The following is a 230,686-nucleotide window of genomic DNA, read 5'->3' as shown; positions in this document are numbered from 1 at the left end:
ATGGTTGGAATTGACACCACAACATGCAGGGATTTTTTTAGGTGCAACCATCCATGATGTCGCCCAAGTGGTGGGGGCAGGTTATAGTATGTCTACAGAAACTGGCGATACTGCAACAGTGGTGAAATTGATGCGAGTTGCCATGCTTTTACCTGTGATCATCTGTGCAGCCATGATTACCCGTATGCAAGGCGTACCCTCTACGGGCAAAAGACCGCCATTATTGCCTTGGTTTGCAGTAGGATTTTTAATTCTTGCCTGTATAAATAGTACTGGATGGGTACCTACAGTTGTTCAAACAGGAATGAATGAATTATCTCGTTGGTGTCTGATTATTTCGATTAGTGCGCTAGGAATGAAAACACAATTAAAAGAGTTAGCAACGGTGGGTATTAAACCGATCCTGCTGATGATTGGAGAAAGCGTTTTTCTGGTATTGTTGGTACTCAGCCTGATGCATTGGTTATTTTAGTCGAGCTTTGATTTAACAAAAGTTTTGCAAGGTACAAGGTTAAAGTTGATTTCCGCAAAACTTTTGTTTTAAGTGGTTTTTCTTATTATTGTTTTGATGTTAATACCAAGTTAGTCGTACCTTACTTGAATTTATAGCGCATTTTCATCAATGATCTCAGCCTTATTATGGGTACGCCAAGCATTGGGTGTTATACCAAATTGACCGATAAACCATCGCGTAAAAGAGCTCGGCATAGAGTAACCGAGAATATCTGAAACTTGTGCCAGTGAATAGTTGATATTTTTTAAATAGCGAAATACCAAATTTCTGCGGACATCATTCATTAATTCACTAAAATTTGTATGTGCAGCTTCTAGACGCCGTTGCAGCGTTCTGACATTGACTTCATGGGTCTGCGCGACTTGATCAATTGTGGCACGTCCCATCGGTAAAAGCAGATAGATACTTTTACGGATATCAAAAATAAGTGATGACTCATTGTCTTTTTGTAAGATGTCAATATCGAGATAGCGTTGTGCATGGTTTGCCATTGCTGTATTTGCTTGAGGATTGATTTTATCAAGTTCTGATGATGAGCAGACAATACCATTAAACTCGCTACCAAATTCAAATGAGCTTCCAAAGACACGTTGATGCACTGTTAAGTCTTTTGGTGAATCGTGGGTAAAATGAATACTTAATGGGTGCCATTTTTGAGCTAATAATGCAGCACAAAAACGATGGGTAATCCCCAAAGCCAATTCAATCGCTTGACGACTATACTTTGCTGAAGCAGAAATCACTTCTACCCGAATAATCACGGTTTTTCCAACTTCTTCTATATATATTTCCAGTGCGTTATTGATGATATTTCGGTATCTTACAATTGTTTTTAAGGCATCACGTAACGTCTGCTGATAGCTTAATAATAGGCTTAGCTCACCAAAATCAGCAATTTGACGTTGTTCGGCCATATGTAGACCAAACACTTCACAACCACTGATTTGAGCAGATTGCTCTAATAGTGTCATGACTTTATCGACGGAAATACGTTGTTTTGAATCATTTAATTGAGCAGAATAAATTCCAGCATCAGATAATAAATGGTATGGATTAAGGTCTAATTGTCGGCTTACATCCAGATAATTCTTGAGTACCGCTGTATGTGCAAGAGGAACCAATTTACACTCTCCTTGTCTTTTCATTAACCGTCCTGGTCAATACATCACTGTTTGAAGACTTTACCAATACGCATTTATAAAAAGTTTTTGCGTATGTGTAATCTCACAATTTTATCAAAATTTTTTAAAAAGTATCTCAATTCATTACACATTGAGACGATAGAAATAGATTAGCAAATTTGCTCAGCAAAGAGGAGTGTTTTAAAAGGACTGCACTTTATTAAGTAAAGAACAGCCTTTTAAAACGTATTAATGTGCGACACAACTTAGGGATATTGCTTACACATTAATTTTTTAGATGGGTCATTGCGACTCATATCGTATTGTAGATATTCAGTACACAATATCGTTAAAATTAAATTAATGGTTATAAGACCAATTTCAATCCATTTAATTAAAAACGATAGCCTACCCCAAGGTATGTGACCAAAGGATCTAAATCAATTTTTGTCGTGGACTTGATCAATTGGGTACCTGTCGATGTATCTGTGACAGTCACAGTTGCTACATTATTAAAGTTTGGCATATAACTTAAAGATCCAGTGGTAAACCAACGATCGGTTAAATCAAAGGTAAATCCTGCTGTGAGTACTGGTGCAAAGGCATCACTGGTTTTAACTTTAACTTTTGGTGTCGCTGTTGAACTGCCTTGACCACCGTGCAATGCTTCACCCGCTCGATCATTGAGGATATTATCAATCATATAACCTGCTTGAATAAGGTCTTGTTCTACACCGCCATTGAGCTTTAACTTATTAAAATGACCATATACAACACCCGCGCCAACAAAAGGTCGGAACTTATCTTGTCCTGAAGCGCCAAAATGATATTTAACTGTTGCTGCAGGCGTCCATGCAGTTACTTCTGCAACTTTGCCATGTGCATCAAGATCGGTAATTAAGGTATCTTTTAGCAGTTTTAAACCATTTAAATAGGTCGGTGGTGTGCCTTTTCCGGGAGTATTGGCAGTGGAAAGTGCCGAAGCTCTAATTTCTCCTACGCCATCAATATCAATTTTTGGTGGGATACCACCGACTAATTCAAGAGATACATGATCATTTACAAAGTAGCTTAGAGTTAAACCCAATATATCGGTATCCGCGACTTCCATTCCACCTTGAGCGGTATAATCAGAAATACCTGTGATATCCGATCTGGCTCCGGTGGTCAGACTTGCTGGAACTTTATAATTGGGGTCTGCTTTACCATTTTTGATAAAAGTATTTAATAAAAGCCCACCCATTCCCTTAATTTCAGATGCATTGGTTTCGTAGTTGGCAATATCACTTCCCCATAATGATGATCCAACGCCATAGCTGCCACCTTCTACAACACTGGTTGTTACATGTGTTGAATTGGCTTTGCCTTGAGGCATGACATGCATCCAGCCTGCACTGACAGCCCAGCGTTTAGAGGTTGTAGAATCCGCATAACATAAATGAGTTGTTAATAGACATGCCAATGGCACAGCTATTCTACAAATTTGATTCATTTTAATTTCCTTGTAGTTCACTTTTTTGGGGTTTCAGCGGATCCTTTCTGAAACACGACCCCATTATTAAAGTTGGCATTGGTTAAAGCAATCTCACTCATTTCATTAATAATATTCAGATTTTTAATGAATAAATAAGTGAATTTTAAAATAAAACAATTAAATCAATCTCTTATAATTTTATAACCCCATGCTCGAATGCTTTATTGGAGCAGTCATTTGTCATCAAATGAAAAGCAGTTGTCATCAAATGTACATCACCAAGATCAACTAAACCGTATTGTGAATAAGCAATTTATAGAATTCATCTTCATTCATTTGGCGAAAACTTAAGGTAGATCAATGGAAAAAATCCAGACAAAGGCAACCGTTTTAATTATCCCAGGTTTACGTGACCATGTTGCTGAACATTGGCAAACCTTATTAGAGCAAAGGCTGGTCAAGGTACGATCCGTCCCCCCGTTGGAAACAGACAAGCTCAACTGCATAAAAAGAGTTAAAGCGATCCAAGCACAACTTGAAGAAATTGATGGTGCTGTGATTTTAGTTGCACATAGTGCAGGGGTATTAATGACCGTTCACTGGGCAGCTCTGTATCAACACAATATTCAAGGGGCTTTGTTGGTGACACCACCCGATTTATCGGCCAAATGGCCTGAAAACTATCCAAGTTCTGCAATGCTAAAACAGCAAGGATGGGATCCTTTACCTAACAAGATTTTGCCTTTTCCGAGCATTGTTGTTGCAAGTACCAACGATCATTTAGCCAGTTACCAGGCCGTTAGGACTATGGCAAAAACATGGGGCAGTCAATTGGTGAGTTTAGGTGAAGTGGGGCATCTTAATCCTGCTGCTGGATATGGGTATTGGGCACAAGCTGAACAATTTATTCAACAATTAGACCAAGTGGATGATTCGATATGTATCGCTTAGTGCTTAGACTTTATATAGCGGAATTTATTGAGAAGTGACTTGGTTCAATTTACACGCCGTTTTAAGACAGCATTGCTCATTGGTTAGCAGTATAGGTAACAGATTAAACAATTAAAAAATCATGCATATTTCAAAATAGTCAATATGGCTATTTATGGAGTTAAATCGAATTAAATCATATCGATATGGAGATCGAATGATGCAAAATGTGATATGTGGCAATAACGCGAAACGCACGATTATTTTCACTCAAAAGCTGGGTGTCTGTTTAGTGCTGTGCTTAAGTATTTCAAAAGTGTCTGCAACAAGTGTTGAGATCAATGAGGATTGGAAATTTGAAACCAGTACGATGCTCAGTCTAGGTGCAAATTGGAGTACTCAAGATGCTTCAAATCAGTTGGTGTATAAACCTGATGCAAATCATATCGGAAAGGACGGTTTAAGCGTTGACGTGAATGGCGACGACGGGCATGTGAACTTCAGTCAAAACGATAATATTTCCCAAATTATAAAAGGTTTGACTGAGTTTCGTTTAAAAGGACAACAACAGGGTGCAGTAATCAGCACTAAATATTGGTATGACCATGCTTATGAAACAGGTCGTGGAGATTTAAAAGCCTTTGATGATTCTACTTGGCCTAGATTAGCCAAATTTAAGGGCATTAATCTTTGGGATGCCTATATCTGGAAAAATTTTGCTTTAGAAAATGATCAAAATGCCAATCTAAAATTAGGTAAACATACTTTAAATTGGGGGAAATCACAGTTTTTCCAAAATGGTATAAATTCAGTCAGTGCCTTGGATTATGCTGCAATTAATCGGCCGGGAGGAGAGGCAAAAGAGCGAATAATTCCTGTCGAAATGTTTTCATTTGAGGCTGGAATAACGCCAAATCTTAAACTGGACGGTTTTTATCAGTTTAAGTTTAGACCTTCTGTTGTGGATGGCTGTGGGACGTTTTTTGCAATTTCGGACTTTGTTCCAGAAAATTGTGGCCCCATTATTTTGACCGTTACACCAGGAGATAAATTATCTGAAAGTGCTTTAGATGCACAGACTTATATTCCACGTGCAGAAAGTCGATATGCCAAGAATAGTGGGCAATATGGTTTTGCTTTAAAGCAAACTTTACCTCGTTGGAATAATGCTGAACTTGGCGCATATTTTGCGAACTATCACAGTCGCAATGCTAATTTTGATGGTACAGCGGTAACTGCATCAGGGTCTGCATATTTTAATACTGCTCGATTTTTTTCAATTTATCCAGAAAATATTAAAATGTATGGATTAAGCCTAGCAGCAAAAGTGGGGACAACAGCTGTTTTTAGCGAATTAACGCATAAACCCAATCAACCCTTGCAATTAAATGGAACAGATATCGTCTATGCTCAAGTTTTAGACAAAGATACGCCCCTTACACCACCTGGAGTTGCGGCTGAATTTGGACAATATTTACAAGGGTATGTAAGAACGCCTGTAACCCAATTTTCACTGGGTGCAAGTGATCGTTTAAATAATATATTGGGTGCAAATGCATTGAATTGGGCGGCAGAGTTTGCAGTTAATCATATTGCAGATATTGGTAATCATCGTTTTGGACGGGTCGGTGCATTTGGACGGAGTGAGCTTTCATCTGGTGCTTATAATCCTGAAACAGGTGAATATAAATGTACGCCTTATGGCACCGCACATCTTGCAAATGATGTGATTGATCGTATGAATGAGCGCTTTTGTAATCGGGATGGTTTTTTTACGCAATGGTCATATGGCTATCGTTTACGAGGAACTTTAAATTATCAAGATATTTTACCTGCGACCGTCATCACACCAAGTGTAATCTTTCGCCATGATATAGCAGGATTTAGCCAAAATTTTCAAGAAGGTCAAATGAGTATTGCAGCCACTATTTCAGTGAATTATCAGCAAAAGTATACAGCTGAACTTGCGTATACCAATTTTTTTGGTTCGAATGATTTTAGTACACTCGATGACCGAGATTTTGCTTCGTTGGTATTAAAAGCTAATTTTTAACATTGAGAAATTGGATGCCATGTTTATTGGAAGGTTTGGCATCCAACATTAAGCGCATCTTTTTAATAATAAATATTTAATTCATTTATACAGAAAATGCTTATACAGCTTTGGCAAAAACTGAATTTTCTGATGTTTATGGTATTTAATTATTCAATCTGATCAATATTGATGTTATTGGAGCTGCTAAGGAGATTGACGGGCATAGGCTTTATTATCACTATAAATATGACCTGTTAAATTGATCAAAAATTGCATTTGTTATTTGGTGATGAATTACATGAAATATGCATTAAATTATAATAATAAGAACACTATTACAAGTTTGTTTCTAAAAGATAATATAAATTTAAATATTTGTTTTTAGGTAATATTTTTAATAAATTATGTATTTAATTGTAATTAAAATAAGTGTAAAAGTTTGCAAAACATGGTGAGTAATGATAAAAAATGTGCATTATCTGAATAGCTTAATGGGTTCCTACAGATATATTGAAGAATAGAAATATGAATGTTGGATATAAATAAATAATGAAAATTTATGAAATGGTGTTTCATAAAGGTATAGATGAAAGCACTCATTTTTTTTATAGTGAAAATACCTATGCTTCACGTCAGCATTTTATCGAATTAATACGTTTAGATATTGACGCTGAATTGAGTAATTTTAAGATGACATGTCTAAGTGATGATCAATATGATTTAAAAGCATTGTTTGAAGAAGTTCATAAAGAAAGCCATTTGCATGTAGATAAAATGGAAGCTGAATTTATTCGTGATGCAATCGCTACATTTGACCAATGCATTTGTTTAAGAGTTAAAGAGCGAGATGTTCTTAAACCGAGTGGAAACACCTTTCATATTTAGTCGTCATCCAAATTGTATACAGAGATTCACGATTTTCGGTCGGCATGTTAAAGTGTCATAACGTATCCCATTCTTCACCCCAGAACGAATGGGATTTTTTTATTTTTGATGAATGGATAAAATAACCGCTAAGTGTTAACTTTTATTGATTAAATCATATTTTGAATAAAGTCCTCGTCACTAATTTACAGCCTCATCATCGTGATTAATCTACCAATACAAAGCCATTGTGAGCAATGATTGTAAAAGACTAATTTGGGGTGCTTATTATGGTCATGGTTACTTTGTTATTACTAGTTTATTTAAAATTGGAGTTTTTGAATTAATCATCATATCTTAGATCAATTGAATGAAATGAGATGTAAAAAATTTGAAGGTAATAATTAAATATAAAAGGCGATTCTTAAATTTTTTAGGTAAAATTTAAAATATAGATAAGCCGATAAAGCATTTTTAAAAATAAGTTTATCTTTGCAATATTGAGTTTAGTCTAATATATAAAAATAAAATTTTATCAAGTAAAATTTTGAAATATAGGGTTTAATTTTGTTTTTATGAGGCTTGATCAAGATAAAATACGATATTGCCTAAGCGAAATTTTAAGTCCTTAGATTGGCATATTTAGCTTGGTGTTATTTAAAAGAAAATTAAGTTAATTTCACTTTTACTTTGTCAAATTATCAAGTGAAATGTATTTTTTGGTGTTTTAAATATAATAATAATTTAATTCCACAATTCCAATAAAATTTTAAATAAATACAGGTAGTTGAGCTTGTTTTGTGCTGCTTATTAGTTGATTTATTGAACACTTATTCATCACATGTGATTATGTAAATACTTTCACACTTCTTGTGTAAAAGTTTACGAATAATACAAATCATGGGAATTAATATGAATATTTTTACAAAACTAACACTAACTGCATTGTTGAGCACGGCTTATATCGCGACTGCACAAGCAGCTGTTACTGGTCAAGTTGATGTCAAGCTGAATGTTTCGACAGGTTGTACTGTTGAAGGTTCTACTGTTACTGGAAATATGAACCAATTTGGTACATTAGATTTCGGTAAAACTTCTGGTACTTGGACCAACGTTTTGACTGGACAAGTTGCTTCTACAGCGACAGGTGGTCATCTCGCTGTAGAATGTGATGGTGCAAACCCTGTTGACTTTACGGTTGCAATTGATGGCGGTCAACGCGCTGATCGTAGTCTTAAACATACAACTGCTGCCGACCTAGTAAACTATAACGTTTACCGTGATGCAGCACGTACCAATCCATATGTGATTAATACAGCTCAGCCTTTCACTGCTGCAGCAGGTGTAGCTCAAGAAGTTCCAATTTTTGGTGCAATTGCTGCGAACACTGGCACTGCAAAAGCACAGGGTGATTATACAGACACTTTATTGGTGACTGTTAATTTCTAATCAGTATACGTAACAGTAAACAGGTTTGTTGTTGAACAAGCCTGTTTTAGGGAGGAACGTATGCACCTGTTACTTAAACAATGCGTCGGATTGCTACTTTGTAGCATTGTTTCATCGCTCACCAGTGCTGGGCAATTGGCCGCTAAGTTAAATGTTCAACTTGAATTAGAGCCATCCTGCAAGATCAACAATGAGACCGTGAATAACGGAACCAATGGCTTGAATTTCGGGCAGCTAGACTTTGGAGAAACCACAGCTGCATTTAATCAGGTGATAGAGACCAGTTTAAGTCAGGGTTCTACATCAGGTTTGACCATTCAATGCCCTGGCAATGCTCCAATAAAAGTTACCTTTGGTGCGGGGCAACATGACAGTAAGGTACCAGCACCTTTTGGCGCAAATTATTTTCGTGCGATCAGTAATGGCACAGATTTCCTTGCCTACAACATCTTATATGGAACTGCTCGCGAAGCGTTAAGGCCTAATCAAATCATTACTTTGACCAATAATGGTCAGCCGCAAACGCTTAATCTCATGGGGCAAACTGTTAATAATGGTCGGTCAGTCTCACTTGGACAATATACCGACACTATTCCAATTACCATTGAATTTTAAAGAACAAAATCATGAAAAAAATAGGTTTAAGTGTTCTGCTGATTTCGATTGTTCAAAGTGGGTTTGCTGTTGATCCTGTAACTTCGGCAAGTTTTAAAGTTCAGGCGACCATTGAAAATGGGTGCAAACTCAGCAATGTCGAACAGTTACTTGATTTTGGTCGTCATCCTGTTGTGGCGCAGGGGCAGTTAAAAGGATCCGTCATCAATACTGCGCAAAGCTGGAATATCCAATGTACTGCACGGCTACCGGTAAAGGTGATGTTGAATGGTGGTGATCACTTTTCAAATAACTTTCGACGGATGAAACATGCCCAGCAGAATGAATTTGTACCTTATCAGCTTTATCAGGACAGTAGTTTGCAAGGTGAATATGCCAGTGGGAGTAGTTACTCACTGACACCAACCACTACTTTGAACACCGTACTGGGTTTTGCAGTTTATGCTGTTGCAGACTTGAATAATAACAATCAACCACGATCAGCTGGCCTGTATAAAGATACGGTCGCAATTACGATTACATGGTGATTCTATGAGCTTAAATAAAATGAAAATATGGTCGGGCAGGACTTTCTCTGCGGCCGCGATATTGATGATCACTTCACCGGTATTCGCACAGGCTACATTTTTAATCTGGCCAATTTATCCAAAAATTGAAGAAAATGAAAAAGCCTCTGCGGTATGGCTACAAAATACCGGTAACTCTGATGCCATGGTACAGATTCGGGTATTTAAATGGGATCAGAATCATCAGCAAGATGCTTATGCGGAGCAAACTGAGGTTATTCCAAGTCCGCCCGTAGCGAAGATCAAGGCGGGTGAAAAGCATATGTTGCGTTTGACTCGCTCAGCTGCTGTACCTGATGCAAAAGAACTTGCCTATCGAATTATTGTTGATGAACTGCCGATCAAGCTCAATCCAGAAGATGAAAAAGATGCATCGACAGTCAGCTTTCAGATGCGTTATTCCATTCCCTTGTTTAGCTATGGCAAAGGACTTGGTAGTGGTTTAACTGAAGTTTCACAAAAAACCAATGCGAAAAATCCTTTGGCTAAACCGATATTAAGTTGGTGGGTCAAGAATAATGAACAGGGCAAACCTGAACTTTATATTAAAAATACTGGTTCAAAATTTTCACGGCTTTCAGGAATTAAATTAACCCCGACTTCAGAGCAAATGGCTTTTGGCAAAACTGCCTTTGGTTATGTGTTGGCAAACAGCACCATGAAGTTTGATTTAGACAACAAACTACTCAACAGCCTGAGTGGTCAAACCAGTTTGTATGGCGTTGACAGTTCAGGGGTGAAGCAAGAATTGGTTGAGATTAAAAAAGAAGGAGGGGGGTAAATGGGTTATTTATCAGGGTTACACACCCCTTCTTTTTTATGCAAAAGCCTGACATTGATATTGGTTGCGAATATTCCATTGCTGAGCTGCAATGTCTATGCAAATGGTTTGCCACCGCCACCACGAGATGTTTCAGAAGTGAATAGCTTATTTAAGCTCTATCTGGACTTGGTGATCAATCAATATTCGACGCGACAAGTGATACCGGTCATTGTCAAAGGTGATCATTACTTTATCCAGCAATCGAAACTGGATGAGTTACAGATTAAGCTGCCTGCGGATGCACTGCAGCAACAGTCAGAAAAAAACCTGACCGATCTGGATGTATTTACTTTAGGCTTTTTGGGCAAGGCCTTGGATTGGGTCAGCCTCAATCAGATTCCCGAATTGAAGTATGAGTACAATTCAGCGCAACAGTATTTTAGTCTAGATCTTCCTGCCAGCTGGATGCCGGTGCAGATACGCGGTTTGGATTCTTGGTATCAACCTGAAACAGCGCAGTCGGGTATTGGTTTATTAAATAACTATGACTTTTATACCTACCGCCCAGAGAATGGTGGCTATAGCAGTACACTCTTTACAGAACAACGCTTTTTCTCCCCTTATGGGGTACTGAGAAATTCAGGGGTTTATAGCAAAACTGATTTTAAATCTGATGGGATTGGAAACGACTCAAATCAAGATAATGATGGCTACCGCCGCTATGACACCACTTGGCAATATGATGACCCAGTCCGGGTAGTTTCATTTTTAGCAGGCGATGTAATTACGGGAAGTAAAAACGCTTGGGGAAGTTCAGTGCGTTTAGGTGGATTGCAGTTACAGCGTAATTTTGGTACGCGTCCAGATTTGATTACCTATCCTTTACCCCAGTTTAAAGGACAAGCGGCCTTACCGAGCACCGTGGACTTATTGATTAATGGGCAGAAAGCCAATTCAACCGATGTACAATCTGGCCCTTTTATTCTAAATAATGTTCCATTTATCAATGGTAAAGGCGAGGCGGTGATTGTCACCACAGATAGTGTTGGCCGTCAGGTGGCAACCTCGGTGCCGTTTTATATTTCGAATACTTTGCTTAAACCGGGGTTATTGGATTATTCGGTGTCTATGGGACAAATCCGCGAAGATTATGGGATCAAGAACTTTGAATATGGCAAATTTGCCAGTTCAGCGGATGCGCGTTACGGGATTAACGACTGGCTCACGGCTGAAGGACGAGTTGAACTCTCCGATTCAATTCAGTTGGCTGGGCTAGGTTCAGTGCTTAAGTTGAATCGGTTTGGTGTTGTAAGTGGTTCGGCAACCCAAAGCTGGGCTGATGGAGAGCTTAATCAGTTAAATAATAACTTGAACGGAAATAAAAACTTCAAGGGAAATCAATACACGCTCGGTTATAGCTATAGCCAACAACGCTTTGGATTTAGTCTCAATCATACCCAGCGAGATCAGGATTATTATGATCTTTCACGCTTGCAATACACAGATTTGATTTCAGCCAACAGTCATAAAAGTTTGGTTGCCAATACTTATTTTGCGACAGAAAAGTCGGGTACTTTTGGGGTGGCATATATCCGAACCAAGAGCCGAGACATTGAAAATAAACTGATGAACCTGTCTTGGGCACCGGTATTACCGTCTTATATGCATGGTGCGACAGTATCGTTAAGTGCCAACCGGGATTTTGAGGAAAAAGAGTGGAGTGCTGCATTTCAGCTGTCGGTTCCATTTTCCAAAAGCAGATCCACAGCTAATCTAGGCTATAGCCAACAATCCAGTGGTGATTATTCTTATATCAACTATAACCGTAGTGCACCGTTGGACGGTGGTGTTGGTGTTGATTTAACTCGACGTTTTAATGAAAACAGTGATGACTTTAATCAGGCACGCGTCAGCTACCGTAACCAATATTTTAATACCGATGTCGGCATGTCGGGTGCCAATGACTACAACTATTGGTTTGGACTGTCAGGTTCGGTGGTGTTGATGTCAGGTAATGTCTTTGCTGCCAATCGATTGGGTGAGTCGTTTGCTTTGATTGATACCAATAAAGTTGCAGATGTTCCAGTGCATTATGAAAACAGCTTGGTGGGGCGGAGTAACGCGAAGGGCTATGTATTTGTACCGTCAGTGACCCCGTATTACGCGGCTAAATACAGTATTAACCCGATCGATTTACCTTCAAACTTTAATGCAACCCAAGTTGAAAATCGGATTGCGGCAAAACGAGGTTCAGGTGTGGTGATTGGCTTCCCAATCAAACAGTCTTATGCAGCCAATGTGTCTTTGGTACAAAGCAATGGGCAAGCGATTCCAGTAGGTGCGGTGGTACATCGTGTGGATCAAGAATCGAGTTATGTGGGGATGGACGGGATTGCTTATCTTGAAGATTTGAGTGCAGAAAATACCATTCGAGTGCAACTGCCAGATCAGAGCGTATGTGAAGCAAACTTTTCGTTGGATTTAAAACAAGCGCAACAACAGATTGCAGTGATTAAGTCGGTTGTTTGTCGTGAGGTGGCTAAACCATGATTACTTTAAAAAAAATAATACCAGCAGGTTTATTATTCTCTGGATTAATATTGATTACAACTCAGAGTCAGGCAGATTGTAGTGTTAACTCAAGTGGCAATGTGTCCATTGGTAAGGTTCCTTCCATTACTCTGGCAGAAAATGGAGTTCAATCTTCGCAATTCAGTGCAGGTTTATCCTGTAGTGGATTTAGTTTGGCTGCTTTAAATACCACTTATCTGAAATATCGGGTCGATCAGATGCCAATAAACTATATCAATAGTGTCACTGGTGAACGCCTTACGGTGAATTATTTGGATACCAATAGTAATCCAATTAATGTGGGGCAAGAAAGAGATATGAGTAGCTTTACAATTATCAATTTCTTTACGGGGCCTAATGGTGCGTTACCATTTTATGCAAAGATTAATTCTGGACAAGCTGTATCGCCTGGGATTTACCGAGCTGAAACACCATTTAAAGTCAAATGGTATTATTCTGTGCCTGCAATTGCTGTAGCTGGAATAGGATTTTATTTTTCAAGCCCTGGTTTTAATCGTGGATTTTTGGGACTCGGGTTTGATTGGGGAAGTGGTAGTGATTCTTCTCTAAATTTGAGTATTGAAGTTTTACCAGACTGCCGTATTGCGACCAATGATGTGAATTTTGGAACAGCAGCCTTTGCAGATGCCTTTACACCAGTGAAAACCTCTATGGGAATACGCTGCTCAGTCAAGACACCTTATAAAGTGAGCCTGAATGATGGTCTTTATCCACAAAATGGCAATCAACGTGCAATGAAGTCAGAAACGGGGAATAACTATATGAGTTATGAAATTTATAAAAACTCAACCACAGAACGCTGGGGAAGAAATAACGAGCAGTGGTTGAGTGATGTTGCGACTACAAATCCTGGTATTTATGATGGCAATACTCAGCAGGGTTATGCCTTCACAACAAAAATTCTGGATACAAATTCACTGAGTCTGCCTGCTGGTAAATATAGTGATACTATAACAGTACAGGTCGAATTTTAAGAGATACTCACAATAACATCATGATTTTTTATCATGATGTTAATTATAAAAAAGAATACATATAATTAAATTATTAATTTACACTATTAAAAATACCTAAGCTATATTCTTTTATTTATTTAAGTGGTTTTTTATATTAAATTCCAGTGAAGTAAATAATTATTTTTTTGAAAAATTTCTTACATTATATTATTTATTTTGTCGCTAATTTATTGTATTTGTTTGTTAAATAATTTTTTTTGCATTTCGTGTGCTTAAATTAATCATGCTATTTTTTTATAATGATTTTGATTTTATGTTTTTAAATCATTAATGGTGTTTAAAACACCAATATAATTTTCAACAGATGTTTTTTTTATTAGTATAAGATTATAATAATTGTTTTAATTATAAGAGGGTTATTTGTTGTGCGAGTCTATGCATATTTTAGAGTGGATGATTTGTCTATAAAAGACAGTAATTATGTCTCCTATATTTCAAACGCTGGTTATGAAATACCAAATAAGCGTGTGATTTTTGAAGAGGTCGAAGCAGGTATATCATTAAAATATAGAAATAAATTTATTAATTTAGTGAATTATGCGATGGAAAGTGGTGATTTATTGTTAATCAATGGAATTGATTCATTAGGTGGTAACTTTAACGAAGTAGCTTCAAGTGTAAACTTGATTTTTAAAAAAAAATTCGATTAATCTGTTTAGATTTTTCTAAAAATGAAATTGTCGGAGATCTTAAGAAATTATTTATGCATTTTTTAAAGTTATGTTCTGATTTTGAAGAGAAATCTAGTTTTTCTAAAAAGAGCATTATGAATAAAGCAAAAAAGCGTGTTGGTCGTCCTGAGATTTTAACTGATAAGCAAAAGAAAGAAGCTTTGGATAAGTTTAAAAAAGGCCATACGGTTTATTCAATTGCTAAGCATTACTCAGTTACTCGAACAGTCATTCAACGTTTAATTTTAAAATCTTCTGACGTCATTAATAGTGATGAAAAGTAAATGAGGAGTATAAAACTTTAAAAAAATCATATAAGTAGATTTGCAATTGCGCAAAAAAGATCTGATTTCAACAAAACAATTATTGTCCAATTGGTTTATGTGTTGCGACAAGTAAATCCCAAAAAAGCAAAAAATTTGATGAGTCATTATAGTATTGAAATAAAGTCGATAAATGGTTTGATCAGCTATAGGGTTCAAGGGATTAAACATGAGGGAAAAATGATTATCTTTTTATATGGTTCTGATTTATATTTTTTGGATCTAGATAAGTCATTATTTGAACATGAATATTGATTTATTTGTGGTGTGATAAAGTATATGGTTATAGTTGATTTGTTTGTTGCCTAAAAATAAAATTTAAGATTTTTTTTGATATCATATTGGTTTTTTATTATTAATGTGTTTTAAAGTTTATTTTAAATAAATCAATTTTTAATTAATTTTTTATAATGTGAGGGTTTGATTTTATAAATTTTTAAATATTATTATTGAGTTGTTGTATGTTTTTTTAATTAAAGGTTTCTTGATTTAATGATGCATAGAAGGAGTGTGGGCTGTTTGTATTTTGAATTTGGTGAATTGTATTTAAAGGATTAAAATATTTGTTAAATTTAAAATATTTTTATTAAAATAATATTTGTATGTGGTTTAGAAAGTTACAAGCTCAATTTAAAATTTAAATGTCAAAACATTTGGGAAGTATCCAAGATAGGGTTGAATACTTCCCAACATAGTCAGAGCCGCTTTATCAATAAGCAGTCTAAATTTGAACCATCTTAATTTGAATAGTCCTAATTTAAAGTCGGCATTGAAAATTGTTTGTTTTCTCGGATGTTGGCAGAAGGCCAGCGTTGAGTAATGGTTTTTCGACGTGTATAAAAACGTACACCATCTGGACCATACGCATACAAATCGCCAAAGAGTGAACGTTTCCAACCACCAAAACTATGATAAGCGACAGGTACAGGCAAAGGAACATTGATACCCACCATACCTACTTTAATATGATCAGAAAAATAACGTGCTGCTTCTCCATCACGGGTATAGATGCATGTTCCATTACCATACTCGTGGTTATCAATCAGATCCATGGCTTGTTGCATGGACTCTACCCGCATAATTTGTAAGACTGGGCCAAAAATTTCCTGCTGGTAGCTGTGCATATTCGGGGTAACTTGATCAATTAAAGTGGGCCCCACAAAAAAGCCATTTTGAAAATCGCCAACGCTTACTTGTCTGCCATCCACAACAATTTTTGCACCTTGTTGCTCCGCACTGTCAATAAAACCAATCACTTTAGCTTTATGTTCAGCCGTAATCACAGGTCCAAAATCATTATTTTTATCAGCATAATGCCCGAATTTTAATTTACTGATTTCATTTTGAAGTTTAGCAATGACGGTATCTGCAATTTCGTCACCGACTGCAACCGCAACAGAAAGCGCCATACACCGTTCACCTGAGGAACCAAAAGCAGCACCAAGGAGGGAATTCACCACATTATCAACATCTGCATCGGGCATGATAATGGCGTGATTTTTTGCCCCACCTAAAGCTTGACAGCGTTTGCCGGCAGCTGTGGCCGTTTTATAAATATATTCAGCAATTGGTGTTGAGCCTACAAAACTAACCGCTTGAATACGCTGATCATTTAAAAGTGTATCTACTGCAACTTTATCGCCATTGACCAGATTAAAGACACCATCAGGAAGTCCTGCTTCTTTTAATAATTGAGCAATATATAATGTTGAAGATGGATCACGCTCAGAAGGTTTTAAAATAAAGCAGTTGCCACAGACAATTGCCATTGGGAACATCCAAAGTGGCACCATCACAGGAAAGTTAAATGGGGTAATCCCTGCAACGACACCTAAAGGTTGAAATTCACTCCAAGAGTCAATATTCGGTCCAACATTTTTGGAGAATTCACCTTTTAAAAATTCGGGTGCACCGCAAGCATATTCAACATTTTCAATCCCGCGCTGTAATTCCCCAGCTGCATCATGGCAAATTTTACCGTGTTCTAAACCAATCAGCTCACAGATTTTATCGGCATTTTTTTCCAGCAACTCTTTAAACTTAAACATGACTCGCGCACGTTTGATCACTGGCGTATCACGCCATGCCGGAAAGGCATTTTCTGCTGCTGCTATTGCATCAAGTACCGTTTTTTGGCTGGCAATGGCCACTTGAGAATTTGATTCACCTGTTGCTGGATTAAATACTTTTTGGCTACGACTCGCTTTTGTTGAAAGTTGTCCATTAATAAAATGCCCGATTGTATTCATTGAGATCTCCTGATTTATTTTGGTTAAAAATTAAGACCATAATTGCTGATAAAGTTTTACGATTTCTTCTTTGGTTGGAAGACGAGAGTTATTACTTGGTGAGCCTGAAGCAAGTGCTTGTTCTGCCATAGTATTTACAACTTCGTCAAAATATTGCTTATCTGCTCCAAAAGCTTCTAAAGTTGGCACTTGAAGGGATGTATTAATGTCTTTTAATGCTTCAATTAACTTGGCATTGGCAGATTCAATAGAATCATTTTGCTGCGCTGCCCCCATGGCCTTGGCACAGTTCGCATATTTTTCAGGTTCAGCTGGAATTGAATATTCAATAATCATGGGCAATAACATGGCATTCGATAAACCATGCGGGACATGGAAAAACGCGCCAATAGGCCGACTCATGCCATGAACTAAGGCAACAGATGCATTATTAAAAGCCACACCAGCCAATGTTGCACCCAGCATCAATGCTTCTCGGGCAGCTTCATCATTTGGATCAAAATAGACTTTTTTAAGGTTTGGGCCAATTAAGCGCATGGCTTCCAATGCTTGAGTATCGCTATATAGATTGGCTTTTTTGCTGGTATAGGCTTCAATCGCATGGGTTAAAGCATCTATACCCGTATCTGCTGTGGTACGGGCAGGTAAACTCAACGTTAGTTCATAATCCACAATCGCAGCAATGGGCATAAAGCCAGCACCGACACAGAGCATTTTTTCATTACTTTCATCATCAGTAATGATCGTGAATTTGGTTGCTTCAGAACCTGTGCCTGCTGTTGTTGGAACGGCAATAATTGGTAAGCCCTGTTCATTGACTTGTCTAGGGAACTTATAATCTCGGATTTTTCCACCATAGCGACCTAAGATGCCAATGGCTTTTGCACTGTCAATTGGACTGCCACCACCCACAGCGATAATTGAATCATATCGATGTGCTTGAATAAACTGAACCCCAGCTTCAATAGAACTTGAGGTGGGTTCTGGAATGGTTTGGTCAAAAAAGTCTGCTTCAATATTTTCATGTTTAAGAATCTTTTGAATATCCGCGATATAGCCTAACTTCACCATCATTTGATCAGTGATGATCAGTGGTTTATTACAGCCTAAGCTTTTTAAAATATGCGGAATTTTCTCACGTGCATTTTTTCCGACTTCAAGAAATCTGGGCAACAAAATCGTATGTGACATAAGCGAACTCCATTTTAGTTTCATTCCATTTACATGCATTTTGTATTTAAAAAAAGACCAAGTTGCATGCTGTAAATTAGCTTTATAATATTTGTATATTGATATGTATCGTATCAATATAAAATTATATGTAAACAGGTTTTTTATTAATTTTATTTAAATAAAATTATTTATTGATAAATAACAATAATTTGATCTGTTTTTTAAAGTGAAAAAGAATTTTGTCTAGATTCATCATTAAAAATTAGCTATACATATATAACGATACATTATGTATCAATATAATTAAATAAATGGAGTTTAGAATGATAGGACTATTTGGAATAGTAGTGTCCTTGGTATTGCTCATGTATTTAGCTTACAAAGGTTTTAGTGTCATTATTTTGGCGCCTGTACTCTCACTGTTTGCGGTCATTTGGAGTGGGATGACGCATGAATTATTAGGGTTTTATTCGCAAGTATTTATGAGTGGTCTAGGTGGGTACATCATTAAATATTTTCCACTTTTTCTGTTAGGCGCTGTCTTTGGCAAACTCATGGATGACAGTGGATCAGCTCGCACAATCGCAATTTTTTTTGTTGAACGCTTAGGGCATCATCGCGCGATGTTATCTATTGTGATTTCCTGTGCAATCTTAACCTATGGCGGTGTCTCACTTTTTGTAGTGGGTTTTGCTGTATTTCCAATTGCTTCAGCATTATTTAAAGAATTGGCTATTCCTAAACGACTCATTCCTGCGGCAATTATGTTGGGTGCATTAACCTTTACAATGACCGCATTGCCTGGTACGCCTGCGATTCAAAACGCAATTCCAATGCCATATTTTAAAACAGATCTATATGCTGCACCTGTACTTGGCATCATTGCCTCTATTTTTATGTTAATCACGGGGATGTGGTGGCTGAATAGAAGAGTTGAACATTCGATAAAACAAGGCGAAGGTTATGGTAATCATATTGAACATCATAAAGAAATTTTAACCCATTCAGATCCTAGCCTACTGATTGCAATGATCCCGATTGTATTGGTGATTTTATCGAATTTAATATTATCTAAAGTGATTTTTCCAAGTATGGATACTTCATATTTGGCCACGGCTCAATTTGGTCACACCAGTCTAAATTCTGTGATTGGTTTATGGTCGATCATTACAGCATTGGTGATCGCATGTGTTGCCATTATTGCGCTCAATTGGAAACGGATTAATGATATTCGAGACAGTATTCAAAATGGTGTTTCTTCTTCATTTTTACCTATTTTTAATACCGCCTCAGAAGTTGGATATGGGTCAGTTATTGCATCATTAGCGGGTTTTGTCATTTTAAAAGATTTTTTAGTTGGTTTAGCGCCAAGTAATCCGCTGGTTTCCGAAGCAATTTTGGTCAATGTACTGGCTGGGATTACAGGTTCTGCGTCTGGAGGTTTGAGTATCGCATTAAATACGATGGGTGAAACCTATATGAATCTGGCGCATGAATTTGGCATTTCACCTGAATTGATGCACAGAGTTGCTTCTATGGCTTCTGGATCTTTAGATTCACTTCCTCATAACGGCGCTGTAATTACCATTATTGCACTTTGTGGTCTCACGCATAAACAGTCTTATTACGACATGTTTGTGGTCGCAGTTATTTTTCCACTACTTGCGTTGATTGGAGTGATTACACTTGGAACATATTTTGGATCATTTTAAGACTTGAGTTTTTAAAGCTAGAGACTTGGGTATTCTAAGTCGCTAGCTTTTATTATTTAATCGATTGAATTTTTTATATAGATGTTTAAATCATTGGCTGCATCTCTTAATGCATCTTGATAGCTGATTAAGTCATCTAAGGATTTTCGAATACTTGGCGCATGGGTATATAAGCAGGCAATGATTTCACCATTGGGGTGGAGTATAGGCACTGAACAGGCCACCATCCCTGCGATAAACTCTTCATTATCGGTGCCTAAATTTGTTACGCCAATACGCTGAATTTCAGATTCCAGCAAATTAAGATCTGTAATGGTGTTTTTGGTGTACTGGGTGATTGGAATATTTTTTAGAATATTTTTCCTTTTTTCTGCGGATAAATGGCTTAAAAAAAGTTTGCCACTTGATGTACACCAGACAGGCACTGTTGAACCGACGGGTAAATATACCTGTAATGGCCAGTTCGTCTGTATACGATCCACATACAGCATATGATTATCTTGTAGGATTGCTATACCACAGGTTTCGCCAATCTTATTTGACAGTTTTTCTAAAATAGAAAACCGTTCAATTCTAAATTTTTCATTTTCCCAAACATTAAATAATAGTTGTTTGACTCTTCCACCCACCAACAAGCCACCATGTAAATCTACTTTGACATAACCTTCTTTTTCTAATAGTTGGATGAGTCGATGAATACTGGGCTTTGGAATATCAAGGGCTAAAGAGAGATCAAGTGGGGAAGGGGGATGTTTTGCTTCACCAATGGCTTCTAAAATCTCAAGTACTCGTGTGATCGATGAACCTTTATTTCGTTTTGTATCTTGTGTCATAAAATTTTCCAAAAGACCCTGCTTCATTCATACCCACTTGAGCTTATGGATATTAACATTTGAATGTTATAGATATGAAATGTCAACAGATCCTAAATAAGCCTTTAAAATACTAACGTGATTTATTCCAACTCAAAATTTTAAATAATCCAAACATCACAATAATCCAGATTGGAATCAAAATGACCGATTCTTTAAAGTTTTGCACCCACATGATATATAGGATCATACTGATAAAAACTAAAACAATATAATTACTTACAGGTGAAAACAATGAGGGGAATTTTACCCTTGTCCCTTCCAGCTTTTTAGCACGTTTAAATTTTAAATGGGTAAAACTAATCAGTGCCCAGTTTAAAACCAGAGCAGCAACAGCCAAATACATCAGATGACTTAATGCTTCTTCAGGCACAAAATAATTTAGTAACACGCAACCAAAAATTAGGATAGAAGAGAAGATCACCGCAGTGATGGGTACACCTTGTTTGCTGACTTTTGCAAACATCTTCGGTGCATTGCCTTGTACTGCAAGCCCATACAGCATACGACTATTGGCATACATACCACTGTTATATACCGAAAGCGCGGCAGTTAGAATAATAAAATTGAGTAAATGTGCTGCCCAACCTAAGCCCAGTTGGCTGAAAATCATTACAAAGGGACTTTTATCTAAACCGCCAAGATCAAGTTGATTCCATGGAATTAAGGACATGATGATGGCAAGAGAAGCCACATAAAAAACCAAAATACGGAAAATCACGCGATTGACTGCTTGTGGTATGCTTTTTTCAGGGTTTTCTGCTTCGGCAGCCGTCATCCCAATCAATTCAATGCCGCCAAATGCAAACATTAAAAAGGCCAGCATATAAAACAACCCTGAAAAACCATGTGGGAAAAATCCACCATGTTGCCAGAGGTTTGCCACAGTTGCAGTTGAATCAGCACCTGCTGTGAGCAAAAGATATAAACCAAATACAATCATCGAAATTACAGCAGCAACTTTGATAATGGCTAACCAAAATTCTGATTCACCATAAAATTTAACATTGCCCAGATTAAAACCAGTCACGATGACAAAGAAAAATAAAGCGGAGACCCAAGCGGGAATAAGCGGCCACCAATAATGCACATATTTAGCCACCGCTGTAAGTTCAGTCATGGCGACTAAAATATACATTACCCAGTAATTCCAGCCAGATAAAAAGCCAGGAAATTTTCCCCAATATTTTTGTGAAAAATAACTGAATGAACCTGCAACAGGTTCTTCTACAATCATTTCACCCATTTGGCGCATGATTAAAAAGGCAATCAAACCGACGATGGCATAGCCTAAAATAATCGAAGGACCAGCAGATTGGATGACTTGTGCAGAACCTAAAAATAATCCTGTACCCACAGCGCCACCCATAGCGATCAATTGGATATGACGATTTTTAAGTCCACGTTTTAATTGGGAAGATGAGCGATTCAAAATATGCTGTGCTGAATAAAAGAAGCCATTGTAATAGATTGGCTATAGATAACCTAGTTTGAAAACGATGTTGTTGAGGCAATTTTAAAAGATATTGAACACTGGGATATTAGAACGCTTCCATCTATTAAAATATGATCATATTGAGTGAATCACATTACTATTGAAAGAGCCTTCTCGCTTTGGGAGAAGGCTAGGATGAGGGGTATCTATGCTTATAAAAAGACTTATAAAACAATCCTATTCAGATTGTTCTAATGTACGCAGTGGGTGCATACCCTCAACCATACCCATAAATGGTGGGTAAATTGAGTAACCAACCAAGGCTTGAAGTTCTGGTGAAATCGACCGTACCGTATCTTTGGAAAGTTCAAGTAAATAGTTTTCTTGTTGTCGTACATAGGCTTCACAGTACTGATGAGTAATCGCAAAGCGTGAGGATTTCGAATGATTTTGACCACCACCATGCCAAGTCGTACCGAGGAAAAAGATCACTGAACCTGCAGGCATCACTGCGGGTAACGCTTCTGATCTTTGTGCAAATCGATCATCTCCCCAGTGATGGCTGCCAGGAATAATTACTGTTGCACCATTGTCTTCGGTAAAATCATCAATTGCCCAGACGGTTGCAGCACCAAGTGGCTGACGAGGGCGGGGGAGGCGATAAAAAGCATCATCATAATGCAGACTTTGAGCGATTTCACCTGAAAGTATATTGATGATTTGACTCTGAGAGAGCAGGAAGTTGGGTTGAAACAGACGATCCATAAGACCAAGAATGTGAGGATGTACCGCAAGTTGATCAGTGATTCGCGTTTTTGAGAGAACGTTATAGACGCGCTGTGTTTGCTGCCCTTCAAACGGATTGCGTCCAGTTTGGTCGAGTAAGGCAATGCCTTCTTGCTTAATCTGCTTGCAGGATTCTTTGCTGATCAGGTTGTTGATGATGACATAACCATCACGCATTAAGGTTTGGAAATCTCGTTCGATTTCTGGCGTATTTCGCTCAGGCCCTGGTTGTAATTGTCGATGGGTCTTTGCGTGATCTTTTTTATTATATTGACGAATATCTAATTTAGACATTGAAAGCTCCTTGATTTAATGTGCTGGGCAGAACAGAACAGTTAGTTCATATTGTTTCCTGCCTTGGTTTTTTTATTGGTATCTCCTGATGAAAGAGGGCTGAGTTGTAGGGTATTGCTTGTCAGATTCCAGAGTTGTTCGAATAGTTCCACATTTGAGGGCCTTTCTTTGGCAAGGATGGCTTGATCAATCGCCAGACGCAGACCTCCCATCAGCATTGCCACCGTTGTATTTGGATTAAGATCTGGACTGATTATCCCCAACTTCTGCCCTTGAGCAATGTTACGTGCACCAGCTTCTAATAATGCCTCCATGTGAGCGCGTTCGATATCAAGCACCTCAGGTTCACGGGCAAGTCGCCCAGCAATCAAAGGTGCCAGAGGATGATTATAGAAATAGTCAATGATTGCTTTGGTACGGGTTTTTTCGCGTTCTCTCCATTCAATATTTGTTGGAATGCTGTCACCCAAAGCAAGTGCTCTCAATGGTTCATAGAATTGATCCACAACAGCGGCAATCAGACCTGTTTTTGAGCCAAAGTGATGATAGGTGAGCCCAGCTGATGTATTTGCTCTTTTGGCTATGGCACTGATCTCCATATGTCCATTGTTTGCAATCAATTCCTGTTCTGCTGCAGTGATCAAGCGTTGGTAAGTCGCCATCTTTTTTTCGGTCATGATTTTATTCTTAGAAAAACTGAATTGAATTCAATTTAGTTTTTATTGACGAAATTGTCAGCAGTATTGCGCCAAGATCAGTTAGAGAAATGGCGTTACAATAAGATCGAAAGCAAGCTTGAGTCTGAGCAAATGGCAGCATTGTCAGTGAGAAATAATTGGAAAAAGCAAATATAAGAAAGTAAAAATGTGGCAGAGATTTTTAATTGATCTTTTTAAAATGAATAGTTTATTTTTGATTTAATGCCTGCTGCTTTTATTGTACGGCTTGCTTACGAAATTGAATCGGCGTTACGCCACTCCATTTTCTAAATGCGCGAGCAAAATTTGCGGGTTGAATATATCCAAGATAATTGGCGATATCTTGGATTTCCATATTGCTGTTCAGTAAAAGTTTTTCAGCCTCTTTATATTTTACTTCGTCTAACAGAAGCAGGTAAGACGAATTTATTTCGTTGAGATGTCTTCTTAATGTACGACTCGACATATGTAAACGTTCGGCAACGTCATCTAAAGAGGGGTAGCCTTTCTGAGGAATAAGCACCAATTCTGTTTTTACACGTAAGCAAATATCTTGAATTTGTTCAGAAAAACGAATTTGTTCTGTTTCACATTGTGCCAATGCCTGTTGAAATGCCATCGGATCTGCCATTTGTGGGGAGAGCTTGAGCAGTGATAAGTTGTATCGGATTTGATTTTTATTTTGATTAAAAAGAATCAAGGGAAGTTGCTGTTGAAATTTCTGATGGTAGCGTGGTTCTGGCCAGTCGACTCTTAACTCAACTTGAGAAAAATCTTTTTCTATTAATGATCTACCTGTCTGAATAATTCCGATCATTAAACATTCATAAAAAAACCGTCTTAAAATTTCAGTTTGCTCTTTATCGTTACTGATCACAGGGTGCGTTTCTTGAATATCAATGACAGATAAATTTTCTTCCTCGTAAAAATCAATTCGATAATCTTTTAAGCGCATATTAAAAAATTGCACTGCAAGCTCAATCGCATGACGCAAAGAGGGGCTACTCATTAACGCATATCCCATTGGGCCGTGAGCGGTTAAACGCAGTTTTAAGCCATACTCATATCCAAGTCCAAAGTCCTGAGCCAAGGTTAAACTTATCCAGGCTAATTTCGACCATTGTAAAGGCGTAATACGTGCATCTAGTTGGTTAAGCAGTGTTAAAGGAATTTTACTCTTTTGCAAAATATCAGGAGCGGAAAAGCCCTTTTCGACCATGATTTCTAATAATAAATGAACATAAGAAATTGGAATACTGGCTTTTGATAACCCATACGGATCTTTCATTTTTGTTCTATGTGTTGGCCGAAAATGATTAGCATTATGTCTTAACTCCATCTCACGCTCAAGTTTTAGCTACGTGATACTAAGATTATTCTATTGATCTGAGTATTTGCGATGAGCTTACCTCGTCCCCTTAAAAATTCACCAGTGGTGATTACTGGCGCATCTTCAGGTATTGGTGAAGAACTTGCTAAACAGTTTGCTGAACGTGGTTATCCGCTTATTTTGGTTGCACGACGTGTAGATAAGCTTGAGCTTCTCGCTACCCATTTACGTCAGAAATATCAGGTAGACGTGAGTTTACGCCCATGCGACCTCGCGAACCGTGAGGCAAGAACCCAGTTCCGTCTGGAATTGGAAAAGATGGATGTGGCTATTTTATGCAATAACGCTGGTTTTGCCACTTTTGGCCGATTACATGAGTTGGATGCTGAACGAGAGCGGGAAGAGACGGAAGTTAATGCTGTTGCGGTACAGGATCTTACTTTAGCTGTATTGCCTAAAATGATGCAACGTAAAACGGGTGCAATTTTGATTGTGGGTTCGACATCAGGCCATCAACCAACACCAGCCAATGCAACCTATGCTGCAAGTAAAGCTTTCGCGAACTCCTTTGCTGAATCTCTACATAGTGAGCTGAGTGGTACTGGTGTGACATGTACCTTATTAGCACCTGGGCCGACGATCACTGGTTTTAATGAAGTGGCAGGGATTACAAAAATTGATGGTGTAGGTGGAAGTTTTGTTTGGGTAACCGCAGAACGGGTAGCCAAAGAGGCGATACAAGGAATGAATTGTAACCGCCGTATTGTGATCCCAGGTTTTATTGCACAGGCTCAAACACTGGGTGGACGCTATACCCCACGCGTTATTTTATTACCCATATTAAAACAAGTATTTTCGAGATTAAAAGCATGAGACAGCTGATCAATGATTTACGCATCCCCATTGGTTTAGCAAACCTTGGCAATAAGCTTTACCACAATGCTCAATATTTAACGGCTGTGGTAGAGGTCAATGAAAAAGCAATGGCACGCTGGTTACCTGCTGGAATGAAACTGGTAAAACCTGCCAGAGCCGATTTGTTCTGTGCTTATTTCCCTGAAAATGTCTATACAGGGGCATATCATGAGGCGGGTTTGTTTGTACATATACAGGTGGGCAATAAAACAGGTATTTTTTGTCCATGGATGATTCTGGATGATGATCGGGCCATGATCATTGGGCGTGAATTGCTGGGCTATCCTAAAAAAATGGGAGAAATCAGTTGGGATAATGATGGTACTGGTATTCTAAGCAAAGCATCACGTCGCGGCACTGTGTTAGTTGAAATGGACGCCAAACTTGGAGAGGTCATTCATGATGCACCGCCAATTCTAGGTTTACCACATCGTAATGTCACAGGCGGATTAGGTTTGGGCTTACCACGGGAAGTTCGATTTACCCCTAAAGAACATCCTGTCGAAGTTCGCCGTGTGGAGATGAACTTACGTTTTACAGGTACGGTAAATGATCCTTTACATGATATGGGACTCGGTAAAGTGGTTGATGCACGATTGCATCGCGTGGATTTATCCGGTGGTTTTATCCCTCCAATTCAGATTCCGCGTTTACGGACTCCTTTGTTCTTAATGCGTCAATTTAATCCACGTATTTTATAAATAGGGAGCATGGCGATGAATATGTTTACTAGCCCTTCCTCAAGCAAAGCCATTCAATATAGACACGTTTCTGCATCGATAGATATTCCAGTCAGAAGTATGGATTTTACTTTTCCAGATGAAATTCCTGAATTTTGGTTTAGCAATAATCCATTACTTACCCTGTTATTGACTGCATTATCTAGTGCTTTTCCTGATGGAGAGCGGCAGTTTATTCATAGTGTGCGTCATTATCAGAATAAGATTGAAGATCCGATTCTGCTTCAGCAAGTTCGCGCTTTTATTGGGCAGGAAGCACACCATGGTAAAGAGCATGATGTATTGAATGGGGTCATGCTGAAAAAGGGCTATCCAGTCGATCGAATTTATAAACGATTTAAAAAGATGAATCGTTTGATGCAGACGCAGTTTTCTCCAGCACATCAATTGGCATGCACAGTTTGTATGGAACACCTGACTGCGATTTTATCTGATTATTTCATCAGTACCGCCCCCGAAGATCTCGCATTATTCAATGTACATTTAAGAAAAATATGGGTATGGCATGCGATTGAAGAAACTGAACATAAGGCGGTGGCATTTGATGTTTATCAATCCTTAGTGAATCGGCCTTATTTTCTACGCCTAGTCATGCTTGAAACTACACTCTCTTTTGTTTTGGTCACAGGGCGTGGAACGATAGAGCTTTTGCGTCATTCAGGAATGCAACGAGATTTAAAAGGGTTATATCAGGGGCTAGGTTATTTGTTTGGTCGCAAAGGCTTAGTGAGGAATATCAGCAAAGCTTATCTCGACTTCTTCTCAACCGATTTTCATCCTTGGCAGCATGACAATAGAAACATGATGCGCCTATTAAAAAATCAATATTTCAATGAGTAGTAACTGAAATAAGCAAGAAATTGAAATTTACAGCGTACTCATTCATCCAATTATTTTAGGAATTCATCCAATGGCACAACGTATACTCGCAAAATCTCCGTTAAAGCAACCATTAACCTTGGCCTGCGGTATAACGATACCAAACCGTATTGCAAAATCGGCCATGAGTGAGCAATTGGCGGATCGACATGGTTCACCAACCATAGACTTACAACAACTCTATGCTGTATGGGCAAGAGGAGGAACTGGGTTATTAATCACAGGGAATGTCATGATTGATTCTCGTGCATTTGTTGAGCCACGCAATGTCGTTTTGCAAGATGAACAATTCTTACAGGCAAATAAGTTATGGGCCCAAGCTGCACAAGCAAATGGCAGCAAGATTATTATGCAAATTAACCATCCTGGTCGTGTTGCTGTACTTCCATTATTAAAAAAGCCAATCGCGCCATCAGCAGTTGGGCTAGATCTGCCTGCAATGAATATTATTCGTATTCCTCGTGCGATGACTGAGGCAGAAATTTTGGAGCAAATTAAACGTTTTGCGACCACGGCTGCATTGGCTGTGAAAGCTGGATTCGATGGTGTACAGGTTCATGCTGCACATGGTTATTTGTTATCACAATTTTTATCTCCATTGGCAAATACACGTACAGATCAATGGGGCGGGAATCCTGAAAATCGACAACGGATTTTGATTGAAACGGTGCGTGCAGTGCGTCAGGCCATCGGCAAAAATAAGATCCTAAGTGTCAAACTAAATTCTGCTGACTTCCAAAAGGGTGGATTAACTCAGCAAGAATCTCTTCAAATTGCCTTAGCTCTAGAAGCTGAGGGTATCGATTTATTAGAGGTTTCAGGGGGCAATTATGAATCTCCTGCACAGTTGGGATATGCACCTGATCGACAGACTCAGCGTGATGGCTATTTCCTTGATTATGCGACTGCAATTTGTGAACAGAGCAAACTGCCATTAATGCTGACCGGTGGTCTGCGTGATGTCGATTTGATGAACCAGATTGTTGCTGATGGTACTGTTGATTTAATTGGTTTGGCTCGTCCTTTTGCTTTGCAACCAGATTTAGCCAAACAACTTTTAGCTGGAAAATCACTACTTGATCCTGCAAAAATTCCTGCTGTTGGATACAAACCTGTCGACGCCTATCTACAACTGGCTTGGCATGCTGCCCAATTTCGTCGGATTAGCAGCGGTCAGCAACCCAAGGCAATTAAGGGATTATTCCGTACATTGATCGCCTTTGGCCCTCGTATGGGTTTTAACATTTTGACACAGGACTAATCGTTAAACGATTTGCGATACAAGGAGTTTTATCATGAGTGGTTTAATCAAAGAAACCCATACGATTGTTCCAAGACGTCCAGTATTTGATTTTGCTGAAACTCCCAGTCATTGGATTTATGATGATCCGATGGCGACGCAAATGCTGAATTTAATTAACCCAATTACACCAGCACCAGAACGTTGGTTTTGTCAGACTTTTAGAGACGCATTACCGTTTGTTCAAGATGAGCAATTAAAAGCTGTAGCCATGGCCTTTATTAAACAAGAGGGTGCTCACAGCTATGGACATACCTTAGGTACGCGACATATAGAAGCTTTAGGAATTGATTTAAGTCGTTATACCGAAATGATGAACTGGATATTTAATGACATGATTGGTCCTAAACCATTCGGTTATGAGTTAAAACATCCACGCTTAAAATCAACTTGGTTGACGACACGATTGGCTATGGTTGCAGCAGCAGAGCATCTCACAGGTGTATTGGGTCATTGGGTTTTAAATGCTGAGGGCTTACAAACTGCACCTGTAAATGTACAAATGTTACGTTTATTACAATGGCATGGCGCTGAAGAGGTTGAACATCGTGAAGTGGCAGATGCCATGTTTAGGCACTTGAGCAATAATATTTTGTTGCGAACAGGTGCGGCTGTTTTTACCTTTCCATTATTTATTGTATTGGCTTATATTGCTGTCGAAAACTTGGTCCAACAAGACCCGCAATTACCGCATCGTTTTCGTTTTAAGGATTATTTTCGAGCAGCTCGACAAGACCGAGTCCCTAGAGCTGGTTATATGATACGTGCCTGTATACGTTATTTTAATCCCAAGCATAGCCCACTCAATGAAGGCTCAACAGAGCAAGCGTTGGCATATTTAAACAATATGCCTGAGTTTAAATGATTCTTTGCAATTCAATATCAAGATACCCATTATGTAGCAGTAAAATATCCTCATAATGGGGAATGCTTATATAACTATGATTTTTTAATTTCTGATGCATTAAGCTTTTAAAATTATGGGTTTATTTTTTTCACTCGACCTGTAATCTGATTTTCTATCTATAAAACATTCAATTAATGACAATTTTGTAATAAAAATGCTTTATCGAACATTTACCAATATCTTGTTTCTTTTTTGTATAAATGTAATTGTAAATTTAAAAAACTACTATATAAAATTAATCATTAATTTTTAAAATGAGTAGGATTGTGAAAATTCACACAGATATGGAATCGCTTTAGTATTATTTTAAATGAATTTCTTGGAATCTATTTTATCTTTGTAAAGTAGTAACTTACTTGGTTGAGTTTTTAAATATCATGAATATTGTTTACAGAAAGTTGTAATGGGAAAGAAGCTGTTTTTTGTTTGGCTATTGATGTTTCAATTTACATTTCAGAATGTCTGGTATGTGGTTGAATCTTTATGCCTTAATGAAATTTCGATTCAAACGCATATAAAACAAAATATTGATGATAAAGAATCACTTATTGCCATGAGTGATGTTGAAAGAAATATTGAAAAAATAAGATATAACAATGAAATAAATCAGTTTTGTCAAAATATTTGTTTAAATGATAAATGTAATTTCATATCGAACTTTGCTGATTTAAAAATAGAACGTAATTTTGAAAATACATTTAATCTATTTTTTAATCTTCTGACTTTTCAGAGATACAGGTGGTTGAATTTATATCAATCCCCTGAATTAAATAATTTATCTCCTCCTCCTAAATTCAAGCAGCTATACGGTGGCTAGCTAAAGTAGCTCCCACCATTTTATTTTTTTGTATATGCTGAGGAGTATTTAAATGTTTAGTCAAAAAAAAGCGACATGTTATTTTGTAGAACAATTATCTTTAAATTCTATTTTTAAAATAAATATTTTACATTATTTAATTTTGATAAGTAACCACTTAGAACTTTATTTAAAAGAAGATGAGTATTTAATTTATTGTGGGAGGAAATAAGATGAGTATTATATTTTCTTCCAGAATAAGGACCATGGGTTCAAGAGTTATTGGTTTTGTATTGGCATTTATCATTGCTTTTAGTTTTGGTCTATGGCACGACACTTTTCCACTGATTGAGCATCTTTTATGGTTGCTCGGTTGGTTTTTAGTAGGAATTGGTGCGATGGGACGGATATGGTGCAGTATCTATATTTTAGGTCATAAAAACGCGAAGTTAGTTATGGATGGTCCATATTCCATATGCCGAAATCCACTCTATTTCTTTAGTTTTTTAGCTGCACTGGGGATTATGTTTTTAACTGAAACCTTGTTCTTTCCTTTGGCTTTTAGTTTGTTTTTTTTAGTTTATTATTACTTTGTCATACGTCAAGAAGAGCGTTTTTTGAGGAAAAAATTTGATCAATTGTATTTGAATTATACTCAAACTACACCACGCTTTTGGCCGAGTTTTAAAAACTATTCTGAACCGCAATATTGCCAAGTGTCATCCAAACATTTTAGGTTGTTCTTAACTCAGGTGATCTGGTTTTTCTGGGTCGCTGCGTTTGTACAACTGTTTGAAGAGCTTCGATTGTTAGGGGTTTTTCCTATTTATTTTAATATGTTTTAGTCCGCTTTTATTTTATTAACCTGAATTGAGAGAAATTTATACTTAGAGTATTCAGTAAATTTTTATTGGGTACTCTAGGGTGGATATATTGGATGGATGATTTTTAACCTGAATAAGCATGAATCTACATAGAATTCCCCTCATCCTAGCCTTCTCCCAACGGGAGAAGGGACTTTCAATACCCATATGATTTACTCCAGATGATCATTTTTTGTTTTATGAAAAAGATCGAATGTATTTTTATTTTTTTCAATTTTAAGAAATTCTCTCTCCATTTTTTCCCTATTTTATTTTTCTTTTAAAATAAGGAATTCAATACAGAGCCGAGATTTTTAAGCGATTTAGCAAGGATTTTCCTTCATCTGTTGTCTAAGCAATGGATGAAGAATTAAAACATCGTAGCTGTTAGGTTCTCCTCATTTTTAACCGCTTTAAACACCGACTTGAAATGTCATTGATCAATGCAAAAAAGCACTTTTTAAATAGATCAGAAAAAAACCGCTTGAAAATTAATCTAAGTGGATTATTATATTTAATCTAAATGGATTAAAAACCAGTCCATTGAAGTGATCAATTAAAATTAAAATGAAGTCACCATCGTTCTAGGATTAAAGAACATGGTACATAGGGACGTAAGTTATGGAAAAGATGAATAAATTAAAAGTAGGGATACTGCTGACAACGGTTATGGGTTCAATCACTTTAAGTGCTTGTAATGACAATGATGATTCAGAACGTGTAACTCAACCGCCTAAAGCAGAACTGACGGATTGTATGTGGCAAAATGCTGTTTCGAGTAAGGATGGCACAGGTGGTGCCAATCCAATGAATTATGCGCTTCCAGACTCCAATGTAAATTACTGGTCGAGTGAATTTACAGTACCAGAAGGTGCAAAAGTTTTTATCGATGGTGATTATCCTTATGCCCGTCATACCTCTCTGGTTAGCTATACAGCCAAAGGAGAGCGCGTTAATTCTTTGGTGGATGTTAATATCAAACCTAATCAAGGTGTAACCAATCCATTTATTGTGGGTAATAATCGCTTAAATAAAGAAAGAGGATTTAAAGCTGAGTTGGTGTTAGGTGATCTACCTGCATCGCCTAAAGAAAATACCTTATATGCGCCTAAAACAGACAGCAATGAAGTGGCGTTAATCTATCGTGTTTATGTGCCGAATAAAGGCTTTAATGAGAAAGGCGGAGTCAATTTTCCGCGTTATAAAGTACAGTTAGCCAACGGTGAAATCAAAACAGGCGCAGAAGTCTGTAAAGTCCTTAAAGTGAAAGAAAAAGCTTTGGATAATGTACAAACACCTTTGAGTGTGATTTTAAGTTTATACAATAAACAGCCTTATGTAGGTTTCCCTGCACAATTAAAACCAACATGGTATACCGCCTATAACGGACCTGCGAATATTAGTTGTATTTATAAATATAACTTAGATCAGTGTGAAGGATTTAAAACTGAACGTAAGCTAAATCAATGGGCTACACCAGATAATGAATACACCTTCTCTGTGATTAGCCGCAAACTTGGTAAGGTGGTCGTGATAAAGGGTAAACTGCCACAAATCGCTGCAACCTCTGGTAACGAAACCACTTTAGCCAAAGGCGATATTCGTTATTGGTCGATTTGTACCAATGAACTGATTTCGACAGCAACCAACTTCTGTATTTATGACGAGCAAATGAAGCATAAAGACAAAAATGGTTTTTATACCCTTGTTGTGTCATTACCCGAAGATCGTCCAAAGAATGCCACAGATGAATGTGGAATTTCTTATTTGCCTTTAAGCCCGCGTGGTGATGGTTATACTGGTCCAGATGCTGTGGAGAAAGGGCATAATGATGTCGGTTTCTTGATTATGAGAAATTTATTACCGTATTCAAACTTTAATCAAGCCATTCAAAATACCAAAGTTTGGGGAGATGAAAAGACGGTGATGGGTGATTATTTACCAGAGCTTAACTACACCTCTAAAGAGGAATTTGAAGTCAAAGGTTGTTCGTAATCCTTCCGTTAAAAATAAGCCAGTCTATTGAGTGACTGGTTTATTTTTTATCATTTTTGATATAAAAGAGACCTCTCTTTTTATTTTCTCTATGGAATGTGATGAGTAATCAAACCAAAGAAAAGCTTATCGAGGCAGCGATTGTTCTGTTTTCTCAGAATAATATAGAAACTTTGTCTGTACAGAAAATTAATGAAACTGCAAAAGTGGCAAACAAATCAGCTTTATATTACCACTTCAAATCTAAATGGGGATTGGTTGAAGCTGCGCTAGATCATGTTATGACACCTTATGTTACCGACAGTCTTGCGCTATTAAATGCAATTCAACCTGAACAGGTACAAGTATCTGAGGTGGTAGATGCCTTGATGAACCCGATGGTGAAGATTCTTTTACAGGAAAATGGCATACATTATTTAAAATTCTTTTCTAAAACGATTAGTGCAGGAGATGAAGGGCGGATCATTGTTGTAAAAACGCTAGTACCTGTTTCAGATAAAGCGGTCTACTTATTACAACTGGCTTTGCCCGATGCAGAGCCTGATGCGATTGCATTAAAAGTACTCTTTACCTTCAATACCATTCTCAATGTGGTCAGTGATATTGGTCTTGAACACTTTTGGCCGACCAATGTGAAAGACCACAAACTGCTGGGTAAATATCTAAAAGACTATATTGAAGGTGGAATCCGTTTTAAGGTAAATCAACATTACGATTAAGCCAAAATTATAGTCAATTAAAAGCGACGATGCATTAACTTGTGGAGGGTAAAGGATTTTATAGCGAGATAAAGTCGTCGTATGAGATGCCGAATGAAAAGAACAGTACGGATTAGAAAATCAAAAATTATGGATATTTTGAAAAAAGGAATGACAATGAAAATTAAATTTTTAACAGTCTCATTGATGTTTATTTTGCCATTTTCTGTTTTGGCAGCAAATGGGCAAGTCGAAGAAGCGGTCATTGAATCAAATAATGCTTATAAAAGTAAATATAATTTAGACGATATGACAGAGTTTAATCATGCGCAAAAAGGTTTTATTGCCAAACCAAAGGGTCAAATTAAAAGTGAGAAAGGCAATGTGATCTGGGATTTTGATGCATTTAATTTTTTAAATGATCCAGCACCAAATACTGTTAATCCTGCTCTATGGCGACAAGCAAAGCTCAATAACAATGTTGGTCTATTTAAAGTGACAGATCGAGTTTGGCAAATTCGTGGTTTTGATTTGGCAAATATGACCATTATTCAGGGTGATACTGGCTGGATTATTGTGGATACATTAACCTCTAAAGAAACGGCGGAAGCAGCACTTAAATTTGCTAGACAGCATTTAGGTGAGCAAAAAATTTCAGCCATTATCTTTACCCATAGCCATATCGATCATTTTGGTGGTGCATTAGGCGTTCTTTCAACAGAAGAAATTAACGCTAGAAAAACTCCAATTATTGCGCCACAAGGCTTTATGGAAGAAGCGACCAGTGAAAATGTGATGGCAGGTTCAGCCATGATACGTCGTGCGACTTATATGTATGGAACTTTTTTGCCTAAGAATGCCGAAGGATTGGTGGATACTGGTTTAGGTAAGGCTGTTGCTGTTGGGAAAATGGGAATCCTTGAGCCTACACAACTGATCACCCAAGCAGAACAGAAAATGAGCATTGATGGTTTGGATTTTGTGTTTTATAACGTGCCGGGTTCAGAAGCACCTGCTGAATTAACATTCTTTATTCCATCACTGAAACTTTATAATGGCGCAGAAATTCTTTCGCATACCATGCATAATCTTTATACCCTTCGAGGTGCTAAAGTACGTGATGCCTTAAAATGGGTGGGCTATTTAGACCAAGCAATGCAGCATGCTAAAGCATCAGATGTATTGATCGCACAGCATCATTGGCCGGTCTGGGGCAATGACAATATTCAAGATTTTATTAAAACCCAGCGAGATGTTTATAAGTTCACGCATGATCAGACGGTGAGATATATGAACTCTGGTTTTAATGGTGCTGAAATTGCCGAGAAAATTAAGCTTCCAGCTGCGCTTGATCAAAAGCTATATGCGCATGGCTATTATGGAACCCTTAAGCATAATGTAAAAGCGGTATACCAATATTATATGGGATGGTTCGATGCCCATCCTTCCAACTTAGATCCATTGCCACCAAAAGCTGTTGCAAAAAAATATATTGAGTTAGCAGGTGGAGAGAACAATGCATTGAAAAATGCGCGGGATGCCTATGCTCAAGCTGACTATAGATGGGCTGCCGAGATTTTAAAACATATTGTGTTGAATAACCCTCAAAACCAACAAGCGAAAGACTTATTGGCAAATACGTATCGTCAATTGGGCTATGCTGCTGAGGCTTCGACTTGGCGTAATTTCTTTTTGGTGGGCGCTCAAGAGTTACAGAATAATGTACCCCTACAAAATACATCTGATCCGAGTGATTTATTGATTCACACGCCAACTGAAAGATTTCTTGAAGCCATGGCAACCAATTTAGATGTGGAAAATTTAAAAAATGAAAACCAGTGTATCAATCTGGTTTTGTCGGATACCCAAGAGAATTTTTCATTATGGGTTGAAAACTCAGTCATGCAGTTTAAACGTCATGATGACAGTAATGGTTTGGCATCGGATTGCCCAACATTAACCGTAACCAAGCCCTTATATCTAAAAATGATTACAGGTCAAATAGAAGGGGTAAAAGTCCTGCTTTCTAAAGACAGTAAAGTTAAAGGTAATCCACTGAAAATTGGAAAATTCTTTGCAATGTTTAAACGTCCAGATTCAATTTTCCCAATTGTGACTCGACCAAATGGTTAGGGGGGAAATAACGAAATTTAAATGTGTAGGCTTAGATCAATAGCACAGAATAAAATGGGAGAACTTATAGATTTAGTTCTCCCAATCTTATTGTGGCTTGTAGTTTAAAGTTTAAGTGCTTAGGAAATTTGGTGACCAAAAATCCTGATGAATATGAATACCCTGTAGATGATTACTCTTACGATACGGTAGTATATCTGTCAAAGGATACTTTAGATTTCATTATTATTCATAGTGATAGCGACAAGCAATTACCGTTATCGCTATGTCTGTAACTTCATAGACTAGTCTATTTTTTTCATCTATTCGTCTGCTCCATAACCCTGATAAATCACCGAGCAATGGTTCAGGTTTTCCAATACCTTCAAATGGCGTTCTAAGACTTTCTTTAATTAAAGTATTAATACGTTTTAGTGTTTTCTTGTCTTGGCTCTGCCAATAGACATAATCATTCCAAGCTGAAGGTGTAAAACTAGTCTTCCGTTTCATCTAAAAGCTCTCTTTCAATGGCTTTAGATGCTCGCAACTCTGCAATTGATTTTGCTAAATGCGCTGCATTACTTGGAGAAGACATGAGATGTAATGTTTCCATCAAGCTATTGTAATAGTCTTGACCCATCACAACGGCATGTTGACCTTCTTTACGAGTAATTACTGCTACATCTGCATCGTCTATAACTTTATCTAAAACGGATTTTAGATTGTTACGTGCATCAGTATATGTAAATACATGCATGTTTGCTTTTCCTATTACTGTTCCTGGCTCTAATACTATTTTGGTCACTATGTCTTGATCTAGCTCTAAATTGATTGCCACACTGGCTCATTGATTGGCTATAGATACTCTATTTCGGACTCTTTACTTGATACTGGCTCTATTAAGTTTATGTTTACAACACATAAGCATGTACAGTTTTCTGTACAATTTTATTGTGCAAGATTATGTACAATAAGTAAAGCTGGAATAAAAAATTTTACTGATTTTTATATGTTTTAGGATAGAAACTTAATTCAACTAAAAGGTTCTTCCTTATGAAAACTTATCAGCAGCAGCATCATGAACAATTTTTAGTTTCACTTAATGAATGGCGTTCAATTACTAAGCAATCTCAATTTGATAGTATTTCTAGTTTATTGATTGAAGTTAATAATTACTGTAATCGATTAAATTATGAACCTATTCCTGACATTTTTGCTTTAAGTTCTAAAGAATGGTCCACGATTTCTAGTGATGCTTTAAATAGGAAACATGATGTATATTTTTACGGTCTTACCAGAATTATAGCTCTCTCAATAAATAATTAACCCTTACATGCTAAAGTAATGGCTTCTTATTAAAAAATTAGCTATCGTATATTACGTTAAGTTCCTCATAACAGCAGAAATGTTGTTGGTTGAACAAAAAATTGAGTAGAAGGCCCGCGAAAGTGGGCTTTTTACTGTTTGTAGAATGAAAAGTATGCATTTTATAAAGTAAAAATATATAGCTAAGCTTTGTTTATTTTTAGCATCATCTTTATTACGCTCATCCAGTATTTGCATTACTTGTGAATGATGACTTCTCGTAAATAATTTATATTATTATATTTTTCAAGTTGTTAGTGGAAAATTAAGCATATATGTTATAAAGCAAAGGCCTAGCTGGTTTGAATTGTGAAGTGGCTTTGAACTATGGTCGTGGTTAGCTAAATATTTAAGGTGATAAAGTTTCTATTGCTGACTGAGATAATTTATAAAAGTCAGCAGTCCAAGTAAAAGCGGAAATTGTGAATTAGCTAGGGCTCATCTATAATTAAATTCTTGCGTGTAGAAAATAGAGAAGTATGTCATCACAATCTCAAGTCGCTTCTACTCAGGTGACAAAAAGGCAAACCAAGCCAGCAGAAGTCCGAATTGATGAGCTGATGAATGCTGCACAAACGCTTTTTTTAGAAAAAGGCGTTGAAGCCACCACGATTAGCGAAATTATTGCCAGTGTGGGCGTTGCTAAAGGGACCTTTTATCATTACTTTGAATCGAAACAGCATATTGTTGAAGCCTTAAAAAAACGTTATATCGATTTTTTTATCGCGGCCTTAGACACCGCAGTTGCAACATGTGATGCTGAAGATTGGGTCAGTCAATTTAAGGTTTGGGTCTCTGCCAATATACAAACCTACCTCGAAAGCTATGCTATACATGATATTGTTTTTGGTGCACATCACCATGAACGAAAAAATAATGAAAAAAATATGATATTAGAACAATTGCTGCAAATCTTAAATGGAGGGCAGCAGGAGGGTATTTGGCATTTAGAACAGCCAAGATTAACCGCTTTGTTGATTTATTCAGGTGTACATGGGGTTGTAGATGAAGCAATTGCCAATCAACTACAAGATAGCACAGATTTTTCTCAACAAATTGCGCTGCAATATTTAAAAATGCTCCATCATGATGGCTGACTTTCACTATGACCTTGAATCATATAAATCGCTTCTCGTCTGATATTCTTTTATTATCAATTTTAATTAGAACCCTAAACGATGCATTTTAAAGTCAACCATTCTTCTTAAGTTGTGATCAGTGATGATCTTTAAAAGCGCTTTCAAGATTGTCTATAAAAAATGAAAAGTTTGGGGTTTAAGTAGACTTTTATACATTGACCGACCGTCGGTCAATGTATAGTATAATGATTCTCATTTAAATGATCTAGGTGATGTATGAATGCATCTCGCCAGCCGATTTACCTTATTTTTGCACTTTATATCAGTACCTTTCTGTGTTTGGTGGATCTCAGCAGTGTCAATCTTGCACTTGGAAGCATTCAAAATGAATTTGATAGTGATATGGCGGATCTGCAGTGGGTGATTGATAGCTATGCTTTAAGTCTATCGAGTTTAATGTTAGCGGTGGGGGCATTAAGCCAGCGTATAGGGCGTAAAAAGTTATGGTTACTGGGTGTGATCATTTTTATCGTGGGTTCATTGATTTGTGCGATGGCAAGCAATTTTAGTTTGTTGATTATTGGACGAATGATTCAGGGGGTGGCTGGTGCAGTTTTAATCCCTTTGGCATTGGCGATTATGGTGCATCATTTTCATCAACCGCAAGACAAAGCGCGTGAAATTGGTCGCTGGAGTTCTTTTAGTGCGTTTTCATTAATTGTTGGTCCGCTGATGGGTGGATTATTGGTACATCATTTTGGTTGGCAAAGTATTTTCTGGCTCAATCTTCCTGTTGGGATTCTAACGATTTACTTGGGCTATTATGGTATTGAGGCTGATCAGAAATCGGTGCCTGTACCTTTTGATTATTTAGGTTTGCTCTACAGTGCTGTAGCGATTGTCACATTAACGTATAGCATTATCGCATTACAACATGTGCATTTAGCACATTGGTTTATGCTGAGTATTTTCTTGTTTATCTTGGCAAGTATGGCGTTTGTATGGCAACAAAAACATGCCACTCATCCATTGATCCCCAATCATTTATTTAAAAATAAACGTTTTTTAGCCTATAACGCGATTTCTTTTATTTTAGGATTTGCAGGATATAGTTCGTTATTTATATTTGCTTTGTTTTATCAAAATCAGATTGAGTTAACTGCAGCACAGGCAGGCTGGTTGATTGCACCACAGTTTTTAACACAGGCGTTTGTTTCAATTGCCTTTTCCAAATTACACCAGCGTTTTACCGTAGCGAGCTTATTAACACTGGGCTTGGCAATTGCAGGCACTGCATTGTTGGCTATGATGAGTTTTCAAACCGATTCATCTTTTGCGCTATTTATCTTTTGTAGTGGACTTATGGGAATTGGTATGGGATTGATCGTTCCGGGTTCAAGTACATTGATCATGGGCAGTGTACAAGTACAAGATGCAAACTTTGCCGCAGCTATTTTAAATACATTACGTCAATTGGGAATGACAATTGGGATAGCCGTTTTAGGTACAGCAATGACCGTTGTGGGCACTTTGTCTCAACAGCAGGGCAACAGCTTACAATCTGCTGAACTGATGGCTTTCCATGTCACGGTCATGTTGATGGGCGGACTCTTTCTACTGTCTATTTTGTTTATGATATATAGCCATAAACAAGCCTCAATTTAGATTTTCTCACTGTTACTTTGCAGGGTGCAACCGCACTGACTCGAATAGAGCCAAATAAAACAAGAGCACTGATTGACTCAGTTCTCTTGTTTTATCAGTCCTTTTTAAGACTGTAAATCAATATAAAAGCCCCTCATCTTAGCCTTCTCCCAGTGGGAGAAGGGACTTTCAATACCAATACGATTTACGCCATATAATCATTTTTTGATTTATGAAAGATCTATTGTTTATGCAAAATGAATTAAAACTTTGCAACCTAGGCTGCGCAGTGTAAGTACCTTTTCTTCATTGAATCCAACAAGGTGTAGCTATTGTGGCGTATAGGAGTATCTCTTGCTCAACATTAGCAAAAACAAAGTACTGCTTTGTTTGTAGTGCAAAGATAAGATAGTGCAAGAGTGAGACATTCGGCTTCTTTCATTAGTCCTTTTTAAAACTATAAATCAACATAAAAGCCCCGCATCCTAGCCTTCTCCCAGTGGGAGAAGGGACTTTCAATCCAATATGATTCACTCCATATAATCATATTTTGATTCATGAAAGATCTATTGTTTACGCAAATTAAATTTAAACTTTTCACTGTAATAGGTGGCTTTGCAAGCTCCTACCATCAGATGAATTAACTTTTATAGAATAAATTTACTTAAGTTGCTCTAAATTGATTAAGGCATTGCCAAAATATTTAAATGCATCAAGCGCTCCTTGAATAACTTCATCTTTCTGGCTAGGGCTGAGTTCGGCTTGATCTAAAGCTTGAACAAATCGTTTCCAAACCTTCGCTCGACCTTCAGGATAAGCTGCCAAATTGCGCGCACCATTCTCAGCACTTAAACCTAAACGTTGCTGCGCTTGTTTAAATAAAAATGCTGCGCCTAAAGTTGATCCTTCTGAAACGTAAATCCAGCCTAAAGCAGCAGGGAAAGTCACATTTAAGCTTTCTAAAGTTTGGCCTTGGGGTTGAATGCCTAAATCTTGTAGATCTAACAGTGCTTGTGCAGAACGACCACGAATATCAAGGTCGGTAATATGTAAAGCCACTTGATCTTGTTGAAATAAATGTTCGATTTCCAATTGAAAATAATACTGTGACAAGGTGAATAAGGCATATTTTTCTAAACTAGAAAATACGTCTGCCTTTGCCATCAGTGTATGCATTCTTTCATGCTCATCTGCAGTCTGTAATTTGAGCTGCATAGCCAAACTGAGTTCTTGTTGCGTATTGGGTTCAGTGATCAGTGCTTGATTCATGTAATTCTCTTATGTAAAAAAGTCTATGAAAAAATGGGTTATATGAGAGATGACGAATGAACAGGATAAAAAGCGCAACAGAGCCTACAAAAAAGTTCTTTAGGATAGCATTTACAAATCATAAAATGTAAACGATAATTATTATTGTTTAGAATTTTTAATTTAATTTTATGATCCCAATTCTCCCCACACCATCGCGACAGCAAATACTGCAAGAGATGTATTTGGATCACCATGATTGGCTGAAACAATGGCTGAACTCGCGTGTCAGATATCCTTTTACTGCCGCAGATCTGGTTCAAGATACTTTTGTCAAATTGCTGCAAAGCAAACAGCTTTTTTCTATTCAGGAACCGCGTGCATATCTGGTCAATGTCGCAAAACATGTGCTGATTGATAAGCATCGTCGTTATATTTTAGAGCAGAATTATTTAGAAACACTCAAACAGCATGCAGATGATCAAGATCTTTTAATCACTTCAAATCAAATTGAAGAGGCTGTACTTATTTTAGATTTTCTTACCATTGCTTTACAGGATACAACAGCACTAACTCGAAAAGCATTTATCATGTATTACTTTGAAGGCTATAGTCAGAGTGAAATTGCCACTGAGATTGGTAAATCATTACGCACGACACAGCTCTATTTAGCCGAATGTTTACAGTTATGTTATGAGGCGAAAAACAACTTGCTTGAGCTAGGGCTAGATGAACGCTAAGCAGCTACAGAAAGAAATGGCTTTATGGATTGTTCGTTTAAATACTGATGATTTGCATGAACGTCAACAAGCGCAAATTGAGTTTGAAGCGTGGCGAAGCAAGTATCCTGAACATCATGATCAACTCGATCAAATGCTTAATTTTTCTGAAACGATGCAGCAGTTTTCGACAACGCATGGCATATCCAGTCAAAACGTTCGCAATTCAATGAAAGTCAGTCAGCAAAGTAAAAAACATATTTTACAATTATTTAGCAAAGTCTTGCTGTTTTGTGTGAGTATCGGTGGCGTTGTCTATTTCACTGCTCATTCAACAATGATGTCTTACTACACGGCTGATTATAAAACTGAGATTGGGCAAATGCATTCGATCACCTTGGAAGATGGTTCCAAAGTGACTTTAGCTGCAAAATCTGCCATTAAACTTGATTTTACTGCTGAAAAAAGACAAATCAATTTAGTTCAAGGGGATATTTATATTGATGTAGCCAAAGACCCACAACGACCTCTGATCATTCATACAGCTCAAGCGGATTTTAAAGCGCTCGGTACACGATTTATTGTTTATCAGTACGCCAATAGCAGTGTGTTAAATATGTTGCATTCAAAAGTTGAAACCCGTTCATTGGCTCAAAATTCTCAAGTAAAAGTGGTCAAACAAGGGGAAAAAATTAGCGCTGACTCACTTGGTTTAAGTCCGATTTCTGAGTTAGATATTGCATCGACCGAGTTTGCTTGGGATAAACATCAGATATTGGCAGATCAACTTCCTTTAGCTGATTTACTGACTAACTTAGGGCGTTATCATCATCAATATTTAATATTTAATCATTCGACCTTAAAAGATTATAAAGTCAGTGGTGTGATTAATGCGCAACAGGATTTAGATCAAACGCTACGATTGCTGGTAACTCAATACCCAATTAAAATAACTAAGCTTGGCGATCATGTAATTTATATTACTTCAAAATAACAATAATGTTATTTTGGTTGAGTTTAATATCTTATTAAATGTGGTTTATTTATGTTTAATCACATTTTTATATGTTGAAAATACTGTTTAAAACTAAAATAATGACTTAAAATTTACCAATTTATTTATTTATAATATTGAATTTTAATAATAAAATTCATACATGATTTTATGTAATGTACTTGTATGATAAAAAGTCAACCTAGAAACTATTGTGGTGTAGATGTATTTTTGTCAGCATAAGGTTTTATTTTAAATTAACTGAAATTTAAAATAAATAGTGAATAGCTAATTTTTAAATCAGCATAAGATTAAAATAAGCAGAAACATAGTTTAACCATATTTAATTGCATTTATTTATATTGGGATTTTCGTTCCTATAATGTGAATAAGATTATATTTATCGCATGTTTTTGCTTCAAAATTTATAAAGGGGTATTTCAATGAAGAAACTGACTTTAGCAACATTGAGTACTTTGGCTTTAACTTTGCCATGCACAAATGTATTTGCGCTAGATGGAACCCTCACCGTAAATGGTGTGGTGACAGATCAAACATGTACATTACAAGGTTATCGTGAGGCAAGCGGTACAAAAGATATAACAGTTAATATACCAGCTGTGTCTAAATCAAGTTTTATCTTCAATAGAGCACCAGGGTTTGTAGTCATTCAAGTGTTTTTAAAAAATGCTGAGGGTACAGCTAACTGTGATGCAGCAACAGTTAAAGCCTTTAAAGGAATACATCTCAGTGCGATTTCGCCAGATCACTTGGATACAGCCGATAAAACTTTATTAGTGAATCAAGCCAGTGGTGCTTCTACTAAAAACCCTGTTTTTATTGGCATTAGAGCTTATGTTGGTGATAGTTCGGAGTCAGTAGATTTTTCTGCACCTTGGGGGAGGCAGGTAATAAGTAAGGTTTCTAAAGGGGGTAATGACGCAGCTGTACTATATGTGGCATCAGTTATTTCGAAGACTGGGATTGTAGATGCTCAGAATGTCACGGCAACTATCAATTATACCTTGCACTATAATTAGTTTTTTGTCTGTTGGCTTAAAGGGTGAGGTATAGGTTTGCTGATAATTCAGCAACTTAAAAATAATTAAAACCTTATAAAGGGGTAATTCAATGCAGAAACTGACTTTAGCAACATTGAGTACTTTGGCTTTCACTTTGGCAAGCACAAATGTATTTGCCTTAGATGGAACCATTACGGTTAATGGTGTGGTAACGGATCAAACATGTACATTAAAAGCTGGCCGATCTTTTACTACTGGCTTGAAAGATCTAACGGTTAGTATGTTTTCAATACCTAAATCATGGTTTACTACAAATCCAACATCAACGGGGTACGCCATGCTTCTGTTCTTAACAAATGCTGATGGTACAGCTAACTGTGATGTAGCAACAACTCAAGCCTTTAAAGGAGTCCATCTCAGTGTAAGTTCACCAAATGATGATTTGGATGCAACCAATAAAACTTTATTGGTGAATAGAGCCATAGGTGCTCCAACTAAAAATCCTGTGTTCATTGCAATGTATGCAAACAACGGTAAAACTGTGAATTTTTCTGAACCTTGGGGAACTCAAGCGAAAAGTTTAATTTATAATTTTAATGGTGAGACATATCTAGTATACGGTGTAGCATATGTTTCCAAGACAGGAATTGTCGATGCTCAGAATTACACGGCAAAGATAAATTATACCATGCACTATAATTAAATTTTTTATGTTGGTTTTAGTGGTGAGACATAGATTTAATGATGATTGAGCAACTTAAAAATAATTAAAACTTTATAAAGGGGTATTTGATGAAGAAACTGACTTTAGCAACATTGAGTACTTTGGCTTTAACTTTAGCGTCTACCAACGTATTTGCAGTAGATGGAACCATTACGGTTAATGGTGTGGTGACGGATCAGACTTGCACCTTACGAGGTGATGATGGTATGGCAAATGGTTTAAAAAATCTAACCGTTAGCTTACCCACGCTGCCTAAATCGACATTTACGCCTTCAAATCGAGTCCCATTCTTCATGGGCTTTAATCTGCATTTAAGAGATGCGACGGGTACAGATTTTTGTGATGCAGCAACACGAAGAGCGTTTAGAGGTATACACCTCAGTGCGATTTCGCCAGATCACTTGGATGCAGAAGATAAAACTTTATTGGTCAACACCTCGGGCGCTTCTATTGCAAATCCTGTTTTTATGCGATTTTATACCTTGGATGCGCTACCTGTGGATTTTTCAGCATCGTGGGAAGATCAGGCAAAAAGTACAGTTCAGCATCTTGGTAGTCATACATTTGTATATTATCGTGCACAGTATGCCTCTAAAACGGGGATAGTCGATGCTCAAAATGTCACTGCAAAAATTAATTATACATTGCACTATAATTAATTTTTGTGTTTGTTTAAGCGGGGGAAGCTTAGGTTTGCTGATGCTTTAGAAAGTTAAAATTTAAAAAAACTGCAATTTATTGCAGTTTTTTTGTCACTCGGCTTGTTGTATAAGTCTTTTTAAAAGCATAGATCAATATAAAAATTCCTCTCATCTTCGCTTTCTCACAAAGAGAAGGCACTTTGAATAGCAATATGATTTACGCCACACGATTATTTTTGATTGATGAAAGAAATCGATTGAATATCATTTTATAAAAAATCATAAGTGTTTTAATGAATATTCAATCAATGATGTTGATGGGTAATACTTTGGATACGTATAGAAGATCTTAATAAGGAAGCTGGATGATGAGGTCATTTATATGATTGAAAAATGATAAAGCATATTATTTTAGTCGGGTTAAATTTGGACAGGAAAAAATGATTTTATTTATATTTAATCATATTTCGATACGCTGTAAATGGTGTTTAAAACTCAAATAAAATTTAAATTTTGATCATTTGTTTTATTTATTATATTGATTTTTAATAATAAAATTTACACATGATTTTATGTAATGTATTTGTATGATAAAAAGTAAACTTAAAAATATTGTGATATGCGGATATTTTTGTCAGCATGGAGTTTTATTTTAAATTAGAGGAAATTTAAAATAAAAATAAATATTAAAATAGACTCTAGCTTGAAATAAGCAGAGGTTTAGAGTTAACAGCAACAGCGTTTATATATTTAGATCTATCTATTTTCGTTGAAATTACCATGTCTCCTAATGTGAATCACAGCATCGTTAAATTATCGCATTTATTAAAGCTTTATAAGGCTGATTCAATGAATAAACTGACTTTACCCACATTCAGCACTTTGCTTTTAACTTTGGTATGTACCAGCGTTTTTGCTGTAGATGGCACCATTACAGTCAATGGTGTTATCACGGATCAAACTTGTACATTGCAAGGTCTAGAAGGGACAGTTGGTATGAAAGATATAACGGTTACTTTACCTACTGTATCTAAATCAAAGTTTAATACAGTGGGAGTGAACCTTGTAATGGAATTAAGAAATGCTGATGGTATAGGTTTCTGTGATGCAGCAACAAGTTATGCCTTTAGAGGTATACATCTGAGTGCTGTTTCACCAACTGACTTGGATGCAGATGATAAGACTTTATTGGTCAATAAATCTGCAGATGTATCCATTAAAAATCCTGTTTTTATCCGAATGTATACTAGGTTCAATAAACGTGTAGATTTTTCTGCGCCTTGGGAAACTCAGGAGAAAACTACTATTTTTCGGGATGGTGTTCGTACAATTTTTGCTTACGGTGTAGGGTACGTTGCTAAGAATTGGATTGTTGATGCTCAAAATGTGCAAGCAGTAGTCAATTATACAATGCACTATAATTAAATTAGCCTCTGTTGTTTTGGGTTGGGAAGCATGCGTTTACTGAAGATTGAGCAATTTAAAATGATTAAAGCATTATAAAGGGGGGATTCAATGAATAAACTGACTTTAGCCACATTCAGCGCTTTAGCTTTAACTTTGGCATGTAGCAGCGTGTTTGCTGTAGATGGCACAATCACAGTCAATGGTGTTATCACGGATCAAACTTGTACATTGCAAGGTGATGGTGGTTATGTAACTGGTTTGAAAGATATCGTATATCCATTAGGTATTGTACCTAAATCGTGGTTTACGCCTACACTTCCAGTGCCAATGCGTTATGGACTTACTCTACAGTTAACCAATGCAACAGGTACAGCTCACTGTGATGTGGCAACAAGTAAAGCATTAAAAGGAATACATCTGAGTACAATTTCACCAGATGATTTGGATGAGACAGATAAAACTTTACTCGTGAATAAAGCCACAGGTGCAGGTGGTGCTTCTAAGGCACATCCTATTTTTCTTCAAATGCAGACTGAAAACAGTAGACCTGTAGATTTTTCTGCGGCTTGGGGAACTCAGGAGAAAAGCTTAGTGCGTATCCGTGCTGATGGTGAAACATATGTATATTACATAGTCGCGGTTGCTTCCAAAACGGGGATTGTCGATGCTCAAAATTTCACGACAACGATCAATTATACATTGCACTATAATTAAATTTTGTGTATTGGCTTAAGCGAGGGGAAGTTTAGGTTTATTGAGGGTTGAGAAAATTAAAACTTATTCAAATCTTATGAGATTTATTCAATGCAGAAACTGACTTTAGCCACATTGAGTGCTTTGGCTTTAAGTTTGACATGTAGTCGCGTGTTTGCTGTAGATGGAACCATTACAGTCAATGGTGTGGTGACTGACGGAACATGTATATTACATAGTGCTGGCGGTGATGCAAGCGGTACTAAAGATCTAACACTTACCTTGCCCACTGTACCTAAATCAGGGTTTTATCCAAATGTACCGTTAAGTAAAAAACTCATTTATATGGAGTTACTAAATGCTACAGGTACGGGTGTTTGTGATGTAGCAACATCTAGAGCCTTTAAAGGGATTCATTTGAGTGTAAGTTCACCACCTACTGACTTGGATACAGAGGATAAAACTTTATTGGTCAACAAGGCCTTAGATGCTTCCACTACAAATCCTATTTTTTTTCAAATTACGACTAGAGATGGGGTAGCTGTAGATATTTCAGCACCTTGGGGAACTCAGGCGAAAAGTCCTGTTTTTGAGGGTGCTTATGCTGTGGCGTATTTAAGTTATTATGTAGCATATATTTCTAAGACAGCAATTGTCGATGCTCAAAATGTGCATGCGGTTGTTAACTATACAATGCACTATAATTAATTTTTGGTATGTGGACTTTAGCTGGTAAGTATAGGTTTGCTGGTGTTTTAGAAAATTAAAATTTAAAAAAACTGCAATTGATTGCGGTTTTTTCGTTTCTGCTTCGTCATATAACTTAGAACACATGAAAACACAGATTATTTTAACTGAATGAAGTTAATGATTATCATTTAACCTTGGGTGGGTAGAGAATGTCTCAATCTTTATATCAGAATGCAATAAAGCCAGTTGCAATGGCTGTTGCAATCGCACTGTCTATGAGTGCAATCAGTATACAAACGCATGCAAATAACGCTTCGCCTGTTGGCTTTTATCAAGTGCAAAGCGGTTCATTAACCCAAGCTTTAAATAGCTTGGCACAGCAAGCCAATGTATCCTTGTTATTAGATCCTGCAAAAACCAATCGTTATCGGGTAAAGACGATGAAGGGTAAATATACCCTAGATCAAGCTTTTGCATTATTGGTGCAAAATACCCCATTCCAGATTCAAAAAACTTCCGCAGGTTATCTACTCATTGAAAACTCTACTGCGGCACAAACGTCTGTAGTCAATACAGAAAACACTGCAACAGGAAAAACAGCAACGGGGAAAACAGCAACATCATCCACAAATGCTGAAAACCAAATTTATCAGATGACCCCGATTGTGGTCGAAGCAATAAAAAAAGACACCATACAATTTGGTCAGAGCGTGCTCAATCAAAAGGCGATTGATCGTTATCAGGCCAATAATGTTGCGCAATTGCTCGATCATATGCCCAGTGTAGGTTCAGCAGGATCTCCACGTCCAGGAGGGCAAACGATTAATATCTTGGGGATGGGTGGGGTAGCCGATGTACCAATCACCTTAGACGATTCTGTTAAAACGTTTGATAAATATCGACAAGGTTCAGTCTTTATTGAACCTGAGATTTTAAAGAAAATCACCGTGGATAAAGGGCCACATAACGTCGAAGTCGGTAATGGTGGTTTTGGTGGTAAAGTTACACTGGAAACTAAAGATGCCACTGATTTGCTTGATGAGGGTAAAAATATTGGCGCATTTTTAAAATATTCACGCTTTTCCAATAACAGCCAAAATACCTACACTGGCGCTGTATATGGTAAAGCCGACAATGGGCTGGTCGATGGGCTGTTTTACTATACCAACCGAGACAGTGGCAATGTAAAGCGACCAGATGGAACTGAGTTTTTGTATTCTGGGCAAGAGCAAGAAACCTATTTAGCCAAACTGAATTTTTATCCAGCCGATGGTCATAAAATTTCTTTAAATGCCATGCGCAGTGGGCATGAAGGCTGGGAGCCTTTTGCTGCCATGCGTGATCAAGATGCAGTGCCGACTGAGGCGGATATCGCCAAATATGGTTATGATGAGGCTTGGAAACGCCGTTTGGTTGACCGTGATCAGGAAGATACCAGTTATTCTGCAAGTTATGAATTCAATCCTGATGCTAACCCATATCTAAACTTAAAAGCTGTCGCATCCTACTCCAAAACCTATCAGCATGATCTACGCTTGCCAAGTGTAACGGGTTCAGCGGCACTGTTAGGCAATGAAAGCTGGGTAACCTATACCAATACAGCATTAAAAATGAGTAATATCAGTGATATTGAAACAAAACTGGGCACGCATAAATTAAAGGTTGGCGCGCAATACCAGAAAATGGAACAAAACTCGCTGATTTATGACAAGAACAATGTGAAAAAGCCAGATTATAATTTTGGTTATTATGAACCGAACTATATGCCTGCTGGTGATCAGCAAATGCTGAGTGCATTTATTGAAGATCAGTATCAGATTAATAATCTCATCATTACCCCATCGCTACGTTATGATCATATTGAAAATAACGGTAAGCCAAATCGTGCATCACGATTTAATGATCCGGCTGCTGGACATGATTATTCCAGTAAAACCTATACAGGCTGGTCTCCTCGTTTAGCGATATCTTGGAAACAGACCGACTACATGACATGGTTTGCTAACGTGAGTAAAACTTGGCGTGCGCCTCGTGTAGATGAACAATATTATGTGCAATCCGCAGCAACCACTGTTCCATCGACCAGTCGTTATTTAGTTCCTGAAAAAATGTTGGCGATTCGTGTCGGAAATGAGATGAATTTTGACGATGTGTTTAGCAATGAAGATCATCTGCAAGTGCGTTTAACTTATCATCATAATCGTGGGGGCGATGAGATATTCCGCAATCGCTCAACATTTTGTCAAGCACAAGCAGAAAACAATGCCAACAACGGATCAGGCAGCGTAGCAGACTGTAAAGGTAATTATGATCATGGTTTTTATCGTAATGTGACTGATTACACCATCAAAGCCTATGAAGCCGAAGCTTTCTATAATCAGCCGACTTGGTTTGCAGGTTTAACCTATTCCTATATTCGCGGGCAACGTGATAATTCCCCTGTAAATCCGTGGTTTGATCAAAAAACATGGATGACCAATATTCCACCGAAAAAAGCCACAGCGACTTTAGGGGTGAATGTGCCTGAGCATCACTTAACCATGGGGTGGAGAGGGATATTTGTTGCTGAGCAAGATCGAAGCCTTTCAGATAATGATAAGTCGATCGCGGCATCTTCATTTTCATTACCCAAAACTAAAGGCTATTCACTACATAGCGTTTATGCCGACTGGCAGCCAATTGGTGCAAAAGGGCCGACGCTGAATTTCTCGATTGATAATTTATTTAATCGTGATTACAAAATGTATTTGGGTGAGTATATGACAGGTACAGGTCGAGATTATAAGGTGAGTATTTCGCAGAAATTTTAATGCGTTTATGTTCAATATTCGACATAGCGAGAAGTCAATTTGATTTAAGGATTAAATTTTACTTCTCGCTTTTTCATAACCTATTTCCGCGCAATCAGTACATCAACCGGCGCAACCGGGAATTGCACATTCTCGATCGTTTCAATGTGCTGACAACCCAGTTGCTTTAAGCTGCGATAAATGTCGTCCTTTTGTGGAATGTAATTGCCTTGCATACGCATATTCAGATAATAGCTTTGAATACCTGCATCATATTGAGATGGGTCAATTTCGGCATGACAACAAATCAATACACCATGGGATGATAGAGCTGCAAGCAGTTTTTCTAAAATTAGAGCGTAATCATCGACAAAATGCAGTACAGATGAGCACCAAATAATATCGTATTGGGGTTGAGATTTTAAAGTTTGAAAGTCTAAGCTTTGCAAGTCAGCTGCTAAACAATGTAAGCGTTGATGTGCTGGATGGTTTGCTAAAGTGGGACGAATTGCCTCAATGACATGCGGAAGTTCTAAAAGGGTACATTCAAGTTGAGTAAACTTTTCAGCCAAATGCATAGCAATCCGTCCAGCGCCAGCACCGACATCAAGAAAATGCCTTGCTGTTTCAAATTCACTGACTAAATCAGAAAGCACATCTGCAATGTGAACTGTAACAGCGTTTTGTTCTTGGGCAATTTGTATTTGAGCCGCTTGTGCCCATGCAGATCCGATCGTTTCTGGTGTTCGAGATTGGGCTTGGAAATCACGAGAAAAAGACACAGAAAGTTGACCAGCAACAGACTGAATCACTTGTTGGCGATATAACAACGCATCAGCACAATATTGATCTGATATCGGATCAAAGTAGTCTTTAAGTGCTGGTTTAATACGATAAAGCATAGCTTGTCTGGTTGGTTCAAACTGGGTGTCTAACAGTTGTAAACTTGCCAAGAGCTGTAACAGATAATCGGTATTTTGAGGATGCAAAGCATGTTTCTTTGCTAGGACTGTGGCATCTTCAAATTGAAATAATGATGCAAAGAGTTTTTTTTCAATTGAAAAATCTAAGGCTTGTGCCTGTATTTGTGACAGGTAAATTTGCCAAATCAAATGTAAAGGATGAGGTTGAGTCAGTATTTGTACGGCTTGATTTAGAGAAAGATTCATTAAAAGCACCTTTTAAAATTACACAGGGAATGCCGATAACATTTGGTCTAGACATTCGATCCAAAGATACGATATGATGACTCAATAAATGAGAATGATTATTATTTCTTATATTAAAATTATAGAAAATAGTATGCGGAATGAAGTTTTCGGCTAGATGGAGTATTGAGTGATGACACAATTACATCATCGTGTACGGATTGATGTAGAGCGTTCGGTTCAAGAGATCTCTTCACAGCAACAACGTATTGGCTTGCCTGAAGATTTTGGTTATTGCTATGCAGACACTTTACAGATTGAAGCTGGCTTGCTGCTTAACCAATTACACTATTGTCCTCAATATGCATTAGAAGAAGAAACCCAAGCAACACACCCAAACCCCGTGATGGTATTGACCGTTGGATTACAAGGGTGCTCAAAATATCAGAGTAACAATACAGAACAGCTCAGTTTTAAAACTGACCATATCAGTATCAATACTTTTCCATCTATTGAAGGAATACGTCACTATCAAAAACAGCAGACGGTTTCTCAACTTCGCTTGATTATGACTTCGGAATTTTTGAGTAAATATTTAAGTTCACTACAGCTCAAGACATTATTTTTCCCAAACCATATCCATCCAATCGCTTTTCAGCCTGTTTCAATGACCACTAAAGTCCATGCTTGCGCATTGGCACATTCACTATTACAACGCAACAACCAACCAAAACATAGCTTACAACAACATATTCATGCACTGAGTTTGTTATCAGAACATTTGCCGTTAATTGTGCCTGATGAATCAACAGTCTCACCTGCAAACTTGAGTATGCAGGATGTGCAAAATTTGGAAAAAGCCAAAGCGTTAATGATCAATCAAGTAGATCAAGCATTGACGATGCAGTATATCGCCAGTGTGATCGGTATGAATGTATATAAATTTAAAGCCTGTTTTATCAAGCTGTATGGGGTCAATCCGACTGAATATTTATTGCAGTTGAGGATGCGAAAAGCCCATAGCTTACTTGAGTCAGGTTTACACGTGACTCAAGTGGCCTGGCAGGTGGGATATCTATATCCCAATAATTTTACAGTTGCGTTTACTCGTTTTTATGGAAAATCACCCAAAGCATTATTTGCAAAAAATAAATCTAAATGACATGAGGAATACGTAATGAAAAAAATATCGCTTAACTTACAGGATGACATTGCCGACACGCTATTGATTACCTTATATGCCAAATCCGTTGAAACGCAGAAAAAAAATCCTTTAATTAATGACCAAACAGCCTGTGAGTTGGTGGAAAAAATTGATTATGATTTTTCAAAATATAAAAACAAGAAGGCCACGTCTGTTGGTGTTGCATTGCGTTCAACACATTTTGATCAGAAGGTTAAAGACTTCATTCAACTTCATAATTATCTTCGTAATCAGCCAATTATTGTATTTGTCGGTTGTGGTTTAGATACCCGTATACAACGTATTGGTAAAAGTGCTGAATATGCTGAATTTTATCAGTTGGATATTGCAGAAGTCATTGAGCAACGTCAGCAACTAATACCAGCGCAAAAAAATGAACACTTCATCGCAACTTCAATGTTATCGACCACTTGGATGGATCAATTAAAAGAGACGCATCCCAATGGTCATTTTATGTTTGTGATCGAAGGGGTATTGATGTACTTCAATCAAGCACAAAATCAACAGGTGTTAACAGCTTTGGCAGAGCGGTTTTCTGGTGCTGAACTGCATTTTGATATGCTTAATGCTTGGATGAGTACCAAGTCTGCTTTACACGATACTGTGAGTAAAACCAAAGCCACATTTAAGTTTGGCTTAGATGATGAAAAAGAAATCGAAACATGGCATCCCAAACTTAAACATGTACAGACCTATTTGTTTAATCAATTTAAAGGTTGGCGTCGAATGGGGCTAGTGTTAACGACACTGATGTCAATTGTTCCAAAACTGAAAACTTCTTCACGTATTGTCATGTTTAAAATTAACTAGCCTATAAAAAAACATCGATCCAGTCATATATCAAATATAAAAAATATTAGCATTAAAATGATATATGGCTTGGTTTTCAGTTGGGTTTTTATCACAGATAAGCTCCAAGTCGTTAAGTTGCTAGTCTCCGTTATTGAAATAAAATACTAATTAAAACCAGTATGAGTAATAGAATATAACCACGCTCATGCATTTGATTAGACAATTTTCCAGTCCATTGTATTGCCAATTTCATGCCTAAAAAGCCGCCTATAATCAAAGCAATTAAAGCGGGAGAGTAAAAATAACCAACAAAATGTGCGCCTAGATGTTGTGGTTGGATAATTTGCCCAAGGATCAAGGTGATACAACCTGCAATAGCAACAGGCATACTTAAGGGATTGGCAAGGGCAACCGCTGAAGACATATCCAAACCACAGCGACGGAATAGGGGAACAGTCATCACACTGCCACCGACACCCAACGCTGATGCAATCCCGCCGATAAAGATGCCGCCTAGACCTTGTTCTGTTTTGGTGAGTAATCTTATTGCTTGTGGATTTGAATGCGGCTGTTTGAATTGACGAATCAGACAATCAAAAATTGTTATACACAAATAGAGCGCAAAAGACCATTTTAATACATGTGATGAAATATTCAGGTTGAGTAAAGTGCCTAAAATTGCGCCAGCAGCAATCCAATACGCGATTGGGAAGAGGTACTGCTTGTGTATTTTTCGTTGTTTATATTGCTGATAAGTTGCCAAACCAGAGTTGATCACCATCAATAATAATGAGCTTGCAACCGCACTTTTAAAAGCTAAATCATAGGCGGTAGAATGAATTGGATATTGCATACGAATTGTCGAATAAACCAATGGAACAACAACAAAGCCACCGGCAAAACCAAATAATATGGTGAGTATGCCACTGACAAATCCTGCAACCAATAAAATAAGATAGAGTTCCATACACAGAGATCTTTCAAAATAAATACCAGTTTAAGGATTTCTCGATCGGTAAAATTTGTTATATTCCGCATTTAATTACTCAAATCAGACACGGATATGAAACAAATCTCGATTCATAGTGTTGAGCATTTAAAACATAAAATGATTGCGATAGAAACGCAGTACGCTAAGTATTATGTGTTGAAGATGCACAGCCATAAACGAGCACAATTACTCTATGCTGCTCAGGGTGTGATGCATGTAGAAACACCACAAGGAAACTGGATCATTCCTCCTGAAAGGGCGGTTTGGATTCCACCGCAAGTTCCGCATCAATTGACTTTGTTTAATGTTAAAACCTGTAGTTTGTATATTCTTCCTGAATACGTCCCGAGGCAGATTGGATGTTGCGAAGTGCTGTCAATTTCGCCTTTGCTTCGACAATTACTTTTAAAAGCACCAGCGTTAAATGAACCACTTTCTAGACATGATGAGCTGATTCAAGAATTGATTTTAACTGAGCTGGGAATTTCCGAAAAAATTGAACTGCATTTACCTTTGCCAGAAAATAAAGCCATTTTAGAAATTTGCCGAAAGTTCTTAAAGCAGCCAAATATTCATTTATCACCTGAAGAAATTGCGACACAACTTTATATCAGTGAGCGGCATTTTAGTCGGCTGTTTAAAAGTGAAGTCGGGGTGTCTTTTTCAAAATGGCGACAACATGCTTGTGTACTGTTAAGTCTGGAAAAATTAATCCAAAATCAGCCAATACAGCACATTGCTTATGATTTTGGCTTTAAAAATCCGGCTGCATTCACCACCATGTTTCATCGAGTTCTAGGTTTAAGCCCAACTCAATATATGAGTCATCTGCAAAATAAAACATCTAAATAAACACTATTATTAATTTTTGACCGATCGTTATAAAAGAATAAGCCTAACTTATCAATGATGTGATTGAGACAGTCGAATCATTAGAAAAATCATGTTTTATTTAAAGCGTGTTTCTTTTCAAACTTATATCATTAAAAGGAAAGCGTAAAAAGTAGTGATAAATATAAATGAAAATGATTATAATTATGCTTCAAGTTTTTAGGTCATTGTTTAATGCAATTTAATAAATCCTCCCTCGCATTTTCAGTTTTTGCCATCATGCTATCCACCGCTCATGCTGAGTCAGAATCAGATATAACGCAAAACGCTGTAAGCAATAAATTGCCAACGATTACCGTACAAGCAGACAGTGATAAAAAAGCCTATGCAGCAAAAACAGCAAGTGCGGTATTGCGATCTAAAGCGCCTTTATTTGAAACAGCTCAGTCGATTAGTGCCATCACCAATCAGCAAATTGAACAAAAGCAAGCAAAAACAGTAGCCGAAGCTTTAGAAGGTGTGGCAGGTGTGACTTCTGGTCAATATGGGCGAAGAGGCTGGGATGATTTTATTATTCGTGGACAAATATCCAGTTCACAAACTTATATTGATGGGTTGCGTATTCAAGCATCAGATAATGTTTTAAGAGCGGAAGATATTTCTGGCTTAGAGTCTATTGAAGTGGTCAAAGGCCCAACCTCAGTTGGTTTTGGTTTGGCGCTGCCAGGCGGTTTAGTCAATTTAACCACCAAACGGCCACAAGCAGAAACCGCTTATAAAGGCACATTAAGTTATGGAAGCTATGGTTTAAAAGAAGGTACATTTGACCTGAACTACGCACCTGATAATCGTGCAAAAGGCGCTTTTCGTATTGTAGGACGGATCTCTGATCAAGATGACCCAACTGACCATGTCTATTTTAAAAACCAATATATTGCTCCATCATACAATTTTGATTTAGGCGATAAAGATGATTTATCTGTCATTGCCAGCTATCAACATCGTGAATACATCCGTCAACAGGGCATTCCTTATAGCAAAGGCAATTATAAAAAATATCCTTCAAGTCTATTCTTTGGCGAACCTGATCATGGTTATGACGTCGATGTTTATCGTCTTGGTGCAAATTATGCACACTACTTTGATAATGCTTGGGTTTTTAAACAGAATTTTGCGGTCACCAAAACTGATACCCAAGGCAATCCGATATTGGCATCGGGTACAAATACGCTGCCAACCATTAAACGTGCGGTGAATAATCAAGACAAACAAGATACTAACTACACCTTGGACAATAACTTACAACGTAATTTTGATTTTGGAAAGATCAACTATGATGTGATGGTCGGTGTTGATATGATGCGAGAGCGCAGTGATTATTATCGTAGAACTGATACCATCAATTCTTTTAATGCCGATCGTCCAGTCTATGGGATCACCAGTACCAAACTGGGGGCGCCAACGCAACAACTGACCTATAGCCAATATACTGGTTTATATCTACGCAATACACTTAAAGTAGATGATCACTGGATTATCAGGTTGTCTGGTCGACATGATTGGACTCAGGTTGAAATTGACGATGTATTAAAAAATAGCAGCAGCAAAAACTCAGACAATGCATTTACGGGCAGTGGATCGGTGATGTATCGTATCAACGATATGTTTGCACCATATATCAGTTATTCGACCTCGTTTATGCCTGTAACAGATGCCGGTGAAAATGGTCAATTGCTGAATCCTGAAGAGGGTAAACAGGCCGAAGTTGGGGTCAAGTTACAAGCACTGGATCAGCGTCTACAAGGCTATATTGCCTATTATGATCTGACCCGTAAAAATGTAACTGAAGCAGATATTTCTGGAAACTTTTCAATCCAAACAGGCGAACAAGTCACCAAAGGTTTTGAAGCAGAAATTGCTGCGGCATTAACCGATCAATGGAATGCCACAGCAACCTATAGCTATATCCCAACAGCAAAAGTCACTGAAAGTGTGATTGCCAGTGATATTGGCAAACGTACCAATCATGTACCTAAAAATGCCAGTTCGTTATCTACCCAGTACTATTTTAGCCCAGATAAATTAGGTTGGAATATTGGTGCGGGGATTCGTTATCAAGGTTCTCGAACAGCACAACGTAGTACAGATTTTGTCTACTTACCAAGTTATGCCTTATTTGATGTAAATGCGGGTTATGAAGCCAAGAATTGGGGTGCCGGTTTAACGATTAAAAACTTATTTGATAGAGAGTATCTGGCTGGGACCACGCCAAATGCGCAATTGGTTAATTGGGGAGATCCTATGATGGTTCGTCTGAATGTGAAATTTAAATATTAACAGCTGTTCGCTTTAGATATTGTTTTCGCTATTTGAATTTAATGCTAAGGCGGAAGTTTTATGGGTATTGGAAACAATACCCATTTTTTTCAGTATAAAAAAGTTAAAATTAAAAGATTTTTTTTATCAATATATTAGCCATAGTTGAACCACCTAATTATTCATATAAGTGATTTCTATCAAGTCATTGATCATAAATAAAGCTTATATTTTTGTATGAACTTTTAGAAACTATTGGTTATTAATTCGTTTTTTGTGCTTTTGAATCATAGATGGTGATCCTACCGTGGGGCGACATGGATGTCACCGTTGGGCGGGGGTACAGGACGTACCCCTCGCCAAACATGAGCAAAAACAAAGCACGGCTTTGTTTGCAGCGCAAGGTTTGGCATCTCCCTACGAAAAGTGAGGCGTCGCCTACGCAAAGGGATTTAAACCTTGAATGTAAGATCTGGCATTGCAAGCCTTTTTATAATCAATTAATTTATTACTCCATGAAATTGATTTAATTGAAGATATTAATTAAAAAAAATTACATTAATGTGTCTGAGTTTTTTGACAGGTTCACTATAGTAAAGTGAATAACCATACGTATTGTGGTACAAAAAACCCGCCATTTGTAGGCGGGTTTCTTTTTTTAGATTATAAGCTGGGGTTGTTTGCCTAAGGCTTTTAATGCATCAACAACAGTATCAATTTTTGTTGAGTGATGTAGATCTACAATACGAGTAATCTCTTGTTTAGGTTTATGGAGCAATCTTGCGAGTTCTACTTGAGTTACTTTTTTCTCAAGCATTAAGTTTAAAAGTAAAACTTTAGACGTAATACTTATTGGAACTTCAATAAATACTTCGTCCTCTTCAAGCGTTTTACTCGGTAAAGGAATAGACCTTTGATCTTCAAAATAAAAGTCCATAGCGGTTATAAGTGCATCTTGAGCCATCTCTTTGGCTTCATCTAAAGTATCACCTTGGGTAATAGCTTCGGGAATATCTCTAAACTCTACAACATAACCGCCATCTTCTAGATCTGGTTTAAGTTTAGCTGGATAAAACATGTATTAAATCTCCGAAATAATGTGAACAACAATTTCATCTTAAGAAAGGTTTGAGGGCGAACCCTCAAATTCCTAATTGCTTTCTTATTGCTTTTACCAGTCCTGTTTTTAACTCAGTATGGCGAGGTATAGTGCTTTGTTTCTCATTTAAATAAACCTTGGTGTGCTTACTACCTTCTACAAATGTTGCGCCCAAACCTTTTAACTCTTTGATGAAATCACTTCTCTTCACACTTAGCTCATTTTATTGAACATAAGTATATGGTAAACAAAAATGATGACTATGTAAACAAAAATGTTTACTGAGCGGAGCTAAGCATTTTTATCAAGATTATTTAGAAAGCATTTTATGATTACAGCAATTCGATTTAAAACATTCTATAATTCAGGCCTATTTATTTTGCTGTATTTATCTAAATTTTTTTATGTCTCAGCTTTCCCAATACTTTGCTCAAAACCAATTTTGTTGTTTGGTGGAATATTTGCCTTCAAAGCAAGAGGTGCTGCCTGTAGCAACACAACTGGCGGGCTTTCCTGTATGTATGACTTTGTCAGATCGAGTACGTTCAGATGAAGATATTGCACCATTAATCGCCGCACAATCTTATCCGCAGCAGATTGAAAAAGTATTGCACTATGCAGGTAAAGGCCGAGATATTCATGATTTCAATTTGTTTTTAAAGCAAGCCAAACAACACGGACAGCAAAATTTATTGTTACTGACTGGCGATAAGTTAAAACAACATCATGATGGACAAGGTAGTCACGCTCGAACACGCTATTTAGAATCGGTGAATGCGGTCATCGCTGCCCAACAACAGGGAGGCTTTCATATTGGCGTTGCTTTGAATCCGTTTAAATATAGTCAAGCAGAAAAACAAGCGCAGTATTTAAAATTACATAAAAAACTACAAGCCGGCGCTGATTATATTATTACCCAGTTGGGCTTTGACCTCGTGGCACTTAAACAAGCGCATGAGTTTTTAATTGAAGAAAACTATACGCAAAAAATTCTTGCTTGTGTGATGCCGCTGACTTTAGCACGAGCGAAATTTATGCTGAAACATAACGTTGCAGGTATTGTGATTACACCACATATGCTTGAAGTGTTGGCTCAAGAACATGATTCTGATCAAACTGAAAATACTTATTTACGTTGTGCTTTGCAAATTTTGATTTGTCAGCATATTGGTTATGCTGGTGTGCATCTTTCTGCGTGCCATAAAGCCGATGAGCAAGCGATTTTAACTAGTTATATTGAACAGTATCGACATCTTGATCTTAAACAATGTCAACAATTATGGACTCAATTATGGCAGCTTAAAACGGGCAATGAATTACGCCCAGCTGCTGTAGAAAAGTCTAAGCTGAGTAATTTGCATCAGAAAGTGAAATATCAATTTTTAGATACCATTCACAGTACCATGTTTAATTCCAGTTTGGTCAAAGGGCTGGGTGCTTATATTTTTAGTGCGAATTTTTGGAATAAAGCCCTTGCAGCAAAATTACTATTACAAGCGGAATATTTGAGTAAGCACTTTATTGTCGGGTGTGAGAGCTGTGGTCAGTGTCGGCTGGCTGAAACCTTATATATTTGCCCTGAAACTTGCCCTAAAGGTCTGGCAAATGGTCCATGCGGTGGCACACATTTAGACCGTTGTGAATTTGGGGATCGAGAGTGTATACACTCTATCAAAGCTCGATTGGCTGAAGAGGTCAATCAAATTCAGATATTAAAAAAACAGCTGATTCCAACTGTACCGATAGAAGTACGTGGAACCAGCTCTTGGAAAAACTGGTATGTGAAGCAGTGATAAAGGGACGAGTTTGAATAAATTAATTTTCCTCGTCCATCGCATTGGTATAAAACTTTTCACCTAATTTGATTCGGTCACGACCGTTTTTCATACGCCAGCGATTGGTATCTCGCAGTGAATAAACACAGCCACAGTATTCTTGTTGGTAAAATTCTTCACGTTTGCTGATCTCGATCATACGATGTGCACCGCCACTTTTACGCCAGTTATAATCCCAATATTCAATTTGTGGATAATGTGCGGCAGCTCGGATTCCACAGCCGTTAATTTGTTGCATATCTTTCCAACGCGATATGCCCAATGAGCTGCTGATTAAACTAAATCCATGTTCGTGTGCGTAGAGTGCGGTTCTCTCAAAACGCATATCGAAACACATGGTACAGCGGATGCCTTTTTCAGGCTCATTTTCCATACCTTTGGCACGTTCAAACCAATTGTCTGTATCGTAGTCACAGTCAATAAATGGAATATTATGCTTCTCAGCAAAGCGAATATTTTCTTCTTTGCGAATTAAATATTCTTTGACTGGATGAATATTTGGATTATAGAAAAAAATTGAAAAGTCGATGCCTGATTCAATTAAGGTTTCCATGACTTCACCTGAGCACGGCGCGCAACATGAATGCAGCAACAATTTGTCGTGGCCTTGGGGGAGTGTGAGCTTTTGGCGTTCCAGAGTCATGTTAAACAATATAAAAAATGAATAATCTTCTATTCTAGAAGTTTTAACGTCTTGTGGTGCTTGAATTCACTGAAATGTTTTCAGTCTATGCTGAAAGTTTTTAAGGATGATATTTTAAATCACCAGATTTAGTTCATTCAAAAATGGAGTGATTTAATTGTATGGATGAGTAAGAGCATCTTCAATATTTTGCGTATCATTTAAAAATGAATAAAAATAACAAAATTGAAATTTAAGTGAAAATAATTAAACATAAACATCATCAATCCGTTATGCTATAGCCAGATCACCTTTAACATATTAATTTGGTAATGACGGAATGTTAGAACTTCGACATCTAAAAACACTTACTGCTTTACGTGAACATGGTTCATTGGTTGCAGCAGCAGGAGATTTGTGTTTAACGCCTTCTGCTTTATCACACCAGCTTCGAGAGTTAGATCAATGGTTTGGTGTCGAAGTGGTGAATCGCCGCTCACGCCCTGTGAGTTTTTCTAATGTTGGTCAACGATTACTGAAACTTGCTGATGATATTTTGCCACAAGTGCAAATTGCCCAGTCTGATATTACCCGTATTGTGCATGGGCAAACGGGACGAATCGTTTTCTCTTCTGAATGCCACAGTTGTTTTGATTGGCTTATGCCATTGCTGAACCAGTATCGTCAGCAATACCCAGATGTAGATTTGGATTTTGCCTCAGGATTTGAAGCCAATCCGCATGAGTTATTACAAACCGGTGAATTTGATTTGTTAATTACAGCAGATCCAATTGCGCTAAAAGGGGTAGAGTATTTTCCAATTTTTGAATATGAATCGAGATTGGTACTCTCAATCACGCATCCTTTGGCGCGAATGAAAGAAATTACGGTGCAAGAGTTGGCGGAAGAAACCTTGGTGACCTATCCAGTGGATAAGCATCGACTGGATATCATGTCGAGATTATTTATTCCTGCCAATATTCAGCCAAAACATATTCGCACCACAGACTTAACTCAAATGTTGATTCAACTTGTGGCAAGTGGTCATGGTATCGCAGCACTGCCTGATTGGGTGGTCAATGAATATGAGCAAAAGGGCTGGGTGGTTTCTCGCCGTTTAGATTGTGTCGCGCCTGAAGGTTTACGTCGAACCTTATATGCAGGTTATCGTGTAGAAGAAAAAGAAAAAGATTATTTTGATGGCTTTCTCAAGCAATTGGATAAATTCTCGAAAAAAAGAGCAACGTATTACTAAAATGTATTATTAATGAGCCATCCTGTAGCACCTACTTGCTAAGTACGATGAATCATTTTAACACGCGCTGACTCAGGTTGGTTTTGGCCTGAATCAGTGCGTGTTTTTTATCGAGTGTTTCCGCTATATCCCTGAATTATCTTCTTAAGCAGAATATGAGCAAAAACAAAGCATGGCTTTGTTTGCAGCGTAAGGTTTGCCATGCCCTAAGTCAATCTATCGACGAGCCTAAATATTTTTGCGCCGTGTTGTTTCTATGACACGTTTTTTTAAAAAGGATTTTATTAGAGATGGCTTTTAATTAGAGATCGTTTTATTTAGAACGGATTTTTATTTAGCACATCGCCATTTTTTAGATCATTCATAACTCATTTTTGCTTTCTATGTCCTGAAATGCACTCTTATCGCACAAAATTAGTATTACTAAAGCCTAAAAACGTAATACTCAATTGGCACATCCTTTGCATTAAATAAAATTATAAAAAGTGATCTAGGGTTCCGATACTTGTCTAAAAGAGTATGTCTGGACCGAGAGTTCGCGGTTCGAAAGAACTACACGGAGGGATAAAAGCCCGGGAGGAAGTCAATAAACTATCCGAACAGGAGTGGCTATGCATACGACAAATTATCATGATCAACAGGTCATTTGGTCTGAAAAATTACCAGGTGGACATCACTGGTCAGGTCGCATTCCCAAAGGAAGCGTACTTCAATTTAAAGCTTTATCTGCCGATGCCAATGTCTCTTTATTTTGTGTGAATGCCCATGACAGACTTGAGCGTTTTAATATGCCAGATAGTTTAAAAGGGCAACATACTGCTTTTTTAACTCAAGGTCATGTGTTGTATTCCGATTTGGGACGGGTTATGGCCTCAATTATTCATGATGATCATGGCTGGAATGACGCTTTATGTGGTCCAAGTCGTCCAGAACAAATCCAAGCTACTTTTGGAATAAAGACATTCCAAGATGCCCGAAATCAAATGATTCAAAATGGTCTAGATGGTTTGCTGATTGAAATGAGCAAATATTCACTTGGGCAAATTGACCTCAGCGCAACAGTGAATTTATTTTCAAAAGTGACCCCAGATGATGCGGGTGCATTGTCTTATATTGGCTCAGACAATACTGGGCAAATCATTGAACTGCGTTTTGAAATGGATTGTTTTGTATTCTTATCGGCTGCACCGCATGGTTTAGATCATTCAGCGCAATATGCTCCCGCTGATATAGAAATGGGTCTTTTTACCGCATTGCCCTTAACGGAAAACGATATTTGTCGAGACTCATGTCCGCAAAATCAACGTGCATTTGACAATAACCAGCGTTATTACGCGCTGAGTTCATCTAGTAACACACGCATTTAAGGACAATCATCATGAGCATTTTAACTTCAATAGAAAAGCCTATTTTAGATCAAGCCTTGTTAAATGAAGTTTGTCCTGCGGGTGAAGCATGGATGGGCGAAGTAAAAAAAGGCCAATATTTCCGTATTGTTGATTTAGAAGGCAATCAAGCCGTCGATACCTTATTTATCTCAGCAGAAAACCCAGCAGAACGTTATAGCGCAACAGATACTTTGGCCATTAATCAGCATGTTTACCTTGAAAAAGGGACAACCTTATACAGTAATTTAGGCCGCCCAATTGCAGTGATTGTCGATGATAACTGTGGTCGTCATGACACCTTAGGCGGTGCTTGTTCATGTGAAAGTAATACGGTTCGCTATGCACATGACACCTATCCAATGCACAGTTGTCGTAATAATTTTATGTATGCATTAGCCAAGCATCCGATTGCACAAAAACATCAGTTAAACGTTCGGCACATCGGCCCCAATATTAATTTCTTTATGAATGTGCCTGTCAGCTCGGATGGTCATTTAACCTTTGCTGATGGTATTTCTGCTGCTGGCAAATATGTGGAAATTCAAGCTGAGATGGATTTAATCGTACTGATTTCAAATTGCCCGCAATTAAATAACCCATGTAATGGCTATAACCCAACGAAAATTCAATTGCTGGTACACAATGGTATGGGAGCATAAATATGTTTAAAAAAGTTCTTATTGCCAATCGTGGTGCAATCGCTTGTCGTGTGATTCGTACCCTTAAAAAACTTGGCATTGCTTCCGTTGCTGTTTATTCAGAAGCTGATCAGGATTCTTTACATGTGACTTTAGCCGACGAGGCATTTTGTATTGGTGCTGCACCAGCACAACAAAGTTATTTAAATATTGAAAAAATTCTTGAAATTGCCAAGCAAACTGGCGCTGAAGCAATCCATCCGGGTTATGGTTTTTTGTCAGAAAATGCGGAGTTTTGTGACCTATGTGAAAATCAGGGTATTGCCTTTATTGGGCCAACTTCAAGCCAAATGCTGGATTTTGGTCTAAAACATACGGCGCGCGAACTTGCGATTAAAAGCCAAGTACCACTGTTGCCGGGAAGTTCTTTGCTTTCAGGCGAACTAGAAGCAATCACCGAAGCTGCACGTATTGGCTATCCTGTGATGTTAAAAAGTACTGCGGGTGGTGGTGGTATCGGCATGCGTTTAGTTTGGGATGAAGCTGAACTCAAAGACGCTTATCAAACCGTTTCGTATTTGGCCCAAGCCAACTTTAAAGATGCAGGCTTGTACTTAGAAAAATTTGTGCAGCATGCTCGACATATTGAAGTACAAATTTTTGGTGATGGAAAAGGGCAAGTGCTGGCTTTAGGAGAACGCGACTGTTCTGTACAACGTCGTAATCAAAAAGTCATAGAAGAAACACCCGCACCGCATTTAACCGATGAGCAGCGTGACTATATTCAAACTGTCGCAATTCAACTTATGCAATCTGTGAATTATCGTTCAGCAGGTACGGTTGAGTTTGTGATGGATACTGAAACCGAGCAGTTCTATTTCTTAGAGGTGAATACCCGTCTGCAAGTTGAACATGGCGTGACGGAACAAGTCTATGCTGTAGATCTGGTTGAATGGATGGTGACTTTGGCCAGTGGCGATTGGTCAGCACCCACTGAAAAATTAGCGTCAAAAGGACATTCGATTCAAGTTCGTTTATATGCGGAAGACCCGATTAAACAATTTCAACCCAGCGCAGGCTTACTGACCTATGTGCAATTTGATCAAAATGCACGGGTCGAAACATGGGTCGAAACCGGTTCAAATGTATCTTCATTTTATGATCCTATGCTTGCCAAAATCATTGTGACGGCGTCTGATCGAGGTGCAGCGATTCAAGCCATGCTATCTAGTCTGGCAGATACACAGATTGCAGGAATCGAAACCAATCTGGAATACCTACAAAATATTATTGCGGGTGAGGTGTTTAATTCAGGGACACAAACCACACGCTTCTTAAATAGCTTTGTATGGAAAACCCAAAAAATTGAGGTTTTACAATCAGGCATTCAAACCGCAATTCAGGATATTACTGGTCGGTTAGGGTACTGGGATGTGGGTGTACCGCCATCCGGTGCAATTGATCCTTTAAGTTTAAATGTCGCCAACCAACTTTTAGGCAATCCATATAATACTTCTGGATTGGAATGTACCTTACAAGGGCCAAGTTTAAAGTTTCATTGTGATAGTCAAATTGTGATTACTGGTGGCGACATGCCATCTAAACTGGATGGCGTACTGGTTCCAATGTGGCAAACCGTAAATGTTAAAAAAGGTCAGGTGTTAAAGTGTGGAACAATGAGCACTGGATGCCGAAGCTATATTGGGATCAAAGGTGGTTTCCATGTTCCCGAATATTTAGGATCAAAAGCAACCTTTACTCTGGGACAGTTTGGTGGGCATGCAGGGCGTAATTTATTAATTGGCGATATGCTTGCGATTACTGAATATTCATCTGCTCTAAGCAAAAGTTTAGCCGCAGATCAAATCCCTAAATTTGCGCGTCATTGGGAAATTGCGGTGATGTATGGTCCGCATGGCGCACCAGATTTCTTTACCAAAAACGATATTAATAGATTCTTTAGCAACCAGTTTGAGATTCACTATAATTCGAGTCGTACCGGTATTCGCTTGATTGGCCCAAAACCTGAGTGGGCACGTGAAGATGGCGGTGAAGCAGGTCTACATCCGTCAAATATTCATGACAATGCTTATGCAATTGGTGCGATTGATTTTACAGGCGACATGCCGATCATCTTAGGGCCTGATGGTCCAAGCTTAGGTGGCTTCGTTTGTCCAGCAGTGGTGATTCATTCTGAACTTTGGAAAATTGGTCAACTTAAAGCAGGTGATAAAGTTAAATTTATTCCTGTCAGTTATGCGCAAGCAAAAGCCTTGGATCACACATATCATCAAAGCCTTATCGCTTCTGACACAGATGAAGTGAATTTTAATCCTGTATTCCACGCGGAAAATGACACATTAGAAAATGCTGTTTTAGCCACACGTGTAGGACAAGCACATTTACCGAGTGTGACTTACCGACCTGCGGGGAATAGCTATTTATTAGTTGAATATGGTGATTTGGTTTTAGACTTGAATCTACGGTTCCGTATTCATGCTTTGATGCAATGGGTAAAAGAGCAGAATATCCACGGAATTATTGATCTGACTCCGGGGATTCGTTCATTACAAATTCATTTTGATTCAATTCAAATCGATCAACTTGAGCTATTGGAAAAACTTCAACACGCGGAAGCGGAACTACCCGATATTCACAATATGCAAGTGCCTTCACGGACGGTGTATTTACCACTGGCATGGGAAGATTCACAAACCCAATTGGCGACTGAGCGCTATACACAAATCGTCCGTCCTGATGCGCCGTGGTGCCCTGATAATATTGAGTTTATTCGTCGTATCAATGGCCTAGCATCAAAGCAAGCGGTAAAAGATGTGGTCTATAGTGCCAATTATCTGGTCATGGGATTGGGTGATGTCTATTTAGGTGCGCCCGTTGCCACACCACTTGATCCGCGTCAGCGTTTGGTCACAACAAAATATAACCCTGCAAGAACTTGGACACCAGAAAATGCTGTTGGTATCGGTGGGGCATATATGTGTGTTTATGGTATGGAAGGTCCCGGGGGCTATCAATTTGTGGGACGTACCACACAAATGTGGAGCCGTTATCGTAAAAATGCCAATTTTGAAGCTGGCAAGCCGTGGTTATTACGCTTCTTTGATCAGGTTAAATTCTATGAGGTTTCAGAAGTAGAATTGCTACAAATGCGTGAAGATTTTAAAGCAGGGCGTTTGCAACTGCGTATTGAAGATGGTGTGCTTAATCTTAAAGAATACAATGATTTCCTTGCTGCAAATCAAGACAGTATTCATGCTTTTAAACAGACGCAACAAGCCAACTTTGAAGCAGAGCGCCGTCGTTGGCATGCTGCAGGTTTACAAGAATATGTATCAGAAGGTTTAGATACTGTAGATGATGGCGAAGCAGTCAGTATTCCTGAAGGTGGTTGTGCAGTTGAATCACATATGCCTGGTTCAATCTGGAAAATCGAATGTGCTTCTGGAGATATTGTTGAAGAAGGTGCAACCCTTGCGGTGATTGAAGCGATGAAAATTGAAATTCCGATTCTTGCACCTGAACGGATGAAGGTGGAAGCCATCACCATTGAAAAAGGTCAGACGGTTAAGACTGGACAGGTGTTGTTTACCTTAGCACCTGTAGCATGATAAAAATCAACACAGGAGCATCAGTGATGATGCTCCTTTTCTGTTTCAAACATAGATTTAATTTTTTCTATTTGCTTTACAGCCATAATCCTATCAAGTGTCATAAGTTAGAAAGACTTAGCCGATTAAAATTAAAATAAAAGAGGCTTTACTGTTAAACCTATATAACGCTTCGCGCTATGCTTGTGCATTTAATTTATTTTTGCCCAAAAATCATCCATAAATACATGCTAAAACCAGCAAAAACTTGGTTAAAAACTGGCACATTTTCTGCATTGTTATATCAGTAATACAAAAACCTAATTTGGTAATACTGAGATGGAGTTGTGCTATGAATCAGATCAAAACAGCAGTCAAAAAAACACATCCGCTTAAAGCATTTTTTATAGATTTATTCAGTGTACGTGCAGGCGTATATATCAAACAAAACACTTCTGTCAACAAGGTAAAAGGATAAGTTTGTGGCTAAACAAAAGTTGGCTCGAATCAGCATTACTGTACCTGAAGCAACGCTAAATGCACTCGATCAGAAAATTGTTGATCAGCACTACGAAAGTCGTTCTCAAGCGATTGTTGACATGATCAATAAACACCTGATTGCGGAACAGGCTCAAGCAAATGAAGTCATGGTCGGCACTTTGACCATCCTTTATGATGCAGGACTAATGCCACTTCGAAATCAACTGATTGATTTACAACAACAGTTTTTAACACAAGTGATCAGTTCACTACATATTCAACTTGATCAACAAAAAATTTTACAAGTCATGTTGATGCAAGGGGCAAGTTCTGAGCTTCGGCATATTAGCCAACAATTTACAGCACTCAAGGGTGTGATCAAAGGGCATCTGGAGCTGATGGATGCTGTGATGCCACCAATTCTGCAAAATGATTAAATCGGGAGTAGGGGGATGCCAAGATCAGGTCTGCAATGTGATGCAACAGGAACGTCTATTGAAGTTAAGGTTTGGGATATTCCATTGGCAAATTTTGCGGCAATCGTTGCAGAGCTTCCAGCGCCGTTGGAAATCGGTAATTTACAACTTAAAGATGGCAGGCGTGCATATATACAGTCGCTAAATCAAACCAATACACAATTTAAAGGCGAGAAAACCGGGGGAGTTTCTGTATGATCCATAAATCTTTATTATCAGTATCACTATTATCTGCGATATTGTTCGCTGGTTGTGACAACACAGCAAAAATTCCACAAGCGAAAGAAGCTACTCAAGCTTCAGCAAATGCAAAACCAATCACCATTGGCTATAGTGATTGGCCGGGTTTTGTGGCGTGGCAGGTTGCGATTGAAAAAGGCTGGCTAAAAGAAGCTGGTCTCAATGTTGAGTTTAAATGGTTTGATTATTCAGCATCACTCTCAGCCTTTTCAGCCAATCAATTAGATGCAGTATTTGTCACCAATGGCGATAACTTGGTGACGGCATCAGGTGGTACCCAAGGCATGATGATTATGGCAACGGACTACTCTGCGGGCAATGATGTGATTATTGCCAAAGATGGGATCAATAGTATTCATGATTTAAAAGGTAAATCTGTTGGCGTTGAAAAAGGTCTGGTCGATCACTTGCTTCTTGCAACAGCAATGTCAGATCAAAAAATTCCAATTAATGAAATCAAATTGGTTAATTCTGCCACCAATCAATTACCACAAGTTCTATCCAGCCCCGATGTTTCAGCGATTGCGGTATGGCAACCTGTAGCCAGTCAGGCATTAAAAGCGGTAGCTGGATCAAAAATCATTTATACCTCGAAGGATAAACCTGGCTTAATTTATGACACCCTGACCGTAAATATGAGTCATTTAACTGCACATAAAGATGAATGGAAAAAGATCCTTCAAGTGTGGGACAAGACGGTGAAATACATCAATGATCCTGCGACACATGCAGATGCTGTAAAAATTATGGCAATTCGTTCTGGGGTCGATCCAAAACAATACGAAACAATGGTGAATGGTACCCATTTACTTGATTTAGAAGCCAATCAAAAAGTCTTTAGCAAAGGCAATGGTTTTGATTCGATCTATGGCTCGTCTTATCACGTCAATAAATTCAACGTGGAAAATGGCATCTATAAAACCGAACAAAATGTCGATGGTCTGATTTATCCAACATTGTTACAAGAGTTGAAATAACGTTTTTTAAAAGAGTTAGATAGTTTGAAAAATAGCCTAAGCATGTCTCGGGCTATTTTATTTTAGGTGAAAAAATATTATATAGAGCTTAATCACATTAAAATATGATTATCCATTGATTATATTTCTGTGCTTTTTGAAAAAAGATGAATAATTAAAATTCCAATAATCATAAATACCAAACCGATGATTGCAGCTAAATCTAAGTGTTGTTTGTAGTAAAAGAATCCGACTAAAGACACTAAAATAATACCTGCACCCGACCAAAGCGCATAAGTAATACCAACAGGAATCGTTTTCATGGTCAGTGATAAAAAATAAATGGCAACCGCATATCCGATCACGGTGATGATCGATGCAGACAACTGACTAAAACCATCAGATGCTTTCATGGCAGAAGTCGCGATGACTTCTGCCACAATGGCAATGATTAAATATAAAAAAGACATTGCTTGGCAATATTCCTTATAAGGCTATTTTTGCATGATGGAAAAGGTGATTTTTTTCATGGTCAAACCAACTTTGACTAGCAGTTGAAGTGCCCGTAAGTGTTGTAAAACAAAAATCTGCTTGAAATACATCGAGTGTGAAATATAGACGACAATGTTCACCATCGATAATTCGCTGTTGAACCAGTGTGTTGTGATCAAGCTTTTGGAAATTTTCAAGATCAATCTTGCTTCCAACTTTGTTAGTGACGGTACTAAGTTCGATGATCTGTTGATCAAAACTGATCGAAACCTCATAGTCTTGGATTGCTTCTAGACTGATCTGTTGCTGAGAAATAGCATCTGTTAAAGTCTCAGCGGATTTAAAAGCCTGTTGTATATCGGGATGTCGAGACTTGGCAAAGGCAATAAAATGATCACAAAGGATCAAGCCACCATCCGCAGGATAACTGGTATTTAACTCAGTATTTTCAATTTTAAATAAACGTAAGCCAAGATAAATGCCACGTATCGCTTGTTGACGCCAATCCTCAACATAAGCATGGCTGGGTGAAAACTCAAGTATGGCATTGCCAATCGAATACAATTTTGCAGGTTCGGGCCATTGCACATGATTTTGATAATTACTGCTGAGATGCCATGAAAGTAATTGATTTTGAGCATCCCAAAGGGTATCGCCAACCCAACCTTGTCGTTCTAAAACGGGTGTTGATTGAGGGTCTTTTAAGCGTAAATCAATGGTAAATGTCTTGGATTGAAACCAATAGACCAGGGTGTTTTCATCGGTTAAACCATTGGCAAAGGTAATGCTCTTACGGCGAAAAGCACCCAATAAATATTGCGGCAATAAGCAGGCTGAATCATCCGTTGGTTTAAGTTGTGTACAGAGTTCTAATAAGTTCATTTCGACTCCTCATTTTGGCTTAAACCAAATGAATAAAGCGGGCGGGCATTTTCAAGTTGAATGTCGCCCCGTGCCACTTTTTCTTTGAGATACTGAAAGGTTTGTGCGGTTTGATTAAAAAGATGTTCACCTCCTTTTAAAGGCGCATATTGTGCAGGCTGATCTTTGAGTAAAGGCTGAATTACATAGTCATAATCACAAGAGAAGAAAAACGGGAATGAATAGCGTTCTTCAGACACTTTTTTAACACGATGTTTGGTTGCTAAATATCGACCATTGGATAAAATTTCCATCATATCGCCAATATTCATAACCAAAGTATTTTCAAGAAGGGGGATATCAATCCATTGCCCCGTTTTATCAAGCACTTGTAATCCGGGCGCTGTGGGTAAGAGCAAAGTGAAACATTCATAATCGGTATGCGCACCGATACCTTCTTTATCCTGAATTTCAGGATGGTAAGGATAATGAATCAGGCGAAGTTGGCTGGGGGCTTTGGAAATATGTGCATCAAAATAATGTTCATCTAGACCGAGCGCCAATGCAAAACTTTGGAAAATTTCATGCCCAACCGCTTTGATATGCTGATAATAGGCAGAGACTTGCTGCTTAAATATCGGGTCATCAGGCCATTGTGTTGGACCAATCAAAGGGCGACGATCTGCTTGGCTCTGGTGATCATAATTGACATCATAGGCCTCTTTGAGATCATAACTTGCTTCAACAAAGCGTTCTTCACCGATCGGCACATAACCACTATGATTTTCTGATAAGCCAATATAATGCTGCATCTTAATGGCAGTATCTTGGGCAAAGTATTGCTGGGCAGTGTGATAAAGCTTTTGAAATAACTCAGGTTTAAATTGTTCTCCTGTTAAATATAAGAAACCAACATCTTTACATGCCTGATCTAAAGCGTGTGCGACTGTGAGTCGATCTTGAAGCTCAGGGCTGGAGAGTAGAGAAATGTCCACAAGCGGTAAAACATATGTGTTTGACATGAATATCACCAAGGTTGGCCGTCCAACAAAGAATTCAGCGATTTGGGTCGTCCCAAATGCTCAAAAAATCCGTCTGCTTATTTACCCGTACTAACTTGGGTCATACGCGGTATTTTGGGTAAGTCTTGTAGTGATGGATCTAGCTCATCTTCCTGAGCATGGACCAACTGATCCACTCGCGCTCTTAAATGTTGAAAAGCGGGTGTTGCCATAAGATCTAATGAACGTGGGCGCGGTAAATCTACTTCAATAATTTCTTTAATTTCACCGGGATTGGCTTTTAATGCAACAATACGATCAGCCAATAAAATGGCTTCATCCATATCATGCGTGACAAAAATAATGGTGATATCAATGTTTTGCCATAAATCCATTAAGTGTTTTTGCATCTTTTGGCGGGTATGCGGGTCAAGCGCACCAAAAGGTTCATCCATCAATAAGATTTTTGGTTCATTGACCAAAGCTCGTGCTATGGCAACACGCTGTTTCATTCCACCAGAAAGTTGATGTGGATATTGGTTTTCGTATTTATCTAGGCCAATAATATTGATCCATTCCCGTGCATTGGCTTCCGCAGTCATTTGGCTGGCACCTTTCATTCGTGGGCCGAACATGACATTTTCTTTAACCGTTTTCCAAGGAAATAGGGTATATCCCTGAAATACCATGCCACGTTCAGGGCTTGGGCCTGTAATAGCTTCGCCATCGACCAAGATCTCACCACTATGGTATGGATCTAAACCTGCAATCACTCGGCTTAAGGTTGATTTTCCGCAGCCTGATGGACCGATCACACAAATAAATTCACGCTTATGGATTTTAAGATCCAGTTGATTTAAAACGGTTCGTTCAGTTTTACCATGTTTAAATACTTGGCTCAGTCGTTTGGCCTCTAAGATGACAGGGCGTGCATAAATTTTTTGAAAATATTCAGCTGAATTAAAAGTTGAGTCATTCATTATTTTGCCCCTGCTTTCCATGCGAACATTCGCTCGCCCAATTTCATTAATAACACATCACAAACCAGCCCAATCACGCCGATAATCAAGATCGCGGCATAGACATTGTCAAAGTTTTGATAGCGTGCTTGTTGAGTAATAAACCATGTAATACCTGAGGTCGTACCAATCAGTTCAGAGACAATCAAATAGGTCCACGCCCAGCCCAGCAAGACACGTAAATCACGGTAAATATCTGGAAAAGCCGCAGGAATTACTACATTGAATAGGCTTTTAAGCTTATTGGTTCCAAGGGTATAGCCGGCTTCAATTAAGCCTTTATCGACCATACGTGTCGTATTGGCGATAATTAGGATTTGTTGAAATAGCGTTCCAATTACAATAATCGCAATCTTAGGCGCATCATTGATTCCGAGAATGGCAACAGCAAGCGCGCCAAATGCAGGTGCAGGTAAATAACGGAAAAACTCAACAAAAGGTTCTGTAAGCAGCGATATTTTTTGTGAGAAACCACAGAGGATCCCCAGCGGAATACCAAAAATTGAAGAGATTAAAAAAGCAGAAAAAACGATTTTAATACTGTGCCATAAGCTTTGATGAAACCATGGTGTATCTGGTTGCTCTGGGGGTGTGGTAAATGCAGTGACCAAGGCTTTAGCCACTTCATGTGGTGCAGGTAAGTAAATGGGATTAACTAAAATACCTTGTGGTGGTGCAGAATGGTGATCGACCGCATTTTGTGCCTCACTATAGAACACACTTTTTTCAACTCGGCTGCCAACTTGAAAATACGAGACACTACCAGAATCTGTAATTTGCACTTGAGGGTGCCAAATAAAAGGTAAATAACTGACCGCACACCACAGCAATATAGGGATCAGAAAAGAACACAAGCTTAGTAATAGCTTGTTCTTTTGACCAATTTCCTTTGCGACATAACCCATATTTACCGCCCTCATTTTAGCTTGAGTATTACGATTATTGAAAAACGTAATATTTATTAAGCAAAATAAGTGCCATGAATAAACAGGCGATTGGATTGATGCGAGTATTTCAGCAACTCATGAATATGAGTGATCAATGATCTCTATAAGTGACTGGTAAAGCGCTCAGTAGAAGCTCAATGAAAGGACAAGATAATCAAGAAATGGATAAAGCGGGGACTGATTAAAGAAGAAATAATCAAACAAGAAATAATGGGTGGTGAGTATTTGATTAAAAAGCTTAATACTTATGACAAGGATCTAAACTCAATCAATAGCATGATCAATTGAAAATTAAATCGTCGTTGTATCGAGGGGAATACAACGACATTTTAATCACGAAATACATATCAAATCATAAACTACAGTTGAATATTTAAGCAGATCCAATTTTATCATGTTGGCATCAGCTTAAAGTGGAAGAGGTTCTAAACCTTTAACAATATCACTAAATTCAGAACCATTTAACCAAAATGATTTCTTTAAAAATAATGTGGTCATGATACTTTCAGCGATATCGCTATTGGTATTTTCACAAAATAAACCATACTGGCTGCCTAACACATTATTGTCTTCAATCAAACGAATATAGTAAGCATGTTGTTCGTCTGCATAACCAAGAATTGCATCACGTTGAGTCGCCATTTTTATGTCTCCACATAGAAAATCAATCAATTAAGTGCTTAAGTGGGATCAGAGAACTTATTCAAAAATATCAATAAATTAACAAGATGTCTGTATTCTAAATTATTGATTTATGATAAGTATATTGATTATCTTTGTCGTCCTTGTTCAAATAGATGTATCAAAACTGATCGATAGAGTTATTGTTATTCAAAAAAAACTTGCCGTCAACTTGAATTTGTAACTTTTTCAAGCTATATTGATTTTACAGGCTTTTATGAAGCATATAGGATAAATAATGTCTAAGAAAGTAGAATTTGAACACGGAGGTGCGAGAGCCAATGCTGGGCGTAAGGCACAGTTTAGTGAGCCGACCAAAGTTATCCGTGTCCCAGAGTCACAAGTAGATTTTATCAAAAACTGGTTACTGAAAAATTTCAAAAACGGCCAGCTCAGTGATTTAAGCTCTAGTATGAATATCCAGACCATTCAGCCTAAAAATGATAAGGTCTATCAGATTCCACTTGCGACAGAACGAGTCGCTGCTGGTGTGCCATTTTCTGTTCAAGATAGCATAGAACAATCATTGGATATGAATGAATATTTAATTCGAAATGAGAGTTCTACCTTTATTGTTAAAGCAAATTCGCTTTCAATGTTGGATGTCGGTATAGATATTGAAGACCCTTTGATTGTAGATCGTAGCATTTCTGCAAAATCTGGTGATATTGTGATTGCCCGTATTGATAATGATTTCACGGTGAAGCGCTTGATGATTGATAAACAGTTTGATCCACCGAAAGTTTGGTTAAAAGCTGAGAATCCAGAATTTAAAAATATTTATATTGAAGAAGGGCAAGAATTTGAAATCTGGGGTGTGGTAACCTATAACTTAAAACGGATGCGTTGATTGAAACTATATATCAGGATAATGCTGAAAGTCTTTTGTATTTTAAAGCAACATTCTTGTTGCTTTTTTTTAAGATACATTTAAGGGATTTAATCCAATATCCAAATTTTAATGGGTAGGTCTATGTTTATGATATCGAATTATTTTGAATAAAAGATTCATTTTATCAAGAGTCTTTTTAGTTTTATGTCAAAAATATGCTGATGTTATGTTTAGTATGTAAAGGATAGGATAAAAATCCTACCGTTTACATTGGTCATCAAAAGCCTTAAAAAAACCAACCTAAACATAACAAGTATTCGGCATATTTTTTGCTGTTATTAAATCAACTAATTAATAAAATGGTAAAACAATGAGCTATCGAATTTTTCCTTGTGTTACTCAGCAAGATGCTGAAATTGTCGTTTTATCTTCAGGTTTAGGCGGGCACGCCTCATTCTGGCAACCACAAATTGAAACATTAACCCAATATTTTCAAGTGCTTGTTTATGACCAAGAAGGTTGTCATGCAGATTCTGATGCATTGCCAACATCATACTCAATCAAAAATATGGCAAAACAAATTCTCGATATTCTGCAACAACAACAGATCAAACAATGCCATTTTATTGGACATGCTTTGGGCGCGGTCATCGGGGCAGAATTGGCGGTTTTGGTTCAGAACACAGATATATCATTAACCAGTCTTACTTTTATTAATGCTTGGGATGCACTTGATCCGCATACACAAAAGTGTTTTCAGGCACGTATTACTTTATTAGAAAATGTAGGTGTTGAAGCTTATATACGGGTACAAGCTTTATTCCTATATCCGCCTGCCTATATTTCAAAACATATTCAAAAAATTCAGGATATTGAAAATTCTGGATTCGATGATTTCCCACCCATCAACAATGTATTGGTACGTATGAATGCATTGATGAATTTTAAAATTTTACCTGAACATGTCGCAGCTTTGGCAAAAACGGATGTGTATTATATTGCCAACAAAGATGATTTTTTAGTGCCTTATCAAAAGAGTATCGATCTTAAAAAAGCATTGGGGCATGGCGTATTAACACTGTTGGAAACAGGAGCACATGCATCCTCTGTAACAGAAAGTAAGACAGTCAATCAGATTTTAATTCAAAATTTAGTAGAAGAGGTTTTATGACCAGAACCTAAATATGAATATAAATCAATTGTGCTTAGCAGCCATAACTATAATGGCTAGTTAGATAAAATAATCAGCACTGAGCAGATTTATGATGTAGTAAAAATGGGGCCTACTTCTGCCAATCGTTGTCCTGCACGATTTATATTTTTGACGACATCTGAGGCCAAAGTAGGATAAAAGCCAGCGCTTTCTTTAGGAAATGAAATATAGAAAAAAACATGACGGCTGCAAATATGATTATTAATATTGGTTATGGTGGTCATAAAAAATATATGCAAGATAGCTTCGATTAGCTGTTGAGGGTGCTTGTAAAATATTATAAATATTGATTTTGTTATGGTTTTAATTGCGGTTTTAATTTTGATTTTTAATAGGTTATTTATTTTATTAAAATACTGGTTGATTAAACGAAAATTGTTATGCTATCGAACCGCATTTTTATGCGGTTTTTTATTTTTTGTTAAATTCGATTTAGAAATTTCAATGATCTAAAATGATGCATTTATGCACTATTTTAGTTTAATTTTTTACTTAAGAAATTCATAAATTTTACCAAAAGGTAAAATAAAAAATAATAATTAAAATTTTAATAATAAAAACAATACATTAAATTTAGTGGCATGCACTATGCATTATTAATAATTATAAGTTGAGTGAAGTTTTAAATTTTTGATCAGATGTTTTTTAGAATATTTTTTGTCCAGTGAGGTTTAGCTATGAAAATTGGTGTGTTTTGTCCGATTGGAAATAATGGCTGGTTGCTTTCAGAAAATGCACCGCAATATAAGCCAACATTTGAGTTAAATAAACAGATTGTACAACGTGCAGAACATTATGGTTTTGATTTTGCATTGTCCATGATTAAAATGCGTGGTTTTGGTGGTAAAACTGAATTTTGGGATTATAACTTAGAAACGTTTACATTAATGGCAGGTTTGGCCGCAGTCACCAGTAAAATTAAAATTTTTGCGACAGCCGCGACTTTGGTGATGCCGCCAGCCATCGTGGCACGTATGGCGTCAACGATTGATTCAATTTCAAATGGACGTTTTGGGCTAAATGTTGTGACGGGATGGCAACCACCAGAATATACCCAAATGGGACTATGGCCAGGGAATGATTATTTCTCTAAACGTTATGATTATTTATCTGAATATGTCGAAATTTTACGTGAGCTTTGGGCAACTGGAGCATCTGATTTTAAAGGCGAGTTCTTCCAAATGGAGGATTGCCAAGTAAAGCCAATGCCACAAGCAGAGATGAAAATTATTTGTGCAGGCCAGTCTGATGCGGGATTAGCGTTCTCTGCAAAATATGCAGATTATAATTTTGTCTTTGGTAAAGGGTTAAATACACCAACCGCCTACGCTGAAATCAATGACCGTTTAAAAGTACATACCGACCAAACTGGAAGAGATGTACAAACTTATGTTTTGTTTATGGTGATTGCCGCAGAGACAGATCAACACGCCATGGCGAAATGGGAGAACTATAACCAAGGTGCAGATCTAGAGGCGATTAATTGGTTAATGAACCAAGGCGGTAAAGATCAAACATCGGGTACAGATACCAATATTCGTCAAATGGCTTCAAGTGTTTCACCCGTCAATATCAACATGGGAACAATTGTCGGTTCTTATGAAAATGTGGCCAAGATGCTGGACCAAATTTCTACAATTCAAGGTACTGAAGGGATTCTTTTAACTTTTGATGATTTTATACAAGGGGTTGAGGATTTTGGACAACGTATTCAGCCCTTGATGACTTGCCGTCAGGAGGTTGTTGTAAGCTATCAATCAGCTCAACCCATTTTGGAGAAAAGCGCATGAGTATGATGAATGACGCTAAAGCTGTAGAACATCTGGTCTGTACAGATTTTACCGCACATGCAGGAACGGGCAGAGTTTTAAAAGCAGAACCAGAATCAATTCAGCTTGCACCAGAACAAACGGCGCTTATTGTGATTGATATGCAAAATGCCTATACCTCAATTGGTGGTTATTTAGATTTGGCTGGTTTTGATGTTTCAGCCACTCAACCTGTGGTTGCCAATATTAAAAAAAGCATTGATGCAGCACATACCGCGGGCATCCAAGTGATCTATTTCCAAAACGGATGGGATCAGCAATATGTAGAAGCAGGTGGCCTAGGTTCTCCTAACTTTCATAAATCCAATGCCTTAAAAACCATGCGTAAAAATCCTGACTTACAAGGCAAATTATTGGCAAAAGGAGGTTGGGATTTTGCATTAATTGATGAGTTAAGGCCTCAAGCTCAAGACATTGTGATCGAGAAACCACGCTATAGCGGCTTTTTTAATACAGCGCTGGACAGCATTTTACGTGCCCGTGGTATTCGAAATTTAGTTTTCGTGGGTATTGCCACCAATGTTTGTGTGGAATCAACCCTCAGAGATGGTTTTTTCTTGGAATACTTTGGTGTGGCGCTTAAAGATGCATGTTATCAAGCGGGTCCTCAAACAGCGCAAGAGGCAGCCTTATATAACATTCAAACTTTTTTTGGATGGGTGTCTGACACGGCGTCATTTGTAAAGGCTTTTAATACTCAACAGGCACAGCCAAATTCTGTGACTTTCAGTCAATCGGCTTAGTGGTTTTAAACTGGTTATTTGTCTTTTGCCATATCTAGTATTGAAGTCTATGGCGAAGATGCTTTAAGGAAAAATAAAGGAATTTAAAATGTCGAAACAAGTTGTGATCCCAATAGGTACAGCTAAGCCCCTAGCACCTTATGTGCCAGCAACCAAGGCAGACAATATTGTTTATGTCTCAGGTACGTTGGCTTTTGATGAAAATAATGATGTGGTCTGTGTCGGTGATGCCGCAGGGCAAACCCGGCATATTTTAGAAACCATTAAAAGCGTCATCGAAACTGCAGGTGGGACAATGGATGATATTACCTTTAACTCAATATTCGTCAAAGATTGGGCAGATTATGCTGCAGTAAATGTGGTCTATGCTGAATATTTTCCCAATGATAAACCCGCTCGATATTGTGTACAGGTCGGACTAGTTAAACCTGAAGCTTTAGTAGAAATTGCATCTGTAGCACATGTGGGATAAAGCATGTCTAGATTTGTCTATGCGTTTTAATCATTTTTTTCAAAAATAATTTTAACCTCGATGAACATTTGCGCATTGGGGTGGGAGCGTCATGATGCAAATGATCAAACAGGAAAGTGCACTTACTGGTGAAATAATTGAGTTTAACACTCCGTGTGAAGCCAATGTCCATTTAGAAATCGATCAAGCTATTTTTAGACAAGGTATGTCTAATCTAGGTGCTGCGGTCAATGTGATCACCACCAAAGGTAATGCAGGGCAGGCAGGTTTTACTGCATCTGCAGTGTGTAGTGTAACGGATTCACCTCCAACCTTATTGGTATGTCTCAATCGGGCTGCATCGGTATATCACGTTTTTTCTGAAAATAAAGTTTTATGTGTCAATACATTGGGTTCAAATCAAGCCGAATTGTCGAATCTCTTTGGTGGCAAAACACCGATGCAACAGAGATTTGCACAAGCTGAATGGAGTGAACTGGTGACAGGTTCTCCCGTGTTAGATAACGCCCTAATTTCATTTGATTGTGAAGTGGTATCCAGTCAAGTGGTCGGCAGTCATGATGTATTGTTTTGTCAGGTCAAAGCAATTCGTCACAACCCAAGTTTAAATGCGCTTCTATATTTCAAACGCAGTTACTGTGAACCTCAAAATGTATGTTGATCTCTCAATATGGGGACTTAGAAAATGGCGATAAAAGAACCATGGTTTACATCATTTAAACCATACACAGGAAATTTAGATCAAACCCCTGTGCAAATTGATGAATATTTACCTGCTGGAAAAAGTATTGTTTTGGGCTTGCAACATGCTTTTGCAATGTTTGGTGCAACGGTTCTTGCCCCTTTGCTAATGGGCTTTGATCCCAATTTAACCATATTTATCACGGGTATTGGCACGATTCTATTCTTCTTGATGACAGGTGGAAGAATGCCAAGTTATCTTGGATCTAGTTTTGCATTTATTGGTGCTGTCGCTGCTGCAACAGGCTATGCTGGAGTGGGATCAAACCCGAATATTGCCTTGGCTTTGGGGGGGACCATCGCTTGTGGCTTAGTGTATGCCGCGATTGGTTTAATTGTCATGAAGACTGGAACAGGTTGGATTGAAAAGTTGATGCCACCGATTGTTACGGGTGCAATCGTGATGATCATTGGACTAAATTTGGCACCCGTCACCATTAAAAGTGTTTCAGCAAATTCATTTGATACTTGGATGGCAATTCTAACCATTCTGTGTATCAGTGCGATTGCTGTATTTACCCGAGGCATGATGCGTCGCTTATTATTGTTGTTGGGTTTGGTCTGTGCATATGTCTTATATTTTATCCTTGCCAATGTAATGGGCTTTGGCAAAGCTATCGATTTTGCAGTCATTAGCAATGCTGCATGGTTAGGCCTACCACATTTTGTTGCACCTACGTTTAATGCCAATGCCATGCTGTTAATTGCGCCCGTGGCAATAATTCTGGTCGCTGAAAATTTAGGTCACTATAAAGCAGTATCTGCAATGACAGGCCGTGATTTATCACCTTATATGGGACGTGCTTTTTTTGCCGATGGTGTATGTACCAGTTTATCAGCTTCTGTTGGTGGGACAGGCATGACCACCTATGCTGAAAATATTGGGGTTATGGCCGTCACTAAAATTTATTCAACTACTGTCTTTGTGATTGCTGGGATCTTTGCCATTTTGTTGGGCTTATCACCTAAATTTGGAGCTGTAATTAGTACTATTCCTGTTGCGCTTTTAGGTGGTGCTTCAATTGTGGTGTTTGGTTTAATCACAGTGGCTGGTGCAAAGATTTGGATTGATAACAAAATTGATTTCACTAAAAACAGTAGCTTAATTATTGCTGCGGTCAGCTTGATCATGGGAGCAGGTAATTTTAGTGTACATATTGGTTCATTTGATCTTGGTGGAATCGGTACAGCAACTTTGGCCGCAATTTTATTAAATCTATTTTTAAATCGTGGAGAAAAACAGCCTGATGAGATCAAGCTAGAATCAAGTGATGCTGAAAAGTCCTTATCGCAGTCTTCTTGAGGCAAAGGGATAAGATTGTGACTTCAAATGATTAAACAGCAGATTTTACCGTGAAAAGCGTGGCATTCATTGGTTGTGGGGAATGGGATTACGTATGACATCTCATTGAGCAAAAGTTTGTACACGAGTGAAATATGCAATCGTGATTTTGCAAAGGTCAATCACATGCACAAAAATTGGGACGCTTGCAGTGAGTTTGTAAGAAGTGCCACAAGCAGATGTGATTTTTCCTTGTTTGACTATAAGCACGAGAACAGAATATAGGGCGTGAATTCAAGCTTTCATATTGCAATTTTAAAGCGATTGTAGGGGAAATTCTTATCCATATTTATGGATGAAATTTATACAGATATTGTGGTTTTTTATAGTGATGCCCTATGCGACAAATTTTGTCGCATAGGGCATTTCTCTATCTAGTATTTAATTCTCCAATAAATATAATAGAACCTGTAAGCACGATGAGATTTAAAATATGAAAGACTGGATTAAGATACGCGAAATTCTAAAAAATATTCAAAATCGACAAAATAAAAATCAGGCTATTTACTTAGTCGGTATGGTTGATTTAAACGAATTGGATATTTCATGGTTGATTGATGAAGACTACATTGAAATTGATGATGCTATTTCTTACTTAGATAATAGGGATATTGTTTTTATTAAGGATTTAACTTTTAAGGGTAAAAAATTGCTCTATCAGCTCAGTATTTAAATCTATTCTTATAACAACGAATGAAGGCGTTTTATAACAATAATGAAGAATTAAAATAAATAATAATTTAATTTTTTATTTTAATAAGAACAAACAAAATATAAATCTTTATTATAATAATTTGATAAATATAAATAATAATAAAAAATATGATAATTAATAATTTTAATCCAAATCAATATTCAATTATTGGTTTGGATTTTTTATATTCTGCAACCCCGAAATTGATGCTTTAGTTGCCATTCACGAATTAAAACTTGTTAATTTGTTGAACACTCGCTAAAAGTAATGATGTTTATACATTGGCAATAAAAAGGATTTTAGGATGAAACATCCAAAGCATATTGATAAGGCTGAATGGGAAGCACGTTGTCAGTTGGCAGCCCTTTATCGCTTGATTGCTCACTATAGAATGACCGATTTGATTGATACCCATATCAGTTTACGTGTCCCGCATGAGCCTGATCATTTTCTGATTAACCGCTATGGGGTGACATTTGATCAGATGAAAGCATCAGATTTGGTGAAGATTGATCATGAAGGGAATATCGTGGCCGATTATGATCAAGGGAAGATGGTCAATGTCGCAGGCTTCGTCATTCATTCTGCCTTACACCATGCCAAAGATGATATTCACTGTGTTATTCATACCCATACGGCAGACGGGATTGCGGTGTCTGCACAAGAAAAAGGTTTATTGCCTTTATCGCAACATGCACTGAAGTTTTATAATAATATTGCTTATCATGAATATGAGGGCATCGCGTTTTCCACCGCAGAGCGAGAGCGTTTGGTTGAGGATTTGGGCAATTACCGTTGCATGATTTTACGTAATCATGGTTTGCTCGCCACTGGTAATAGTATCGCAAGAGCATTTCACGAAATTTACTTTTTAGAACGGGCTTGTCAAGTTCAGATCAAAGCCATGAGTAGCTCAAAACTGCATTATCCGAGTAAGCAAATATGTGAATATACGGTGAAGCAATTTGAAAGTGATGCTGCTGAACCAATTATTCAGGCCGCTTGGAATGCTGCTCTATCATTGATTAAAGATCAGAAAAAAGATTATTGTGCTTAAACACTGCTGCTAACTTATTCAACAAGCTCGACATAAAAAAAACCTCCATATATTGCATACGGAGGTTTTTTATTGCATACGGATTAGCTGTTTAAATCAAACCAAATAAATTGGCTATCTTCATGTGCAGTGAGTGTTGAATCTTCGTCAAATAAATAAGCATCACCTGCTTTAACGACTTGACCGGCAATATCAATCTCACCTTCGATCACATGTACATAGTTAAATTTTTGGGTTGCTTTCACTTCAAGTGTGTGACCTTTTTCCAAATATGCCGCTTTAATTTCAGCATCTTGACGAATATGCATCGGCGCATTGTCATTTGGCCCCACAATCAATTGCCATTCATTAGGTGATTTTTTAGGATCACGTTCAATTTGTTGATAATTCGGTTCAGCATCTTGAACATTTGGAATCACCCAAATTTGTAGCATATGAACGGCTTCATCACCTTGGTTGATTTCACTGTGTTGTACACCTGTACCCGCACTCATCAATTGCCATTCACCGGCATGGATATGACGTTCATTTCCCATGCTGTCTTTGTGTGAAATGGTACCTTTGAGCACACAGGTCAAAATTTCCATATTGTCATGTGGATGAGTACCGAAACCTTTATGTGCTGCAATGGTATCATCATTGATTACACGTAAAGAACCAACACCCATATATTTAGGATCGTACCAGCTACCAAAAGAGAAACTATGTTTGGTGTCTAACCAACCCATTTTTACGTGACCACGGTTTTCGCTGTGATGTAAAAAAGTATTCATCTCAAGTCTCCAATTCTTTATTTTTTAACATGAGTGAATATTAATATTTAAGTAATTGGGATGAAATAGCAAAATAGCAACATATTGTTTTGTTTTTAGAACGATCAGTTTTTTATCTTTTGCAATAAAAAAACCAGTGTATGCACACTGGTTTTCATTTCATCAAGTATAAGATTATTCTAGGAATTTAACCGTTACACCTGATTTAACTTTTTTACCTAAGTCATTGGCATCCCAGTTGGTCAAACGAATACAACCATGTGAAGCTGTTTTCGAAATTGCAGATGGGTTTGGCGTACCATGAATACCAAATGATTTCTTACTCAAGCCAATCCAGATATTCCCTACAGGGGCATTTGGACCAGGTGGTAATGATAATGGTTTTAAGTTTTTGCCTTGTACAAAGTTACTTGGCGAGTAACTATACCAAGGGTTGCGTGCAACACCAGTAACTTTATACGTTCCTGTTGGCGATGGCGTATCAGAACTACCAATCGTGGCAGGGAATGAGCCGACCATTTGGTTTTGCGCATTAAATAAATACAATTGTTTCGCGCCTTTATGCGCCACAATTAAATGGATATTTTCAGGCAATTCGTTACGGATATTGGTGACAACGATCTTTTCACCAACTTTGTTAAATGTTGCTTTAGGATTAAGTTTCTTTAAGAACTCTTCATCCATATGGAATTTTTCACCCAGCATTTCGGTGACACGGGTGTAATACAAACCTGGCATTTTTGCTTGTAAAGCATAATCACGTGGAATTGATTTTGCATAAGGACCTTTTAGATCTTCAGCAGTTATCGTGTATTCCACAAAAGCAGGCTTATTGCCTTGTTGAGAAATTAATGCATCCCAAGTTTCTTTGGTCAGCTCACCCGTTGGTTTAATGCCATTCATTTGTTGGAATGAAGCAATGGCTTTCAGCGTATTCATACCGCTTGAACCATCAATTGCACCAGGTGAAGCATGTGCATTATTTAACATGACATGGGCACGAGCATAGACAGGGAATTGACCCTTGCCAATATTTTCGTACCATTCTGCATTGTTGATTCCATCTAAAGTCCAAGATGCTTTAGGCGCGTTGGGATTGCTTGCCGTTTTTGCAGTCGTGGTCTGTGGAGCCGATGGGGCAATAGCAGTACCTGAGTTTTTATCCTCAGTTTTTTCTAAATTTTGTAGCGTGTTTGCAGCTTTGTCTAAGTCTTGTTGCTCTTGCTGGCTTATCTGTGTTTCTACACTTGAAGCAGAACTGTCAATAGCAAGTGGATCAATAGGATCTTCAACGGGAGCAGCAACTTTTTTAGGCGTTAGAGGTTGCTCAGCTGTAGATGCAGCAAAAGCTGTACCTGTTAATAAACAGCTTAAACTCAAAGCAAGAATTGAGCGAACGAACATGTAGATCAACCTTAAGAATTATTCATAATTTATGACTAAAAATCTGGGTAAGTATTGCAGAAATTATAAGGTGTTGCAGTATTTGTTTTGTGTTAATCATTTTTTTCTATAGACATTTTCCCTGTCAGCTGGTTTTGTTTTATTTTCGTATACCAAACGAAATTTAAATCAAAGTTATAAAATCGGGTCTGTTGACAATTCGTCTACGTTTGCGACTACGTGTGTTTTTTAGGCGATACTAGGCACGGAGTATGAAATTTAGTCATTCTAAATGATAAGAAACATCGTTTCGCAAGGTAACACGTAGCGGCAAAAAACACGCTAGTCCCCCGCTGCGCCTTGCGCTGCAAACAAAGCAGTGCTTTGTTCTTGCTCAGGGTTGTGGCTAAAATTATCTCAGCCTACGTTATGAAACTCGAAAATAGTCTCGCTATTCTCATTCATGCTTTACGACGTATACGTCTCATGCTCAATTTTAACCTACAACGCAAGCCATTTATGAAATGTCAACAGACCCTAAACTTTATTGAGAAAAATTTTCTAGAAATGGTTATGTTGCAGGCCTTTTTGCTATGATGGGGCGAATTTAATTTTTGATTGGGAAAGTAAATGACGACCTTAAAAAATGATCGTTTTCTACGTGCCTTATTGCGTGAACCTGTAGATACGACTCCAGTTTGGATGATGCGTCAGGCTGGACGTTATTTACCAGAATATCGTGAAACACGTGCGAAAGCAGGTGATTTTCTTTCTCTTTGTAAAAATACAGAATTTGCTTGTGAAGTGACTTTACAGCCTTTGCGCCGTTATGAGCTTGATGCCGCAATTCTATTTTCAGACATTTTGACTGTTCCCGATGCTTTAGGTTTAGGGCTTTATTTCGAAACAGGTGAAGGCCCTAAATTCCATAAAACAGTTCGTACTGAACAGGATGTGGCAAATTTACCCAAATTCGATGCCAAATCTGATCTGGCTTATGTGATGAATGCGGTTTCAACCATTCGTTCGGCTTTGAGTGGTCAAGTGCCTTTAATTGGTTTTTCGGGAAGTCCGTGGACCTTGGCAACCTACATGGTGGAAGGTGGTTCAAGCAAAGACTTCCGTTTTACCAAACAGATGATGTATGCACAACCTGAAGTTTTACATGCTTTATTAGATCGTTTAGCCGATGCTGTAATTGACTATTTAAATGCTCAAATTGAGGCTGGTGCTCAAGCTGTACAAATTTTTGATAGCTGGGGTGGCGCATTAGCGCATCGTGAATATCTAGAATTTTCACTCAAATATATGCAGAAAATTGTTGCAGGACTAAAACGAGAGCATGAAGGGCGTAAAGTACCTGTGATCTTATTTACCAAAGGCGGTGGTCAATGGTTAGAGCCAATGATTGCTACAGGTGCAGATGCATTTGGTTTAGATTGGACAACCCCATTAAACGTGGCTCGCCAAACAGTCAATGGACGAGCAGCGCTACAAGGAAATCTAGATCCTGCAACATTGTATGGTTCAGCTGATTCTATTGAGAAAGCAACCAAAGCTATGTTGGATGATGCTTATGCCAATGGTGAGAAAACAGGTTATATCGCCAATTTAGGTCATGGTATTACACAATGGGTTGACCCTGAAAAACCAAAAGCATTTATTGACACTGTACACCAATACAGTGCCAAATTTTTAGGTTAACTTATTGTTGTAAATGCATTTATGATCTATTTTAAAGCATTATATGAATTTCTATTTAAGGCAGCGTCGGCTGCCTTATTTGGTATTTTATTGTTGATTGCATTTGTCATTACGGCAAGTATGGGCAGTCATGAATTTTATGGTTTGTTTCGTTATGACTGTTTATTGTTTTATGCGTTGATCATTCAAGCCTGCTTATTGTATTTAAAACTAGAATCGTGGGCAGAAGCGAAAGTTATTGCTTTATTTCATATCATGGCCATGGGTATGGAAATATTTTTAACACACCCACAAATTGCCTCTTGGCAATATCCGCAACCTGCCGTTTTTAAACTTTTGACCGTGCCTTTATTTGCAGGATTTATGTATTCGGCAGTCGGTAGTTTTTTTGCACGCTCACTGCGTTTGTATCAGGTTTCTTTTTTAAATTTGCCTAGTTTTGCCAATATGTTGAGTCTGGCAGTATTGTCATATATCAATTTTATGAGCAAATTCTTTATTCCAGATTTTCGTAATGTATTGTTCATTTGGAGTGTGGTAATTTTTTGGAAAACAAAAATTCGCTTTAAATTACAACAGCATGAATTTCAGCTTCCGATGTTACCGGTATTAGTTGTTTTGGCATTTATAATTTGGGTTGCTGAAAATATTAGTACTTTTAATAAAATTTGGTTGTACCCGAGTCAGGTGGATGCATGGCATATGGTGGGGTGGGGTAAGCTTGGCTCGTGGTATTTACTGTTACTTTTGAGTCTGGTTTTAGTACTTGAAATTCTCGGAGATCGCAATAAAAAGGGTGAATGGTCACTAAAAAAGTACAATAAATAATTCCGTAATTGTCATATTTAGATTTGCTTATCTAAATTTATGTGATAAATCTAAATAGGTGTAATCAAACTTACACATTAAGGAAAATAACAATTTACATATGTTGAATTAAAACAATGCATATGAAAATTCTGGAGAATTATATGTTAAAAAAAATCGCTTTGGCTGCTGTATTGGCTGCGGGTTCAAGTGTTGCTATGGCTGATCCAGATGTGGGTTGTGGTTTAGGATCGCAAGTTTGGGCTGGTCAATCTGGAAAAATACCTAAGATTTTAGCGGCAACCACCAATGGTCTTTTAACTAACCAATTATTAGGTATTACGTTTGGTACTTTAGGTTGTAATGGCAATGGTAAAGTGACTGCGCAAGTTGTGACCTTTACCAATGAAAACTCAGAAGCACTTGCACGTGATATGGCTGTAGGACAAGGTGAAAGTCTTAACGTACTTGCTTCATTGTTAAACGTTAAAGATGCAGATAAAGCACGTTTTAATGCTGTAGCGAAGTCAAACTTTGCAAGTATTTATTCAGCAGAAAATCAAAATTCTCTACAAGTATTAGCTTCACTTCAACAAGTGATGGCAAAAGACGAAGTATTAAAAGCTTACGTTTAATTGCGTCAAAAACCCTGTCTTGTTGCAGGGTTTTTTTTATTTAAATTTTATCAAACACATATTATTGAAAAATGAATCAAGCATGAGTGAACATTGGGCGAACTTTTGTATTGAGCCGACATTTTTTAATTGCGCAGTTTTATAATATATCTATATAAATTGATGATTGAATGAAATATTTAGCACTTAGTTTAAGCTTACTCAGTTCATTGTTTACCGTTCATTTGCATGCGGAATCACTTTTAGAGAATCAGCAGGCATTAGAAAACGCATTAAAACTAGCACAACAAAAACAATTAGCCAGTCATATTACATGGAAACGTTTACTTTATGCAGAAGATACCTCTGCTAAAGACTTAAATCACAAAAATGCAGGTCACAAAAACACAAATCAAAGCGAAGTCAGTTATTCAGGTTATTTCTTTGCTCAAGATGGTCGACAGAACATCCAAAATGAAATGAATGCAGATATCACTGCACTATTTCAAGTCGCCGATGACAATCAATCCATTCGTTGTAAATTTCCTGCACGTAGTCAATGGCTGATGCAACAACTGAATATTTCACAACAACAATTACCCGTTGTGTCCTGTACTGAGTTTGATCAATGGTATGCACAAATCAAACCCTACCAAGTGACTTTAATTTATGCGACTGATTTTATGGGCAATCCAAGCTCAATGTTTGGACATACCTTGCTTCGTCTCGATCCTAAAGATCAAAAGCAGCTCAACTTAGTCTCTTATGCTGTGAATTATGCAGCCACAGTAAACAGCGATGACAATTGGTCTTATGCATGGAAAGGGTTAGTTGGGAAATATCCTGGTGAATATTCTTTAATGCCTTATTATCGCAAGGTGAAAGAATATGGTGATTTTGAAAGCCGTAATCTTTGGGAATATGAACTGAATTTAAATCCTGAAGAGACCGCTTTTTTGGTAAAACATATTTGGGAAATGCAAAAAGTCAGTTTTCCTTATTATTTTGTCAGCGATAATTGTGCCTATCGTTTATTGGGGTTGATTGATTTAGTCCGTCCAAGTTCGAATTTACGCAAGCAATTTACATATGCAGCGATCCCGATTGAAACCATTAAAGCCGTAGAGCAACAGGGATTAGTACGAGAAGCGGTATATCGTCCAGCATTAGAAACACAATTAAATTCGCAGGCCAAACAACATGGTCATGCTTTGGCAAAAAAAGCTCATGCAATTGCGCTATTAGAACCACAACAGATGCAAGCGGCTATCGCTGATTACGATGATCAAGATCGTGCAAAAATATTAGAAATGGCCTATGACGATTTATATTTACAATTCGTTGCTCGTCAGGTCGATGCAAGCTTTACTCAACCGCGTTTTAGACAACTGCTAGGCTTACGTAGTCAAATCCCTATAGAGAAACAGCGTTTAGCACCTGTGCGTCCGAAAGTTGATCCAGTCAATGGACATGATTCACGTAAGTGGTCCGTTGAAGCGGGTGAGGTTCAGGATGAAAAATTTGTACAAATTGGTCATCGTCAGGCCTATCACGAACTAAAAGATCCACAGGGCGGTTTCCGTACAGGCACACAATTGTTGTTTCTAGATGGTGCAGCACAATGGCGAGATGATCGTCTTAAACTCGAACATCTCGACTTATTAACAGTAAACTCTTATAACCCCATTACCCCGTTTAAAATGCCAATAACATGGGGTTTTACTTTGGGTTGGCAGCAAGAAGCCATTCAAAATGGACAATTTACTGACCAGCAACAACATGGCGTGGTCAGTGCAAAAGCCCAATCTGGTTATACCCTTGCAGATGATGATCGTAAGCATCTCTGTTATGCGGAATTGCAAACACAGCTTCAAGCAGGTACATCATTGGATAAAGGCTGGCGTGTTGGACTAGGACCAACATTGGGCTGTCAAAATGTATGGTCAGATCGCTTAAACAGTATTGTTCAAGTTGAATTACCCTATTGGCAAGATTCAAGTGAGTGGAATTTACGTATCCAGAGCACACTGCAATATTCGCTCAATCGTCAAAATTCATTAAACGTCAATTGGGAATACCAACAACAAAACCAACTTGATTGGCAGAAAATAGGTTTAGGCTTTGTACATTATTTTTAAAGATGGATCTGTCAAATTGGATTTTAGAATGTTATTTCGAGAGTAGAGCTTTGAGAATGACATGTTGAGATAGGTATTAATCGATCGCAAGCCAAGGATGTTCATACAAGTAGATTATTGATCCTCATACTTAGAATCTGCTGCCAATTGTTTAGAAAAGGGCTTTTGGTTTTTATAAAGAAATCACCTTGGTACAGTTGCTTGACTGTATCAAGATAACCGGCATCGACAGCATCTTCCAACTCTTTAAAATCCGCATGAATTTCTGCCTGTATTTGATAGGTTCTTGCACAGATTAATTCGCCAACCTTATTTTTTAAATAAGAAATCTCAGATTTAAGCGTATTTAAACTGATCTGTTCATCGCCATAGAGATAAATATGTAGCTGTTCTAGGGTTAAGCCCAAAGGATTTAGAATCAAAATACAGATGATTTCAAACTGCCGTGGCGTTAAAAGGATCGACTGATCATTGATCATTATTTTCTGTGGTACTGAAAACGCATGAATGGTTAAACGATTAAAGGGCTGTGTATATAATTTTTGTGCAATGATCTCGGCGCATTGTGTAACGGCCAATTGTCCAAAAATATTTGCTTGATTTAAGCTGTGAAATAAAACCACTTCACCACAGGCTTCCCCTGATGTTAAATCAAGAATAGGCGCACTATAAATATAGTGTTGTGGCTTTGTTTCTAAAATCTGATCTTGCTGGAATCCTGCGAATGGATCTGTATTCACTGAACACCACAGTAGATTTTTTTGCAGATCTCTGATTTGTATAATAACAGCAGCGAGCAGCGCCGTATTGAGTAAATCCTGCTGACATTGAATCAGTGCGGATTGTAATGCTTGCTGGGAACGGGAGTTTGCTTGGGTAGGGGTTAAATTTTCATTTTTGCTTGTTGGTTTTTTAGCAGGTGGTTTTGAGTCCATCGCATAATCCATTTATGCATATATACTAAATAATATCTTAAATTAAATAAACAAATAACAAAGTAAATAAAATATATAAATTTCATTATTTTTCTTTTAATTATTCAATTTTCAATAACTTTTTCCGATTCTCTATGATGTGGGCTATTCAACTTTTCTCCTACCTTTGTTTGATAGATTCATTTAAAAGCAGTTTTTAACAACTGACAAGACGTGATGTTCATGGGATTGAACAAAAAACATTGACGTCATCCAAGGAAAGGCACTTTTTTTGCTTATACAAAAGAAGGCAAATTAAAAAGGAACGATGATGGACGCTCGAAATGAACAATCAACTATCGTAAAAACAGAAGATTCCAAAGAATATTTTGCTCAACGAGAATTAAAAAAAGGTGCTGTTGGCTGGTTACTCTTGGTCGGTTTAGGAATTGCCTATGTGATTTCAGGTGACTTTGCTGGATGGAACTTTGGTATCGCACAAGGCGGTTGGGGCGGTATGTTTGTCGCAGTGATTTTTGCTGCGATTATGTATTTATGTATATGCCTGTCGATGTCAGAAATGTCGACCATGCTTCCTACAGCAGGTGGTGGATACAGTTTTGCTCGTATGGCTTTTGGACCATTTGGCGGTTACTTAACAGGAACAGCGATTCTGATCGAATACGCCATCGCTCCAGCAGCAATCGCGACCTTTATTGGTGCATATTGTGAATCCTTGTTTGGAGTGGGTGGATGGTTAATTTATTTAATCTGTTATTTGGTTTTTATGGGGATTCATTTAAAAGGCGCAGGTGAAGCACTTAAAATCATGTTTGTGATTACCGCAATCGCAGTGGTTGCAGTGGTGGTATTCCTTGTTGCGATGATTCCTCACTTTAACAGTGCCAATCTATTCGATATTGCAGTTGACTCATCTAAAGCTGGTGCGAGTAGCTTTTTACCCCAAGGTTATATAGGAATCTGGGCAGCAGTACCGTATGCAATCTGGTTTTTCCTTGCTGTAGAAGGTGTTCCTTTAGCTGCAGAAGAGGCCAAGGATCCGGCTCAATCATTACCACGCGGTTTGATTGGTGCAATGCTGATCTTGGCTGCTTTTGCTATCTTGATTTTAATATTGAGTGCAGGTGCAGCAGGTGCAAGTGTACTTAAAGATTCAGGTGCACCTTTGGTGGATGCGCTGGTTAAAGTATATGGGCACGGCATGTTGGCGAACTTTGTAAACTTTGTTGGCTTAGCAGGTTTAATCGCGAGTTTCTTCTCGATTATCTATGCCTATTCGCGGCAAATTTTTGCACTTTCTCGTGCGGGTTATTTACCCACGTCTTTATCATTAACCAACAAAAATAAATCACCATATTTAGCCGTGATTATTCCGGGGATTATTGGCTTCTTATTGTCATTGACCAAACAGGGTGATTTACTGATTTTGATTGCGGTATTTGGTGCGACGATTTCTTATGTTTTAATGATGATGGCGCATATCAAATTACGTATTTCACAACCTAATGTATATCGTCCATATCGAACACCTGGTGGTATTTTTACTTCCAGTATTGCGTTGATCTTATCAATTGTCGCCGTGGTTGCGGGTTTCCTGGTTGATCCTAAAGTCTGGTTTATCGCTTTGGGTATCTATGTGGTCTTCATTGTCTATTTTCTTGTTTATAGTCGTCATCATCTGATTTCAGGCACACCAGAAGAAGAATTTGCTAGCATTAAGGCAGCAGAACAGGAATTATAATTATGAGTTATCGTTATAGCGTTGCTCAGCAACAATATATTTTCCAAGATTTAAAAACCTTAATGGCTAAGGCTACTCCATTACGTTCTGGTGATGAGTTGGCAGGTGTTGCTGCCAGTAATGCAACGGAACGTGTGGCAGCACAGATGGCCTTGGCAGAAGTCCCGTTAAAAACTTTTTTAAATGAGACGGTTATCGACTATGACAAAGACGATATTACGCGTTTAATTATTGATGAGCATCGTGCTGATTTGTTTGCGCCAATTGCGCACTTTACTGTGGGTGATTTTCGCAATTGGTTGTTGAGTGAAGATGCAACTTCTGAAAAATTGGCCAATTTAGCCAAGGGTTTAACGCCAGAAATGGTTGCTGCTGTGAGTAAAATTATGCGTAATCAGGATTTAATTCTGGTTGCAAGTAAATGTGAAGTGGTGACGCAATTTCGCAATACGATTGGTTTAAAAGGTCATTTATCAACCCGCTTACAACCAAATCATCCAACCGATGATGTATTGGGTATTTCGGCCAGCTTATTGGATGGCTTGATGTATGGTAATGGTGATGCTGTGATTGGGATTAATCCAGCCACAGACAACTTACATAATTTGTCGGAATTGTTAAAGTTACTTGACCATATTATCCAAGAATATGAAATTCCCACGCAATCTTGTGTGTTAACCCATATCAGTTCTGGGATTCAACTTGCAGAACGTAATATTCCAATTGATTTAATGTTCCAATCCATTGCGGGTACGCAATTGGCCAATGAAGGCTTTGGTGTTACCTTGGATTTACTTCAGGAAGGTTATGAGGCGACTTTAGCACTCAATCGAGGGACAATAGGTCAAAATGTGATGTATTTTGAGACTGGACAGGGCAGTGCCTTATCCAGTAATGCGCATCATGGTGTGGACCAGCAAACCATTGAAGCGCGAGCCTATGCAGTGGCACGTAAATACAATCCATTATTGGTCAATACTGTGGTTGGGTTTATCGGTCCAGAATATTTGTATGACGGGAAACAGATTATTCGTGCAGGGTTAGAAGATCACTTCTGTGGCAAATTACTCGGTGTACCTATGGGTTGTGATATTTGTTATACCAATCATGCCGACGCAGATCAAAATGATATGGATGTGTTACTCACGCTATTTGGTGCTGCGGGAATTAACTTTATCATGGGAATTCCAGGTTCGGATGATGTGATGTTGAATTATCAAACCACATCATTCCATGATGCTTTATATTTACGTCAGTTAATGGGATTAAAACCTGCCCCTGAGTTCTCGGCTTGGTTAGATCAGCAAGGAATTTTGCACCAAGAACAACGGCAAATTCATTGGCCAAGCAGTATGCCAAAAAACTTTGCTAAATTATTATCATAAAAAGGAGAGTAAACCATGAAGCTCTCAAAACTTGAAACTTTTCCAAATGGCTTTCATGAAGATCCTTGGCATAAGTTAAAACAATATACTGATGCTCGTATTGCGATGGGAAGAGTAGGATGTAGCATTCCAACTCAAGAACTGCTTAAGTTTCAACTCTCACATGCACAGGCCAAAGATGCTGTTTTTCACCAATTAGATACTGAAAATATGCAAGCTCGGCTTAGAGATTTAAAATTTGAAAGTCTCATTGTGGAAAGTAAAGCAACCGACAAAGAAGTATATTTAAAGCGTCCTGATTTGGGCCGTGAGTTATCGGAACAGGCTCAAACTCAACTCACGACTTATGTGCAACAGCACCCACAACAATATGATGTATGTATTGTGGTTGGTGATGGCTTATCAGCACGAGCAATAGAAGAGAATGCCATTGCCTATATCAATTCCTTACGTGAACATATTGATGCTGAAGGCTGGAAACTGGCGCCGATTGTGCTTGCAACTGGGAGTCGTGTGGCATTGGGCGATGAAGTTGCACAAAGTTTTAATGCACCCTTATTGATTATGTTGATAGGCGAACGGCCTGGTCTAAGCTCACCTGACAGTATGGGGGTGTATTACACTTGGAAAGCGCGAAAAGGCAGTATGGATTCAAGCCGAAACTGTATTTCCAATGTACGACCTGCAGGGCTGAGTATTCAAATTGCCACACAACGTTTGATGGCATTGATGCGTAATTCATTTAAATTACAACTTTCAGGGGTTGATTTAAAAGATGACCACGTTGTTCCATTACAAAGCGATGAGCATCCTAAAAAATTATTATTCTAACGGCCAAATTTTTATATCTTGAACAAATCAGTGCCTTGATGTTTAAGGCATTGCTTTGAAAATACTAAAGTATTTGTTCAAGCTTAAGTGTTGTGTGAACCTTTTAAGTTTAAAAAATAAATCAAAAAACTAAGTGTATTTCTCTTAAATATCCAACATTTAATTCCAGCCATAACTCAGCGTTTTTATTGAATATGCTTGATGTGGCATTTCAGCAAAGTCTATTTTTGAACTGAAAAAGACATTTTGACGATCCACTTTTTGCACAATTTAGATCATGCTGTTGATGGTATCGCAAGCATATATCGACATGCTTCGAGAAACTTATTAGATCGAACTATCAGAAAAAGGGATGCAATGACATGTAAATGAGTCGAAATGACCTATGGAATTAAACCCAGTTAAGTAAAATTCTAATAAGCGCACCAGCTAAATTAAAAAAATGATAATCAGCCAGAGGCAGGATCAACCATGGGCATTTTAAAAAAATTTATTAAATCGAGTGTGTATCATGAGCCATTACCTATTCGCCGTGATGTCAGATTTAATTTACCCGCAGAGCGAATCGCAGATTGGCATACCGCCGCAGGTCCAATTTTTACCGCATTGCTAAATACGTTTTCTATTGTCTTGCCTATTGGCGAACGCTTCTTTATTGATGCGGTAAGGGCACATCGTGATTTAGTCCAAGACCCAGAATTACAAAAAGCGGTGACGGCTTTTATTGGTCAAGAAGCAATGCATGGACGTGAGCATGAAGAATATAACCAAGCCTTATTTGCACGCTCACCGATTGCACCAAAATTTGAAGCATTGGTTTTAGAGATTTTTGGTCTGCTTAAACAGCATTTACCTGCATATTTTTGGCTCAGTGGAACAATTGCATTAGAACATTTTACCGCTTTATTGGCAGATTCTGTATTACGGACACCTGAGTTATTTGAAGGTGCTGAAGAACATTATGCCAATATCTGGCGTTGGCATGCTTTTGAAGAAACAGAACATAAAGCTGTGGCTTTTGATGTATGGAATACCGCAATGGGGCATGGTCCTTATGCCTATGCTGTTCGTAGTTTTGGATTGGTGGTCGCAACGATTGTGTTCTGGGGCTTAGTGATTCCTGTATTCTTGACCATTGTTAAAGGAGAAGGGAAGTTAAGTGATTTATCTAGCTGGAAAAAGACCTATCATTATACCTTTGGTGGCATAGGCGTATTGAGAAAGCAATTGGGAAATTATATCGATTATTTCCGTCCAAACTTCCATCCGTGGGACCATGAGAATCGTCAATACATGCAACAAATGGAACAATTGATTTATCAATTGGCTGAAAAAAAATAATCAAATATCATATTTAAAGGATTGTCTGTGTGTTTGTGATATATCGCACAGCACATGATTTTGAACAGCTTATCGAGTAGATCATCATGGTGATTTACTCGACTAGCTTTAAATCTGTATGAATTAGAAAAACTTGAGAAAAATGATTCAACTCAATCATTGATACAAACTATTTAAATAATGTGCCTGCTTGAGAAAGGATCTTTTTACCTTTTTGAGTGACTTCTAATGTGACATCTGCTGTTTCATTTGACCCTAAAACATTACGATAAACTACATATTGATATGTACCACTGTTAAAAATGTAGTGGTGATTACCGCCTGAACCATCCATTTCAACACGACCTTGATTTAAAATCAGATCAGGTTTTGTCGCTTGGGACTGTTTTGTTCCCCAAGATGCATAACGGTATTTACCATTGGGCATAGCATCTATACGCACTTGAAATTTGGCTGTTTTAAACTGTAATTCAGGTGTTTTAAAATTTTTAACTGATGAATGTAATTGATTTTTCTGTTGTGAAATCAATTGCGCTTTATATTTTTGTTCAGCATCACTACTGTAGTTGATGGCTTTAATTTTATGACCATCTAACCATATTGTGCCGCCATTGAGCATCACACCACGCCAACCCATGCTTTCCCATTGTGATGGTTTTGAGTTGGCGATCTCTTGAATAAGTTGAGGATCAAACACTTGGTTAAAGCGTTGTTTCATCTGGGATGCATTGGCAATACCTGGGATGGGTTCTTCACGATGTAAGGGATAGACAATGTTGTTTGAAATCGCTGTGATATTTTTATTTTTAAATAATTTAATGACACTTTGCACATCTTTTAATTCGTTGGCATTTAGATTGTCAGCAAAGGCAGTGGAGGTAGTCAACGCTGAAATAAAGATCAGTAAATTTTTCATTTAAAATATGGTATAAGGCTGAGATAATTTAAATCATATAGTTTTAAGTGGACAATAAGCGAATGTTTTACAAATATAAGCTATAGGAAAGCAAAAAAATCACAAGTTTTACTGACTCAAACTTCAACCACAACAAAATATTTTTTAACTGCTTCAAGCACTTCAAATGTACCGATAAATGAAGGTGGGATAATTCCTGCTTCACCAGCTTTAATTTCTACAAATGATGAGGTGTTTTTATCATGCAAACGTACAGTACCTTCAATTAGCTGAAAAAATTCCTGTTTATTGTCTGCAAATTGAATATCCCATGCACCGACCTCGCATTGCCAAATACCACAATTCATATTGGGATGTTCATACAAACTTTGCGTGAGTCGTTTGGGATTTCCTTTAACCAATCGCTCTGCACGAGGATAATCGATAGTGGTTTCACTGTGCGTTAAACCATGACCTGCCAACCAAATTAAAGACATTGTAAAACCCTATCGTAAAATAAAGCCTCAATAAAATGAGGCTTTGATATTTATATTGCTTGCTGAATGATTAGTCTTAATGTGCTTCAGGCACGGCAGATAAAAACTCACGACGTGCTTCTTTATCTGTTTTAAAATCACCCACAAATGACACGGTACGTGTGGTCGATTCTTGTTTGCTGACACCACGCATCATCATACACATGTGCGCTGAATCAATGACCACCGCAACACCACGTGCTTGAGTAACTTCAGCCACTGCATCTGCAATTTGCTTGGTCAACTGTTCTTGAATCTGTAAACGGCGAGCAAACATTTCTGTGATACGGGCAAATTTAGACAGTCCTAAAACATTGCCAGAAGGGAGATAGGCAATATGTACACGACCATGAAAAGGCAATAAATGATGCTCACATAACGAATAAAATTCGATATTCTTTACCAAGACCATTTCATCATTATCAGAAGGGAAGACCGCATTATTGGTCACTTCTTCCAACGTTTTGCTATAGCCAGACGTCAAGTACGAAAAAGCTTTAGCCGCACGCATAGGCGTATCTTTCAGACCAGGACGGTCTAAGTCCTCGCCAACGGCAGTTAAAATATTTGCGTAGGATTGCTGCATAGACATAAAACGTGTTCACTTATACGGTTTGAACAAGGACGGCATTGTATCAGAAAAATGAATAATATTTTCTAATTACAAGATAAACCGACACTTAAGAGAGTTTTGATCATTTAAAACAAATGATCATGGATTTCCATTTGATTTTGGATTTCTTTCAGCACGTTTCAGTAAAACCAAAACTGCGCCTGTGCCACCTTGTTTTTCAGGAGCACTGACAAAAGCTAAAACATCACGATGTTGACGAAGCCAGCCATTCACATAAGTTTTGAGTATGGCTTCTGGGCCTTTGCCATGGACAATTTTAATGACATTTTGGTTTTCATCTTTTGCCATTTGAATGATTTGCAATACAGCAGAACGCGCTTCTTCAACAGTACAACCATGTAAATCAACAGCTTCAAACCAGCGTAGATTACCAGCTTTTAAGTCTTCAAAAACTTTATGTTGTAGTGTTGCGATGCGATAGCTTAAAGCCGCCTGACTTGCAACAGGATTTAAAATTGCTTGAGTATCTGACAATTCTGCATCATTAATTTCAAATGCACCTTCAGCCGCCGCGCGTTTGGCAAGGATTTTTGCATCTGGTTTTTTGCGCAAATCACTACGCTCGATTTTGGCAATATTGCCGTTATCGAGTTTGGTTACACCGCCGAGTGCGGTTTTAAACAAATCAGCATCATCTAACTCTTCAGGTGCTGTTACTTGTGTATTCTTACTTTCAGGTTGCACTGCAACTTTTGAAGAATGCGGAGGAGTGATTTGTTTTTTGAATTGTTTTAATAAATCAAGCTGTGATTTAGAGAATGTGGAATCAGATTTACTCATAATTGCAAAAAACAGTAAATGGACGGTATTAGGCGCTCAGTATAGTCTGAATCTTGTCAAATTTGAACTGAATTGAATTCACACCGTTATATCTGCGTTGATCGTGACTTGAATGTTGGGAATTTCAAAATTTAAAGGGGGGAGTGGGGAAAGATAAAAACAAGGTGAGCGAACTCACCCTTTGACTTTTAATTAAACTGTTTCAGGCAGACCAAACAACGCATTAAATGCATGATCAGGGCGTGGTTGCTTCATAAAGCTTTCACCCACAAGGAATGAATGAATATCGTGTTCTTGCATCATGCGCACATCATCTGGTGTTGCAATACCACTTTCAGTGATCAGTAAACGTGATGGTGGAAGTAACTTCTTCAAACGCAATGAGGTATTTAAATCGACATCAAAGGTTTTTAAATTACGGTTATTCACACCCAGTAAACAACGCTCTGAAAGTTGCAATGCACGTTCCAGTTCAGCTTCATCATGAACTTCAACCAAAACATCAAGGTTCTGCTCAAATGCGGTCTTTGACATTTCTTCAAGTTGTTGATCTGACAAACAAGCCACAATCAATAAAATACAGTCGGCATGTAAAGCACGTGCTTCGATAACGCCGTAAGGATTAATCAAAAAATCTTTACGTAGTGCAGGTAATTCACAGTGACTACGGGCGATCTGAATATTTTCATCAGCGCCTTGAAAGAAATCTAAATCTGTTAAAACAGATAAGCAGGCTGCACCGGCTTGCTGGTATTGTTGAGCAATTTCAGCAGGGTTAAAGTTTTCACGAATCACCCCTTTTGATGGCGAAGCTTTCTTAATTTCAGCAATTACACCTGGGCGTTTGCTGTATAAAGATTTTGCAAAACCACGCACAGGCGTTGCAGCTTGGGCAAGCGCTTCAACATCGTTTAAACTACGTTGTTTTAAACGTTGAGCAAATTCTTCGTATTTACGATCAACAATTTTACCCAACATTGTATTGGCAATATCCACCATGATAACGTCCTCTAATCCTTAAGCTTCATACTCTTTGAGTGTTTTGGTAAATTCAGACAAAATGCCCATTTTTTCTAAAGCTTGCCCACCATAGATAATATCATGTGCTAAAGCGACACCTTGTTTATAACTTTTGGTCAGACCTGAAACATAGATACCAGCACCTGCATTTAATGCCAGCATACTGGCTGCTTTTTCACCTTTTGCTGATTTCTTCTTACCGAGTGCATCTTTGATTAATGCTAGGCTCTCAGCAGCACTATCAACAGAAAGACCAGTTAAGGTTTGAGATTCAATATCTACATCTTCTGGTTGAATCATCCATTCCGTGATTTCACCATTTTTTAATTCAGCAACATAAGTTGAGGAAGCCAAACTGATTTCATCTAAGCCATCTTTAGAATGAACCACCATGACATGTTCAGCCCCCAGTTGTTTTAAAACTTCGGCCAATGGTCGACACAATTCTGTAGAAAATACACCAATCACATAGCGACGTACCCCAGCCGGATTCGTAAGCGGGCCAAGGAGATTGAAAATACTACGGAAGCCCAATTCTTTACGAGGACCAGCCGCATATTTCATTGCTTTGTGATGATTTGGGGCAAATAAGAAGCCAACCCCCATTTCACGGATGCATCGTTCTGTCTGGTGCATATTTAAATCAAGGTTAATCCCAGCCTGTTCTAAAAGATCAGACGAGCCTGATTTAGAAGAAACACCACGATTTCCATGTTTTGCAATAGTTGCACCTGCTGCCGCAATAACAAATGAAGAGGCAGTAGATACGTTAAATAGGTTTTGTCCATCACCACCCGTGCCAACAATATCAATTAAATGCGGGATATCACCCACATCAATTTTAATTGCAAACTCACGCATTACACGTGCGGCAGCGGTGATTTCGTCAATACTTTCACCTTTTAAACGAAGTCCCATCATAAATGCACCAATTTGGGCATCTGTGGCTTCACCACGCATGATGGTACGCATCACTTCCTCCATTTGAGGTTGAGTGAGTTCGATATTTTTAGTGATGTTATTTAAAGCTTGTTGAATATTCATTATCTTGTACTACGCATATTAAGCATAAATTTCTAAAAAGTTTTTAAAGATCTGATGACCATGTTGACTCAGAATGGATTCTGGATGGAACTGCACGCCTTCAATTGGCAATGTCTTATGTTTGACACCCATAATTTCTTCGATAGAACCATCTGCTTCATTGGTCCAGCAAGTAACTTCCAGACATTCAGGCACACTGGCTTGATCAATCACGAGTGAATGATAACGTGTTGCTGAAAATGGAGAAGGTAAGTTGCTGAAGATCCCTTGGTCACTATGATACATGTCGGATAAACGACCATGCATCACCGTTTTGGCACGCACAATTTCACCGCCAAAAGCCTGACCAATTGCTTGGTGACCTAGGCATACACCGAGTGTTGGAATTTTTCCTGCAAAATGCTGAATTGCAGGGATAGAGATTCCTGCTTCAGAGGGTGAGCAAGGACCAGGACCAATCACTAAGTACTTTGGTTGCCATCGTTCGATATCCTCTAAGGTCACGGCATCATTGCGAACAACTTTAACGTCTTGGTTTAACTCGCCAAAATATTGGACAATGTTATACGTAAAGCTATCGTAATTATCGATCATTAGAAGCATATCAAACTTAACCTTTTGAAATATATCGCTTAATGTGTAGACTGGATGTGAAGTTACTCACAATGTTACTCACTTTGCTAAGTGTCTATTTAAACAACAGCTTTTACAAAAAAGCCGCTATCTAAGCGGCTACTTTAGCAGATTTTTTACATTTTGTGGCTACAGCTTCATTCACATCACTATTTAACCAGAAACTACGCACATCCTCCTTTTGATGATGGAGGTGATTCTGTTATTTATTCGATCTCAAAGCGAAGGTTCCTTTTTGAATTAATTATTAGTATCTTGTTTTAAAATAAAACGTGAATTTATTATGAAAAAAACATTTTTATTCTTATTTTTACTTTCAAGCACAACTGTATATGCATATGAACAGGACGCTTGTCAGGTTATGAAAAATATGGCATCTATGTTAATGACCGAATATCAACAAGGTTTCGATATAGAAAATTATCTACAAGCTACAAGTGGGAAGTTATCGGAAAACCAATCTTTACTACTCATTGATATGATTTCTAATGCAAAACAATATCAAATATACGCTACTGATTTTGCTAAAGAGCAAGCTATTGAGAATTATGCAAATGAGTGGCGAGAAGATTGTGAAAGAAATATTGAACCTGAATGAGTTAATCTAAAGTTATTAAACCAACTGAGGGTGGTTTTTTACACCCCAAAAGTCAAATTTATAGACTTATAAAAACACTAGTTTAAGCGAACTTTATATGAAAATTTTAAATATAGTTTTAATTGCACTTACGTTTTATCTAGGATCAAACGTTCAAGCTCAAGAAGGGCAAAAAATTACAAATAATACAATGTTAGTCAGGTGGATGAGAGCACCAAAAGTCTCGTTTAAAAATGAATTATTAGAAGGCTATGACAGGAATGTCGTAATCTCATTTAAAACTGATGCGAGTGGCAAGGTTGAACACGCTGAGGTGTTTAAAAGTAGTGGACTGGAAGAATTAGATCATAAAGTATTAAGGGCTGTTCAAATATCTAAATTACGAGTTTGGAATGAAGGGGAAGAGAAAACCAATTACCCAGCTCGTGCAAAGCAGCCTTTTCAATTTAATGTTTCAAGAGAAGTGAGATATAAAAGTGAACCAATGATTTTTGTAAAAAAATCAGATTTAAAGGGTGAAGATAGATCAATAACGATCTATGCAGAAGCTGATGATAATGGGAAATTAACTAAAGCCGAGATTACTGAAAGTAGCGGATTAACTAAATTGGATAATTATGTATTAAACGAATTTCGAGAAAAAGCAAGTTTTCTCCCATTAAGTATTAATGGCAAACCATATCCACTTAGAAAGACAAAAAAATTTACTTTTTCTTTAGTTTCAGCTAATGAAGGATAGTTTATTTCTTTTCTATAAATTTTTAGTAAAACCAAACCTCTCTCGGGAGGTTTCTTTTTAACCCTATTATTAGTATCTTGGTCTAAATTTATAATTTAGGGTGGGGTATGAAAAAAGTTCTTATTTTATGTTTGTTCTCTATCTCGGTCAGCGCTTATGCTAATAAGAGTGCTAATGATTTAAACGTATATCCAGAAGTTAAAAAAGATCAAAATAGAAATGTAATTTTATTAGATCCTAAGGAAAATGAAGAAGACTATAGAGTCTTAATCACTGCTTCTATGGAGGGTATGCAAGATTGTAATACCAAAAGTCGATCTGCAAAGTATACTAAAAAATTAGTTGAGGGCATGCAATATCCTTATTATGAAGTTGGTAAACTAGGTAACATAATTACGACTTTAATGGGTTGTTCTGAGATGCCTAAAATGGGTGAGATTCCTATTAACTTAAACGGTAATACTATACTTAATTACAATAGTAAACTTCCGATAGTTGTCTATGCGTCTAATGGTATTAAAATTAGCTCCAAGATTTTTAAGTTGGAAGAGATAAAGAAATCTAAGATACTTAATGATTAGGTATTGATTGTGTTATTACCTCCCAAGGGAGGTTTTTTATTTCTTCAATGCAAATTTTTTACATCATATAAAAATGTTCATTTAGCCATTCTTTTGCAGCATCTTCTGAAGAGAAATTTTTAACTATTGTATCGTTTGAATCAATAAATATAATTTCTAGATGGCTAAAGTCTTCATTGTTATTGTAGATGGTATTTATATGTGAAATCTTTTCATAATCTGAATGACTATAGCAATTTGAGGTGAGTTCAATTGCATCAATGGTTGATAGTTTTGAGTTTTCATAAAAACCTCCAGTGTTTTTGAAATCGGGCATTAATGATAAAAATTTTTCTATCCAATCACAACAATCATACCAAGAGTCAAAGTTCTTTAAGTTTTCAAATTTTTCAGTTGAAATAGGTTCTCTTAAGGTTGTAAAAATGATTTGTGCAAACAGACGAGAATATTTTATATCAGTAAAATCCACAATGTTGTGAGCACATAAGTAATGTCCTTGATAATCTTCCACAAATATTTTTTTCATAAGTTTGGTGTACTGGATGGTTAATGATTTATTTTTTTAGCTTATGAGTTCAATATCCAATCCTCTAGATTGAAAAATACTGAAGCTGGGTATACAAAATGATTCCAATTAGCTGACATAGTGATAAAAATGTTTTGATTAATATTTAACAAATTAGTTAATACACAATTTGTCATATATTTATATTATCATGGATCAAAATTTTATAGACAAACCTGACTTATATTAGGGTGAAAATTGAATAATTTCAAACAAATATTTATTATTTTAGGACTCATTTTTTCCATGGAAACATTAGCTAATCCGACATTTTCAAATGAATTATTATCTAAAGCCAAAAGTGGCGATGCTGTTGCCCAATTGGAGTTAGCCGATGTATATATTCATGGTTATGGTATTGATGAGGATGAAACTCAAGCTGAATTATGGGCTACAAAGTCTGCTGAAAATGGTAATGCTAAAGCGATGTATTGGCTTGGTGATGGATATGCAACTTATGCTGGGTTGGTTGAAGATATGGATCCAGCTGATGCTGATGAACATTACAAAAAAGCATTTACTTGGTTTTCAAAAGGCTTAGATCAAAATCATTCTGAATCTATGGTTGGCTTAGCGAATTTATACAGTCGAGGTGATGGCATCAATAAAGATTCTCAAAAAGCATTAGAAATCCGCAAGAAAGCTGCTTCACTAGGAAATAAAGAAGCAATGAGAGATATTGCATTTATGTACGAACATGGCTTAGGGGTCGAAGAAAATAAAGAAACTGCAAAGTTGTGGCAAGACAAAGCAAGCGATAAATAAATTAATAAAACCAAGATAGAATGTTTAGTGAAAAGGAATCACCATCGAGAGGTTTCTTTTTTGTATAAAAATTAGTATCTTGGATTAAATCTATATCTTGGATAAGATATGAAAAAACTTATAATTTATCTCTTTACAGCATTTTTACTAATTTCTAGTATATCTAGCTTATTCTATGGTCTTGATTTATTTGAAACTTACCATTCAAAGGGTAAGGAAACGCCAGATAAAATATATTCTGTTTCATTAAATAATCATGGCTCGGTTCATTATGTATCTAAAGAACAGAATAATAGAATTAATTCCTTTTTTTATATTGCAGTGATCAGTTTTATATTTTCAGCTGGTGGGCTTGCTTGGATTCAAAAAAATAAAGTTGGAGGTAACTAACGTGAAAGACTTAAATCGCAAAATCGAATGTTAATCAAACCCACTCAACAGAGTGGGTTTTTTATTGGACCCAATTTATGAGCAATGAAAAATTTACTATTCATTCTTGCAATGGGGGCATGTATTGGATTTGCCAAACTACTTGTCTCTGGTGGAAAACTTACATGGCGTTTAGCTATTGGCCGAACAACTTTAGGAGCAGCAAGATCAACGATAGCGGGAGCAATTGTTTTACAGGTTCCTGATATAAACCCTCTTACTTTGATCGCAATAGTATCAACATTAGGTATTTTAGGAAGTACGTTTATTGAGTCTTGGCTTAAACGCCAAGCAAACACGTGGAGTATTAAATGAAATTAATCGATAATTGGAAACAGTCATACAAGCTTAAATCACTACAGATCGGCGCAATAAGCGCCATTTTTTTGTTTTGAGTTTATTCTCTGAGCACTTTTGACTCTATGGAATATTATTCCTCAAGAGTTCAAAAACTCAATTCCCGAATAATGGAAAGAATATGTTGGCGCTTTTGTTGATGTAGCTTTGATTATAGCTCGTTTGAAAAAGCAGCCAGAATTGCGTGAGCCTCAGTTAAATTTAACCACCGTCAATACACTGATCTCAACACTGGTATCAAATACAAATGATTTAGCTTGGATGGTCGAAGCCAAAAAACATTTAGGTTTAAAAGAAAATACAAGCAAAACAGCTCATAACCCAACAATCCTAAAATGGCTTCAATCCTTGGGTTCATGGTGGCAAGAAGATGAAACACCTTGGTGCGGTACATTTTTGGCGTGGTGTCTAAAATCTACTGGTGTGGCATATCCAAAACATTGGTACTGCGCACTTGATTATGTGAACTATGGATTTAAACTATCAAAACCAGCCTATGGCTGTGTAGCAATCAAAACTCGAAGCGGTGGTGGCCATGTTTGCTTTGTTGCAGGTCGGGATAGTAAGACAGGTAGTTGGTCTGTATTGGTGGAAATCAATCAAATATGGTTTGTTATGCGCTTTATAATGAATCTGACTTTCAGGAATTTCGATGGTATGGGAAAACAAGTAAACCTGCTGAGTTTCGTTATGATTTGCCTGTTTTAAAAGGTGTATCTGCAACTGGAGTAACGGAAGTATAAAGTGAAATGCCCTCAATTGAGGGCTTCAATTTAATAAGGATTAACCAAGAGAAGTAGCATTAAGTAAATTAATTTCATAAAGTAGGTTTAGGAAGAGGAGTCTTTGGAATTAATTTTGAAGGTGAAGCTGACCCGAGTCCACAAGCCTTATTACCAGAATGTCCCCATTTTGTTACTTTCCCCCTTTCAATTAAAAATTTTGCTTCACAATAACTATCTTTTCTAGAATTATATACATCATAAGATATAATTTTTGAACCATTTGAAAGGGTATAGTTACCATTTGGTACACCCCATTGACTAATAAGTTCTTGCTCAGAAAGTCCTACTTTTTTATTCATTCTATCACTTATTTCCTCCCATCGTTTACTACCAAGTTGTTCGCCATTCGGTAATACATAGTTACTACATCCTGATAAAACTACGATTAATGAAGTGATAAAACATATTTTTTTCATAATTAGCTCTCATTTTTGTATCTAAATTCTTTTGATTGTTAATAATACAACAGTAGTAATTAAAAGTTAAAATTAATTGCTGTACTTCTATTTACTATTACGAACAGCCTTAGAGAGGGCAAGGTATTCTGTGTAGTTAAGTGTAGGGGCTAAAAAACCAGTTTTAAATTCTACATGCCATGCTTTGTATTTGTAACCTATAGGCTTCCATGGTGATGAGGTATTAGACCAATATTCACCATCTCCCAAACTAACCAACCAAAAGTGGGTTAGTGTGATTAACAGGTATTCACAATCTAAGTATCAGATGTATATCTTATATTCATAGCTACACTAAAAGTGTAGTTACAAGGGGTTGCATGATCGTCAGATCCTTAGTAATTTCAGTTGTGGTGATTTCCACCATACCTGGTTCTCAGAATCTGAGTACCGCCTTCAATTTAATCAAATTGAATTGGCAGTCTTAATCTGGCAACAACTGCCTTGCCATTTACTTTCGGAATATCAAACTGCCAACGTTTAACCGCTGTAAGCGCCAACCAACTAAATTCATCATTATTCCCAGATACAATTTTAGGTAAAATCACCATACCATCCTGATCTAAATAAAATTCTAACATTACTTTTGATTTTTGTGATTTATCAGAACCTATAGGCATTTCAGGGTGTGGTGCATATAATGGTTTAGGTACCGAATCTAAATCTTTCAACTCATAGATTTTTGTTTTTCCACGCTCTAAATTAGCCAATATTTGAGTTGTTGAGTGGCTATTTGATGTATCTCTATTAAACTGATTAAAATTCTGTTCTTTTGTGATCACTGACCAACTATGTTTACCATCTTTTTTTGCAGGATAAAATTTCCATGACTGTAAAGAAGCCTTCGCAGCTAAGCCAAATGATGGCTCACTGGCTGAAAGCACATTGGCTTGACGCACATTTCCATCAGGATCTATAACTACATACACCTTAGCTTTACCAGTAGTTTTCGATTTAAGTAGCTCATAGGGATAAACTAAAGGGGCTGCTATACGAATCTGCGGTGCGACATCATACTGTAAATCTGCTGGAAGGTTTTTTGATGCAGCAGGGATTCTAAAAGGATCAACACCATTACTTAAACCAGCTGACACAGAAAATTCAATGGGTATTTTCACAAAGCCGCTTTGTGGCTTACCATTAATTTTTTCCGGTTCAAACAGTGCCCCCATGACAGCTTGAACAGCGGCACGTTCTAAATCGGGGTGTGGTGAATCCAGTACCTCAACTTCGCTAACTCTGCCTGTTTCAGTAATTAATACTTTAAGCAGCACTTTACCCCTATTACCGAAATCGCTAAGATTTTTAGGGTAGGTGATTTTTGGTCTTTTTATGTACTTTATAGGGGTATTATTAGTGGATAAGGTTTGCATTACCCCAACATCTGGCAATGACTCTGTACTAGTCGTATTTGGTATTACTTCAGCCCAACCTTCTATCGTCAAAAGCAATAGTCCCAATAAATAAATTCTTTTTATTACCATCTTGATATCATCCATTTTTGTTTGAAAGTTAAACTTAAAATTATTAATGCATTTAATCTCATTGGATCAATAAAATTCACAGGATTATTCCCCAAATAGAAGTTCTATACATTTTCAAATTAATTTCATTTTACTACATCCATGGTCAATTTGATAAAAACAACGGGTCAGTTGCATAAAAATATCTAAGTAGCAAGCTCAACACTTGCTACTAGATCATTTAAGTTTCTAAAGAGTGATTCAGGCAGTACAATGATCAACGATTATTGTTTAAATATGTTTACTTTTAAATTCCATCAAATAAAACATTTAATCAAATCTAAAATAAAATGCAAAAAAAACGCAGATTTTTGTTATAAGTATTTGATATTTATATGAAATAAAGATGATTAATGCGCCTTTTTTTGATATATTAGTCTTCATAAAATAAGCAATTTTATATATCGTTAAAATCCTAATACAGAAATATACGATACGCAAAAGCATATGGAATTATAAAGAAGCAGTTGATGTTTTAAGAATGATAATTAAGTAACTACTGTGTACAATAAGTGGAGTGCTTTGAATGATGTGAAGAATAAGGCTTTTAAATAGGGCTTTATTTCTAGGAATAATTTTTGAATAAAACACCACCAAAAAACAGACAGTATTAGTCAATACTTTAATGTAATAAAAAATAGTAGTTCACCACTGCTTTTGTTTTAAAATAAAGTCGCTATTGATGTTTTGCTATCTATTACATTGAATAACCCTAAATGGCTTTCTTTAAATGATTTTTTCTAAATCACTTTGTCTATATAATCAAAGCTAATTAAAGATGGGATAAAACAAATGAAAAAAATAATCTGTATTCTGATTCTCAGTTGTAGCGCACTTTCAAGCTTCAGTCATGCCTGTGATCCGACTTCATTAGACTGGGAGAAATTTTATAAAATCTATGATTCAAATAAAAATGGTACCTTTGAACTTAATGAATTTTTAAAGGTTAAAGATTTTGAACCATATCCTTGGCCAGATGATAGACGGTTTCAAGGCAAAGATAAATACATTAAATTATTTAAATATCTAGATGAAAATCAAGATGGAAAACTTGTAGAAGATGAATTTGTCAAAATTTACGGTTTATTACCTAACCCTTGTGCTAATTGGCCTGATAAAGCTTGGTGGAAATTTTGGTAAGTGATTCAAAATATATATCCTAAGGTTCGTCAGAATAAGACGTTTTGTTTTTTTTCATCACGCGGAAAAGTGACAAACTCATCATGCATTTCAAAGAAATATTCATGAGCGTTTTCTTTATCAAAATTCAACCAATCTTTGCGGTATTCTTCTGGTATGACTATGATTGAGCGCTTTTCATTGTCAGGCGCGTGAAATTGCTTCATAAAAGGGTGGTTGTCAGAATTGATCGTAAGCATTGAAAATGATCTGACTTTTGAATCTTTAATTACAGCATCATCGTAGATTGCAGTAACAGTAAACTGATCAACTTCGACATCAAGTTAGGCGAGAGCATCTCTGGTGGGAATTTCATAGTTTGAACACATTTGCGTTCATTCTTAATTTTCATTTTATCTTCTCTACATTTGTTATTATTTTAATCGAATCCATATAAGTATGAACGTATGCATATAGAAAGCAAACCTTGTCTCCATTTTTAATTATTTCGTTATTTTTAATTTTATTATGAAGATCAAATTGTGGAAATATATTAAAGGCATCAACTTTATTTTCATTATTTTTAAAAGCAAAGTAGTCTTCCTTAAATCGAGAATTTGTGGATTTTAAACCTAAAAAAGTACCACATTTATTTATTTTACTCTCTGAATTTATTGCAGAATTAATTCTAGATTTTGTAGAAAAACTGTCATATAACCAAAAAACAATTATTCCAACAACAAGCAAAACAATAAATTTCATTTTAAATTTACCAACCATCAACGATATCAGACCAGTCTTGAATCATTTTTCTTCTCTCATCTAAATTTTGAGCATGGTTATATGTACAGCGGACAATGTTTTTATCAATATGGGCGAGTTGCATTTCAATCCATTCTGAACTGTAATTTTTTTCATGCAAAATCGTGGATGCTGTGGCGCGGAAGTCATGAGCAGTGCAATTTAGGCCCATTGTTTTTAATGCCTGGTTAATTGTGCTTTTGTTCATTACTTTGGACTTATTAAAGACTGAACAAAACACATATTCATCGTTAGATTGGATTTTTTGGTTTTTAAGGATTTCAACCATTTGCTTACTCAATGGAACCAAGTGTTGACGGTTCATTTTAATATTTCGCTCACCGACAAGAAGTTGATCTCTAGATGCAGGTGGGATAACTATTAAATCTTTTTCAAAATCTACCCAATCCCATGCTAGGTCTAGTTAGATTGGCAACAAACTATCAATTTAGAAGTTGCATCATTGGGGCTTGAAAGTCAGGGTATATTGTGGCATATTTTTGTTATAGTGCGCGAAGTTATAGTAATTCACTAGATATTAAGCTCACTTTTTAGTGAGCTTTTTTGTTGGTCAAATCTTTTATGATTAACCAATATTTAGCCAATTTATTAGAGTGAATATTCACTAACTTTAAACTTAATTACTAACAATATTTATATTTTTTGATTTATTGAATCACATAAGAATAGATAGAGATGATTGCAGATATATTTAGTAAAACTCTTGGCGGGTTAAGAAAAGATTATTTCATTAGAAATCTTATAATTGGTATTGTTGCTGCTGTACTAGCTTGGTTGATGATAGATACATTAGAGGCTAGAGCAACCACACCAAAACCATTCTGGAATTTAGTTATTATAAAAGGATTTTTTATATTTAATGGGCTGTTATACCCCTATGCAAAATATTTATATGATTATGTATGGGAGGTTATTACTGGAGATGCAGTTTACGTTTATTCTATCAATATCATTACAATATGGTTCAAGCTAATTGCAAGATTAATGTGCTTCTTTTTTGCATGGGTATTAGCTCCAGTTGGACTACTTATTTTATATTTTAAGAATAGTTAATTTTTTAATTAAGCCACTTTTGAGAGTTTTTTAATACTTAAAGATTTTTAGTTTAGTTAATTAGCGAATACCCGAATCCTAGCAATCAGGCAGAATGCAACCCCTGAAATAAATCCGCAAAGTAGGGAGAAGATGATCCCGTAAAGGTCAGGTATTCGTTCGGGTCCACCATTCAACAGATAAATGTAGGCATAGAATGTAACTGGTGCAAGTAGAGTGCACCAAAGGCACAATCGTGCAGAAGATAAAGCGTTTATATTGCGAAGGAAGATAGCCATCGGTAAAACCAGTGTAAAGGTGATAGTGTATGTAAAGGGAAGCCCAAACATAAGACAGAGAAAAAACATCGCAAAGGCGCCACCAAGATCTCCTTGGAAAAGCATAACTGTACCGTATGCCATTCCAATGACTAAAGGAACAACCAAAGGGGAGATAGACACCCCCTGTTTCAGGCTTCCTTCATGCTGAAGTTTAGAATTTTTATAATGCATATTCATCAATCGAATGCTTGTAAGATTAGCTTGTCAATTGTGTCACTTTAGCATTGCAAAAGGTTTTACAGAAGACTTTCAATTAGATCAATAAATTATTGAGATTTAGTAGCCCCCTCACAGTTGAGGCTTTTTTAATACTTAGAGGAAAGCTATGACAGACACAGTACAGGCTAGAAAAGACTTAGAGCTTTGCAGTGTTAAGTGATTGATTAAAGCTAAGCAAGTCTTGATTTAATATCAAAGTTTGCTTTATAAACAGATTTACATATTTTGAGTTAGGGAGGCTATTGATTGTATGAAATATATATTTTTCTTAGCAATAATAGTGTCACTACTTATAATTATCTATAAACCTAGTATCCCCTCAGAGAGTAAAAAGAGTAAAGAATTTCATAGATTAGGGTCAGTACTAACGGAATGTCAGGGCATAGACCCACCCAAAGAGGTGGATAAGAAAAAGTATTACGATTATTGTAAATGCGTTAAGAATCCTGTTGATGCACGTAACAAGGAAGAAAAAGAGAAGAGTTGTATTGAAGATTTAAGAAGCCCAAATTAGTCGGGATTTTCTGTATTTTTTATAATACTCTGGTCATAAGAACCATGAGCGTAGAGTAAAAAGTATGCTCATTGCACGACTATAAAGCTAACGGATATGAGGGGGCGTTCGATCCGAATTTTTCGTCAGGATTAAATCAAATTATATTAATTTGGGCTTGAACAATAATTTTACTCATTTTATTTAATCTAAACTTCCTTTGGAAGGATTTTTAATTAATTGATTTAAATAAAGATTATGAAAAGTTTTAGCGAAAGTAGAATGTTAAATCTAGCCATACTTATTTGATTGCATAGTTTTAAGAATTAATCACCACCTTCGGGTGGTTTTTTATGTCTGTAAAAGAGTTGAGAATATCAAATGGCTTTAGGTTCTAATGATTTTCACTTAAAACTTTTAGACTAATACAACTGGCTTGTAATAGGGAATGAATGGTGCAATTTACCGACTATGGTAGCCTTAGGTGTTGGCTTAAGTATCTAAGGATTAGGTAAGCAGTACACTTATATACAAACCGTTCAGCGCAAATAAACATAGCCACAAAATTTTAACTAAGCAATGGCAGGCATCCACCAAGTTGCACTAGCAACCAATTCTAATTTAACTACAGCTGTTTATTTATGCACTTGCCTTAATGCAGTTGGCAAAGAAATGGGGGATAACGCAAGAACAGGCGTTAGATCTTACAAAAACAGTAGCTCAAGCGATTTAAATTGGTGACGGATCAGCCAAAACAGTAGATGGTGCGGTTACCCAATTTATTCAGGCAATGCAAGGTGATGTACTTCTTGGTGAAGAATTCAATAGCATCATGGCGGGGAGTTACAATCTAGCTGAAGCTTTAGCTAGAGGAATAAGTGTAACTTTGGAAATACTATAGAAACTTCGCCATATTGAGACGATTCAGTTTTAAAAATTACTAAGCATTATTTAATAAGTGATCATCTTGAAAACCATTTAAGCTTCTTTTATGTAGGAATAATTTGTCTGTTCATTCAAAGTAATATTCGTATTTTTTAAGTGTTTATATATGGTGGATTACTTTTAATTTAAAAGTTGAGTAGGGTTTGAATTAATATTTAGATTTCGAATAAATTGGTTAATTATTTTTTAATAGGGTTGTTGAATAATTGCTTGACACTATTTTTAAATTGAGTTTATATGTTTTATTCGAATGCTTAATGATTTTATTAAGTGTTTTATAAGAAAATTGATGTAATTTTATTATGAATAGTATTTTTAAATAAATACTTTCTTGAATATAAGTATAGGAATGTCATTATGAAGTTATTTAATAAACCTATTTTAGTCGCTTTTTTAGGAATCGGATTAGTTGCTTGTGGTGGGGGGAGTGATAATAACTCGAACTCAAACAATGATTCTAACACAAATTCGAACAATGGTTCTAATACCAACAATAATTCTACAGGGTCGATTGTTGAGAAGCTTGATACATCAAAAGCATATAGAATTATTTATTCTTTTCCTGAATCAAGTGGCTCATCCAATATTACTGCGGTTAAACAAAATGATATTGGCATTATTACTGAGTTTGGTGCATATAAATTATCTGGAACTATTGTTGGTAAAGAAATTTCAGGTAATAAAAATTATGCCATAGCTCGAATAGCTGGAGGTAATATAGATTATGCGGCGGATGGGGAAAATAAAACGACAGATGTTTCTAAATATGCGAATGGTTCATATTATTATTTTGTATCTTCACCACTAACGAAAAAACTTGAATCTTCCTCAATTAAAAGAGTGAATTGTACAGATATAAATGCGACCCAAGCAAAAATAACAAATGATAAAAGTAATAATTACTTTGTTTCTCCGACTATACATAATGGAAGCGTTACATTAAACCCAGATGGAGCAATAGGTATTTCATTTACAGCTAAAATAGGAAGTGATGAAACTTCATATAACTCATCAATGAATTGGGTTGAAAATTTTAACGCTTATAACTCCTTTAACTTATTAGGAATAGAAAATCAACAAGGTCAATCAAGTAATATAGGGACATTTAATATTTCTAATAACGGTAAAAATAGCGTTGTAGCAGGCTCTATTTATAAAATTAAACTTAAAGATGGTTCAATCTATGAAGGAGCTATGTCGATGATATGTAATTACTAACGAATAGTTCTTAGCTCATTTATGAAAAGGCAAAGAGAAATTACGCTTGCCTTCTTATTTAGGGTAAGGTTCTTATTTATAATATTGATTTTTATGTAATTTTAAAGATTTGGTGATAAATGGTGGTTGAGTTGATCTCTCTTGTGTTCTCATTGCAAATAATTTTTACAAAATCTCTATCTAGCACTATCTCAAATAAAGCTAAAAATTTTTTAACTTTCTGGTAAGCCTTCCAATTTTTAATTCTTGCATAACATCATTAAATAGGTTCCTCTGATTAAAGCACTATTAAGAATTATCCTTTTCTCTTATCTATCGTTGATAAAATAAATTTCTTCTGTTGAAAATGCTTACACTACCTCTTACTTGCGTGCTTTAGGCAAACCTACAGCAGGGTACAAGGTAATGGGAGATATCAAAACTCATCAATGTTTTTATTAAAACGAAAATGCCAAAACGATTGCCCACTTGGCTTGTCACCTTTAAAACAAAGCTCATCGCTATTTATCATCAATGTGGTAAAACGTTCATTCTCATTCAGTTCACTTAACACAACAATTTTGAACCCATGTTAACGAAATTGTTGCTGTTGAAGCTCTGGTTTATTCTTTAGACATTTTAGAGCACTGGATATTACTTATTTAATAAGCAGGGTAAGCCAATACATGCTAAAAACATCTATTGGATGCATGAGAATATAAGATTAATTGATCAAGTTAAAATAGATTTATTCATGTTATCGATATTAATATACAAATGTTATTAATATTTTTAAATAAAACATTTAGTTTTATTAAATTTGATTGGTATTATTTCTATGCTGAAATATCACTGATCTTACCTTGTTTTAAATTAATTTATTGAAATTTAAAGATATATATTACTTTTAATGTTTGGTTTTAGTTTTGTTTGATATTTTTTTTAATAACTATTCTTGTATTTTATACGCTTAATAGTATATTAAATTTGTACAATTTTTTTACAGCAAATATAGTGTTTTGTATTTTATTTTTCTATAAAAATGATAAACTGTTCACATTCTATGCGAGGCCATGGGGGCTAAATGAAAGAAGAAATAAAAATCGCTATATTCGGTTTGAGTTTAAATGTGCTCGATGCAATTAAGCAGAAAATACGATCTATGTATGATGACTCACTTCAAGTAAGTTGGGCGAATATTGCTGACCCTCATTTAGATATTCTTCTTGTAAATGATATGTTTTTTAGTTCACCTACAATTCAAAATTTGGTTGGTGTAAAAAAAGTCCCTTATTTGCGTCTGGTCAATAAGAATGAAAAATCAGGGCAAATAGAAGGAGATAAATTATATTTACCTTTTTCCCCCTCAGATGAAATTCGAAAATGGTTTAAAGATCGCTATTTACATGTACCTGTCAGTGATAAAGCAGTCAATATTGTCAATCAGATTTCAAAAAAAGCCGATTTAACCAAGGTGGTTGCTGAGCTTTTTAATGAAAGAAATGGCAACGTTCAAGTATTCGACTCAAAAGGCAACATCGCATTAGTTAATATTCGCACACAGCAAGTTTGGATAGACCCTTTACGAAAAGTGCAGGGAACGGATGTTTCTTTAAATTTTACTTATGCAACTATGCAAATGGCACAGTCTGTCAGTACTTTTCAAGGTATAGAACTTAGATCTTGGGTGTGGAATTTATTGTGGTATTCAGATGATGTCAATATTCCAATCAGTTCTAACGATTGTTATAAACTGCTAGATTGGCCGCAACCGAATCATCAAAATGAGCGGCAAATGGTTTTTAAAATTGCAGCGTGTTTTGAATTGGGAGCAAGTGTTTCCCAAGTGACTCAGAAAACAGGTTATAGCAAAGAGCAAGTCGCTAAATTTGTTTCGATTGGCATATTGACCAATGCGCTGAAAAAAATAGCGGTTGAAGATGCAAAATTACTCACTGAGGAAAAACAATCTTCAGGCATTTTACGTGGGTTTTTTGGTAAGTTAAGGAAAAAATTAGGGCTTTAAGTGTGTGAAAAACATGCGAATCAAATAAGGCTTGTAAAAATTAACCCTTAAATCAAGTTTGTTTAAACTGACACGATAAATAAATGCATAGTCAGTTTATATGATGCAGTGATAAGTTTAAAAATAGGTGATGATGTGATCTTACAAAAGTATAAAATTGTTTTTGGCGGTAAAATGGGCGCTGGTAAAACAGAAGCAATCAAATCATTATCTGAAATTTCAGTCTTATCTACAGAAGCACAAAATACAGATGAGCAAGCACACAGTAAAGCATTGACCACTGTCGGGATTGACTATGGTGAAATTAAATTAGATGAAGGCGTTATTGTTGGATTATATGGAACACCAGGGCAGGATCGCTTTGATTTTGTTTGGTCAGTGATATGTAAAGGTGCAATCGGCGCGGTGGTGTTGATTGATCATACGCAAAAAGATGCTCTGGAAGATTTAAAATTTTATTTTCAAAGTTTTAAGGAACATCTCAACAATATTGTGGTTGGTGTGACCCATATAGATGAAAATCCGCAGCATCTACTAAAACCTTATAAAGATTGGATGCAATTAAATCAATTGACCATGCCAATTTTTGCGGTGGATGCCAGAAAAAAAGATGATGTATTGATCATGGTTGAAGCGCTTATTGCAAGAGCCGAAGTCGAATTTGGCTAATTGTCGATATAGTAGATCGTAGATTGTAAAATCACATTGCTTTATTAAAGGCTGTATAGAACAATGTTAAAGGCGTATACAGACTGAATACGCCTTATTTTAATGCTTTTGAAATAAAAAATTGCCATCATCTTAAAAAATAGTCGATAAAAAGTGTTGTTCGCGTAATATAAGCACCAAGATAAAACATTTTATTCAGTTTGCACAAAAATAGTGCGTTAAAATTGTGCGTAATAATTTTAAAATGAGAAGTGTGTTTGAATATGGTGCAATTCTATTTGCACTCAGTATAATAGATGGAATTTAATCGTTGCTAAGCTTATTTTCTGATAAGAAATTCAATATTTTAGCAATTATTTTAAAAGTTGGTATGCTACTTGCTTTATAAATACCAACTACTAACACGCACTTCACAAGTGCAACAAAAATTCATTGGAGCAAAATGAGCATGGCGAACAAGGTCCTTCAACTCATACAAGAAAGTGGCGCAAAATGGGTCGATTTTCGCTTTACTGATACTAAGGGTAAAGAGCAGCACGTAAGCTACCCATCAGACACTATCGATGAAGATACTTTTGAAGATGGTAAAATGTTTGATGGTTCTTCAATTGCTGGTTGGAAAGGCATTGAAGCATCTGACATGATTTTACGTCCAGATCCTGAAACTGCTTTCCTTGACCCGTTCTTTGCTGAAGCAACCATCGTCGTTACTTGTGATGTTATTGAACCATCTACTGGTCAAGGTTATGACCGTGATCCACGTTCGATTGCTCGTCGTGCGGAAGAATACCTAAAATCAACAGGTATTGGTGATACTGCATTCTTTGGTCCAGAACCAGAATTCTTCGTTTTTGATGAAGTTAAATGGGACATCGATATGTCTGGCGCTCGCCATACATTAATCGCTGAAGAAGCTGCTTGGTCTACAGGTAAAGACTACGAAGCAGGTAACTCTGGCCACCGTCCTCGTGTTAAAGGTGGTTATTTCCCAGTTCCTCCAGTAGATTCTTCACAAGATATGCGTGCTGAAATGTGTGCACGTATCGAAGACATCATGGGCCCTGGTCGTGTAGAAGTGCACCATCATGAAGTTGCATCTTGCCAATTAGAAATTGGTGTAAGCTTCAATACGATGGTTCGTAAAGCTGACGAAGTTCAACAGTTCAAATATGCTGTATGGAACGTTGCGCATCAATATGCGAAAACAGCGACGTTTATGCCTAAGCCTATGGTTGGTGATAACGGTTCAGGTATGCATGTTCACATGTCTATCTCTAAAGATGGCAAGAACTTGTTTGCTGGTGATGAATACGCTGGTCTTTCAGAAATGGCGCTTTACTTCATCGGTGGTATCATCAAGCATGCGCGTGCATTGAATGCGATCACAAACCCTTCTACTAACTCATATAAGCGTTTGGTTCCTCATTTCGAAGCGCCAATTATGCTTGCTTATTCTGCACGTAACCGTTCTGCTTCGATTCGTATCCCATACGTTTCTAGCCCTAAAGGTAAACGTATTGAAGCGCGTTTCCCTGATCCAATGATGAACCCATACTTAGGTTTTGCAGCATTATTGATGGCTGGTCTTGATGGTATTCAAAACAAGATCCACCCAGGTGAAGCAGCTGATAAAAACTTATATGATCTTCCTCCTGAAGAAGAAGCTAAAATCCCAACAGTTGCGCATAGCCTAGATATGGCACTTGAAGCACTTGAAGCGGATCATGAGTTCCTTCTTAAAGGTGGTGTATTCACAAAAGAAATGTTGGATGCATACATCGAGCTTAAAACTGAAGATGTACGTCGTTTAAATACGACGACTCACCCAGTTGAATTTGATATGTACTATAGCTTGTAATTCGTTTTCGAATTTAAGTGATGAAAAACCTGCCTTGTGCAGGTTTTTTATGCATGAAAATTAGAAATTCAGCATTTTAATTTTAAAATTATGAGAGAGGAGAATTGTCAGTAATGGTGTGTTTGGATTTTGACGATGTTGAGTTTGAAGATAAAAAGCCAGTTAAATAACTGGCAATGAATAAAATTTAAAAATATGCTTAATGTGAACCCGTGATATTCTGTTGATATTTCACCATATATTGTTCACGAATTTCATTGCGCTCATCAGATGTTGATGCTTTTTGCATTTTTTTGCGCATTTCGTTGCGTTCAGCGGTGCTCATTTGCTGCCAGACTTCACGCATTTTTTGCTTTTCTTGTTCAGGAAGCTGAGTAAACCAATCCATGCGTTGTTGCAGTGCTGCACTTTGATCAGTCGGAATTTCTTTTAAATTTTGATAGCGTTTAATTAGTGCTTTTTGTTCGTCCTCAGAAAGGGCATCCCATGTTTCATTGACTTGACTGTTCGCATCTTTAGAAAAAATCCAAAAACGTTCAAATCCAGCAAAACTTGTTTGTAGAAAACCAATAGCACAAAATGCCAAAGCTAATTTTCTAGCTGCCATGAGAATTTTTATCCTCACCAAATACAGACAACATATCTAAATCTTCCATCATTTGAGGTGAAAGTTTAGGGCTAATCACCACTTGTTGCGGAGTTTGCGATTCTGGTGATACATCAAAAGCATTGGGAATCACAACAAAACCAGTAATTGCCGCTGCAAGCGCAAAGCCAGTCATTTTCCAGTGACCAAAACGTGAGGTTTGTTTATCTTGGATATGATCAAGCACATTGTTCATCACCACTGCTTTATTGCGGTGATTACGTGCAGCTTCATCCAGTTTTGCCGTCACTTGTTTGGTGAAATCATCATTATTCATGTGATGAACCTCCATACGGATTTAAATGTGAGAGCGAAGTTCTTAGTCCTTGAATAGCTCTGTGATAATGGGTTTTTACACTACCTTCTGTACAGTTCATAATAGATGCAGTGGTTTGAGTATCAAATCCTTCCCAAGCGCGTAACATAAATGCTTGTTGCTGGCGTACAGGGAGGCGGCTAATGGCTTCTTGAATTTCCTCAACGGTGACATCTTGATCTAGAAATTGAAGTGGATTAGGTGTGGATTCATCCACAATTTCCATGGCCTCTTCATCATCAGAATCTAAATCAATTTTTCGAAATAACGAAAATGGAGAAGCGCGTCGTGCTTCTTTGCGTCGCCAATCTTGTAATTTGTTATTTAAAATTGTATAGAACAGTGGATACCACTCTTCGGTAGATTTCTCAGCATAAGATTTATGTAAGGAAATAAATGCTTCCTGTACCAAATCCATCGCAATCCCATTGTGACCTTGGGTTGCATTTTCCATCATCACTAGGGCACGACCCGTCACGTCCTGCATGAAAAAACGCAGGCGCTGCTCACTCGTACTCGTTTGAGCACTTGCTGTTTCAGACTGTGACTTCTTTGGTGCTAAGTCCATAGAGATGGAAAATCCCGTCATGGGTACCCACCATTATTTTAAATTCATATCTCTATAACGTTAAAAAAATGGTTTGGGTTGACATGTAAATCAATTATTTTTTTCAGTTTAAATGATTTTTTCCAATAACGGGCAATATTTAAAATAAATTAACCTTATAGTCGTTGTCTAACCATTTCAAAGAAACAAATCGAGCCTGCAACTGCAACATTGAGGGATTCTTGACCACCAGGTTGCGGAATAGATACCGCTTCTGCGCGTTTAAGGGCAAAATCTGAAACGCCTTGACCTTCGTTACCTAGAATCCAAACACATTGTTTGCGCAGGTTTTTAGTGTAAAGGCTTTCTGCCTGATGCGAACTGGTGACATACACAGGAATTTTAAATTGCTTGAGTAGGTCTTCAAGGATCACGTTTTCATATGTGTGTAATGAAAAATGCGCCCCCATACCGGCACGTAATACTCGTGGTGACCATAATGATGCAGAACCTTTGGTACAGACAATTTGTTCAATACCCGCGGCGGCGGCTGATCTGAGTAATGTGCCAACATTGCCCGGATCTTGGACATTTTCAAGAATTAGCGTGTCTTCAGTAAAATTCAGTGCCTGAGTTGAACTTGGTAAATCCACAATGGCTAGACATGCAAGGCTGGTCCCAAGGGTACTTAAATCTTTGTATAAAGATTCACCCACCACAAACACGATACCTTGATATTGGTCAAGGATACTGCCTAAATCTTCATGATCTAAGGCATGTTCAGTGGTGAAAATTGAATTGATTTTTCGACCTTTTTCTAACCATGCAAGCGTAAGATGGGTTCCCTCAAGTACAGTTTGTCCCTGTTTTTTACGGTAAGTGTTTTGTTCAATTAAACCTCTGAGGTGTTTAATTTTGGGATTGTCTTTTGATTCAAGGAAAATTGTAGGCATGGGAGAGTACGTCCAAAAAATTAAGTAGGGTCTGTGATCATTCTATAAAGAAATTGCAACAGACCCTAGCTGGCGTTACTCCCTAAATAGAGAGTAAGAAAAGAGAGAAGAATTAGTTGTGGTAGCTGGTAACAAGCTCAACTTCATTCTTAGAACCAATGATAACAGGAACACGTTGATGTAACTCAGTCGGTTGAATCTCTAGAATACGTGTACGACCTGTAGTCGATGCGCCGCCAGCTTGTTCCATTAACATACTCATTGGGTTGGCTTCATACATTAAACGTAGACGACCTGCTTTTTTAGGATCTTTAGTATCGTATGGATATAAGAAAATACCGCTACGACATAAAATACGATGAATATCACCCACCATACACGCCACCCAACGCATATTGAAATCTTTTTCACGTATAGATGTTTTACCCGCTTGTAGTTCATCGATATAACGTTTTACAGGCGCTTCCCAATGACGTTGGTTTGATGAGTTAATCGCAAACTCTTTGGTATCCGCAGCAACTTGAATATTTTCAGAAGTGAGCAAGAATTGCTTTTCTTCAGGGTCGTAAGTGAAAAATACAACACCCGCGCCAACGGTCAAAGCCATCATTGTCGATGGGCCATAAAGCACATAACCTGCTGAAACTTGTTGAATACCTGCTTGCATGAAGTCTTCAGCTTGCGTTACGGCATTTTGAGCAGGAAGGATAGAAAAAATTGTTCCTACACACATATTAATGTCAATATTGCTTGAACCATCTAATGGATCAAATAAAACCAAATATTTGCCATTTTCTTGAGCTGGGGTAAATTCATCTAATTCTTCAGATGCGAGTCCACCTACATTTGGATTGGCTTTTAAAGCATCAATCAAATAGTCATTTGAAATCACATCAAGTTTTTTTTGCTCTTCACCTTGTACATTTTCATGTTGTGCACTCCCCAAGACACCAGCTAAAGCACCTTTCTGTAAAGCCTGATCAATGGTTTTGCAGGTATTTGCAATTGTTTCAATTACATTGGCAAGTTCAGATGTTAAGTTCCCTTGTTGTTGTTCTAAATATTGGGATAGGGTGCGATATGACATATCAGAGGTGCTCCAAAAGCGATAAATTTTTACAAACCAAATAATGGAGGCTATTTTAGATGAGTTCAGCACAAAATAGAAATTATCCTGTGTTATTTGTCGTGAAATTACCCTTGAAAGTATTTTAGAAAGTGTTATGTTGAATATACGTACAATAGCGTAAAGGAGCACTGACATGACAACGACAAAGTTTGAAGCGACTCCGACTCCAAATGAAAGCATTGATTTAAAAGATATTAGTGCTGAAAAAGTGAAAGAAGCATGGAAGAATTACGAAGCTAAGCCTGAATTCAAAGAATTCAATAAGCATGACATGATTGAATCTATGCAAAGCCCCAAGCCAGATGAGTCAAAGGCTTAATCAATAAAAAGCGTTCATTACTATATGAGCGCTTTTTTCTATTCATTTATTTTATATTAACTCCGAACAATAAATCTTCATGATAGAGATTGATCACAAAACAGACATTATCATTCCATTTAATAAAATTGGTGAACCAGAGTGGGATGTTAAAACTCGCCTAATTTTAGAATCTCTTGCTGATTTCAATGATGATGAGATTGTACCTGCAATTGATGATGAGCAAATTTTTAAACTTGAACAGCGTTTAAATTGTCACTTACCTGAATCTTTAAAGATCTTTTATCAGCACTTTGGGGTTGCTGATATTGGTGAACAATTGCAGCAATTTGATGATATTGGCTACTTAAAAGATATTTGGGCAAATGCACCGCAATATGCGCCTGAATTTAGTCAGACCGATTTAGCAGTTTTACCTCATCTGATTACATTTAGTGATTATCTTGGTAATGGCAATATGTTTTGCTTTCATGACAGCAGCAAAGAAATCTATTACTTTGATCATGACGACACGCCTTATTTAAGTAAAATATTGGACTGTGTGGATGACTATATTAAAGGTTGTCTGATTTTAGTGCAGTCTGAGTTTTTTGCTGAAGCACATCCAGATGAAGTGGATGAATGGGTAGTGAAACGGTTTATTGCGGTATTTAATGAGCAAATACTCAAGAAATGGCGTTATTAATATAAATTACCTTGAACATGGTAAGCAGTTTCTTATTTTAATATATAAAATCAATACTTTATCTTGAAATAGGGGCGCTGAATAAGAAGAAATTATAATAAAAATGCCCAATTGAATTGGGCATTTTTTATGGTCTATTTTAATAATGCAACTTTGGCATTATTTTAAAAGAGGAGGAACGGCTTCGTAGTTGATTTCAACACGGCGGTTTTCTTTCCAAGCTGCTTCATCATGACCAGCATTGATCGGCATTTCTTTACCGTAGCTTACCGCTTCTAATTGGGTTGCTTTAACACCATTGGTGATCAGGTAGCTTTCAACAGCTTTAGCACGACGCTCACCTAAAGCCATGTTGTACTCACGCGTACCACGTTCATCTGTATGACCTGTTAATGCCACTTTAGAGTTGGCATTGGCAATCAAGAACTGCGCATGTGCTTGTAGTGTTTGGTAGTCATCATTGGAAAGATCACTACTGTCATAATCAAAATGTACCACACGTTTTGCTAAAAATGCTTTATTGGCTTCAGTCACGCCTTTAGATGAAGCACCATTTAAGTTTTGTGCATTTAAAGCAGCATCTTCACTTAAACCACTGGTATTTACTGTCGTCGCACTATTTGGATTGGTTCCTGATTCTACAGTGGCAGCAGGTTTACGGCTTGCACAACCTGTCATCACCAAGCTTGCTGCTAATAAGGGTAAAGCTAGATATTGAATTGACTTCATGTTGATCTCCGGTATTTCAATTTTAAATAAGTGATTTACATCTTGATTAAATTATTTAGGGGCCCAAGCCGGTTCACGTACTTCACCTTGTTCACTTGGTAAGTTCATGCGGAAGCGACCATCTGTAGACATGATTGCCAATAAGCCACGATTACCCTCACGTGTTGCATAAACCACCATTTGCCCATTTGGAGAAAAGCTTGGTGATTCATCTAAACTTGTTGGTGTCAAAATATTGGTGATACCTGTAGAAATTTCCTGAATGGCAACTTTGTAGTTACTACCAGAAGGGCGGTGTACCAATGCCACATATTTACCATCGGCACTTAATGTACCGCGTGCATTAAATGCACCACGGAAAGTTAAACGTTTGGTCGAGCCGTCATCAAAACTATAACGGTAAATTTGTGCTGATCCACCACGGTCAGATGTGAAAATAAACGATTTTCCATCTGGAGCATAACGTGCTTCTGTGTCAATTGCGCTATCGTTGGTCATGCGCTTCACTTGACGTGAATCTAAATCCATTTGATAAACTTCAGGATTTCCATGCATTGACGCAGTAAACAGCATTGATTTCCCATCAGGAGAGAAACTTGGTGCACCGTTTAAACCGCGAAATGCAGCGAGTTTTTCACGTGCACCTGTGGCTAAATCTTGGATATAAATAGCAGGGCGCTTGGTTTCAAATGAAACATATGCAATTTTTTTCGCATCTGGCGTCCAAGCAGGTGAGAGAATAGGATCTCTTGAACTTAATACCGTTTTAGGTTGCTCACCATCGGTATCTGCAATTTGTAAGGTATAACGAGTCTCTGGTGTTGCAGGGTTACGTAACACATAAGCAATACGTCCTGTGAAGTCACCTTGAATCCCTGTAAGCGCTTGATAAATTGCGTCACTGATCATATGTGCCGCAGAACGTACACGTGATGCTGGGATTGAGAGCAATTCATTTAATAGGAATTTCTGCTTTTCAACATCATAGAGTTGGTAATGTACTGCCAATGAGCCATCTGCATTGGTTTTAGAGTCACCTAAAACCACATAAGGAACCCCAGCCGCTTTCCATGCTTCCGCATTTATATTGTTTATGTTTGCAGTTGCAGGAAGATTTTTTGATGAACTGGTAAAGCGCCCAGAGCGATTTAAATCTTGTTCAACAATAGGGTAGATAGATTGATCATTACTAAATGGAATGATGGCAATTTTAGGTGCAGATTCAGGTGCTTTGGCAATTTCTAATTGCAATTGTGCATATGATGTGGTGATCAATGCTGGACTAAATGCAACAATAATTGCGAATCCTAATAGATGTTTAGGCATGATTTTCATTGGACTTCATGTACTCAAATATCAATTTTTAACTATGCTTAGCTTTGTAGCACAAAGACATGATTTTAATCTATATAAAGCATGTAATTGTGAACAAAAGATTATCATTGAACAGATTTACTAAAAAAATTAAATTAAAATTTATAACACCAATGAATTTCGGCTTGATCTTTGGGTATTTTAAATGGTGCAGCTTTAAAAATTACTTTTTTATAGATTTGACAACAATGTCATTGTTGCTGCCATTAAAATATATTGTCTCGTGTTGAATAGAGAATTATTCAGCACGGAATTTGATGCGAATCACTTTTAATAATTGATTGAGCGATGACTGTTTAGACATTTCAAAAGGTGCTGTTTGCTGAATCGCCGTTTTGATTGCGTTTGAAAACGTTTCGCTGTCCTGTTCTGTGATTAAAATATCTTTTACATTCCCACTGTCATCTAAGTAAATAATAACATCAGCATTTTCTTGGATGATTGTTAAATTTCTCAACTTTTTAACAATACGATTGACTCTAGCGGTATTTATCCGCTGAGCCATTTGACTTTGTAGAAGTAATGCTTCCGTTGTTGCTACAGACGGGTTTTTTTCGTATGACGCAGAAGGTGGGTGTTGTTGCGTATTTACTTCAAGTATTTTTTCTTGCTCGATATTTTTTGCAAATAATAATGCAGTTGGAAAAAATAATGAAATTGCTACAAATATAGGTTTAACTCGCATTTGATTTTTCCGAGTGATTGTTCTTGCATTAAATTACACCCTGCCAAGACAGGGTGTAATTTTAAGATTATTTCACTGTAAAATTTGCACTAAAACTTCGTGCTTCGCGTCTGGCATCTGGATCAGATGGCATCGGGAAAGGTGCAGCATTGCGAACTGCTTGTTCCACACTTGCTTTTACATCTGGGTCTGATGCATTGACAATGATCGAGGCCACAGAACCGCTATCCGTTAGTGTGACACGAGCTGTTGCCTTTTGACCTGTTGAGCCAGCAGGCATACGCCAAGCATTCCGAACTTTACTTTCAAAGTCCTTTTTCGCAGAAGATGCAACTTTTCTCGCTTCTGCCTTTTTATTTGCAGCAGCTTCTTTGGCTTTTTCAGCAGCAGAGGCTTTTTCTTCATCTAATTCGCGTGCTAGATCAGCTTTACGTTTTGCGTCCGCATCCGCTTTGGCTTTTGCCGCGGCATCTGCCTTGGCTTTTGCATTAGCATCCGCTTTAGCTTTTGCAGCAGCATCCGCTTTGGCTTTTGCAGCAGCATCTGCTTTAGCTTTTGCATTAGCATCCGCTTTGGCTTTTTCAGCAGCGTCCGCTTTGGCTTTTGCATTAGCATCCGCTTTAGCCTTTGCAGCAGCATCTGCTTTAGCTTTTGCAGCAGCATCCGTTTTGGCTTTTGCGTTAGCATCTGCCTTGGCTTTTGCAGCAGCATCGGCTTTGGCTTGTTGGGCCTTATCTGCGGCTTCTTTTCTGACTTTTTCTGCAGCTTCTGCTTTGCTTTTTGCTTCGGCATTGAGTCTTGCGAGTCTGGCTTTTTCCGCAGCATCCGCTTTGGCTTTTTGAAGCGCCTCTTGCTTGGCCTTAGCTGCTGCATCTGCTTTAGATCTTGCTTCAGCTTCTGCCTTAGCTTTCTCAGCAGCATTTTTAGCCTGCTTTACTTTTTCAGCTGCCTCTTGTTTGGCTTTTTCCGCAGCATCTGCTTTAGCTTGAGAAAGTTTTAAGGCTTTTTCTTGTGCTGCTTTAGCCGCTGCCATAGCCAATTGCTGTTCTAATGCGGCTGCCTTGGCCTGTTCGGCAGCTTTTTGTGCATCTATCGCCTTGGTATCTGGTGTGTTATTTGCTTCAGTTGGAATTTCTGGTGCAGTTTGATCGGGTTCCGCTGTTTGCTGAGTATTTTCTGCAACCTTGCTATCTGCCGTTTCAGTGGCATCAGTTTCTACTAAAGGCTTGGGTTCAGGCGGTGGTAAATCTTCAGGCTTAATTAAAACGGTTTTAATTTGCTTGGGTGGCTCAGGTGGTTGACTTAAACCGAGAAAAAGTAAGCCAGTAATCGCCACCACATGAATACCTAAGGTAAATCCAAGTGCAATCGCTTTTTCTTTAGATTGTGGCTTTTGAATATTTTTCATAACTTACTTTACAGACTCTGTCAGTAAACCCACTTGGCTTAAACCAGCATCTTGCAGTGTAGACATGAGTTTCATGACTTCACCATAAGGGCGTGATTCACTACCATTGATCAAGACACTCAATTGCTTGTTATTTGCTTGAGCCTGTTGCTGATTTTCTGTAAGTACTGTTTTTAACTCATCTAAAGTTAAAACCTCATTTTTATGGTTTTTGTCTTCAAGTTTAATCGTACCATCTGCTTCTAAAGTCACGATGGCTGGTCGATCTTCAGATTGAATCGGATTATTGTTTGCTTGAGGTAAATCAACTTTAACACCCGTGGTAATCATGGGTGCTGTCACCATAAAAATAACCAATAAAACCAACATGACGTCTATATATGGAACGACATTCATATCACTTTTTAAAGGTTTTTTGACGCGTTCAAAACGTCCAGAACGTTGGATTGTCATTATTCATCTTCCTGTGTAGTTCCCACAGACTGACGTTGTAATAGCGCCACCATTTCTTCTGCAAATAATGCACGATCTGAATAAATTTCTTCGCCTTTTGCAGTGTAATGGTTAAATGCTAGTACCGCTGGTATTGCAGCAAATAAACCAATCGCAGTTGCAATCAATGCTTCAGCAATACCTGGTGCAACAGTGGCTAAGGTAACTTGTTCAACCTGAGCTAAGCCAATGAATGCACTCATAATGCCCCAAACAGTACCAAATAAACCAATATAAGGTGCGACAGAACCGATACTGGCGAGAGAGCTTAAGCCTTGCTCTAAACGACCTTGGTCACGACTGAGTCCTACACGCAAGATACGTTCAGTACCTTCAATCATTGATGCAGTTTCAGCATGACGTTTTTTAAGTTTTAAAAACTCACTTAAACCTTGATAGAAAATATCTTCTAAACCGCTTCGCTTAGAATTAAGCTGAGCATTGTTATATAAGGTATTGAGTTCAGCACCAGACCAGAAGATTTTTTGGAAGTGCTCATCGCCTTGATGTGCTTTCTTATAGCCCATATGCAACTTGGCAATCAAATACCAACTAAAAACGGATGCGAGTACTAAGATTAGCATCACCAATTGAACCACAGGGCTCGCTTGTAAAATTAAATCAGAGATGTGTAAAGAAGATTCTAGTTGTGTTGCCATAGTTACATGTGCCAAAAGTATTTTTTATTCGTGAGCTAATTCTCGAAGAATTAAATCACGGATTTCGTCAGGAATTCTACGAGGTTTCATATCTGTACTTAAACATGCCAATTCCACCTCGCCAGAAGCAAGCATGATTTCACCACGATATATATTCTGTTGCAACACAAATGACGAAGCTTTACATGAAACTACACTTGCTGTAACAGTAATAAGATCGTCCATGAGTATAGGGCGAGAATATTTCAATGCAATTTTATGCACGACAAAATTGTAATCTTTTTGATGCCAATAGTGGTCAATACCGGATGCACGTAGCCATTCTGTCCGTGCACGTTCCATAAAGCGGATATGATTGGCATGGTATACGATACCGCCAGCATCTGTATCTTCGATATATACACGGATTTGGAATTCGAATTTATTACTCATGTTGCTATGCATTCCTGTGTTGTTTATTGCATATCTATCAAATATTTAGCGATTTTAAATTGTTCATGAAAAACTTAAATTAATAAGAAAACTCATAAAGTAGACGCATAGTAGACTAGAATGTATACTGCTTACTAGCGATCGTTATTGCTTAATAGGGTTAAACAATGTCTAGGTCAGAACGCATAAAATTCACTAAAACTGCAATTGATTCTTTAAGCGAACCAGGCATATACAGGGACAGTGAACTTATTGGATTTGCTGTACGAGTTAATACAACTTGTAAAACCTATATTGTTGAAAAAAAGGTCAAAGGCAAAGCGGTACGGTCTACTATTGGTCTACATGGCAATTTAACACTATCACAGGCGCGAATTTTAGCACAAGGTCTGCTTTCTCAAATGGCACAAGGTTACAATCCAAATGAGGAGAAGAAGGCTAAACGTGATCAAGATGAACATATTTTAAACGTATCAAGGCAGCATCCTACTGTTGAGGTTGCTTATAATGAATATCTTAAGAATAGAACATTAAAACCTAGAACACTTAAAGATTACGACAAGGTTGTAAATGAATATTTAGCTGATTGGAAAAAACTTAAGATAGGGGATATATCGCGAATTCAAGTCCAAGCAAAATACACAGAATTAACTGAAAGAAGTCCCGCTCAAGCAAATCTAGCAATGGCTGTCTTCAGGGCGATCTTTAATTTTTCTATTGAACATTTTCTTGATGCCAAAGACGAGTCAATTATTACTGCTGTGAATCCAGTAGCAACTCTAAAAGCAAAAAGAACATGGAATAAAATCAAACGCCGGAAAGGCTATGTCAAACAAGAACAGTTAACCGATTGGATTAACGCTGTAATGAATTTCACCGCTTTGAGACAGGAACGAAATACAGTCAGGGATTTTCTTTTAACTTTAATACTCACCGGGTTTCGCCGTGATGAATGCCAAACACTAAAATGGGATGCTGTTGATTTAAAGTATGGCTGGATAACTTCTAATGATCCTAAGAATGGTGAAGTTCATACATTACCTATGGGTGAGCGTCTTTGGGAGATCATGAAGAAAAGAGATGAGCAAAAGTTCAATGAATATGTTTTTGCTTCCCCTAAAGCTAAGAAAAAAGGCTATACAACAAATTTATTTGAAGCTAAACAAAAAATAATTGATGCAACTGGTATTGAGTTCACTTTCCACGACCTTAGACGTACCTTTGGCACCATTGCCGAGAATCTTGATTACGGTCAGTACACGATTAAAAGGCTTTTAAACCATACTATATCTGGTGATGTGACTGAGGGTTATATCCAGATTAGTGATAAAAAATTAAGGTTAGCAATGCAAGAGGTTGAGGATATCGTTTTTGAGGGATATAAAAAAGGAGGGTAGCCTCCTTTTTAAATCAGATTGTATTTGTAAGTTTTTGGCCTTCAAAATACTTAACGGCATCACCTTTTGTGTACGAGATTTTTCTAGCGCCTTTAATGAATGGTATGCCTCCACCTTCACAGCGTTTAAGCTGTAACCAGGGAAGGGATACATTAAATACAATTGCTACTGTGGTAGGTGGGAATGTTGCATCTAAAGGGGATTCCCAAAAAATCTTTGCTGCCAAGAGCTTTTCTTCTTCTGTCATTTTAGAAAGTTTTGATTGTCTACTCATACCTTTACCTATTTATTAAATTCATTTCATCAAGTGATAAGAGAAATAGCTCCAAATTAAGTCATTACGTTTGAACCTGAATTTTCAAGTTCAAATCGACGTTTACGAACCAGTCCCATTAATTTCGGTTGAATGTCTGGATGACGGGTTGCAACATCAATTTCTAAAATATCCAAGGCTGTTAAATCAGGTGCATTTTGGATCTGAACCACTAATGATGGTGGTTGTTCAGGAGGTGGAGCGGTCGCACCCAATTCACTCAATCTTTTATTAATTGCATCCATCAATGGCTTACGCTGTTCTTCAGTCCAATTGACCGTATATTTATACAAGGCATTAGCTTCAGCAGGTAATTTTGATTTTTTAGCACGTTCTAATAGTTCTTTTAACAGATTGTCATATTGATTATCCTGAATATTCTTTAATGCAGTCGCTTGAAACTCAGCAAGTTTAGAACATTTTGCAAGATTAATTTCTGAGAGCTGTTCTTCGCTAAAACCTTGATCATTCACATCGTGTAGTGTGGTTTTAATTTCTTCCTCTGAAACACATGCATTAATGCCATCTATATAAATTTGATGATCAATGTAACTTGGTTTTGGTGCATATTGCTCAGGATCAATCTCTATCAACTTATTCTCAGTCAATTTGCATAGATGTTGAGTATGTTCACGCTCAAGATGACCATTAGCAAAAAACACTGGGCGTAATAAAAGAACAGCTTCTGTTGTCGAACAGTTTGCAATTTTCGCTGCAAATTTATCAATTATTAAGGCAGGATCTGTTTCAATTTCTGGGGTATCTTCAGATTTAAAAGCTTCTTTGGTTTTACGAGGAGCTTTAGATTTTTTAGGCTTTTCACTGAAACCGTCTTTAATTTCAATCTCAGTAATCATATTGCCAAACGTTTTACCAAACGCCTGAAGCTGCAGTTGTGCATTTTCAGCATCTAATTGAGCAAATCCATTTGCCACACTCAAACATATATCACCATGTTCTGGGTCGTATTTAGTACGCAAGATACATGTTGGCATCACAATAAAGATTTCTTGGCCATTCTCCAGATCGTGTGGTTCTACTGGCTTAGTAAATTGAATATCTGCCAAAGTTAACGATTCACGTTTGATACAGAACTCATAACCAGGTAAAGCGAAGATCGTAGCAGGGAATTGATTTAAGTCATCAAAGTCCATCAATTCGCCAACAGCGCGGCACATAATATTTTTACCAGCCATGAGTGCTGAAAATGCTTCATTACTATTTAAAATATTCATGCGCTCCAACCCTCCATATCTGACTTTGCTTGGCATGCATTTAGAATTTGAGTTTCGTATTTAGAGCCACGGAAATACTTAGCAGGCTTATCTAAATTATTAGTAGATTTGGCATGCTCAATATCTTTGAGTGCAATTTGATAATCATTTTCTAAACGTGCATCATTTTCAGCTTGAAGCTGTTGTTCATTGGCTTGATGGGCTTGTTTATTTCTCTGAATAATTGATTGAATACCACTGCAGGTTTCGTCAAACTTTTGCTGCAAAACATCATGCAAGCTATTTAGTCCACGTTTAGCACAATATTTCTCTATGTCGATTCCAGCTTGTTGCATAAGAGCTTCAAGTTCAAAGAATTGATTACCATTTATGCAAGCATCAGCAGAACCCGAAATCAACCATTGCTTTAATGCAACGCCATCACTTTCAGTCAACTGACGTGGATCAAGAAATAAGCGAGTACGATCTTTTGTGGCAATAGCGAGATTGTCATGCGTTAGATCCAACACTGTAGTAAATTCATACTCAATGCCATCACGCTGTTCAGCTTTCATTCCAACTTTTTCTACTTTTTTCTTGCCGTTATTTTCTACCTGAATTGTTTCCATTTTAGAGCGCAAAGTGACAATTATATTAATGCTTGATTGGAGCATTGCATCTATAAACTTACGGTGACGTGGGGTAACTTGGCTCCAAGCACCCCAACTATTTCCCTTGAATGTAGTGCCGGCTAATTTATCAACTATTTCTAGACACCCACCCACACCAGACCATTCATGAGTAATACTGTCGATAATTAAAGTATCGAATCCAGCATTTTCAGCAGCCTTAATAACCTCAATAAATTTTTCTGGTGAATAGGGTGGTTGAATATTTGCATGTTCAAATAAAACTATATCGTCATATAGCTCAGCACTACTATTCTCTGTATCTGCAACAGCAATACGGCCACCAATACCTTTAGCTAAAAGTAGTGCGCCAAAAGTTTTACCTGCTCCAGTAGGTCCGGCAATTGCTAAGCGTAATTTTGCATTTTTGCGTTGAGCTTTCTTAAAAAATACAGTCATGATTATGCTCCAGTCCATCCCATACGTTTTTTATACGCACGACGTTCGTAAGAGGGGATATTTGAATTTTGAAGCCCAATAGCCAATGCTTTGCGCTTCTGAAACTTGCGCTCACGTTCAAAATTAAGGCTAATCCAAGGCTTCTCTAAATGTTCTGCGAAATCGATAAGGTACAAATAGCCTGATTTACTAACCCGGTAAATTTCGCCATTTTTCTGTAAATATTCAGATGAATAAATACGCATGCGAAATTCGCCGTTTTCATCGCTTATAAATTCTGATTTCTTGGGTGTAGATTTATTCATTAGACAGCCTCCACCAAACGGTTACGCTCGATATAACCGATAATTATCTGATTGATATTTCGGTGATCGTTGTAATCTGTGAAGTCGTTATATTCCTTGCCGTTAATGTCATGAATCTCATCAATTGCTAAGTTGGTGATATCAACTGCAGTGAATTCAGAACCTGGTACGCCGTAGTTATCTGCATGAGATTCAAAATCAAAGCTAACTTTAAGAAAGAAGCTATCAAGTTTTACTACAGCCATGCCAGATGAATCAGAAGTGACCTTTAAAGCTTGGATGCTATATGAAGAAGTGGATGTGTTAGGAACTAAAACTGCGGGTTTGTATTCAGTAGCTTTTTGGTCGTATGCAAGACCTATAATTCCAACAGTGAATAAACCACTGATTGCAGCTGCTTTAATAAAGCTGGATGGCTGTACACGATGTGTAACAGCAGGGTTGATAGAATTTGGATTTGTGTTCATAATTCACCTGTTGTATGGAAAAGCGCATTAGATTTCGAGGTCGGTGCGCTTTTTTTGTTATCTGGTGAATTTAGTTTAGTAAACTAAACAAATATGGTCAATAGTTTTGTTTAGATAAATGAACAATTTTGCTGTTAAGTTTAGATTTCTATTTTATACAACCCAATAAATCGCATAAAGCAGGGGATAGATAGGTTATACGAGTTATATTTCATCAATTTTATTCATAATTTTTTTTTAGTACTGATACATAAGTTATTGCAGCTGATACAATTACAGAAGAAATAAACACATAATAATTTTTAACTTATGAAAACGAATGTTATTTTTGCCTGGCCAGTTCTTACTACGATCTTTACAGCTTTTTTGTATTGGAGTGGTTTTTGGTATTACTTGGGATATACTGAATTCTATAACTACAAAATAGAAGTTTTTGATTTACCTGTTGCTAGTATGTTGATTGCTGGTCTAACAAAAAATGTTAATCATGTCCTCATATTATTGACAATTTTGATATTTATTTCATTTGCTTACAGTGTAAATAAAGAACAATGGAAGTACGTAAGCCTGTCTGCATTTTCAATTTTAATTAGTTTATTTGCTTTTATTTATTATTTGATAAAACCCTTACTTAAACTTTTACCTAGTGTGAATGTTGCAACTTTTGTAAATAGGTACACTCCTAATTGGTTGATTGAATTCAAACGTAGCTTGAGAAAACCTGCAAGATCATTAATTTTATCTGGTCATAGAACAAAAAGATTCTTGAAAAGGAACGAATTAACAGAACCAGATATTAGACGTAAATCTTTTGTAACTTCGACTCCAGCTTATAGTTTTTCTTTTTCTGTTTATTTCCATTATTTTGGAATGTTATTTCTTGTTGTATGCTTATTCTTTTTATTCAAATCTGCTTCTAATTCGGGTGAGTCTGCAATGAAAGAAGCAGAAAAGGATTTTAGTAACTTTAATAAAATGGCTAAAGTTCAAATAAAAGGCTTACCTGTTGATGAACTAAGAAATACAGGTATATGTTTTAAAGGCTTATGCTTAATTACTGATAAATATAAAAATGCTCAACTTTATGAAATGAAAGAAGTGAAAATAATCAATAAGATTGATTAAGGGGCCTTTTATAAAATCAAACTCTTTAAGGATATATGAATATTTTTAAAATTCATATTTTTAAGGTTTAACTAAAGCTAACTCCAATCGGCCAATAAAGTTAATTTCGTTAAGTTGTTCGTTTGTGATGAATTCATCTGGATACCTATTTTTGTCAGGATTATCACTAGTAAATTTTACTGTTTTTGAACCTGCGTAGCTTATAAAAACTCGCTTCATACGCAATTCATGATTATGAGTGAAGACATATACACTTCCATTTTTCAGGGTATCAGGATTCTTATCAGAAACGTCAACAAATAGTGGGCTATCAGGTGCAATAGTAGGGTACATACTATATTCAGCGGAATATATAATTCTTAAGTTACCTGGATTAGTCTGAATACCCATTAGTTTAAGTATTTGTGGATCTATATCTAAGTACTCACTTGGATCTTCTAAAAAGTTTTGAATACCCGAGCCACAAGATGCTTTTACATCTTTATGTATTGGTATGCGCACGTTTGATAGGTGTTCTTTAGCTTCAGCACTTCTGAATTCAACAGGAGCGAAACGTATATCACTGGAATTTTTATTTTCTATAGACGTACCATTGAGCAACCATTCAGAAGTTGTGTTCAAAGCTTGTGCTAATTGAATCAATCTCTTACCAGTTGGATTATTTACCCCACTGATCCAGTTTGTAACAGTCCCTTTACTTGCCCCAGTAGCTGCAACTAGGTCTTTATGTTGTAAACCTAATTCTCTCATGCGTAAAGAAATTCGATCAGATGTGGTTAGCATAATTGATAAACCTTATATTTGTTTAAAATACTAAACAAAAAAATTGACATGTTCCTAAACTTATAGTTCAATTAACTAAACTATTTGTTTTGGAAACTAAACATGACTGTTGATGATCTTAAAAATCATTTTCAAGCTAAAAATGACGCTGATCTTGCACGAATCCTAAAAAAAGACAGATCGGTAATAAGTTATTGGCGAAAAAAAATCCCTTTAAAAACTCAAGCTGTTTTTGAAATTCAAACTAATGGGAAATTAACCGCCGATCGTCAATCTTTGTACGACACTAGCTCTTTATAAGAAGAGTTTCCCAATTAAATACTCAAAAAAAAACGTGAAAAAATCAAAGGATTCACATATGGAAATTAATTTAAGCCGAGAAGCCCAAAACGCAATTTGGCAAATGATAAGTAATACACCAGGATTTACGCCTAAAGATATTGCGCAGGTACTTGGAGATTCACATAACACAATTTGTAATTACGCAAATATCAATATGCCGAACCATTTACCAAGTATTAAAAAGTTAGAAGCAATTCTCTATTACACCCAAAATCCAGCCTTATTAAAAATTTGGGCTCATGAACTTGGTTTTGCATTAGTTCCAGTGACTTGTGACCGCAGCAAACATCATGAGTTGTCGATCTTTGAAGCAATGATGCAGCACAACATTAAGTCAGGAAAGACTAACAAAGCTGTTTATGAAGCGTATGAAGATGGTGTGGTAACACCCCAAGAATATGAAGAGATTCATCAATTGACATTGCATCTGATTGAATTGGCGACTGCTGTAGATCAAGCAGCTTTAAAACAAATGAAGAAGTACACATCAGGTACTGAAATAGAAAAAGCCTGAGGATGGGACTCAGGCTTCAAATATTCACACATATCAGGAATGAATATGAAATCGAGTTTAGCACAAATTTTATTCATTTTAAAGAAGAAGCCTGACGTATCAGATCAGGCTTCCCGTAATTCACCGCGTACCCAATACACCCTAAACGACTTTTCGGAGTATCGAATGGACATCAATCTAGCACAAGAAAAAGAGCCAGGCAAATACATAAATGGCGATGTGGTTGTGTATATGAATCACATCAAAATAAAAGACTTACAAACGGTAGAAGCGTATCAACCGAACAATCATTACTGGTTAGAAAGCGGTAAGTTGGTAAAGGAAGCTGATATACGTACAGCCACTTTGCCAGAGCTATTTCATAAACGCCGTTTAGATGAAATCGAGCAATCTATTGCGGAGGTTTCATGAATAGCCATTTTCAAATTAAACCTGAGCATAAGCAGACTCAGGAAATCCAATCATTTTATGAACCAACTTTGCTTTTGTTGGACCATATTCATGACATCAAAAAAGGCAATCTAAGAATGCGTGGTTACAACGAAGAGAATGCAGCTGTAACCAAAGAAGAATTGGCCCAAAAGATGGCTTATCGATTCAAGATCACAATTTGGTTATCACATCAGGTTATTACGAGCTTGATCAAAGCTGAACAGGTCATTTCATTTGGTGGGTACATAAAGCCTAAGGTCGGTGAATTATGAGCTTAGATGCAACTGTATGGGCATGGAAAGCTACAGTCTCAGGTGCAAGTGAACGACTTGTACTTTTAGCTCTTGCTGATCGAGCCGGGGATGACCATAAGTGCTTCCCAAGTTTAAAACGATTAGAGAAAGACACCACTTTAAATCGAAAAACGATTATCAAAGTTTTAGATGAACTTGAGCTTAAAAAGTTGATTAAATTTACAGGTGAAATTAAAGGAAATGGCGTAAAAGTCTATCAATTAATTGGAGTGTTTGGACGTGAAGATTGTTCTGATACTAGTACCACAAAGGGTACTAGTACCAAAAATGACACTGGTGTTGATTTAGGCACTGGTTCCAAAAACGGTACTAGTACCAATAATGGAACTGGAACCAGTACCGATATTGGTACCGAGACCAGTACCAATTTTGGGACACAGAACCTCCCAAGGAATCTCTCATTAGAATCTAAAAATAAAAAAGACTGGCTTTGCTTTAAAAAACTTCGTTCTGAATTAGATCAAGCTGATCCCACGGTAGTACCAAAATCGATTATCGAAGCAAGTTGGTTTGAGCGTGAGAAAAAAGCATTCGAGCTTTTCAATGCTGGAAATAATCTTTGTGATGATCTCTTGATTTACCACTTTGCTGACACTCTTTTGAAAAACCGTCACAAATACGACAAAGCGCAAAATGGCAAATCAAGCGGTGAATCTGATTTAGTATTTTTCTCATCACCTCAACAGATTTACGTGTTTGCCAACAAACTCGCTCAACTGTCAGACGTCATCGATGAATTCAGTATGCCTGGTGAATCCTTTGAAAAACTAGCAAGCCGCATTGCCGCAAAACTTTCAGATCCAAATGAACTCCAAAACTGGAAATCACATCTGCAGGCAGTTGGATTTAAACCTAAAAGTAGAGGTGCTGCGTAAGTGGAAAGCATCTCAATTGCTGAATATCAAAAACTTTATGGTACGAGAACCAGGAAGAAATCAAAGCTAAAAAGCAGTACTCGAGTTAAAACTCATCAAAGTGAAAGTATCGGTGAATCAACGTTGGCCAACCAGTTACGAGTTTTAAAAATTAGCTTTGAACAGGAATATAAATTTCATCCTAAACGTAAGTGGCGTGCTGATTTTCACATTGTGGGCAAGATGATATTGGTTGAGGTTGAAGGCGGTGTTTGGAGCGGTGGACGTCATACAAGGGGTAAGGGTTATATCGGTGATATGGAGAAATACAACGCTGCAGTGGTAATGGGATACCAGATAATACGGTTTACTACAGAGCAAGTGAAGTCAGGTTTAGCGGTTCAACAGATTGAGATGATGGTAGGGGATTAATAAAGATGGGTACTGTAGTTGCAACACAACATATTTTACAAGCAATTGATTGGTCCCGTTTTGACTTAGAAGGCTGGTTATATCAGTTTGGTGCTTGGTTATATACTAATACAGGTCCTACAGGCAAAAGTGTAAATCCGATCGCTGTGGCAATGGATAATGCTGTTAAGGCAAAGAAGTATAAGAAGTTAAATGCAGAGCAAAAATTAAAAATTATTGCTGGTTATATGTTAGGTGATTTTGAACAGCCAAAACCTAGAAAAACACGTCTTACTTGCGAAATCAATGATAATGAAGCAAGAGCCGTGCAACGTTTAATTTTAGATCTACAAGGTCAGTCAGAAATATTGGATGATTGGATGGATGCAATTATTTGTCGATATTTTTACGGAAACTCATGGCCAGAGATGGTAACAGCAGAACGTACTCAAAATGATGCGCGTTCTGATGTTAAATGTGGATTGGCTGCATTACATAGTCGATATAGTTTCATTAAATTTTAAATGTTTGAGAAAAAATAGTATGAATTCAGGGTTGACATTTTTAAAATTTAAATATAAATCATATGTATATTTTAATAAAGCATGATAATGGAAACTTTACTAAAAATTGGTGGGGTATTAGCAGTTCTAGTAGTGCCGATCATATTATCTTTTCTTAATAACAGATTAGCACATTTAAAACATACTCAAGAAAGCAAAGCTGGAGCATTAAAGCTAGCAGATGAGTTTGAAGCATCCGAATTAGAAAAACGTTCAGCTTTGTACAAAGATAGATTGGCAAAATCACTTTTCAATAATGATGATCTCACTTTTAGCGAAGCTAAGTTTTTTTCTAAATATGAAAATGCGGATTTATGGGTAAGAGAATACGTAAAGATTAGAAGTATGTTGGAACGCGAAAGGGATGATGCTGGAGTTGTCATAGGACTTAAGCGTAGGTCCCATTGGATTTATGCCTTATTAATTTTTATTGGATATTGTATTTGTTTTTCAATTGGGCTGATCCCATTTATAATGATGAATAAATATGTCGAATTTATGGTGTATTTTTATGAAAAAGGGATGCCATTAGTTGTTGTTTTAATGTTTACTATTCCAATCATGTTTCTTGTCGTAGGATACTTATGTTTAAGATATACTGAAAAATATGCGAGTTGTAACGTTTTTCTGCATGATTTTAATACAATTGCTTACAAGATCATTTTTGATGAAAATAATGATGATGTACGGACAGCAGGTTAGATTGCATGTGAAAAGTAAAGGTTTTCTTGAAGATTTAATTGAAATGGAAATTCCAAGAAAACCACGCATTTTAATTATTGTTGAAAAAATGTGCCTCAGAATGCTTTTTTATAATACTTTTACTTCAGGTGGTATTCCTATATCAAAACATCGAATAGCAGATCTAACCATAGCAGCATATTTTTTACTATAGTTTGTTTCAGTAGTAATTAAATCTTGATAAATAGCTTTTCTCATATCAAGTGGGATTCTTTCATCTGTTAATTTATTTATGATAGATTCTATGTCTAATAATCTATCATTTCTTTCTGAAATTAAATCTGAACGATTGAGTTCTAAGTATTTAATAGTACAAAAACCTTTGATATTTACATTTTTGGCAAAAGAGCCAAAGAATATAATACTTTTTTCAGGCTCATCTAAATATGGGTTCAAAATATTTCTCAAATTTGGATCTTTATCAGACTTGTTCTGATTGCAAATTTCACATGCTAAAGTCAAGTTATTCCATTCATACCTTTGAGACTGATCTAAAGACTTAGGAAAAATATGCTCAATATCCCCATGATGTATATGTAATAATTTACTTTCACAATACGCACACTTTCCTGCAGTTTCTTCAATAATTTTGTGTTTGATTTCAGGATCACTGTATCGGGAAAGAAGGTAATTAGTTGAAGCTATTCCAGCGTCTAAATTTTTTAATAGTTGAGCTTTCCATTTATTTGAGTGTTTAATTAGGACAGCAGGTTTATCCAATTTAATAAGTTTAATCATGGAAATTACTCTCCACAATATTATTTAATGCTTGCGAATAAAACTCACCTAATCCAGCTTGATGCAATTCTGAGCGAAGTTGCGCTAAACCGGCTTTAGTTACATCATGTTGTGTAAAGTTCGAACATATACGTTGTAAGTCTTGCTCAGCCCATTGAGGTAGTGTTACTGGAACTCCTAAAACTTCTTTTAATATTTCATGTGCTGTTGCTGCTTTTTGATTTAAATCTAATTTATGCGCAACAACCTTTTTTACTATTTTTTCTGGTTTTTCTAAATCATTAAAATCTTCATATTTTAAAGCATACACATGAGAATCTTTGATTGATGAAACTACGAATGGACTATGAGTGACAACAATAAATTGTCCATTGGGAAAGGCTTCAACAAAGTCATTTAATAATGATCGTTGCATAGATGGATGTAAATGGTTTTCAGGCTCATCTATAGTTATCACAAATTCTTTTTTATCATGAGCATAAAGGAAAATTTGCCATGCCAAATCAATAATTGACATTATACCGCCTGAACAGGCATCTAATACAAACTCACCTGTTTCTGTTACTAAAACAATATCAGGCACTCGTATACTTAAATCTTTAAAGCCCAATTCTTTTGGTAATACACGACGAAGAATATCTTTAAAGCCAGAGAAAATATTTTCAATTTTTTCATTAGGTTGAACAAATCGATTCCCTGGACCAAAAGCGGCCATTGAGATGATTGCTTCTTTCATTCGATACGTTGGTGAAAATGAAACATAGTTATTGGAAAGTAGTTCTTTAGTTACTGAAGAATACCTTTCATATGCATTGTGAGCATCCATTGGATTGGTCGGAATGTTCTGAACTTGTTCATATTTAGGCATAGGTCGATGTGAATTAATATGTAAACCATCAACGATTTGCATCATTGAAAAATTAATTTCATATTGAGGATGATCAACGTTTTGATTTTGAATGTTAATAGTTGAAGATTTATTATTTGAATAGTATATAAATCCAAGTGTCTGATTTAAAGTATGGTCAGCTTGAATGGAACCAAATGTATAAGTAATAAGCGGTCTGAAAATACTTTTATATTTAAATACTCCTTGGTCCTTAACTAAATATGGAGTACCAAGAAATGGTAAATACCAACCGAAGTGTTTAGATAATAGTTTTAATATTGTTGATTTACCTGAGCCATTTGCTCCTGTAATTATTGTTACTTTGGGGTGAAAGGTAATTTGAATTTTTTTAAATTGTTGCCATTCACTTAATTGAATACTCTTAAATTTCATAAATTTTCACTGTCTTATTTAACTTTAAAAAGCAATTGACTTGCTCAAAACATTTAGTGAATTCACTGATTAATTTTCAGTAAGTACACCTTCTAGGTTACTAATCTCTTGTCTGAAACGTTCCTCTAGACGAAATACAGTTTCAGTCTTAACAGACCACCATTTTCTTTAGCAGAATTCTCAACTTATTGTTATAAGTTCAATTTGTACTAGAAGATTTGTTGTGTATCTTTTCAAGTAATCACAATGAAGTCCAAATAAGTCTTATTAAGAATCAGCTGGAAGGGTACGCGAGTTCAATGTTAGCACGGTATTGGAATTAAAACATTGATATTTTTGAAGAGATTTATAAAACCTCAAGTAAATTTTTTATTGAAGAGTGCCTAAAACATTAGTCTAAAATAAATAGAAACAATGAAGACTTCTATCTTGCTTGGCGGAAATGGGGTTTTGGCTAAATCATTAGAAGGTAAGAAAAAGCAGTCTCTTACTAACATTTAATTAAGTGAATTTGAAACAATTATAAGTTAATAAAGATCAAGTTCGGAAAGGTAGAGTTCAAATGGGGTTAGTCATAAGATATTCAAATCTCGAAATAGTAATCACAAAATTATTAAATCTTAATATTGAAGAGTTTTCATTTATTTTGACTCGTTTAGTAGCAATATCAAGGAATGGTGGCAAATAGTAAAATAAAGCATTATTTCTAATTGGCTGCAATATCATTACATTTTTATTCGTACATCAATAGACAACAAATTTCACAAATTGGAGCTAGATGGAATTGAAAAAGAAATTTTATAACTTCAAATTTACTCTCCAGTAAAAATCAATGCAGAGCAACAATTCATATCCAAATAAGTCTTATACCAACTACTTTAGGGGAGTATGTTGAAATTAGTTACATCATCGTAATAAACGTTTATTTTGCTGAAGTAAAAAAATTGAAAGAAAGATTATAAAGAATTGACCCTGTACAGGGAATATGGCATATTTCTGTTATGGTGGACGAAGTTATGGTAATCCACTAGATAAACCTCGCATTGCGAGGTTTAATTATATTAGGGGTTGTGAATTCATGGATACAATAAGAGCAACGATAGATGCAGCTTACATTCAAGGTGTACTTGGTATTATTGGAGCTTTGATCGGTGCCTTAGTATTGATATGTTCAATAAAAATTACAGCACGAAATACTTTGAAGGGATTTAAAGCGGATAAGTTAGCAGAAGCAAAGAGAGACATATATGTAGAGCTTGTAGCATCATGGCAAGACTTCTTATTGAATATAAACTCTTATGTGAATTTAGATGCTGAATCTTTCTTTAAAAATCATCAAAAGGCACTAAATGTTTTAATTGAATCGCTTCATAAATCGAGCTTTATTTCAGATCCTGAAACAAGAGAAATTGTATTGGATTTTACAATGGAATTAATTGAGTCACTTTTTCTCATTAATAAATCTATTGTAGAGTGGTATGGTCCTCACAATAATCAAGAAAGAAAAATACAAATTCAATTCTATATTTTGGATCAAATTAACGAACGAGCTCTTAAAGCTTTAAATCTATTGGAAATACTTCGTAAAGAAATGGGTCTAAAAAATAATGAAGAAATTAGTCAAAGAATTTTGGAAAAACAAAAGCGATTTGCTGAACGGATTAAAGCAAGGCTTAAAGAAATGTATAATTAATCTATAAATTATAAAGGTCGCTTAGGCGTCTTTTTTTTGTACTATTTAAATTTTTGTTATATTTAATTCCCTAATTTTGTTATCTTTACATTTTTATAATGAATATTAAAGATATGAAAAAATCTAATATTGGGTGGGTTTTTGCAGGGGTTGTTGGATTAGGGGCTTTGGTCGCAGGTAATGATAAAGATAATAATAGTGCTACTGAGCAAGCAACTGAACAAGAAAGTAAAGAAACAGTAATTGAGGAACGATATGTAAACACCGCAACACTAAATGTTCGGGATAAGCCCAATGGTAAAATATTAGGTAAAAAAGAACGTGGTGACTCAGTTTCCATCTATGAAATTAAAAATGGGTGGTCAAGGATTATTGATAACGGCTCAGATCCACAGTGGGTTTCAATTAAATCACTATGCAAAGGTGCTGGCTGTTACGAAGTAAAAACTGAAACCAAGCCTCAATATTTTGCTCAACAAGAAACTCGAAATACAAAACAAGCTGTCTCTAAGAGTCATAGCTCAAGCAATAAATCATACAATAGTGATTGCTCTTGTGCGGTTGTAGATTATTGTGTTGGCCCACGTGGTGGACACTATTGCATTAACAGCAAGGGTAATAAGACTTATAAGAAAAGATAGTCGGTCTATCGTTTTGAGACATAATAGCCAAGGAGAACAACATGCTCCGAATCAAACAAATCTTCTGCCGACACGTATGGGAATATTCAGATTTCTTTACGGTGAGAGAGTGTAGGAAGTGTGGGAAAGTGGTGGATAATGTGAATTAAGATATTTCATTAATTTAAAATATAATTATAATTAATAGAGAGTTAATTTGAGTTTTTTTCATGAAAATACCACTGTGTAAGCTTTGTGATAAACCTAGTGAACTTAAAAATTCACATGTTATAGGCAAGTCAGTATTTCGTAATATGATTAAAAATAGTGGCAAGCATTATGGATTAGTTACAGATCATGAAAGTGAAAAAATTCTCAGATCTACAGATCAGTGGGCTACATTAATGCTATGTGGTGAATGTGAATCACTATTGAATTCTCAATATGAAAACTATTCGCTGTGGGTGTTGAAAAACAAACAACGTGGTGTTAAACATCAAGAAAAAAAGCATTATTGGACAATTAGAAATGTTAATCAGCATAGATTAATGATGTATGTTTTATCAATTTTTTGGAGAGCATCAGTCTCAGATCATAAGGTGTTTAAGGATGTAAATTTACCACCTGAAATAAGTGAATATCTTAAAAAATGCTTATTGGGTAAAATGAATATTGACACAAAAATATATTCTGTACGCATATCAAAATTAATTGACAATAGAAATTATTATTCAAAGCAACTTTTGGAAGACTTAATTACCAATATTGGTAGACGTGAAACGAAAAAAGGACTTTGTTTCATAATGGTGTTTGCTGGTTATTATTTTGAAATACTCCTAGACTGTTTGCAGCCTTTTGAAAGATTTGGAATTGGGGTGCTTAGAAAAAATAAATCAGTCTTAAATTTGCCTTATCATGATATTTTAAGCATTCCTGAATTATTTAATTCGTTGAAAAGAACTCGAGAAATAGCAATTAAAAATATAGATAAACTAACATACTTAGATTTAAATATTAAAAATTTTTCCGAAGCGACATAGTAATTTTAAACACATTAACCCCTTCCGAGGTGTTTTTAACGCTCAAGCGCTTTTTAGTTTACAATGTAGAAAAATTCAACAGTGAGCAACATGAAATCAATTTTAATAATTTTCACTTTATTTATTTGTGGCCATTCCTTTGCATATAAAAACAAAGATTTTGAGGAGCAGTATTGGCTAAATACTCTAGCTCTGTCGGTCGCGACTAATAAACTTATGGATTTCTCAATAAAGCAAAAGCCAAGAGTGGCATCTATTGATGGAAACGTTGAGCCTGATTTAAAATCAGATGCAGAAGAAAGTTTTCTGTACTGCAATCTAAATAAAGTGGCAATTCAATTTTACGGTTACATTGTTAATAATTATGATGATTATAAAACAATGCTTACTTCCGACAATGTTAATCCACCAACTAAACAAGAAATGGAAACAGAATTGTCCAGCAGGATTTTATCAATGGAAAAACGCATTAATGTATCTAGGGGTGCTGAATACAATTGCAGATAGAAAAATTGAGTATAGATATCAACCAAGCCCCTCCCGAGGGGTTTTTTAATGCCTAGAGGAAACTATGACAGACACAGTACAGGCTAGAAAAGACTTAGAGCTTTGCAGTGCTGAGCTGTCTAAGTATCAAAACCTTAGCCGTTCAGGATTAAGACACAGTGAATTAATCGCAATAGACAATGTGATGATTCGATTAAAAGAACAAATTAAGAATTTAAGAGTTGTGTTGAGTGATTGATCTTACTTGAATAAATTGATAATTTATTGTTTCTAAATTAATTATAGAGATAATAATGAAAGTTGTAGATTATGTTTTGACCAGTATTAAAGATAATGGATTCGGATTTTCAATCATTAATAAAAGTGAAAAACTTGATCATTACCTCACAAATAGTGAATATGATAAAACCTCATACGAATTCAGTAATGATAGAATGGTCCTAATCTATGAATCAAATCTAAACAAGGAAACTAAAGATTTAATTAATCGATCATTTCAAAAGCATTTATCTGGTGATTAACCAAACCTCCTTCGGGAGGTTTTTTAGTGGCTATTTATGGAAATTAACCAATACATCAGCCTTATCAAAAAGGCGCCCATTAGAACAAGACCACTACCTAATGCAAAAGAAGCATACTTAGGGGCTTTTAAAGACTTTGAGCAATCTTTGAATGTATTTCAAATTAAGTATGAGAAATTATTCCAATTTGAATCTACAAAACATTGGCGTTTTGATTTTCATCTTATTGAACTCAGAATTTTAGTTGAAATTTCTGGTGGACCTTGGTCGGGTGGTCGCAAAGGTAAGCTGAAAGATAAAGCTTGGAGTATGGATCGTTATGATGTTGCCGCCGATATGGGTTACACCGTTGTAAGAATAGAATCAGCGAATAGATATAAAATTGATGAATTTGGTCCAATGCAAATTGAATCTAACCAAGCTTCCCAGTGGCTTAAGAATTTGAAGAGGCATATTTTCAATGGAACAGATCCGACCATTTCCACCGACAGAACTGATTGATCAATCTGAGGAAGAAGAAGCGATTCGCTTGGCACCTGCAGCAGATCTAAAAGAATGGGTGGTAACCAACTTTCTCACGCTTGGCGGTGTACTTCATAATCCCGACCATGACCACATAGCAGAGCTATTACACGACGATGAAACATTCTTAGCATTTGCTTGGGCGTCATCTGCCGCCGTTGCTAAAAAGAGAATGGTATTAGGTCAATGTGAAAAAGTAATGTTTAACCAGGGTGGATGGCGTAAAGCAAGACAAGAACAACAAATGCGCAACTGGTTTGGATTTGTACCTATATATCTAATTACAGTCGATGCAAGTTTCTGTGAACGTTCGAACGATCGTGAATTTTGTGCTTTGATTGAGCATGAGCTATATCACATTGGTGTAGAGCGTGATGAAGATGGGGAAATACTCTATAGCGATCATACAGGCTTACCAAAACATTATTTAGCTGGCCATGATGTAGAAGAGTTTATAGGCGTTGTCAAACGCTGGGGAGCAAGCGAAAACGTCAAGCGAATGGTAGAAGTCGCTAATAACCCGCCGTTTGTATCAGATTTAAATATTTCCAAGTGCTGTGGAACATGTTTGATTAAATGAAATATTCAAATTAATTTCTAATTTTTGAACTTCTGGACTTAAAATCATTTGAGTTTGATTTATATAGAAAAAATGAGATTGTATTTGTAAAGCATTTATTAAATAATCGCCTTTAAAAGATCTTTGGATTTATTAATGAAATATGATGTTGAAAGTTGTGAATATCTTTCTTTAGCTGGAACGATTAAAGCTCAAGTATTTGATAACTGGATAAATTATACAGGGAAAATAACCTCACATTCTCACTTTCTGAAAACCTCACGTTTAGATCAACTTAGTGATCAACAGTTGGTTGAATTGAAAGAATTCTTACATCAATTGTGCGGTACTGAATTTGCTAATCACCAACTTTTTGCTGTGACTCCAGATGCAGTTGAAACAATGCAAAGGGGCTCTGACTCTTATTACGCAATCGATAAGATTTATGAAAAGCTTGGTTTTCTTCCTAATGATGATTTATTAATGAAAACTTTAGCTGAAGAATTAATGAAGTTTACTGATACCAATGTAAAATTTAATATGGTTGATCCAAGTAAAACTTTTTACCAGTATTTTAAAGGTGCAAGAATTGAAAATGAAAACACCTTGATTATTACAATCGTCATAGAAGAGTTGATTAAACCTAAAAAGCGTTTTTTTGGATTGTTCTAATGTTTAAATAGGTATTGTTAGAGATGAAAAAAAATAAATTAACAATCAATTATCAGAAAGTACAAGCTTCGATAATACCTGACCAAACCTCTTTTAATGGAGGTAGATTGGTTCAAACTGACAGGGGGATAGTACCAATCAAGGATAGTAACGTTGGAGACAATAATAAATCACATACCTGTTTTGCTGCGGGCACTATGGTACATACTGAGCAAGGGCTTATCGCTATTGAACAACTTAAGGTTGGTGATAAAGTTTTATCTAAAGCTGCAGATGGTAGTGGTGAACTGGTTTATAAACGAATTCGTAAAACCACGACTACAGATAATGTTCCAATATTCCTTATGGAGTTTGATCACTACGTTGATCCAAAGCTACCGATTAAAGAGCGTTTTAAATTAAGAAGAACTCTAGATCAACAAGCAAAACCATCTTCATTATTTGTTACAGCTTGTCACCCATTTTGGACAATTAATCAAGGCTGGTTACCAGCAGAAAATTTAACTCCTCAAGATCCTATGGTGATTAAAGATGGTAACAAATTTATTAGCTATGGTGGAGGCGGTTATGATGGTAAATATAAAGGCATAACTCCATTACTAAAAACGTATAAAGCCGGTTTTGGTTATATTGTTGACTATAGTGATGAGACTGGGCAATCAGGAGGACGCTTTATTGATTTAATCACAGGTGAGAGAGACTACAGTGACCCAGCCTATAGACCAATAATGGATAAACTCTGGATAAATGATCATGAATGGAAACAACGTTTAATTGATCAGACTCCTGAAGAGCATCGAGAAGGTGCTGAATTTTATGGATTTAGACAGGGTCATTGGCGCGACCCAGATACAGTAGAATGGAGTGAAGGTGAAGGCCATCTCACCATGACGGTTTATAATATTGAAGTTGAGGACACTCATACTTACTTTGTCGGTGATGCGGGAATTTGGGTGCACAACTGAGGAGGATAGGAAACATTTTTCGAAAAGTCTAACTGTTGAAAACTTTCAGAAATTGTTTCCTGCCGTAATGAAATATTGGATAAATGATAGCTTTAGAATTGATGAAACTTAATAAAATCAACATTGACACCTGATCATTTTTTGACTTTTGTAAGAGGTCTATTATTTATCAAGCATCCCCTTAATAGGGGATTTTTTTTATCTATTTTGCTATACGTAGCTATACGAAGGTGAGTTTATGGCAGCACTAAAAGAGCCTGTGAAAATCTTTATAGTTCAGTCTCTTGCTTGCTTTGAAACCCCTTTACAAGTAGTCGAAGCTGTAAAGCAAGATTTTAATATTGAGATAACCAGGCAACAGGTTGCAGTTTACGACCCGACAAAAGTGGCTGGGCGTAATCTAAGCAAAAAATTAAAAGAGTTGTTTGAGCGTACACGCAAGGACTTCCGAGAAAATATTGAAGATATTGCAATTGCAAACAAAGCATTTCGCCTTAACGAACTTCAAAAAATGTACAACGAGTCAGGTAAAAACAAGCGATTAAAACAAAATCTGCTTAAGCAAGCATTTCAAGAAACTGATGGCCGTGTAACTCGACAAGAGGTTACAGGGGCAAATGGTGGAGCAATTAAAACTGAGATTGAACAGAAAACTCAACCAATCTTATTAAGCCCTGAAGAACTTGCAGAAATGACCCCGCAAGAACTTTCACGTTTAGCAATTACAGGTAAGTTATGACTTATGCACTGGATGAAATTGCACCCTTAATCAAGACATGGACAATCAATACACGTTTGCCTGATGTGATAGGGGAAATGAGCCGCCGTTATTATTATAAAGCGGTGACAGAGCAAAACGAATTAAGCAAACAGGCTGAACTTTATAAATGCCGAACTGATCCAGTGCATTGGTTTAACAATTGGATCTGGACTTATGATCCCCGTGGTATGTCATACGGATTACCCGCAAATCTTCCTTTTGTGTTACGTCCAAAACAGGTTGAGCTTGTTGATTGGTTGCTTGAACGTGAAAACACTCAAACACATGGCTTGATTGAAAAATCACGTGATGAGGGAATGTCTTATGTTGTATTAGGATTTTTCTTGCATCGTTGGCTATTTGTTGAGGGTTTTGCTGGCGGTGTAGGAAGCCGTAAGGAAGAGTTGGTTGATAAAAAGGGTGACCCTAAAACGCTGTTTCATAAAATCCGAGATATGTTCAGTAAAATGCCTGAGTGGATGAAGCCAAAGGGCTTTATTGAAAAAGTGCATGATAATTACATGCGTATCATCAATCCTGATAATGGTGCAACAATTACGGGTGAGGCGGGTGACAACATTGGCCGTGGTGGACGAACTACAATGTACTTTCTTGATGAATGGGCATTTGTCGAGCGTCAAGAAGCGGTAGATGCAGCAATATCACAAAATACAAACGTTCATATCAAAGGATCAACACCCAACGGTATTGGTGATCGTTTTTATCGAGATCGATTTAGCGGACGATATCCAATATTTACTATGCCATGGCGCGCGAATCCAGATAAAAATTGGCAAGTTGAATTGCGTGGTAAGTTGATTTTTCCATGGTATGAAAAGCAATTAGCCACACTTGATGATGTTGTCCTTGCTCAAGAGGTAGATATTAACTATGCCGCTTCTGTTGAAGGTGTTTTGATACCAAGTGCATGGGTACAAGCATCTATTGATGCTCATATTAATCTTGATATTAGACCTTCAGGCGATCGTATAGGCGGCCTTGATGTAGCTGATGAGGGTAAAGATAAGAACTCGTTTGCGGATAGACATGGTGTAGTGCTGCAATATCTAGATACATGGTCTGGTGTTGGGGATGATATTTTTGGAACTACACAAAAGACAATAGATATTAGCATTGAGCGAAATTTAAACCAGTTTCTTTATGATGCTGATGGGCTTGGTGCAGGTGTGCGTGGTGATGCGAGAGTTATTAATGAGCAAAACGAAGCGAAAGGAATCAAATTAATACAAGCGGATCCGTTTAGAGGTTCAGGTGCTGTGTTTGAGCCAGATGAAGAGATGGTTGAGGCTCGAAAGAATGTAGATTTCTTTGCAAATTTAAAAGCACAAGCTTGGTGGTCATTACGATTGCGATTCCAAAATACGTATAGAGCGCTCAATGGAATGAAATATGATCCTGATTCGATAATTTCTTTATCTAGTGAGGATTTACCAAAGGCGGAGTTAGAGGCATTAGTTACTGAGTTATCACAACCCACATACACCAAAAATGGTGCTGGAAAAATTCTAGTAAATAAGCAACCTGATGGTGCTTCATCACCTAACCGAGCAGATAGTGTAATGATCTGCTTTAGTGGAGTTCAGGGACGAAAAGGTAAAAAACCTGCAGGTGCTGGAAGTCGAATTTTTTAATAAATAGGTAGCAAATATGACAAAGTCAAAAAAGGACAAAGCGTCAAAAAAGGCTTTGTCTTATGGGAATTTGTATTCTCAGGAAGCGGTAACTAAGTTTTTAGTAAACTTTGGAAGACAACCCGATACAGATGAAGTGTTAAGAAAAGCAGGTATTCAACGTCATAAGCTTAAAATTATGCTCGATGATGATGAGATCGCTCAAACAATTGAAACTCGTTTAGATGCTTTGCTTGCAGCCCCTTTTCGTGTTGAACCAAATGATACTCCTGAATCTGAGCTTCTTAATCTCACAGTGAAAGAGTGGTATTACGAAATCGTATCTTGTGGTTTAAATGCATTATTCTTTGGTTATTCAGTACAAGAGGCTGTATATGAGTTAAAGCCTGAAGGTTACATAGGTATTCAGTGGATCGGTGAAAAGCCAATGCAATGGTTTGAACCTAAAAATGATGGACGTTTAATCTACCGTCAGGATGGAACATATGCTGAAAAAGAAGTTGATCAAACTTTTAAATTCTTTTTAACAAGACGTAAGGCTTCTTATGAGAATCCTTATGGTAAATCCTTATTAGCTACTCTGTATTGGTTGTTTTTCTTTAAACAGAATGGCTTTAAATTTTGGGCGAAGTTTTTAGAGCGTTTTGGAACACCCATTTTACTTGGGAAAGTGAATAGTAAAGATACAACGACCACTGATATGAATAATGCTTTGTTAAATGCACATGCTCAAAGTGTACTGTCAATTGATGGGAAAGATGATGTTCAAATGCTTTCCACACCTGGTAGTGGTACAGCAGGATCATCGTTTGAATCATTTAATAATCAGTTAATCCGTCAGATCCAAAAGGTTGTATTAGGGCAAACACTTACGAGTGGTACAGATGGGACTGGGAGCAGAGCACTAGGTTTGGTTCATGAAAACGTTCGTCTTGATAAATTAAAATCTGATATGCGATTAATTACTCCTACTTTGCAGGCAATTGTAAATGCTCTTTGTACATTAAATAACTGGGGGGATTATGAAGTTATTTTAGGCGAAAAACCTAAACCACTAAATAAAGATCAAGCTGAACGAGATGCTCATTTAAAGAATGCAGGGGCTAATCTTACTCCGCAGTACTTCCAACGTGAATATGGATTGCAAGATGGCGATGTGGCTGTTGCGAGTGAAGCTAACACATTACCTACTCCACAATTTCATGCACTCTCTAAAACTTCATTCAATTTTAAAGCTCATAGTCAAAACTTAAAGCCTGAACAGATTGAACTTGAAGAGATTGCTAAAAATCAGCCTAAGGTTCTGTTATCTGAATCAGAACTTGAAGTAATCGTATCTGAATCAACGGACACAAGCGAATTGATATCTAAGTTGTATTCAGCAACTAAAGGTTCATCAGTGGATGATTTTGAACTCACAATGTCGAGAGCGTTGTTTATGTCTGATGTGATGGGATATGTACATGCCAGGCAAGGAAAATAGACATGACTGATTATGTAGAAGCCTTGAAATATGCGCGCAGTCGCAATGTCGTTTTACCTGAAGAGTTTTACTTGCTTGATCTTAAAACAAGGCATTACTCCGCTACAGTAAGTCGATTGGCCTCTATCGATCGAATTAAGACTGTTTTGGAGCTGGTAAATAAATCAACTGAAGATGGTTCAACTTTTGATGAGTTTAAGAAACATATAGCTGATGAGGGCATTGAACTCTCAGATCATCACCTAGCAAATATCTACCGTACTAACATGCAGATGGCTTATGCACATGGTAGATGGACACAGCAACAGGCTAACAAGGAATCACGACCATATTTAATGTATGTTGCGATTAATGATAGCCGGGTAAGACCAACTCACCTTAAGTTAAACAACATCATTAGGCATATTGATGATCCATTTTGGACGTTGTATTACCCGCCGTGGGATTTTATGTGTCGTTGCCATGTGATTGCTTTAACTAAGAAGCAAGCTGAGAAATACGGCATTACTTCAGATGAGGATCTACCAGAGGTTGCACGTAATTTAGGTTGGAGTTTTAACCCTGCGACTTGGGGCTCGAATTTAAATGAAGTACTTGATCAAAAAATAGCAGACAAACTTTTGGATCTTTCATACTCATCAGAAATTCTTGATATTAAGAATACTGCTTTGCTTGAGCAAGATGTTGAAAGGGCAATCGTTGATGCTTTTAAACCACTTGAGCAATCAAACCGAAAAATCTTAGATGATTTTTTAGATACAGTGATTGATAGTGGCAAAGATATAGCACCGTCAGCACCGCGCTTTGTTGTAGAGCTTGTAACTGAAGATGAGAATCTGACCGAACTTTTGAAAGATGCTGTAACCAAGAAAGGTATTGATAGAAAATCAAAGTCTATTTGGGATTGGATGAATGATTCATTTCAATCGATGCTTGGATTTGCAAAGAATCTCAAAAACAAACTTACTGGAAACAATATCAAAGGTTTTGATTCATTCAACTTGCAAAAAGGTAATGTAATCGGTATTCAAACACCTACTCTGTTTAAAACAGCTGAGAATGCGGGCAAAACAATCACAATTTTAGATATGAAAGGCCATGCAATTGATCTATCAAAAATACAAGGTCTGGATGGGGCTCTATTGGCACCAGATTTGAATCTTAAAGTTATTGAGGTAAATAGTGAGTCGGTAATTTTACAGCGTACAAATGAGGATGCTACGAGGTTGTTTGTAAGAAATAATATGTTATTTAGTTTGGCTTAAAAATATTAATTTACATGGGCGCGAAAATTGGATTAACTTTACGAGATTTAGTTTTAAGGAGGCACAATATGCTAAGCCCTAGTCAAAGTAAGGTGTTTAAAACATTAACCCAATCAGAAGATCTAGTTAATTTATATTATAAAGTGTTAGATGTTGGTTTTTTGGGTGATCCAGATCCTGAATATGGATTCGCGAAGTATCCCAAGCTTATCGAACATTTTAAGATTGATAATACTCAGGAGTGGTTCAACAGCAAGGATACAAAAATATTTATTGATTTTATGAAATCATTAGCAAGAAATCATAAGGAAAAGATAAGCAAAAATGGCTGGCGATTAAGTTTTTCTGCTTTTTTAAATTTCTGGTTAATGTTCGAGAATAAGGAGATATTGAGCGTATCCTTTTTAACTGACGAATTAAATTGGGATGAGTCCCTTGCTGGACTTTTTCTAAATACAGCGACTCAATACAAGTAACTAAATATGTAATTCCAAAACCACCCAAATGGGTGGTTTTTTTATTGGAGCATGAAAAATGCCAGATGAATTGAAAGAACATCTGAAGCATCAATTTACAGCCGTAAACGTACCAATTTCGATTAATGAAGATGATACGAAGAAGCGCCGTACATTTGATGCAGAAGTATATAGCGGTGGACGAATTGATAACCACTATTACTGGGGCCGAAGTGGAGTAGTTATTGATCTTCAAAATATTCAATTAAAGCCAAAGATTGGTCTAGTTGAAGAACATTTTGGTGGACTTCGTGTAGGGGTGGCAACTGAATTTGAAACAACCAATAAATTCAAAGCTAAGGGTCACTTCCTATCTAATCCACGTGCTCAAGAAATTGTTACTGACGCAGATGAAGAATATCCGTTTCAAATGTCTTGGTGGGCAGATCCTGACAGTATTGAGGAAATATCTGCAGGTAAGACGATCACAGTAAATGGTCAGGAATTCACAGGGCCACTGCATGTTTTTAGAAATGTACGAGTCCACGAAATCACAATCTGTGGTGTAGGAGCCGACACTCAGACATCAATTCAAGCCTTTTCAGGTAAAACAAACTCAACTCCACAAGAGGACACCAACATGAGCGAACTCGAACAAGAGAAAGCTGCTCGTCTTAAAGCAGAGCAAGAACGTGATCAAGCACAAACTGAACTTAAAAAGTTTAAAGCTGAAAAACGTACTGAAGACATTGCAGCACTTCAAATTGAATTAAACACTCAATTCAGTGCTGATGACACTAAGGCCTATACAGATATGGATGATGTTGCTTTTAGTTTTATGGCTAAACAACTTCGTCAGTTCTCATCAAAACAACCAGCAGCAGGACAACAACAGCAACCTATTCCTGCAATAAATCCAGCACTGCAACACTTATTCAATCACCAAGCGACTGGTGGTCAAGGTGGTACACCTAATCAAGATCAACCTCACAAGTTTACTTCTGGTGCTCAAGCCTTCGCTGGCCAGAACAAAGGGGCTTAATAAATGAGCAATAAAACCTACTTAGGAAACGTGAGCCGAGAATCACGCCCATTCAATCTAGATGTTGAAAAACTTCGTCGTGCAAATGCCAAGGTGACTACTGCAACGGCTTACAAAGCTGGGGATCTGTTGATTTTATCTGATTCCAATGTGGTCACTCATGCAACAGATGAAAAAACTTGGAATGTTGTATGTGGCCAAGATGTAACTACTCAACAAGCAACCCAAATGGCAGCTGATGGAATTGAAATTCCAATTTATTTTGGTGGTGTATTCAGTATCGAAGCTGTGCGAATTGCTGGGGAATATTTAGAGTCATCTAAATATGATGCGGCACGTGCAAAAGCAACTCTAAACAAAATCGAATTTTCAAAAGTATAAGGATTTTAAACAATGCCTCAGTCTTTTACTGTCAATGGCGCACCACTTGAATTACTTGATGTTGGTGAGCTTGCAATTATTCACACAAACTATAAGCCAATGGATACTTGGCTGTTAGATAAGCTGTTCCCAAATCGTCCATCATTTGACCGTGATGAGGTCCCACTTGCAGAAATCAATACAGTGCATGATCTTGCACCCTTAGTATCCCCACATCAACCTGGTAAGCCTTTTGATACTAAACGTGCAGCAAAGGTCGAATTTGTTCAACCAGCGTATTACAAACCAAAAAACATGGTGACGCCTGCAACCTCATTTGATGAAGCCTTAATGGAGCGTTTACGTACTGCAGGGATCATCTCTACAGGAAGTCAGCAATTATCTGATCAGGAAAAAATGGTCATTGCTCAAATTGCAGTTATGAAGCGAAATCATGATGCGATTGATAACTCTGTTTTATTGATGGCAACGGAGTTATTGCTCAAAGGAAAGTATTTACTTCAATCTGATGACTATGAATATAACATGGTTGATTATGAACGTGATGCGTCCCTGAACTTTACACCATTAATTCCATGGAATCAGGCTGGTGCTAAACCTGTAACCGATATCGAAGCTATTGAAAAGCTTCTGCTTGATGCAAATGGTGGTGCTTCTAAACTCTACCTTATGTCAGGAAAGGTTTGGGCGGCTTTATCAAATAATGAAGAATTCAAAGAACGTTTTGTGAAACCTTATGCTGGTATTGCCGTACCTTATAAGCCAAGTTTGAATGTTCAAGAAGGTGCCTCATTTAAAGGCTATTTGGATGAAAAAGAATTGTGGGTTTATGATGCAACTTACCGTTTAAAAAATGGTTTAAAACGCTTCATCCCTGATGATTATTTTGGTGCTATCTCAGATACCCAAGGCTCAATTGCACAATGTAAAATTAAAAACATGTTAGCAAATGGGGCAGTGGCTAAATATTTTGATCGTCAGTGGTATAACGAAGATCCAAGCGGAATTTTCTTGATGACTGAATCAGCGCCACTTGCAGTGCCATCTAACAAAAATGGCGTGTGTGGCGGTACTGGCTTTATTTCTCAAGGAGGCTCAAATGCCTAAATACATTGCAAAACAATCCATTGGTCACTTTCGACCAGGTGATGAAATCAAAGGGCTTGAAGCTAAACAACTTCAGGCCCTTTTAGCATCTGGGGCTATTGAAGAAGAGCAAGCCATTGAACAGCCTAAAGAGAGTAACTTTGCATCCCAAATGGCTGCGCTTGCTGCAGAAAATGCAGAGTTGAAAGCAAATGAACTTTCGCTTACAGAAGCTAAAAATAAAGCAGAAGCTGAAGTAGCTGAGTTAAAAGCTAAAGTAGCCGAGTTTGAAAAATCTCAATCTGCAGATAACAAACCTGCTGCGAAGCCAAAGGAATCAGCTAAATAGGTGATATATGTCTGAGTATGCAAGTCGTGAAGATCTGGTCTTGCGCTTTGGTGAGTTAGAGATCAATCGATTAGAAAAAGCTTTAACAACTAATGAGTCTGTTAAATCAGCAATTCAAGATGCTTCAAATATTGCCGACGGATATATCGGTTTGAAGTACCCAATCCCATTACCTGAAGTTCCTGAAAATCTCAAAATTTATATATGTGATATTGCCCGATACTTGCTTTGGAAGACGAAGGCAAGTGAAGAAGTGCGTCAACGATATGAAGATGCAATTTCGTTTCTAGAGCGAGTATCAGTAGGTAGAGGAATTCTGACAATCAAAATCATCAATGAATCTGGTGAAGAAGAGACGGCTATTGCAAATACATCACCGAAAACTATGCCAATTGGTACAACGTATAAAGGGGGAGTTTTCTCAGACAGTATTTTAGATAACATGCCGAGTATTTGATATGACTGACTCTATACAGATGCATGGTCAAAATAAGTTGCAGGAGTTTATGCGACGAGTTGTTGATCGTGTAGAGGATCCATCGGGACTTTGGCAGGATATCTCAGATATTCTCGAATTTAATGTGCAACAAAGAATTCGCACAGGAATTGGCACTGATAATAAGCCTTGGAAAAAGTCATGGCGAGCTAAAGTCCAAGGTGGGCAAACTCTACGTGATACTGGTCGATTGCATAATTCAATTATCGCAAAGGTTCAGGGTAATACGATTAGTGTTGGAACAAATGTTAAATATGCACCTATTTTGCATTTTGGGGGCACGATTAAACCAAAATCAGGTAAGTATTTAACTTTTAAAACACCAACAGGTGGTTGGGTAAAGGTTAAGGCCGTGTATATCCCACCTCGTCCATTTATGGGAATTTCTGTTGATGATTCACAAGAAATACTCTTTGAAATTGAAGAATATTTATACAAGGTTTTAACTGATGCAAAACATTGATAACTATTTTGCGCTTGAAGAGGATATTTTGAAGCGTATTAAAACTGAACTACCTGATATTGATGAAGTTGTTACGCCGTTCAATGTGGATGATCTTTTTGAATGTCTTATTGGTGATGTGGGTATAGGCATTATCTATGTTGGTGACCGCATCTCTGATACATCAGGAGATGGCAAAGCCAATGCAATTTATCAACAGTGGTTGATCGCGCTTGGTGTTTCTGATGCATCAGCTCAACTTAGTGAAACTATGTCGATTCGCCAATTAGCTGACCCATATATCAGAAAAATTCTTACGGCAATGCAAGGTTACCAACCGCAGATTGTCGGATACAAACGATTTCTGCGTGTGGATGCTGGAGTGCCTATAGGTAAGACAACTGCAGGACGGGCATTTTTCCCATTCTTATTTGAAGCACAGATGATTAAATCATGGTGACTATGAAAACATATAAAGCTTTACAGCCTGTAGGCCGCTTTGTAAAAGGTGACACTATTGGTGGTCTTTCAGATGAACAAATTAAACGATTAGAAGCAGATAAGATCATTGAAGAAGTGAAACCATCTGCACAAACAAAACCAGCCAAAGAGGTCAAAACAGATGGCTAAAAAATATATTTCGCTTCAGGGTAAATTTTATCTATCTGAGATTACGAATGGTGTTGCTGGGGGTATGCGTCATCTTGGTAACGTTCCTGAATTCGAACTTGAAATCACAACAGACCAAGTTGAACACCAAGAAAGCACATCAGGACAACGGACCACAGATTTTGTATTAACCAAAACAACAGGTGTTAATTTCAAAGGGCAGCTTGAAGAAGTGGATGAAGCCAATCTGCAATACATCTTGTCAGGTATGAAATCAGAGGTTGCCAGTGTTACAGTTACAGACCAAGGACTTGGAACAATTAAAGTAGGCCAAGAAATTAAACTTGATGGCTACAACTTAACTCAAGTATCTTTTAAAACGGGATCTACGACGATCGCAGCTGATAAATATACGCTTGATGCAGTGTTTGGTACGATTACATTTAATGAGTTAATTGCGGACCCAGTAACAGCCAGCTTCACTACTGGTAAAGTAAGTCACACAACGATCGCGAGTGAATTCAATAAAGAATACGAGTTGTTCTTTAAAGGAGTTAATACTGCAACAGGTGAAAATATTGCTGTACGTTTGTGGCGTACTAAAAAATCACCTGAAACCACTTTCCCATTGATCCATGAAGAGTTAGGTCAATACGAAATCTCAGGTCAATCACTTTCAGACACTGAAAAAGGCTTAGATCCTACACTTGGTTTATATGGCCATGTTGTGACAATTCCAGTAGCGTAATTAAGACAACAGGCACAGGGGCGCATAAGCGTCTTTTTTTGTGCCTGTTTTCGAGTATTTAAAATGAATGAATTCTTTTTAGCGTCTAATCGATCTGTATTTAATGAAGATATTGAAATCAAGCAAATCACTGTAAGAGACTTGGATCAATGGTCGCAGTTTGCCGAAATGATTCGAAAAGACTTAAAACAAGATTATTCAAATGAAAATCTTGAATCAATTGTAAAACAACACATTGTAGCAGCCATTATGGTTTGCTCACTTACAACAATTCATGATGCCAATTTTTATTCAAATATCATGAATACCGATGCAGATACATTTCTGTCAATTTTTTCAGATGTATTAACGATTAATAAAGCCTACTTTGATCAGCAAGATGGGAAAAAATCTACTGAAAAAACAGAAAACACATGGTTTGATTCTTTCCAGTTTTTGATTAGTAAGGGCCATCGTCACACAGATATTTTAAATTACAGTTTTGGTGCCTTCCTTGAATACTTAAAAGCTGCGCAACGTAATGAACGAAATTCATTATTAAGCCTTGGAAGTACAATGCGTGTTTCATATCATGCAGACAATAATGGCTATAAGAAATTTTCAAACGAGATGAAAGGTTCATAAATTTCACATTGCACAATAAACATTCAAAAGATATCCTGTTCACATAATAAGGGGATATTTATGAAAAAAATATTATTAGCTTTTATGCTTTTTGCTTCAAGTTTTGTTTTTGCAGGAACAGAGGTTAAATCCATCAAAACATCTACTGGTTCAATAGAAATTGGTAGTTCGATTGATGATGTAAAAAGTGTATTAGGAAATCCCGAATCAGAGAAACGTTTCACTTTAAGAATTTATCATCGAATTCCACGTTCAGCCTTTAATTTGAGCTATGTAGTTGATAATGATAAATATACTATAACGATAGTAAGAGATGTGGTCTATAAAATTGTTTTGGAGCAATGATTTTGAAATATGCTTTTGGAGCTCTGCTTATTATTGTTTTATTGGTTGGATATTTCATCAATAAAAGCAATAAAGAAGATATGGCAAGATTAATACAGGCAGAAAAGGCACAAATACAAAAAATTGAAAATGAAAAGCATGAAGAAGAAGTTCGTTCTAAAATTAAAGAATTGCAATCTAAGATACAAATAGATCCTGCAGAAGCTAGAGGTATTATTGAATCTGGAAAAATTCCAAATGATGGTAAAAATTTCTATTCCCAACTTTCTGGCAAATGGTCTGATTCAATTAAAATTGCTTCATCAACTCCTAGGATCGCATTAAGCCAACCTATAACCGAACTTCAGAGGCTTAAGAGAGAATTAGAAAAGAGAAAGCCTGCAAATTTTTGTGATAATGCAATGAAATTAAGCTTAAATACTTCATATGATTATGCAATTGATGGGTTTCTAGCATTTGCACAGGATAATAATTTTAAAATGAACACCAGTAGTGAATTAAGTAATAAGTATATGGATAAAGCTCTGGTATTAATGGATTATTGTTACAAGTAGAGTTTAAATTTATTGAGCTTTATTTCTAATCGATAATACTGAAATACAAATAATCTAAATTATGCCTCCATTTGGAGGTTTTTTAATACTCCCAAAACCATAACTGCCTGCTGGCAGTTTTTTATTGCTTGTAGAAAAGTTGAGGAATGTATGGCTTCAGGATCTATGGATTTTCGCTTAAACCTGTTAGCCAATACAGCTGGCTTACAACAAGGTGTGAATGGCGCTAAATTTGCAGTAAATGCTTTAGTTGCTGCGATGGCGGCTGTTGGTGTTGGTTTGAGTGTTCAAGGATTGGCACAAGCAGCAGACTCATACACAAACCTTTCAGCACGAATTAATATAGCTACCAAAGATGGTGGAGACTTTAATCAAGCAATGGCAGGTGTTCACCAAGTTGCACTTGCTACAAACTCTAATCTCACCACAACTGCCGATTTATTTACTCGCCTCAATGCGGTTGGTAAAGATATGGGGATGACGCAACAACAAGCGCTAGACCTAACAAAAACAGTAACTCAAGCAATTAAAATTGGTGGCGGTTCAGCGGAAGCAGCTGATGGTGCGGTTACTCAATTTATTCAAGCCATGCAAGGTGGTGTACTTCGCGGTGAAGAATTTAACAGCATTATGGAGGGTGGTTACGGTTTAGCTGAGGCTTTGGCAAGAGGTTTAGGTGTAACCACTGGTGAACTGCGTAAAATGGCGGAAGCAGGTGAGCTTTCTTCAGAGCGTGTAGCAAAAGCCCTTCAAAGCCAATCAGCATCAGTTCAGGCAACTTACGATAAATTTCCATTAACAATAGGTAATGCATTACAGCGCATATCAACCAGTTGGGAGATATTAATTGGCAAGATGGATCAGGCAAATGGTGCATCTGCTTCTGTTGCGCAATGGCTCAAGTTGCTTGCTGACAACATTCAAGAATTAGATATCATTCTTAATGATATTAGTGAAGGTTTTGTTTGGTTAGGAGATCAGCTTAAGAAAATTGATCCTGCAACAATTGAAGCCTTAAAAATTGCATTGATTAGCGCTTATGATGCATTGAAAGAATTAGCATCAACTGCAGGTAATGCATTTGAAGCGGCATTTGATGCGATAAATACAGTATTAGGGCAAATTTTTAGTTTCAACAGTGGTGTTGATACTGCGAATGATAAGACAAATGGGTTTACTAAAACACTTCAAGCTATCAATGTGGTAATTGGTGCTTTAAGTGATGGATTTTCTGCAATAGGTATTGGCATCAATCTATTCGTGGGTGCGCTTTATTCTGTTGGTTCAGCATGGTCAAATTTAGTTTCAAAATTTACATGGGGTGATGTTAAGCAGGAAGCTATTGCAAACATGCAGGCCATGCAGGCCAAATCAGAGGAGTATTATCAAAAAGCTTCTGATGGTGTAATGCAATTTAAATCCAAAGCTATTGCAGCATATGAAGAGATTGGCAAAACCCAAGAACAAAGGAATGCAGATACCTTAGCTAAAAATCAGCTTACTTTAGATCAGTTAGCCGCCCAAGAAGCAAAACATGTAGTAGATTACAAGGCTATTAGCGATCAAAGGGTTTTGCTTGAACAGCAATTATTTGAAGCGCGGAAAACTGGTAATCAAGCCGCTATAGATCTTGCTACCAAAGGTCTAGCTGATCTTGATGCTAAAGAAAAGGCTTATCAAGCAGAGAGCACCAAACTTAATCAAGCAAAAATTGAAGCGGCACAGGCAGTTGCAGAGGCCACAATTAAATCAGGAGATGCCGCAGGTCAAGTAGCCTTGAAAGTATTAAATGCCAAATTAGCACTTCAAGGTCTTAAAGCTGAATTCGATGAGACTGGCAAAGTAATTGTTTCAGCTATGAGCGCTGGAACAAAGGCTGTCGAAGTTCAAGATGACACTATAACCAAGGCAAGAAAAGGAGCTGCGGCTCTAGGCCTAGACTTGGATGTTGCTCTAAACAGAGTTTCTGAAAAGTTTGCTGCCAATAAAGTCCATTTGGATAATTATGCAAATGGCCTAACTACAATGGGCGCTAAGGGCACCCAAGCAACTGATGCACTTTATCAAGGTTGGGAAAAGTGGGCTGAAAAAGCAAAAAACCAAGCGGAAATCGAGGCTGCTAAACAACAGCTAATTTCATTTGAAAAACAAGGTGTGCTATCTGCAAAACAAGTCCAAATAGGCATGGAATATCTTGATCAGATAAATGGGAAAATCCCTGAAAATATTTCTGAAATTGAAAAAGCCTACAAATTGCTTGGAGTAACATCTAAAGAAGAGACGTCTAAGATTGCAGACTCTCAAATGAGAGCTTTTAATGTTATGAAGCAATCTGGTACTGCTTCGGCTGAGCAGGTCAGACAAGCTTTAATCAATATGGCTGACAAAATATATGCTTCAGGGAATGCAGCCAAAATCGCTTGGTATGAAGGGCAACTGGCTGCAAATGGATTGGCATCTAGCGTAAATGAAGTGGGCAAGGTGACTGTAGATGCAGGATCTCAAATGGAAATCTCTATGCAAAAAGTCAGCAATGCGACTTATGATGCACAGCAAAGCTTCAGGGATTTAGGTGATGTAGCTCGTGAAGAAGCTCACTCTTCATCTGAAGCTTGGGCAAAGGCGCTCGATGCTCAAACAGGTGGAATACATGCTACACCTCGTGGTGAAAAAACACGCTTAGCATTTGATCAAAGTGGTGTTGAAGCAGAGTTAAAAGCAATGGGTTATGACGATAAAAATGCCGCTGAAATTGCGCGGACTATTCTTGATGGATCTAAGTTAGGAGGTGGATATAGAAATGCATCTACTTCATGGCTTGCTAAAAATGGCTTGGATGTTGTGGGTGCGTTTTCAGGAGGTGGTGGCGGTACTTCAAATGCAAACTATGTCCGTGAGCAATTGGAGCGCTATAGTCAATATTCCAGCAAAACAGCAGCAACACTAGATACAGAAAGTTCTAAAACCGTGAAATATGAACTCAGTACTGGAAAAAATAAGGCGACTGTCTATGGTTCATCATCAACAGAATCAAATCTTAATTCGATTCTAAGTGAGCTGGAAACCATTAATAAAGGTAGCTAATAAATGAAATTAGTACGAAAAGCGACAAATCAAACCGTTCTTTTAGAGAACGGTTTTTTATGGTCTGACGAATTTGATTGGAATCCTATTGAGCAAAAACAAGATAGAGCTATTGATGGCGCTTTGATTGTTCAAGAGGGTAAGAAAAAGGCGGGGCGTCTAATCACTTTAATCCCTTCAGAGGCAAGTATGGGGTGGGTGAAACGCCGTGAACTCAGCAAAATTATGGACTGGTCAGCACTTCAAGAGCATTTTTATCTTGAGTTTGATTACCCACATGACAAGCGAAAATTTAAAGTTATGTTTAATCATGAAGCAGGGGCAATTGAAGCCAAGCCAGTTAAGGGCCTTCCAACAGTATCTGAAGATGATTATTACAACGTCACAATGCGATTCTTGGAGTTAAACGATGATTGAAACCAAAGACATTGTAATTTATAAGTCGGAACGTTTAACCGATACAGATAACGGGGGCGGAAAATATTCTGGCCAGGTCATTATTGATGGCCAAAGTAATAACCTCTTCAATGATGTCTCAGAATTGGACCGTACCCTGGGTGACGTATCGATGCGCAAAGTTTTTCCTGCTGTATCGACAAATGATACGGATCTATTAATGGGCTCTACAGTTTTTATTTCTGAAACACCCAAGGATCCTGCAGTATCTGCTTTGCTATTCAGCACAGGAAGTTATACGGATGAGCGAAAATCAGCGCAAAACAGAGTTGAGTCATATCTTGCTAAAGGTGGGCAAATCGCAGGTACACCACTTGATACGCTTTGGCAGGGCATGAAACAGATTCAAGTTTGTATGTTTACCACTGAAACTGAAAGTAATGTTGGTGATGCGATTGTATTGGTTTCAAATGAAGGTAAGGTAAATAGTCACGAGCAATATGTTCGTATCTTAAAAGTTGAAACTCGTATTTCAAAGATTGTCATCGAGTTAAAAGAAATCGAATATAAGATTGCGACTTATAGTATTAGCGATCCGCTTGAAACAGACTTTGTTGGCTTGTCTGCAAAAAGTTGGTATGGCGGTGAAAAATCCACAACGATCATCCGTGAGACATTGGTAGCAGATACTGGTAAATACTATTCTTCGACCAAAGCCACTGAAAAAATTCAAGTGGGTGAGTTTACAGTCAATGTCCAGGATGTATTTACTCAGATTATCCCAAGTGCTCAAAGCGAAACTTCAATCATTGATGTAAATGCTGCAGGTGAAAAAGTAGCATTGGTGCCAGGTAATGATGGGGTTGTTACAGCGAGTTATCCAACCTATGTTGCCGAAGCTCAAAATCTCTATTTGGGCTCAAGCATCATGCCATCAAGTGTGAGCTTCACTTTATTTAATCTACAGGTAAATGATATAGGTGGCTTACTCAAAACAACCTCAGGTACACAAGTCGGAACAATTGATTATCAAAAAGGCTTAATTCAATGGACCAGTGCAGCAGGTACAGGATCATTGAATTTAAATGTATCTTTTAAACCTGCTTCTGCACCAACTCAAAATACACAGAGCCAATCTATTAAAGTCACTCAAGCAAATCAGGGTTCAAACTGGACAGGTGTTTTAATTCCGCCTCCTGCACCTGGTAGCGTTTCTGTATCTTTCATGGTGAAAGGTAAGTTTTATGAACTTAAAGACGATGGATCTGGACAACTTAAAGCTGGGGCAACGTCTATTGGATCTGGCTCAATCAATTATGAAACAGGATCATGGTTGCTGACTACAGGTGAACTTGCGGACGTGGGGAGTAATATCCTGGTGTTGTGGTGTACACCGATTTCAACTTTTGTACGCTCAAACTTAACCATTGATAGCCCAAGCTTTGAGCTTCAACTCGGTGAGGCGGTAGCGGCAAATAGTGTAATGGTGAAGTGGAAACTTGAGGATGTTGAAAAAGTTGCGACGAGTAATGCACAAGGCAAGTTTACAGGTGATGCAACAGGTCAGATTAATTATGCGACGGGCGTGGGCAGATTCATTCCAAATCAATTACCGCAAAAAGGTACGGTGTTTACCATCAATTACAACAGTGGTTTCCCTCTAAATCAAAGCTTAATTACATCGCCATCAACAGATCAGGAGTTAAGTTTTAATGTAGGAACGGGCAATGCGCTTCAAGCAGGCAGTATTGAGTTAAAAATGGAGTTACAAGACCAACTTAACCAGCATTGGGGAGAATTGGTATTAACTGATTCAAAAGTTGATGATACAACGGGAAATTTGAATGACAAGTTAGGCAACACCCACGGGACCATCAACTATATAACTGGTACTGTACTGATTAAGCCATTTTTAGAAGTATTGATATATCAAAAAACCTATCAAGTATTTGAGTCATGGAGCAAATAATGGGCTACTATTCTCCACAAACAGAATCCATTCAATCTGAAAAAAAGCTCTTAAAATCATATTATCCGACCAATATCAACATTAAATATCGAGATACACCTGAGTTAAATCCTAACGAAAAACAAATTATTGCTGATAAGCTGAAAGTGGATTTAACCCCACAGTTTAGCGAACAGGTCTTGACCAATTCAGTGCGTTTTAAATTGGGAAATGATGTTTATGTTGATCGAAATGGCGTGATATTTAGAAACATAAATAGCGCTTCAAATACAGGAATTAGCTCAGGATCCATCAACTATGGAACAGGCGATGTTGAACTAGATTCTTGGACGCCATCTAGCGGTAACGCTATTTCATTACAGTCATTGACCACGACTACTGATGCAATCGAATTAAACCATATCAGTTTTAGAATTCCTGTCATACCCATTCGCCCATCGTCAGTAACAGTGGTATTAAGTACGGTTGAATTTGGTGCTTTGACCATCCAGTTTGATGAACTGGGAAAAGTGGATACAGCAAAAGCGCATGGTTCAGTAAATTATGAAACTGGTTTTATAGATATTGATTTCTATACCAAGACAGAAATTACTGAAGCGAATAGACCAAAAATTGAAGCTAAAGACTGGTATGACGTACTTTTAGAATATGAAGAACTGAATAAGAAGTACATTAATGTGCCTGTTTGGGTTGTTCCGGACTCGGTGAAATACAATGCCGTGGCTTATACCTATATTCCGCTTGATGCTTCGATTTTGGGCCTATCTGCTACACGTTTGCCCCCGAATGGTCGTGTACCTATATTCCGAGTTGGTGATATTGGCATCGTCAGTGCCGCCAAATCTATGGTAATGCCTGATCATATTGCGGGCAAAACCTATCTTTTAGACGATAAGCGTATTTCTTGGTGTGAGCTTCAAGACAGTAAGGGCGTGAAAGTTCCTTTCGATATGTACGTTGTAGACTACGATTATGGTGAGGTCACATTAAATGGAGATTTCGCCGTAAATGCACTAACTCCACCTTTAAGCATTGAATATCGTTATCAGGATATGGGTTTAATTCGTGATGTACAAATCAGTGGGCAGATTACTTTTACCAAACCTTTGACACATAACTATGAGGCTAAAAATACTATTGTTGGATCTGCAATGGTTGTAGGCGATATGTATGCTCGATATTCAAATATGTTCTCACAAGGCACTTGGAGCAATATGTGGGTTGATGAGCCGACAGGTGCACCCATTTCAGCACGTTATAACGATGCGCTATATCCTTTAGTGATGACGAATAAGGGCGCAATTCAAGAACGCTGGGCACTCGTTTTTACTGATAATACAAACTTTAGAATCATTGGTCAGTATTCAGGTCAAATCGGAACTGGCAACATCAACAGCGAGAATGCACCTATTAACCCGGTTACAAGTGTACCTTACTTCAAAATTAAAAAAGAGGGATGGGGAACAGGTTGGGCGAATGGCAATGTAATCTTTTTTGATACGCATGCAGCCATGCATCCAGTTTGGGTAATTCGCACAGTTAAACAATCTGAACCCACTGAGCTTACAGATCAATTTCAAATCATGCTACGCGGTGATATAGACCGAATTCTATAAATCCTATTAATTATTGATAACCGCCTAAGGCGGTTTTTTTATGAGTAAAAGAAATGTCAAATACAGATATTAAATGGTTTAGTTTTGGAAATACAAATGCGCCTCAGCTCTCAAACTCATGGGGTTGTATGATCGATGTGCTCGATGCTTGTCTGGTCACAGGCATGGGCTCTCAATTGGTTTCAACACTGTTGGTAAAAGATGGAGTAGCAACGGCAACTTTTGGAACAAGTCATAACCTTCAGCAATTTCAAGTTGTTGAAATATCTAATGCAGAACAACAGATTTTTAACGGTGAACATAAAGTTTTAGGTTTGACATCAAACACGATTGAATTTGTAGTCAATTCACCAGATTTAATTGCTACTGGGACTATCTCTTGTAAATTGGCATCCTTAGGATGGACCAAACCATTTTCAGGCACACAAAAAGCGGTCTATAGTGCAAAAGACAGAACAGCGAACCCTTATTTTTTAAGGGTAGATAATAGTTTAGATCCTGTTTATAACACCAATTATGCAAAATTTGCCAAGGTCGGGATTTTAGATTCTTGCATTGGCATTGATGATCTGACTGGCAATCAAGCACCATTTGACCCGACAAAGCAAAATAGAAATTGGACAGGAGAAGGCGGTTATAATGGTTGGTTCAAATGGCGTTATGCAGTAGTTAATGATGCAGCTTACACCACATATACATCAGAAAATCAGCCACCACCAAATGGTAATCGACCTTGGGTGCTTATTGGTACAAAAGATAGTTTTTATTTAATTAACAGTTTAACTCTAGGTCAAATTTTTGAATCTCCTTATTGTTTTGGTGTGACTCAGCATAAGGGATTGGCTAAACCATTTCTCTGCGCTTCGAATCATGCTGCAACGTTTAATGATTACATGTCTATTGGAACACCGCTCTCAGATACCAGCAGAGTAGAAGTTGCTGCAATGACAGGGTATTCTGGGGCTTTAGTAAACACACGTTACAGCCGTTTGATTAGCGGTTTTGGTAATGTCATTTCCGGTTCTGCAGCCAATTCAATTAAATCAGATCCAACTGAAGGATATATACTTTCACCCATTTATTTTGCCGATCCTGATGGTTTCATCATGGATGCATTACCTTTGGTACAAGCATGTGTGAATGATGCGACCTCAACTGCGAATTATGCAATTTTCTCTGAACCGAATAAAGCATATATCGGTTGCCGGATGCGCTCAAATACTGGGGGCGTTTTGGGAATGCTATTTTTCACCATTTATGATGGAGGTTAAAGCATGAAAATTTTGTTTGGAGAAAGTGAGTTTAGCCAAGTCGGCACAAGACCGTCTTTTAAAATCTTGAATGGTGAGTTTTCACCCAAAGCATTGGCGCATAAGGCGAACATTTTAATTAAGGGGATAACCACGAAATTAAACGTTCCTATTGCTTGTCCAGTACGGGCTTATAATCGAATTACGGGTGAGTTGTTGAGTCGAGCACATTCTAAAAGTGACGGCTCATATTTACTCTTTGGGCAAAGTGATTCTAAAAGTTATGTTTTGGCTGTAGATCCAGCAGGCGAATACAATATTGCAGTACAGGATAAGGTGAGCTGATGATTATCCCATCCATTGCAGCGAGTCTTGCACAATTGCAAGCATTAGCAACTTACATCGATCAAGGTAGCGCAAATGCTACCTTTGTTTTTTATAGCAGTTCTAAACCCGAATCTTTAGATATTGCTGCAGATAATACAACTCGCTTGGTTATTCTAACTTTGCCTAAGCCTTGCTTTAAAAAAATGAATGCTGACAGCATTGAGCTTCATCAAACTGATGCTTCTGTAGTCGTTAAAAATGGCACAGCGATATGGGCACGTTTATTCAATGGTGCAGGGAAAGCTGTTGCTGATTTTGAAGTGGGAACAGATATTAGCTTAAATAATCCGGGACTAATACAGGGTAGCACTTTAATGTTGAACTCGATTGTGTTTAAGCCGAATGTTTAAGAGGTGAGCATGTGTCTAACTATACACCTCCAAAGATTCACCATGTCGACCTGAAATTTAAAGATCTTGCGACAGGATCTACAGCATTAAATTTCGGAGCAGAGAATGCAGAAACAGCGTCATTAGAAGCCGTTATAAACACAGCTTTCATTGCCAAAATGCAAGCTCAGACTTACGACTATAATGCGCTTTCTTCAGTTATATCGACACGCTTAGAAAGCTATATAACGGGTGCGGTGGGTGACGCTTCAACAATTGATAGTAATGTAAAAACTGCATTCAATGCTGCTATAGATGCGGTCATCATTGATCGCTTTTGTAGTCTGCAAAGCACCATCCAAACAAGTTTTAAATCCGAATCAAATGCACGTTTTGATATAAATTTTAATCGTGGGGTGTTTGGTGAAAGTCTTTATCCATTTCAGTGTCGGGCAAGAATTTTAAGTAATTCAATTGGTTTAGTTTGGTCAGATCCTTATATTCGCTCGCATCAAAATGGGCTTCAGTTTGAATCTGGTATAACTCAAAGTATTCAGCCGTTCAATCGTTTTGACAAAGGCTTGAATCTGCATAGGGCTGTACGTGCTGTATATGAACAGGCTGTGACTTTGAGAGGTGTTTCAGGCTTTGTTTGGCAAGAAAATAAACTAGCTTTCATTACTCAAAATTTAGTTTTTGAAGAATCCAAAAAACTCAAGATTCGTGCAATTTTTGATTGGGTTGAATTGGTTCGAAAGAACAAGATGATTCGATACTCACATGAAGTCGCTCATGTGTTTGAAAAACGTTATCAATTCATTGCTGATCAAGGCTTAGAGTTCATAACAACAGACGCAATTCCATGGGAAAAAGCGAAATCAATTCATTATCGAAAACATGCAATTCAGCCTTGGCCAAAGCCTGAAGAAATTACACCACAGGGCTGGGATAAGAAAAGTATTAGGCTCAATTTCTGTTGCACCACTGATGAAGTTGATCGCCTAAAAGCTCATTTAAATTTTGAACCTGATAAATGTTTATCTGATCCTCAGAAACCGCAATTTCCTGAAATCAGCAATAAGAATTGGTGGTACATCGTGAATGAATTATCTGTAACGCGGTTAGATAATGGTGAAAATATCAACGTACTAGATGGCAATTATAGTAGCGATCGCAGTCGGTGGTGTTGGTCATATAGTTTGACCGTTCCAAATAGTGAAATCAGTAAACTTGAGCCAATTAATGCTCAACCTGTGATTTTAAAAATTATGGTGAATGGTCATGAACATCACATGTTACTTGAAAACCGCAGCAGATCTCAAAAGTTCGGTTATATCACATATACCTTATCCGGGCGCAGTCAATCCGCTTTACTCGATGCGCCATACGCCCCCACAAGAACCTATTTACAGGAGAATGAAAGAACCTCAGTACAGTTAGCTCAAGCTGAGTTAGATCGTGTGAATAATCAAGCAGAATTGAATTGGAAACTGGTTGATGCACTGGGTTGGATTGTTCCAATCAACAGTTTAAGTTATTCCAATCAAACACCGATTGCCGTCATTAAAATGTTAGCAGAAAGTGCAGGAGGTTTTGTATACAGTGAGAAAGCCGGTAATAAGCTCACGATCAAACCGAAGTACAAAAAAACCTTTTGGGATAACGTGATTTTGAATGATTACGATCGCTTAATTCCCGAAAGTATAGTCACTGATTTATCGACTGACTATGAGCTCTATCCAGACTATAACGGTATTACACTGAGTAATGATCGAAATGGCAATACTGGCCAAGTTAAACGCTCTGGTACCTCAGCAGATATTTTGCTTGAAACAGTGAATAACCCATTATTTACAGTGGATAGCATGGGTGTGTTTGGGAAAGCTGAGTTAGCAAAAGCGGGAATGGTTGAAACACACAGTATCGCGATGCCGAATAGTGCTGAAATCGGTGAATGTTCGCCAGGTGAATTGATCGGTTTTAATGGGAGTTGGTGGGGCATAGTTGATGCTGTTTCTGTCTCATTCACTCATGCAATTACCAATCAAGCAATTAAGGTTGAACGGGTGAATCGAGATGAGTAATGCTTTAAAACGTTTACTTAATTTACTACCTAAATCACCTGAATTTATTGGGACCATTACCCATGTGGATCATCCCAAATATAAAGTTTTAGTGATCGATGGGAGTGGTCTAGTGCTATGTACAAGCAATACACGCTTCACAATCGGTACAAAGGTTTTTATCTCAAATAATGAAATCAAAAGATCTGCACCAGAGGGCACTGTGGTTCAGATAGAAGTATGAAATTAACCAAATACAGGCACCCAACCGGGTGCTTTTTTATTGCCAAAAATTAGGGGAAATACATTGAACGATCCGATTTCAATTAAAGGCTTACCATGGCTTTTTAAAATTATGGCTGCGGTAATAGGGGCAATTTTTGCTCTTACATTATCGGGGGATATCGACACACAAGGACGTATCAAAATCACTATGGGCGTCATTATGAAATTCACTTTCAGTGTGGCCATTAGCTTATATGGTGGATCTGCATTTATTGAGTATTACGACTTAACCCATTACACACACATGGCACAGGGATTTGTCATGTTAATTTTTGCCATTTTTGGAATGCTTTGTATTGGTATTGTTTACCAGTCCGTACAGCTTCTAAAAGGCAAATCTTTTAATGAAATTATCTCGGAAGTTAAAGAGGCATTTGGAGCAATATTTAAATGAATAAAAAACTTACTGAGCTTCAAATTAAGAATCAAGCAACTGCTTTGGGTATTGAAATTGCTTCATTACTAGCTGTAATTGAAGTCGAGTGCAAAGGCTCAGGATTTAATTCGGATGGTACGCCTGTAATTTTATTTGAACGTCATGTGATGCGACAAAGATTAATTGCAAATAATGTTGGTAATACCTTAATAGCAGATCAAATGATGATTAAGCGCCCAGATCTATGCAATAAGACAGCAGGCGGCTATGGGTTATATTCGGCACAGCATGGCCGTTTAAACGCTGCTGCTTTATTTGATCGCACCTCTGCTTTAGAGTCAGCTTCATGGGGCTTGGGGCAGGTTATGGGCTATCACTGGAAAGCCCTTGAATATCCAACATTACAATCATTTATTAATACCATGTATAAAGATGAAGCCGCACAGCTTGATGCGATGTGTCGATATATAAAGGTAAATAACCTTGTGAATGCCCTTAAAAACAAAGATTGGAAAGTTTTTGCTAAAGGTTATAACGGCAAAAATTATGCAATTAATAACTATGATGTGAAGTTGGCTAATGCATATAAAAAATGGAGTATCGACAAATGATATGGATTTTTAAAGCACTATCAAAATGGCGAGAAATCTTAATCGGACTTCTCGCTTTTTTGTAGATTGTTTGTCTTGCCTTACTGAACCACAAAGTAGGGCAGATCCAGAAATACAAACAGACTGAAATTATTATTCAAACTGAGAATGCGAAAGCCAGAGCTGTCTTGCTGTTTTTGAGACATTTCCTTTGTTTTCTTCAATGACTTTTTCTTTTAAGCTTTAAATTCTGCTGTGTTTTCATCAGCACTCATCAAACTCAAAATATTCATTCCCAATATTTCTGTCCCTCATTAATTGCAAAATTCACTATAAAATTACGAAAATTTCTTTCTACTTTTTTCCACTCTTCTCTGCTATCCATTCGGTTTGCTACTATTATAGAGCCATAATCCTCTTTAGTTTCATCTAACCTTAATAGCAATAAATCATTATCTCCCAAAAACTCACCAATAATATAATCCCCAAAGATGAAATCATCTCTATAATCATGCATAAATTCTTGTGTTTTTACTTCTATGAAATATAAATCTAATAATATTAACCCCCACTGTCCATATATAACATCTTCAAACAAATATGCACCATTAGAAATTCTATAGAATTCTATAAAATCTTCAGAAAAGGGTATATCATTAAATTCATTTATTCCATGTAAGAACCTACATCTAAATAACATATCTATGGAAATATTATTTATTGCTTTAGGTTTCGTCCAACTATTTTTTAATAAACCTACATTGACTTCAAAACTATAATTCATACTAGTAACTATTCCAAAACTGAGAATATTCCCTTTAATGCATTTTCTTTGTAAAGGCACTAAATTATTAAAATTATTAGTACCTCCAAATATTAGAGGCTTAATATGATGAATATCATTTTCACTCCAACCACCTACTGGTGTATTTTAACCACCGTCAAACCACTATTTAATATATCCACCACCTTTTAGATTCACTAAAAATAACATAATAGAGCTTATGTAAAAACTTTGATAAGTTCTCATGTAAAATGCTACCGTGTCCTAAACTACTAAAGCTTGAGTAAGGGCAAGGGTAAAGAAACCATCATTGAGTACACCACTGCCAACAGTGACATACTCGAAAACTGCATTATTGAATATCGATCAATGGCAAAAAAAGCTGATTGACACGCAACTGATGCAGAAAGATTAAGGGAAGAATGGCCCTCTGAGTGAGAGCGAATTCGCATAATCCCCATTACATATTAAATAGCAAAAAGTACTCTTAAATTAATGGTTTATAATTACTTTTGATAGTCATAAATAAAAATCTTTTTCGATAAGATAGAATCAAGTTGCACATATTTTATCTTATGGCACTTAGATGGCTGTTTATCTAAAGATTCATAAAAGTCACGCCATGTTAAACCAGAAGGAAAAGCTTTTTGACGAATTCTTTGGGTATCATAAATATAGTTATCAACATTAAGGTAATAACCTGAACCATTTTTAGATTTACTTTCCCCTCTAAAATATGCACAAGTTTCAATAATATTTGTAGGATTATTTAATTTATATTTTAGTATAGCGTTATAGCCCCATACATTCATAAAGAAGTTAATGGAGATGAGCGCAATACAACCATAGACTATCACTTGATACAGTCTAGACTGAGCCTTTATGTGGTGATAATAGTTTCTCAACAGATTTCTCTTATCATTAGTTCCAAATAGAATTACTTATGAGTTAAATTTTTCTAAAGTTATCTTAATACAGCTTATTGGAAAATTTAAATATTTTTTCATATCATGATGCCACCTTGCCCTAAACTCCTCAAACTTCAATCAGGGCAAGGTGAAGAAATCACACTATGGATTATTGATAAAGTTGCAAAACATAATGAATGTAGCGCTTTGAACGATGCGAAGAATAGGTCTCTCAATTGAGACCTATTCAAGTTCATTGATTTTTAACTATTTACGTAACAAATCAGGAATACGGCTTTCAAAATTCAAAGATTTTAATTGTATTTTTACAGCCTGATCATTATTTATTTTTTTGAAAAACTCTAAATTATTATGCCGCTTTTGAATGCTATTGGATAAATAGATTATTTGATAATTATAACTCATTAACCCATATAAATAATCTTTATTATATTATATATACTGTTTTATTTCGTTTTCTTCTCCGTCTGTTTTAAAAACATCATAAAATTCATTTTTTATTTTTTTATTAAGCTCGTTTAAATACTCTATTAGTCTTGCGAGCGCTTTTAAACAATGTCGTTCTTCGTAAGTAAAGCTTGCATAGTGGTTATCAATAATTTTATTTAGTGAATATAAAATTGTTTCTGGTGGGAGAATTATTTTGAATCCAGCTTTATCTTTATAAATAAGATAGTTGTTTGTATCATCAATAAATTTAAATATATCCTTAGCTATTGGAGGAATAAATTCAATTTCATCATTCAGTTCAGATACAAAAATTTTTTTAATTTTTTTCTCTTCAAATTTAACTTTCTGTCTCTCTATAAAAGGGATTGCTAATATTCCTAAGAAAAAAGTTAATATTGGAGTTATGTTAATTGTAAGGAATTTAAAGAGATCTATGTTATTCATTAAATATTCATCTAAATAATAGGATTATTACTAATTTAATCACCAACAGTCAACAACCTATCCCAACTAAAACTCACTTAACCTTAATCATCCCATTTTTTGTAAAATAATTCTTAGACAACATATCTCGACTCATGGACCACTTACGATCTTTGAAATAGCAAGGTCCTACAGAAATCTTAGCTTTGCCAAATTTACTTTGAATGTCTTAATAAGCTTGCATTAAACTTTCATTCTGCATTCTCGTTTCATGATCTGGAAGAAGGTCAGGAATATGGTTCGATTTCTCAATCAGTTAAGAACAGAACACTTCACACTTTTTAACTCAATTATGTTTTTGAATAATTGACCTATAAAAACATGAGTATATAATTATTATAAACTTAATAAATTAAGGTCTAATTTGACATGAAAAAAATTATGATGGCGTGTTCAATGGCTGTAGCTATGTCTATGGGTATTTTAGAAGCACGTGCAACTCCTGTAAAATCGATTCAATTTGCAAAAGGTTCAGTTGGTACAACTATCTCTGGTTCGTTTAAAGGATCAGATGAGGTGCAGTATAGTTTACGCGCACAAGCAGGGCAGACTTTAAATTACAAGCTAACTAGTAATAAAAATTTAGCTCAAATTAATATCTATGCTCCGGGTGATAAACCTGGTACAGCTGAGGCATTGGTTATTGGGTCTATCTCAGGTACAACAGGTCAATTTTCACTTCCTCAATCTGGTAATTATTTAATACAAATTTACCAAATGCGCAATACAGCTCGCCAAAATAAAAATGTGAACTACAAACTTAATGTGAGTGTAGAAAATTAAATATTACCCATTACTTAAAATACTGAATGCTAGCGATGTTCTGGGTGCAGTTGCTCAGTTTAATGTTTGGAATAAAGTTAAAGGCAAGGTTTAGTGAATTGTCGTGCGAAAGAACGAAATTTGTTTGAGAAAGCCCTTTAGGGGGCTTAATCACCCACAATCAATAACCCATCCCAACTAAAATAATTTTGCGTCAATTTCCCTCGACTCATGCTCCATTTTCTGTCTTTCAATAAGCATGGTCCAATCGCCAATTTCTTACGAAATTTAGCATCTATCTGTTCTAAATTAGATTGTATTCTTTCATTCTTTTATGTTGCTTCATGATTAGTTAGCAGATAGGGTGCATGTCTTGATTTAAAAATATACAAATTATTTATAAAAAAATTCAATAGCTTGTATAGATTCAAAAATTATATATTTTTATGAGTGATTTTTTTGGTTGAAAATTATATTTAAACATTCATCTGAATTTTATTGATTGTTTGGTAAATTAACTTTAGATTAATTACGTTTAGTTTGATTTTTATACTGAAAATGGAATTTTAAAGACTCTGAGTCTAATGTGAAAAAGGAAATATAAATGAAAAAAGTACTTAACAAACTTTGCATCGCAACATCTCTAATTATTTGTAGTTTAAGTCATGCTGAAGATTTTAAACGTTTTTCTGTATCTGCTGGTTGGTTGCATGTGATGCCTCAAGGTAAAGCTAACTCTTTTAACATTAATACAATGGCTAATCCATCAACTTCTTATGATGTTGGATCTATATCTTCTACTGCATTTTTAAATTCAATTGATCCTAATGCAACAATCAACGGTTTTGAAATAAAACCAACGTTAGAAAGTTTTTTTGTTGTAGATCCTGATACTGGAAAAAGTCTTGCACAAAGTATCGGTTTAGCAGATGAAAACAATAATGTATTAGGAAGTGTATCTGGAAAAACAAATATTTATGGAATAGATCAATGGACACAGCAAGGAGCTGGTCTTGAAGCAGAAGATGTAGATACTTTGGGTTTAACTTTTAATTATTACTTAAATGATAATGTTTCCTTGCAGTTTATAGGAGGCCTACCACCAAAAGTTGATATCAAAGGCAGGGGAGAGATTATTGCACCAATGACAGGTTTAGCTTTTCCTCAAGGTGGTTTAGAACAAATATTTACAGATGGTATTTCTTTAAAACAAGATATTCCGATTACAAATTTGAGCAGTCAATCTAAAGCAGCCTCTGTACGTGCTTGGACGCCTGCAATTGAAGCGCAGTACCAATTTGGGAAATTAGGGATCAACAAATTCCGTCCTTATATTGGCGCGGGAGTAATGTATTCACATTTTTCGAATATTAAACTTAACGGTCAAATTAACTCAGATTTGATCGCAGCAGGACATATGATTCAAAATATTTTAGATAATAAAGCTGGTGCTGCACTTGAAGGTAAGATATCAAGTGCAGACCCATCTGTAAAAGTGAAAACAACAGATTCACTTTCACCAATTGTTACTCTTGGTGCAACCTATGACATCAATACAAACTGGTATGGTGTTGCATCTGTGTCTTACGCAAAAATGAATAATCAAGCAAAGATTGATGTAGTTGACAGAAACAGTGGAAATTATTTAATTAGATCATCAACTAAAGTAGACATTGACCCGCTTATCACTTACCTTGGAGTTGGGTATCGGTTCTGATATAGGAAATAGAGAAATAAAAATTAAGGTCTGCATGTGGGCCTTAATTATCAGAAATAATATTTATTAAAAAATAAAAGAAATATAAAAATTATATAATTTTTTAAAAATCTCATTGAAATTAAATCATATTTCTCGCTTATTATTTTTGGTTTGTTTAGCAGTGTAGGTATGATTTTTGATGGTTGTACTGCGTTCGATAATGTTTATGATACTTACATCCCACAAACTTAATGTTGATAAGCAGGTTTATAGTATTAATACTACAAAAAACACTTAGGGTGGGCAATACTGGACTTCATTTCTAGTTATGGACCAATCTCTCAATTGGTCAAAACAAGTATATTTTTTTTATTTTGAATAAAAACGCAGCAAAATGGTTGGGTTATATTGTGAACATAATTTACAAATCATAATCAATCTTGGTTGTGGTGATTTCCATCATGGTTGAATTCGGGATTTCAAATCTGAAATTAATAAGAATTAAGCGATAGCGGAATTCCGCTAATCGGTGGAGGAGTTCCTTTCTTGCTTCCCATACTAGTTGAGTAAAAGGGAGTATCTAATAGCACTTCAAGCACTGACCTACTGAAAGTGGGTTTGTTTTAAAAAATTGTTTGTGATCTGGATTGTGATTTTCACAATCTTGGTACCATTTCAACCATTAGGGAAATCACCATAGTTGGATTTTTATCCAATCATGGTTGAAATGGTCTACAAATCTGAGTTTGTAAAAGTAGACCCATAGTAGACTAGAAATAGACTGCTAGATATTCCTAAATATTGTTTATTAAAGTAGAATTAATGTAACTTATTGAATATATGGATTTAATGCTTTGTTGATTAATTCTTATTATTGCTTGATATTGTTAGATTTTATATAAATATTAGAATTTGGAATTCGAATTTATTACTCATGTTGCTATGCATTCCTGTGTTGTTTATTGCATATCTATCAATTGCTTGCCAGTATTTACTTGCGTTGATTCAATTTCAAATCAGTCAGTTAAAAAAACAAGAGCTTTTTATATTGCTGATCTGATTGCTTGATTGAATTTTACGATATTTATAAGTGAACCTATCAACTATACCAAAAGCATCTATGAGATGTTTTGAGAGAAACGGAAATCTACATGAACAGCGGACTGGTTGCTTGAACAGTACGTGTATATAAGCTTTAGAGGCTATATTGTAGAAAGCAAATTGATTTGCCCCACTTATAAATTTGCACAAGAGTTTAATACTGACTTTGGCGCGAATTTTAGCACAAGGCATGCTTTCTCAAATGGCACAAGATTACAATCCGAATGAGGAGAGTAGGGCTGAAGGAGATTAGCTTGTGGATTCTGTTAAGGAAGAGGCATCACTGAGTACTGTATTACTCTCACGACCATACTCAAAAGTTAAATTACAAAATATCGCGCAATGATAAAGTAGCTGATGTATAAAGATTGAGTGAAGCATGGACTTAATTCATTGTTTACAGAGAATAGATCAATATTCTTCTGAGGAAATATTGTTTGTGGAAGAACCTTGGGCAATTGAAGCGAATATCCAAATTATTCCAGATGACCAGAGTCAAACAGTGCTAGATATTAATGGGAAAAAATATACTTATTTTTTAGAAATTTTTATTATTAATGAGTTGTTAGAAGAGTTTGCTGTAAAAAACATGACTTTGGAAGAAAAGTGCCGACGTATTATTGAATATGCCATAAATGATGCTTAAAGATATAAGTGTATATACGGTTTAGAAACTATATTGTAGAAAAAGCAGATTGATTTGTCCCACTTAATAGGTTTGCACAAAAATTTAATACTGACTTTGGCGCAAATTTTAGCAAAAGGTATGCTTTCTCAAATGGCGCAAGATTACAATCCGAATAAGGAAAGAACAGCTAACGACGATTAGATGGGGGATTAGGTAAATGAAGAGGCATTACTGAGTACTGCATTATCCCTCACTGCCATACTCAAAAGTTAAATTACTGAATATCACGCAATGATAAAGTAGCTGATGCATAAAGATTGAGTGAAGCAAGGGGCTCTGAGTGAGGACGGTCACTTAAAAGTCCCTGTTTTTATGCGATGTAAACATTTTTGCTATTGCTAACATTCCAAAAACAGCAACGACTGCTTCAACACCAGTTGTTTGATGTGTCTCATTTACTAAAATCGCATATGTAGCTAAAAATAATGTAATTGCATATATTAAAAAATCTATTATATTTGCCATTTTAGACATCACTTATTAATATAAGTTAACAATATCATACAAATTCTAAGAGCAAAAATATGAAATTTAAAATTCTATTACTTTTATTGTTAAGTTCTTCTGTTTTCGCGAATGAAGCTGATGAATGCAAAATTGTTGAAAATACAGCAGACATGCTCATTCAATTGCGCCAAGGCGAGATTGATTTAAGAAAAGTATTTGATGATTCAAAATATAGGTTAAGCGAACATCAAGCTCAGCTATTAGAGGCCATGATTGCTGATGCGTTATCTAAGCCCGTGTATGTAACAATTCCAGAACAGCAGAAGGTCATAGATGAGTTTGTCACAGACTGGAAAGAATCGTGCTTAAAATCAGATAACAGTAAATAACTCATCCCAACTAAAATAATTCTGAGTAAATTTACCTAAGTTCATTTCATCATTGTCATGTTGTTTTTGAGCATGATTATGTTAATTTTTTGAATACAATTATTAATATTCCTTATAACCTTACAAAGAGAGAAATATACATGTTTAGAAGAATAGTAATTTTCCAATCGTCAGCCCCTTTTTTACATTAAAGATTTCTACATAGATCAGCAATTAAGCCGATTTTTTTGCAAAGTCTACTTATTAAGGATCTCATACAAGTCGACCCATAGTAGACCAAAAATAGACTGCTAAATATTCCTTATTAAAGTTAAATTTACATAACTTATTGAATATATGTATTTAATGTTTTGTCTTTTAATTCTTATTATTGCTTGATATTGTTAGATTTTATGTAAGTATTGGAATTCGAATTTATTACTCATGTTGCTATGCATTCCTGTGTTGTTTATTGCATATCTATCAATAAGGAAAATAGCGATATTCCAATGATTAATTAAAGCTTGTTTGTAAGATGATTAATTTTTTGTAGCATAAATTTTAGCTGCCGGCTTATTCATCAGAAGATTATGTTGAATAAGCCGTTTAAATAACTTTGTACAACAAAGCATCTTAAATTCTAAAAAGTAGGTGGCATATACGTTAAAGTACGACCAAGAATCCACAATAAGAATAAAACCAAGGGTAAATGGAAGACAAGCTGAGTAACTGTAAATCCAATAACATCTTTGGCTTTTAACTTTAAAATTCCCAACATGGGTAACATAAAGAAAGGATTAATTAAATTGGGTAAAGCTTCTGCTGCATTATAAATCTGAACAGACCAGCCTAAATGTACTTTTAAATCGTGTGCAGCCTGCATGACATAAGGTGCTTCAATAATCCACTTACCACCCCCAGATGGAATGAAAAAGCCTAAAATAGCCGAATATAACCCCATAACAATTGCGAAAGTTTCTTTGGATGCAATCGATACAAAAAATTCAGCAATATAATGAGATAGAGATAAATCCTGTGCGTTCATTGCACTTGTCATGATAAAAGCAATACTTCCATAGAGTGGAAATTGAATCAGTACGCCAGAAACCGCAGGGACTGCTTTAGAAACGGCATTTAAAAAATTTCGAGGTGTTCCGTGTAAAGCAATACCCAGCATTAGGAAGATAAAGTTGTAAGTGTTTAAACTGGAAATGGCAATAATCGGATTACTTTTTGTAAATTCATTAAACATCCAGATTAGGCCTAAAACCACAATTAAAATGCTCAGAATAGGGGAGTTTTCCAGCCAATCACCTGGGCGTTTTTTACTTTGAACTTCGGTCTTTTCATCTTCAAAATGAATATCAAATTCATCAATGGTTTTTATACTATTGCCTTTAGGTGCAGACCAGAATGCAATGGCAATTGACACAATAATCAATACGGCAGTCATAATCATAGACTGTGGTAAAAAGATCGTTTCAGTAAAAGGAATAATACCAGTTAAATTATAAAGTGGTTCTGGTAAGCTCGCTTTGTTTGCCTGTAACTGGGCAGCGGAAGAACTAATACCCAGTGCCCAAGTTGCTCCCATACCAATAATAGCGGCTGCGGCAGCTGCACGATAATCCATATTCAGCTCTTTACGCTTGGATAGTGCAATCACCAAAAGGGCAGTTAAAACCGTACTCATGGCCCAGTTAATCAGTGAAATCAACAAACTGACGGTCGCTACAAAAACGATAGCATTTCTTCCAGATGTGGGAATCTGAGCCATTTTTTGAATCAGCATTTCGACGGGTTTGGATACTGAAACCACATAACCAACGACAATCAACATACACATTTGCATCGTAAATGGAATCAAACTCCAGAAACCATTGCCAAATGAAATTGCGACCTCCTGAACAGGTGCTCCTATTCCAATCGCAGCTATGGTGACAATGATGACGCCTAACAGGGCAAAGATATAGGAATCAGGAAACCATTTTTCTGACCAATCACTGACTTTTATTGCAAATTTTTGTAATATATTCTGAGTGTTATCCATATTTAAATATCCTATTTATTCGATTATGAAACCAGTACATCCATGTTGAAAATATTGATTTTCGGGCGATAACGATCAACATCAGCAAGTTTGAATATTTGTATAAAAGACTCTCGAATGAGCTTTAGGTATATGCGCTGTTGAATTTTTTTTCTAAACTCACATTCCATGCAAGTTCACTCAATTTGATTCCTTTTTGGTTTGCTCAGTCAAAATTATCAACTGTCCTTTTATTAAGTTATTAACATTGAATTGGCTTTTTTATAAGTTTAAAGTTTTAAACGTACAATAAGAAAAACTCATTAATCAAAAGAGTATTTCAATCTGCATTTGCAGCGTGAAATAAAAGATGGCAATTGAATATCCGCTCTATATTTCATAACTTCAACACTCGACGAAACCCGTTCATTCCAAAATTATTTTTTTGTAATTGTTTAAATAAGCAGCATAGCTATATGATGCTTTGGTGTTTTTATCTTTGAACTACCTTACTAACAGCCAATTGAGTGTAGGAATTTTTATTAAGTGCTGAGTAAAAAGGATGTATCGAAGAAGATTTTATAAAATAATAAAATTAAATATTCACAAATGCTTATTTGTTTTGAATAGCAAATTTTTAATAAGATCAATGCAATTAAATAAGCCTTTTAAAACCAACAAAAGTTTTTATTAAGTTTTAATTAAAATAATATGTAATATCTCTTTACTATGACTACCATCTTTTGTATTCTTTTTATTGCAAATGATAATTCTTATCATTCATATTTGGGTGTTTTATTTATTTTCAACTGTTTATGTCGTCCATCTACTGGAATTCTATCTATGAGTAAATTTAACCTTCGTCCTATTTCAATTGCACTTTTAGGAATTACAACAACTTCAGCGTTTGCAAATAGCAAGACAGAATCTGCTACACAACAACTTTCAACAATTGTTGTTTCTGCAGCGGGTTATGAGCAAAAACTAAAAGATGCACCGGCAAGTATTACTGTGATCACAGCACAAGATCTAAAAGATAAACGTATAAACTCAATTGCAGATGCTTTAGTTGATGTTGAGGGGGTTGATATTAGCCCAGGCGCTGGGAAAACTGGCGGGTTAAATATACGTATCCGTGGGATGGATTCTGAGTATTCCCTTGTTTTGATAGATGGTCGTCGTCAGAACAGTACTGGGGATATCGCACCAAATGGTTTTGGGGAGTCAAATAATAGTTTTATTCCTCCAGTTTCAGCAATTGAACGAATTGAAGTGATTCGAGGACCTGCTTCTACATTGTACGGTTCTGATGCTATTGGTGGTGTTGTCAATATTATTACAAAGAAAGTTTCAAATGAATGGACAGGCTCCATCACATTAGAAGGGACTTTACTTCCAAACAGTTCAGATTTTGGTAATCAACGTGCTACAGATGGGTTTATTACTGGCCCAATTATTCAGGATTTATTGGGAGTGCAGCTTCGCGCACGAAAGGCTCAACGGAGTCAATCTAATGTGGGATATCTTGATGTAAATGATAATTCAGTAGAGCTAAACAGGGGTGATAATCCAACCAAATCAGATTTAGAAACAATTGGTGCTCGTTTAACATTTACCCCAACAAAGCAACATGACCTCTCGTTAGAATATGAAAAAACTGAACAATGGTACGATAATACTAAGAGTCAACTTGGTACCCTTGGTGCAAATGGTGGTTATGATAAAACAAAAGAGTTTAATCGAGATCGGCTAGTGCTTGCACATACATGGCGCAATAAAATAGGGACCTTGGAATCAAGTATAAGTAATACTCAAACTGAAACCATTGGTCGACTTATTCCATCGCGTGCTCAAGCAGGTTCAAGTGTGATTACCCCACGTCTTTTAGAAAGTGAGGATACGATTTTTGATACTAAATTGGCGACTCAATATTTTAAAGGGCACAATATTACCCTTGGTGGGCAATGGTGGGATGCAAGTATTAAAGATGGATTAAGGGTAAATAAAGAGGTTTCATTTCAGCAACTGGGGCTTTTTGCTGAAGACACATGGGCACTTACTCCTGATCTAGCTTTAACCATGGGTTTACGTTTTGACAATCATGATACATTTGGTAGTTTTTGGACACCTAGAGCATATTTAGTTTGGAATGCAAATGACAATTGGACGTTTAAAGGTGGTTATAGTGAGGGCTATAAAGCGCCACGCTTAGAGCGCCTGACCAATGGAATTTATAATGTTGGTGGACAGGGGCGGACTCCTCTTTTTGGTAGTCCAAATTTAAAACCTGAAACAAGTAATAACTTTGAACTGGGTACTTATTTTAATAACGGTTCTAATTTTGATGCTAACATCACAGCATTTTTTAGTCAGATTCAAGATAAAATAGTCAATGGACCAGTGGAGAGAACCTGTGATGCCAAGGACGCTAAGGTAAAAGCAGATTGTGAAAAATTCATGGCTAGTCTTGGTACACCATGGTTAATGCAATCTGGAGATACTGACAAACGCGCTTGGAATGTTACTCGTCCTATCAATGCTCGAGAAGCAGAAATCTATGGTGTTGAAACCGGCTTAAATTGGGAGTTTGTACCGACTTGGAAATTTGGTTTGAATTATACATGGACAGTGGCAGAAATTAAGGACAAAAAGAATGGTAATCCGCCTTTAAACGATACACCTAAACATATTGTTAATGCATCATTAAAATGGCAAGCGGATGATAAAATTCAATTATGGGCGCGAGGCGAATACCGGAGTGAACGTGCGCGTTTCACACCAGACTACTATAATAGTCTACCTGTAGTTAACCAAGAAGTTTATGATGCATTAGGTGATTTTAAAGCATATGGTTTGATGCATATGGGATCAAATTTTAATGTCAATAATCAGTGGGATATTGCTGTTGGTTTATATAATATTTTTGATAAAAACTTTGTTGATTATCAGAAAGTAGGCGCAGACTATTATAATCGGTATAAAAATACTCAAGAGGGACGCCGTGTTCAATTGAGCACAACGTTTAAATTCTAATAAAACCCTTCTTCGATTAGCACTATAAAAGCCCTATTTGTATAGGGCTTTTATATATAAAATCATAAGAGACTCAAGGGAATATTCAATATTCCCTTGAGTTGATTATTTTGGTTCAGGTGGTGTCATCCCAAACTGTAAATAGGCTTGGTTGGTTGCAATACGTCCACGAGCGGTACGCATAGCATAACCTTGCTGAATCAAATAGGGTTCAATCACATCTTCTAGCGTGCCTGAATCTTCAGCCATTGCTGCAGCTAGAGCTTCAACACCAGCAGGGCCGCCATCAAAACGTTCTAATAACATCGATAAATAACGACGGTCTAACGTATCTAAACCATCTTTATCAACATTTAACATATCTAATGCACGTTGCGCCATGTGTTGAGTGACTTCACCCGTGCCTTTAACTTGTGCATAGTCACGGACACGACGTAACAAACGGTTAGCAATACGGGGAGTACCACGTGCACGACGAGCAATTTCTTTTGCACCATCTGCTGTTGTGGGAACATTCATTAATGATGCTGAACGTGCAACAATATGAGTCAAATCTTCGACTGAATAAAACTCTAAACGTTGCACAATTCCAAAGCGATCACGCAAAGGTGAGGTGAGTAGACCTGCACGCGTTGTTGCAGCAACCAAAGTAAATGGTGGTAAATCTAATTTTATCGAACGTGCACCAGGGCCCTCACCAATCATGATATCGAGTTGGTAATCTTCCATCGCGGGATAAAGAATTTCTTCAATCACTGGAGAGAGGCGATGAATTTCATCGATAAATAGCACATCACCTTCTTCCAGATTGGTCAGCATTGCAGCCAAATCACCTGCACGTTCCAGTACTGGACCAGAGGTAGATTTAAGGTTCCCCCCCATTTCACGGGCAATAATATTGGCCAATGTGGTTTTACCTAAACCGGGTGGGCCAAAGATCAAGGTATGATCAAGTGCTTCACCACGACCACGAGCAGCACCAATGAAGATTTCCATTTGCTCTCGTACGACAGGTTGGCCTATATAATCATCCAAAGAGGTTGGACGAATGGCACGATCAAAATGATCTTCGGGTTTTTCAGCCCCACTGATTAAACGGTCTTGCATGAGTGTCTTAATCTGTCTTATTTATTCATGGATTTAAGTGCAGCACGGATAATGTCGCTTGCTTCAGTATAGTCTGCTTTCACGGCATTAATCAGTTTTTGTGCTTCCAAAGGTTTATAACCTAAAGATTGCAATGCCGCTTCAGCTTCTGCAACAGCAGAATTACCCGTAAATTGTATTTGAGTTGAAGTCGAATTACTCGGTGTGGTACCTGTAGCGAAGGCTTTAAAGCGATCACGAAGTTCAATCATTAAACGTTCGGCTGTTTTCGCACCAACGCCAGGGACTTTAACTAAGGTTTTAACATCACCATTCTCAACAGTATGTACCAACATTTCTACACTCAGTGTAGACAAAATACCTAAAGCCATTTTAGGACCGACACCATTCACTTTTAGCAGGGTGCGAAAGATAGTTTTTTCTTGGGCGTTAGAGAAGCCATACAGCAATTGAGCATCTTCACGGACGGCTAAATGTGTCCATAAGGTAACTTTTTGACCTTTTTGTAATTGGCAAAATGTTGAGAGTGGCGTGTCGATCTCATAACCCACGCCATTTACATTTAAAAGTACGGTAGGTGCTTCTAAAGCTAAGACTTCACCAATAAGACATCCGATCATTGAGTTTGTTCACTTATTTGTTAATGGTTGAATAGTAGATGCCATTTGCTCTAAACGCAAAATTGCTTTAAGAATTTCTTTGCGATTTCGGGCAGATTTTATCCAAGCAGGTAAACGATTAAAATAGGTTTTATTGGTATTTAAATAAGTTCTTTGTCTAAGGTTTGCAGAAATATAATCTTTTAAACAGTTAATATGTTCTTGATTATAGGCGAAAACAAGTCCATTTCTTGTTGCTACACATAGTGTTAGGCAATAACCAAAATAAGGATCTGTATTGAAGCCGCGATTAAATTGTTTGCGTATATCAAATTGGTTAGGATAGATCCGTTTGGAAATTGGGCAAAAGTTGCAATTCAATTCAATAAATTGAGGAACAAAACTCTTTTTTGCATAGTATTGATGAAACTGAAATTTTCCACGTTTACAACGACAAGTTTCTTCAATATCTAAATAAACTCCAGAGAAATAGCCTAAGTTATTTTCCTGTTTGGCTTTTTGGTCAAATGATTTACAACAATTTTGGCAACTAAAAAAGGGTTGCTCGAAATCAATATCATCAATTTTTTTCGTATAGACGGTGGCATTTTTTAAACAAAATGGACATTCTACTAAAATAGGTTGCCGAGAAAATCTATTCAATGTGATTCCATCATCTACAAACCGTTTCATCAAAAGAATCCTACTTTATTACCTTGGAGTTCTTGCGCTAAGTTATAGGCTTGATGGTCTGAAAATTTACTCACAATATCTAAGACTTGCATAATATTGTCATAGTGATGATCACTAAAGCGTGCACCAAAGCGTTCTAAAATAGACAGTAAACGACCATCTTTAAAACTTAATGTTTTATTCGGTGTCGTAAGGGGAATAAAGGCATCTAAAATATGCTGTAAACTCTGATGGGCAATAATTTCCAAACCTGATTTTTGCGGGTGTTCAAATATTTTTTCACGGGCAAGGTTTTTTGCTCGATCAATCCCAATCTCAATATCCTCAGCACAGTATTGCAGTAACGAACCTTTTAGCTGTCCTGACAAAATTTGATAATGTTGTTTTGCGAAAGCAGTGGTTACTTCATCTACCAGCCGTTTCATGACACGACCGCGTAAGGCTGCAATTTTTTGTTGCCAAGTCATATACGGCATACTAAGTTCAGCGGGAACGCCATAATCTCCTAACAAATCAAGAAAAATAGGTTCAACTTCTTCATAGCTGAGCATATTGAGAATAATACCGTCTTCTAAATCAATTAAGGCATAACAAATGTCATCAGCAGCTTCTAGTAAATACGTCAGCGGATGACGACACCAATGATACTCACCCAATTGAATTAAACCGAGTTGATCTGCAATCTGTTTAAGAATTTCTTTTTCAGCTTGATAACAGCCAAATTTAGCCCGTTTGCTTGCAGGAGTATTCCCTTGAGATTCGATGGTCTTAGAGAGCCAAGGATACTTTAAGTAAGCTCCCAACGTTGCGTAAGTAAGACGCATCCCTCCATCATGAGGATGATAGTCAATTTTAGTAAGCAGTCTTAAACCTTGGGCATTACCTTCGAACTGTCGTACATCTGCTTGTTGTTCAGGGCTCAGATCTTGTAAAAAATTTGTATGTGCAGCGTCATCAAACCATTCACGAATCGCATATTCACCAGCATGTCCAAAGGGTGGGTTACCGATATCATGTGCTAAACATGCAGCTTGAATAATTGCCCCTACATCCGCTGGGGAGATCCAAACGGGGAGTTCATTTTTGATTTTTTCAGCAGCGAGCATTCCCAAAGAACGGCCAATACATGACACCTCTAAAGAGTGCGTGAGCCGTGTATGAATACCATCATGTTGGGTCAGTGGATGAACTTGAGTTTTACGATTGAGTTGTCTAAAACTTTGCGAAAATATAATGCGGTCATAATCTTTATGAAATGGACTTCGTGCCTGTTCTGTACTTTGCTTTTTACTACCTAAACGAACTGTTGAAAGGAGTTCTAACCAACGCATTTGAGTCATTTATCATTATTCATTCTTTCGTTAATCGTATGATGCCAAATTTATTGAAAATGTACTAGGGGCGGGCGACATAAGTTGTCTTGGTAATGATTTATTCTTATATGAACACTAACAGGGAAATCAAATCAATTTAGCTATGATTTGACTATGGTTTAGAATTTTCAAAAATAAATGTTAGAGTCTCGCTTTATAAATGATAAGGAATAGGCTTTATATAAGATGAGTTTAAAAGATCAATTCGTTAGTTTTGTGCTTATTTTATGCTTACCAATAATTTATACTCATGGTGAAAACTATCCTATTATTGATCCTTCAAAAGAAATTTCTATTACAGAAAATGCATTAGGGCTACGCTCATTTGAAGAACGTACAATAATTGATTATACGTTTTATCCTCACAAGCAAACTGGGCAAAATCAGGTATTTAATGCAGATGAGATGAAACAGATAGAGTTAGAAAATTTCGAGCTCCAGAATATAGTTAAAACCTTGTATCCTTTCGATATTGTACAAATGAATGACTCACAATTTTCACATTCGAATACAAAATTATTTACCGCTGTTGAATATAAATACTATGAAAAATGTAATTGTATTGATGGTAAAAAACTCATTGAGAAAAATATCGTCGTTTTCCCCCGTAAAGCTATTCAATTCAAAAATATAAATAAGGAAAAGCGTTTTTTACTTCCAGTCGAAATATTCGAAATGCATGGGGCTGGACGAGAAATACGTATTACAGATCCTAAATTGGAACTTTATTTATTTAAGCAATTGGAAACTGGCAAATATCAATTGGTTACTCGCACACCAATAAATTATGAAGGTATCGATTCTTATGAAGGCTTTGAAACCTCCCTAAGTAAGTTGAGTGTTCCTGAAATTGCTTCAAATATTAGGCTAATTGGCGCAGATAGAAAGGGAAGTTTTTTCAGGTTATATGGTATAGCAAATGGAGCAAAGTATTCTGATTGGTATGTCTTAAGTTTGAAAGAGGATGAGTTTCTACGAAGCTATTTAGTCTCAAATGCGAGTGAGGATACAACAGAAATGTTTTATACACCTAAAGCACACAAGTTTGATTCAAAACTTTCTTTTATACCCGTAAAAGGACAGTCATATTATCCAATACAGATTCAATATAAAGGTAATAAATTTTATTTTTCTAATTATAAATTGGAAGATAAAAACCAAATCAATAGGGTGGAATTTGATCCAAGCTTGGGGGTTTATAGCTATGATTCACCGACTATGCAACGTATGTTGTCAAAGTAACGCAAAATAATGAAGGGTATTCAGTGAACAATAAATTTATATTGCTATTCATAATTTTTTTGTCAGGATGTAACCAAGTTGATAAAAATCTATCCAATCAAAACAAAGAAATTGAAACACAGAAAAAGATTGAAGTGAGTAAAGCTGAAATCGAAGAAAGCATTCCTGCCAAGCCTGAACCAGTAGATCAAGCTTTAGCGACTTTTGCCTTTCAAGAAACGCCAGATAGTCATCTGACAAATAATTGTATTTGGACAGATGATCCAAATGCGCAAAATAAACAGTATTGGAGCATCTTACCAAGCAGTATGTTGAATGGAAAATCTAAATTTACAATAGAGGATCTTACGCCTAGCAAGGTGAAAATTGGGCAACCAATTAAAAACTGCAATGAAGCTTATAAAAATGACACGGCAAACTATGCTTATGCGATCAATAAAAGTGGTGATTTGGTCAATGCGGTTGCTCTCAAACTCGATCGAATGACTCAAAATGCAGATCATACCTATACAATTGATCTGAATAAAAACTCGCATCCTGAAAAAATCTATGTGTGCTATAACATGGAAAGTTTAGATGTATTTTTCATTGACTCTGTATCTCAAAACCCATATTTGGAACATATCAATGTCCGATTATCCTATGATATTGATGGTGAAATCGATCCTGAGATTTCTTGTGGAAAAGTCTTTTATCAAAAAAGCGGAATCATTGCGAAAGAAGATCCTAAAACGGGTGAGTTTCATTATACAGCTCAATAATTCAATTGTTACGAATCATGTTTAAAGACGAAAGTCAAAGTAAATCGGATATTTAAAACCAAGATTTCAGCGTTTTTTAAGTGGGATATGACTAGCTGAAATCTTGCTTTCACAGTAGAATATGCGCTCTCTTCAAGTCACATTGAGGTAGGTTGCCAAAACCTGCCCGTGGAGCCAAAAACAGCATGTTTATCGTTGCCGGTGCACCTGCACACTCTTCTTTTAAGCAAACACAACTATTAACACGCCTTGCGTCGATCAGTTCTGTTCAATCAATAGAAAGCCAATGGGTTTACCTTTTCGACCAAACGCTCAACGAGCAACAACAGCAATCTGCTTTACAGCTTTTAAACGATGGCGCATCGTTTGAAGTTCGTCAGGCTGCAAGTGACGAAGTCCAGATTTTAGTCACGCCACGTGTCGGTACAATTTCACCGTGGTCATCTAAGGCAACCGATATTTTTGCCAACTGTAATACACCTGTACACCGCTTAGAACGCGGTGTTTTGTTTACTTTAAAGGGGATTTCTGAAATCTCTGATGAAGTAAAACAAATTTTACATGACCGTATGACAGAAAGCGTTTTCAATAAAATTGATGACGCAACAGCTTTATTCTCTGAAACTGAGCCTAAGCCTTTAAACTCAATTGATATTTTGGGACAAGGCAAAGATGCACTGGTTAAAGCAAACTCTGAATTTGGCTTTGCCTTGTCAGATGAAGAAATTGACTATTTAACCGCTGCATTTAATAAGATGGGGCGTAACCCACACGACATCGAGTTGATGATGTTTGCTCAAGCAAACTCAGAACATTGTCGTCATAAAATCTTTGGTTCAGAGTGGACAATTGATGGTGAAAAACAACCATTATCATTGTTCCAAATGATTAAAAATACCTATAAAGAATCACCTACAGATGTTTTGTCAGCATATAAAGATAATGCTTCTGTAATTGTTGGTTTTGACACACAGCGTTTCTATCCGAAAAAAGATGAAGCCACGGGTCACCATATTTATAAATATAAGAGCCAAGCTGCCCACATTCTTATGAAAGTGGAAACCCATAACCATCCAACCGCAATTGCTCCATTTGCAGGTGCTGCGACAGGTTCTGGTGGTGAAATTCGGGATGAAGGTGCAACAGGCCGTGGTGGTAAACCAAAAGCGGGTTTAACGGGCTTTACGGTTTCTAACCTTAATATTCCCGGTTTTGAACAGCCTTGGGAAGAAAACTACGGTAAACCATTTCGTATGGCATCACCACTTCAGATCATGATTGATGGTCCTTTAGGTGGTGCAGCATTTAACAACGAGTTTGGTCGCCCTGCGTTAAATGGTTACTTCCGTACTTTTGAGCAAAATGTTAATGGCGAAGTAAAAGGTTTCCATAAACCGATTATGATTGCAGGTGGTTACGGGAATATCCGTCCTGACCATGTTGAAAAAGATGCAATTCAGCCAGGCGATTTACTGATTGTACTGGGTGGTCCTGCGATGCTCATTGGTTTGGGCGGTGGTGCAGCTTCTTCTGTAGATAGCGGTAAATTGGGTGAAAAACTAGATTTTGCTTCTGTACAACGTGAAAACCCAGAAATGGAGCGTCGTTGTCAGGAAGTGATTGATGCATGTTGGAGAATGGAAGACTTTAACCCGATCGTATCTGTACATGATGTGGGGGCGGGTGGTGTTTCCAATGCAATGCCTGAACTTGTGAATGATCACGAATTGGGTGCAACTCTTGATCTTCGTAAAATCCCATCGCTTGAACCTGGCATGTCGCCAATGGAAATCTGGTCAAATGAAGCGCAAGAACGTTATGTACTTGCCATCAAACCAGAATCATTAGAGTTATTTGAATCGATTTGTGCACGTGAACGTTGCCCATTTGCGGTATTGGGTGAAGCGACTGAAGCACGTCAATTAACTGTAAACGATCCATTGTTTGAAAACAAAGCAGTGGATATGCCAATGCAAGTCATGCTTGGTGGTACGCCACGTATGAGTCGTACATACGAAACGATTCAACGTAAAGGTGATGAGTTTGATGCATCTAAAGTTGATTTAAAAGATGCGATCTTCCGTGTATTGAAAAACCCGACAGTGGCTTCAAAATCATTCCTAATCACCATTGGTGACCGTTCAATCACGGGTATGGTATCGCGTGATCAGATGGTGGGCCGCTGGCAAGTGCCAGTTGCGGATGCTGCGGTAACCACAACAAGCTTACAAGGCTATACCGGTGAAGCAATGGCAATGGGTGAGCGTCCTCCTGTTGCATTGTTAAATCCTGCTGCTTCGGCACGTTTGGCCGTGGCTGAGTCTATCACCAATATCATGTGTGCCAATATTGAACAGATCAGTGATATTAAACTGTCTGCTAACTGGATGGCGGCCGCAGGTCAAAAAGGTGAAGATCAAGCATTATTCGAAGGTGTAAAAGCCATCGGTATGGAAATGTGTCCAGCATTGGGTATTGCAATTCCAGTGGGTAAAGACTCATTGTCAATGCGTACAACTTGGAATGACGAAGGCGAAGATAAATCTGTGACTTCACCAATGTCTGGTGTCATCACTGCATTTGCACCTGTGTTGGATGTTCGTAAAACATTGACACCTGAATTGAAAAATGAAGATTCAGTTCTGGTACGTATTGATTTATCTAAAGGTCAGTTCCGTTTAGGCGGTTCGATCCTTGCACAAGTGTATAAGGCAATTGGTTCTGTTACACCTGATGTTGATAACTTTGATGAGTTCAAAGCGTTCTTTGCATTGGTTCAAGATTGGAATAATCGCGGTTTGATCATGGCGTATCATGACATCGGTGATGGTGGCTTATTGGCAACTGTTGCTGAAATGATGTTTGCTTCACGCTTAGGTGTAGCACTTGAAGATCAATCTACTGAAAGCTTATTTGCCGAAGAAATTGGTGCAGTATTGCAAATTTCTAAAGCAGACTGGGCAAGTTTGACAGATGAAGTTGCAACTTCAAGTTTAAAAGAAGCGATTCGCGTTGTTGGTACTGTCAATGATTCTGATAAATTGTCAGTGAACGGTTTGGTACTTGATCGTGCTGAATTGCAACAAGCTTGGACTGAAGTGTCTCATCAAATTCAACGTTTACGTGATAACGTAGAAACCGCTGATTCAGAATTTGCATTAATTGGTGATAAAAACCATAAAGGTATAATTGCATTACCAACTTTTGATTTAAATGAGCCTGTTGAAGCACCATATATCAATGAACGCCGTCCAAACATGATGATTTTACGTGAACAAGGCGTGAATGGTCATGTTGAAATGGCTGCGGCATTCGATAAAGTTGGTTTTAATACTGTTGATGTTCACATGAGTGATTTACTTTCAGGTCGTGTAGATTTAGACGACTTTGAAGGGCTGGTTGCTTGTGGTGGTTTCTCTTATGGCGATGTTTTAGGTGCTGGTGGTGGTTGGGCCAAGTCTGTACTGTTTAATCCTAAACTTCGTGATCAATTTGAGAAATTCTTTAACCGTGACAATACTTTCTCTGTGGGTATTTGTAATGGTTGTCAAATGTTGGCTCAGCTTGCACCACTTATTCCAGGTGCAGACAACTGGCCACGTTTCCGCCGTAATACTTCAGAAGTATTTGAAGCACGTGTTGTGAATGTGAAAGTTGAGAAATCTCCATCGATTCTTCTAGAAGGTATGGAAGGCTCTATTTTACCAATCGCTGTTGCACATGGTGAAGGTCGTGCAGAAACTTCTGCTGAAAACTTTGCTGCGTTAAATGCGGGTAATCAAGTAATTTTACGTTATGTAGACAGCTTGGGTAATGCAACTCAACAATACCCATTGAACCCGAATGGCTCTCCTGAGGCGATTTCTGGGGTGACCTCAAAAGATGGTCGTGCAACGATTATGATGCCGCATCCTGAACGTAATTTCCGTGCAATTCAACATTCTTGGAAACCTGAAGAGTGGACAGAAGATGGTGCATGGTTACGTATGTTCCGTAATGCACGTAAGTTTATTGGTTAATTAGATCTAGACCAATGAATTGTAAAAGCCCCGTAAGGGGCTTTTTTGTTTTAAACTGATCAATATTTCTATCGCCTCCACTCAAAGGTAAGATTTATGCTGCCACGGGATAGTGGCACTATGTAGGATTAAATAATGCAACATTAAAATGAATTGATTTATATCAAGTTAATTATATTGATGGGTATAAGATAATTTTAGTTACAGTTTTAACTTTGGTTTATTTCTTGCATGTTATACATTGTCTATTAAAAGACCAATGTTTTGCCCCAAAAATGTTCCATGATGTAGCAAGAATGAGGTGATAAAATGATAAGAACAGTCAATTATTCAACAGCAGATAAGGTCATCCTTCGCCAAAAAGGCTGGAAATGGTTTAGTGTTATTTTAGTTGTACAAATGCTGATTATTCTCAGTGCATATTTAATTGCATAGCTAAAGATGCGAGTACATTCTCTGATTGATAATTTTAGATGCTAATAACAAAAGCCACTTTATTGTGGTTTTTGTGTATTAAAGATATTTCATGAATCAAAAAATGATCATGTGAAGTGAATTATATTGGAATTGAAAGCTCCTTCTCCCTATGGGAGAAGGTTAGGATGAGGGTGCTTTTATGTTGATTTATGGTTTTAAAAAGGACTTATGAAAGAAGTCTATTATGAATTTTTATAATTTTTTTTCATAAAAATAAATGACCTAATCGTGACTTTAGAGTCCTTATAAAACTTATTGCTTTCGCAAACGACTGCTGGAAAATAACCTATGAAACAGTTTCAGAATATAAATAAAATAAGTTTACTAATAGTCGGTTTGATTTTTACGCAATTGGTAAATGCTCAGAATATTCAGATAGACACGCTTATCGATACTAAAGCGATCAATTGTTATGCACTTTTTAAACATCCTGAAAGTAAAATAGCTGTACTTTTACAAGATTTTAGCCGTGATGGGCAGAAAAATGTAAAGCTGAATAAATCTAAACAGACGATGATTGTTGGTAATAATACATATTATGGTGTGCAAGGTTATCGCTATTATAAAACTGCACATACTGAACAGGATGACTTAGCAGTAGATAGTAATGTTTTTGGATCACAACTGATCAAAATTGCATTACAAAAATATAAATCGGGTAAAACTCAATCCAATGGTTACTATTTTGTATTTAAGGGTACACCGACAACGGTGCTCTATCATTTACGTAAGGTTGTGGGTGATGATTGGAATATTGAGAACGCTTTAGATGAAACACCACAAGGAAACTCAAAATTGAGCTGTGGCTATACAAGGTAAATGAATGAATAGATTTATATTTCTAATACCAATACTGTTTTCACTTAGCGCATGTTATCCATATATAGAAAAAACTATACCTGAAATTGAAGTAACTGTAAAAGATTCTGAAGGGAAAATGGTGGATCTTGCTTATGTCGTTTTAACGACGACAGTTAAAGAGGGTAAAACGATCAAAAACTACAAGACTCAATATACTAAAAATGGCAAAGCGTATTTTGATATCAATAGATCTTTTGCACTGAATATGGGGTTGGATAGAAAGTATACATGGTCGCTCTGTGTATCTAAACAAGGCTATAAAAAGCAATATTACAGTATTTCAGATAAAAGTATTTTTGATATACATTTAGAAAGATTGGAAGATCCAAAAGTGAATCAAAAATGCCAGAACAATACACTTAGAATAAGGTGACTATAATTTCCCACATGTCAAAATTAATTTAGAAAAATCAAAAAATTTTTAAATAGATGAGTTTATGAAAAGAAGCATATTTCTAGTACCAATCCTGATTTCTTTAAGTAGTTGTTATCCGATATATAAAACACAGAAGCCTCAAGTGACTGTGACTGTTGTAAATGAGCAGGGAGTAGCAATTTCTGATGTAAAAGTCGTGTTAGTAACGGCAGTACATCCAGCAAAAATAGATGATCAATATGATGAAAAGTTCACAAACAAATTGGGGATAGTGAATTTTGAAAAACAGGCCCAATGGAAAGTTGAAAGCTTAATGATTCATGGGGTGCAAGTGTACGATTGGAATTTATGCCTTGCAAAAGATGGCTATATCACACAAGAATTTGTCGATGTAGATAAAAAAGCGCAGATTAAAATCATTTTAAAGAAAGGTAAAACGCCATTAAAACAGTACCCTTATCAATGCTAGAAGGTTAATTATTCTGCATATCATATATTCAATCTTTTGAGCGATTGGTGGAATTGAATGCAGTCTAAAAGGGAGGTGATCTCAGTCAAGCATCTACAAAAAAACCACCCGAAGGTGGTTTTTTTGATCTTAAAAATTAATGTGTGGCATCAAAATTATAAGATTTTTGTTTTTCAGTATCGAACTTACCTTCCCATTTACTAATCACGAGAACAGCAAGTGCATTACCAATCACATTCAATACAGTACGAGCCATATCTAAAATACGGTCAATACCCGCAATAAATGCTAAGCCTTCTAGTGGGATACCCACGCTGCCTAAAGTTGCCAATAGAACCACGAAAGACACGCCAGGAACGCCTGCGATACCCTTAGACGTAATCATCAGGGTCAAGACCAAAACAAGCTGTTGAGTGATGGTTAAATCAATACCGTAAAGTTGCGCAATAAAGATGGCAGCAATACTTTGATAGAGTGTTGAACCATCTAAGTTAAATGAATAACCGATAGGAACAACAAAACTGGTAATTGATTTAGGTGCACCATAAGCTTCCATTTTTTCCATCATACGTGGTAAAACGGTTTCAGAGCTTGCAGTGGAGTAGGCCAGAATAAGTTCATCTTTTAAGATTTTGATAATTGTCCAGATACTGAAACCACAGAATCTAGCCACAAAACCAAGCACAATAAAGATAAAGAACAGAATTGCCCCATAAACTAAAACGGCTAGTTTAATTAACGGTAATAATGAACTAAAACCAAAGTTTGCAACAGTCGCTGCGATCAAGCCGAATACACCAAACGGTGCAAACATCATGATCATGTGCGTTACTTTGAACATTGTTTCAGAAACAGCTTTTAACACGTCAATTAACGGTTGCTTGGTTTCTTTAGACAATGAACCTAGACCAATACCGAAAATGACTGCAAAGAAAATAATCGGCAACATGTGCCCATCACCCATTGCAGCAAAAATATTCGGTGGGATAAGTGAAAGAACTGTATTCACTAAGCCATGAGCTTCATGGCTGACTTCCTGTGTCGTTTCTTTATATTGCGAAATATCAGAGGTTGTCAGTGTAGACATATCAATGCCTGCACCAGGTTGGAATACATTGGCAGCAACTAAGCCTACAATAATTGCAACTGTCGTAATAATCTCAAAATAAACAATGGTTTTAAAACCAAGTTTACCGACACTTTTACTGTCACCCGCATTGGCAATTCCTAAAATCAGCATGGAAAGCACAAGTGGAATTACAATCATTTTGATCAGATTGATGAAAATCTTACCCAATGGTTGTAAAAAGTTTGCAATGATGTCACCGCGAATTTCAGGTGCGTTGTGCAAAAAAGCACCAACAAGAATACCTAAGAAGAGCGCAATAACAATTTGCCAAGCGAGGCTAATTTTCATTTTCTTCATACTGAGCCCTTAAAATTCAGATTTTGGCGAAAAGGAAAACTCTATCAAAAAAACACAAAAGAAATCCCGCTAAAGCATGTGGGTGCCTTAGGGTGGGAGATTCTGAGTATTCAGAGTATTTCGAAAATGGCCTATTCTGACGCTATTTGCGTCAGCAGTACTAACTTTTTTATCAAAAATGCGTTCAAATGATTAAAAATAGTTCAGTTTGATTAAAATATTCGATTTTATTGTTAATTTTAATTCATTATATAAATTAAATTTCACACAATTATTCTTATTTTTTATGTGTTTTGGTCAGGCGTATATATGCCCATATCATCAAAACTCCTGTTAAGCACACGAGATAAATTAACTTAGGAATAACCACCTGAATCGGTACACCCATTTGATTTAACTGAATAAATAAGTTAATTCCTTGAGTAGACGGGAAGAGGTGAGCAAAATACTGCATCCAAGTCGGCATTGCTTGCAGGGGCCAAGCTGCACCTGAGAGTAAAAATAATGGAATTGAGGTGAAAACGATCAGATGTCCAGCACGTTCTGAAATATCTAGATAGCTGGCTAAAAGCATTGCCATTGTAATCACGCAACTAATAAAAATCGGAACAGAAAACAGCATGCCCCAGAAATTGCCACCTCTTGGGTAGTCATTGATCCAGTAAGTGAAACCAAATAGATAATAGCAGCCGAGGCAGCCAATCGTGAGTGCTGCTAGATAGATTCCAAAAAATTCAGCGGTTGTGGCTCGCCATCGTTGCTCACGATACCCAGCAATCAACATGCACAAGCCCAGAACAATAGTCTGATGGATAATCAGCGGTGCAATTGCAGGAAAGATATAACTGCCATATCCTGAAAGTGTGTTAAACAACGGAATTTGATGGATCGGAAGCGCGACTTGGAAATGTGAAATTTTGCCAAACCTTTCGGCTTGTTCTGCAACCGCATTTTCAATTGCAGTGGCTAAGCCTAAACCAATCTGTTTGGTTTTAAGAAAATAAGCACTGCTTAAATATAAACCAATACCACCAGCCTCACCTCGAACCACACTATTGGATAGGTTCTCAGGTAATAATAAAATACCATCGGCTTTCTGCTCTTGAACCATACGTTTTGCTTGTTCAAAATTTCCAGTAATTTCAGTAATTTTTACATTGGGACTTTTGGCAACTTCAGTAATGATGGTATTACTCAGATAGCTTTGTTCTTCATCTACAATAATAATAGGCAAGCTTTCAGCCGTTTGCGCTTTATAGGCTGTGGGATAAAAAATGCTATAAAAAAATACTGAAAGCACCATGGTGGTCAAAATAGACGAGTTTTTCCCAATATTTTTAAAAGTGTCTACATAGTATCGAGCGAGTTTTTTAAAGAATTTAATCATGTTTTGCTCCCTTCAAATTTTTATTGAGGAGTAAACTTGATAATGCAAAATAGAAAATACAATATGCGGCAAGGATAGCTAAAGGAACCATCGAAATAAAACTAGGACTGCCAACAACCCATTGTTCAGTTTGTAATTTCGCATAAGGTGTATAAGGAATAATGTTGGCCCAAAATTTGGTAAAAATTGGTGCATTATTCAAGGGAAGCGTTACGCCTGCAAAACTTAGTGAAGAGCCACCATAAACTGCAATAAATCCAAAAGTTTTAGATAAATTTCTAGTTGCGAGAACGACTGTACTACTGATCAGTGCATAGGCTGAATAAAGTAAGAACTGTCCAAGTAAAATTATCCATAGACTGCCAGCAATGAACCAACCTCGGATCACCACTAGCCAAAACAACCATACCCAAGTCCAAAAACAGAAAATTAACACATAGACCATATTTTTTGCTAAAAGTGCATTCAATACAGATTTGTCTTGGATCCATTGATTTAAAGTGCCGTATTTCAATTCTTGACCCACAGCAAAGGCTACACAACAACACAGCAATAAGTGCAAAATTGCTGGAATCATAAAGGGTTCTAAATAGAACTCATAACTGAGATTCGGATTGAACAGGGGAGAAATTTTAATATTTGCGGTGGAAAGTTCAGCATAAGGGATTTTATTTTCAAAATATGAATTCTTTGCAAAATCAGCAATCGCTTCAACCGTAGAGAGAAGCATCGCTGAAGAGATCCCATTGCCAATACTAAAATAGGACTGATTAAAAGCAATACTGATCTGTGCATCTTGTGCTTGAACCATACGTTGTTCAGCACCTGCTGGAATATGCACATATCCCCAAATCTTGGTCTGATTGAGCAGATGTTCAACTTCATTGGGATTGTCTGATACAGTGTAGATTGAAAGCGTGTGATTATGACTAAGATACTTTTCTATATTGCGACTGAGTTCACTTTGATCTTGATCAATAATTGCAATCGGTAAATGTTCAGCTTTTCCTGCATAAAACATACTACTGAATAAAATAATCACAAAGAGCGGGGCAAGTGTGACTAAGCATAAATCCCATTTATGCTTGAGCAAATATTGAAGCTCTCTTAACATGCCCGTCCACATGCTTATTGGCTCTCTTTTAATTTAAAGATCACACTCATGCCTACTTTTAATTCAGGCACGGCTTCAGCGGGTGTAAGCTTGACTTTAAAACTACGAATATCATATCCACCTGTCTGACGTGTGGTTTTAATAGTTGCAAACTCACCCTCAGCATCTATATTTTTGATGTTAAATGACACTGTTTTATTGAGTGCGGGTATAAAACCATCTAAGTTTTTTGCTTGATAAACTTGGGTGTATTGATCTTCACGGACATTTAAGCTGACCCAATTTTCTTCATCTTGAATAATACTTACAACAGGGACACCAATAGCCACCAGTTCTGAGGGTTTACCATAAGTTTTAGATACTGTGCCGTTTACAGGAGAATATAGTTTGGTTTCTGCCTCTAAAGCATTGGCTTCCGCAACAGCGGCTTTTGCAATCTCGACTTGTGCATCAGCCCCAGATTTTTGTTCAGCGGTACTGCCACGTTTTGCTCGTGCATATTGCTGATAAGCGGCTTCACTCATTTGAGTGGCTGATTGTGCAGCGGCATGCATTTCATCACGGCGTTGACGTGAAATTACCCCTTGTGCAAAGAGGTTAGCACCACGTTGATAGGTCATTTTTGCAAGATTTTCTTGCGCTTTTACACTTTGCCAATTGGCATATAAGGTATCAATGTTTTCTTGTTGAGAACCTCTGTCTGCCGTCGATTGTAAGGCTAAGGCGGATTGTAAACTTGCCAGCGCTTGTTGTTTTTTGGCAGCAATTTCTGGACTACTTAGAGTAACTAACAGTTGTCCTTTTTCAATTTTTTGACCATCGCTGACAAAGATGCCTTCTATCCGACTTGGAACTTTAGTGCTGACATGTAATGTTTCAGCTTCAACACGTCCTTGAACATCTACTGTTTTAGGCTGATAACTTTTCCATAGACCAAACGCAATCAATCCCAATAATAGAATTAAAATTATTGCGCCAATGACCAGAATTGTTTTCTTTTTAGATGTTTTTTGATCGTTGTTGATGTTTGTCGCAGCACTTTGTTCCTGTGCCGAATCTTTGATTGGTGTGTCTTTTTCAGCTTCAATTTGATCGGCTGTAGGTTGTTGCGCTACAGCTGCATCAGATAAAGCAGTCGGATCTGAATTGTTTTGTGTATTCATTTCTGGATGGACTAAATTTTCATTTGATGAAATATCTGAGTTTGCATCAGTTTTTGAAGTTGAAGATGAATCATTTTTTCCATTGTGATGGTCATGTTGTTTTGTCATTTTATGCTCCATCTTAACGAATATAATCTGTATTAGTTTGATTGACATAGTCTTTGAATTGTTCAATAGAACCATGGCTTTGTAGCAAAGTTGCTAGAGAGAGCACGTATTTATATGCATTGAGTGCTTTTTCGGTTTTGAGTAGGCTGAGTTGATTCTGTGCATCGATGACTTGAGTGGCGGTGCCCATATCTTCTTTAAATGATAATTGTTGGATTCTTAAATTCTCTAACACTGCTTGTTCATTTTGTTGCAGTAATTGATTGGACTGCTGTGCTGTGGCGAGTTCACTATAGGATTTGTAGATAATATTCTCAATCTCTTGTTGGGTGCGCGCTGTCATAAGCTCTGTTGCATATCTTTGTAATTCAGCGGCTTGGACATTTTTGTTTTTATCAATCCCTGAAAATAGGTTGTAGCGAGCAGCAACACCCACAATCCAGTTTTGGTTTTGATCTAAACTATATTCCCCAAACGCAAAAAGGGTTGGTTTTTTTGCGGCGCTCTGTATTTTGACATTCTGATTGGCAAGCTGAGTATCCATTTGCATTTTTCGAACCAGGCTTGAAGTTTCAGGATAAGAAGCAAGGAGTTGGTTGAGTGATTGGTTTTGCTGACGATTGACAAATAAGGGTGTCGTCAGTTGATCAATTTTGGATTTATGCAATAAATTTTGAAGTTGGAACTGACTGGCTTGTAAATTTGCTGACGCATTTTGTTCTGAACGCTGGGCATTATTGCGCGCAACTTCAAATTGCATGCGCTGTCCTTTGCTAATAAATCCCTGTTTTTCAAGTTTGAGTGAATTGTCATAGTGTTGTTGCATTGCACTTAGATTGAATTGACTGGCATTGAACAGCTGTTGTTGTAATTGCACATTAAAATACGCCTGAATCACTTCAAAACGTTGTGTATCTTGCTGTTGTTTAGTATCGAGTTGACTACGTTCAACTTTTAAATTGGCAATTTGTTTTGTTGTCGAGGTAATCCCGCCAGTATAAATTGGCATCATCACAGAAACTGTAGGGCGAACTACTTCATCTTCAAGGACAACATTGGCTGTATCTGGAATTAAGCCAATACCACTATGAATTCCTTGGTTTAGTCCTTGTTTTAAAGGATCTGTGATATTTGATGGAATGTTCTGTTCAGATTGCCATTGATCAACCCGATCATTCACCCCTTGTGAAAGCGTCTGTTCCAGATTATTTTTGACCCCATTTAGCGGAATATCTGTTTCAGTATGAAACTTATAGGCACGTACATTTAAATCGATGCGAGGTAGACCAATATTTTTGACAGCCTCTGCTTGAAGTTTAGACGCTTGATTGAGTGCTTGATTGGCTTGGGTGGTATAAGAATTTTCAAGTAAATATTGTTCTGCTTGCACATAGCTTAGATTTTCAGCAAAGGTGACAGATACAAAGGCCGTATTGAAGGCTGCAAAACTGCTTACTTGTATCAATTTTGATAATGCTTTAAGTGAATAGCAAGTTTTAAATTTCATCTGAAAAATCATCAGCATTTGTTTAAATTTGAGACTATTCTAACCTTGAATGACTAGAATAAATAATCTAAATGTATACTTTAATATGTGTGGTTTTTGTAGTTTCGATAATCAGTATAAATCCGATTAAATTATAATCAAAATCATGATAATTCAATCAATAAATTGAATCTCAAAATAGATCTATGGAGAATAAAAATGGCAAGAATTACCGTTGAGTCCGTGGTCACAGCACCAATCGAATTGGTTTGGGACATTTATAATAATCCAGAGGATATACAGCAATGGAATACCGCTTCAGCGGATTGGCACACGGTCAATTCTAAAAATGATTTACGTGTAGGTGGACAATTCTCAAATCGTATGGAAGCCAAAGATGGCAGTATGGGCTTTGATTTTTCGGGTACATATACTGAAATTAATCCCCATAAAAAAATTGCCTATTCTTTTGGCGAGCGAAATGCTGAAGTTCACTTTGAACAAAAAAATGATGCTGTTGTGGTGAGGATTAGTTTTGATCCTGAAACGATCTATCCGATTGAGCAACAGCAAGCAGGTTGGCAAGCAATTTTAGATAATTTTGCACGCTATGTAGAAAATAAAGTTTAGTTCTGCACAAACGTACAATACAAAACATTTCCACAGACTTACTTTGATCTTCTGAAATTCGTTTAGATCAAAGTTGAGTGTTGTTGTGGAAATCTTTCTTTATACCTTGAGTGTGATGTATAGCCCCGGTCCTGTAAATTTCATTGGATTGAATTCAGGACTGCTTGGGCAGCTTAAACAGTCCATCGGTTTTTTCATTGGGGTGGGTTGTGCAATGTTATTTCTATTTCTGACTTTGGGCTATGTTGGTGAGGCTGTTATTCCTCACAACTGGCTACACTATATTTCTTTGGTCGGGGCGGTGTATACCTTTTATATGGCTGTTAAAATGTTGATAGCCTATTTAGAAAGTACTGAAAAAGCCGAACATCAACTGACCTTCTTAAATGGTTTCTTAATTCAATTGTTTAATCCTAAAGGGATTCTGGTGATTTTACCCGTCACGACAATTATGTATCCTGCGGCTAAAATTACAGGCGTAATGATTTTTATTGTATCTTTGATTATTTCAATGGGTGCTGCTGGAGCGCCATTTGTATATGCTTTGGCGGGCAAGTTTTTAGGGGATAAAATTTCTGATCCTAAATGGTTTAATTATTTAAATAAAATTATGGCAATCATGCTGATTGTTACAGGACTTGGAATGCTACGCGATTTTATTGTAGGAATGAATTTGCTGTGATTAATCACTAGCTTGAACTGAATCTGTGTGTATTTACGCCTAAGACAAATGATTGATCTTTTTCCAATGGGCAGGGCTGAGCCCAAACGCTTGTTTAAAATGTCGGGTCATATGGCTTTGATCATAAAACCCTGCATCTGTTGCAGCCGCAACCAAAGAAGCCCCTTTGATTAAATTGATTTTAACTTTTTCCAGCCTACGCATGGTTAAATAACGATGTGGGCTGGTTCCAAACAATAAGCGGAAGTCGCGCGATAAACTCCAACGGTCGCGTCCAATATTTTTTTCTAAATCATCTAAGCTGATATTTCGTTCAGATACAGCATGAATAAATTCTCGAGCTTGTTCTGCTGCACGATAATCAAAACTCAGTCGTTGTGATAATGGTTGAACAGAAATTTCATTTAAAGCCATGGCCAGATCATACAGCGCATCTTCTTCTTCCAAGACTTCCATATGATTTTCAATGCTTTGTAGAAAAGTATTGGTGGCTTTAAATAATCGAGGATCTGTGCTGATCCCGTGTTCGATAAAAGGTAGTGGTTTACCCTTTAAAATAGATTGAATTTTTGCAGGTTCTATATACACCATACGATAGCGGAAACCGTCTTGTGTACCTGATTCACCATCATGTTTTTCATCAGGATGCAGCACCATCGTCATACCTTGCTGGCTATGTTGCATGACACCTTGATAATGAAAACTTTGAACGCCTGAAAGTGTGCGACCAATGGCATAGGTATCATGCCGATGTGGTTCATAGGCATGATCATTAAAAAAAGCTTCGATACGTTCAAATCGATCTGTTTCCGATGCTGTGCGAATCCAATCCTGATGATTTGATGCTGGCATTTAACATCTACCAATGAATAAAGTTTAAGCTGGATAAATTATAACTGAGTTAAGTTTATAAATTGAGTTTTATCCGTATATGAATATGAGCAACGGATGCTCTAGCCTTGTGCAGTCAGCTAGAAAAGCATGTTGGCAATAAGTCATTATTTCAGGATGATGATTAAAATATCCGTGAGCAGTCTAGCTATAATATTTTGCTTCTCTCAATATCGATAGTTAATTGAATTATCAACTCTAAATCTCTAAACATATTGAAATATTGACTGACAAAGCTACTGCATGAAAGGTCGATTTGTGGTTAAATGCGCCTATTTCATTCGTTTCACTTTTAAAAAGGGAAAAATCATGCGCGCGTACAATTTCTGTGCTGGTCCTGCTGCATTACCTACTGCCGTTTTAGAAAAAGCTCAGGCTGAGTTATTGGATTGGCACGGTAAAGGCTTATCCATCATGGAAATGAGCCATCGTAGCAAAGACTATGTGGCTGTCGCTGAAAAAGCAGAAGCAGATTTACGTAAATTGATGAACATTCCAGAGAACTATAAAGTATTGTTCTTACAAGGTGGTGCATCACTTCAGTTTTCTGCAATTCCACTCAATTTATTGGGTAAAAATTCTAAAGCTGATTATATCCATACTGGGATTTGGTCAGAAAAAGCCACTAAAGAAGCGCAACGTTATGGCGATATCAATATCGTTGAAGCGGCAACAAGCATAAATGGAAAGCTTGCAATTTCTGAGCAAAGTACATGGAACTTGTCAGACGATGCGGCTTATGTCCATTATGCTGAAAATGAAACAATTGGTGGTATTCAATTTGCCAATATTCCAGAAACAGATAAACCTTTAGTTTCTGATTTTTCATCAAGTATTTTATCTGCACCATTAGACGTATCTAAGTTTGGTTTGATCTATGCTGGAGCACAAAAGAATATTGGCCCAGCAGGTTTAACCCTTGTGATCGTGCGTGATGATTTATTGGATCAAGCAAAACCTGAAATTCCAAGCTTGTTAAAATATGGTTCACAAGCGAAGAATGATTCTATGGTGAATACGCCAGCAACTTATGCTTGGTATTTATCTGGTTTGGTTTTTGAATGGTTACTTGAGCAGGGCGGTGTAGACGCAATGTATAAAACCAACCTTGAAAAATCTAAATTGCTATATGGTTATATTGATTCTAGTGATTTTTATAATAACCCGATCGCACTTCCAAACCGTTCAATCATGAATGTACCGTTTACTTTGGCAGATGAAGCATTGGATAAATTATTCTTGAAAGAAGCTGAAGAAAATCATTTGCTCAATCTTGCGGGTCATCGTTCAGTGGGTGGTATGCGAGCAAGTATTTATAACGCTGTACCTTTGGACGGCGTACAAGCACTTGTCAACTTTATGGATGACTTTGCTCAACGTAACGGCTAATCTCACTTCAAAACATTTAAATGATTTGTTGTGGTCGATCAGGACCTAATTTTCTCCTTTGATTGAATAAACAGGTAAAGCCCTAGACATAAAAAAATCCCTCCAGAGTGAGGGATTTTTTTATGTGAGATAAATGTCGTAAAACATTAAGTCGTTGGGAATATGCCTAATATATGGATCATCATTGCAGCTAAAAACATACCCAGAACAAAAAAGCAGCAGGCTCCTTTATCCAAGCGTAAGTGAAAACCACTAACTTGATTGATTAGACTAGTCGATTGTTCAGGTATAATTTTCATTACTGAGCCTAGATTTTTAAATTATTGTTTAAATCCTATTGGTTCGTCGTATTTTTAACATAATTGACTGGTTAAATAAAGTGCTAAATTACATTATTAATATGTTGTGGCTTTTATTATCTCCCGATCAATAAAAATATTATGAATTTATAATCATGATTTTGTGGATACATTGTGGATAACTTGGTTGATTTTCAGTCTTTATATGGAAAATAATCCGATTTAAGTATAAAAATGAAGTCTATTTTTTAACAAGATCATGATATTTATTGGTTTAATTTTTATACTTAAGCTGCTGTTTTTAAATTTATTTTTGAATTCGTTTTCTTGGGATTTTTCAAATAGGGGAATGTATTTATTATTTAAATAAACAGGCGATATTCTTCAACTTAAATAGTTTTAAAAAGGCCTGATTATTTAAGTTTGAATTTAAACTGTGGATAACTGGTAAATTTGAATTCAAAAAGATAAAAAATGCGAGGTTCTATTTAGATATAATAGAAATGTTACAAAACATGTAATAAAAAAGCATGACGGGTTTTCCATCATGCTGATTATGTGTTTTTTGAATCAAGCAGCAGAATAAATGTTTGCTTGAATCCAGATATTACCGCGAATATATTGTCCAATTTCAAAATTTTTGAAAGCAGGATCCTTGGTTGCGATACGGACTAAGATTGCGGGTTGGTTCTCTTCAAGAATTAAAGTCACATCATAAAGGGTATAGTCTTGTTGCATAAACTGCATTTGAGTTTTACCGACCACTTTACCTTGAAACCAAGCCTCATCCTCTTGCCCTAGGGTTTCTCCATAGAGGTATGCCACCATTTTAGAAAAATCAACAGTAACAGGCGCTTTATCATCTTCTGACTTCGCTTCCCATGCATCAATTTGCTCTTGAAGGTTTTCAGGTGCAATACCATTATTTTGTGAAAGAATATCGTTTAACGCACGATGGTGTTTGATTGAAGCAGGATCATCAACAATGATTTGTTCATGGTCAGAAACTTTTTCAAGTTCATAGGCCCATGCATTCAGTTGAACTTTATATTGTTGATCTTGCAAATATTGATGGCCGTTTACACTGTACAAACTGTCAAATGCATAAACTACACTATTTGTTCCTACTTTTAAGCTAAGTACTGCTTGAGTATTGGTTTTACAGGTAATAATACGGTCAATAGAAGCATTTAATTGATAGGGACTTTCAAAACTTGGGAAAGCCGTTTTTACAGCTTTAGGTTTGTTATTCTCAACATCAATCACTTGACAGAGCTGTACAGAAGAACCGCTTGGACCTTGGATTAACCAAGTTGATACATCCATATCGCATTCTTTTGAACAAAGCCCCATGGGCATCACTGGTGCATCCAAAGCCAAACCTAACCATTTGGGCACTTCGGACGTTGGATTTTCAGTCAATAGACTCCAATGTTCGACATGGCTACCAAAATTCTGATCTTCTATGATAATTGTTTCAGGTCTGTTTTGATTGTTCATTTTCACGATTTTAAATGCCTCTCTTATGCTATTAAATCGAGGATGATTGCTAGATTTCAAGTCCTGAAATGTAAAATCATAAGAAAAACCAGAATATTAAACTCAATTGCCATAAACCACGCCCTAAATTGTACTTTTAATCACCAAAAGCGAGATGCAAAGTTTGATTGGATCTCGAAGTTGTTAAAGATTTTCGCGATAAATAAAAGAATATGCATAGGACAGCGAAGCGGCATTTTGTTAAAATATTGAAAAATCTTTATCAGAGATGTTGTGTGCTGCCATTTAAACTTTGGGTCGATGCAGATGCTTTACCTAAAATTCTTCGTGAAGTGATCTTACGTGCATCAGACCGTTATCAATTGGAAGTTACTTTTGTTGCAAACCAGCCTGTAGGTATTACGCCGTCTGTACGGATCAACTCAATTCAAGCAATGTCGGGTGCAGATCAAGCTGACCAAGAAATTGTTGATCGTATGGGGGAGCATGATATTGTGATTACTCAGGATATCCCTTTAGCGGCACAGGTTATTGAAAAGGGTGGTGTGGCAATTCATCCACGTGGAGAAGTGTATACTTCAGCCAACGTCAAAGCTCGCTTACATTTACGTGATTTTATGGATACTTTGCGCGGTGCAGGTGTACAAACAGGTGGACCACCACCAATTTCTGAGCGTGATAAACGTGAGTTTTCGAGTAGCTTAGACCAAACCATTCTCAAGCAGAAACGTAAGACTTCGATATAAGTTTAACTCATGCTTTGAATAATCATCTGCGACTGATTTTTTCGACCTTTTGAATGACTCGACCTTGCTTTTCAATAGATCTTCACATTGCTTGATTAAGATTTAAGTGAATTTGCAAAGATTAATGTAGAAATTCTTTTTTAACCCCAGCACATTTTAATTCACATCCAGCAGTCATTTAGGAATCTATATGCCCTCCAAATCCAACCTGATGACGACCTATATTTTATTGGTCTTCATTTGGGCAAGTACGCCTTTGGCAATTGTATGGAGTGTGGCAGATTTACATATGATGTGGGCTTTGGTTTTGCGGTTTTTTATCGCTTTGCCGATTGCTTTAATTCTATTGCTGATTTTAAAGGTTAAATTACCGCGCAATAAAATTGCTTTACGTAGTTATTTAGCAGGCTCATTTAGTCTAATTGGTTCGCAAATTTTTACCTATGCTGCAACCAGTTATTTAAGTTCAGGTATTATTGCTTTGATGTTTGGGTTAGCTCCAATTATGGCAGGGCTCATTGGTCGTTTTGTTTTTGGTCAAAGATTATTGGGGATTCAATGGCTTGGGATGCTGGTTGCTGTTGTTGGCCTCGCCATTATTTGTACCAGTAGCGGGGCAAGTCAACATGTGCATCCTGTTGGAATCTTGTTGATGTTGATGAGTGTATTTACCTATGCTTTTTCGATCTTTTGGGTAAAAAAAGTAAATGCAGATGTTGTTCCGATGGCGCAAGCAACAGGTTCAATCTTGGTTTCTACGCTGGCTGCAATGTGTATTATTCCTTTTATTTGGCAGTATGCACCTACGCATATTCCCGAAACCAAATCATTATTGGCGTTGATTTATACCGTATTGATGGCTTCATTACTGGCGATGTTTTGTTATTTTAAATTGGTGCAAAATATTAAAGCCACAACCTTGTCATTGACGACTGTGATGACCCCAATGATTGCCATGTTTTTAGGCGCGATGCTCAATAATGAAAAACCGACAATGAGTGTGTTTATTGGTGCGGCGGTTTTGATCTTTGGACTAATTTTATACTTTTATAAAGATTTTAAAGCACGTCAATTGCTGGCTAAAAAGATTGAAAATTAGCATCGATTTTTTCTTTTTCCTTTAGGTTTTATGCAGAGTGATTAACCTCAAACTAAGTTTGGATTCATGCTTTTTAAATAAGATGTGTTTTTAATTTTTATACAAAGTTAATCATGATACTTACAGAATGATGAAGGCCAATATGAGTCATTTTAAATAAAGCACTTTTTATAAAATAGTATATTAACTTCACCATTTTAGATAAAACCAATCATGATAATAATTGAAGATATTGAGATAAAAGAATAAAGATAAATAGCATAGGATAAAAATAATAACCAAAATGAGTTGAAGAGAAATGACGAAGCAGATCCGCTTTAACGCCTTTGAAATGAATTGTATTGCCCATCAATCTCCTGGTTTATGGCGTCATCCTTCAGATCGTTCGACAGAATATAAAGATATTGAGTATTGGACTGACCTTGCTAAAATCTTGGAAAAGGGCGTGTTTGATGGCATTTTTATTGCGGATGTACTCGGGATATATGATGTTTACCACCACAGTGCAGAACATGCATTAACAGGTGCAGTACAAGTCCCGGTCAATGATCCTTTGCAAATTGTTCCAGCGATGGCTGCGGTAACACGGCATTTAGGTTTCGGTGTAACTACATCAATATCTTTTGAACATCCTTATCCTTTTGCACGAAGAATCAGTACATTAGATCATCTTACCAAAGGTCGGGTGGGATGGAATATTGTCACCTCCTATTTGGAAAGTGGTTCTAAAAACTTAGGACTAAATACGCAATTAAATCATGATGATCGCTATGACATTGCCGATGAGTATTTAGAAGTGCTATATAAGTTGTGGGAAGGGTCTTGGGAAAGCGATGCTGTTTTAAGAGATAAGCAGGCTGGGATCTTTGTAGATCATACAAAAGTTCATCCTATTTCACATGAGGGGAAATACTTTAAAGTTCCTGGTATTCATATTTGTGAACCTTCGCCACAACGCACGCCTGTACTGTACCAAGCAGGTGCTTCAGCTCGTGGACAAAAATTTGCAAGCCAAAATGCCGAATGTATTTTTATTGCACCACCGTCAAAAATAGCAGCCAAGAAAATTGTTCAAAGTATTCGTGAAAAATTAAAGCAGGAAGGACGAGATCCTTATGCTGTTAAAATTTATACCTTATTGTCAATTGTAACCGATGAAACGGATCAAAAGGCACAGGCGAAATTTAAAGAATATCAGTCTTATGGAAGCTATGATGGTGCATTGACATTGGTGTCTGGTTGGTCTGGTGTGGATTTTTCACAGTATCAACCGCATGATAAAGTTGAGTATATTGAAACCAATGCGATTCAATCGATGTTAGATGCTTATGTCAATGCAGATCCTAAGCGTATTTGGACAATTGAAGAAATTGCCCATTGGAATAGTGTGGGAGGGAATGGTCCTGTATTGGTCGGTTCAGCACAAACGGTTGCAGATGAGTTACAACAATGGGTAGAAGATACCGATGTTGATGGTTTTAATTTAGCCTATATTCTTGCTCATCAAACTTTTATTGATATTGTAGATTTTATTGTACCTGAGTTACAACGTCGTGGTGTTTATCAAACAGAATATCGTCAGAGGACTCTACGAGAAAAACTATTTCAACAAGGTGCTTATTTGCCAGAGAATCATCGAGGCGCACAATATCGTAAAGAGAATACGGATAGATTGGCACAAGCAAGTTAGTCTAAATCCAATTTTAAATATGCATTTTAAATAATTATTTATTGTATATTGATTGAGCTCATTAGTTAGAGCCCAGCCCACATAATGTGGGCTTTTTTATGATTTTAATAGTTATGAATTTTAATGATAAATTTATGATTTTGTTTTGAATAATAAATGCATTTATTCGTATAAATAGTATAAAAAAATAGTGCTAGTTTAAATCTATGCTTATTTAAAAGAGTAACAACAATGACGGATTTAAACCAAAAAAACTTTTCTTCTCAGACAGCGGTTCCTTTGCAATTTTTTGAATTGAATCATGATGCACACGTTATTCAATCGGATGCGGAAGCCATTCAAGTGGCGAAAAATTTGGCCAAAGAGTTTGCCAAAGAAGCATCACAACGTGATTATGAACGTCGTTTGCCGCTTGAGGAGATACAGCTCTATTCACAAAGTGGTTTATGGGGGATTAATATTCCTCAGGCCTTTGGTGGGGCTGAAGTGAAATATCGTACTTTAGCGGAAGTGGTGAAGACCATTTCTAGTGTAGACCCTTCACTTGGACAAATTGCTCAAAATCATTGGGCTTTTATTGAGCATCTCCGTTTAGATGCCAGTCCTGAGCAGCAACAATTTTTCTTTGCTGAAATTTTAAAAGGTCGGCGTCTGGGCAATGCGTTTTCAGAAAAAGGTAGCAAGACCGTTGCTGACTTAGAAACCAAAATACATAAAACAGCCCAAGGTTATGAAATTAATGGTCAAAAATTCTTTGCTACTGGGGCTTTATTGGCACATTGGGTACCTGTCGTAGCAGTTAATGAAGAGGGGCTGCCTGTGGTTGCCTTAACGCCACGAACCAGTACAGGTCTGGAAATTGTTAATGATTGGTCTGGATTTGGACAAAGAACCACAGCGAGTGGAACTGTGTTATTGAAACAAGTTCAAGTCGATGAAAAATATATTGTGCCGATTCACAAAGCCTTTGAAAGACCTACAGCAGCAGGTGCTATTTCTCAATTTATTCAAGCCGCAGTAGATGCGGGTATTGCTCGTGGTGCAATTGATGAAACGATTCAATATGTACGCTTACATTCACGCCCTTGGATTGACTCAGGTTTAGAAAAAGCCAGCGATGATCCGTATACCATTGCAAGTATAGGGGAGTTAAAAATCAAATTACGTGCAGCCGAAGCTGTTTTAGACTTGGCTGGTGATGCAATTGATCAAGCAATCGCCGATCCATCTGAAGAGAATGTTAATCAGGCGGCATTACTGGTCGCAGAAGCCAAGGTATTAACAACTGAAATTGCCATTCTGGCTTCTAATAAATTATTTGAATTATCAGGTACTCGTTCAACATTGTCTGAATTAAATTTAGATCGCCATTGGCGTAATGCACGTACTCATACTTTGCATGATCCTGTACGTTGGAAATTTAATTTAGTCGGTAATTATTATCTCAATAACATTCACTTACCACGCCATGCGTGGAGTTAAGAATAAAAATAACTAACAGATGGAGAGAAAAAATGGGTAACTTAGATATTCAAAATCGTTTTATTGAAGATTTATCAATCTCAGCAGACTATGAGAAGGTTGCATCAAAATATCGTGCAATTTTTGAAAAGATTTCACAAGGTGTCGTTGAGCGAGAGCAACAGCGTATATTGCCGTATGAGCAAATAGACTGGTTAAAACATGCGGGTTTTGGTGCATTACGTGTGCCAGTCAAGTTTGGTGGAGATGGGGTGTCTTTACCTCAGTTATTTCAATTGCTCACTGAACTAGCTCAGGCCGATTCAAATATTGTACAAGCATTGCGGGGGCATTTCGCTTTTGTTGAAGATCGATTAAATGCACATAAGTTTAAGAATCAAGAATTATGGTTTAAACGTTTTGTGCAAGGGGATTTGGTGGGGAATGCATGGACTGAAATTGGTCATGTAAAAATTGGTGATGTGATTACCCGTGTGACTCAAAATAATAATCAATTGTTGGTCAATGGGAAGAAGTACTATTCAACAGGTACAATCTTTGCGGATTGGGTTGATTTATTTGCCTATGATGAACGTATGGATCAGCATGTTATTGCTGCGATTTCTCGACATGCTTCTGGAGTTGAAGTACAGGATGATTGGGATGGTTTCGGTCAAAAAACTACGGGAAGTGGCACCTTAACGTTAAGCAATGTTGCAATCGAAGCAGACCATATTTTGCCTTTTGAGCAACGTTTTAAATATCAGACTGCGTTCTACCAAGTGATTCATTTGGCAACCTTATCAGGGATTGCACAGTCAGCAGTTGCTACATTTATTCATGAAGTACAAAAGCGTGATCGTATTTTTAGTCATGGCAATGCAGATTTAGTACGTAATGATCCACAGATTTTACAAGTGATTGGTAAAGCTTCCGCACAAGCCTATGCAAGTGAAAGTATTACCACTCAAACAGCAGAAGCTTTGCAGCGTGCATATATCAGTCATTTTAGTGAATCCGAAGTAAAAAATATTCAAGCAAATAATGATGCTGAATTAGAAGCGGCACAAGGGCAGGTGGTTATTTCTGATTTAGTCTTGGAGTTAACCAGTAAGTTATTTAATGCGCTTGGCGCATCTGCAAGTACCACCACAAAACAACTTGATCGCTTCTGGCGCAATGCGCGGGTCGTATCTTCACATAATCCAGTCGTATATAAGGAAAAAGTGATTGGTGATTGGGAAGTCAATCGTGAACCATTGCCTTTTGTTTGGCAAATTGGAACAAGTCCAAAAGTTGGCGCTGCATAAAATTTAAATTTTAACCACCTTTAGTTCAAGGCTTGCTTATGCAAGCTTTTGATTTTTATAAAGACTATAAAGAAAAATAATTATTGTACTTATGAGTATACAAAATGGCAGATTTGGTACTATGAGGAGAAAACAAAGTTAAGTAGATTAGTACAGCAAAAAACAAATACAACGAGGAAATCATGTCGCTTAAAGGAAAAACACTTTTTATTACTGGTGCAAGCCGAGGAATAGGGCGAGAGATTGCACTAAAAGCTGCACAAGATGGTGCGAACATTGTGATTGCTGCAAAATCTACACAAGAGCATCCTAAATTAGGAGGCTCGATTTATACTGTTGCTCAAGAAGTTGAGGCGGCAGGTGGTCAAGCTTTAGCACTTCAACTGGATGTGCGTGATCAAGATGCGGTTGCGCTTGCCATGAAACAAGCAGCAGCGCATTTCGGTGGAATTGATATTTTAATTAACAATGCTGGTGCGATTAAACTGTCTGGGGTAGAGACGCTTGATCCAAACCGTTTCGATTTAATGTATCAGATTAATACACGTGCTGTGATGGTATGTAGTCAAGCTGCCTTACCGTACTTAAAAAACAGTGACAATCCACATATTTTAAATCTTTCACCGCCGTTAAACTTGGATGAAAAATGGTTTGCCAGCTATGCACCTTATACCATTACTAAATATGGCATGAGTATGCTGACTTTAGGGATGAATCAAGAGTTTGCCAGTTATGGCGTAAGTGTAAACTCACTATGGCCGAGAACGATTATTGCCACAGCTGCAATTGAGTTTTCTTTAGGCGGTAAGCAATTATTTAGCAGAGCTCGTAAACCGAACATTATGGCAGACGCAGCTTATCGTATTTTAAACAGTGAGAAACGTGCTTTAACAGGACGTTTGTTGATTGATGAAGAAATCCTACGAGAGTCGGGTATTACAGATTTTACTGAATATCGCTATGCTGATTCAGAGGATGAGTTGATGGTTGATTTGTTTGTTAAAGAATAATTGCTGAACGGATCGCGCCAATAATTCGTACCGATTTTAAAATCCTGGTTTGATTGTTTAAAATCGGTACATTAAAACATTGGAAATTTTTATAAAAAAGCAGAATATATAATATTGAATCTAAAAATGAGTGAGATGTAATTTCGTGTATGAGTTAGATTGTAAGTTGCTCAGTATTTTTTACTATATCTACAAGTTTAAAAGTGTTTCTGTTGCCGCAGATCATTTAGCGATGAGCCAACCTACAGTAAGCAATATTCTGAACAAAATTCGTGTTCATTATAACGATCCGTTGTTTTTACGGATTGGTAATGAAATGGTGCCTACAGAATTATCTAAACAACTTTATCCTTTGATCAGTGAAGCACTGAGTAAAGTTGAAATTATTAATAATTTTAGTGTGGATTTTGATGAAACAGCATCACAGCAACAATTTACAGTTGCGATGACGGATGTTTCTCACTTAGTTTTATTGCCTAAAATCTCTCAATATCTCAAAGCACATGCACCACATGTCAAATTAAATGTTCGTGCCATCACCTCTGAAACCAGTTATCAGATGGCAAATGGTGAAATTGATTTGGCGATTGGTTTTTTACCGCAATTAGAAAATGGTTTCTATCAACAAAAATTATTCGAACAATTTTATGTGGTGATTGCATCTAAAGATCATCCACGATTAACTCAACAAAGCATGACCGTTGAGCAGTATTTGAGTGAATCACACATCGATATTGATGCGGGTGTGGGGCATTATCACATCGCCAATGAGCTGTTAAATCTGGATTTAAAACGTAATGTATTGATGCGTATTCCGAGTTATCTGGGTGTTGGCTTAGTGGTGCAAGATACAGATTCGATTGCAACAGTTCCTTATTATTTGAGCGAAGTATTGTTGTCACGAGGAAACTTACAAATTTTTCCAGCACCAATTTCGTTTCCGACTTATTCGATTAAGCAGTATTGGCATATGTCATGTCACCATAAAACTAGCCATCAGTGGTTAAGACATATGTGTTATGAGATTTTTAGTCAGGTGAACTCCATGCCTTTACCCAGTCAGTTATTGGGTCATGCTGATCAGCCTGAAGTTTAGAGGACTTTTAAAACTGAATAGCTTAAGAACAGTTATTCTTTTAACATTAATTCGCTTGATGCTCTGAATCGGTTAGCTTATCAGGTGTCATCAATGCTTGATTGACATAGAGTTTGATTAAGCGTTCACGAGAGCCAATAGACTTTTGATAGTGCGTAGAATTTAACAATAATGATGCGCCATAAGTCACTGTCCAGATATAAGACAAGTAATCACGGATTGACATGCTACTGTTTAAGGCTTTGAGATGTGCTCCAAAAAGATCTTTAATTTCTAAAATACGTCGCTCACGTATGCTATAAAGTTCTTCGAATAAGTCTTTGAGTTTACGTTCATTATTGGTTAAACGCTCTTCAATCACATGCAGTAAAATTGTTCGATTCGAATTTAACATGTTATATAACATGTATTCGGATACATAGATTTTAATATCGTGATGATAGGCTTTAGAAATATCTAACAGTCGTTTTTCATTCAAAATTATCAGTTCAAGATACAGTTGGTTTTTACTTTTAAAATGTTTATAGATCGTTCCTTTTGCGATATCAAGTTCAGCAGCAAGCTCACTTAACGTAATATCCTGATTATTATCAAGCAATAAGGTTTCTGCCATTGCTAAAATTTTCTCTTTGCGAAGAAGAAAATTCTGTTGGCGCACTGAACTCATTCTATTGATCCAAAACCGCTGATGAAGAACTGGACTCAGAGTATATCAGCTATTTTGCTGATTCAATAAAACTATAGTCCATCATATTCAAAAAAATATTTATTTTTTTAATGTATTTAATAGTTTAGCTTTTATATAAGTAAATTAGGAGAGATAAAATTTCAACGAACAATTTATAAAACTAAACTTAAGTATGGTCATACGATGAATATAAAGAAACTGTAAGAGATGTACCGTTTAAAAACATATTTAGACAGCAACGACTTTACAAAAAAACCTGATCATTTGATCAGGTTTTCCTTTTTAATAAAGCTCTTAGAAAATTAATCCGCGCGGCGCCAAATCGTACCTTGACGTGTATCTTCCAGTACTACACCTTGAGCAAGCAAAGACTGACGGATTTCATCTGCACGGGCAAAGTCTTTATTTTTCTTGGCATCAACACGTTGTTGAATGAAATCTTCAATATCAGCCTCGGATAAGCCAAGTGCTTCTTGACCAATGTCTGATTTTAAAAAGTCATCTACATTGTATTGAACCAAGCCAAGGATATTGGTCAAGTGGCGTAAAGTAGAATAATAAAGCGTAGATTGCGCTGCATTCTCTTCTTTAACCGCACGATTTAATTCTTTAATAATTTCGAATAAAACTGCAATTGCTTCAGATGTATTGAAGTCATCACGCATTGCTGAATTAAAGCGCTCGACAAGCGTTTCATCTAACAGGTCTGTGGTTTTATCGCCATAGACTTGTTGATACGCTTTAAATGCATGATAAAAACGAGAAAGTGTAGTTTTTGCTTCTTTTAGTGCAAAGTCCGAGAAGTTTACAGGGCTACGATAGTGTGATGACACAATAAAATAACGAATCACTTCAGGATGAAATTTCTCCATCACATCACGAATGGTAAAGAAGTTGCCTAAAGATTTAGACATTTTTTCACCATCAACATTGATAAAGCCAACATGCATCCAGTAGTTTACATATTGTTCATCTGTTGCTGCTTCTGATTGCGCAATTTCATTTTCATGATGTGGGAATAAAAGATCTGAACCGCCACCATGAATATCGAAATGATTGCCTAAGCAGCAAGTTGACATTGCTGAGCATTCAATATGCCAACCTGGACGGCCATTACCCCAAGGTGAAGCCCATGATGGCTCATTTTCTTTAGCATGTTTCCATAGCACAAAGTCAAATGGATGTTTCTTCTCAACTTCAACATCAACACGTTCAGAAGCGCCAGCTTGCATATCGTCAAGTTTACGTCCTGAAAGTCGGCCATAGTTCTTAAATTTTTCAACTTCAAAATAGACATCGCCATTTGCAGAAGGGTAAGCCGTGCCTTTATTGACAAGGTTACCAATCATATTCTGCATTTGATCGATGTAATCTGTTGCGCGTGGTGCCTCATCAGGTGCTAAGCATCCTAGGTTTTCGGCATCGTCATTCATCGCCTTGATAAAACGATCGGTCAAAGCTGTAATGCTTTCGCTATTTTCATTGGCACGCGCAATAATTTTGTCATCGATATCTGTGATGTTACGAACGTATTTAACATTCCAACCTTGGCTACGTAAAAAACGAATAATGTAGTCAAAAGCAACCATCACCCGAGCATGGCCTATATGACAGTAATCATAAACTGTCATACCGCACACATACATGTCGATATGTCCTTCTTTACGGGGAACAAATTCAACTTTTTTTCGTTGCTCAGAGTTGTAAAGAACAAATGGTTGCATAGGTTTTCTAAAGGCTTCAATAAAATGATGATTAATCTTAACCTAAGCTCCATATTTCATAAAGTTTTATACGTTATTTTTCTAAGAAAATGAAATTTATACATTTAGGAAAGCAGCCTATTGTATTGCTATGCTAAAATAGCAAAAATATTCCATTCGATATTCAAAACTCTTTATTAGAGTTAAGGTTAGCCCATTTTGAATCCTGAAAATAAATCAAATCAAGTTGATTTTCAAAAAGTTGCACTTGAAACTTTACGCATTGAAGAACATGCCATAGAGATTTTAGCGACTCAAATTGATGAACGCTTTACGCGCGCATGTGAAATTATTTTACAATGCCAAGGTCGTTTAGTGATTACGGGTATGGGGAAATCTGGGCATATTGGGCGGAAAATGGCAGCAACTTTCGCATCAACAGGGACACCATCATTCTTTCTGCATCCTGGTGAAGCAGGGCATGGCGATTTGGGTATGTTGGTCAAAGGTGACGTGTTGATTGCAATTTCAAACTCTGGAAAGAGTGATGAGATTATGATGTTGATGCCACTGATTAAGTATTTGGAAGTGCCTTTGATCACCATCAGCGGTGATGACAAAGGACCTATGCCACAAAATGCAGATGTTGCGTTGACACTTGGAAATATCAAAGAAGCATGTCCATTAGGTTTGGCACCAACCTCAAGTACTACTGCAACATTGGTATTGGGCGATGCACTGGCTGTGGCATTATTAGATGCACGTGGTTTTACTGCAGATGATTTTGCAATGTCACATCCTGCGGGTGCATTGGGTAAACGTTTGTTGTTACATGTAAAACATTTGATGCGTACAGGCACTGATTTACCAAAAGTATTTCCTGATACACCAATGAATAAAGTTTTGTACGAAATATCCAATAAGCGTTTAGGTTTAACCACTGTTGTCGATGAAAATGACACCTTATTGGGCATATTTACCGATGGTGATTTACGCCGTTTAATTGATAGACAACAAGGTTTTGATGTGAACTTGCCTGTTTCCGCGGTCATGGTTCAAAACCCTTCAACCATTTCTAAAGAAGCACGTGCAGTTGAAGCTTTAGAAAAAATGAATGAAAAGAAAATTAGTCAATTTATTGTCGTCGATGATGCCAATAAAGTGATTGGTGTAATTAGTATGCATGACCTGATTCAAGCTGGAGTAAATTAATCAATGGCTTCTTATGTTTTACTGGAACAAGCGCGTCATATTGAAGCATTGGTTTTAGATGTAGATGGTATTTTGAGTGATGGTTTTGTGACGTTGACCAATACAGGGGATGAAATTAAATCCTTTGATATTCGTGACGGATTGGGCATGAAACTGGTGCAAAAATCTGGGATTAAAGTCATCATTATCACAGGACGTAAAAGCAATATTGTTGAAAAACGTATGGCTGATCTGGGGGTGGATTTGGTCTTTCAAGGTCGTGAAGACAAAGGGACTGCACTTAAAGAAGCTTGTGCTCAATTCAATTTAGATCCTGAAGACTGTTTATATATGGGCGATGATTGGCCAGATCTTTCTGCCTTTGCAATTGCAGGAATGAAAGTCACTGTACCCAATGGGCATGTTGAAGTGCGTCGTCGAGCAGATTTAGTCACTCAGGCGATGGGTGGGCGTGGAGCTGTGCGTGAAGTCTGTGATATGTTGCTGATGGCAAAAGGCACTTACCAAGAATTACTTGAAAAATATACAGCTATACCGCATTAATAGCGTAAATTCAGATTGATCAAATGTTGAATGTAATTTATGGATACTAAGGTTTTATATGTGACTGCAGTTGTCATCGCGGCAATCAGTGGTGGCTATTACTATTACAGTGGAAAAGGCAAAAAGTTGGATGCGAATTCAGCAAAAAGCATGACGTATACTGCTGAGGGTATCCAGTTGGTTCAAACAGATGAAAAGGGTAATCTTTATGTTCGTGCTCAAGTGGATCGTTTAGAGCAGGATTTACAAAGAAAAACTTCAACATTGAGTAATCTCAATGCTTCGATGTTTCATCAAAATAAAGTAGATTCAACTTTTTTTGCAAAAGAAGCACGAGGATTTAATGACAATGAAAAAGTCGTTTTATCTGGACAAGTTAAAGCGACCAAGATTGGTGAACGAGGGACCATGGAATTTCAAACAGACGAGTTAACGGGTTACCCTAAAATACGTCAGTTTGAAACGACTCACCAAGTGACTGTTAATGCACCTGATGCAGAATTTATTAGTCAGGGTTTAAAAGCTGATTTAAACCAAGGTCAATATGAATTTGCACATATTCGAGGAAAGTATGTACCTAACTAAGCCTTTTTCAATGAAACAATCTTTCCTAATAAAAGCGATCTGCACTGCCGGTTTAATGGGCTTGTCTGCAGTAGCATTTGCATTACCGTCAGATCGTAATCAGCCAATTTCATTGGTTGCAGATAAAGCAACCTATAATGAAGCTGCGGGTGTAACGACATATACCGGTAATGTCATCATTGAGCAAGGTACTATGAAGCTTCAAGCTGCTTCAATTGTGGCTCAATTGAATAAAAATAAGCAAATTAGTACCATTACTGCCACTGGGGGCCCAGCAAAGTTTCAACAACAAGTTGATACGGCTAAGGGTGTTGCTCGTGGAGAAGCGCAAAAAATTATTTATAATGCTGAAACAGGTATTATTAATCTGATTGGTAATGCTTATTTATATCAAGATGGAGCAAGTATTCGCAGTAGTTCATTAAAATATAGTATGAACAAAGGTGATATTGAGGCTTCGGGTAGTTCAAATAGCACAGGTTCAGCGAAAGGACGTGTACAAATTATTATTCCGCCAAATAGCACCAAGTCTTTCCCTGGAGCGCGTGATTAATGACAGCATCGAATCAGCCTCAAGTACTTTGTATCAAACATTTAGCAAAAGTTTATAGTAAACGCTGGGTGGTCAAAGACGTTTCATTTAGTATGCAAAGTGGACAGATTGTGGGTTTGCTTGGGCCGAATGGTGCGGGTAAAACCACCAGCTTCTATATGGTCGTTGGTTTGGTGCGAATGGATAAAGGTGAAATTCATCTTGATAATGAAGATATTTCTGATTTAGCTATGCATCAGCGTGCACGTAAAGGAATTGGTTATCTTCCACAGGAAGCTTCAATTTTCAGGAAGCTAACCATTGCTGAAAATATCATGGCTATCCTTGAAACACGTAAAGATTTAAATAAACAGCAGCGCCAACAACGCCTCAAAGAATTATTGGAAGATTTTAAAATCACCCATATTAAAGATTCTCTTGGAATGAGTGTGTCAGGTGGTGAGCGCCGTCGTGCAGAGATCGCACGCGCACTAGCAGCTGATCCAAAATTTATGCTTTTGGATGAGCCTTTTGCAGGTGTCGATCCAATCTCGGTAGGTGATATTAAAGATATTATTCGCCAGTTAAAAGATCGTGGGATCGGGGTTTTGATTACCGACCATAATGTTCGTGAAACTTTAGCGATTTGTGAGCATGCTTATATTGTGAGTGAAGGTGCTGTGATCGCGGAAGGTACGCCAGAAGAAGTGTTGGCAGATGAAACCGTGCGCCAAGTGTATTTGGGTGATGATTTTACCGTCTAACCACTCAGATTTTTTTTAAAGATGAAGGATCACCTTCATCTTTTTTTTATTTTTTGAGACCCAAATTTTAAAAATTCCAAGTTTGATTCAATATTTTATTAATTATTATTTCATTTAAATTTAATAACATAGTTTTAATGTGATGATCATCACAGATGAAGAAATGTGTTACATGTTTTGTTTAAAATTTAATCTAAACTAAATTCTTAAGTTTCTATAATACCCATAAAATTTAAATGGGAATTTCTTATTTTTAAATGCTATGAGTGGTATGGAGGTAATAGGCTATTTTTTTTTAAATAGGAAAAACTATTAATAAAATTTAAATAAATTTATAAAAGTGATCGTTGAGAATGCTAATAATGAATATAAAGTGATAATTAAATTTAATATCAATAAATTAGCAAAATAAACAAGTAAGATTTTAATTAAATGATAATTGCATCACAATGTAATGGTTTTAAAAAAGTTCAATCATTTAGCTATTGTAGACAAGTACAGTTTTTTATATGTATATGTGATTTTAATATTAAAAATATACACTTATGAAATTTATCTCACTTATTTATCTTTTTTGTATAACAGTAAATTATAAGACGGAAAAATATTATGAAAAACATCACTATTTATGAAAAAGGAACGGGTAAAATTCTTACTCAGGATTTAGTTAATAAACACTACTCAGTGTATAAAGTAAATCTTGATAGCGCAGAAATAGCCAAGATTGTAAAAGTTAATAATAATTTGGAGGTTTATTTACAAAATGGAGAAAAAGTAGTTATCGAAGATTACTTTGTTGGTGAAAAACCGAAAGATTTTACAATAGAAACTTCAGATGGAAAGCATTATTTACTTAACTTTGTTGAGTTTGATGCGAGTGGTGCTGTAACTAAAATTGATTATTTAGGGATTACAGATTTTCAAGAATTTTTAGTTGGTCATCATAGTGCTGTACCTGCATGGGCATGGGTTGCTGGGGCTGCAGGGTTGATTGGTATTGCAGCTGCTGCAGGCGGTGGCGGTGGTTCAAGTCATTCAGGAGGTGGGGATAAAGCAGGACCAAAACTAAACTATGATATTTTAGATAATCAGAAAATTAAAATCACTGCAGATGAAGCAAGTAAAATTACAATAGTCGATGCGAGTGGTAAAACAATTGGGTCAGGACAACTAAATCAAGCTGGTGCGCTTGAAATTAATTTAACAAGACCTTTGGTTGATAATGAAAAAATTACAATTACAGCAACAGATAATGCGGGAAATAAAACAACTGAAACAATAAACGTTGGCGATGTTACAAAACCTGAAGTCGAAATAAAAATAGTAGATAATGACACTATTCAGGTCACTTCAAATGAACCTGGTAGTAAAGTTATAATTAAAAATGCTGCCGGACAAATAATTGCTGAGGGGGTAATTGGTCCTGATGGAAAATTAATAGTTGATTTAACTACCCCTTTAAATGATGGCATTAAAATTATTGTTGATGTTATTGATGCAACAGGGAATCAAACAGAAAAAGTCATTACAGTAGGTGATGTAACCCCGCCTGTTATTACAACAACTATTCAAGATGCGACCCATATTCAAGTTACTTCAAATGAAGCAGGTCAAGTTAAAATCACGGATGGTCATGGTAATGTAATTGGTACGGGTACAATCACTGGTAATAACACAGTTGATAATATTCAGTTAGCACGACCACTTACAGATGGCGAAAAAGTTACAGTCACTGTGACAGATGGTGCTAGTAATTCAAAAGCGATAGAAGTTACAGCCGGTGATGTAACTGCACCGGTGATCACTACAACCATTCAAGACGCAACTCATGTTGAAGTTACTTCAAATGAAACGGGTCAAGTTAAAATCACGGATGGTCATGGTAATGTAATTGGTACAGGTACAATCACTGGTAATAACACGGTTGATAATGTTCAATTAACACGACCACTTACAGACGGTGAAACTATTACGGTCACTGTGACAGATGGTGCAGGTAATCCAAAAACAGTTGAAATTACAGCAGGTGATGTCACAAATCCACAATTTCAATCTGCGCATGTGGATAGTTCAGGAACACAATTAACCCTTACCTATAGTGAAGCACTGGATAGTACTAACTTACCACCATTGAACAGTTTCGTTGTGACCGCAGATGGTCAGGTGGTGGCTGTAACGGGTGTTACGGTGAATGGCTCTACAGTGGTGTTGAG

The 230,686-nt window shown here is 36.9% G+C and carries 229 protein-coding genes, 6 pseudogenes and 1 riboswitch (1 of these 236 cut by a window edge); of the genes and pseudogenes, 156 read left to right on the top strand and 79 right to left on the bottom strand.

Features of this window, described 5'->3' with window-relative positions:
* Nucleotides 1–472, top strand: the 3' portion of a protein-coding gene (locus F981_RS19610; protein WP_004724782.1) for a YeiH family protein. 539 nt of this gene lie to the left of the window's left edge; only the last 472 of its 1,011 coding nucleotides appear in the window; its start codon lies beyond the left edge, outside the window; its stop codon occupies nt 470–472.
* 131 nt (nt 473–603) lie between these two features.
* Here the strand turns inward: F981_RS19610 and F981_RS19605 are convergent, their stop codons facing one another.
* Complete coding sequence (locus F981_RS19605) at nt 604–1,635, bottom strand: AraC family transcriptional regulator (RefSeq protein ID WP_016539696.1); 1,032 nt, start codon at nt 1,633–1,635, stop codon at nt 604–606.
* Nucleotides 1,636–2,029: 394 nt separating this feature from the next.
* Nucleotides 2,030–3,127 (bottom strand): OmpW/AlkL family protein, encoded by a 1,098-nt coding sequence (locus F981_RS19600; protein WP_004724778.1) that lies wholly within the window; start codon nt 3,125–3,127, stop codon nt 2,030–2,032.
* A 342-nt stretch (nt 3,128–3,469) separates the two neighbouring features.
* Here F981_RS19600 and F981_RS19595 point away from each other — a divergent pair, with 342 nt between their 5' ends.
* The 10 genes and pseudogenes from F981_RS19595 to F981_RS19550 all read left to right on the top strand — a co-directional run bounded on the left by F981_RS19595 (nt 3,470) and on the right by F981_RS19550 (nt 14,894).
* Entirely contained in the window at nt 3,470–4,060 is a 591-nt protein-coding gene (locus tag F981_RS19595) for an RBBP9/YdeN family alpha/beta hydrolase (protein ID WP_004724777.1), read from the top strand.
* Nucleotides 4,061–4,256: 196 nt separating this feature from the next.
* The gene (locus F981_RS19590; protein WP_004724774.1) at nt 4,257–6,092 is read left to right on the top strand and encodes a DUF1302 domain-containing protein; all 1,836 of its coding nucleotides are present in this window, start codon (nt 4,257–4,259) and stop codon (nt 6,090–6,092) included.
* Nucleotides 6,093–6,623: 531 nt separating this feature from the next.
* Nucleotides 6,624–6,959, top strand: coding sequence for a hypothetical protein (locus F981_RS19585; RefSeq protein WP_004724773.1), 336 nt, complete (start codon nt 6,624–6,626; stop codon nt 6,957–6,959).
* Nucleotides 6,960–7,850: 891 nt separating this feature from the next.
* Nucleotides 7,851–8,387: a Csu type fimbrial protein gene (locus F981_RS19580; RefSeq protein WP_004724771.1), complete on the top strand. Its 537-nt coding sequence runs from the start codon at nt 7,851–7,853 to the stop codon at nt 8,385–8,387.
* A gap of 60 nt (nt 8,388–8,447) precedes the next feature.
* Nucleotides 8,448–9,002: a spore coat protein U domain-containing protein gene (locus F981_RS19575; protein ID WP_004722258.1), complete on the top strand. Its 555-nt coding sequence runs from the start codon at nt 8,448–8,450 to the stop codon at nt 9,000–9,002.
* An 11-nt stretch (nt 9,003–9,013) separates the two neighbouring features.
* Complete coding sequence (locus tag F981_RS19570) at nt 9,014–9,529, top strand: Csu type fimbrial protein (protein WP_004722255.1); 516 nt, start codon at nt 9,014–9,016, stop codon at nt 9,527–9,529.
* 19 nt (nt 9,530–9,548) lie between these two features.
* Nucleotides 9,549–10,349 carry a fimbrial biogenesis chaperone gene (locus tag F981_RS19565; RefSeq protein ID WP_004722254.1) on the top strand — a complete coding sequence of 267 codons (801 nt, stop codon included), beginning with the start codon at nt 9,549–9,551 and terminating at the stop codon, nt 10,347–10,349.
* Nucleotides 10,350–12,881 (top strand): fimbria/pilus outer membrane usher protein, encoded by a 2,532-nt coding sequence (locus F981_RS19560; protein ID WP_004724769.1) that lies wholly within the window; start codon nt 10,350–10,352, stop codon nt 12,879–12,881.
* A complete protein-coding gene (locus F981_RS19555; protein WP_004724768.1) occupies nt 12,878–13,897 on the top strand; it encodes a Csu type fimbrial protein in 1,020 nt (339 codons plus the stop codon). Before F981_RS19560 ends, F981_RS19555 begins: the two co-directional genes overlap by 4 nt.
* Before the next feature lie 407 nt (nt 13,898–14,304).
* A pseudogene (locus tag F981_RS19550) lies at nt 14,305–14,894 on the top strand (recombinase family protein).
* A gap of 791 nt (nt 14,895–15,685) precedes the next feature.
* On the opposite strand, the gene F981_RS19540 reads toward F981_RS19550, so the two are convergent.
* Both F981_RS19540 and F981_RS19535 read right to left on the bottom strand, forming a co-directional pair.
* Nucleotides 15,686–17,182, bottom strand: coding sequence for a CoA-acylating methylmalonate-semialdehyde dehydrogenase (locus tag F981_RS19540; protein ID WP_004724761.1), 1,497 nt, complete (start codon nt 17,180–17,182; stop codon nt 15,686–15,688).
* Between the two features lie 30 nt (nt 17,183–17,212).
* Nucleotides 17,213–18,373 carry an iron-containing alcohol dehydrogenase gene (locus F981_RS19535; protein ID WP_004724759.1) on the bottom strand — a complete coding sequence of 387 codons (1,161 nt, stop codon included), beginning with the start codon at nt 18,371–18,373 and terminating at the stop codon, nt 17,213–17,215.
* Between the two features lie 305 nt (nt 18,374–18,678).
* Between F981_RS19535 and F981_RS19530 the strand changes: the two genes are divergently transcribed.
* A complete protein-coding gene (locus F981_RS19530; protein ID WP_004724757.1) occupies nt 18,679–20,067 on the top strand; it encodes a GntP family permease in 1,389 nt (462 codons plus the stop codon).
* Between the two features lie 56 nt (nt 20,068–20,123).
* On the opposite strand, the gene F981_RS19525 is transcribed toward F981_RS19530, so the two are convergent.
* From F981_RS19525 to F981_RS19505, 5 genes are all read right to left on the bottom strand, one after another.
* A complete protein-coding gene (locus F981_RS19525) occupies nt 20,124–20,900 on the bottom strand; it encodes an IclR family transcriptional regulator (protein ID WP_004724755.1) in 777 nt (258 codons plus the stop codon).
* A gap of 112 nt (nt 20,901–21,012) precedes the next feature.
* Nucleotides 21,013–22,371: an amino acid permease gene (locus F981_RS19520; RefSeq protein WP_081401081.1), complete on the bottom strand. Its 1,359-nt coding sequence runs from the start codon at nt 22,369–22,371 to the stop codon at nt 21,013–21,015.
* Between the two features lie 240 nt (nt 22,372–22,611).
* Nucleotides 22,612–23,454 (bottom strand): phytanoyl-CoA dioxygenase family protein, encoded by an 843-nt coding sequence (locus tag F981_RS19515; RefSeq protein WP_004724751.1) that lies wholly within the window; start codon nt 23,452–23,454, stop codon nt 22,612–22,614.
* A gap of 41 nt (nt 23,455–23,495) precedes the next feature.
* Entirely contained in the window at nt 23,496–24,131 is a 636-nt protein-coding gene (locus tag F981_RS19510; RefSeq protein WP_004724749.1) for a TetR/AcrR family transcriptional regulator, read from the bottom strand.
* Nucleotides 24,132–24,387: 256 nt separating this feature from the next.
* Entirely contained in the window at nt 24,388–25,440 is a 1,053-nt protein-coding gene (locus F981_RS19505; RefSeq protein WP_016539626.1) for an AraC family transcriptional regulator, read from the bottom strand.
* A 111-nt stretch (nt 25,441–25,551) separates the two neighbouring features.
* Between F981_RS19505 and F981_RS19500 the strand changes: the two genes are divergently transcribed.
* From F981_RS19500 to F981_RS19455, 10 genes are all read left to right on the top strand, one after another.
* Entirely contained in the window at nt 25,552–26,355 is an 804-nt protein-coding gene (locus tag F981_RS19500) for an SDR family NAD(P)-dependent oxidoreductase (protein WP_004724745.1), read from the top strand.
* The gene (locus F981_RS19495; RefSeq protein WP_004724743.1) at nt 26,352–27,098 is read left to right on the top strand and encodes an acetoacetate decarboxylase family protein; all 747 of its coding nucleotides are present in this window, start codon (nt 26,352–26,354) and stop codon (nt 27,096–27,098) included. Before F981_RS19500 ends, F981_RS19495 begins: the two co-directional genes overlap by 4 nt.
* Before the next feature lie 15 nt (nt 27,099–27,113).
* Nucleotides 27,114–27,977: a metal-dependent hydrolase gene (locus tag F981_RS19490; protein WP_004724742.1), complete on the top strand. Its 864-nt coding sequence runs from the start codon at nt 27,114–27,116 to the stop codon at nt 27,975–27,977.
* A 70-nt stretch (nt 27,978–28,047) separates the two neighbouring features.
* Entirely contained in the window at nt 28,048–29,277 is a 1,230-nt protein-coding gene (locus F981_RS19485) for an NADH:flavin oxidoreductase/NADH oxidase family protein (RefSeq protein WP_004724740.1), read from the top strand.
* Between the two features lie 34 nt (nt 29,278–29,311).
* Nucleotides 29,312–30,181, top strand: coding sequence for a metal-dependent hydrolase (locus F981_RS19480; RefSeq protein WP_004724738.1), 870 nt, complete (start codon nt 29,312–29,314; stop codon nt 30,179–30,181).
* Nucleotides 30,182–30,626: 445 nt separating this feature from the next.
* Nucleotides 30,627–31,040 carry a hypothetical protein gene (locus tag F981_RS19475; RefSeq protein WP_004724736.1) on the top strand — a complete coding sequence of 138 codons (414 nt, stop codon included), beginning with the start codon at nt 30,627–30,629 and terminating at the stop codon, nt 31,038–31,040.
* A 212-nt stretch (nt 31,041–31,252) separates the two neighbouring features.
* On the top strand, nt 31,253–31,864 hold the full coding sequence (locus F981_RS19470) for a methyltransferase family protein (RefSeq protein WP_004724733.1): 612 nt from the start codon (nt 31,253–31,255) through the stop codon (nt 31,862–31,864).
* Between the two features lie 639 nt (nt 31,865–32,503).
* Nucleotides 32,504–33,877: a hypothetical protein gene (locus F981_RS19465; protein WP_004724731.1), complete on the top strand. Its 1,374-nt coding sequence runs from the start codon at nt 32,504–32,506 to the stop codon at nt 33,875–33,877.
* Between the two features lie 101 nt (nt 33,878–33,978).
* Nucleotides 33,979–34,596, top strand: coding sequence for a TetR/AcrR family transcriptional regulator (locus tag F981_RS19460; protein ID WP_004724729.1), 618 nt, complete (start codon nt 33,979–33,981; stop codon nt 34,594–34,596).
* A gap of 156 nt (nt 34,597–34,752) precedes the next feature.
* A complete protein-coding gene (locus F981_RS19455; protein ID WP_004724726.1) occupies nt 34,753–36,708 on the top strand; it encodes an alkyl/aryl-sulfatase in 1,956 nt (651 codons plus the stop codon).
* A 225-nt stretch (nt 36,709–36,933) separates the two neighbouring features.
* Here F981_RS19455 and F981_RS19450 read toward each other — a convergent pair whose 3' ends face one another.
* Nucleotides 36,934–37,197, bottom strand: a complete 264-nt coding sequence (locus tag F981_RS19450) for a Txe/YoeB family addiction module toxin (protein WP_004724725.1) — start codon at nt 37,195–37,197, stop codon at nt 36,934–36,936.
* Nucleotides 37,181–37,444, bottom strand: coding sequence for a type II toxin-antitoxin system Phd/YefM family antitoxin (locus tag F981_RS19445; RefSeq protein WP_004724722.1), 264 nt, complete (start codon nt 37,442–37,444; stop codon nt 37,181–37,183). The genes F981_RS19450 and F981_RS19445 overlap by 17 nt, the downstream gene beginning before the upstream one ends.
* A gap of 296 nt (nt 37,445–37,740) precedes the next feature.
* Between F981_RS19445 and F981_RS19440 the strand changes: the two genes are divergently transcribed.
* From F981_RS19440 to F981_RS19430, 3 genes are all read left to right on the top strand, one after another.
* The gene (locus tag F981_RS19440) at nt 37,741–38,013 is read left to right on the top strand and encodes a hypothetical protein (RefSeq protein ID WP_004724719.1); all 273 of its coding nucleotides are present in this window, start codon (nt 37,741–37,743) and stop codon (nt 38,011–38,013) included.
* 518 nt (nt 38,014–38,531) lie between these two features.
* Nucleotides 38,532–39,149, top strand: coding sequence for a TetR/AcrR family transcriptional regulator (locus F981_RS19435; protein ID WP_004724717.1), 618 nt, complete (start codon nt 38,532–38,534; stop codon nt 39,147–39,149).
* A 258-nt stretch (nt 39,150–39,407) separates the two neighbouring features.
* The gene (locus F981_RS19430; RefSeq protein ID WP_004724716.1) at nt 39,408–40,796 is read left to right on the top strand and encodes an MFS transporter; all 1,389 of its coding nucleotides are present in this window, start codon (nt 39,408–39,410) and stop codon (nt 40,794–40,796) included.
* A gap of 639 nt (nt 40,797–41,435) precedes the next feature.
* Here F981_RS19430 and F981_RS19425 read toward each other — a convergent pair.
* On the bottom strand, nt 41,436–42,044 hold the full coding sequence (locus F981_RS19425; protein WP_004724714.1) for a biliverdin-producing heme oxygenase: 609 nt from the start codon (nt 42,042–42,044) through the stop codon (nt 41,436–41,438).
* Nucleotides 42,045–42,214: 170 nt separating this feature from the next.
* Between F981_RS19425 and F981_RS19420 the strand changes: the two genes are divergently transcribed.
* The 9 genes from F981_RS19420 (at nt 42,215) to F981_RS19380 (ending at nt 51,723) form a co-directional block, all read left to right on the top strand.
* Nucleotides 42,215–42,763 carry a sigma-70 family RNA polymerase sigma factor gene (locus F981_RS19420; RefSeq protein WP_004724712.1) on the top strand — a complete coding sequence of 183 codons (549 nt, stop codon included), beginning with the start codon at nt 42,215–42,217 and terminating at the stop codon, nt 42,761–42,763.
* The gene (locus tag F981_RS19415) at nt 42,753–43,736 is read left to right on the top strand and encodes a FecR family protein (protein WP_004724711.1); all 984 of its coding nucleotides are present in this window, start codon (nt 42,753–42,755) and stop codon (nt 43,734–43,736) included. Before F981_RS19420 ends, F981_RS19415 begins: the two co-directional genes overlap by 11 nt.
* A 443-nt stretch (nt 43,737–44,179) precedes the next feature.
* Nucleotides 44,180–44,776, top strand: coding sequence for a fimbrial protein (locus F981_RS19410; RefSeq protein WP_004724709.1), 597 nt, complete (start codon nt 44,180–44,182; stop codon nt 44,774–44,776).
* A 91-nt stretch (nt 44,777–44,867) separates the two neighbouring features.
* On the top strand, nt 44,868–45,461 hold the full coding sequence (locus F981_RS19405; protein WP_004724707.1) for a fimbrial protein: 594 nt from the start codon (nt 44,868–44,870) through the stop codon (nt 45,459–45,461).
* An 89-nt stretch (nt 45,462–45,550) separates the two neighbouring features.
* Entirely contained in the window at nt 45,551–46,141 is a 591-nt protein-coding gene (locus tag F981_RS19400; protein ID WP_004724705.1) for a fimbrial protein, read from the top strand.
* A gap of 831 nt (nt 46,142–46,972) precedes the next feature.
* Nucleotides 46,973–47,548 (top strand): fimbrial protein, encoded by a 576-nt coding sequence (locus F981_RS19395; RefSeq protein ID WP_004724704.1) that lies wholly within the window; start codon nt 46,973–46,975, stop codon nt 47,546–47,548.
* Between the two features lie 90 nt (nt 47,549–47,638).
* A complete protein-coding gene (locus F981_RS19390; RefSeq protein WP_004724702.1) occupies nt 47,639–48,244 on the top strand; it encodes a fimbrial protein in 606 nt (201 codons plus the stop codon).
* 90 nt (nt 48,245–48,334) lie between these two features.
* Complete coding sequence (locus F981_RS19385) at nt 48,335–48,931, top strand: fimbrial protein (RefSeq protein ID WP_004724700.1); 597 nt, start codon at nt 48,335–48,337, stop codon at nt 48,929–48,931.
* A gap of 191 nt (nt 48,932–49,122) precedes the next feature.
* Nucleotides 49,123–51,723 carry a TonB-dependent hemoglobin/transferrin/lactoferrin family receptor gene (locus F981_RS19380; protein ID WP_004724698.1) on the top strand — a complete coding sequence of 867 codons (2,601 nt, stop codon included), beginning with the start codon at nt 49,123–49,125 and terminating at the stop codon, nt 51,721–51,723.
* Between the two features lie 80 nt (nt 51,724–51,803).
* On the opposite strand, the gene F981_RS19375 is transcribed toward F981_RS19380, so the two are convergent.
* On the bottom strand, nt 51,804–52,871 hold the full coding sequence (locus F981_RS19375; protein WP_004724696.1) for a class I SAM-dependent methyltransferase: 1,068 nt from the start codon (nt 52,869–52,871) through the stop codon (nt 51,804–51,806).
* Nucleotides 52,872–53,043: 172 nt separating this feature from the next.
* On the opposite strand from F981_RS19375, the gene F981_RS19370 reads away from it, so the two are divergent.
* Together F981_RS19370 and F981_RS19365 are read left to right on the top strand one after the other, a co-directional pair.
* Entirely contained in the window at nt 53,044–54,012 is a 969-nt protein-coding gene (locus F981_RS19370; RefSeq protein WP_004724694.1) for a helix-turn-helix domain-containing protein, read from the top strand.
* Between the two features lie 15 nt (nt 54,013–54,027).
* Nucleotides 54,028–54,864: a class I SAM-dependent methyltransferase gene (locus F981_RS19365; protein WP_004724692.1), complete on the top strand. Its 837-nt coding sequence runs from the start codon at nt 54,028–54,030 to the stop codon at nt 54,862–54,864.
* Between the two features lie 130 nt (nt 54,865–54,994).
* On the opposite strand, the gene F981_RS19360 is transcribed toward F981_RS19365, so the two are convergent.
* Complete coding sequence (locus F981_RS19360; protein ID WP_004724691.1) at nt 54,995–55,813, bottom strand: sulfite exporter TauE/SafE family protein; 819 nt, start codon at nt 55,811–55,813, stop codon at nt 54,995–54,997.
* A 96-nt stretch (nt 55,814–55,909) separates the two neighbouring features.
* Between F981_RS19360 and F981_RS19355 the strand changes: the two genes are divergently transcribed.
* Entirely contained in the window at nt 55,910–56,689 is a 780-nt protein-coding gene (locus F981_RS19355) for an AraC family transcriptional regulator (RefSeq protein ID WP_004724689.1), read from the top strand.
* A gap of 213 nt (nt 56,690–56,902) precedes the next feature.
* Nucleotides 56,903–59,005 carry a TonB-dependent siderophore receptor gene (locus tag F981_RS19350; RefSeq protein ID WP_004724687.1) on the top strand — a complete coding sequence of 701 codons (2,103 nt, stop codon included), beginning with the start codon at nt 56,903–56,905 and terminating at the stop codon, nt 59,003–59,005.
* A gap of 637 nt (nt 59,006–59,642) precedes the next feature.
* Here the strand turns inward: F981_RS19350 and F981_RS19345 are convergent.
* Both F981_RS19345 and F981_RS23465 read right to left on the bottom strand, forming a co-directional pair.
* Nucleotides 59,643–60,062, bottom strand: coding sequence for a type II toxin-antitoxin system HicB family antitoxin (locus tag F981_RS19345; protein WP_004724685.1), 420 nt, complete (start codon nt 60,060–60,062; stop codon nt 59,643–59,645).
* A 64-nt stretch (nt 60,063–60,126) separates the two neighbouring features.
* Nucleotides 60,127–60,294: a type II toxin-antitoxin system HicA family toxin gene (locus F981_RS23465; RefSeq protein ID WP_016539635.1), complete on the bottom strand. Its 168-nt coding sequence runs from the start codon at nt 60,292–60,294 to the stop codon at nt 60,127–60,129.
* Nucleotides 60,295–60,487: 193 nt separating this feature from the next.
* Here F981_RS23465 and F981_RS19340 point away from each other — a divergent pair, with 193 nt between their 5' ends.
* Complete coding sequence (locus F981_RS19340) at nt 60,488–61,876, top strand: methylenetetrahydrofolate reductase C-terminal domain-containing protein (RefSeq protein ID WP_004724684.1); 1,389 nt, start codon at nt 60,488–60,490, stop codon at nt 61,874–61,876.
* A 22-nt stretch (nt 61,877–61,898) separates the two neighbouring features.
* Here F981_RS19340 and F981_RS19335 read toward each other — a convergent pair whose 3' ends face one another.
* On the bottom strand, nt 61,899–62,561 hold the full coding sequence (locus tag F981_RS19335; RefSeq protein ID WP_081401080.1) for an epoxyqueuosine reductase QueH: 663 nt from the start codon (nt 62,559–62,561) through the stop codon (nt 61,899–61,901).
* Nucleotides 62,562–62,880: 319 nt separating this feature from the next.
* Here F981_RS19335 and F981_RS19330 point away from each other — a divergent pair, with 319 nt between their 5' ends.
* The 8 genes and pseudogenes from F981_RS19330 (at nt 62,881) to F981_RS19300 (ending at nt 71,602) form a co-directional block, all read left to right on the top strand.
* The gene (locus tag F981_RS19330) at nt 62,881–63,795 is read left to right on the top strand and encodes a LysR family transcriptional regulator (RefSeq protein ID WP_004724679.1); all 915 of its coding nucleotides are present in this window, start codon (nt 62,881–62,883) and stop codon (nt 63,793–63,795) included.
* A 479-nt stretch (nt 63,796–64,274) separates the two neighbouring features.
* A riboswitch (guanidine-I (ykkC/yxkD leader) is annotated at nt 64,275–64,376 on the top strand.
* 30 nt (nt 64,377–64,406) lie between these two features.
* Complete coding sequence (locus F981_RS19325; protein ID WP_004724677.1) at nt 64,407–65,162, top strand: urea amidolyase associated protein UAAP1; 756 nt, start codon at nt 64,407–64,409, stop codon at nt 65,160–65,162.
* 11 nt (nt 65,163–65,173) lie between these two features.
* The gene (locus F981_RS19320) at nt 65,174–65,842 is read left to right on the top strand and encodes an urea amidolyase associated protein UAAP2 (protein ID WP_004724676.1); all 669 of its coding nucleotides are present in this window, start codon (nt 65,174–65,176) and stop codon (nt 65,840–65,842) included.
* Nucleotides 65,843–65,844: 2 nt separating this feature from the next.
* Nucleotides 65,845–69,450 (top strand): urea carboxylase, encoded by a 3,606-nt coding sequence (gene uca, locus F981_RS19315; protein WP_004724673.1) that lies wholly within the window; start codon nt 65,845–65,847, stop codon nt 69,448–69,450.
* Between the two features lie 331 nt (nt 69,451–69,781).
* Nucleotides 69,782–69,907, top strand: a complete 126-nt coding sequence (locus tag F981_RS24350) for a hypothetical protein (RefSeq protein ID WP_004724670.1) — start codon at nt 69,782–69,784, stop codon at nt 69,905–69,907.
* A gap of 4 nt (nt 69,908–69,911) precedes the next feature.
* Nucleotides 69,912–70,346 (top strand): CopG family ribbon-helix-helix protein, encoded by a 435-nt coding sequence (locus F981_RS19310; RefSeq protein ID WP_004724668.1) that lies wholly within the window; start codon nt 69,912–69,914, stop codon nt 70,344–70,346.
* A gap of 18 nt (nt 70,347–70,364) precedes the next feature.
* Nucleotides 70,365–70,583: pseudogene (locus F981_RS19305) on the top strand (allophanate hydrolase-related protein); the annotation flags it as partial.
* Nucleotides 70,580–71,602, top strand: coding sequence for an ABC transporter substrate-binding protein (locus F981_RS19300; protein ID WP_004724665.1), 1,023 nt, complete (start codon nt 70,580–70,582; stop codon nt 71,600–71,602). The pseudogene F981_RS19305 and the gene F981_RS19300, both read left to right, overlap by 4 nt.
* A 119-nt stretch (nt 71,603–71,721) precedes the next feature.
* Here the strand turns inward: F981_RS19300 and F981_RS19295 are convergent, their stop codons facing one another.
* The 6 genes from F981_RS19295 to F981_RS19270 all read right to left on the bottom strand — a co-directional run bounded on the left by F981_RS19295 (nt 71,722) and on the right by F981_RS19270 (nt 76,543).
* Nucleotides 71,722–72,051, bottom strand: a complete 330-nt coding sequence (locus F981_RS19295; protein WP_004724663.1) for a DMT family transporter — start codon at nt 72,049–72,051, stop codon at nt 71,722–71,724.
* A 16-nt stretch (nt 72,052–72,067) separates the two neighbouring features.
* Nucleotides 72,068–72,955 (bottom strand): hypothetical protein, encoded by an 888-nt coding sequence (locus F981_RS19290; protein ID WP_004724660.1) that lies wholly within the window; start codon nt 72,953–72,955, stop codon nt 72,068–72,070.
* Nucleotides 72,952–73,956, bottom strand: a complete 1,005-nt coding sequence (locus F981_RS19285; protein ID WP_004724658.1) for an isopenicillin N synthase family dioxygenase — start codon at nt 73,954–73,956, stop codon at nt 72,952–72,954. Before F981_RS19285 ends, F981_RS19290 begins: the two co-directional genes overlap by 4 nt.
* A gap of 77 nt (nt 73,957–74,033) precedes the next feature.
* Nucleotides 74,034–74,915 (bottom strand): ABC transporter ATP-binding protein, encoded by an 882-nt coding sequence (locus F981_RS19280; protein WP_004724656.1) that lies wholly within the window; start codon nt 74,913–74,915, stop codon nt 74,034–74,036.
* Nucleotides 74,915–75,859 (bottom strand): ABC transporter permease, encoded by a 945-nt coding sequence (locus tag F981_RS19275; protein ID WP_004724654.1) that lies wholly within the window; start codon nt 75,857–75,859, stop codon nt 74,915–74,917. The genes F981_RS19280 and F981_RS19275 overlap by 1 nt, the downstream gene beginning before the upstream one ends.
* 450 nt (nt 75,860–76,309) lie before the next feature.
* A complete protein-coding gene (locus tag F981_RS19270; RefSeq protein WP_004724652.1) occupies nt 76,310–76,543 on the bottom strand; it encodes a hypothetical protein in 234 nt (77 codons plus the stop codon).
* Between the two features lie 277 nt (nt 76,544–76,820).
* Between F981_RS19270 and F981_RS19265 the strand changes: the two genes are divergently transcribed.
* The 10 genes and pseudogenes from F981_RS19265 (at nt 76,821) to F981_RS19225 (ending at nt 85,505) form a co-directional block, all read left to right on the top strand.
* Nucleotides 76,821–77,432 (top strand): LexA family protein, encoded by a 612-nt coding sequence (locus F981_RS19265; RefSeq protein WP_004724650.1) that lies wholly within the window; start codon nt 76,821–76,823, stop codon nt 77,430–77,432.
* A 352-nt stretch (nt 77,433–77,784) separates the two neighbouring features.
* A complete protein-coding gene (gene rutD / locus F981_RS19260; protein ID WP_004724648.1) occupies nt 77,785–78,585 on the top strand; it encodes a pyrimidine utilization protein D in 801 nt (266 codons plus the stop codon).
* A gap of 60 nt (nt 78,586–78,645) precedes the next feature.
* Nucleotides 78,646–78,762, top strand: a pseudogene (locus F981_RS24270) (malonic semialdehyde reductase); the annotation flags it as partial.
* A gap of 542 nt (nt 78,763–79,304) precedes the next feature.
* Entirely contained in the window at nt 79,305–80,417 is a 1,113-nt protein-coding gene (gene rutA, locus F981_RS19255) for a pyrimidine utilization protein A (protein WP_004724646.1), read from the top strand.
* A gap of 5 nt (nt 80,418–80,422) precedes the next feature.
* Complete coding sequence (gene rutB, locus F981_RS19250) at nt 80,423–81,199, top strand: pyrimidine utilization protein B (protein ID WP_085944136.1); 777 nt, start codon at nt 80,423–80,425, stop codon at nt 81,197–81,199.
* Between the two features lie 88 nt (nt 81,200–81,287).
* Entirely contained in the window at nt 81,288–81,671 is a 384-nt protein-coding gene (gene rutC / locus F981_RS19245) for a pyrimidine utilization protein C (RefSeq protein ID WP_004724642.1), read from the top strand.
* 91 nt (nt 81,672–81,762) lie between these two features.
* Nucleotides 81,763–82,332, top strand: a complete 570-nt coding sequence (rutF, locus tag F981_RS19240) for an NADH-dependent FMN reductase RutF (RefSeq protein WP_016539637.1) — start codon at nt 81,763–81,765, stop codon at nt 82,330–82,332.
* Between the two features lie 24 nt (nt 82,333–82,356).
* On the top strand, nt 82,357–83,715 hold the full coding sequence (rutG, locus tag F981_RS19235) for a pyrimidine utilization transport protein G (protein WP_004724638.1): 1,359 nt from the start codon (nt 82,357–82,359) through the stop codon (nt 83,713–83,715).
* 472 nt (nt 83,716–84,187) lie between these two features.
* Nucleotides 84,188–84,427, top strand: coding sequence for a hypothetical protein (locus tag F981_RS19230; RefSeq protein WP_004724636.1), 240 nt, complete (start codon nt 84,188–84,190; stop codon nt 84,425–84,427).
* Between the two features lie 325 nt (nt 84,428–84,752).
* Nucleotides 84,753–85,505 (top strand): class II aldolase/adducin family protein, encoded by a 753-nt coding sequence (locus F981_RS19225; protein WP_004724635.1) that lies wholly within the window; start codon nt 84,753–84,755, stop codon nt 85,503–85,505.
* Nucleotides 85,506–85,588: 83 nt separating this feature from the next.
* Here F981_RS19225 and F981_RS19220 read toward each other — a convergent pair whose 3' ends face one another.
* Nucleotides 85,589–86,278 (bottom strand): pirin family protein, encoded by a 690-nt coding sequence (locus F981_RS19220; RefSeq protein ID WP_004724634.1) that lies wholly within the window; start codon nt 86,276–86,278, stop codon nt 85,589–85,591.
* 174 nt (nt 86,279–86,452) lie between these two features.
* On the bottom strand, nt 86,453–87,682 hold the full coding sequence (locus F981_RS19215; RefSeq protein ID WP_004724632.1) for a L,D-transpeptidase family protein: 1,230 nt from the start codon (nt 87,680–87,682) through the stop codon (nt 86,453–86,455).
* A gap of 609 nt (nt 87,683–88,291) precedes the next feature.
* Between F981_RS19215 and hemE the strand changes: the two genes are divergently transcribed.
* From hemE to F981_RS19195, 4 genes are all read left to right on the top strand, one after another.
* Nucleotides 88,292–89,365, top strand: coding sequence for a uroporphyrinogen decarboxylase (hemE, locus tag F981_RS19210; RefSeq protein WP_004724630.1), 1,074 nt, complete (start codon nt 88,292–88,294; stop codon nt 89,363–89,365).
* Nucleotides 89,366–89,386: 21 nt separating this feature from the next.
* Entirely contained in the window at nt 89,387–90,193 is an 807-nt protein-coding gene (locus tag F981_RS19205; protein ID WP_004724628.1) for a DUF817 family protein, read from the top strand.
* Nucleotides 90,194–90,336: 143 nt separating this feature from the next.
* Nucleotides 90,337–90,807 (top strand): DUF3015 family protein, encoded by a 471-nt coding sequence (locus F981_RS19200; protein ID WP_004724626.1) that lies wholly within the window; start codon nt 90,337–90,339, stop codon nt 90,805–90,807.
* Nucleotides 90,808–90,977: 170 nt separating this feature from the next.
* Nucleotides 90,978–92,924: an Lnb N-terminal periplasmic domain-containing protein gene (locus tag F981_RS19195; RefSeq protein ID WP_004724624.1), complete on the top strand. Its 1,947-nt coding sequence runs from the start codon at nt 90,978–90,980 to the stop codon at nt 92,922–92,924.
* Between the two features lie 101 nt (nt 92,925–93,025).
* On the opposite strand, the gene F981_RS19190 is transcribed toward F981_RS19195, so the two are convergent.
* Entirely contained in the window at nt 93,026–93,859 is an 834-nt protein-coding gene (locus tag F981_RS19190; protein ID WP_004724622.1) for a helix-turn-helix domain-containing protein, read from the bottom strand.
* Between the two features lie 310 nt (nt 93,860–94,169).
* On the opposite strand from F981_RS19190, the gene eat reads away from it, so the two are divergent.
* The 4 genes from eat (at nt 94,170) to F981_RS19170 (ending at nt 99,157) form a co-directional block, all read left to right on the top strand.
* Nucleotides 94,170–95,600 (top strand): ethanolamine permease, encoded by a 1,431-nt coding sequence (gene eat / locus F981_RS19185; protein ID WP_004724619.1) that lies wholly within the window; start codon nt 94,170–94,172, stop codon nt 95,598–95,600.
* Nucleotides 95,601–95,602: 2 nt separating this feature from the next.
* Entirely contained in the window at nt 95,603–96,985 is a 1,383-nt protein-coding gene (locus tag F981_RS19180; protein ID WP_004724618.1) for an ethanolamine ammonia-lyase subunit EutB, read from the top strand.
* Nucleotides 96,986–97,000: 15 nt separating this feature from the next.
* Nucleotides 97,001–97,816, top strand: coding sequence for an ethanolamine ammonia-lyase subunit EutC (gene eutC / locus F981_RS19175; RefSeq protein WP_004724616.1), 816 nt, complete (start codon nt 97,001–97,003; stop codon nt 97,814–97,816).
* Between the two features lie 471 nt (nt 97,817–98,287).
* A complete protein-coding gene (locus tag F981_RS19170; RefSeq protein WP_004724615.1) occupies nt 98,288–99,157 on the top strand; it encodes a metal-dependent hydrolase in 870 nt (289 codons plus the stop codon).
* 169 nt (nt 99,158–99,326) lie between these two features.
* On the opposite strand, the gene F981_RS19165 is transcribed toward F981_RS19170, so the two are convergent.
* The 7 genes from F981_RS19165 to F981_RS19135 form a co-directional block, all read right to left on the bottom strand.
* On the bottom strand, nt 99,327–100,073 hold the full coding sequence (locus tag F981_RS19165; RefSeq protein ID WP_004724613.1) for a hypothetical protein: 747 nt from the start codon (nt 100,071–100,073) through the stop codon (nt 99,327–99,329).
* A gap of 116 nt (nt 100,074–100,189) precedes the next feature.
* On the bottom strand, nt 100,190–100,549 hold the full coding sequence (locus tag F981_RS19160; RefSeq protein ID WP_004724611.1) for a cupin domain-containing protein: 360 nt from the start codon (nt 100,547–100,549) through the stop codon (nt 100,190–100,192).
* 76 nt (nt 100,550–100,625) lie between these two features.
* Nucleotides 100,626–101,174: a GTP cyclohydrolase I FolE gene (folE, locus tag F981_RS19155; protein WP_171064926.1), complete on the bottom strand. Its 549-nt coding sequence runs from the start codon at nt 101,172–101,174 to the stop codon at nt 100,626–100,628.
* 126 nt (nt 101,175–101,300) lie between these two features.
* Nucleotides 101,301–102,002, bottom strand: a complete 702-nt coding sequence (locus F981_RS19150) for a Smr/MutS family protein (protein ID WP_004724606.1) — start codon at nt 102,000–102,002, stop codon at nt 101,301–101,303.
* A gap of 192 nt (nt 102,003–102,194) precedes the next feature.
* The gene (gene trpC / locus F981_RS19145) at nt 102,195–103,001 is read right to left on the bottom strand and encodes an indole-3-glycerol phosphate synthase TrpC (RefSeq protein ID WP_004724604.1); all 807 of its coding nucleotides are present in this window, start codon (nt 102,999–103,001) and stop codon (nt 102,195–102,197) included.
* A gap of 18 nt (nt 103,002–103,019) precedes the next feature.
* On the bottom strand, nt 103,020–104,066 hold the full coding sequence (gene trpD / locus F981_RS19140) for an anthranilate phosphoribosyltransferase (RefSeq protein ID WP_004724601.1): 1,047 nt from the start codon (nt 104,064–104,066) through the stop codon (nt 103,020–103,022).
* 18 nt (nt 104,067–104,084) lie between these two features.
* Nucleotides 104,085–104,669 carry an anthranilate synthase component II gene (locus F981_RS19135; RefSeq protein WP_004724599.1) on the bottom strand — a complete coding sequence of 195 codons (585 nt, stop codon included), beginning with the start codon at nt 104,667–104,669 and terminating at the stop codon, nt 104,085–104,087.
* A 313-nt stretch (nt 104,670–104,982) separates the two neighbouring features.
* Here F981_RS19135 and F981_RS19130 point away from each other — a divergent pair, with 313 nt between their 5' ends.
* The 3 genes from F981_RS19130 (at nt 104,983) to F981_RS19120 (ending at nt 106,617) form a co-directional block, all read left to right on the top strand.
* A complete protein-coding gene (locus F981_RS19130) occupies nt 104,983–105,297 on the top strand; it encodes a hypothetical protein (protein ID WP_004724597.1) in 315 nt (104 codons plus the stop codon).
* A 97-nt stretch (nt 105,298–105,394) separates the two neighbouring features.
* Nucleotides 105,395–106,036, top strand: a complete 642-nt coding sequence (locus F981_RS19125) for a TonB family protein (protein ID WP_004724596.1) — start codon at nt 105,395–105,397, stop codon at nt 106,034–106,036.
* A 107-nt stretch (nt 106,037–106,143) separates the two neighbouring features.
* On the top strand, nt 106,144–106,617 hold the full coding sequence (locus F981_RS19120) for an ecotin family protein (RefSeq protein ID WP_004724594.1): 474 nt from the start codon (nt 106,144–106,146) through the stop codon (nt 106,615–106,617).
* A 58-nt stretch (nt 106,618–106,675) separates the two neighbouring features.
* Here the strand turns inward: F981_RS19120 and F981_RS19115 are convergent, their stop codons facing one another.
* On the bottom strand, nt 106,676–107,143 hold the full coding sequence (locus F981_RS19115) for a hypothetical protein (RefSeq protein WP_004724592.1): 468 nt from the start codon (nt 107,141–107,143) through the stop codon (nt 106,676–106,678).
* Between the two features lie 285 nt (nt 107,144–107,428).
* Here F981_RS19115 and F981_RS19110 point away from each other — a divergent pair, with 285 nt between their 5' ends.
* The 4 genes and pseudogenes from F981_RS19110 to F981_RS19095 all read left to right on the top strand — a co-directional run bounded on the left by F981_RS19110 (nt 107,429) and on the right by F981_RS19095 (nt 109,476).
* Entirely contained in the window at nt 107,429–107,947 is a 519-nt protein-coding gene (locus F981_RS19110) for a tetratricopeptide repeat protein (protein ID WP_004724590.1), read from the top strand.
* A gap of 108 nt (nt 107,948–108,055) precedes the next feature.
* The gene (locus tag F981_RS19105; protein WP_004724588.1) at nt 108,056–108,337 is read left to right on the top strand and encodes a hypothetical protein; all 282 of its coding nucleotides are present in this window, start codon (nt 108,056–108,058) and stop codon (nt 108,335–108,337) included.
* An 84-nt stretch (nt 108,338–108,421) separates the two neighbouring features.
* Entirely contained in the window at nt 108,422–108,691 is a 270-nt protein-coding gene (locus F981_RS19100) for a phage holin family protein (RefSeq protein ID WP_004724587.1), read from the top strand.
* Nucleotides 108,688–109,476: pseudogene (locus F981_RS19095) on the top strand (NlpC/P60 family protein). Before F981_RS19100 ends, F981_RS19095 begins: the two are co-directional and overlap by 4 nt.
* 74 nt (nt 109,477–109,550) lie before the next feature.
* Here F981_RS19095 and F981_RS19090 read toward each other — a convergent pair.
* Both F981_RS19090 and F981_RS19085 read right to left on the bottom strand, forming a co-directional pair.
* A complete protein-coding gene (locus F981_RS19090; RefSeq protein WP_004724583.1) occupies nt 109,551–109,934 on the bottom strand; it encodes a lipoprotein in 384 nt (127 codons plus the stop codon).
* A gap of 440 nt (nt 109,935–110,374) precedes the next feature.
* A complete protein-coding gene (locus tag F981_RS19085) occupies nt 110,375–111,472 on the bottom strand; it encodes a TonB family protein (RefSeq protein ID WP_151027099.1) in 1,098 nt (365 codons plus the stop codon).
* Between the two features lie 816 nt (nt 111,473–112,288).
* On the opposite strand from F981_RS19085, the gene F981_RS19080 reads away from it, so the two are divergent.
* Complete coding sequence (locus F981_RS19080; protein WP_004724579.1) at nt 112,289–112,636, top strand: EF-hand domain-containing protein; 348 nt, start codon at nt 112,289–112,291, stop codon at nt 112,634–112,636.
* A gap of 29 nt (nt 112,637–112,665) precedes the next feature.
* On the opposite strand, the pseudogene F981_RS23460 reads toward F981_RS19080, so the two are convergent.
* The 3 genes and pseudogenes from F981_RS23460 to F981_RS19065 form a co-directional block, all read right to left on the bottom strand.
* Nucleotides 112,666–112,938, bottom strand: a pseudogene (locus tag F981_RS23460) (SOS response-associated peptidase); the annotation flags it as partial.
* An 85-nt stretch (nt 112,939–113,023) separates the two neighbouring features.
* Entirely contained in the window at nt 113,024–113,377 is a 354-nt protein-coding gene (locus F981_RS19070; protein WP_151027098.1) for a hypothetical protein, read from the bottom strand.
* 7 nt (nt 113,378–113,384) lie between these two features.
* Nucleotides 113,385–113,834, bottom strand: a pseudogene (locus F981_RS19065) (tyrosine-type recombinase/integrase); the annotation flags it as partial.
* A 278-nt stretch (nt 113,835–114,112) separates the two neighbouring features.
* On the opposite strand from F981_RS19065, the gene F981_RS19060 reads away from it, so the two are divergent.
* Nucleotides 114,113–114,490 carry a hypothetical protein gene (locus F981_RS19060; RefSeq protein ID WP_004724568.1) on the top strand — a complete coding sequence of 126 codons (378 nt, stop codon included), beginning with the start codon at nt 114,113–114,115 and terminating at the stop codon, nt 114,488–114,490.
* Nucleotides 114,491–114,546: 56 nt separating this feature from the next.
* Here F981_RS19060 and F981_RS19055 read toward each other — a convergent pair whose 3' ends face one another.
* A complete protein-coding gene (locus F981_RS19055; RefSeq protein ID WP_004724567.1) occupies nt 114,547–114,987 on the bottom strand; it encodes a hypothetical protein in 441 nt (146 codons plus the stop codon).
* A 1,325-nt stretch (nt 114,988–116,312) separates the two neighbouring features.
* On the opposite strand from F981_RS19055, the gene F981_RS24265 reads away from it, so the two are divergent.
* From F981_RS24265 to glnA, 5 genes are all read left to right on the top strand, one after another.
* Nucleotides 116,313–116,423, top strand: a complete 111-nt coding sequence (locus F981_RS24265) for a hypothetical protein (protein ID WP_228722029.1) — start codon at nt 116,313–116,315, stop codon at nt 116,421–116,423.
* Between the two features lie 401 nt (nt 116,424–116,824).
* Nucleotides 116,825–117,685: a hypothetical protein gene (locus tag F981_RS19045; RefSeq protein WP_004724563.1), complete on the top strand. Its 861-nt coding sequence runs from the start codon at nt 116,825–116,827 to the stop codon at nt 117,683–117,685.
* 1,063 nt (nt 117,686–118,748) lie between these two features.
* Complete coding sequence (locus tag F981_RS19040; protein WP_004724560.1) at nt 118,749–119,690, top strand: hypothetical protein; 942 nt, start codon at nt 118,749–118,751, stop codon at nt 119,688–119,690.
* A gap of 135 nt (nt 119,691–119,825) precedes the next feature.
* A complete protein-coding gene (locus F981_RS19035) occupies nt 119,826–120,359 on the top strand; it encodes a GTP-binding protein (protein WP_004724559.1) in 534 nt (177 codons plus the stop codon).
* A gap of 442 nt (nt 120,360–120,801) precedes the next feature.
* A complete protein-coding gene (glnA, locus tag F981_RS19030) occupies nt 120,802–122,217 on the top strand; it encodes a type I glutamate--ammonia ligase (protein WP_016539490.1) in 1,416 nt (471 codons plus the stop codon).
* 199 nt (nt 122,218–122,416) lie between these two features.
* On the opposite strand, the gene F981_RS19025 is transcribed toward glnA, so the two are convergent.
* From F981_RS19025 to F981_RS19005, 5 genes are all read right to left on the bottom strand, one after another.
* A complete protein-coding gene (locus F981_RS19025; RefSeq protein WP_004724554.1) occupies nt 122,417–122,824 on the bottom strand; it encodes a DUF3106 domain-containing protein in 408 nt (135 codons plus the stop codon).
* Complete coding sequence (locus tag F981_RS19020) at nt 122,814–123,140, bottom strand: hypothetical protein (RefSeq protein ID WP_004724551.1); 327 nt, start codon at nt 123,138–123,140, stop codon at nt 122,814–122,816. Before F981_RS19020 ends, F981_RS19025 begins: the two co-directional genes overlap by 11 nt.
* Nucleotides 123,133–123,747, bottom strand: a complete 615-nt coding sequence (locus F981_RS19015; protein WP_016539489.1) for an RNA polymerase sigma factor — start codon at nt 123,745–123,747, stop codon at nt 123,133–123,135. Before F981_RS19015 ends, F981_RS19020 begins: the two co-directional genes overlap by 8 nt.
* Before the next feature lie 155 nt (nt 123,748–123,902).
* On the bottom strand, nt 123,903–124,679 hold the full coding sequence (locus F981_RS19010) for a TrmH family RNA methyltransferase (protein ID WP_004724547.1): 777 nt from the start codon (nt 124,677–124,679) through the stop codon (nt 123,903–123,905).
* A gap of 112 nt (nt 124,680–124,791) precedes the next feature.
* A complete protein-coding gene (locus tag F981_RS19005; protein WP_004724544.1) occupies nt 124,792–125,766 on the bottom strand; it encodes a class 1 fructose-bisphosphatase in 975 nt (324 codons plus the stop codon).
* Nucleotides 125,767–125,941: 175 nt separating this feature from the next.
* Here F981_RS19005 and F981_RS19000 point away from each other — a divergent pair, with 175 nt between their 5' ends.
* Nucleotides 125,942–126,127 (top strand): NF038105 family protein, encoded by a 186-nt coding sequence (locus tag F981_RS19000; RefSeq protein WP_004724542.1) that lies wholly within the window; start codon nt 125,942–125,944, stop codon nt 126,125–126,127.
* A gap of 79 nt (nt 126,128–126,206) precedes the next feature.
* Nucleotides 126,207–126,812 carry an SMI1/KNR4 family protein gene (locus F981_RS18995; RefSeq protein WP_004724541.1) on the top strand — a complete coding sequence of 202 codons (606 nt, stop codon included), beginning with the start codon at nt 126,207–126,209 and terminating at the stop codon, nt 126,810–126,812.
* 159 nt (nt 126,813–126,971) lie between these two features.
* Here F981_RS18995 and pal read toward each other — a convergent pair whose 3' ends face one another.
* The 7 genes from pal to ybgC all read right to left on the bottom strand — a co-directional run bounded on the left by pal (nt 126,972) and on the right by ybgC (nt 132,591).
* Nucleotides 126,972–127,541: a peptidoglycan-associated lipoprotein Pal gene (gene pal, locus F981_RS18990; RefSeq protein ID WP_004724538.1), complete on the bottom strand. Its 570-nt coding sequence runs from the start codon at nt 127,539–127,541 to the stop codon at nt 126,972–126,974.
* 51 nt (nt 127,542–127,592) lie between these two features.
* A complete protein-coding gene (gene tolB, locus F981_RS18985; protein ID WP_004724537.1) occupies nt 127,593–128,876 on the bottom strand; it encodes a Tol-Pal system beta propeller repeat protein TolB in 1,284 nt (427 codons plus the stop codon).
* Between the two features lie 277 nt (nt 128,877–129,153).
* Nucleotides 129,154–129,600: a hypothetical protein gene (locus tag F981_RS18980; protein ID WP_004724534.1), complete on the bottom strand. Its 447-nt coding sequence runs from the start codon at nt 129,598–129,600 to the stop codon at nt 129,154–129,156.
* A 67-nt stretch (nt 129,601–129,667) separates the two neighbouring features.
* Entirely contained in the window at nt 129,668–131,008 is a 1,341-nt protein-coding gene (tolA, locus tag F981_RS18975; protein ID WP_004724532.1) for a cell envelope integrity protein TolA, read from the bottom strand.
* 3 nt (nt 131,009–131,011) lie between these two features.
* The gene (gene tolR / locus F981_RS18970) at nt 131,012–131,461 is read right to left on the bottom strand and encodes a protein TolR (RefSeq protein WP_004724530.1); all 450 of its coding nucleotides are present in this window, start codon (nt 131,459–131,461) and stop codon (nt 131,012–131,014) included.
* The gene (gene tolQ / locus F981_RS18965) at nt 131,461–132,159 is read right to left on the bottom strand and encodes a protein TolQ (protein WP_004724528.1); all 699 of its coding nucleotides are present in this window, start codon (nt 132,157–132,159) and stop codon (nt 131,461–131,463) included. The genes tolR and tolQ overlap by 1 nt, the downstream gene beginning before the upstream one ends.
* A 24-nt stretch (nt 132,160–132,183) precedes the next feature.
* Nucleotides 132,184–132,591, bottom strand: coding sequence for a tol-pal system-associated acyl-CoA thioesterase (ybgC, locus tag F981_RS18960; RefSeq protein WP_004724526.1), 408 nt, complete (start codon nt 132,589–132,591; stop codon nt 132,184–132,186).
* A 167-nt stretch (nt 132,592–132,758) separates the two neighbouring features.
* Between ybgC and F981_RS18955 the strand changes: the two genes are divergently transcribed.
* Nucleotides 132,759–133,988: a tyrosine-type recombinase/integrase gene (locus F981_RS18955; RefSeq protein WP_004724523.1), complete on the top strand. Its 1,230-nt coding sequence runs from the start codon at nt 132,759–132,761 to the stop codon at nt 133,986–133,988.
* Between the two features lie 13 nt (nt 133,989–134,001).
* Here the strand turns inward: F981_RS18955 and F981_RS18950 are convergent, their stop codons facing one another.
* From F981_RS18950 to F981_RS18930, 5 genes are read right to left on the bottom strand one after another with little or no spacing between them, the layout of a single operon-like run.
* Complete coding sequence (locus tag F981_RS18950) at nt 134,002–134,262, bottom strand: hypothetical protein (RefSeq protein ID WP_004724521.1); 261 nt, start codon at nt 134,260–134,262, stop codon at nt 134,002–134,004.
* Nucleotides 134,263–134,318: 56 nt separating this feature from the next.
* Nucleotides 134,319–135,536, bottom strand: coding sequence for a hypothetical protein (locus F981_RS18945; RefSeq protein ID WP_004724519.1), 1,218 nt, complete (start codon nt 135,534–135,536; stop codon nt 134,319–134,321).
* Nucleotides 135,533–136,603, bottom strand: coding sequence for an ATP-binding protein (locus F981_RS18940; protein ID WP_004720007.1), 1,071 nt, complete (start codon nt 136,601–136,603; stop codon nt 135,533–135,535). The genes F981_RS18945 and F981_RS18940 overlap by 4 nt, the downstream gene beginning before the upstream one ends.
* Before the next feature lie 2 nt (nt 136,604–136,605).
* Nucleotides 136,606–136,908: a hypothetical protein gene (locus tag F981_RS18935; protein WP_004720009.1), complete on the bottom strand. Its 303-nt coding sequence runs from the start codon at nt 136,906–136,908 to the stop codon at nt 136,606–136,608.
* A complete protein-coding gene (locus tag F981_RS18930; protein WP_004720011.1) occupies nt 136,908–137,375 on the bottom strand; it encodes a hypothetical protein in 468 nt (155 codons plus the stop codon). The genes F981_RS18935 and F981_RS18930 overlap by 1 nt, the downstream gene beginning before the upstream one ends.
* A gap of 309 nt (nt 137,376–137,684) precedes the next feature.
* Here F981_RS18930 and F981_RS18925 point away from each other — a divergent pair, with 309 nt between their 5' ends.
* Nucleotides 137,685–138,500, top strand: a complete 816-nt coding sequence (locus F981_RS18925; protein ID WP_004720012.1) for a hypothetical protein — start codon at nt 137,685–137,687, stop codon at nt 138,498–138,500.
* Nucleotides 138,501–138,560: 60 nt separating this feature from the next.
* Here F981_RS18925 and F981_RS18920 read toward each other — a convergent pair whose 3' ends face one another.
* The gene (locus F981_RS18920) at nt 138,561–139,283 is read right to left on the bottom strand and encodes a S24 family peptidase (RefSeq protein ID WP_004720013.1); all 723 of its coding nucleotides are present in this window, start codon (nt 139,281–139,283) and stop codon (nt 138,561–138,563) included.
* A gap of 102 nt (nt 139,284–139,385) precedes the next feature.
* Here F981_RS18920 and F981_RS18915 point away from each other — a divergent pair, with 102 nt between their 5' ends.
* From F981_RS18915 to F981_RS18880, 8 genes are all read left to right on the top strand, one after another.
* Nucleotides 139,386–139,583, top strand: coding sequence for a helix-turn-helix domain-containing protein (locus F981_RS18915; RefSeq protein WP_004720014.1), 198 nt, complete (start codon nt 139,386–139,388; stop codon nt 139,581–139,583).
* A 58-nt stretch (nt 139,584–139,641) separates the two neighbouring features.
* Nucleotides 139,642–140,139, top strand: coding sequence for a phage regulatory CII family protein (locus tag F981_RS18910; RefSeq protein ID WP_004720015.1), 498 nt, complete (start codon nt 139,642–139,644; stop codon nt 140,137–140,139).
* A 165-nt stretch (nt 140,140–140,304) separates the two neighbouring features.
* Nucleotides 140,305–140,550 (top strand): hypothetical protein, encoded by a 246-nt coding sequence (locus tag F981_RS18905; protein WP_039910711.1) that lies wholly within the window; start codon nt 140,305–140,307, stop codon nt 140,548–140,550.
* Entirely contained in the window at nt 140,547–140,843 is a 297-nt protein-coding gene (locus F981_RS18900; protein WP_004724513.1) for a hypothetical protein, read from the top strand. Before F981_RS18905 ends, F981_RS18900 begins: the two co-directional genes overlap by 4 nt.
* The gene (locus tag F981_RS18895) at nt 140,840–141,760 is read left to right on the top strand and encodes a helix-turn-helix domain-containing protein (RefSeq protein WP_004724511.1); all 921 of its coding nucleotides are present in this window, start codon (nt 140,840–140,842) and stop codon (nt 141,758–141,760) included. Before F981_RS18900 ends, F981_RS18895 begins: the two co-directional genes overlap by 4 nt.
* The gene (locus F981_RS18890; RefSeq protein WP_004724509.1) at nt 141,761–142,171 is read left to right on the top strand and encodes a PDDEXK family nuclease; all 411 of its coding nucleotides are present in this window, start codon (nt 141,761–141,763) and stop codon (nt 142,169–142,171) included.
* 5 nt (nt 142,172–142,176) lie between these two features.
* The gene (locus tag F981_RS18885) at nt 142,177–142,674 is read left to right on the top strand and encodes a hypothetical protein (protein WP_004724507.1); all 498 of its coding nucleotides are present in this window, start codon (nt 142,177–142,179) and stop codon (nt 142,672–142,674) included.
* Nucleotides 142,675–142,761: 87 nt separating this feature from the next.
* Nucleotides 142,762–143,415, top strand: a complete 654-nt coding sequence (locus F981_RS18880) for a hypothetical protein (RefSeq protein WP_004724506.1) — start codon at nt 142,762–142,764, stop codon at nt 143,413–143,415.
* A gap of 108 nt (nt 143,416–143,523) precedes the next feature.
* Here F981_RS18880 and F981_RS18875 read toward each other — a convergent pair whose 3' ends face one another.
* A complete protein-coding gene (locus F981_RS18875) occupies nt 143,524–144,192 on the bottom strand; it encodes an HNH endonuclease (RefSeq protein ID WP_004724502.1) in 669 nt (222 codons plus the stop codon).
* A complete protein-coding gene (locus tag F981_RS18870) occupies nt 144,185–145,474 on the bottom strand; it encodes an AAA family ATPase (protein WP_004724500.1) in 1,290 nt (429 codons plus the stop codon). The genes F981_RS18875 and F981_RS18870 overlap by 8 nt, the downstream gene beginning before the upstream one ends.
* Nucleotides 145,475–146,552: 1,078 nt before the next feature.
* On the opposite strand from F981_RS18870, the gene F981_RS18865 reads away from it, so the two are divergent.
* The 37 genes from F981_RS18865 (at nt 146,553) to F981_RS18690 (ending at nt 177,230) form a co-directional block, all read left to right on the top strand.
* Nucleotides 146,553–147,167, top strand: a complete 615-nt coding sequence (locus F981_RS18865; RefSeq protein WP_228129045.1) for a hypothetical protein — start codon at nt 146,553–146,555, stop codon at nt 147,165–147,167.
* 113 nt (nt 147,168–147,280) lie between these two features.
* Nucleotides 147,281–147,808 carry an SH3 domain-containing protein gene (locus F981_RS18860; RefSeq protein ID WP_016539659.1) on the top strand — a complete coding sequence of 176 codons (528 nt, stop codon included), beginning with the start codon at nt 147,281–147,283 and terminating at the stop codon, nt 147,806–147,808.
* Nucleotides 147,809–148,017: 209 nt separating this feature from the next.
* Nucleotides 148,018–148,827: a hypothetical protein gene (locus F981_RS18855; protein ID WP_004724495.1), complete on the top strand. Its 810-nt coding sequence runs from the start codon at nt 148,018–148,020 to the stop codon at nt 148,825–148,827.
* A gap of 90 nt (nt 148,828–148,917) precedes the next feature.
* Nucleotides 148,918–149,334: a hypothetical protein gene (locus tag F981_RS18850; protein ID WP_004724493.1), complete on the top strand. Its 417-nt coding sequence runs from the start codon at nt 148,918–148,920 to the stop codon at nt 149,332–149,334.
* Nucleotides 149,335–149,398: 64 nt separating this feature from the next.
* Nucleotides 149,399–149,572 carry a hypothetical protein gene (locus F981_RS24020; RefSeq protein ID WP_004724492.1) on the top strand — a complete coding sequence of 58 codons (174 nt, stop codon included), beginning with the start codon at nt 149,399–149,401 and terminating at the stop codon, nt 149,570–149,572.
* Between the two features lie 319 nt (nt 149,573–149,891).
* The gene (locus F981_RS18840) at nt 149,892–150,356 is read left to right on the top strand and encodes a hypothetical protein (RefSeq protein ID WP_004724490.1); all 465 of its coding nucleotides are present in this window, start codon (nt 149,892–149,894) and stop codon (nt 150,354–150,356) included.
* Entirely contained in the window at nt 150,316–150,957 is a 642-nt protein-coding gene (locus F981_RS18835; RefSeq protein WP_004724489.1) for a putative metallopeptidase, read from the top strand. The genes F981_RS18840 and F981_RS18835 overlap by 41 nt, the downstream gene beginning before the upstream one ends.
* A 135-nt stretch (nt 150,958–151,092) precedes the next feature.
* Nucleotides 151,093–151,608, top strand: coding sequence for a hypothetical protein (locus tag F981_RS18830; RefSeq protein ID WP_004724488.1), 516 nt, complete (start codon nt 151,093–151,095; stop codon nt 151,606–151,608).
* A 23-nt stretch (nt 151,609–151,631) separates the two neighbouring features.
* Nucleotides 151,632–152,573: a Hint domain-containing protein gene (locus tag F981_RS18825; protein ID WP_004724487.1), complete on the top strand. Its 942-nt coding sequence runs from the start codon at nt 151,632–151,634 to the stop codon at nt 152,571–152,573.
* Between the two features lie 238 nt (nt 152,574–152,811).
* Nucleotides 152,812–153,312 carry a DUF2280 domain-containing protein gene (locus F981_RS18820; protein ID WP_004724486.1) on the top strand — a complete coding sequence of 167 codons (501 nt, stop codon included), beginning with the start codon at nt 152,812–152,814 and terminating at the stop codon, nt 153,310–153,312.
* Nucleotides 153,309–154,985: a terminase large subunit gene (locus tag F981_RS18815; RefSeq protein ID WP_004724485.1), complete on the top strand. Its 1,677-nt coding sequence runs from the start codon at nt 153,309–153,311 to the stop codon at nt 154,983–154,985. The genes F981_RS18820 and F981_RS18815 overlap by 4 nt, the downstream gene beginning before the upstream one ends.
* A 16-nt stretch (nt 154,986–155,001) precedes the next feature.
* Entirely contained in the window at nt 155,002–156,468 is a 1,467-nt protein-coding gene (locus F981_RS18810) for a phage portal protein family protein (RefSeq protein WP_004724483.1), read from the top strand.
* Nucleotides 156,469–156,470: 2 nt separating this feature from the next.
* Nucleotides 156,471–157,733 (top strand): phage head morphogenesis protein, encoded by a 1,263-nt coding sequence (locus F981_RS18805; protein ID WP_004724481.1) that lies wholly within the window; start codon nt 156,471–156,473, stop codon nt 157,731–157,733.
* A gap of 68 nt (nt 157,734–157,801) precedes the next feature.
* Entirely contained in the window at nt 157,802–158,209 is a 408-nt protein-coding gene (locus tag F981_RS18800) for a hypothetical protein (protein WP_004724479.1), read from the top strand.
* A 58-nt stretch (nt 158,210–158,267) separates the two neighbouring features.
* Nucleotides 158,268–159,230: a hypothetical protein gene (locus tag F981_RS18795; RefSeq protein ID WP_004724477.1), complete on the top strand. Its 963-nt coding sequence runs from the start codon at nt 158,268–158,270 to the stop codon at nt 159,228–159,230.
* A 3-nt stretch (nt 159,231–159,233) separates the two neighbouring features.
* Nucleotides 159,234–159,611 (top strand): hypothetical protein, encoded by a 378-nt coding sequence (locus F981_RS18790; RefSeq protein WP_004724474.1) that lies wholly within the window; start codon nt 159,234–159,236, stop codon nt 159,609–159,611.
* Nucleotides 159,612–159,623: 12 nt separating this feature from the next.
* A complete protein-coding gene (locus tag F981_RS18785; RefSeq protein WP_004724473.1) occupies nt 159,624–160,718 on the top strand; it encodes a major capsid protein in 1,095 nt (364 codons plus the stop codon).
* Entirely contained in the window at nt 160,711–161,046 is a 336-nt protein-coding gene (locus F981_RS18780; RefSeq protein ID WP_004724470.1) for a hypothetical protein, read from the top strand. Before F981_RS18785 ends, F981_RS18780 begins: the two co-directional genes overlap by 8 nt.
* A gap of 7 nt (nt 161,047–161,053) precedes the next feature.
* A complete protein-coding gene (locus F981_RS18775; RefSeq protein ID WP_004724469.1) occupies nt 161,054–161,503 on the top strand; it encodes a gp436 family protein in 450 nt (149 codons plus the stop codon).
* Between the two features lies 1 nt (nt 161,504).
* Nucleotides 161,505–162,005, top strand: a complete 501-nt coding sequence (locus tag F981_RS18770) for a phage virion morphogenesis protein (RefSeq protein ID WP_004724466.1) — start codon at nt 161,505–161,507, stop codon at nt 162,003–162,005.
* Entirely contained in the window at nt 161,992–162,444 is a 453-nt protein-coding gene (locus tag F981_RS18765; protein WP_004724464.1) for a phage tail terminator protein, read from the top strand. The genes F981_RS18770 and F981_RS18765 overlap by 14 nt, the downstream gene beginning before the upstream one ends.
* On the top strand, nt 162,438–162,614 hold the full coding sequence (locus tag F981_RS24015; protein ID WP_004724460.1) for a hypothetical protein: 177 nt from the start codon (nt 162,438–162,440) through the stop codon (nt 162,612–162,614). Before F981_RS18765 ends, F981_RS24015 begins: the two co-directional genes overlap by 7 nt.
* Nucleotides 162,607–163,341 carry a phage tail tube protein gene (locus tag F981_RS18760; RefSeq protein ID WP_004724459.1) on the top strand — a complete coding sequence of 245 codons (735 nt, stop codon included), beginning with the start codon at nt 162,607–162,609 and terminating at the stop codon, nt 163,339–163,341. The genes F981_RS24015 and F981_RS18760 overlap by 8 nt, the downstream gene beginning before the upstream one ends.
* Before the next feature lie 63 nt (nt 163,342–163,404).
* Nucleotides 163,405–163,965 (top strand): hypothetical protein, encoded by a 561-nt coding sequence (locus F981_RS18755; protein ID WP_004724456.1) that lies wholly within the window; start codon nt 163,405–163,407, stop codon nt 163,963–163,965.
* A gap of 60 nt (nt 163,966–164,025) precedes the next feature.
* Complete coding sequence (locus F981_RS18750) at nt 164,026–164,310, top strand: hypothetical protein (protein ID WP_004724454.1); 285 nt, start codon at nt 164,026–164,028, stop codon at nt 164,308–164,310.
* Entirely contained in the window at nt 164,307–164,864 is a 558-nt protein-coding gene (locus F981_RS18745; protein WP_004724452.1) for a hypothetical protein, read from the top strand. Before F981_RS18750 ends, F981_RS18745 begins: the two co-directional genes overlap by 4 nt.
* Before the next feature lie 150 nt (nt 164,865–165,014).
* Nucleotides 165,015–167,948 carry a tape measure protein gene (locus F981_RS18740; protein ID WP_004724449.1) on the top strand — a complete coding sequence of 978 codons (2,934 nt, stop codon included), beginning with the start codon at nt 165,015–165,017 and terminating at the stop codon, nt 167,946–167,948.
* Between the two features lie 3 nt (nt 167,949–167,951).
* On the top strand, nt 167,952–168,365 hold the full coding sequence (locus F981_RS18735; protein ID WP_004724448.1) for a hypothetical protein: 414 nt from the start codon (nt 167,952–167,954) through the stop codon (nt 168,363–168,365).
* On the top strand, nt 168,358–170,313 hold the full coding sequence (locus F981_RS18730; RefSeq protein WP_004724447.1) for a hypothetical protein: 1,956 nt from the start codon (nt 168,358–168,360) through the stop codon (nt 170,311–170,313). The genes F981_RS18735 and F981_RS18730 overlap by 8 nt, the downstream gene beginning before the upstream one ends.
* Nucleotides 170,313–171,929 carry a hypothetical protein gene (locus tag F981_RS18725; protein WP_004724446.1) on the top strand — a complete coding sequence of 539 codons (1,617 nt, stop codon included), beginning with the start codon at nt 170,313–170,315 and terminating at the stop codon, nt 171,927–171,929. The genes F981_RS18730 and F981_RS18725 overlap by 1 nt, the downstream gene beginning before the upstream one ends.
* A 53-nt stretch (nt 171,930–171,982) precedes the next feature.
* On the top strand, nt 171,983–173,200 hold the full coding sequence (locus F981_RS18720) for a hypothetical protein (protein WP_004724445.1): 1,218 nt from the start codon (nt 171,983–171,985) through the stop codon (nt 173,198–173,200).
* Between the two features lie 3 nt (nt 173,201–173,203).
* Nucleotides 173,204–173,524, top strand: coding sequence for a hypothetical protein (locus F981_RS18715; RefSeq protein WP_004724444.1), 321 nt, complete (start codon nt 173,204–173,206; stop codon nt 173,522–173,524).
* Nucleotides 173,524–173,916, top strand: a complete 393-nt coding sequence (locus tag F981_RS18710; RefSeq protein WP_004724443.1) for a hypothetical protein — start codon at nt 173,524–173,526, stop codon at nt 173,914–173,916. The genes F981_RS18715 and F981_RS18710 overlap by 1 nt, the downstream gene beginning before the upstream one ends.
* An 11-nt stretch (nt 173,917–173,927) precedes the next feature.
* The gene (locus tag F981_RS18705) at nt 173,928–175,979 is read left to right on the top strand and encodes a hypothetical protein (protein WP_004724442.1); all 2,052 of its coding nucleotides are present in this window, start codon (nt 173,928–173,930) and stop codon (nt 175,977–175,979) included.
* Complete coding sequence (locus F981_RS18700; RefSeq protein WP_004724441.1) at nt 175,972–176,202, top strand: hypothetical protein; 231 nt, start codon at nt 175,972–175,974, stop codon at nt 176,200–176,202. Before F981_RS18705 ends, F981_RS18700 begins: the two co-directional genes overlap by 8 nt.
* A 63-nt stretch (nt 176,203–176,265) precedes the next feature.
* Nucleotides 176,266–176,637 carry a hypothetical protein gene (locus tag F981_RS18695; RefSeq protein WP_016539654.1) on the top strand — a complete coding sequence of 124 codons (372 nt, stop codon included), beginning with the start codon at nt 176,266–176,268 and terminating at the stop codon, nt 176,635–176,637.
* Nucleotides 176,634–177,230, top strand: coding sequence for an N-acetylmuramidase family protein (locus F981_RS18690; RefSeq protein WP_004724437.1), 597 nt, complete (start codon nt 176,634–176,636; stop codon nt 177,228–177,230). The genes F981_RS18695 and F981_RS18690 overlap by 4 nt, the downstream gene beginning before the upstream one ends.
* A gap of 268 nt (nt 177,231–177,498) precedes the next feature.
* On the opposite strand, the gene F981_RS18685 is transcribed toward F981_RS18690, so the two are convergent.
* From F981_RS18685 to F981_RS24260, 4 genes are all read right to left on the bottom strand, one after another.
* Nucleotides 177,499–177,993: an SMI1/KNR4 family protein gene (locus F981_RS18685; RefSeq protein WP_004724430.1), complete on the bottom strand. Its 495-nt coding sequence runs from the start codon at nt 177,991–177,993 to the stop codon at nt 177,499–177,501.
* A 506-nt stretch (nt 177,994–178,499) separates the two neighbouring features.
* Complete coding sequence (locus F981_RS18680; protein ID WP_004724429.1) at nt 178,500–178,805, bottom strand: hypothetical protein; 306 nt, start codon at nt 178,803–178,805, stop codon at nt 178,500–178,502.
* Between the two features lie 549 nt (nt 178,806–179,354).
* A complete protein-coding gene (locus tag F981_RS18675) occupies nt 179,355–179,816 on the bottom strand; it encodes a hypothetical protein (RefSeq protein ID WP_004724425.1) in 462 nt (153 codons plus the stop codon).
* Nucleotides 179,817–179,889: 73 nt separating this feature from the next.
* Nucleotides 179,890–180,021: a DUF4113 domain-containing protein gene (locus F981_RS24260; RefSeq protein WP_228129048.1), complete on the bottom strand. Its 132-nt coding sequence runs from the start codon at nt 180,019–180,021 to the stop codon at nt 179,890–179,892.
* Nucleotides 180,022–180,224: 203 nt separating this feature from the next.
* Here F981_RS24260 and F981_RS18670 point away from each other — a divergent pair, with 203 nt between their 5' ends.
* The 3 genes from F981_RS18670 (at nt 180,225) to F981_RS18660 (ending at nt 184,063) form a co-directional block, all read left to right on the top strand.
* Nucleotides 180,225–180,638: a hypothetical protein gene (locus F981_RS18670; protein WP_004724422.1), complete on the top strand. Its 414-nt coding sequence runs from the start codon at nt 180,225–180,227 to the stop codon at nt 180,636–180,638.
* Nucleotides 180,639–181,221: 583 nt separating this feature from the next.
* Nucleotides 181,222–182,334 (top strand): OmpW/AlkL family protein, encoded by a 1,113-nt coding sequence (locus F981_RS18665; RefSeq protein WP_004724421.1) that lies wholly within the window; start codon nt 181,222–181,224, stop codon nt 182,332–182,334.
* A 1,462-nt stretch (nt 182,335–183,796) separates the two neighbouring features.
* Nucleotides 183,797–184,063 (top strand): hypothetical protein, encoded by a 267-nt coding sequence (locus tag F981_RS18660; protein ID WP_004724418.1) that lies wholly within the window; start codon nt 183,797–183,799, stop codon nt 184,061–184,063.
* A gap of 336 nt (nt 184,064–184,399) precedes the next feature.
* On the opposite strand, the gene F981_RS23765 is transcribed toward F981_RS18660, so the two are convergent.
* Nucleotides 184,400–184,570: a hypothetical protein gene (locus F981_RS23765; RefSeq protein WP_155767771.1), complete on the bottom strand. Its 171-nt coding sequence runs from the start codon at nt 184,568–184,570 to the stop codon at nt 184,400–184,402.
* 59 nt (nt 184,571–184,629) lie between these two features.
* Between F981_RS23765 and F981_RS18655 the strand changes: the two genes are divergently transcribed.
* The gene (locus F981_RS18655; RefSeq protein WP_004724415.1) at nt 184,630–184,941 is read left to right on the top strand and encodes a hypothetical protein; all 312 of its coding nucleotides are present in this window, start codon (nt 184,630–184,632) and stop codon (nt 184,939–184,941) included.
* 619 nt (nt 184,942–185,560) lie between these two features.
* Here the strand turns inward: F981_RS18655 and F981_RS18650 are convergent.
* The gene (locus F981_RS18650) at nt 185,561–186,970 is read right to left on the bottom strand and encodes a short-chain fatty acid transporter (protein WP_004724414.1); all 1,410 of its coding nucleotides are present in this window, start codon (nt 186,968–186,970) and stop codon (nt 185,561–185,563) included.
* Nucleotides 186,971–187,792: 822 nt separating this feature from the next.
* Between F981_RS18650 and F981_RS18645 the strand changes: the two genes are divergently transcribed.
* The gene (locus F981_RS18645; RefSeq protein ID WP_016539650.1) at nt 187,793–189,982 is read left to right on the top strand and encodes a TonB-dependent receptor domain-containing protein; all 2,190 of its coding nucleotides are present in this window, start codon (nt 187,793–187,795) and stop codon (nt 189,980–189,982) included.
* Between the two features lie 105 nt (nt 189,983–190,087).
* Here F981_RS18645 and ruvB read toward each other — a convergent pair whose 3' ends face one another.
* From ruvB to F981_RS18625, 4 genes are read right to left on the bottom strand one after another with little or no spacing between them, the layout of a single operon-like run.
* Entirely contained in the window at nt 190,088–191,089 is a 1,002-nt protein-coding gene (gene ruvB / locus F981_RS18640; protein ID WP_004724408.1) for a Holliday junction branch migration DNA helicase RuvB, read from the bottom strand.
* 17 nt (nt 191,090–191,106) lie between these two features.
* On the bottom strand, nt 191,107–191,709 hold the full coding sequence (gene ruvA / locus F981_RS18635) for a Holliday junction branch migration protein RuvA (protein WP_004724404.1): 603 nt from the start codon (nt 191,707–191,709) through the stop codon (nt 191,107–191,109).
* 9 nt (nt 191,710–191,718) lie between these two features.
* Nucleotides 191,719–192,381 carry a hypothetical protein gene (locus F981_RS18630; protein ID WP_004724401.1) on the bottom strand — a complete coding sequence of 221 codons (663 nt, stop codon included), beginning with the start codon at nt 192,379–192,381 and terminating at the stop codon, nt 191,719–191,721.
* Nucleotides 192,381–193,721: a deoxyguanosinetriphosphate triphosphohydrolase gene (locus tag F981_RS18625; protein ID WP_004724400.1), complete on the bottom strand. Its 1,341-nt coding sequence runs from the start codon at nt 193,719–193,721 to the stop codon at nt 192,381–192,383. The genes F981_RS18630 and F981_RS18625 overlap by 1 nt, the downstream gene beginning before the upstream one ends.
* A 219-nt stretch (nt 193,722–193,940) precedes the next feature.
* Here F981_RS18625 and F981_RS18620 point away from each other — a divergent pair, with 219 nt between their 5' ends.
* The 7 genes from F981_RS18620 to F981_RS18595 all read left to right on the top strand — a co-directional run bounded on the left by F981_RS18620 (nt 193,941) and on the right by F981_RS18595 (nt 201,959).
* Nucleotides 193,941–194,996: a hypothetical protein gene (locus tag F981_RS18620; RefSeq protein ID WP_004724397.1), complete on the top strand. Its 1,056-nt coding sequence runs from the start codon at nt 193,941–193,943 to the stop codon at nt 194,994–194,996.
* 23 nt (nt 194,997–195,019) lie between these two features.
* Nucleotides 195,020–195,757, top strand: a complete 738-nt coding sequence (locus tag F981_RS18615; protein WP_004724396.1) for a hypothetical protein — start codon at nt 195,020–195,022, stop codon at nt 195,755–195,757.
* A gap of 185 nt (nt 195,758–195,942) precedes the next feature.
* Nucleotides 195,943–199,776, top strand: coding sequence for a phosphoribosylformylglycinamidine synthase (purL, locus tag F981_RS18610; RefSeq protein WP_016539648.1), 3,834 nt, complete (start codon nt 195,943–195,945; stop codon nt 199,774–199,776).
* Between the two features lie 309 nt (nt 199,777–200,085).
* A complete protein-coding gene (locus F981_RS24345) occupies nt 200,086–200,211 on the top strand; it encodes a KGW motif small protein (RefSeq protein ID WP_004724391.1) in 126 nt (41 codons plus the stop codon).
* 330 nt (nt 200,212–200,541) lie between these two features.
* Entirely contained in the window at nt 200,542–201,072 is a 531-nt protein-coding gene (locus F981_RS18605) for a hypothetical protein (protein WP_004724388.1), read from the top strand.
* A 4-nt stretch (nt 201,073–201,076) separates the two neighbouring features.
* Nucleotides 201,077–201,487, top strand: a complete 411-nt coding sequence (locus F981_RS18600) for a hypothetical protein (RefSeq protein ID WP_004724385.1) — start codon at nt 201,077–201,079, stop codon at nt 201,485–201,487.
* A 64-nt stretch (nt 201,488–201,551) separates the two neighbouring features.
* Entirely contained in the window at nt 201,552–201,959 is a 408-nt protein-coding gene (locus F981_RS18595; protein WP_004724384.1) for a hypothetical protein, read from the top strand.
* A gap of 136 nt (nt 201,960–202,095) precedes the next feature.
* On the opposite strand, the gene gltP is transcribed toward F981_RS18595, so the two are convergent.
* From gltP to F981_RS18570, 5 genes are all read right to left on the bottom strand, one after another.
* Nucleotides 202,096–203,385 carry a glutamate/aspartate:proton symporter GltP gene (gltP, locus tag F981_RS18590; protein ID WP_004724381.1) on the bottom strand — a complete coding sequence of 430 codons (1,290 nt, stop codon included), beginning with the start codon at nt 203,383–203,385 and terminating at the stop codon, nt 202,096–202,098.
* A 277-nt stretch (nt 203,386–203,662) separates the two neighbouring features.
* The gene (locus F981_RS18585) at nt 203,663–204,772 is read right to left on the bottom strand and encodes an ABC transporter permease (protein WP_004724379.1); all 1,110 of its coding nucleotides are present in this window, start codon (nt 204,770–204,772) and stop codon (nt 203,663–203,665) included.
* Nucleotides 204,765–205,898, bottom strand: coding sequence for an ABC transporter permease (locus F981_RS18580; protein WP_004724376.1), 1,134 nt, complete (start codon nt 205,896–205,898; stop codon nt 204,765–204,767). The genes F981_RS18585 and F981_RS18580 overlap by 8 nt, the downstream gene beginning before the upstream one ends.
* 2 nt (nt 205,899–205,900) lie before the next feature.
* Complete coding sequence (locus F981_RS18575; protein ID WP_004724375.1) at nt 205,901–207,157, bottom strand: HlyD family secretion protein; 1,257 nt, start codon at nt 207,155–207,157, stop codon at nt 205,901–205,903.
* 13 nt (nt 207,158–207,170) lie between these two features.
* The gene (locus tag F981_RS18570; RefSeq protein WP_004724372.1) at nt 207,171–208,664 is read right to left on the bottom strand and encodes a TolC family protein; all 1,494 of its coding nucleotides are present in this window, start codon (nt 208,662–208,664) and stop codon (nt 207,171–207,173) included.
* A gap of 198 nt (nt 208,665–208,862) precedes the next feature.
* On the opposite strand from F981_RS18570, the gene F981_RS18565 reads away from it, so the two are divergent.
* Both F981_RS18565 and F981_RS18560 read left to right on the top strand, forming a co-directional pair.
* Entirely contained in the window at nt 208,863–209,273 is a 411-nt protein-coding gene (locus F981_RS18565; RefSeq protein WP_004724371.1) for an SRPBCC domain-containing protein, read from the top strand.
* An 85-nt stretch (nt 209,274–209,358) separates the two neighbouring features.
* Complete coding sequence (locus F981_RS18560) at nt 209,359–209,955, top strand: LysE family translocator (RefSeq protein ID WP_004724369.1); 597 nt, start codon at nt 209,359–209,361, stop codon at nt 209,953–209,955.
* 39 nt (nt 209,956–209,994) lie between these two features.
* Here F981_RS18560 and F981_RS18555 read toward each other — a convergent pair whose 3' ends face one another.
* Nucleotides 209,995–210,807 carry an AraC family transcriptional regulator gene (locus tag F981_RS18555; protein ID WP_004724368.1) on the bottom strand — a complete coding sequence of 271 codons (813 nt, stop codon included), beginning with the start codon at nt 210,805–210,807 and terminating at the stop codon, nt 209,995–209,997.
* A gap of 348 nt (nt 210,808–211,155) precedes the next feature.
* Between F981_RS18555 and serC the strand changes: the two genes are divergently transcribed.
* Nucleotides 211,156–212,235 (top strand): 3-phosphoserine/phosphohydroxythreonine transaminase, encoded by a 1,080-nt coding sequence (gene serC, locus F981_RS18550; protein WP_004724366.1) that lies wholly within the window; start codon nt 211,156–211,158, stop codon nt 212,233–212,235.
* An 869-nt stretch (nt 212,236–213,104) separates the two neighbouring features.
* Here serC and F981_RS18545 read toward each other — a convergent pair.
* Nucleotides 213,105–214,034: a hypothetical protein gene (locus F981_RS18545; protein ID WP_004724362.1), complete on the bottom strand. Its 930-nt coding sequence runs from the start codon at nt 214,032–214,034 to the stop codon at nt 213,105–213,107.
* Between the two features lie 275 nt (nt 214,035–214,309).
* On the opposite strand from F981_RS18545, the gene F981_RS18540 reads away from it, so the two are divergent.
* The 7 genes from F981_RS18540 to F981_RS18510 all read left to right on the top strand — a co-directional run bounded on the left by F981_RS18540 (nt 214,310) and on the right by F981_RS18510 (nt 222,446).
* Nucleotides 214,310–214,780, top strand: a complete 471-nt coding sequence (locus F981_RS18540; RefSeq protein ID WP_004724361.1) for a YaiI/YqxD family protein — start codon at nt 214,310–214,312, stop codon at nt 214,778–214,780.
* Between the two features lie 190 nt (nt 214,781–214,970).
* Nucleotides 214,971–215,879 carry a DMT family transporter gene (locus tag F981_RS18535; protein ID WP_004724358.1) on the top strand — a complete coding sequence of 303 codons (909 nt, stop codon included), beginning with the start codon at nt 214,971–214,973 and terminating at the stop codon, nt 215,877–215,879.
* Nucleotides 215,880–216,177: 298 nt separating this feature from the next.
* Nucleotides 216,178–217,569 (top strand): LLM class flavin-dependent oxidoreductase, encoded by a 1,392-nt coding sequence (locus F981_RS18530; protein ID WP_004724355.1) that lies wholly within the window; start codon nt 216,178–216,180, stop codon nt 217,567–217,569.
* A gap of 231 nt (nt 217,570–217,800) precedes the next feature.
* Nucleotides 217,801–219,051, top strand: coding sequence for an SfnB family sulfur acquisition oxidoreductase (locus tag F981_RS18525; RefSeq protein WP_004724354.1), 1,251 nt, complete (start codon nt 217,801–217,803; stop codon nt 219,049–219,051).
* Nucleotides 219,052–219,083: 32 nt separating this feature from the next.
* Nucleotides 219,084–220,340, top strand: a complete 1,257-nt coding sequence (locus F981_RS18520; RefSeq protein WP_004724352.1) for an acyl-CoA dehydrogenase family protein — start codon at nt 219,084–219,086, stop codon at nt 220,338–220,340.
* A gap of 182 nt (nt 220,341–220,522) precedes the next feature.
* On the top strand, nt 220,523–221,350 hold the full coding sequence (locus F981_RS18515) for an SDR family oxidoreductase (RefSeq protein WP_004724351.1): 828 nt from the start codon (nt 220,523–220,525) through the stop codon (nt 221,348–221,350).
* 145 nt (nt 221,351–221,495) lie between these two features.
* Complete coding sequence (locus F981_RS18510; protein WP_004724349.1) at nt 221,496–222,446, top strand: LysR family transcriptional regulator; 951 nt, start codon at nt 221,496–221,498, stop codon at nt 222,444–222,446.
* A gap of 46 nt (nt 222,447–222,492) precedes the next feature.
* On the opposite strand, the gene F981_RS18505 is transcribed toward F981_RS18510, so the two are convergent.
* Nucleotides 222,493–223,113, bottom strand: a complete 621-nt coding sequence (locus F981_RS18505; protein ID WP_004724347.1) for a TetR/AcrR family transcriptional regulator — start codon at nt 223,111–223,113, stop codon at nt 222,493–222,495.
* Nucleotides 223,114–223,436: 323 nt separating this feature from the next.
* Nucleotides 223,437–224,858, bottom strand: coding sequence for a cysteine--tRNA ligase (gene cysS, locus F981_RS18500; protein ID WP_004724345.1), 1,422 nt, complete (start codon nt 224,856–224,858; stop codon nt 223,437–223,439).
* A gap of 198 nt (nt 224,859–225,056) precedes the next feature.
* On the opposite strand from cysS, the gene F981_RS18495 reads away from it, so the two are divergent.
* The 6 genes from F981_RS18495 to F981_RS18470 form a co-directional block, all read left to right on the top strand.
* Complete coding sequence (locus F981_RS18495) at nt 225,057–226,049, top strand: KpsF/GutQ family sugar-phosphate isomerase (protein WP_004724343.1); 993 nt, start codon at nt 225,057–225,059, stop codon at nt 226,047–226,049.
* 3 nt (nt 226,050–226,052) lie between these two features.
* Nucleotides 226,053–226,592 carry a KdsC family phosphatase gene (locus F981_RS18490; RefSeq protein ID WP_004724342.1) on the top strand — a complete coding sequence of 180 codons (540 nt, stop codon included), beginning with the start codon at nt 226,053–226,055 and terminating at the stop codon, nt 226,590–226,592.
* Between the two features lie 39 nt (nt 226,593–226,631).
* Nucleotides 226,632–227,177 (top strand): LPS export ABC transporter periplasmic protein LptC, encoded by a 546-nt coding sequence (lptC, locus tag F981_RS18485; RefSeq protein ID WP_004724340.1) that lies wholly within the window; start codon nt 226,632–226,634, stop codon nt 227,175–227,177.
* A 10-nt stretch (nt 227,178–227,187) separates the two neighbouring features.
* Nucleotides 227,188–227,730: a lipopolysaccharide transport periplasmic protein LptA gene (gene lptA, locus F981_RS18480; protein ID WP_085944134.1), complete on the top strand. Its 543-nt coding sequence runs from the start codon at nt 227,188–227,190 to the stop codon at nt 227,728–227,730.
* Nucleotides 227,730–228,473 (top strand): LPS export ABC transporter ATP-binding protein, encoded by a 744-nt coding sequence (gene lptB, locus F981_RS18475; protein WP_004724336.1) that lies wholly within the window; start codon nt 227,730–227,732, stop codon nt 228,471–228,473. The genes lptA and lptB overlap by 1 nt, the downstream gene beginning before the upstream one ends.
* A 609-nt stretch (nt 228,474–229,082) precedes the next feature.
* A partial coding sequence (locus F981_RS18470) for an Ig-like domain-containing protein (RefSeq protein WP_004724334.1) occupies nt 229,083–230,686 on the top strand: 1,604 nt, incomplete at its 3' end.

This window comes from Acinetobacter guillouiae CIP 63.46, assembly GCF_000368145.1.
Lineage (GTDB): Bacteria > Pseudomonadota > Gammaproteobacteria > Pseudomonadales > Moraxellaceae > Acinetobacter > Acinetobacter guillouiae.
This window is presented reverse-complemented; position numbering and strand designations above follow the sequence as displayed.

Coding starts and splice junctions, on each gene's coding strand:
- F981_RS19495 (WP_004724743.1), top strand. CDS start 26,352: ATGAGACAGCTGATCAATGATTTACGCATCCCCATTGGTTTAGCAAAC.
- F981_RS19475 (WP_004724736.1), top strand. CDS start 30,627: ATGGGAAAGAAGCTGTTTTTTGTTTGGCTATTGATGTTTCAATTTACA.
- gltP (WP_004724381.1), bottom strand. CDS start 203,385: ATGAAGAAAATGAAAATTAGCCTCGCTTGGCAAATTGTTATTGCGCTC.
- F981_RS19425 (WP_004724714.1), bottom strand. CDS start 42,044: ATGAATCAAGCACTGATCACTGAACCCAATACGCAACAAGAACTCAGT.
- cysS (WP_004724345.1), bottom strand. CDS start 224,858: ATGCAACCATTTGTTCTTTACAACTCTGAGCAACGAAAAAAAGTTGAA.
- ruvB (WP_004724408.1), bottom strand. CDS start 191,089: ATGCAAGACCGTTTAATCAGTGGGGCTGAAAAACCCGAAGATCATTTT.
- tolB (WP_004724537.1), bottom strand. CDS start 128,876: ATGAAAATCATGCCTAAACATCTATTAGGATTCGCAATTATTGTTGCA.
- F981_RS19500 (WP_004724745.1), top strand. CDS start 25,552: ATGAGCTTACCTCGTCCCCTTAAAAATTCACCAGTGGTGATTACTGGC.
- F981_RS18925 (WP_004720012.1), top strand. CDS start 137,685: ATGAAAACGAATGTTATTTTTGCCTGGCCAGTTCTTACTACGATCTTT.
- F981_RS19435 (WP_004724717.1), top strand. CDS start 38,532: ATGTCATCACAATCTCAAGTCGCTTCTACTCAGGTGACAAAAAGGCAA.
- F981_RS18685 (WP_004724430.1), bottom strand. CDS start 177,993: ATGAATTATAGTTTTGAAGTCAATGTAGGTTTATTAAAAAATAGTTGG.
- F981_RS24345 (WP_004724391.1), top strand. CDS start 200,086: ATGATAAGAACAGTCAATTATTCAACAGCAGATAAGGTCATCCTTCGC.
- F981_RS19370 (WP_004724694.1), top strand. CDS start 53,044: ATGACACAATTACATCATCGTGTACGGATTGATGTAGAGCGTTCGGTT.
- F981_RS19135 (WP_004724599.1), bottom strand. CDS start 104,669: ATGCTTCTAATGATCGATAATTACGATAGCTTTACGTATAACATTGTC.
- F981_RS19405 (WP_004724707.1), top strand. CDS start 44,868: ATGCAGAAACTGACTTTAGCAACATTGAGTACTTTGGCTTTCACTTTG.
- F981_RS19295 (WP_004724663.1), bottom strand. CDS start 72,051: ATGTCTTTTTTATATTTAATCATTGCCATTGTGGCAGAAGTCATCGCG.
- F981_RS19375 (WP_004724696.1), bottom strand. CDS start 52,871: ATGAATCTTTCTCTAAATCAAGCCGTACAAATACTGACTCAACCTCAT.
- F981_RS18520 (WP_004724352.1), top strand. CDS start 219,084: ATGGGTAACTTAGATATTCAAAATCGTTTTATTGAAGATTTATCAATC.
- F981_RS19420 (WP_004724712.1), top strand. CDS start 42,215: ATGATCCCAATTCTCCCCACACCATCGCGACAGCAAATACTGCAAGAG.
- F981_RS18545 (WP_004724362.1), bottom strand. CDS start 214,034: ATGAACAATCAAAACAGACCTGAAACAATTATCATAGAAGATCAGAAT.
- F981_RS18620 (WP_004724397.1), top strand. CDS start 193,941: ATGAGTTTAAAAGATCAATTCGTTAGTTTTGTGCTTATTTTATGCTTA.
- F981_RS18815 (WP_004724485.1), top strand. CDS start 153,309: ATGACTTATGCACTGGATGAAATTGCACCCTTAATCAAGACATGGACA.
- rutD (WP_004724648.1), top strand. CDS start 77,785: ATGAGCTATCGAATTTTTCCTTGTGTTACTCAGCAAGATGCTGAAATT.
- F981_RS19070 (WP_151027098.1), bottom strand. CDS start 113,377: ATGAAATTTATTGTTTTGCTTGTTGTTGGAATAATTGTTTTTTGGTTA.
- F981_RS19015 (WP_016539489.1), bottom strand. CDS start 123,747: ATGGACTTAGCACCAAAGAAGTCACAGTCTGAAACAGCAAGTGCTCAA.
- rutA (WP_004724646.1), top strand. CDS start 79,305: ATGAAAATTGGTGTGTTTTGTCCGATTGGAAATAATGGCTGGTTGCTT.
- tolQ (WP_004724528.1), bottom strand. CDS start 132,159: ATGGCAACACAACTAGAATCTTCTTTACACATCTCTGATTTAATTTTA.
- F981_RS19215 (WP_004724632.1), bottom strand. CDS start 87,682: ATGTTCGTTCGCTCAATTCTTGCTTTGAGTTTAAGCTGTTTATTAACA.
- F981_RS18810 (WP_004724483.1), top strand. CDS start 155,002: ATGACAAAGTCAAAAAAGGACAAAGCGTCAAAAAAGGCTTTGTCTTAT.
- F981_RS18745 (WP_004724452.1), top strand. CDS start 164,307: ATGATTTTGAAATATGCTTTTGGAGCTCTGCTTATTATTGTTTTATTG.
- F981_RS19430 (WP_004724716.1), top strand. CDS start 39,408: ATGAATGCATCTCGCCAGCCGATTTACCTTATTTTTGCACTTTATATC.
- F981_RS18920 (WP_004720013.1), bottom strand. CDS start 139,283: ATGCTAACCACATCTGATCGAATTTCTTTACGCATGAGAGAATTAGGT.
- F981_RS18585 (WP_004724379.1), bottom strand. CDS start 204,772: ATGATTAAATTCTTTAAAAAACTCGCTCGATACTATGTAGACACTTTT.
- F981_RS19285 (WP_004724658.1), bottom strand. CDS start 73,956: ATGTCAAACACATATGTTTTACCGCTTGTGGACATTTCTCTACTCTCC.
- F981_RS19570 (WP_004722255.1), top strand. CDS start 9,014: ATGAAAAAAATAGGTTTAAGTGTTCTGCTGATTTCGATTGTTCAAAGT.
- F981_RS18950 (WP_004724521.1), bottom strand. CDS start 134,262: ATGAGTAGACAATCAAAACTTTCTAAAATGACAGAAGAAGAAAAGCTC.
- F981_RS18570 (WP_004724372.1), bottom strand. CDS start 208,664: ATGAAATTTAAAACTTGCTATTCACTTAAAGCATTATCAAAATTGATA.
- F981_RS19360 (WP_004724691.1), bottom strand. CDS start 55,813: ATGGAACTCTATCTTATTTTATTGGTTGCAGGATTTGTCAGTGGCATA.
- F981_RS18795 (WP_004724477.1), top strand. CDS start 158,268: ATGCCAGATGAATTGAAAGAACATCTGAAGCATCAATTTACAGCCGTA.
- F981_RS19290 (WP_004724660.1), bottom strand. CDS start 72,955: ATGAACTTATTAGAACTCTGTACACAACTTAAACCAACGGATGATTCA.
- F981_RS18730 (WP_004724447.1), top strand. CDS start 168,358: ATGATTGAAACCAAAGACATTGTAATTTATAAGTCGGAACGTTTAACC.
- pal (WP_004724538.1), bottom strand. CDS start 127,541: ATGAAGTCAATTCAATATCTAGCTTTACCCTTATTAGCAGCAAGCTTG.
- F981_RS19010 (WP_004724547.1), bottom strand. CDS start 124,679: ATGCCTACAATTTTCCTTGAATCAAAAGACAATCCCAAAATTAAACAC.
- F981_RS19325 (WP_004724677.1), top strand. CDS start 64,407: ATGCATACGACAAATTATCATGATCAACAGGTCATTTGGTCTGAAAAA.
- trpC (WP_004724604.1), bottom strand. CDS start 103,001: ATGGTGGATATTGCCAATACAATGTTGGGTAAAATTGTTGATCGTAAA.
- F981_RS18575 (WP_004724375.1), bottom strand. CDS start 207,157: ATGACAAAACAACATGACCATCACAATGGAAAAAATGATTCATCTTCA.
- F981_RS19510 (WP_004724749.1), bottom strand. CDS start 24,131: ATGACCGAAAAAAAGATGGCGACTTACCAACGCTTGATCACTGCAGCA.
- F981_RS19275 (WP_004724654.1), bottom strand. CDS start 75,859: ATGGGTTATGTCGCAAAGGAAATTGGTCAAAAGAACAAGCTATTACTA.
- F981_RS18755 (WP_004724456.1), top strand. CDS start 163,405: ATGAATGAATTCTTTTTAGCGTCTAATCGATCTGTATTTAATGAAGAT.
- F981_RS18850 (WP_004724493.1), top strand. CDS start 148,918: ATGAAATCAATTTTAATAATTTTCACTTTATTTATTTGTGGCCATTCC.
- F981_RS18600 (WP_004724385.1), top strand. CDS start 201,077: ATGAATAGATTTATATTTCTAATACCAATACTGTTTTCACTTAGCGCA.
- F981_RS24350 (WP_004724670.1), top strand. CDS start 69,782: ATGAATCAGATCAAAACAGCAGTCAAAAAAACACATCCGCTTAAAGCA.
- F981_RS18875 (WP_004724502.1), bottom strand. CDS start 144,192: ATGATTAAACTTATTAAATTGGATAAACCTGCTGTCCTAATTAAACAC.
- F981_RS18680 (WP_004724429.1), bottom strand. CDS start 178,805: ATGAATGTATGGGGCTATAACGCTATACTAAAATATAAATTAAATAAT.
- F981_RS18690 (WP_004724437.1), top strand. CDS start 176,634: ATGAATAAAAAACTTACTGAGCTTCAAATTAAGAATCAAGCAACTGCT.
- lptA (WP_085944134.1), top strand. CDS start 227,188: ATGAAACAATCTTTCCTAATAAAAGCGATCTGCACTGCCGGTTTAATG.
- F981_RS19060 (WP_004724568.1), top strand. CDS start 114,113: ATGATTGCAGATATATTTAGTAAAACTCTTGGCGGGTTAAGAAAAGAT.
- F981_RS19580 (WP_004724771.1), top strand. CDS start 7,851: ATGAATATTTTTACAAAACTAACACTAACTGCATTGTTGAGCACGGCT.
- F981_RS19440 (WP_004724719.1), top strand. CDS start 37,741: ATGAAAACTTATCAGCAGCAGCATCATGAACAATTTTTAGTTTCACTT.
- F981_RS19110 (WP_004724590.1), top strand. CDS start 107,429: ATGGAAACATTAGCTAATCCGACATTTTCAAATGAATTATTATCTAAA.
- F981_RS19485 (WP_004724740.1), top strand. CDS start 28,048: ATGGCACAACGTATACTCGCAAAATCTCCGTTAAAGCAACCATTAACC.
- F981_RS19330 (WP_004724679.1), top strand. CDS start 62,881: ATGTTAGAACTTCGACATCTAAAAACACTTACTGCTTTACGTGAACAT.
- F981_RS19225 (WP_004724635.1), top strand. CDS start 84,753: ATGAAACATCCAAAGCATATTGATAAGGCTGAATGGGAAGCACGTTGT.
- F981_RS18855 (WP_004724495.1), top strand. CDS start 148,018: ATGAAAATACCACTGTGTAAGCTTTGTGATAAACCTAGTGAACTTAAA.
- F981_RS18735 (WP_004724448.1), top strand. CDS start 167,952: ATGAAATTAGTACGAAAAGCGACAAATCAAACCGTTCTTTTAGAGAAC.
- F981_RS19600 (WP_004724778.1), bottom strand. CDS start 3,127: ATGAATCAAATTTGTAGAATAGCTGTGCCATTGGCATGTCTATTAACA.
- F981_RS18840 (WP_004724490.1), top strand. CDS start 149,892: ATGGAAATTAACCAATACATCAGCCTTATCAAAAAGGCGCCCATTAGA.
- F981_RS18980 (WP_004724534.1), bottom strand. CDS start 129,600: ATGCGAGTTAAACCTATATTTGTAGCAATTTCATTATTTTTTCCAACT.
- F981_RS18675 (WP_004724425.1), bottom strand. CDS start 179,816: ATGAATAACATAGATCTCTTTAAATTCCTTACAATTAACATAACTCCA.
- F981_RS19365 (WP_004724692.1), top strand. CDS start 54,028: ATGAAAAAAATATCGCTTAACTTACAGGATGACATTGCCGACACGCTA.
- F981_RS18490 (WP_004724342.1), top strand. CDS start 226,053: ATGGCTTCTTATGTTTTACTGGAACAAGCGCGTCATATTGAAGCATTG.
- F981_RS19180 (WP_004724618.1), top strand. CDS start 95,603: ATGAGTTATCGTTATAGCGTTGCTCAGCAACAATATATTTTCCAAGAT.
- F981_RS19120 (WP_004724594.1), top strand. CDS start 106,144: ATGAAAAAAGTTCTTATTTTATGTTTGTTCTCTATCTCGGTCAGCGCT.
- F981_RS19195 (WP_004724624.1), top strand. CDS start 90,978: ATGAAATATTTAGCACTTAGTTTAAGCTTACTCAGTTCATTGTTTACC.
- F981_RS19150 (WP_004724606.1), bottom strand. CDS start 102,002: ATGAGTAAATCTGATTCCACATTCTCTAAATCACAGCTTGATTTATTA.
- F981_RS19465 (WP_004724731.1), top strand. CDS start 32,504: ATGGAAAAGATGAATAAATTAAAAGTAGGGATACTGCTGACAACGGTT.
- F981_RS19470 (WP_004724733.1), top strand. CDS start 31,253: ATGAGTATTATATTTTCTTCCAGAATAAGGACCATGGGTTCAAGAGTT.
- F981_RS18910 (WP_004720015.1), top strand. CDS start 139,642: ATGGAAATTAATTTAAGCCGAGAAGCCCAAAACGCAATTTGGCAAATG.
- purL (WP_016539648.1), top strand. CDS start 195,943: ATGTTTATCGTTGCCGGTGCACCTGCACACTCTTCTTTTAAGCAAACA.
- F981_RS19100 (WP_004724587.1), top strand. CDS start 108,422: ATGAAAAATTTACTATTCATTCTTGCAATGGGGGCATGTATTGGATTT.
- F981_RS19480 (WP_004724738.1), top strand. CDS start 29,312: ATGAGTGGTTTAATCAAAGAAACCCATACGATTGTTCCAAGACGTCCA.
- F981_RS19200 (WP_004724626.1), top strand. CDS start 90,337: ATGTTAAAAAAAATCGCTTTGGCTGCTGTATTGGCTGCGGGTTCAAGT.
- F981_RS19385 (WP_004724700.1), top strand. CDS start 48,335: ATGCAGAAACTGACTTTAGCCACATTGAGTGCTTTGGCTTTAAGTTTG.
- F981_RS24015 (WP_004724460.1), top strand. CDS start 162,438: ATGGTGACTATGAAAACATATAAAGCTTTACAGCCTGTAGGCCGCTTT.
- F981_RS19105 (WP_004724588.1), top strand. CDS start 108,056: ATGAAAAAACTTATAATTTATCTCTTTACAGCATTTTTACTAATTTCT.
- F981_RS19165 (WP_004724613.1), bottom strand. CDS start 100,073: ATGAAAAATTTACTGATCTTTATTTCAGCGTTGACTACCTCCACTGCC.
- F981_RS19515 (WP_004724751.1), bottom strand. CDS start 23,454: ATGTCTAAATTAGATATTCGTCAATATAATAAAAAAGATCACGCAAAG.
- F981_RS18915 (WP_004720014.1), top strand. CDS start 139,386: ATGACTGTTGATGATCTTAAAAATCATTTTCAAGCTAAAAATGACGCT.
- F981_RS19170 (WP_004724615.1), top strand. CDS start 98,288: ATGGGCATTTTAAAAAAATTTATTAAATCGAGTGTGTATCATGAGCCA.
- F981_RS18530 (WP_004724355.1), top strand. CDS start 216,178: ATGACGAAGCAGATCCGCTTTAACGCCTTTGAAATGAATTGTATTGCC.
- F981_RS19410 (WP_004724709.1), top strand. CDS start 44,180: ATGAAGAAACTGACTTTAGCAACATTGAGTACTTTGGCTTTAACTTTG.
- F981_RS18650 (WP_004724414.1), bottom strand. CDS start 186,970: ATGGATAACACTCAGAATATATTACAAAAATTTGCAATAAAAGTCAGT.
- F981_RS18945 (WP_004724519.1), bottom strand. CDS start 135,536: ATGAATATTTTAAATAGTAATGAAGCATTTTCAGCACTCATGGCTGGT.
- F981_RS18775 (WP_004724469.1), top strand. CDS start 161,054: ATGTCTGAGTATGCAAGTCGTGAAGATCTGGTCTTGCGCTTTGGTGAG.
- F981_RS19355 (WP_004724689.1), top strand. CDS start 55,910: ATGAAACAAATCTCGATTCATAGTGTTGAGCATTTAAAACATAAAATG.
- F981_RS18700 (WP_004724441.1), top strand. CDS start 175,972: ATGAGTAATGCTTTAAAACGTTTACTTAATTTACTACCTAAATCACCT.
- F981_RS18740 (WP_004724449.1), top strand. CDS start 165,015: ATGGCTTCAGGATCTATGGATTTTCGCTTAAACCTGTTAGCCAATACA.
- trpD (WP_004724601.1), bottom strand. CDS start 104,066: ATGAATATTCAACAAGCTTTAAATAACATCACTAAAAATATCGAACTC.
- F981_RS19205 (WP_004724628.1), top strand. CDS start 89,387: ATGATCTATTTTAAAGCATTATATGAATTTCTATTTAAGGCAGCGTCG.
- F981_RS19230 (WP_004724636.1), top strand. CDS start 84,188: ATGAAAGACTGGATTAAGATACGCGAAATTCTAAAAAATATTCAAAAT.
- F981_RS19045 (WP_004724563.1), top strand. CDS start 116,825: ATGAAGTTATTTAATAAACCTATTTTAGTCGCTTTTTTAGGAATCGGA.
- F981_RS19525 (WP_004724755.1), bottom strand. CDS start 20,900: ATGACACAAGATACAAAACGAAATAAAGGTTCATCGATCACACGAGTA.
- F981_RS19020 (WP_004724551.1), bottom strand. CDS start 123,140: ATGAATAATGATGATTTCACCAAACAAGTGACGGCAAAACTGGATGAA.
- F981_RS19565 (WP_004722254.1), top strand. CDS start 9,549: ATGAAAATATGGTCGGGCAGGACTTTCTCTGCGGCCGCGATATTGATG.
- F981_RS19595 (WP_004724777.1), top strand. CDS start 3,470: ATGGAAAAAATCCAGACAAAGGCAACCGTTTTAATTATCCCAGGTTTA.
- lptC (WP_004724340.1), top strand. CDS start 226,632: ATGGATACTAAGGTTTTATATGTGACTGCAGTTGTCATCGCGGCAATC.
- tolA (WP_004724532.1), bottom strand. CDS start 131,008: ATGAAAAATATTCAAAAGCCACAATCTAAAGAAAAAGCGATTGCACTT.
- F981_RS19220 (WP_004724634.1), bottom strand. CDS start 86,278: ATGAATACTTTTTTACATCACAGCGAAAACCGTGGTCACGTAAAAATG.
- F981_RS19080 (WP_004724579.1), top strand. CDS start 112,289: ATGAAAAAAATAATCTGTATTCTGATTCTCAGTTGTAGCGCACTTTCA.
- F981_RS18505 (WP_004724347.1), bottom strand. CDS start 223,113: ATGAGTTCAGTGCGCCAACAGAATTTTCTTCTTCGCAAAGAGAAAATT.
- F981_RS19090 (WP_004724583.1), bottom strand. CDS start 109,934: ATGAAAAAAATATGTTTTATCACTTCATTAATCGTAGTTTTATCAGGA.
- folE (WP_171064926.1), bottom strand. CDS start 101,174: ATGCAGCAATCCTACGCAAATATTTTAACTGCCGTTGGCGAGGACTTA.
- F981_RS18820 (WP_004724486.1), top strand. CDS start 152,812: ATGGCAGCACTAAAAGAGCCTGTGAAAATCTTTATAGTTCAGTCTCTT.
- F981_RS19125 (WP_004724596.1), top strand. CDS start 105,395: ATGAAAATTTTAAATATAGTTTTAATTGCACTTACGTTTTATCTAGGA.
- F981_RS19505 (WP_016539626.1), bottom strand. CDS start 25,440: ATGAAAGATCCGTATGGGTTATCAAAAGCCAGTATTCCAATTTCTTAT.
- F981_RS18905 (WP_039910711.1), top strand. CDS start 140,305: ATGGACATCAATCTAGCACAAGAAAAAGAGCCAGGCAAATACATAAAT.
- F981_RS18865 (WP_228129045.1), top strand. CDS start 146,553: ATGGATACAATAAGAGCAACGATAGATGCAGCTTACATTCAAGGTGTA.
- F981_RS19445 (WP_004724722.1), bottom strand. CDS start 37,444: ATGCATGTATTTACATATACTGATGCACGTAACAATCTAAAATCCGTT.
- F981_RS19395 (WP_004724704.1), top strand. CDS start 46,973: ATGAATAAACTGACTTTACCCACATTCAGCACTTTGCTTTTAACTTTG.
- F981_RS18800 (WP_004724479.1), top strand. CDS start 157,802: ATGCTAAGCCCTAGTCAAAGTAAGGTGTTTAAAACATTAACCCAATCA.
- F981_RS19160 (WP_004724611.1), bottom strand. CDS start 100,549: ATGTCTTTAATTTGGTTGGCAGGTCATGGTTTAACGCACAGTGAAACC.
- F981_RS19490 (WP_004724742.1), top strand. CDS start 27,114: ATGAATATGTTTACTAGCCCTTCCTCAAGCAAAGCCATTCAATATAGA.
- rutC (WP_004724642.1), top strand. CDS start 81,288: ATGTCGAAACAAGTTGTGATCCCAATAGGTACAGCTAAGCCCCTAGCA.
- hemE (WP_004724630.1), top strand. CDS start 88,292: ATGACGACCTTAAAAAATGATCGTTTTCTACGTGCCTTATTGCGTGAA.
- ruvA (WP_004724404.1), bottom strand. CDS start 191,709: ATGATCGGATGTCTTATTGGTGAAGTCTTAGCTTTAGAAGCACCTACC.
- F981_RS18785 (WP_004724473.1), top strand. CDS start 159,624: ATGCCTCAGTCTTTTACTGTCAATGGCGCACCACTTGAATTACTTGAT.
- F981_RS19025 (WP_004724554.1), bottom strand. CDS start 122,824: ATGGCAGCTAGAAAATTAGCTTTGGCATTTTGTGCTATTGGTTTTCTA.
- F981_RS19415 (WP_004724711.1), top strand. CDS start 42,753: ATGAACGCTAAGCAGCTACAGAAAGAAATGGCTTTATGGATTGTTCGT.
- F981_RS19560 (WP_004724769.1), top strand. CDS start 10,350: ATGGGTTATTTATCAGGGTTACACACCCCTTCTTTTTTATGCAAAAGC.
- F981_RS18665 (WP_004724421.1), top strand. CDS start 181,222: ATGAAAAAAGTACTTAACAAACTTTGCATCGCAACATCTCTAATTATT.
- F981_RS18770 (WP_004724466.1), top strand. CDS start 161,505: ATGACTGACTCTATACAGATGCATGGTCAAAATAAGTTGCAGGAGTTT.
- F981_RS19280 (WP_004724656.1), bottom strand. CDS start 74,915: ATGAATGACTCAACTTTTAATTCAGCTGAATATTTTCAAAAAATTTAT.
- F981_RS18750 (WP_004724454.1), top strand. CDS start 164,026: ATGAAAAAAATATTATTAGCTTTTATGCTTTTTGCTTCAAGTTTTGTT.
- F981_RS19005 (WP_004724544.1), bottom strand. CDS start 125,766: ATGTCATATCGCACCCTATCCCAATATTTAGAACAACAACAAGGGAAC.
- F981_RS18525 (WP_004724354.1), top strand. CDS start 217,801: ATGACGGATTTAAACCAAAAAAACTTTTCTTCTCAGACAGCGGTTCCT.
- F981_RS18830 (WP_004724488.1), top strand. CDS start 151,093: ATGAAATATGATGTTGAAAGTTGTGAATATCTTTCTTTAGCTGGAACG.
- serC (WP_004724366.1), top strand. CDS start 211,156: ATGCGCGCGTACAATTTCTGTGCTGGTCCTGCTGCATTACCTACTGCC.
- F981_RS19590 (WP_004724774.1), top strand. CDS start 4,257: ATGATGCAAAATGTGATATGTGGCAATAACGCGAAACGCACGATTATT.
- F981_RS19000 (WP_004724542.1), top strand. CDS start 125,942: ATGACAACGACAAAGTTTGAAGCGACTCCGACTCCAAATGAAAGCATT.
- ybgC (WP_004724526.1), bottom strand. CDS start 132,591: ATGAGTAATAAATTCGAATTCCAAATCCGTGTATATATCGAAGATACA.
- F981_RS19350 (WP_004724687.1), top strand. CDS start 56,903: ATGCAATTTAATAAATCCTCCCTCGCATTTTCAGTTTTTGCCATCATG.
- F981_RS18535 (WP_004724358.1), top strand. CDS start 214,971: ATGCCCTCCAAATCCAACCTGATGACGACCTATATTTTATTGGTCTTC.
- F981_RS18720 (WP_004724445.1), top strand. CDS start 171,983: ATGTCAAATACAGATATTAAATGGTTTAGTTTTGGAAATACAAATGCG.
- F981_RS18625 (WP_004724400.1), bottom strand. CDS start 193,721: ATGACTCAAATGCGTTGGTTAGAACTCCTTTCAACAGTTCGTTTAGGT.
- F981_RS18790 (WP_004724474.1), top strand. CDS start 159,234: ATGAGCAATAAAACCTACTTAGGAAACGTGAGCCGAGAATCACGCCCA.
- F981_RS18880 (WP_004724506.1), top strand. CDS start 142,762: ATGGAAACTTTACTAAAAATTGGTGGGGTATTAGCAGTTCTAGTAGTG.
- F981_RS19450 (WP_004724725.1), bottom strand. CDS start 37,197: ATGAAACGGAAGACTAGTTTTACACCTTCAGCTTGGAATGATTATGTC.
- F981_RS19460 (WP_004724729.1), top strand. CDS start 33,979: ATGAGTAATCAAACCAAAGAAAAGCTTATCGAGGCAGCGATTGTTCTG.
- F981_RS18780 (WP_004724470.1), top strand. CDS start 160,711: ATGCCTAAATACATTGCAAAACAATCCATTGGTCACTTTCGACCAGGT.
- eat (WP_004724619.1), top strand. CDS start 94,170: ATGGACGCTCGAAATGAACAATCAACTATCGTAAAAACAGAAGATTCC.
- F981_RS18895 (WP_004724511.1), top strand. CDS start 140,840: ATGAGCTTAGATGCAACTGTATGGGCATGGAAAGCTACAGTCTCAGGT.
- F981_RS18715 (WP_004724444.1), top strand. CDS start 173,204: ATGAAAATTTTGTTTGGAGAAAGTGAGTTTAGCCAAGTCGGCACAAGA.
- F981_RS18580 (WP_004724376.1), bottom strand. CDS start 205,898: ATGTGGACGGGCATGTTAAGAGAGCTTCAATATTTGCTCAAGCATAAA.
- F981_RS19040 (WP_004724560.1), top strand. CDS start 118,749: ATGAAAGAAGAAATAAAAATCGCTATATTCGGTTTGAGTTTAAATGTG.
- F981_RS19345 (WP_004724685.1), bottom strand. CDS start 60,062: ATGTTTTATCCAGCTAAACTTAAACCAGATCTAGAAGATGGCGGTTAT.
- F981_RS18515 (WP_004724351.1), top strand. CDS start 220,523: ATGTCGCTTAAAGGAAAAACACTTTTTATTACTGGTGCAAGCCGAGGA.
- F981_RS19555 (WP_004724768.1), top strand. CDS start 12,878: ATGATTACTTTAAAAAAAATAATACCAGCAGGTTTATTATTCTCTGGA.
- F981_RS19390 (WP_004724702.1), top strand. CDS start 47,639: ATGAATAAACTGACTTTAGCCACATTCAGCGCTTTAGCTTTAACTTTG.
- F981_RS18565 (WP_004724371.1), top strand. CDS start 208,863: ATGGCAAGAATTACCGTTGAGTCCGTGGTCACAGCACCAATCGAATTG.
- F981_RS18805 (WP_004724481.1), top strand. CDS start 156,471: ATGACTGATTATGTAGAAGCCTTGAAATATGCGCGCAGTCGCAATGTC.
- F981_RS19455 (WP_004724726.1), top strand. CDS start 34,753: ATGAAAATTAAATTTTTAACAGTCTCATTGATGTTTATTTTGCCATTT.
- F981_RS18870 (WP_004724500.1), bottom strand. CDS start 145,474: ATGAAATTTAAGAGTATTCAATTAAGTGAATGGCAACAATTTAAAAAA.
- F981_RS18595 (WP_004724384.1), top strand. CDS start 201,552: ATGAAAAGAAGCATATTTCTAGTACCAATCCTGATTTCTTTAAGTAGT.
- F981_RS18760 (WP_004724459.1), top strand. CDS start 162,607: ATGGCTAAAAAATATATTTCGCTTCAGGGTAAATTTTATCTATCTGAG.
- F981_RS18935 (WP_004720009.1), bottom strand. CDS start 136,908: ATGAATAAATCTACACCCAAGAAATCAGAATTTATAAGCGATGAAAAC.
- F981_RS18630 (WP_004724401.1), bottom strand. CDS start 192,381: ATGAAACGGTTTGTAGATGATGGAATCACATTGAATAGATTTTCTCGG.
- F981_RS18660 (WP_004724418.1), top strand. CDS start 183,797: ATGGACTTAATTCATTGTTTACAGAGAATAGATCAATATTCTTCTGAG.
- F981_RS18900 (WP_004724513.1), top strand. CDS start 140,547: ATGAATAGCCATTTTCAAATTAAACCTGAGCATAAGCAGACTCAGGAA.
- F981_RS19335 (WP_081401080.1), bottom strand. CDS start 62,561: ATGACTCTGGAACGCCAAAAGCTCACACTCCCCCAAGGCCACGACAAA.
- F981_RS18825 (WP_004724487.1), top strand. CDS start 151,632: ATGAAAAAAAATAAATTAACAATCAATTATCAGAAAGTACAAGCTTCG.
- F981_RS24265 (WP_228722029.1), top strand. CDS start 116,313: ATGCAAGGTGATGTACTTCTTGGTGAAGAATTCAATAGCATCATGGCG.
- F981_RS18995 (WP_004724541.1), top strand. CDS start 126,207: ATGATAGAGATTGATCACAAAACAGACATTATCATTCCATTTAATAAA.
- F981_RS19085 (WP_151027099.1), bottom strand. CDS start 111,472: ATGGATGATATCAAGATGGTAATAAAAAGAATTTATTTATTGGGACTA.
- F981_RS18885 (WP_004724507.1), top strand. CDS start 142,177: ATGGGTACTGTAGTTGCAACACAACATATTTTACAAGCAATTGATTGG.
- uca (WP_004724673.1), top strand. CDS start 65,845: ATGTTTAAAAAAGTTCTTATTGCCAATCGTGGTGCAATCGCTTGTCGT.
- F981_RS23765 (WP_155767771.1), bottom strand. CDS start 184,570: ATGGCAAATATAATAGATTTTTTAATATATGCAATTACATTATTTTTA.
- F981_RS19115 (WP_004724592.1), bottom strand. CDS start 107,143: ATGAAAAAAATATTTGTGGAAGATTATCAAGGACATTACTTATGTGCT.
- F981_RS18955 (WP_004724523.1), top strand. CDS start 132,759: ATGTCTAGGTCAGAACGCATAAAATTCACTAAAACTGCAATTGATTCT.
- F981_RS19575 (WP_004722258.1), top strand. CDS start 8,448: ATGCACCTGTTACTTAAACAATGCGTCGGATTGCTACTTTGTAGCATT.
- F981_RS18860 (WP_016539659.1), top strand. CDS start 147,281: ATGAAAAAATCTAATATTGGGTGGGTTTTTGCAGGGGTTGTTGGATTA.
- F981_RS19530 (WP_004724757.1), top strand. CDS start 18,679: ATGATAGGACTATTTGGAATAGTAGTGTCCTTGGTATTGCTCATGTAT.
- F981_RS24020 (WP_004724492.1), top strand. CDS start 149,399: ATGACAGACACAGTACAGGCTAGAAAAGACTTAGAGCTTTGCAGTGCT.
- F981_RS19585 (WP_004724773.1), top strand. CDS start 6,624: ATGAAAATTTATGAAATGGTGTTTCATAAAGGTATAGATGAAAGCACT.
- F981_RS19540 (WP_004724761.1), bottom strand. CDS start 17,182: ATGAATACAATCGGGCATTTTATTAATGGACAACTTTCAACAAAAGCG.
- F981_RS19190 (WP_004724622.1), bottom strand. CDS start 93,859: ATGGACTCAAAACCACCTGCTAAAAAACCAACAAGCAAAAATGAAAAT.
- tolR (WP_004724530.1), bottom strand. CDS start 131,461: ATGACAATCCAACGTTCTGGACGTTTTGAACGCGTCAAAAAACCTTTA.
- rutF (WP_016539637.1), top strand. CDS start 81,763: ATGATGCAAATGATCAAACAGGAAAGTGCACTTACTGGTGAAATAATT.
- F981_RS18670 (WP_004724422.1), top strand. CDS start 180,225: ATGAAAAAAATTATGATGGCGTGTTCAATGGCTGTAGCTATGTCTATG.
- lptB (WP_004724336.1), top strand. CDS start 227,730: ATGACAGCATCGAATCAGCCTCAAGTACTTTGTATCAAACATTTAGCA.
- F981_RS19130 (WP_004724597.1), top strand. CDS start 104,983: ATGAAAAAAACATTTTTATTCTTATTTTTACTTTCAAGCACAACTGTA.
- F981_RS19300 (WP_004724665.1), top strand. CDS start 70,580: ATGATCCATAAATCTTTATTATCAGTATCACTATTATCTGCGATATTG.
- F981_RS18940 (WP_004720007.1), bottom strand. CDS start 136,603: ATGACTGTATTTTTTAAGAAAGCTCAACGCAAAAATGCAAAATTACGC.
- F981_RS19380 (WP_004724698.1), top strand. CDS start 49,123: ATGTCTCAATCTTTATATCAGAATGCAATAAAGCCAGTTGCAATGGCT.
- F981_RS18645 (WP_016539650.1), top strand. CDS start 187,793: ATGAGTAAATTTAACCTTCGTCCTATTTCAATTGCACTTTTAGGAATT.
- F981_RS18605 (WP_004724388.1), top strand. CDS start 200,542: ATGAAACAGTTTCAGAATATAAATAAAATAAGTTTACTAATAGTCGGT.
- F981_RS18930 (WP_004720011.1), bottom strand. CDS start 137,375: ATGAACACAAATCCAAATTCTATCAACCCTGCTGTTACACATCGTGTA.
- F981_RS19265 (WP_004724650.1), top strand. CDS start 76,821: ATGTCTAAGAAAGTAGAATTTGAACACGGAGGTGCGAGAGCCAATGCT.
- rutB (WP_085944136.1), top strand. CDS start 80,423: ATGAATGACGCTAAAGCTGTAGAACATCTGGTCTGTACAGATTTTACC.
- F981_RS18835 (WP_004724489.1), top strand. CDS start 150,316: ATGGAACAGATCCGACCATTTCCACCGACAGAACTGATTGATCAATCT.
- rutG (WP_004724638.1), top strand. CDS start 82,357: ATGGCGATAAAAGAACCATGGTTTACATCATTTAAACCATACACAGGA.
- F981_RS18765 (WP_004724464.1), top strand. CDS start 161,992: ATGCAAAACATTGATAACTATTTTGCGCTTGAAGAGGATATTTTGAAG.
- glnA (WP_016539490.1), top strand. CDS start 120,802: ATGAGCATGGCGAACAAGGTCCTTCAACTCATACAAGAAAGTGGCGCA.
- F981_RS19055 (WP_004724567.1), bottom strand. CDS start 114,987: ATGAATATGCATTATAAAAATTCTAAACTTCAGCATGAAGGAAGCCTG.
- F981_RS18655 (WP_004724415.1), top strand. CDS start 184,630: ATGAAATTTAAAATTCTATTACTTTTATTGTTAAGTTCTTCTGTTTTC.
- F981_RS18555 (WP_004724368.1), bottom strand. CDS start 210,807: ATGCCAGCATCAAATCATCAGGATTGGATTCGCACAGCATCGGAAACA.
- F981_RS19270 (WP_004724652.1), bottom strand. CDS start 76,543: ATGGCGACTCAACGTGATGCAATTCTTGGTTATGCAGACGAACAACAT.
- F981_RS19400 (WP_004724705.1), top strand. CDS start 45,551: ATGAAGAAACTGACTTTAGCAACATTGAGTACTTTGGCTTTAACTTTA.
- F981_RS18710 (WP_004724443.1), top strand. CDS start 173,524: ATGATTATCCCATCCATTGCAGCGAGTCTTGCACAATTGCAAGCATTA.
- F981_RS19535 (WP_004724759.1), bottom strand. CDS start 18,373: ATGTCACATACGATTTTGTTGCCCAGATTTCTTGAAGTCGGAAAAAAT.
- F981_RS19320 (WP_004724676.1), top strand. CDS start 65,174: ATGAGCATTTTAACTTCAATAGAAAAGCCTATTTTAGATCAAGCCTTG.
- F981_RS18725 (WP_004724446.1), top strand. CDS start 170,313: ATGGGCTACTATTCTCCACAAACAGAATCCATTCAATCTGAAAAAAAG.
- F981_RS19340 (WP_004724684.1), top strand. CDS start 60,488: ATGTCTCAGCTTTCCCAATACTTTGCTCAAAACCAATTTTGTTGTTTG.
- eutC (WP_004724616.1), top strand. CDS start 97,001: ATGAAGCTCTCAAAACTTGAAACTTTTCCAAATGGCTTTCATGAAGAT.